This is a genomic window from Bradyrhizobium sp. LB13.1, assembly GCF_054056815.1.
Genome location: NZ_JBSRYQ010000001.1, coordinates 1 through 227,512 on the forward strand (window position 1 = coordinate 1; position 227,512 = coordinate 227,512).

Below are 227,512 nucleotides of genomic sequence, written 5' to 3' on the forward strand. Positions count from 1 at the left end.
CTTTCGGGTCGAGGCCGTGCCCGCGCGCGGCAGCAAGGCGAATGCCACCCATCTCGCGGAGATCTGCGGCGGCAACGCGCTCAATGCCGCAATCGCCATGGCGCGGCTTGGCGGCCGCGTCTCTTTCGCGGGCCCCATGGGCGATGCCCGGGAGATTTCGAGCGGCTTCATCCTCGAACGGATGGAAGCTGAAGGCATCGAGACCACACAAATCGTGCGCATGCCGGGGCTGATGACGCCTGTCTCGGCGATCATGATCGATCCGTCGGGCGAACGAACGCTCACCATCTATCGAGATCCGGCGCTGTCGACCGTGAAGCTGCCGGACGCCGACGCACTGCTCGCCGATTGCCGGGCGGTTCTCGTCGAAAGCCGCTGCGCCACGTTCGCGACCTCGCTCTGCGCGGAGGCACGCCGGCACGGCATTGCCGTCATCGTCGGCGTCGATCGGGCGATGTCGTTGCAGGACAGCCTGCTCACGGTCGCCTCGCACCTGCTGTTTGCCAGCGAACAGGTGCAGGAAACGGCCGGCATCGCCGATGACGGCGCGGCGTTGAAGCGCTTGGCCGCGCTCACGCCCGCCTTCCTCGCCGCCACCCGCGGCCCGCGCGGCACGATCTGGCTGAACGAGGCGGCGGAGCTGGAGGAGACGCCGGCGTTCGCGGTTCAGGCCGTCGACACGCTCGGCGCCGGCGACGTCTTCCATGGCGCCTTCACGCTACGTCTCGCCGAAGGCGGCGGCGTGCGGGAGGCGCTGCAATTCGCCGCGGCCGCCGCGGCGTTGAAATGCACCCGCCACGGCGGCGGCCTAGCGTCTCCGCAACGTATTGAAGTTGAAAAGCTTTTAAGCATGTCGCAGGCGACGGCGCTCGATCGAACGCCGAGATTATAGACTTGCTATAGAAAGATTTTCTCTATATCAGGGAAAACGCCCCTTGAAATGGAACAAAGTTCTTCAAATGACCGATCTCGCTGTTCAGATCCCCGAGACCAGCCGCCGCCTCGACGCCATCGACCGCAAGATTCTGATGGTGCTTCAGGACGATGCCTCCCTGTCCGTCGCCGAGATCGGCGACCGCGTCGGCCTGTCCTCGACCCCGTGCTGGAAGCGTATCCAGCGCCTGGAAGCCGACGGCGTGATCATCAAGCGGGTGGCCTTGGTCGACCAGAACAAGATCGGGCTCGGCATCTCCGTGTTCGTGTCGGTGGAGAGCGCCGACCATTCCGACGCCTGGCTGAAGAAGTTCGCCGAAGCCGTCAGCGCCATGCCCGAGGTGATGGAGTTCTATCGCATGGCCGGCGACGTCGACTACATGCTGCGCGTCGTGGTCGCGGACATGCAGGCCTATGACGTGTTCTACAAGAAGCTGATCAGCGCCGTGCCGCTGAAGAACGTCACCTCGCGCTTCGCGATGGAGAAGATCAAGTCGGTGACCACGCTGCCGATCCCGGCTGTGGTGACGGCGTAGGGTCTCACCACACAGACGCTGTCATCGCCCGGCGTGACCGGGCGAATCCGCCCAGTACTCCAGAGACGACGATGGGGTACGGATAAGCCGCGGCGTACTGGATGCCCCGGTCAAGCCGGGGCATGACAGCAAGTGACGCTAGCCTCGCGCCTCAGATCTTCTGATTGTACTCGCCGACTTCGGGATGCGTGCGCAGCACGCTGTTCACCATCTCGAACATGTCGTGCATGCGCTGCTCGGAGACCGGGCTCTCGACCACGACGACGAGCTCGGGCTTGTTGGAGGAGGCGCGCACCAGGCCCCAGCTTCCGTCCTCGACCGTGACGCGCACGCCGTTGACGGTGACGAGGTCGCGGATCGACTGGCCGCCGATCTTGGCACCCTTCGCCTGCAAGCCCTCGAAGTGCTTCACCACCTTGTCGATAACACCGTATTTGGTCTCGTCGGCGCAATGCGGCGACATGGTCGGCGACGACCAGGTTTTTGGCAGCGCGTCCTTCAGGTCGGCCATCGACTTGCCGGGCGCGCGGTCGAGCATGTCGCAGATCGCGAGCGCCGACACCAGGCCATCGTCATAGCCGCGGCCGTAAGGCTTGTTGAAGAAGAAATGGCCCGACTTCTCGAAGCCGGCGAGCGCGCCCATCTCGTGGGTGCGGCGCTTCATGTAGGAATGGCCGGTTTTCCAGTAGGCGACCTTCGCGCCCTGCTTCTGCAGCACCGGATCGGTCACGAACAGGCCGGTCGACTTCACGTCGACGACGAACTGCGCGTCCTTGTGGATCGCCGACATGTCGCGCGCCAGCATCACGCCGACCTTGTCGGCAAAGATCTCCTCGCCGGTGTTGTCGACGACGCCGCAGCGATCGCCGTCACCGTCGAAGCCGAGGCCGACATCGGCCTTGTGCTGCAGCACCGCGTCGCGGATGGCGTGCAGCATCTCCATGTCTTCAGGGTTTGGATTGTATTTCGGGAAAGTGTGGTCGAGCTCGGTGTCGAGCGGGATCACCTCGCAGCCGATCGCTTCAAGCACCTGCGGCGCAAACGCGCCGGCGGTGCCGTTGCCGCAGGCCGCGACGACCTTGAGCTTGCGCTTGAGCTTCGGACGGCTGGTAAGATCGGCGATGTAGCGCGCCGGATAATTCTCGTGAAACTGATAGGAGCCGCCGGCCTTGTTCTTGAACTCGGCGCCCAGCACGATCTCCTTCAGCCGCGTCATCTCGTCGGGACCGAAGGTCAGCGGGCGATTGGCGCCCATCTTCACGCCGGTCCAGCCATTGTCGTTGTGCGAGGCTGTGACCATGGCGCAGCAGGGCACGTCGAGATCGAACTGCGCAAAATAGGCCATCGGCGTCACCGCGAGCCCGATGTCGTGCACCTTGCAGCCTGCTGCCATCAGGCCGGAGATCAGCGCGTATTTGATCGAGGCCGAATAGCCGCGGAAATCATGACCGGTGACGATCTCTTGCTTGACCCCGAGCTCGGCGATCAGCGCACCCAGCCCCATGCCGAGTGCCTGGATTCCCATCAGGTTGATTTCCTTCTGGAACAACCAGCGCGCGTCGTATTCGCGAAAACCCGTGGCCTTCACCATCGGCTCGGATTCGAAGGCGTAAGTGTTGGGCAGCAAGACGGATTTCGGCTTGGGAAACATTGAGACGGTCTCGCGAAATGAGGCAGGATTTGGTGCAGCCTTAGCGAATGCCGGGCCGCAGCGGAAGGCGGGAATGAAGGCTTATGGCGGATAATTGCGGCGGTTTGGTAACGCGAAAATCTGACCTCGAGGGGGTCGGAATAGAGATTTTTTGAAATATGCGGTCGCCGGAGCCTGTGGGAGACCCTTACTGCTCCAGAACCATCTGGCCGTTGGCGTATTCGAAACGCTTGAGGCGGGAGAGGAAGGAGAGGCCGAGCAGGTTCTCGGACAGCGCCTCGTCGGGCAGCACCATGGCGTCGACGTCGCGCACGATTAGGCCGCCGACATCGAGCATGGCGATACGGGTGCGCGCGGCCTTGATGGTGCCGTTGGCGGTGGAGACGGTCGCATTGTAATCGCCGCGCGAGGGACGCAGGCCAAAGCGGGCGGCCGAGGTCTCGTTCAGCGCAACCACGGAGGCCCCGGTGTCGACCATGAAGCCGATGCGCTGGCCTTCAATCCGGCCGTCGGTCTGGAAATGACCCCGTCCGTCGCGGGGGATGCTGAGGCTGCGGCCGCCGGCCGGCGCGGTGGACGCGAGTGCCACCGTCGTGCGTGGCACCGACGTCGCCGAGGCGGAGCTCATCCTGTCCGCCATCTGCGCCATGAAGGTGCCGAGGCCGATCATGATCGCCGCCAAGATCATTATGTTACGCATTACACCACTTCCGAGCCGGAAAGCTCGATTTGACCACGCGGCAGGCCCGTCCGCGAGCGGCGCTGCGGCCAGAGCAGTGCTATTTTGACGAAAAGGATGAGTGGACGGTTAATGCGCCTTCGTAACTCTCAGGTGCCGCGCGGCTTGACTCGCCGGGTCGGCAGCGCATTCGCCGGATCTTCCGGCCAGGGATGGCGCGGATAGCGGCCGCGCAGGTCGGAGCGAACCGCGCTGTAACTGCCGCGCCAGAAACCGGGGAGATCGCGCGTCACCTGTACCGGGCGCTGCGCCGGCGACAGCAATTCCAGCACCAGCGGCACCTTGCCCGCGGCGACCGACGGATGGGTGTTGAGGCCGAACAATTCCTGGAGCCGCACCGCGATGGTCGGCCCCTGCTCGGCCTCGTAGTCGATCGCGAGCACGCTGCCGGTCGGCGCCTCGAAATGCGTCGGCGCCTCGCGGTCGAGCCGCGCGCGGATCTCCCACGGCAACAATGCCATCAACGCGTCGGAGAGATCGCCGGTGGAGATGTCCTTCAGCGCGATCTTGTCGTAGAGCGCCGGCACCAGCCAGTCGCCGCGCCGCGCGATCAAGCCTTCGTCCGACAGGTCGGGCCAGCTGCCGCCTTCGGCCTTACGCAAAAACATCACGCGGTCGCGCCATTGCTTTGCTGCCTTCGACCAGGGCAGCCGGTCGAGGCCGACGCCAACGAGCCCGTCGGCGAAGATGCGCGCGGTGTCTTCCGAGGGCGACACGGCAAGCGTCGCCTCGGAGAGAGTGATCGCGTGCAGCGCGCGCTTGCGCCGCGCCCGCAGCGCCATCGCACCGCGGTCGAACGAGATCTCGTCGACGGATTCGATATGCTCGGCGAAATGCTGCTCGATCTCGTCCTGCGTGATTTGCGCGGCGAGCAGAATGCGGCCGCTCGCCGCCGTCCCCGTCATCTCGCCGATCGCGATATAAGGTGCGCGGGCAAGTGACGATGTCTGATCGACGGCGGCACCACGACCGTTGGCAAGCACGAAACTGCCATTGCCGCGATTCCGCGCGACGCGATCCGGGAAGGCATAGGCGAGCATCAGGCCCGTCGAGAGGTCACCTTCTCCGGCCGCCGTCTTCTCTGACGCCGCCACCTGTGAAGCCCAGCGCCGGGCGAGGTCGCGCGCGCTCGTTGCGCGTGGCGAGCGCTCGCGGCGGAACTGGTCGCGACGGTGTTCGAGATCGACGCTGTCGCCGCCGAGCCCGCGCTCGGTGATGATGGCGGCGATCTCGGCGGCGGCTTCGCCCTCGCCGGCACGATGCGAATCCACGATCATGCGCGCCAGCCGCGGCGGCAGCGCCAGCGCACGCAGGCTCTTGCCTTCCGCGGTGATGCGGCCGTCGCCATCGAGCGCATTGAGCTCGGAGAGCAGGCTCTTGGCTTCCTTCCAGGCCGGCTGCGGCGGCGGATCGAGAAACGACAGCGCGGCAGCGTCAGCGACGCCCCATTGCGCGAGATCGAGCACCAGCGAGGACAGATCGGCGCTGAGGATTTCCGGTTGGGTATAGGGCGCGAGAGACGCCGTCTGCGGCTCGTCCCAGAGCCGGTAGCAGACACCGGGCTCGGTGCGGCCGGCGCGACCGCGGCGCTGGTCCGCCGCCGCGCGCGAGACGCGCACGGTCTCGAGCCGCGTCAGCCCGATGTCGGGTTCGTAACGCGGCACGCGGGCAAGACCGGAATCGACGACGATGCGCACGCCTTCGATGGTGAGCGAGGTTTCCGCGATCGAGGTCGCCAGCACCACCTTGCGCGTGCCCTTCGGCGCCGGCGAGATGGCACGGTCCTGCACCGCGGCATCGAGCGCGCCGAACAGCGGCACGATTTCGATACTGGCATCCTGCACGCGTTCGCTGAGGAAATTCTGGGTGCGGCGGATTTCGGCGGCACCCGGCAGGAACGCCAGCACCGAGCCGCTATCGGCGCGTAGCGCGGATGCGATCGCATCCGCCATCTGCCGCTCCACCGGCGCATCCGCCTTGCGACCGAGATAGCGTGTTTCGACGGGAAAGGCGCGGCCCTCGCTTTCGACGACGGGCGCTTGCCCAAGCAGCTTTGCCACGCGGGCGCCATCGAGCGTTGCCGACATCACGAGGATGCGCAAATCCTGGCGCAGGCCCTGTTGCGCGTCGCGCGCCAGCGCAAGGCCCATATCGGCATCGAGCGAGCGCTCGTGGAATTCGTCGAACAGGACGGCGGCGACGCCTGACAGCTCGGGATCGTCGAGTATCTGACGGCTGAAGATGCCTTCGGTCACCACCTCGATGCGGGTCGCACGCGAGATTTTTGAGCCGAAGCGAACGCGGTAGCCGACGGTCTCGCCGGCCCTCTCGCCAAGCGACTTGGCCATGCGGTCGGCGCTGGCGCGCGCAGCAATGCGCCGCGGCTCGAGCACGATGATCTTCTTGCCCTTGGCCCAGGGGGCATCGAGCAGCGCGAGCGGCACGCGCGTGGTCTTGCCGGCGCCCGGAGGGGCGACCAGCACGGCCGCATTGTGCGCCTCCAGCGTGCGCGAGAGGTGGTCGAGCACGGCATCGATCGGAAGGGGCGTGTCGAAAGTGCGGGGCAAGTATCTCCGTCCCGTCATCACCCGCGAAGGCGGGTGATCCAGTAAACTTAGATCCCCGTGATTAAGAAGATCAGGATTACTGGATACCCCGCCTTCGCGGGGTATGACAATCATATGTGGCGATCAGCCCTGCACCGGCGGGCGGCCGATGCTTTCGTAGGTGAAGCCGGCCGCAGCCATGTCCTCGGGGCGGTAGATGTTGCGGAGATCGACGACGACGGGCTGGGCCATGGTCGCCTTCAGCCGGACGAGATCGAGGCCGCGGAACTGCACCCATTCGGTGACGACAACCAGCGCATCGGCACCTTCGGCGCAGGAATAGGCGTCCTCGCAATAGGTGATGTTGGGCAGTTCGCCCTTGGCCTGCTCCATGCCGACGGGATCGAACGCCTTCACCTTCGCGCCCATGTCGATCAGGCCCGTGACCAGCGGGATCGACGGGGCATCGCGCATGTCGTCGGTGTCAGGCTTGAAGGTGAGGCCGAGCACGGCAATGGTCTTGCCGCGCAGTGAGCCGCCGAGCGCCTGGCTGACCTTGCGGGCCATCGCGCGCTTGCGGTTCTCATTGACGGCCAGCACGGATTCGACGATGCGCAAGGACACGTCGTAGTCTTGCGCGATCTTGATCAGCGCCTTGGTATCCTTCGGAAAGCACGAGCCGCCGAAGCCGGGACCGGCATGCAGGAATTTGGTGCCGATGCGGTTGTCCAGCCCGATGCCGCGCGCGACCTCCTGCACGTTGGCGCCGACCTTTTCGGAGAGGTCCGCGATCTCGTTGATGAAGGTGATCTTGGTCGCGAGGAAGGCGTTCGCGGCGTATTTGATCATCTCGGCGGTGCGGCGCTCCGTAAACATCAGCGGCGCCTGGTTCAGCGACAGCGGACGGTAGATGTCGCCCATCACCTTGCGACCGCGCTCGTCGGAGGTGCCGACGACGACGCGATCGGGAAACTTGAAGTCGCGGATCGCGGCGCCCTCGCGCAGGAATTCGGGGTTCGAGGCGACGACGACGTCGGCCTTGGGGTTGGTCTCGTGGATGATGCGCTCGACCTCGTCGCCGGTGCCGACCGGAACGGTCGACTTCGTCACCACGACGGTGAAACCGGACAGCGACTGCGCGATCTCTTTCGCAGCGGCGTAGACATAGGACAGATCGGCGTGGCCGTCACCGCGGCGCGACGGCGTGCCGACCGCGATGAACACGGCATCGGCATCCGCAACCGGTTTGGACAGGTCGGTGGTAAACTCCAGCCGCTTGGCCTTGACGTTGGTCGCAACGAGTTCGTCGAGCCCGGGTTCGTAAATCGGGATCTCGCCGCGATGAAGTGCAGCGATCTTCTTCTCGTCCTTGTCGACGCAGATGACGTCATGACCGAAATCTGCAAAGCAGGCCCCGGACACGAGTCCCACATAGCCCGTTCCGATCATCGCGATTCGCATGAAAAACCCTGTTTTGGCTTGGTTAATGAAATCCCAATTCGGGGAAGGTTTAGCATTTTCCCCATGGAAGGGAACCGTCAGCCCGCAAAAACCGGGCACTTGAATTGCAACGGTAAACAAATCGAAAGCCGCAAGGCGCCACACTGCTCCGCGTTCACACAGATCCGGGCGGAACACGCCTCGAAAAGGGACATCATGGCATCATCGGGCACAATCGCCACGAGCGGGGGGCTCAAGGCCCCCTCTGCTGCACGTGTCGATTGGGTCGATTACGCCAAGGGCATCTGCATCGTCATGGTCGTGATGATGCATTCGGTGCTGGGGGTCGAGCTCGCCGCCGGCCAGACCGGTTTCATGCATGTCGCCGTGGCCTTCGCAAAGCCGTTCCGGATGCCGGATTTCTTCCTGATTTCGGGCCTGTTTCTGCCACTGGTGATCGACCGGGACTGGCGAACCTATCTCGACCGCAAGGTGGTGCATTTCGCCTATTTCTATGTCGTGTGGGTGACAATCCAGTTCGGCTTCAAGGCCCCCGCATTCGCCGCCGAAACCAGTTGGCGCGACGCCGGCCTGCTGTATCTGGAATCCTTCGTCGAGCCGTTCGGCACGCTCTGGTTCATCTATCTGCTGCCGATCTTTTTCGTCGTCACAAAACTGACACGGCGAATCCCACCGCCCGCGATCTGGCTCATCGCGGCCGCGCTGGAGACGGCGCGTGTTGCAACCGGCTGGACCGCGATCGACGAGTTCTGCGCGCGCTTCGTCTATTTCTATTCGGGCTACCTGTTCGCGCCCTACGTGTTCGCGCTGGCGGATCGCGCACGCAATCATCCCGCATGGGCGCTGGCAGCGCTTGCAACGTGGGCGCTGGTCAATGCCGGCCTGGTTACGCTCGGCGCGAGTGAATGGAAGATCGTGTCGTTGGTGCTCGGCTTCGCCGGCGCCTGCGCCATCATCACCATGGGCACGCTGCTCGCACGCGCCCGCTGGCTGAATTTTTTCCGCTTCTGCGGCGAGCATTCGATCGTGATCTATCTCGCCTTCTTCCTGCCGATGGCGGCGACACGGACCCTGCTGCTACGCACGGGTGTCATTCCCGACATCGGCACAGTGTCGCTAATCGTCACCATCGTCGGCGTGATCGGAGCACTCGCGATCTGGCAGGCGGCGTTGCGGCTCAACGCCAATTTCCTGTTCGAACGGCCGGATGCATTCTGGATTGTACCGAAGAAGGCCGGGGCGCGGTTGCAGCCGGGCTCGCTGTCCTCGCCCGGCTCGGCCGGGCGACCCAGTATTCCAGAAACCGCAGTGATCGACCGATAAGCCGCGGCGTACTGGATGCCCCGCTTTCGCGAGGAACGACAGCGGGGGATAGCTGCGTCACTGCCCTAAAAATCCCACCCGCAAGGCTGTCAAAGCCCGCAAAAATTCATACATTGCGGCATGCCCAAAATCTCCCCGAAAGCTGCCGAACCCACGTCCGCCAAGCCCGTCGCCGCCAAACCCGTCGCCGCCAAGCCGGCCGGCAAGGGCGACCACGTCTTCCTGGTCGACGGTTCCGGCTACATCTTCCGCGCCTACCATGCGCTGCCGCCGCTGAACCGCAAGTCCGACGGCCTGCAGGTCAATGCCGTGCTCGGCTTCTGCAACATGCTGTGGAAGCTGTTGCGCGACATGCCCGAGGACAACCGGCCGACGCATCTGGCAATCATCTTCGACAAGTCGGAAATGACCTTTCGCAACAAGATCTATCCTGAGTACAAGGCGCACCGGCCGCCTGCGCCTGACGATCTGATCCCGCAATTTTCGCTGATCCGCGAAGCGGTGCGCGCGTTCGACCTGCCTTGCCTGGAACAGGTCGGCTTCGAGGCCGACGATCTGATTGCGACCTATGTGCGGCAAGCCTGCGAGCGCGGCGCCAGCGCGACCATCGTGTCCTCCGACAAGGACCTGATGCAACTCGTCACCGATTGCGTCACCATGTACGACACCATGAAGGACCGCCGCATCGGCATCCCCGAGGTGATCGAGAAGTTTGGCGTGCCGCCGGAGAAGGTGGTGGAAGTGCAGGCACTGGCCGGCGATTCCACCGACAACGTTCCTGGCGTGCCCGGCATCGGCATCAAGACCGCGGCGCAGCTGATCACCGAATATGGCGATCTCGATCAATTGCTGTTCCGCGCCACCGAGATCAAGCAGCCGAAGCGGCGCGAGGCGCTGATCGAGCATGCGGAAAAGGCGCGCATCTCGCGCCAGCTCGTGCTGCTCGACGACAAGGTCGCGCTGGAGGTGCCGCTGGACGATCTCGCCGTCCATGAGCCCGATGCGCGCAAGCTGGTCGCTTTCCTGAAGGCGATGGAGTTCACGACGCTGACGCGTCGCGTTGCCGACTATTCGCAGATTGATCCAGCCAACGTCGATGCCGATCCCGGCTATGCCAGCGGCGCCAGCGTCTTCTCGCCGCTGCCGCCTTCGGACGTCGTGCCGGCACCAGGAGCCGGCACGCCGGCGCAGGTTCAGGCGGGCCAGCGCAACGCATCGGCGAGCAAAGAGGACAAGGCCGCGAGCCCGAAGGGCGCGCCGATTTCTCTCGCAGCCGCGCGCGAAGATGCTTTGCGCAAGCTTCCGGTCGATCGCGGCAAGTACCAGGCCATCAAGACACTCGCGGAATTAAACGCGTTCGTCGCGCGCATCCATGATGCCGGCCATGTCTCGGTCGAGATCCGGGGAAACTCGATCGACCCGATGCAGGCCGATCTCTGCGGCATCGCGCTGGCGTTGGCGCCGAACGAGGCCTGCTACGTGCCGCTGGCGCACAAGCAGTCCGGCGGCGGCGCCGGCCTGTTCGACGCGGGCCTCGCGCTCGATCAAGTCAAGCACGACGATGCTATCGAAGCGCTGCGGCCGGTGTTGGAATCATCAGGCATTCTCAAGATCGGCTTCGACGTCAAATTCACCGCCGTGATGCTGGCGCAACACGGCATCACCTTGCGCAACGCCGACGACGCGCAGCTGATCTCCTATGTGCTGGACGCCGGCCGCGGCTCGCATGGACTGGAGTCGCTTTCCGAGCGTTGGTTTGGTCACGCCATGCTGAAGGAGAACGAGCTGCTCGGCAGCGGCAAGGGCAAGATCACGTTCGACCAGGTGCCGATCGACAAGGCCGCGCCGCTGTCGGCGGAAGGCGCCGACATCGCCTTGCGCGTCTGGCGCGTCCTGAAGCCGCGCCTTGTCGCCGAGCACATGACCACCGTCTACGAGACGCTGGAACGCCCGCTGGTCACAGTGCTCGCACGTATGGAGCGGCGCGGCATCTCGATCGACCGCCAGGTGCTGTCGCGTCTCTCCGGCGACTTCGCCCAGACCGCGGCCCGCGTCGAAGCCGATATCCAAGGGATCGCGGGCGAGCCCGTCAATGTCGGCAGCCCGAAGCAGATCGGCGATATCCTGTTCGGCAAGATGGGACTGTCCGGCGGCACCAAAACCAAGACCGGCGCGTGGTCCACCACCGCGCAGGTGCTCGACGAGCTGGCCGAGCAGGGCCACGACCTCCCGAAGAAGATTTTGGAGTGGCGCCAGGTCTCAAAGCTGAAATCGACCTACACCGACGCGCTGCCGACCTATGTCCATCCGCAGACCCACCGCGTGCACACGACCTACGCGCTGGCCGCGACCACGACGGGCCGGCTGTCGTCGAACGAGCCGAATTTGCAGAACATTCCGGTGCGCACCGAGGACGGACGCAAGATCCGGCGCGCCTTTATCGCAACATCGGGGCACAAGCTCGTCTCCGCCGACTATTCGCAGATCGAGCTACGGCTGCTCGCCGAGATCGCCGACATTCCCGTGCTGAAGCAGGCGTTTCGCGACGGTCTCGACATTCACGCCATGACGGCATCGGAGATGTTCGGCGTGCCGATCGAGGGCATGCCAAGCGAAATCCGCCGCCGTGCCAAGGCGATCAATTTCGGCATCATCTACGGCATTTCGGCGTTCGGCCTCGCCAACCAGCTCGGCATCGCGCGCGAGGAGGCCTCCGCCTACATCAAGAAATACTTCGAGCGCTTCCCCGGCATCCGCGCCTATATGGACGAGACGCGGGATTTCTGCCGCAGCCACGGCTACGTCACCACGCTGTTTGGCCGGAAGATGTACTATCCCGACATCAAGACTTCGAACGCCTCGGTGCGCGCCTTCAACGAGCGCGCGGCAATCAACGCGCGGCTCCAGGGCACCGCCGCCGACATCATCCGCCGCGCCATGACGCGGATGGAGGATGCGCTGGCCGAAAAGAAGCTGTCGGCGCAGATGCTGCTCCAGGTGCATGACGAATTGATCTTCGAAGTGCCCGACGCCGAGGTCGCAGCGACGCTGCCGGTCGTGCAGCACGTGATGCAGGACGCGCCGTTCCCGGCCGTGCTGCTCTCGGTGCCGCTGCATGTGGACGCGCGCGCGGCGAACAATTGGGACGAGGCGCACTGATTTTTCTTGCCTCGTCCCGCTTGCGGGGCGAGGCCGCGCAGCGCGCGCGGCCGCACCAGAATTGTCCTCCGTGCAATTGCGCGATGGCCTCGCGATCCCCCGCACATTAAAACCGTGCCGTCTCCCGCACCGGTTCAGCCATGCCCCACACGTCCGCCCTGCTCGGCTTCGCCCTGGTCTGCCTCGGCCTCGTGCTCACGCCCGGGCCGAACATGATCTACCTGATCTCGCGTTCGATAACGCAGGGACCGGCGGCGGGCATCGTCTCGCTCGGCGGCGTGGCGCTGGGCTTCGTGTTCTACATGCTGTGCGCGGCGTTCGGCATCACGGCGCTGCTGCTCGCCATTCCCTTTGCCTATGACGCGTTGCGCTTTGCCGGCGCCGGTTATCTGTTGTGGCTCGCCTGGCAGGCGGTGAAGCCCGGTGGGCGCTCGCCGTTCCAGGTGAAGCAGCTTTCGATCGACAGCCCGCGCAAATTGTTCGCAATGGGGTTCGTCACCAATCTGCTCAACCCGAAGATCGCGATGCTGTATCTCGCGCTGCTGCCGCAGTTCATCGACCCTACCGCCAGCAGCGTGCTGACGCAGTCGGTGGTGCTCGGTGCGATCCAGATCGCGATCAGTGTCAGCGTGAATGCGATGATCGCGCTCGCGGCAGGATCAATCGCGCTGTTTCTGACGAGTCGGCCGAGCTGGATGCTGGTGCAGCGCTGGTTGATGGGCACGGTGCTGGCCGGGCTCGCGGTGCGGATGGCGGTGGAAGCGAAGAAGGTGTGATTGCTTTCTTCCTTCTCCCCTTGCGGAGAACGTGGCGCGAAGCGCCGGATGATGGGTTCTCTCCTCGAGCACAGATGCAGGTGAGTTCGGCGAGACAGACCCCGCACCCGTCTCGCCGCTGCGCGGCGAGCCACCCTCCCCCGCAAGGGGCAAGCGGGGGAGGGAGAAGAAACCTCAATCCAGCTTCGCCTCCATGCCCCGCTTCACCGCCGGGCGGGCGATCAGGGCCTCGTACCAGCGCTTGACGTTGGGGAAATCGGCCAGCTCAACCTTGTGGCGAGGGTGGCGCCATGCCCAGCCCAGGATGGCAAAATCGGCAACCGAGATCTCGCCGGCGACGAAATCGCGGTCCGCTAGCCGGCGGTCGAGCACGCCGTAGAGTCGGCGCGTCTCGGCCATATAGCGCTTGAGGCCGTAGGCGCGGTCCTGCTCGTTCTCGAGCGCGATGAAATGGTGCACCTGGCCCGGCATCGGGCCGAAGCCGCCCATCTGCCACATCAGCCATTCATAGACCGGGATGCGGCCGGCCAGCGATTTCGGCAGGAATTTGCCGGTCTTTTCGCCGAGATAAAGCAGGATCGCGCCGGACTCGAAGAGGCTGACGGGCTTGCCGTCCGGCCCGTCGGGGTCGAGGATCGCCGGAATCTTGTTGTTGGGTGAGAGCTTCAGGAAATCCGGCGCCATCTGCTCGCCCTTGCTGATGTTCACCGGCACCACCTTGTAGGGCAGCCCCATTTCCTCCAGCGCGACCGAGATCTTGCGGCCGTTCGGCGTGTTCCAGGTGTGCAGCTCGATGGTCATTTTTCGCGTTTCCTTGCCCCGTTTCCTTGCGCAGTTTCATTGGCCAGTTTCGTGGCCCAGTTTCCTGCCCAAGAGATATCTGGCATCCACCTACTCCAGAAGGTTGCACCCCCACAACCGGCGGGCCGGGATGGCCGATCCCTGTTGACGGGGGAAGCCCCCTCTGGAATGTCGCGTCCGTCGCGGATAAATTCCGCCACTTCCAAAAACGCTCCCGAGGGCCCGCCGTGTCTAAATCCGCCTCCCGCGCCCGACTGTTCGAGATCATCCGCCGGCGCTCCTTCGGCCGCGGCGAGGTGACGCTCGCGTCGGGCCGCAAGAGCGATTTCTACTTCAACCTCAAGCCGACCATGCTCGATCCGGAGGGCGCCACTCTGCTTGCCGAACTGACCTATGAAGCGCTGAAGGACGACCAGCTCGATTTCATCGGCGGGCTCGAGATGGGCGCGGTGCCGCTGGCCGGCGCGCTGGCGCAGATCTCCTGGATCAAGGGCCATCCGATCGCGGCCTTCTTCGTGCGCAAGAAGCCGAAGGAGCATGGCGCGAAGCTCGTCATCGAGGGACTGCCCAGGGGCGAGACGCTCGAGGGCAAGCGCGTCGTCATCGTCGAGGATGTCACCACCACCGGCGGCTCGGCGCTGAAAGCGGTGGAATCCGTGCGCGAGGCGGGCGCCGAAGTGGTGCTGGTGCTGACCATGGTGGACCGCGAGGAAGGCGCCGACGACACATTTGGCGCGGCCGGCCTGCCGTTCCGCTCGCTGTACAAGGCCTCGGAGTTTTTGAAGGCTTAAGGGTGCCCCGTCCCGGGCGCAGCGCAGCATCCGGGGCACGAAGCCTCGCCCTCAACCGCTCATTTACCATCCCGCGTTATGGTGAATCTTGTGCTGAGACCTGATGGTCCCGGCCGGTCGCGTAGCGTGGGTGGAGTAAGCGTTTGCGTACAGTCATGTCCCATGCGCGCCGGCGGCGGCGCGTGATGCTTGTCGCCGCCACACTGGCAGCACCGCTGCTTGCGGCTCCGGCCCCGGTTTCGGCCGAAGGCCTGTTCGACTTCTTCTTCGGCGGAATGCAGCAGCAGCGGCCGCAGCGTGAGGTGCCGCAACAGGCGAGCTCCTACACCGACCCCTTCACCGGCCAGCAGAACGCCGCATCCCCGCAATACGTGCCGCCGACGCGATCGGCGGCGGCCGGCGGCTCGGGACCCGCATTCTGCGTGCGCAGCTGCGACGGCAAATATTTTCCGCTGATGCGCGGCCTCACCTCGCCCGCGCAGATGTGTCAGGCATTCTGTCCTGCCAGCACGACAAAAATCTATTTCGGCTCCTCGATCGAAGGCGCCGCGTCGCAGACCGGCGAGCGCTACGCCGACAGCGAGAATGCGTTCGCCTATCGCAAGGCGCTGCGCGCCGACTGCACCTGCAACGGCCGCGAGCCGGTCGGCCTCGCTCCGGTCGATCTGGCACTGGACTCGTCGCTGAAGCCCGGCGACGTGATCGCCACCACCGACGGCCTCGTCGCCTACACCGGCATCCGCGTCGGTAACGACCAGGCCGCCGACTTCACCCCGGTTGCCTCCTATCCCGGCCTCACGGCGCAGGTTCGCGCGCGCCTCGGCGAGATGAGGGTGGCGCCGGTGCGCGCAGAGACGGTCGCGGCGGATGCCCCCGCCGCGGAGATCGTGCGCGAGACGCTGCCCGACGTGACGGTGCCGAAGACGCAGAAGCCTGCGAAGCGTGCGGGGCTGGATTGAGATCCTCATGGTGAGGAGGCGCGTAGCGCCGTCTCGAACCACAGAGCCCCGACTCAGGCAGCTCGACCTTCATCCTTCGAGACGCGCGCAAGCGCGCTCCTCAGGATGAGGAGCGAGAGCACTATCTACCGATGATCACCCCGATCACGTTCGGCGCCGCCAGATATTTCTCCTCGATCGCCGCGCGCGCGGCGGCGCGGTTGTCCGCCGTGAGCAGGCCGCGCTTTTCGGCCAAGATCATCCAGCAAAACCCCCACCAGTCGGTGAGCATGCCCTGATCATCGACGAGGTCGTAGCCCTGCTCGGCCGCGAAGATGCGCGCATGCGCTTCGTCCAGCGTGTCGAGAAACAGATGGTCCTCGGCCGAGAACAAATCGTCGCTGACGTCGTCGATGGTGTAACGCCAGATCGACTGGCACACCGCATTGAACTCGCGGTCGAACTGGTCGTCATCGACGGCGTAACGCCGCGCCGCCTGATGCAGCCGCGACAGCGAGCGCGCGAAATCGGCGATCCTGGTGAGGGCAAATTGATCGAAGGCAATGGTGGACATGTAGTCCTCGCAGTGTCTGACGGACGCTAGATATTGTGTCGGCCGCGCGCCGAATCACAATGATATATCAAAGACTTGCTAAAGTGTTCTTAATTCGTTCTGATGCCAGGCGCCGTTGTTTGAGAAGCGTCGTCCTGGCGAAAGCCAGGACCCATTACCCCGGTGAGCGTTGCTTTTGCGAGGTTGGGCCATGAGCGCGAGCAGCTACTTCGTCTACATTCTCGCAAGCCGCCATCACGGCACGATCTATATCGGCGTCACCAACGACATCCGCGCGCGCGGCTTGAGTTACATCGTTCGGGTCGCGGCTCGAAGTTCGTGCAGAAGTACAAGATATTCCGCCTCGTTCACGTCGAAGCGTTCACGACACCGCAGGAGGCGATCGCGCGCGAGAAGCAACTGAAGTTCTGGAAGCGGGACTGGAAGATCAAGCTGATCGAGGAGGAAAATCCCGATTGGAATGATCGGTCGAGCCTTATCTAACAGGCGGGGCAATGGGTCCTGGCTTCCGCCAGGACGACGTGTGGTGGCAGCATTCCCCCAAGTATTGTCGCGCTTTTTAGCGAGCCACTTCCCCTCAATTCACCGCCGACATCAGCCTGTCCCCACACGCGCTCGCATAAAACTTGCCGCCGCATTGGCGCTTGATGGCGGCGCAGCGCGTGGCCGGGGATGCGTTTTGCGGGAGAGTGACGCCGCAATTCAGGCCGTCGGCGCTGCGGCCCATCTTGCCGGCGGCGAAGGCTGCGCCGGAGGCGGTGATGCAGACGACGAGGAAGGCGACCGCGGCGATTTCGATCAGCAGTCTCATCAGAGGCTTCATGGGACGTCTCCTCCACACTGAAGGCTGAATCTGTCGCCATTCTAGCACCAAATCCACGTTTCCCCGTAGGCGTCCGGGTTCCCAAATCGGCCCGTTCCTTGCATAATTTTACGCCAGCGCAGTGCACGGCCGCGCCAGCGATGGTTCCGGTACGGTGCCAAGATGCGTAGGGTGAGTAGTAGTCTTTCGACCAGGAAGTGACGGCTTTGCAAGATTCATCGTTCCAGCCCAATTTTCCCGCACCCGCACCCGGCCAGCCCATCGACGAACTCGCACTGGCTGAGATCAAGGGCGCGATCCTGGCGAAGCTGCGCCTCGCCGTCGGCAAGGACGCCGGCATGGCGACCAGGCACGACTGGTACCAGGCCGCGGCGCTGGCGCTGCGCGACCGTATCGTGCATCGCTGGCTCAGCGCGGAGAAACGCAGCTACGATGCCGGGCGCAAGCGCGTCTATTATCTCTCGCTCGAATTTTTGATCGGCCGTCTCTTCACCGACGCGCTCAACAACATGGGGCTTCTCAAGATCTTCGAGGTCGCGCTCGGCGATCTCGGCGTATCGCTGCCGGAACTGCGCAAATGCGAGCCGGACGCCGCGCTCGGCAATGGCGGCCTCGGCCGACTTGCCGCCTGCTTCATGGAAAGCATGGCGACGCTGTCGATCCCCGCGATCGGATACGGCATCCGTTATGATTACGGCCTGTTCCGCCAGATCATCAATCAGGGCTGGCAGCAGGAATATCCGGACGAATGGCTCGGCTTCGGCAACCCCTGGGAATTGCAGCGGCCGGAAGTGATCTATGACATCAATTTCGGCGGCGGCATCGAGCATGTCGACGACAAGGGCCGCGACCGCGCAATCTGGCATCCGTCCGAAACCGTGCAGGCGATCGCCTATGATACGCCGATCGTCGGCTGGCGCGGTCAGCACGTCAACGCGCTGCGACTGTGGTCGGCGCGCTCGCCCGATCCGTTGAAGCTCGACGCCTTCAACAAGGGCGACTATGTCAGCGCCACCGCCGAGCAATCGCGCGCGGAAGCGATCTGCAAATTCCTCTATCCGAACGACGAGAGTCCGGCGGGACGCGAGTTGCGGCTGCGCCAGGAATATTTCTTCGTCTCGGCTTCGCTGCAGGATCTGATCAAGCGGCATCTTGCGTCGGACGGCCAACTCCGCGGCCTGTCGAGCAAGGTCGCGGTGCAGCTCAACGACACCCATCCGAGCCTCGCCGTCACCGAGCTGATGCGCATCCTCGTCGACCTGCACAATTTCCGCTGGGACGAAGCCTGGAAGATCACGGTCGCTACGCTATCCTACACCAACCACACGCTGCTGCCCGAGGCGCTCGAGACCTGGCCGGTCGAGCTGTTCGAGCGGCTGCTGCCGCGGCATCTCGAGATCATCTACCGCATCAACGTGCAGCATCTCGCGCTCGCCGAAGCGCGCGCGCCGCGGCGACATCGACTTCCGTGCCTCGGTCTCGCTGATTGACGAGAGGAGCGGGCGGCGCGTGCGCATGGGCCAGCTCGCCTTCGTCGGCTCGCACCGCATCAACGGCGTCTCGGCGATGCATTCGGACCTGATGCGCGAGACCGTGTTCCACGACCTCAACCATCTTTATCCCGGCCGCATCACCAACAAGACCAACGGCATCACCTTCCGCCGCTGGCTGATGCTGGCGAACCCGAAGCTGACAGATTTGTTGCGCGAGACCTGCGGCGACGCCGTGCTCGACGATCCGACGCAGCTCAGCCTGATCGAAGCCCGCGCCAGCGACGTCGAATTCCAGCGCAAATTCCGCGCGGTCAAGCTTCACAACAAGACCGCGCTGGCGCGCCTGATCGGCGAGCGGCTCGGCATCAAGGTCGATCCGACCGCGCTGTTCGACGTGCAGATCAAGCGCATCCACGAATACAAGCGCCAGCTTCTCAACGTCATCGAGACAGTCGCGCTGTACCAGGCGATCAAGGACGATCCCAACGGCAATTGGGTGCCGCGGGTGAAGATCTTTGCGGGCAAGGCGGCCGCGAGCTACCGCTACGCCAAGCTGATCATCAAGCTGATCAACGACGTTGCGGAAGTCGTCAACAACGATCCCACGATCGACGGCAAGCTCAAGGTCGTCTTCCTGCCGGACTACAATGTCAGCCTCGCCGAGGTGATCATTCCGGCGGCCGACCTGTCCGAGCAGATCTCGACTGCCGGCATGGAAGCCTCCGGCACCGGCAACATGAAGCTGTCGCTGAACGGTGCTCTCACCATCGGCACGCTCGACGGCGCCAACATCGAGATCCGCGACCATGTCGGCGCGGAGAACATCGCGATCTTCGGCATGGAAGCCGGCGACGTGATGATGCGGCGCAAGCAGGGGCTGGACGCCTCCGACGTGATCCGCAATTCGCCAAAGCTCCAGCGCGCCATCAATGCGATCGGCGCCGGCGAGTTCTCGCCCGGCGATCCCGGCCGCTTCGAATCCATCGCGCACGCGCTACGCTACCTCGACCATTACATGGTCAGCGCCGATTTCGATTCTTATTACGAGGCGCAGCGCAGCGTCGATGCGCGCTGGCAAGTGGCGCCGGCCTGGACGCGCGCCTCCATCCTCAACGTCGCGCGCATGGCGTGGTTCTCCTCCGACCGTACCATCCGCGAATATGCCGAGGAAATCTGGAATGTACCGGTCAATCCGATCACGCCGCCATTCCAGGACGCGGAGGACCAGCGCGGCGCGGCCGGCTGATTTTCCGCAGCGTGAAATCGGCTACTCCAGAGGTAATTGCACAGGCCGACGACGGACGTGATATGACGTCCGTCATTGAACGCCGGACATGACAATGCACGCCAAGCTTCCGCACCCTTTCGACGACGCCACCCGCATCACCGCGGGCGATAGCAGCTGGCAGGGGCACACCAGTGACGATTACTGGGCCTTCGTCGGCCCGTTCGGCGGCGTCACCGCGGCGACCATTTTGCGCGCGCTGATCGACCATCCGGAACGCGCCGGTGATCCGCTGGCGCTTACCGTCAATTACTGCGCGCCGATCGCGAAGGGGCCGTTTGATCTCGACCTGCGGCTGGTGAAGGCCAACCGCTCCAGCCAGCACTGGAGCGTCGAACTGTCGCAAGGCGGCGGTGAGGTCGCAACGCTCGCCACCGCCGTGTTCGCCGAACGCCGGCCGTCCTGGGAGCACAGGGTGGCGCAATATCCTGACACTAAGCCGTTCGAAGAGACGCTGCCGTTCCCGAAGATCGCGGCGTCCTGGGCCAACCAGTATGAATTCCGGTTCGTCGAGGGCGAGATGAGGATCGGGCCGCCGCAGGCCGAGCTCGCCAGCACCTATTCAAAAATATGGATCGGCGACCGCACGCCACGCAAGCTCGACATGCCGTCGCTGATGTCGATGTCGGACGCCTTCTTCGGCCGCATCTTCCACGCGCGGCGCGAGCTGGTGCCGTTCGGCACGGTGTCGCTGACGACGTATTTCCACACGGACAGCGAAGAGCTCGCGGCCGAGGACATCACCCGCGTGCTCGCGACGGCCGATGCGAAGATCATGCACAAGAGCTACGCCGACCAGAACGCCGAGCTGTGGTCACCGAACGGGCGACTGCTCGCGACGACAACGCAGATTGCGTATTTCAAGGCGTAGGCGCTTCCGCGGATTCGTCATTGCGAGCACAGCGAAGCAATCCAGACTATTCCCGCTGAGGGATTCTGGATTGCTTCGCTGCGCTCGCAATGACAAGTGGAGAGATATCGCACAAACAAAAAGGGCGGCGTTGCGGCCGCCCTTTTGTATTCAAGCAGAAGCAATCTACTCCGCCGCGAGCTTCACGTCCGGCGCAGCGGCGCGGACCTCGGCGTCGACCTGCGCTTCGAACTTGGCAAAGTTCTTCTGGAACATGCCGACCAGCGCACGGGCGGTCTTGTCGAACTCATCCTTGTCCTTCCAGGTGTTGACCGGGTTGAGGATCTCGCTCGGCACACCCGGCAGCGCGGTCGGGACCGCGAAGCCGAAATATTTGTCGGTGCGGAATTCGACGTTGCGAAGCGAGCCGTCGAGCGCGGCGGTGAGCAGCGCGCGCGTCACCTTGATCGGCATGCGCGAGCCGGTGCCGTACTTGCCGCCGGTCCAGCCGGTGTTGACCAGCCAGCAGTCGACATTGTGCTGGGCGATCAGGTCGCGCAGCATGTTGCCGTAGACGGAGGGGTCGAGCGGCAGGAAGGGCGAACCGAAGCAGGTCGAGAATTCCGGCTGGGGCTCGTTGCCGAGACCGCGCTCGGTGCCGGCGACCTTGGCGGTGTAGCCCGACAGGAAGTGATACATCGCCTGCGCCGGCGACAGCTTGGCAATCGGCGGCAGCACGCCGAAGGCATCGGCGGCGAGCATCACCACGTTCTTCGGCTGCGGCGCGCGGCCGGTGCGCGAGGCGTTCGGGATGAATTCGAGCGGGATAGGCCGAACGCGTGTTCTCGGTCTTGGAGCCGTCGTCGAAATCGACCACGCGAGTGTCTTCGTCGAGCACGCAGTTCTCGAGCACCGCGCCGAAGCGCGTCGAGGCCGCGTAGATCTCGGGCTCGGCTTCCTGCGACAGCTTGATGCACTTGGCATAGCAGCCGCCTTCGAAATTGAAGACACCGTTCGGGCCCCAGCCGTGCTCGTCGTCGCCGATCAGCGTGCGGTTGGGATCGGCGGACAGCGTGGTCTTGCCGGTGCCGGACAAGCCGAAGAAGATCGCGGCATCGCCCTTGGCGCCGACATTGGCCGAGCAATGCATCGGCATCACGCCACGCTCGGGCAGATAGTAGTTCAGCGTGGTGAAGACCGACTTCTTCATCTCGCCGGCATAATAAGACCCGCCGATCAGCACGATCTTGCGGGCGAAATCAATCGCGACGACGTTTTCCGACTTGCAGCCATGGCGCTTCGGATCGGCGCGGAAGCTCGGCATGTCGATGATGGTGAGCTCCGGCGTGAAGCTCGACAACTCGACCGCCTCGGGGCGGATCAGCAGCGTGCGGATGAACAGCGAATGCCAGGCGAGCTCGGTGAAGACGCGAGTCTTGATGCGGTAGGCCGGATCGGCGCCGCCGTAGAGGTCCTGCGCGAACAGCGACTTGCCTTCGGCGTGCTTGAGGAAGTCCTGGTAGAGCGTCTCGAACTGCTCTGCGGTGATCGACTGGTTGCCGGCCCACCACATCTTCTTGTCGGTGGTGGCGTCACGCACCGTGAACTTGTCCTTGGGGCTGCGGCCGGTGAACTCGCCGGTGTCGGCGCAGAGCGCGCCATCGGCCGACAGCACCGCCTCGCCCGCGGAGAGCGAGTATTGATAGAGTTGCGGCGCACCGAGGTTCCAGTGAACCTGCTTGAGATTCTTTAAACCGAATTTGTCGGCACCGAAGGCACCGTTGCGCACGCCCGTCTCTTGCACGAAAAATCCTCCTAGAACCCCGCGACTCTCAGCGCGATCATGCTTTAGCGCCGTCGCGGTCACCGTGAATGATAGGCCATCCGGCCTCGGCTGCGCGACCTAATACTGATGAACGCTGGCGTTGCCAAGCTGATCCCGCAGGATTTGGTTTATTCAAGGACCGCACCAAACGCCGCGCATGTCAGCTCTGAGCAGGCGCATCAAAAAATCACGAATGATCGCGCAACCAAATGCACGTTTCGGCGTTTCCCAAGGTTATTGCGACGCACAAATGCCCAAGGACAGTTTCTCTGAGCAATTTCTAACGCCGTCCTATCGTGCGTCGCCTTCGCCGATGAGCGCGAACGGCCCCCACATCGCGGGATAGGCATTGCGCGGTGACGAGGTGTCATCAACATAGGTTAACATCGCGCGGCGCAAAGCTTCGGCACGACCGATTTTTGGATCGTTTTTGAGCAACTCGAAAGTCGTCGTGGTCAGGCGGGTGGCAGCTTCCGAATCCACCGCCCAATGCGAGACCCAGCAGAGCGCGGGCGCCAGCATAGAAGAACGAGCGTGCCAGTCCCGACAGCGCCTCGGCGCCGGGCTTGTCGCCTGCGATGGTGTTGCAGGCCGACAGCACAACCCAATCCGCATTGAGCTTGAGCTGGGCGACTTCACTCGCGGTGAGCAGACCGTCGTCGAGCTCAGTGGGCTGATCGGGAATGGAGAGCGCGAGCGAGGGCTCACCCAGGCCCTTGATATCACCGGCAACGAGGCCGTGGGTGGCAAAGTAGATGATGCCGTATTGAGCAAGCGCTGCACGCTTGAGCGTCGTCTCGCTGGCGTCGCGGCCGAGATGGATATCGGCCTCGGCAGCCCCGACATCCCTGGCCACCGCGTTCAACTCGTCGGCGGTATCCGGCAGTTGCGGCAACGCCTGCGCAAGCCGCGCGCGATCGACGCCGGCACCGCGCCAGAAGTCGGTATAGGCGATGGTCGCGATGCTGCGCGCGGCGACCTTGCCGTTCGCGGCGCGCCGCTCGGCGGGCGCTTCAAGCGCAGGATTGAACACGGGATCGCCAAAGCCGGTCATCGGCTTCACGCCATGATCCCTCCGCGCGAAGGCGCGCAGCGATTTCAGGCTGACCACCGACGGCAGCACCGAGACGGCCTGACGCCGCAGCAGCCAGGCGGCGCCGCGATAGCCTTCGAGCACACCTAGGTTGTTCAACGCGGCGGAGAGTTCGCGACCGGTGTCGCTCTTCTCCAGGCTCGCGACCATGCCTTGCGCCAAAGGCAGTGCTTCCGAAGATTTGCCGGCGCTCATGAGTGCGTTGATCCGCGCGCTCTCCGCGGCGAGACCTTATCTGGGCAAGGCCTTTCTGAGCAAAGCTTGGCGTGACAAGCGATGCGGTAATCGAGAGCGCCAAACCCGCAACCAGCGCCAGTCGATTATATCGTGCCATGAACAGCTCGCCGCCGCCTTCTGACCGGTTAGGGTACCGATTACGGACTTGGGTCGCGGCGATGGGCAGCAGCGTTCAAATTTTGGCGCTCTGGTCCGTCTTAGTGCGCGCTTCGCCAGCGAGGCGGACCAACATCTTGCGCAGCGCCGTGCCATCAGCCACCCGCTCCGGGAAGTCCAGCCGCAGCACGGTCTGACCGTCCTGCATATCGATGCCCTCAGGATCGCAACCGATGCAGCGCCAGTCGCCCTCGGCCGCGTCGAGCAGTTTTGTTGCATAGAGGCCCATGGCGTCGCGGTGGTCGGCATTCATGTGCGCGACCGCTCCCTCCTCCGCCGCCAGCAGATCCTCGGCCCCGGTGAGGTCCGTGAGGAATTGCCCGGGCTTGAGATCGACGATGCGGCCGAAGCCGGCAACCAGATGGGTTCCCGTGGGCCGGATCCGGTAGAAGGAGAAATCCTTGAAGGAAACAAACGCTTCCGCAGAGGGATGGGCAGCGAGATACCGCCGCCGGAGCAGATCCTTGTCGGCATCGGCCTGCTCGGCGTGACCGGACAGCATGATCCGGGCGCCCTCGAGGGGATCGCCCGCCGCCCGCTCGTCCAGCATCAGGGAGACCCGGCTATCGGCCAGGATGTTCCTGGTGTGCACGGCCAATCCCGAGATCAGCAGGATGGGCGAGCCGTCCGGATGGCTGGCCAGATTGACCAGGGAACAATAGGGATCGCCGCTGCCGGCCATCAACGTTGCCAGGGCCCCCTGCCGCGACCGCCGCAGCAGCGATTTGGCGAGCTTTCCGGGGTCGAAATCGGAGGTCGGTTGCATCGGCTTTCTCGGCTCAGGTGGTTGCATGGAGGGCCATTTTTCGGGTAAACCGGGGCCTGGTTATGGGTCGAGATACGGCGAACCTGCCGTGTTTCGTGGAACTTGGTCACACTTCAGCCTAGCTTGCATTGCTCGGTAACAAGGTTCGACTGCCAAATCGGCACCCATCTATGCGGCGCACCACTGGATTGCTCGCCGTTTTAAGCCACGATTCAAACGGAAAGCAGAAAGCAGAGGCTCATGCCCCACAATCGCTTTGGTCGACGACGACCGCAACATTCTCACATCCGTCTCGATCGCGTTGGAAGCCGAAGGCTACCGCATCATGACCTACACCGACGGCGCCTCCGCGCTTGACGGTTTCCGCACCACCCAACCCGATCTTGCCATCCTCGACATCAAGATGCCGCGCATGGACGGGATGGAGACGCTGCGCCGTCTCAGGCAGAAATCCGACCTGCCGGTGATCTTCCTGACTTCCAAGGACGAAGAGATCGACGAACTGTTCGGCCTCAAGATGGGCGCCGACGACTTCATCCGGAAGCCGTTCTCGCAGCGCCTGCTGGTCGAGCGCGTCAAGGCCGTGCTGCGCCGGTCGGCGCCGAAGGACCCGACCGTCACGCCGAAGGAGAACGACGCCAAGGCGCTCGACCGCGGCCTGCTGCGCATGGATCCGGAACGGCATACCTGCACCTGGAAGAACGAGCCGGTGACGCTGACCGTTACCGAATTTCTGATCCTGCAGGCGCTCGCGACCCGGCCCGGCGTGGTGAAGAGCCGCAACGCGCTGATGGACGCCGCCTATGACGATCAGGTCTATGTCGACGACCGCACCATCGACAGCCACATCAAGCGACTGCGCAAGAAGTTCAAGGTGGTCGACAACGAGTTCGAGATGATCGAGACGCTCTACGGCGTCGGCTACCGCTTCAAGGAAGCCTGAGGCGCACGCGCCTTCACCAAAGACTGAGAGCATCGCCGGTTCTGATTCCATCACGACCGGGATGGCTCTAGGATGCGAGGACCTTCGCACGAGTTGTCCTAACGCGGGCGTGAGCATTGCTTGACCGAACGCAGCCTGACGAGAACCAGAACGCCGAGGACGTCACCGCCCACGGCGATCCGGATCAATTGGCCGATGACAAGCCGGCCGTGCGCGGCTGGCGGCCGCTGAACTGGCTGACGCGCGCCGGGCAGTTCTTCTTCGCGCTGTCCTTCTCGAGCCTGACCCGCCGCATCGTCTCGCTCAACCTCGCCGGCCTCGTGGCGCTGGTGGCGAGCATCCTTTATCTGTCGCAGTTCCGCGCCGGCCTGATCGACGCGCGCGCGCAGAGCCTGCTGGTGCAGGCGGAGATCATCGCCGGCGCGATCGCGGCCTCCGCGACGGTGCAGACCAACGCCATCACCATCGATCCCGACCGGCTGCTCGACCTCAAGCCGGGCGAGACCTATGGCGGGTCGGACGAGTATTCGCCGCTGGATTTTCCGATCAATCCGGAGCGCGTGGCGCCGGTGCTGCGCACGCTGATCTCGCCGACCAAGACGCGCGCCCGCATCTACGACCCGAACGGCAGCCTGCTGGTCGACAGCCGCAGCCTCGAGACCGTGGTGCGCTTCCCCCTGCCGTCGGTCTCCGCCGAGAACCCGGGCATCGTCGAACGCGGCATGGTCGCGGTCCGCACCTGGCTGAACCGCGGCGACCTGCCGCTCTATCGCGAGCTCGGGCCCGAGAACGGCAACGGCTATGCGGAGGTGGGCGACGCGCTCCATGGCCAGAAGCGCTCGATGGTGCGGGTCAATTCGCGCGGCGAGGTGATCGTCTCGGTCGCGGTCCCCGTACTGCGCTCGCGCGCCATCCACGGCGCGCTGATGCTGTCGACGCAAGGCGACGACATCGACCAGATGGTCACCGCCGAGCGCCTGGCGATCCTGAAGGTCGGCGGCGTCGCGGCCGCGGTCATGATCATGCTGTCGCTGCTGCTTGCGAGCACGATCGCGGGGCCCGTGCGCCGGCTTGCCGACAGCGCCGAACGCATCCGCCGCCGCATCAATACCCGCGTCGAGATTCCCGACTTCACCCGCCGCCGCGACGAGATCGGCCATCTCTCCGGTGCGCTGCGCGACATGACCAGCGCGCTCTACAGCCGCATCGAGGCGATCGAGATGTTCGCTGCCGACGTCGCGCATGAATTGAAGAACCCGCTGACCTCTTTGCGCTCTGCGGTCGAGACGCTGCCGCTGGCGCGCAACGACAACAGCCGCGCACGCCTGCTCGAAGTGATCGAGCATGACGTCAAGCGGCTCGACCGGTTGATCTCGGACATCTCCGACGCCAGCCGCCTCGATGCCGAACTGCAGCGCCAGGATGCGATCCCGGTCGACCTGCGCCGCCTGTTGACGACGCTCGTCTCCGTCGCCAATGAAACCAAGCTCGGCCATGACGTCGCGGTCGAAACGCGCTTGGAAGGCCGCAGCCCGACCGACAGTTTCGCCGTGACCGGCCACGATTCGCGGCTCGGACAGGTGGTCTCCAACCTGCTCGCCAACGCACAATCCTTCTCCGAGCCCGGCAACAAGGTGCGCCTCACCTGCCGCCGCGTGCGCGGAGAGATCGAGATCGTGGTCGACGACGACGGTCCCGGCATTCGCGACGACGCGCTGCAACGCATCTTCGAGCGCTTCTACACCGACCGACCACATCAGGGCTTTGGCCAGAACTCCGGCCTCGGCCTGTCGATCTCCAAGCAAGATCATCGACGCCCATGGCGGACGCATCTGGGCGGAGAACCGCCCTGGCCCGGCGGACGAGGACGGAGCGCCTACCGCTGTCGGCGCGCGCTTCGTGGTGAGGCTGCCGGCACTATGAGCGAGAGCGGCCCCAGCATTCACGCCTCCGCCGTCAAGGTGGGAGATCTGGCGGTGCTGATCCGCGGGCCTTCCGGCTCCGGCAAGTCGCGCCTTGCCTTCGATTTGATCATGGCGGGACGCAGCGGCGTGGTCGAAAGGGCCGTTCTGGTCGGTGACGACCGTGTCCATCTGGCGACAGTCGGCCGCGAAATTGAGGTCCGCCCGAGCAGGACACTGGCCGGCCTGATCGAAATCCGGGGGCTGGGAATCCGCCGCTGCGACTTCGTGGAGCATGCGACCGTCGGCCTCGTGGTCGATCTCGACGCAGCGGACGCGGAGCGGCTGCCAGCGGCCGAATCCCTGAAAACAAGCATTCTAGGTGCCGAAATACCGCGAATCCCGGTTGGCCGCGACTATTCGCCACTTCCTTTGGTTGTCGCCGCCTTGACCACTACCAAGAGTTCATCTTCCGTTAACCCTTCAGGCGATTGTTTGAAGGGAAATGGTAACCATATGAACCCCACACTCGCGACCGAATAGACCGGCGCAGCTCCCCTCATCCATCCGTCTAGATTCAGGGAGATACGCAACATCCCCTCTTGCGCGGGGGCTCTGGATGGTCAAAGTGGCGCGTTCGTGCGGTGCACCAAAAGCGCCCGCGAGGAGTTTTCCGATGATTGGTCTAGTACTTGTGACCCACGGGCGCCTTGCCGACGAATTCAAGGCAGCGCTTGAACATGTCATGGGCCCACAAAAGCAAATCGAAGCGATCACGATCGGCGCCGAAGATGATTCCGATCTCTGTCGAAGCGACATCATAGAAGCGGTTAACCGCGTCGATTCCGGCGACGGCGTCGCGATCCTCACCGACATGTTTGGCGGCACGCCGTCGAACCTCGCAATATCCTGCATGAGCCGGCCGAAGGTCGAAGTGCTCGCGGGCATCAATCTTCCCATGCTGGTGAAGCTCGCCAAGGTACGCGAGGAGCGTCCGCTACCCGACGCTATCGCGATGGCGCAGGAAGCGGGCCGCAAATACGTCACCATCGCCAGCCGCGTGCTCGCCGGCAAATGAGCGACGAGGCGCCGCAAGCCGGGACGGGTGTGCCCGCGGGCGCGATCTCCAAAGACCTCCTGATCATCAACAAGCGCGGCCTGCACGCGCGGGCCTCCGCAAAATTCGTCCAGGCCGTCGAGCGCTTCAACGCGCAGGTCTGGGTGACGCGCGGCGGCGAGACCGTCGGCGGGACCTCGATCATGGGCCTGATGATGCTCGCCGCTGGTCCCGGCACGACCATTACTGTGGCGGCCGCCGGCGACGATGCCGAAGCCGCGCTCGCCGCAATCACCGAGCTCGTTGAAAGCAAATTCAACGAGGAAGGGATTTAGGCGGCTTCGCCTCGATCATTTCCCCGGCGGCGCGATGTAGATGTTCCAGCTCATCGACGGACCGGCCTTGCCGTGAGTGAAGCGGCGCGTCGTCATCACGATGCGCTCGGCGTTCGGCGCAACCTCGAACACCCATTTCTCGAACGCCGGCAAGCGACCGTCGGCCGGATCGAACACGCCGATGAAGCCGTATCTCTTGACGTCATCGGGCGAGATCAACCCGGACCCCCAGGCTTCGAGCGGCGTGAACGCGGCCGGATGATCGGGGCTGTAGAACACCATCGGCTGGATCGATTCCATGGTGCCGGCGACGACCGCCCAGCGCGAGGCGAAGCGCGCGTGCCAGGCCTGCGTCAGCTCACGCGCGAGATCCGAGCGCGCGCCATAGGTCGCCGTGTTGCCGGCATTGGCCGCCATCTCGCGCGCGGCGATCCAGGGCGAGGCAGCGAGCGTCGCGACGCTGAGCACGAGCCAGATCGCGACAATGTTGAACAGCGCAGCACTCTGCACCCGCAACGCCGGGATCGCGACCAGCGCGAGCGGCACCAGGAAGAACAGCGAGATGCCCCAGTCGGTCTTCATGTAGATGCTGAAGGCCAGCGCGCCGAGCGCGGGGCCGAATGCGACGATGATCTGGATGATCCAGACGTTGCGCGCCTGCGAAAGGTTCACACCGGGATTCGCGCCGCGCGCCCAGGCCCGCGTGACGATGCGCAAGGGCGCGCGCATGAGCAGCGAGACCCAATGCGGCACAAGGGCCATCGCCAGCGCGGCCAGCGCCACCGGCAATGCCAGCAACGCGAGATTATGCAGGGCATAGCCGGCCACGAGCTGATGCACCTGGCCGCTGTCCTCGAGGCTGTAGGTGTCGCCGGCATAGGTCAGCGGCACGAAATGCGCATCCGCCAGCCAGACGATGTGCGGGATCATCGCCACCACCATCGTCACGATCGCAACCCATGGCGCCGGCGACGACAGGAACCTCATCCGCTCTGGATGGATCAACGCGGCAAACCCGATGGCGCCGATCATGGTCAGCACCCAGTATTTGGTCATCAGCGCCAGCGCGCCGGCAAGTCCGAGCAAGACTCCGGATTGCCAGCTCCGCTTCTCGAACGCATTGAGATAGGCGAGCACGAGAAGCGGCAGAGTGACGAGCTGGAGCAGGTCGGGATTGTACTTGAAACCCTTGAAATTGAAGATCGGGTAGAGCGCGACCATCACCACGACCAGGAACGCGCGCCGCGCATCCACGACGCGCAAAGCGATGAGCCAGCAGATCACCATGCCGACGCTGACGGTCGCCATCGCCAGCGCATAGGTCGCCCAGTCCGTCGGCGGGAATGCCATGAACCAGACGCCGGCGACCCAGCCCGACAGCGGCGGGTGCTTGCCATAGCCCCACAGGAATTTCTGCCCCCAGCCCCAGGCTTCTGCGACGTCCATGTGAACGTCCTGCGCGGCCTTCAGGTTGATCAGGATGAAGGTCCAGAGCACCGCATGCAGGATGGCGAGCTGGATCACCAGCCAGAGGCGCGCCTCCGGCCGGATCGCGCTGGCAACCAGCCAGGCCCGAAAACGGGCATAGCTCACCCGGGACTTCGCGCGCGCTCGGGCAGACGGGATCGAGGTCGTGGACATGGGCCGTTGCGTAGCGCGTTTTGGCACCTAGTGGAATCAGCTTGGCGTGAACAAAGGCCCTGAAATTACAGCAATATGGTTGCCGCACGGGGATGTGAGTGGTATCCCGCGCCCATGACGACCGTCCCCATTTCCAACATTCGCAATTTCTCCATCGTCGCCCATATCGACCATGGCAAATCGACGCTGGCCGACCGTCTGATCCAGATCACCGGCGGCCTCACCGACCGCGAAATGGCCGGGAAGGAGCAGGTGCTCGATTCCATGGACATCGAGCGCGAGCGCGGCATCACTATCAAGGCGCAGACGGTTCGGCTGAAATACCACGCCAAGGACGGCAAGGATTACATCTTCAACCTGATGGACACGCCGGGCCATGTCGACTTCGCCTACGAAGTCTCGCGGTCGCTGGCGGCCTGCGAGGGTTCCCTGCTGGTGGTCGACGCCAGCCAGGGCGTGGAAGCGCAGACGCTTGCCAACGTCTACCACGCGCTCGACGCAGGTCATGAGATCGTGCCGGTCCTGAACAAGGTCGACCTTCCCGCCGCCGAACCCGAGAAGATCAGGCAGCAGATCGAAGACGTGATCGGCATCGACGCCTCGGACGCCGTGATGATCTCGGCCAAGACCGGCCTCGGCGTTCCCGACGTGCTCGAAGCGATCGTCACCCGCCTGCCACCGCCGAAGGGCGATCGCGACGCCACGCTGAAGGCGTTGCTGGTCGACAGCTGGTACGACGTCTATCTCGGCGTGGTCGTGCTGATCCGCGTCGTCGACGGCGTGATGAAGAAGGGCGGCCGCATCCGCATGATGGGCACGGGTGCTGCCTATGACGTCGAACGCGTCGGCTTCTTCACCCCGAAGATGACGCAGGTCGACGAGCTCGGCCCCGGGGAGATCGGCTTCATCACCGCGGCGATCAAGGAGGTTGCCGACACCCGCGTCGGCGACACCATCACCGACGACAGAAAGCCAATCACCGAAATGCTGCCCGGCTTCAAGCCTGCGATTCCGGTGGTGTTCTGCGGCCTGTTTCCAGTCGATGCCGACGACTTCGAAACGCTGCGCGCCGCGATGGGCAAGCTGCGGCTGAACGACGCCAGCTTCTCGTTCGAAATGGAAACCTCGGCCGCACTCGGCTTCGGCTTCCGCTGCGGCTTCCTCGGCCTGTTGCACCTCGAGATCATCCAGGAGCGGCTGTCGCGCGAATTCGATCTCAATCTGATCGCAACCGCGCCGAGCGTCATCTACAAGATGAAGCTCAACGACGGCACCGAGATCGAGATTCACAATCCCATCGACATGCCTGATGTGGTCAAGATCGCGGAGATCCAGGAGCCCTGGATCGAGGCCACGATCCTCACCCCCGACGAATATCTCGGCAGCGTGCTGAAGCTGTGCCAGGACCGCCGCGGCTCGCAGAAGGAGCTGACCTACGTCGGCTCTCGCGCCATGGTGAAATACGATCTGCCGCTCAACGAAGTCGTGTTCGACTTCTACGACCGCCTGAAATCGGTCTCCAAGGGCTACGCCTCGTTCGACTATCATCTCACCGACTACAAGCCGGCCGATCTCGTCAAGATGCAGATCCTGGTCAACAACGAGCCGGTCGACGCGCTCTCGATGCTGGTCCACCGCACCCGCGCGGAGGGGCGCGGCCGCGCCATGGTCGAGAAGATGAAGGAGCTGATCCCGCCGCACATGTTCCAGATTCCGATCCAGGCGGCGATCGGCGGCAAGGTGATCGCGCGCGAAACCGTTCGCGCCCTGCGCAAGGACGTCACAGCAAAGTGCTATGGCGGCGACATCACCCGTAAGCGAAAACTTCTGGAGAAGCAGAAGGAAGGCAAGAAGAAGATGCGGCAGTTCGGCAAGGTCGACATCCCGCAGGAAGCCTTCATTGCCGCGCTGAAGGTGGATAGCTGAGGCGGGGGGTCGGGCAGGTCCGGTCCGGAACGTTTGGGCTGGACAATTAAAAACGCGAAAACAACCCCATGCACAGTAGCCGACCCATTGTTGGCGTTGCGCTTTTCGATTTTTACGAAACCGGTTTGACTTGTCGGGCAAAACAGGGGCATGATGGCATCATGGTAGCGGGTGCAGTCGGCAGACGGTGATGTCCTATCAAACGACCCCCGTCACGTTTGTGCTCATAGCCCGGATACCTCCAGCGGGCGTCGAAGCGTTTCGAGCCTACGAGGATGCCGTCCTGCCGCTGTTGCCTGAGTTCAATGGATCTCTGGAGCGTCGTCTTCGCAATCCGGACGGCACCATCGAGATCCACATCGTCAGCTTCACGTCCGAAGCGGACTTTCAAAACTACCGGAATGATGCTCGGCGGGCAGCGCACGCCCGGCTGTTGGAAAAATCATCCGCGAAGCTGGAATTGCTCCCGATGGCGAACGTCTAGCGTCCGACAAGATCTGGCTTGCTGTTGCGTCGCGGCAATCGTACTGAGAGCGCTCGTCGGACCCGAGTTTATCGGGTGGCTCGGCCGGGCGCCCATCCCCCGGAAACCCTCAGCGTAGCGACATCGAAGCTTAACTTTAGGCCGACCGGGCGCCGCCCGTCGCCTCGCTGGTCTTATTGGTTTCAGCAAAATGACGTTCTACCAAACGTTCCGCCGCGAGTGGCTGACAAACGTTTCCACGGACCTGCTCTCCGGTGTTCTCGTCGCGTTGGCGCTCATTCCGGAGGCCATCGGTTTTTCGATTGTCGCGGGCGTCGACCCGAAGGTGGGCCTTTACGCCTCATTCTCGATCGCCTGCGTGACTGCCGTCGTCGGCGGCAGGCCGGCGATGATCTCCGCAGCGACGGCATCGACCGCGGTGCTGATGATCACCCTGGTCCGCGATCACGGCCTTCAGTACCTGTTCGCCGCGACGGTGCTGATGGGACTGATTCAGATCGCCGCAGGGGCCGCGCGGCTTGGTCTGCTCATGAAGTTCGTGTCCCGCTCGGTCATGACCGGATTTGTAAACGCCTTGGCCATTCTCATTTTCCTGGCTCAGTTGCCGCAATTGACGCACGTCGGCTGGGAAACCTACGCCATGGTCAGCGCGGGCTTGGCCATCATCTATCTGTTCCCTTACGTCACCAAACGAGTGCCGTCCGCCCTGGTCAGCATCATCGTACTGACCGCGTTTACGCTGTGGTCCGGGATCAAGCTGCGTACCGTCGGCGACATGGGCGAATTGCCGTCCAGCCTTCCGTTCTTCGCGATCCCCCAAGTCCCCTTCAATCTGGAGACCCTGAGGATCATCCTGCCGTACTCGCTGGCGATGGCTGCGGTCGGGCTGCTGGAATCGCTTCTGACGGCTTCGATCGTCGACGACATGACCGATACCGGCAGCAATAAGAACCGGGAATGCGTAGGCCAGGGCGTCGCCAACTTCGTCACCGGCTTCCTCGGTGCAATGGGCGGATGCGCCATGATCGGGCAATCGGTCATCAACGTCACCGCCGGCGCGCGCACCCGTCTATCAACGTTCTTCGCCGGCGCCTTCCTGCTGTTCCTGATCGTTGTCCTTGGCGAGTGGGTGAAGCAGATCCCGATGGCCGCGCTCGTGGCCGTGATGATCATGGTCTCGATCAGCACGTTCAACTGGTCGTCCCTCCTTAACCTGCGGTCCCATCCCCTAAGTTCGAGCGTTGTGATGTTGGCCACCGTCGTCGTGGTTGTGGCGACCGGCGATCTGTCGATGGGCGTGCTCACGGGCGTCGTACTCAGCGGCGTGTTCTTCGCCGGCAAGGTGGCACGCCTGCTCGGGATCGAAACGGAGCTATCCGAAGACGGACGCGAAATCACTTACTTCGTGACAGGGCAGGTGTTTTTCGCCTCCTCCAACAGTCTCGTCGATGCCTTCGACTATCTCGATGTACCGAGCCGGGTCCGAATCGACGTCAGCGACGCGCATTTCTGGGACATCACTGCCATCGGAGCACTGGATGACATCGTTCTCAAGCTTCGTCGCCACGGCGCCGAAGTCGAAATCATCGGGCTCAACCAGGCCAGCGCCACAATGGTCGAACGCTTCGGTACGCACCATAAGCCAGGTGCGCGGCCGAAAGCAGTCCATTGATGGAAGCATGATGTTGCTCGGCTGGGTCAAGTCGGACTCACCGCATCAAGCTCGCCGGATGGGTTGAGCCCTGGCAAAACCCGTTACCCTGATGCGGAGCAGTGATTCTTGTTAGCTCGATCCGATCGTAAGGCTGAAGCTTGATGGGCTTCGCGTTCGCTCTCCCCGTCCTACGCGCTACATCGGAGACGGCTTAAGTTGCCTGCTGGCCCCAGCTAAAGGCCGGGTAGGCCGGGGGGCGGCTTGTGCGTCCGTGACGCCTGCTCGAACGCGTAGGCCAGACGTAGCAGCTTGTGCTCGCTCCAGGCACGGCCGGCGAAGGTGACGCCGAGCGGATAGTCCGGCGTGTCCTTGTCGTCGGCCCCCGAGACGAAGCCTCCAGGCACCATGACGCTGGGATAACCTGCTTTGGCAGCGATCGGGGCGCCCATAGCGCCGGGGAATAGGACAGCATCAAGCTTGTGCTGGTTCATGTAGGCATCCATGCCGCGCGTCCTGGCGGTGAGCAGATCCATGGCGCGTGCGGATTTGTATTCGCGCTCGCTGAGATCGCCCCTGGTCGCGTTGGCGGCGAGCAACAGGTCCTGGCCGAAACGCAGCGCCTTTTCGGCGTTATCGTCGTTGAAGGCCACGATGTCGGCGATCGTCTTGATGTCGGTCTCGATCGCCCAATCCCTCAGATAGAGATTGACGTCATGCTTCAGCTCGTAGAGGAAGACGATCCGCTGCGCGACCGGATTGCCCTTGTTGGCGCTCAGCGGATTGCGATTGAGCACGGCCATGATCGTGCCTGGTCCGTTCATCCAGCCGGCGGTCGGCATGCTGGCGCGCACAATGACGGCGCCGAGATCCTCCAGCACCATGATCACGTCGGCCATCAGCCTGGTCCCGTCGGGTGGCAACTTGCCGTAGTAGCAATCGTTCAGCGGGTCGGCGGGGTCGCTCGGCACACCGATGCGCGCACCCTTTAACGCATCCCGCGCGAGATCGGCGGTGTAATCGGCCGGCCTGCGCTGCCGCTCCGTCACCGGATCGAGCGGGTCCTTTGCGGCCAGCACGTTCAGCAGCATCGCGGCGTCTCGCACGGTGCGCGTCATCGGCCCCGCTGTGTCCTGGCTGTGCGAGATCGGCACGATGCCGGCTCGGCTGATCAGTCCGACCGTCGGCTTCACGGTGACGAGGCCATTCCGGCTCGCCGGATGCAGCAGGGAGCCGGAGGTCTCGGTGCCAATAGAGGCTGCACACAGACCTGCCGCCACGGCGACCGCCGAACCCGAGCTCGATCCGCCCGGGTCCACGAGCGGGATACCGTGATCGTCGGCGAGCGCCGGTACGTAGGGATTCCTGACCTGACCGCCCAGCGACGAATAGCCCGAGGGCATGTCGATCGCGAGGATGTTGGCGAACTCCGTCAGGTTTGCCTTGCCCAGGATCACCGCGCCGGCGTCCCGCAGCAGCTTGACAATCGTGGCATCGTCCCTCGCGCGCGCCCCCTCCAGCGCCAGCGAGCCGGCTGTCGTCGGCTGCCTGTCGCCGGTCGCGATGTTGTCTTTCACTAGGATCGGTACGCCAGCCAGCGGCCGCTTGGCCGATGGCACGATGCCATCTAACTTGCGGGCGATCATGAGCGCGTCGGGATTGAGCTCGCGCACGGAGTTGAGCATGGGCCCACCACGGTCGTAGGCATCAATGCGCGCCAGATAGGTTTTGGCCAGCGCCGTAGCGGTGGCCCGTCCACTGGTCAAAGCATTGATGATATCGGTCATGGGTGCGTCATGGAGCTTTGGCTCGGCCTGCTCCTCGACGCTTGTGGAAGCTGCGGCAGGCCGAACACCGCGGCGGGTTGGCTCCTTCATGACGTGCCCCGTGGGCGGCCTCCCAAGATTGTGCTACAGACGGTAGCATCAACTCTGGTTGCGCGACAAGCTGATTGCCAATCTGGGACGCAGGCGTCAGTCATTCTCAAGGGCTTCAGCGGAGCGGTTCATGGAATGCAAAATCAGGCCTGCGCTTGACGATGACGCCGCTGCCATCAGCGCGGTCATCTTGCGGGCGCTGCGCGAAACCAATCCGAAAGACTATACCGACGAGATCATAGGGAGGGTCGAGCGCAGTTTCAGTCCAGGCGCCGTACGGAAGCTGATCGGGAAACGTACTGTCTTTGTCGCCATCATCGGCAGCCGCCTCGTCGGAACGGCAAGCCTTGACGGAAGCGTCGTCCGCACGGTCTTCGTCGCTCCCGACGTTCAGGCCCAAGGTGTCGGCAAGCTGCTGATGGCCCAGATCGAGCGTACGGCGCGCGAACGGAACATTCCCGCGTTGACCGTTCCTTCCTCGGTCACCGCCGAAACTTTCTACGCACGACTCGGGTTCAATGCCGTACGCGATAGCTACTATGGTGACGAACGCACGATCATCATGGAGCGAGTGCTCGATGACCCGTGCTAAGTCCGGTCCACGCCATCAAGATCGGGACGCAAGACACTTCGCGCGATCGCGCGCCCCGAAATGACAACCGCACCACCTTGATCCTCCCTGCCAAATAGACCACCATCGCGTCTTACCGCTCACGGCAGAATGGGCGAGGAAAACGCGCATGAACGCAACTCCCGGAGTTGGCCTCGTCGAACGTGCCCGCGCACTTGCGCCGCTCATTTCGGGCGAAGCTGACGCGATCGAGCGGACGCGGCGGCTGACCGCTCCCGTCGTCTCGGCACTGATCGAGAACGGGCTCTACCGCGCACTGCTGCCGCAAAGCCTCGGCGGCGCTGAAGCTGCACCGGAAGCCTTCATGCAGATGCTGGAGGAGATCGCGAAGGCGGATGCCTCCCTGGTGTCTCGGCCAGTGCACGGTCTGCGCCATGATCGCAGCTTCGCTCGATCACGATACCGCGCGGGAGATCTTCAACGCGGGCCCCGGCATCCTCGCCTGGGGCGCGATTGCACATGAGGCGCGGGCGGTCGAGGGCGGCTACCGCGTCACGGCGCGCTGGGACTTTGCCTCGGGCTCGCGGCAGGCGAGCTGGCTGGGGGCGCATGTCCGCATCGTCGGTGCTGACGGGACGCCGCGCAAGAATACCGATGGCTCGCCGGAGGTGCGGACTATTTTGTTTCCGGTGGCGAGCGCGACGCTTCATGACGTTTGGCAGGCGATCGGGCTCGCCGGGACCGGCACCGACTCGTACGAGGTGAGCGACCTCTTCATCCCCGAGCGCTTTACCGCGTTTCGCGACGTGCCATCGGCATTGCGCGAAAAGGGTCCGCTCTACAGGATCGGCACCGGCTCGACCTTCAGCCTCGGCTTTGCCGCGGTCTCGCTCGGCGTGGCGCGCGCGACGCTGGATGCGGCAATCGCGCTGGCACGTGGAAAGCATCAGTCGCTGGCCGCACACACCATGCGCGACAACCAGGCGGTCCAGGGCCTGATCGGCCGCACCGAGGGCGATTTGCGCGCCGCGCGCGCCTATCTCTATGCAACGGCAAATGCGATGTGGCGCGATCTCAGCGCGAGCGGCGAATTCAGCACGGCACATCGCAGCGCCGTCAGGCTGGCGGCGACCTGGACCATCCATCAATCGGCGCGCGTGGTCGACACCGCCTATCACATGGCGGGTGCGACCGCGGTATTCCGCAGCAATCCGTTCGAGCGGCGGTTTCGCGACATGCACGCCATCGCCCAGCAGATCCAGGCGCGCGACACGCATTACGAGGACGTCGGCAAGGCGATCCTTGCCGAAAACCGATAGTCTCAGGCGAATGAAGCTGCGGCGCTTTGTCTCGCGCTATGGACGAATGACCAATGCTCCATGCGCTCACTGCATTGAGTCATGCAAAAGGGTGGCAACGAATCCGTTGAAACACGGAGGACGTGCCGGCCTTGTTGTTAAGCAATTTCTGGGACCTTCCGCAAAAGCAAGATTTGGAAATGCCTGGGAATTTTCGATGTTCAAACTCAAGTCGATTGCCGCCCGCCTGATTCTCGCCATCGCGCTCACCGTTGCGGTGGCCTGCGCCATTCTCTCCGGCTTCTCGATCACCCAGCAGCGGGCGCTGACGCGGCTCGCGCTCGATCAGCAGCTCAAGCTGCAATATGAAAGCGTGATCGCCGCGATCGACTATGAAGGACGTGCCGCGCTGGCAGTCTCCACCGTGATCGCGGCCCTGCCGCCGGTCGGCGATGCCATCGCCAAGGGCGACCGCGACGGTCTCCTCACGCTGCTCGGCGACGCCAACAAGGCGCTGAAGGCGCAGGGCATCCCGCTGATCACCTTCCAGCTGCCGCCGGCGATTTCGTTCTTCCGTATCCACGCGCCCAAGACTTTCGGCGACGACGTTTCCGCCCGCCGCGCCACCGTGGTCGAGGCGCTCAAGACCGGCCGGCAGATCGTCGGCGTCGAGCCGGGCCGCGAGGCGCTCGGCATCTTCGGCATGACGCCGATCGTGCGCGACGGCAAGAACCTGGCCAATGTCGACGTCGGCGCCGCCTTCGGCAAGGAATTCGTCGACCGCGCCAAAAAACGTTTCGGCATCGACCTTGCCGTCTACTCCGTCGACGGCAAGAATTTGAACAAGCTGTCCTCCACCTTCGGCGAGAACGCGGTCGCCAAGCCCGACGAATTGAAAGCCGCGATCGACGGCGCGCCGCTGCTGCGCGAAGCCGAACTCGATGGTCATCCAGTCGCCGTCTACGCCGGGCCGATCAAGAACTACGCCGGCGCGCCGGTCGGCGTTCTTGAAATCATCAAGGACACGACGGAATACGAGGTCGCTTTCGCTGCCGCGGAACGCAATCTGATCCTCGGCACGGTCGCGATCCTCGCTGCCGCCATCGTGCTGGCGTTCCTGCTCGGCCGCGGCCTGTCGCGGCCGCTTGCCGCGATCACCGCGGTCATGAACCGGCTATCGAGCGGCGATACCAGCGTCACCATTCCCGGGAGCGAACGCCGGGACGAGCTTGGCACCATGGCCAAGGCGGTTGACGTGTTCCGCCGCAACATGCTTGAGGCAGAGGCAATGCGCGAGGCGCAGGAGGCCGACAAGGCCCGGGCAGAAATGGAGAAACAGGCGCTGCAGCGCCAGATGGCTGATCGTTTTGAGGCCGACGTCAAGGGCGTGGTGTCGGCCTTCGCAAAGGCGACCGAAGGCATGCAACACGTCGCCGGCGAGATCACCACGAGCGTCAACGGCACCTCGCAGCGTGCTTCCGCCGCGGCGACAGCCTCCGAGGAGGCCTCGACCAGCGTCAATGCGGTCGCTGCGGCGACCGAGGAGCTGGCCTCATCGGTGAACGAGATCGGTCGCCAGGTCACCCATTCCAGTCAGGTCGCGAGCGGCGCGGTGGTCAAGGCCACCGAAACGACGGCGATGGTCACGAGCCTCGCCGCCGCAGCCGAGCGCATCGGCGACGTGCTGCGGCTGATCAGCGAGATCGCAAGCCAGACCAATCTGCTGGCGCTCAACGCCACGATCGAGGCGGCGCGTGCGGGCGAAGCCGGCCGCGGCTTCGCGGTGGTCGCCGCCGAGGTAAAGGGGCTCGCCAGCCAGACCGCGAAGGCCACCGACGAGATCGCAAGCCAGGTGACCGCGATCCAGGCCGCGACCGGCAATTGCGTCACGGCGATTTCAGGGATCAGCGACACCATCCGCGAGATCAGCGGCATTACCACCACCATCGCCGCTGCAGTCGAAGAGCAGGGCTCGGCGACGCGGGAGATCGCCCGCAGCGTGCAGCAGGCGTCCGCCGGCACCACCGACGTCTCGGCGAATGTCGCCGGCGCAAGCCAGTCCGCCGACCAGTCGCGCGCACTGGCCAGCAATGTCATGGTTGCTTCGGGTGAACTCGGCCAGCACGCCTCCGCGCTCCGGCAGAGCGTCGACACCTTCCTCGCGGGCCTGCGCGGCGCCGCCTAGCTCACAAAGTGTCGTTCTGCACGTTGCTCGCCACCGTCAAGGCGCCGAACAGCAGGGCCATCGCCAGCATCCAGTCGAGCAGAATGGCTTTCAGCCGCCGCGAGAAGCGGGCGTAGCGCGGTCCGGGCGTCAGGGTTGAGGCGTCAGAGGCGATGGCAATGTCGCATCCGCTCGTCCGATCCAGCCATAAGACGCCGGCGGACGGCTCAAGGTTCGACCGTATCAGACTGCAGCATCACGCCACCAGCGCGGCGTCCTCGTCCAATCCGTCGATGCCGCGCTGCGCGGCCAGCAGGCTGACGATCTCGGCGTTCGGCCGGGCCTTGCTGAACAGAAAACCCTGACCCTCGTCGCAGCCTTCGGCCCGGAGGCAGCTCAGCTCGGCTTCGGTCTCGACACCCTCGGCGGTGATGATGACGCCGAGCCCCTTGCCGAGGCTGACGATGGAGCGGATGATCGCCTGGGCCTCGCGGTTGGCGCCGAGATCGCGCACGAAGGATTGGTCGATCTTGATCTTGTCGAAGGGGAAGCTGCGCAAATAGCTGAGGCTGGAATAGCCGGTGCCGAAATCGTCCATCGAGATGCGCACGCCGAGCGCGCGCAGCGCATGCAGCGTCGCCAGCACCTGGGCGCTCTTCTCCAAAAGCAGCGTCTCGGTGATCTCAAGCTCGAGCCGCCGCGGCGGCAGGCCGGAATGCTTCAGCGCGTCCGTCACCACCGAAAGCAGATTGCCGCTGCGGAACTGCAGCGGCGACAGATTGACGGCGACGCGGACGTCGTCCGGCCAAGTCGCGGCGTCCAGGCACGCCCGGCGCAGCATCAAGCCGCCGAGCGGGTTGATCAGCCCGGTTTCTTCCGCCACCGGAATGAACTCGGCCGGCGAGATCATGCCGCGCTCGGCATGCGGCCAGCGCACCAACGCTTCGAAACCGGTGATGCGGCCGCTCTGGAGGTCGATCAGCGGCTGGTAGTAGGGACGCAGCACGTCGCTCTGGATCGCGTCGCGCAGCTCGACCTCGATCTTGCGCCGGCCCTGCGCTTTGGCGTCGAGCGCGGCCTCGAAGAACGCAAACGTGCCGCGCGCATCCAGCTTGGCGCGGGACAGCGCCATGCCGGCGCTCTTGAGCAGCTTTTCGGAATCATCGCCGTCGCCCGGCGCCATCGCGATGCCGATGGAAGCGCCGATCACCACGGAATGGCCGTCGAGCAGATAGGGATCGGCGATGGCTTCAAGCAGGCGCTTCGCCAGCAACACCGCATCCTCGGGCCGCGTCAGGCCGCTCTGCACGATCGCGAACTCGTCCGAGTTCAGCCGGGCCAGCGCGTCTTCCTCGCGCAAGGTCGAGCGCAGCCGCTTGCCGACGCCGCGCAAGAGCTTGTCGCCGACCGCATGTCCCAGCGCGTCGTTGACCGCCTTGAAATTGTCGAGCCCCAGCATCAGCAGCGCGACCTTGTCGGTGCTGCGGCAGGTGTGCAGCAGTATCTCGTCGACCTGCTGGCGCAGCAAATTGCGGTTGGGCAGGCCGGTCAGGCCGTCATGCTGCGCCATGAAGGCGAGCCGCGCCTCGGCGCGTTTGCGCTCGGTGATGTCCATCAGCGCGAGCAGCACCGCGGGCCGCTCGGCATAACTCAGTTCGCGGGAATAGATCGCAAGATCGATCAGCGCGCCGTCGGCCTTGACGTGCTTCCAGGTGCGCCCAGCCTGCTCCTCGCCGGTCGGATCTGAGGTCCAGGGCGGCTCGCTCTCGAAAGCCTGCAGGGAGCGGATTGTCAGCCGCTCGAACTCGGCGCGGCTGTAGCCGTAATGGGCGACCGCCGCATCGTTGACGCTGAGGATACGCTCATCGTCCAGCGCGCAGACGATCATGGGGACGGGATTGCCGTCGAACAGCAGGCGGAACGAAGCCTCGCGCTGCTTCAACTCGGTGATATCGACGCGCAGGCCGACGACGCCGCCGTCGTCGGTCAGCCGCTCGTCGATCAGGATGACGCGACCGTCCGCCAGCTTCTGCTCGTGGCGCGCGCCGGGCTGATAGAGTTTTTGCAGCCGCTCGGCGATCCAGTCTTCCTCGTGGCCGGCAGCCTCGGGATAGTCGCCGCGGGCGACACCAATGCGCAGCGTGTCTTCGAGACGCGCGCCTTCTTCGAACAGATCGGCGGTCTTGCTGTAGATCTCGGCGTATTGCTTGTTCCAGAGGACGTAGCGGCCCTCGGCATCGAGAAATACGATGCCCTGCGGCAGGATCTCGATGGCTTGGCGCAGACGCTCATGGGATTTGCGCGCTTCCGCGATCGCGGCTTCCGCCTCGGCGCGGCTGCGCAGAACCTCGTCGCGTTCGGACGGAGGACGAGGCGCGCGCGCAAAACGCGGCTTGCGCGGGTGCAGGCCGAGCCTGCCAAGCACGCTCCCCTTCCGCTTTTTTGGTTTTCGAGACCCCGAACTCAACTTCACTCGTCCCAGTCGCACTCAGCGACCGCAAGGTGTGGAGCAAGTGTCTGAAAAAAAGGTAATCTTGGGTAGTTCGACGGTTGGACGCACGGACTGGCAGCCACAAGAAGTCAGCCGTTATTGCCCGTTTACAAGGCGCGGCAGCGCCGACGTGCGCGCCAAGCGCATCGCATCGTCGCCATTGGAGAACGAGATGGCGCAAAAATTACGCGCTGTCTTGAATTATTTCCGGGATCGCGCGCGATTGCATGCAGAGCGGAGTGAGTATGCGTCCTCCGCACGAATTTTGGCCAATGCATGAGAGGGTTATCGCGCCGTTAAAAACGACCGGCTCCGCGCGGGGAACTGCGACTTTCGGACGATATTTTGGCCGAAGGACTGTTTCTTAACCCCGACGCGGTGTTGGGCTATAAGGATGCCAGCATGAGTCCCCGCCGCCTCGCTCCTTTCCTGCTCGTCATGACGCTCCTGGCCGCCGGCGACGCGCTGGCCCAGGACAAAGGCAGCGTGACCCCGAAACCGCTGCCGCCGCTCACCAATCCCAACGATCCCAGTATCGGCGCCAGGGAGCTGTTCGCGCGAAAGCTGCTGCCGTCGAGGGGACCGGCCCATGTCATCGGCTCCTACGTCAAGGGCTGCATCGGCGGCGCCGAGCAGATGCCGCTCAACGGCGACAATTGGCAGGTGATGCGACTGTCGCGTAACCGCAGCTACGGTCACCCCGCGATGATCGCGCTGATCAAGCGCCTCGCGGCCAGGGTGCACAAGGACGCGGGATGGCCGGGCATTTTGGTCGGCGACATCGGCCAGCCGCGCGGCGGGCCGGCGCTGTCAGGCCATGCCAGTCACCAGATCGGCCTCGACGCCGATATCTGGCTGACGCCGATGCCGGACCGTCGTTTGTCGCGCGAGGAGCGTGAGGAGATGTCGGCGGTGATGATGGTGCGGCAGGACCGGCTCGACATCGATCCAAAAGTATTCACGCCAGGCCATGTGCTGGTGCTGCGAGACGCGGCGCGGGAGCCGGCGGTGCAGCGCATCTTCGTCAATGCCGCGATCAAGAAGGCGCTGTGCCGTGAGGCCAAGGGCGACCGTTCCTGGCTGTCGAAGATACGGCCGTGGTGGGGCCACGACTATCACTTCCATATCCGCATGCGCTGCCCGGCGGGCGCGGGCGAATGCGAAGGCCAGTCCTCGCAATCCGAGGACGAGGGCTGCAAGCCCTCCGATCTCGCTTACTGGTTCAGCGATGGCGTGCTGCACCCCAAGCCGCCGCCGGAGCCACCAAAGCCGAAACCGCCGATGACGCTGGCGCAGATGCCGGCGGCCTGCAAAGTGGTGCTGCATGCGAGGGACGCGAAGCCTTAGCCGGCTGTCCTCCTCGCCTTGCGGGATCGGAGCTGGATCGGACCAAACGTCGGCTTTGACCTGTTTCGCCAGCCTGTTATGGTCGCACCAGCGATCGCTTGCCGGACCGTAAGTCCGGCGGGCTTGCCGGAACAGCGCTTCCGCCGGTCGCAGCCTGACTCAACCAACGCCGTCTTGCGCGCGCCGCCTCGCGTGCCCTGAGCGTGCGCATGGAGCGCTTTCGATGTCCCGCCTTTCGGCGCTTTTTTCGGTTTTGCTCGTTCTGACCGCGTGCCTTTCGCCTGCCGCCGCCGAGCACAAGACCATCACCGTGTTCGCCGCCGCCTCGATGAAGAACGCGCTCGACGAGGTCGATGCCGCCTACACCGCAAAAACCGGCGTCAAGTTCAACGTCAGCTATGCCGCGAGCTCGGTGCTCGCCAAGCAGATCGAGCAGGGCGCGCCGGCCGATGTGTTCGTCTCCGCCGATACCGATTGGATGGACTACGCGACAAGCAAGAAGGCCATCAACGAGCCGACCCGGGTCAATCTGCTCGGCAACAGCATCGTGCTGATCGCGCCGAAGGATTCCAAGATCGACAACGTCACCATCGCGCAAGGCTTCGACCTCGCAAAACTCGCCGGCGACGGCAGGATCGCGACCGGCGACGTCAAGTCGGTGCCGGTTGGAAAGTATGCCAAGGCGGCACTGGAGAAGCTCGGGGCGTGGCAGGCCGCCGAGCCGAAATTCGCGATGGCCGAGAGCGTGCGCGCCGCGCTGACGCTGGTGGCCCGCGGCGAGGCTAATCTCGGCATCGTCTATTCCACCGATGCCAAGGTCGAGCCAGGCGTGAAGATCGTCGGCACCTTTCCGGCGGACTCGCACCCCGCGATCATCTATCCGGTTGCTGCGACCACGGTCGCGAAGGGCGAGACCAGTGACTACCTCGCCTTCCTGCGCTCGACCGCTGCCAAGACCATTTTGGAGAAATACGGCTTCAAGTACCTGGTCAGCCCCACGACTTAATATCTCCGACGTGATATCTGCGACTTGATGTCCGAGATTTCTTCCGCCGAATGGACGGCGATCCTGCTCTCGCTCAGGGTCGCGATCGTCGCAACGCTGGTCGCAACGCCGTTCGGCATTGCGCTGGCGTGGCTGCTCGCGCGGCGTGATTTCTGGGGCAAGTCGGTGCTCGATGCGCTGGTGCATCTGCCGCTGGTGCTGCCGCCAGTTGTCACCGGCTATCTGCTCTTGCTGACGTTTGGACGCCGCGGCCTCGTTGGCGGCTTCCTCGCCGATACGCTCGGCATCGTCTTCGCCTTTCGCTGGACCGGCGCTGCGCTCGCCTGCGGCCTGATGTCGTTCCCACTGCTGGTGCGCCCGATACGGCTGTCGATCGAGGCGATCGACAGCCGGCTCGAACAGGCCGCCGAAACGCTCGGCGCGGCACCGTGGAAAGTGTTCTTCACGGTGACGCTGCCGCTGGCGCTGCCCGGCGTCCTCGCCGGCATGGTGCTTGGCTTTGCCAAAGCGATCGGCGAGTTCGGGGCCACCATCACCTTCGTTTCCAACATTCCCGGCGAGACCCAGACGATTTCGTCCGCGATCTATTCGCTGATCCAGACGCCTGACGGCGACGCGGCCGCGGGGCGGCTGGTGATCGTCTCGATCGTGCTCGCGCTCGGCGCGTTGATCGCCGCCGAGTGGTTCGCCCGCCGCGCCACGCAGCGCCTGCACGGGAATTGACCATGCTGCGCGTCGACATCGAAAAGCAGCTCGGCGAGTTCTCGCTGTCCGCGTCCTTCACCAGCGAGGGCCGCGTCATCGGACTGTTCGGCGCCTCCGGCGCGGGCAAGAGCTCGCTGGTCAACATGATCGCAGGGCTGTTGCGTCCGGATCGCGGCACCATCGTGATCGACGGCGAGACCGTCGACGACACCGCGGCCGGCATTCATGTGCCGACCTATCGCCGCCGCATCGGCTATGTGTTCCAGGACGCGCGGCTGTTTCCGCATCTCAATGTGGCGCAAAACCTCGATTACGGCCGGCGCATGAACGGCCTTGCGTCCGACCCGGCCCAGCACACGCGCGTTATCGATCTGCTCGACATCGGTGCGCTGCTTGATCGCCGCCCCGGAAAACTCTCCGGCGGCGAACGCCAGCGCGTCGCGCTCGGCCGCGCGCTGCTCTCGAAGCCGCGCCTGCTGCTGCTCGACGAGCCGCTCGGCGCGCTCGACGAGGGTCGCAAGCTCGAGATCCTGCCCTATCTGGTGCGGCTGCGCGACGAGGCCAATGTCCCCATGGTCTATGTCAGCCACGACGTCGCCGAGCTGCGCCAGCTCGCCACGCAGATCGTGATGCTGAAGCAGGGGCGGGTGACGTCGTTTGGTGGGGTGAAGGTGCTGACGTAGCGACGAGGCGGATCGCGTTTCGACGAACCGCCTCGCTCTAACTTACAGCCCGCCACTACCAGCCGCGATCGACGTTGCGCACGTCGCCCGTTCGGGCGTCCACATCGACTTCCATCCAGCGGCCGACACTGTCACGGCCTTCGATCTGCCATTCGTCGCCGGCGAACTCGGTGTGCGAAATGGTCATGACACCAATATCGCTCGCGACGTCGAGCGCGGCCTGCATCGAGATCTGATCGCCGGTGTCATAGGCCCTCGCCGGGGCCGCCGATCCGAGACCGATCGCGACGACGGCCGGCAAGATGAGATTTCGCATAGGTTGCTCCTGTCAGATACGTTTACGCGGCTAAGAACGAGTGGCGTCGCGGAGCGTTCCGGACACAGGGATCACGAAGGCGCAAATCTTTGGCGGTTGCGGCGATTTGGTGGCGGCTCCTCATTTTCGTCACACCGGGTTCGCGCTGGCGCGCGCTCCGGAGTGACAACGAGATGACTAGACCCCCGCCACCGAGGTCCACAGCTCCGCTAGCTTGCGGCGCAGCGCTTGCCTGCGCGTCAGCGGCGCGGGCGCTTCCTCGTCTTCCGGCAGGCGCAGGCCAACGACGTTGACTCGGCCGCCGGAGATGGAGCGCGCGACGAGCACGATCGGATCCAGCGCAAGCTCGGCGCCCTCTTTCGGCGCGCGGTCGAGATGGACGTCGAAATAATCGGCCAAAGTCAGCTTGCTCTCGTCTTCGCCGGCCTTCACGCCGTAGATCTCCGCGAGCTCGGCGAGCGTGTGCTCGCCGGAGACCATGAAGTCGCCGAGCAGATGCGGGTCCGGCGCCGAGCTCGGCTGCATGTCGACGAAGAAGCGGTCGAGCGATTCGGCCTTTTCCGGCGGCGCCAGCAGATAGATGTAGTCGCCCGGCGCGATCGGCTCGGCTTCAACCGGCGTCAAAATGTTCTCGTTGCGGATCACCAGCGTCGGCTTGGACCAGGACGGGATCAGGCCGCGGCGGAAATACAGGCTCTTGGGCCGCACCGGATAGCCGACGAGTTGCTGCTCGAGCTGGCCGGGCAGATCGAGCTCGACGCGGCGCGGGCCGCGTTCGGCGCGCGGCAGCGCGACATGAAGCTTGCGCGCGGCCGGCGCCAGCGTCCAGCCTTGCAGCAGCAGCGAGATGATGACGACAACAAAGGCGACGTCGAAATAGAGATAGGCTTTCGTCAGCCCGACCAGCATCGGGATCGAGGCCAGGAAGATCGCGACCGCACCGCGCAGGCCGGTCCAGGCGATGAAGATCTTCTCGCGCCAGTTGAAGCGGAACGGCGCCAGGCACACGAACACCGCGATCGGCCGCGCCACCAGCATCAGCACGAAGGCGATCCCGACCGCCGGCAGCACGCTGGCGCCAAGCCGGCTCGGCGAGACCAGCAGGCCGAGCAGCACGAACATCACGATCTGCGCCAGCCAGGTCGCAGCATCCAGGAACGCCACCACCGAATTATGCGCACGGGTCGGCCGGTTGCCGATGATGATGCCGGCGAGATAGACCGCGAGAAAACCCGAGGCATGCATGATCTGCGAGCCACCGAAGATGACGAGCGCCGCAGTCGTGACAAACGGCGCATGCAGGCCCTGCGGCAGCGCCACCTGGTTGAGCGCGACGACGACCAGACGTCCGCCGAGGAAGCCGACGACGGCGCCCAGCACCGCCTCCAGCAAGAACTCCATCATCACATGCCCGGCCGTGCCCGTTCCGAGGGAGATGTATTCGACCAGCATCAAGGTGAGGAAGATCGCGAAGGGATCGTTGGTGCCGGATTCCACTTCCAGCGTCGCGCCGACACGCGGGCGCAGCCGCAGGCCCTGGGTATGCACCAGCAGGAACACAGCGGCGGCATCAGTCGAGGCCACCACGGCGCCGACCAGCAGCGACTCCGTCCAGTTGAGATCGAGTGCGTATTTGGCGAACGGCGCCGTGATCAGCGCAGTCAGAAGCACGCCGACGGTGGCGAGCACCACGGATGGCGCGAGCACGGTGCGGATGCTGGCAAAGCGCGTCTTCAGGCCGCCGTCGAACAGGATCAGGGCAAGCGCCACCGAGCCGACCAGATAGGTGGTGCGGACGTCGTCGAACTGAAGCTGGCCGGGGCCGGAATCGCCCGCGAGCATGCCGATGGCAAGAAAGACGAGCAGCAAGGGCGCGCCGAAGCGCAGTGCAAGCAGGCTCGACAGGATGCCGGCCAACACCAGGACGGCGCCGAGCAATATGGCGAGGCTGACAGAGTCGAGGGAGGCCATCCACCTTCCGGGTACGAATTCGCTGGAATGGCATCCTTATCGTCGGCGGACTCCCGCGCCAACCCATTTTCTCCCGCTCGCGGCAATCTGCCCGTATTTTGCGGCCTTAACGCACTTCACTTAGCGGTGTATCGGTGGCCCGGCCGCTCCCTTTGTGGGATTCTGCGGCGCCCTCGAATCAAATCCTCCCGCCCGCTTCCCGACGAGACCGATGGACATGGACCTCAAAGACTTCATGGAGTTCGTGCAGACCACCGCACGCAGCGTCGGGGCGGAGATCTCCTCACCCTGGTTCTACCTGCAATTCGGCCTGATCCTGGCTGCGGCCGGCATCGCCTATGCCGCGGAAGCCGGGGTTCGCCACCGCGTCGACATGACATCGCTGGCGATGCACTGGCCGCTGCCGCTCCGGCACTTCGCCCGCGTCATGGTGAGCAGCGCCTCGACGGCGGTGTTCACCCTGCTGGTGATCATCTCCCGCGTGGTGATGTATCACGCGACCTGGCCGAGCCGCAGCTATCTGCTGATGGTCGCCGCCAAGCTCGGGCTGGCCTGGCTCGCGATCCGGCTCTTGACCTCGATGCTGCGCAACGCCTTCATCGTCAAGCTGGTGTCGATCACGGCTTGGTTTGTCGCCGCGCTCTCCATCCTCGGCCAGCTCGATGCGACGGTGGATTTGCTGGATTCCTTCGCCATCGTGCTCGGCGGCCTGCGGCTGACGCCGCTGCTGGTGATCAAGGCCGGCGCGCTGCTGCTCATCGCGCTCTGGGCCACCAATATCGCCAGCAACTTCGCCGAGAGCCGGATCAATTCGACCACCGATTTGACCCCGTCGGTGCAGGTGCTGCTGATCAAGATCATCCGCATCGGACTTCTGGCCATCGCAATTGTCATTGCGCTCGGCGCGGTCGGCATCGACCTCTCCGCGCTCGCGGTGTTCTCCGGCGCGGTCGGCGTCGGCATCGGTATCGGCCTGCAGAAGATCGTCGCCAATTTCATCTCGGGCATCATCCTGCTCGCCGACAAATCGGTGAAGCCCGGCGACCTCGTCACCATCGGGGACAACACCGGGCGCATCAGCGCGATGAAGACGCGCTATATTTCCGTCGCCGCCGGCGACGGCCGCGAATTCCTGGTGCCGAACGAGGATCTGGTGACGCAGAAAGTGGTCAACTGGACCTATACCGACAAGAACACGCTGGTGAAGATCGCCTTCGGCACCAATTACGACGCCGATCCGCGGCTGGTCTGCAAGCTCGCCGCCGAGACCGCCGCCGCCCATCCCCGCGCGCAGAAGGGCAAGCCGCCGAACAGCATTTTGACCGAGTTCGCGGAAGCCGGAATGAAGTTCTCGCTGACCTTCTGGATCGCGGACCCCGACGGCATGGACGGCGTCAAGAGCGACGTGATGCTGGCGTTGTGGGAGGCCTTCAAGCGCGAGGGCATCCGGGTTCCCTACCCCGTCCGCGAAATCCGCATCCGCGGCGGCGCCCTGCCGGTGGAAACCACCGTAGAAGTCCCGAATTAGGCCCGCTTACGGGCACAAGACAGGCACGCCTGACTTGCATGAAGGCCCGCAATCATTAAATTGGAGCGTGAAATCAAGCCTTTCCGCCGATATCGAGCCCACCCCAGAAGATAGCGCCCGCATGAGTTACGTCGAAGCTTCCGATACCTCCCTGCGCAAGACCGGACAGATCAAGCTGCACGGACCGAGCGCCTTTGCCGGCATGCGCAAGGCGGGAGCGCTGGTGGCGAAGTGCCTCGACGAGCTCACCGACATCGTCGGGCCCGGCGTGCCGACCGAGCGCATCGACCAGTTCGTCCGCGACTTCGCCTTCAGCAACAATGCCTATCCGGCGACGCTGATGTATCGCGGCTACCGCTACTCGACCTGCACCTCGCTCAACCACGTGGTCTGCCACGGCATGCCCGGCGACCGTCCGTTGAAAGAGGGCGACATCGTCAACATCGACGTCACCTTCATCGTCGACGGCTGGTATGGCGATTCCAGCCGCATGTATGCGGTCGGCCCGATCGCGCGCAAGGCCGAACGGCTGATCGAAGTGACGTATGAGGCGATGATGCGGGGCATCGCCGCGGTGAAGCCTGGCGCCACCACCGGCGACATCGGCCACGCCATCCAGAGCTTCGTCGAGCCGCAGGCCATGAGCGTGGTGCGCGATTTCTGCGGTCATGGCCTCGGGCGCATGTTCCACGACGAGCCGAACATCATCCATATCGGCCGGCCGGGCGAAGGCGTGCAGCTCAAGCCGGGCATGTTCTTCACTATCGAGCCGATGATCAATCTCGGCAAGCCGCATGTGAAGATCCTGTCCGACGGCTGGACCGCCGTCACCCGCGACCGCTCGCTGTCGGCGCAGTTCGAGCATTCCGTCGGCGTCACCGCCACCGGCGTCGAGATCTTCACGCTATCGGAGCGGCACGGCGAGAAGCAGATCGGGTGATGGCGGCGCAAGCGCCGACGCGCGCCTATCGCGGCCGGCGGAACGACGACGGCCGCCGCTTGTAGGTCGCGGCAAAGGCATCGTTGAATCTGCGAACGCTGCCGAAACCTGCGGCGAAGGCGATCTCCGCCAATGTCATGCTGGTCTGGTCGATCAAGCGCTTGGCTTCCTGCACCCGCCGCGTCGCTGCGATCTCGCTCGGGCTCGCCCCGGCGTGGCGCATGAACAGGCGAAGCAGGTGGCGCGGCCCGACGCCAAGGGCTTCTGCGAGCTCCGTCATTGACGCCTCATCCAGAAAACCGTCATGGATCAGACGCATCCCGCGCGCCACGGTGCTCGCCGTTCCCATCCAGGCCGGCGACCCCGGCGCCGTTTCCGGCCGGCAGCGGAGGCACGGGCGAAAACCGGCCCGCTCGGCGGCGGCAGCTGTCGCATAGAAGGTGACGTTCTCGGAGCGAGCAGGACGAACCGGACAGACCGGCCGGCAATAGATGCGCGTCGAGCGGACACCGGAGAAGAACAGTCCGTCGAAAGCGCGCGCACGCGCCAGCCGAGCCCGATCGCAGGTTTCCCAGTCGAGATGCGGTGGCAGCGTTTGCCGATGCGCCGAGCCTGTCGCCATTGCGCGATAATAATGCCCGCGCTGCACGCCGAGTAGCTGAAATCGGACTCGATCGGGCGATGAGGTCCGAATTCAGCCAGCCTCTCCCGGCGCTCCGGATCATGGTGTCGATCGCTTCAGGAGCAAATTGCATGAGCACGCAGGGGCAACAAACGACGCCAAGGAAGACCACTCTCGCGCTCGAGATCGGGCTCCTGCTGCTGCTCTCGCTGATCTGGGGCAGTTCGTTCACGCTGATCAAGGTCGCGATCCCGACGATTCCGCCCTTCACGATGGTCGCCGCGCGGGCGACGATCGCGGCCATTATCCTGATCCTGATCGCTCTCGCGCAGGGACACGCCCTTCCCCACCGAGGATCGGTCTGGGCGGCCCTCTTCGTGCAAGGGCTGCTGCAGAGTGCGCTGCCCTTCACCCTGATCAGCTGGGGCGAGGCACATATCGCAAGCGGTCTCGCCGGCGTACTCAATGCAACCCCGCCGATGTTTGTGCTCGCGATCGCGATGATGACCGTGCGCGGGCGGCTGAGCATCAACGGCCAGAAGCTCATCGGCGTCGGTCTCGGTCTCGCGGGTGTCGCCGTGACCATAGGTGCCGATGCGTTTTCGGGGATCGGCACGGCCGCTCCGCTGGCCCAGGCAGCGGTACTATGCGCGAGCCTCTGCTATGCGCTCGCACCGATATGGGGGCAGCGCTTCTCGGGCCATCCCGCGATCGTCACGGCGGCCGGATCCATGAGTTGCGCCGCGCTTCTCATGCTCCCGATCGCCGCCGCTCTCGAACAGCCGTGGACACTGGCGCCGCCGCCGGCGCAGGCGATCGCGGCGGTGATCGCGCTCGCGGTGGTCTGCACGGCTTTCGCGATGGTGATCTATTTCCGGCTGATCCAAACGCTCGGTCCGCTCGGCACGACAAGCGGAAGCTATCTGCGCGCCGGTTTCGCGGTGGCGCTCGGCACCGCATGGCTCGGCGAGCAATTTACCTGGTCCAGTCTTGCCGGAATGCTGTTCATTCTCGCCGGTGTGGTGGCGGTCACGGTGCCCGCACCAGCGCACGGCGCCAGGAGACCGGCGGGCTGAGTCACCATCTTCAAAGCCAGATGCCAGGACCTGCGCGCCGTCCCGCAATTGACGGTTGCAAAAGCGCTGGTCCGCGGCAATGCTGGCGGCCGATGCCCGCCAAGTCAGACCACGACAAGAGCAAGCCGGAGGAAGCGCCGCACTATCTCGGCCATCGCGAGCGGCTGCGCGAGCGCTTCTACAGCGCCGGTGCGGATGCGCTCAGCGACTACGAGCTGCTCGAGATGGCGCTGTTTCCGGCGCTGCCGCGGCGCGACACCAAGCCGCTGGCGAAGACGCTCATCAAGACGTTCGGCTCGTTCGCCGAAGTCGTCCATGCCCCGGTGGCGCGCCTGCGCGAGGTTGACGGCGTCGGCGAGCCCGCGATCCACCAGCTCAAGCTGATTGCGGCGGCATCGCACCGCGTCGCCAAGGGCGAGGTCAACAGCCGCAACGCGCTGTCGTCCTGGAACGAGGTGATCGACTATTGCCGCACCAGCATGGCGTTTGCCGACAAGGAGCAATTCCGCCTGCTGTTCCTCGACAAGCGCAACCAGCTCATCGCCGACGAGGTGCAGCAGACCGGCACCGTCGACCACACCCCGGTCTATCCGCGCGAGGTGATCAAGCGCGCGCTGGAATTATCCGCGACCGCGCTGATCCTGGTCCACAACCACCCCTCAGGCGATCCCTCGCCCTCGCAGGCCGACATCCAGATGACGAAAGCGATCATCGACATCGCAAAGCCGCTCGGTATCTCCGTGCACGACCACATCATCGTCGGCCGAGGCGGCCATGCCAGCCTGCGTGGGCTGCGGTTGATCTAGGCTGTCGAATCACATGACAAGGACAGCATGAGCGACTGGCTGCACAATCTGCCACTGCCCTGGATGGCGCTGGTGGTCTTCGGTTTCACTTATCTGGTGGCGATGGCCATCTTCGCGGCCGTCGCGCTTGTCGCAACGGGGGAGCGCGCGAAATCGCTGAAGGCGATCTCACCGGGCATGCTGCCGGTGCTCGGCATCATCTTCGGCCTGTTCGTCGCCTTTACCGCGGCGCAGGTCTGGGGCGACAGCGACCGCGCCGGCGCCGCGGTGAGCCGTGAGGCCAGCGCGCTGCGAAGCGCTGTGCTGCTCGCCGCCGGCCTGCCGGCAGAGCAGGAGACAAGGCTGCGCGGCCTGGTGCGCGACTATGTCGAGCAGGCCGTCACGGTGGAATGGCCGATGATGGCGCATCAGGAGGCGTCGCTGAAGGTGACGCCGCCCGCGCTCGCCGAAGCCTTGCAGCTCGTCGTCGCGATGGCGCCGCAGGGCCGGAATCAGGAGACCGTGCAGCACGAGATCATCAGCGCGCTCCAGCAGGCGCTGGATGCGCGGCGGCAGCGGATCATCGTCAGCCTCGCCGCGGTGAATTCGGTCAAATGGTGGTGCCTGTATCTCCAGGCGGCCTGCGCGCTGCTGGTGATCGGCCTTGTCCATTGCGACAACCGGCTGGGATCGGCGATCGCGATGGGCCTGTTCGCGACCGGCGTCGCGACCTCGGTTCTCTTGATCGCCGCGCACGACCGGCCGTTCGCCGGCCAGGTCTCGATCCGGCCGGAGCCGCTGCTCCAGATCATGCCGGAGTCAGCGGCGAAAAGCTGAGGCGCGACAGCTCGTCTCGATCTCAGTAGCAGTATCGGGGATCGACCGGGACGTAGGAGCCGTCCCGGCGCTGCATGTAGCAACCGCGCTGATAGGCGTAGTAGCCGGAGCGGCGGCGTTCGCCCTCGGAGGCGATCGCAGCGCCCGTGCCGGCACCGACGACGGCGCCGATGGCGGCTCCACGGCCCCCGCCGAGCGCGCCACCCACGATCGCTCCACCGACGCCGCCGAGGATGGCACCGCCAATTGCGTCCTGCGCCGCCGCCTCGTGGACCGGCATCGCCATCGCGACCGTCAGACATGCCGCGATTGCGAAACTTCCAATACGAAGACCTCGAAGCATGCTCGCCCTCCCCTGTGGTCAGGCGAGTCATAGCGCCGGAAGCGGATTCGGGCCAGACAAATTGCCGACGCCGCGCCTCATCACGTCATGCGGTGGCGCCGGAGGCGTAGCGCGACGGCGGCTTTAATGATGCCGCCTGCGATGCACGGGCTTGCCGATTCATCTCAAGCATCGACCCAGCGCTGCACGGCCTCGGCGGTGTCGGCGGGCGTGGTGTTGAAACAGATCGCGGCGTCAGGCGGTGGACGAGGTTGAGCACCTTCTCGAACAGCAGCAGACGCTCCTTCGGCTCGCGCAGGCCCGCGCCGATCACGATGCAGTCGAAGCTCTCGTCGCGCAGCGCCGCCGTGACGCCGGCTTCCGCCGCGGCATCGAGATCGATCAGGCAGCTCGTGACCTCGTAACCGAGATCGCGCAGGCGCAGCAGCTGCGCATCGATGTAGTCGCGCACGAGTTCCGGCGTGAGCTGAGGGAATGCGCTGTAGTCCGCATTGCCGGGCTCGATGCCGATCGCGAGGACGCGCTTGGTCATGCAGAGATCCTTGCGGGACTGCCTCGCGTCGCTAACGGAGGAGGGTCCCTGCCGGTTCCCTCGGGGGCGACCGCCTCGATCCCGGTCCCGCCGCTCATTTTTCCAGCGAGGCTGTAACCCATTTCACACGCGCCGCGCCGGCGGCCTGCCAGATTTGGGAGATCACGCTGGCGTCACGCCTGATCACGGCACCTGGTTCACTTGGACTGACACGGAGTTGCGATAATTCATTCATTGCAGGAGCGGAAAATGGTCTCATTCGAGAGTTTGAAAAGCGAATACGAGCGGAATTGGGCCAATCTCGAGATCCGGCCTCCACGCCTCTCCGACGCGAACGGGGTCGCACGCAAGGCCATTAACGGCAAGGCGACCTATCAGCAGGTCGAGCGGCTGACCGGCGTCCCCTGGTATTTCGCTGCCCTCTGTCATTACCGCGAGTCCAATTTCGATTTCGACACCTATCTCGGCAACGGCGAAACGCTTCATCGCGCCACGACCGTCGTTCCGAAAGGGCGCGGTCCGTTTGCCACGTTCGTGGACGGCGCCGTGGATGCATTCAGAATCGAAAATTTCGTCGGCGCTCACGACTGGTGTATCGCGCGGATTCTGTTCCGGCTCGAGGCGTTCAACGGCTTCGGCTATCACGCCAAGGGCTGCAATTCGCCCTATCTTTATGGTGGTTCGACATTGTATGGCCCGCCCGAGGCAAGGGGCCGGCAAGTTCGTCCGCGACCATGTGTTCGATTCGAACCACGTCGATTCCCAGCTCGGCACCGCCGTGATCCTGCATGCGATGATGTCGCTCGATTCCTCGATCACGCTCGACGGCAACCCGCAATTCGCGAGCCGCGTGGAACCGGAGGACGACTCGGCATCGACGATCGTTCTCATGCAGCAGGCGCTCAACAAGCTCGGCGCCAATCCGCCGCTCGACGAGGACGGCATCAGTGGACCGAAGACGAAGACCGCGGTCTCGCAGTTTCAGCAGCGGAACGGCCTGAGGGATACCGGACTTCTCGACGGCGCCACGGTCGCCGCTCTCACGCGCACGGCGCAGTCGGGCCCCACCGGACCGACCGGCGATGTGTCCCAGATCATGAAGCGGCTTGAGGACCTCGCACAATTGCTGCGGCCACCGGCCGGCGGTGTGACGCCGGGAACGACGACATCGGGCAACACGCTGCCCGCCACCAACGATCCGATCAGCCTGTTCGAACGGCTCCTTTCCCTCGTCAACAAGACAGCTCCCATGCCAGGACCAGTCACCCCGACCAGCCCCGCCCCCGTCAATCAGTTGAAGCAGGTCGTCGACCTGCTCAGTACCTTGCTCAACAAGGACGGCAAGCCCGTCCTCGGCCAGGTCAACGGCGCGCTCGGCGACACCATCGGCAAGATGCTCGACGGCAAGAAGACTGCGCTCGGCATCGGCGGCTCGCTGATCACCGCGCTGCTCTCTTCGGTGACGGCGAGCCCCAACGCGGGCGGTATTGCCGGACTGCTCGGGACGATCGTGTCCGCCGTGCCTGGCCTCGGCCAGTTCGCGATGCCGATCTCCCTGGCACTCACGGCCTGGGGCGTGCTCGGCAAGCTGGAGAAGTGGGCCCAAGGCACCGCGCCGCCGCCGAAGGCGACGACGTAACCTGCGGTCATCCTTCGAGACGCCCGCCTATGGCGGGCCCTCAGGATGAGGTCGCATTTCGCGTTGCCTACTGACGCAGCATGATCAGGGGATCGGCGGTATCGGGAACGCGCCGCCATTGCGCGTTGTCGTCGGCCTCGAACTGCCAGGCGTCGCCGGCCTTCGACATCAAAATGATCTGACCGCGCTCGAGCCGCCATTGCGTCGGGTTGAACTGCGCGATGGCCGCGTCGCATTTCGGCTTGAGGAAGACCTGGAAATTGTCGGGCCCGGCTTCCGTGTTGGTCAGCGTCAGCGCGCAGACCGGCTGGCCGTTGCTCCGCACCATCGACCAGTCGCCGATCATCTGGTCCATCGACTTCGCCATCGAGCGGGCGGCGGCGAGGTCTTGCAGGATGTAGACGCCCTCGCCTTGCCGCAGGCCCTCGAAGATACCGGCCTCGACCTCGGTGAAGTCGATCACGGCTTCACCGCTCGCATCCTGCATACGGACGATGTCGAGGCCCCTGACGCTCCAGGCGACGATGCCCTTGGTGAAGGGCAGCGCGGCCTTGCAGGCCGGCTCCAGCTCGAGCTTGAAACCCTGCCCGGCTGCCTCGCCCTTCATCGTGACCACGCAGGTCTTGCTGCGCTCGGTGGTCGAGAGCTCCCACTGCCCGACCATTTCCTTCTTCAGGGTCGTCGTATCCTGCGCCTGCGCGAGCGTCGAGGCGGCGACAAGCGCCGCCACCACCCACGCAGCGAGGCGAAGCGCGTTCATCAGCGTCCCTTGAACGGCGTCTCCGCAACCGGCGTCAACGGCGCCTTGCCGGCGAACCAGGATTTGAGGTTGTCAACCACGAGCTGGTCCATCGCGTTGCGCGTCACCACAGAGGCCGAGCCGATATGCGGCAACAGCACGACGTTCTGCATGGTCTTGAGCTCGTCCGGCACGGTGGGTTCGGCCGCGAACACGTCGAGACCGGCCGCCAGAATGGTGCCGGACTTGAGCGCCTGGACCAGCGCCGGTTCGTCGATCACGGAGCCGCGCGCGACGTTGACCAGCACACCGCGCGGTCCGAGCGCCTTCAATACCTCGGCGTTGATCATCTTGTTGGTGCTGGCGCCGCCGGGGACGATCACCATCAGCGTGTCCACCGCCTTCGCCATCTCGATCAGGTCAGGGTAGTGTTTGTAGGAGACCTCCTTGGACGGATTGCGGGTGTGATAGACCACCGGCACCAGCGAGGCATCGAGCCGGCGCGCGATCGCCTGTCCGATCCGGCCCATGCCGACGATGCCGACCTTGCGGTCGCGCAGCGAGCCGACGCTGAGCGGATAGTTCTGGGTCTGCCAGAGGCCGGAGCGCACATAACGGTCGGCCTTGATGAACTCACGCACGGTGGAGATCAGAAGGCCCATGGCGACGTCGGCGACCTCCTCGGTCAGCACGTCGGGCGTGTTGGTGACAATGATGTTGTGCTCGGCGGCGTATTTGGAGTCGATGTGGTCGTAGCCGACGCCGAAGCTCGCCACCATCTCGATCTTGGGCAATTGCGACAGCGAATCCTTGTCGGCGCGCACGGTGTGATAGGTCACCGCCACGCCGCGGATCTTTTCGCGGATCGCCGGCGTCAGCCGCTCGAGATCGCCCCGCGTCTCCGCCTTGTGCACGACGAAATGATCGGAAAACCCGTTCTCGAGGATCGGCCGGACCGGCCCATAAATCAGAAGGTCGATCTTTTCGGACGAAATCGAACCGGTGGTCATCAGTTGTCCTTTCCAAGCGCGCTCTCATGCCAGCGCCGTAAAACGAGGTGCGAAACTAGCGCCAGCACCCCATAGATGACAATCCCGGCCAGCGACAGCAACAGCAGCGCTGCGAACATGCGGGGTATGTTCAACCGGTAGCCGGATTCGGCGATCCTGTAGGCGAGCCCGGAGCCGGCGCCGGCCGTTCCCGCCGCGATCTCGGCCACGACCGCGCCGATCAGCGACAGGCCGCCGGCAATGCGCAGGCCGCCGAGAATATAGGGCAGCGCCGCTGGCAGCTTGAGAAAGCGCAGGGTCTGCTGTGGCGAGGCGCCATAGAGCTGGAACAGGCCTGCGAGGTTGCGATCGACCGAATTGAGCCCGAGCGTGGTGTTCGACAGCACCGGGAAAAAGGCGACGATGAAGGCGCAGACCACGACCGCGGTCTGCTGCTCCAGATAGATCAACAGCAGTGGCGCAATCGCGATGACAGGTGTGACCTGAAGCACCACGGCATAGGGAAATAACGAGGCTTCCACCCATTTCGACTGGTTGAACAGCAGCGCCATCGCGATGCCGCCGATGCTGGCCGCCACAAAACCTTCAAGCGTGGTCAGCAACGTCGCGGCTAGCGATTGTGACAGCACCGCCCAGTCCTTGATCAGCGTCAAAAAAATGACCGAGGGCGCCGGCAGCACGTAAGGCGGGATGTCCTTGATGCGGACCACGAGTTCCCAGGCGAGGAGTCCCGCCGCGAATACGATGACGGGCAGCACGAAACGCAACGCGCGTTTTGCGCCGGACGGCTTTGCCGCGACGGTCGCTTGCGCATTCATAGCGTCGACTGCCCTGAATAGGATGGCGCCAGCGCGGCCGACACGGTCCGGCAATAATCGGAATAGGCAGCCGAGGTGCGAAACCCCTCGCCGCGCGGCTCGACCGTCTCGATGCGGATGTCGGCCTGGATGCGGCCCGGCCGCGCCGACATGACCACCACGCGCTGCGACAGATAGACGGATTCGAACACTGAATGGGTCACGAAGATGACGGTCTTGCCAAGCCTGCGCCACAGCGCAAGCAAATCGTTGTTGAGGCGGAAGCGCGTGATTTCGTCGAGCGCCGCGAACGGCTCATCCATCAGGAGGATATCAGGGTCGGTGACGAGCGCACGCGCCAGCGACACCCGCATCTTCATGCCGCCGGAGAGTTCGCGCGGAAAGGCTTCGGCGAAATCAACAAGCCCGACGCTCGCCAGCGCCTCGTCGGCGCGCGCGCGCGCGTCCGCCTTCGGCACGCCTGCGAGCCTCAGCGGCAGCCGCACGTTCTCGCGCACGCTGGTCCAGGGCATCAGGGTCGGCTCCTGAAACACGAAGCCGATGCCGTGACCTGGCTGAAAATGACCTGGCTGAACATGGCCCGGCTGCGCCTTGCCCTCCTGACGCGCCAACCGCACGACCCCGGACGACGGCGCGCTGAGCTCCGCGATCAGCCGCAGCGCGGTGGATTTGCCGCAACCGGACGGTCCCAGCAGCGAGATGAACTCGCCCTTGCGTACCGCAAGATCGAGCGGGCCGAGCGCCATCACGCCGTTGTCATAGGCCTTCGTCACGCCGCGCAGGCTGACGGCGAGGGCCGTCAGGCCGGTCTCGACCCCCGCCGTAGTTTTGACTGACGACATCGACCTTGCGCTACGGCTTGCTGGGGCGCAGCTCGACGCCGACGCCCTTGTTGACGAAGCGCAGCGTATAGGATTTGCGGAAGTCGAGGTCCGGCTTCACGACACCCGCCTTCACCATCTTGTTGAAGAAGGAGGTGTAGCGATCGTCGCTCATCGCGCCGATGCCGTTCTTCAGCGACTCGCCGGAATCGACGATGCCGTATTCCTTCATCTTGGCGACGGAATAGGCGAGCAGTTCGTCGGTCATCTCCGGATTGAGCTTCTTGATCATGGCGTTGCCCGCGGCATTGTCGCGGTAGATGTAATTGTACCAGCCGACCATGGAGGCGTCGACGAAGCGCTGCACCAGGTCGGGCTTCTTCTCGACCACGTCGCGGCGGGTCTCGATCAGGGTCGAATAGGTGTTGAAGCCGTAATCGGCGAGCAGCAGCACGTTGGGCTTGAAGCCGGCCGCCTTCTCGACCGCGAAGGGCTCGGAGGTGACGTAACCCTGCATCGCGCTCTTGGGATTGGCGATGAAGGGCTGCGGATTGAAATTATAGGGGCGAACGTTCTTCTCGCTGAAACCGTATTCGGACTTCAGCCACTGGAAATAGCTGGTCATGCCCTCCTTGGAGACGAACAGCGTCAGCGGCTTGAGGTCCTCGATCTTGGCGACCTTGGCGTCGGGCTGCGTCAGCATCACCTGCGGATCCTTCTGGAACACCGCGGCGATGGTGACGACCGGGACGTTGTTGGCGACCGCGTCGAACGACATCAGCGTGTTCGCGGCCATGAAGAAATCGATCTTGCCGGCGATCAGCAGCATCCGGTTGTTCTCGTTGGGCCCGCCGGGGACGATGGTGACGTCGAGGCCGTATTTCTCGTAGGTGCCGTCGGCGACGGCCTGGAAAAAGCCGCCATGCTCGGCCTCGGCAACCCAATTGGTGCCGAAGGTGACCTTGTCGAGCGTTTCGGCACGCACGGGCAGGGCCGCGAGAGATGCGGCCACCAAGGCCCCCGTTAACGCTCGCCAGAGATGGATGAGACGCATGATTGGACTCCGTCGATCGTTCCGGCCCATGATAACAAGGCAATCGGGGACGCAAGCCGGCCGAGTCCGCGTCCCCTCCATAACCCCAAACTACGTGACAAATTTGGGCAAAGAAACCTCCAAAGAAACCTTGATGACGCCCTCCCGCGACTGGACCGATATCCGCTGGTCCGAAGCTGGCCTCACGGACGTGTCGCGCTGGATCGCAGTGCTGCCGCTGGCGGCGACCGAGCAACACGGCCCGCACCTGCCGCTCACAACCGACGTGCTGATTGCGGACGCCTATCTCGCCCGCGTGCGCGAGCTGTTGCCCGCGAACGTTCCGGCGATTTTCCTGCCTGTTGAGCCGGTCGGGATTTCCACCGAGCATATCGACTATCCGGGCACGCAGACGCTGCCGACCGAAATCGCGCTGAAGAGATGGACAGGAATCGGCGAGGACGTCGCGCGGCGCGGATTGAAGAAGCTCGTCATCATCACCAGCCACGGCGGCAACAGCGCTGCAATGATGCTGATTGCTCAGGATCTTCGCGCGCATCACAAGCTGCTGGTGGTGACGACGTCGTGGTCGCGGCTGTCAGGCGCGGACAAGCTGTTCCCGGCCGACGAAGTGCGCCACGGCATTCATGGCGGCGCGGTGGAGACCTCGATCATGCTCGCGCGCTATCCCGATCAGGTGCGCGCCGATGCAATCGCGGATTTCCCCGCGAGCAGCATCGCGTTGGAGAATCAATATCGCTGGCTGTCGACGCAGCGGCCCGCGCCCTTCGCCTGGCAGGCGCAGGATCTCCACCCGAGCGGCGCCATCGGTAATGCAACGCTGGCCGTGGCCGCGAAGGGCGAGCAGCTGATCGACCAGGGTGCCCGCGCCTTTTGCGAACTGCTTGCCGAGGTCGATAACTTCGACGTGAACAGGCTCGCCAAAGGCCCCCTCGGCTAGTTCGTATCTCATTGTAATCATTTAGGAAAGAGTCGGACTGCGCGACTGGATTCGCGGCCTTCGAACCGGATTCGAGCAGCCTCCGTCCAACTGGGCACGCGGGCCACAACGGACCGCCTCAACCCGGATGGAGTTTCAAATGTCGATCAAGACCAAGATTTTCGCAGTTGCCCTCGCCGCGCTCACCCTGACCGGCAGCGTCGTGGCCACCACCTCGCAGGCGCAAGCCAAGCCGCTCGGCTGGGGCGTCGGTGTCGGCCTGGGCATCGCTACCGCCGCCGTCGTCGGCACCGCGATCGCCGCCAGCAACGATCCCTATTACTACGGCTATCACCGCTGCGGCTGGGTCGCCCAGTACAACGCCTTCGGCCAGTACATTGGCCGCGTTCGTAGCTGCTACTGATTTGAGTACCTGAGGCCGATCTCACGTGGATCCTGCGTCCGACACGGGCGCCTCATCCACCCCGTGTCGTGCCCCGACCCCGCCCGGATGTCCCCCCGGGCGGGGTCATCCGTTTTCAGGCCTCGGGAATTTGTTGCAGTCCCGTCACACCGAGGTGCGAACTATCCTCCGCGGCAATCCGCATCAGTTGCTATTGCGAATTAATTGCAATAAGGTTTGCAACGAGCTCAGGGGCTTGGGAAGAAACTGCGCCGGATCGAGATCATCTCGCCCGATCGCGGGAGCACCCAAGACCTGATGACAGGGTCGCCGCGAATCGGCAGGGATATCGCGGCGGGCGGGACACATTCGCGTTTGGGGGCGTGCGTTTTGACGTTGAGGGGTCACCGACAGCTGTACTTGCGGACGGCCGCGGCGATTGCCTCGGGCGTATTGGCTTTTCCCGCCACCGGCAACGCGGCCGACCTGCCGCTGAAGGCGCCGGCGCTGAAGGCGGTCTACGACTGGACGGGCCTGTATATCGGTGCACACGCCGGCTATAGCCTGGGCTCGTCGCGTTTTGCGCTGAACGACGGCACAGGGATCAACGACAGCGGCGTCTTCAGCGGCATGATCGGTGGCGTGCAGGCCGGCTACAATTACCGGCTCAACTCCGGCTGGCTGGTGGGCGCCGAAGGCGATTTTTCGTTTCCCAACTACATCACGTCCAACTCGATCGTCTCCTTCCTGGCGACACCCGCCAACACCGTCGCGCAGCAATGGGACTACACCGCGAGCCTGCGCGGCCGCCTCGGCTACACCAGTGGTCCGTGGCTGGTCTATGCCACCGGCGGCTTTGCATGGATGGGCGAGCGCTATTTCGACACGCCGGCCGCAGGTGACATCCCGAAAATCCTGAACACGCGGCCCGGCTGGATCGCCGGTGCCGGCATCGAATACGGCTTCGCGCCGCATTGGAGCGCGCGGGTCGAATATCTCTACAGCCGCTTCGACAGCGCCAATGTCGCCTTCTCCACGGGCGCCCAGTACACCTCCTCGTCGCTCGATTTCCAGTCGATCCGGCTCGGCCTCAATCGCAAGGTCGATTGGCCGGGCATGCCGAGCTACAACCCCAAGAGTTCGGCGATCAGTTCGCTGATCGACACTGAATCGGATCGCTGGGAGATTCACGGCCAGAGCACTTATTTGCCGCAAGGCTATCCGTCGTTCCCTGCTCTCTACACCGGGCCGAACTCGCTCTCGCCGTCGGCGCAGGCCAAGGCGACGTGGAGCAACAGCCTGTTCCTGAACGCGCGGCTGTGGGACGGTGGCGAGGTCTATTACAATCCCGAGCTGCTGCAGGGATTTGGACTGAACGACACCGTTGGCGCCGCGGGCTTCCCGAATGGCGAAGCGCAAAAGTCGAACTTTCCCTATCCGCATTACAACACCTCGCGCCTGTTCGTGCGCCAGACGTTTGGCTTTGGCGGCGAGCAGGAAGAGCTCGCGAGCGGCCAGCTGCAGCTTGGGCAGAAGGTCGACGTTTCCAGGCTCACGGTGCAGGCCGGCAAGTTCGCGGTGATCGACGTGTTCGACGGCAATGCCTACGCCAAGGACACCCGCAAGGACTTCATGAACTGGTCGCTGTGGGCGCCGGGCGCGTTCGACTATTCCGCCGACAAGGTCGGCCTCACCTACGGCGTCACCGCCGAGTTCAACCAGAAGCAATGGGCGCTGCGCGGCGGTTATTTCCTGATGGTGGCGGAGCCCAATTCAAATCATTTCGACACCAAGGCCGGGGAGCGCGGCCAGTACGTGGTCGAGATCGAGACGCGCTTCTCGCTGTTCGGCCAACCCGGCAAGCTCAGGACCATGGGCTGGCTCGACAGCGCCAATATGGGCAGCTTCCGCGAAACGCTGGACAATCCCGCGCTCAATCTCGACATCGCCCAGACCCGGCGCGGCCGCATCAAGGTCGGCTACGTTGTCAATCTCGAACAGGCGATCACGGACGATGTCGGGCTGTTCGGCCGCTGGAGCTGGAATGACGGCAAGAGCGAAACGCTGGCCTTCACCGATATCAACCGCAGCCTGTCCGGCGGTCTTTCGATCAAGGGCACGAAATGGGGCCGGCCCGATGACGTGATCGGCGTCGGCGGCGCCGTCAATGCCATCTCGCAGGATTATCGCGACTTCCTGGCCGCCGGCGGCCTCGGTGTTCTCATCGGCGACGGCGCGCTCAACTACCGCAAGGAACGAATCCTCGAAACCTACTACGCCTACGCGCTGAACAAGAATCTCACCTTCACCGCCGACTACCAGCTGATCGTCAATCCCGCCTACAACGCCGATCGCGGGCCGGTGTCGGTGTTCTCGGGCCGGCTGCACGGCGAGTTCTGAGCGCTGCCCGCGACGCGTTTCCTATGCAGCGCGGATGGCGTCGAGAAATTTTCCGACCTCGACCTTGAGGCGGCTGCTCTCGCCGGACAGCGACCTCGCTGACGCAAGCACGTTGGAGGAGGCCGATCCGGTCTGGCTCGCGCCGCGCTGCACGTCGACGATGCTGGCGGAGACCTGCTGGGTGCCGCGTGCCGCCTCGATGGTCGCGTTGAGTCCCAGTAGATTGGTCTGGCCCGCGATCTGGCTGATCAGCTCGACCACGTCGCCGATCCGGCCGGCAGCCTTGGCGAGCTCGCCGACATGGTCGTTGGTCGTAGTTGCGCGGGGTGCCGGCGTCGCTAGCGTTCAGTGACGCGAGAGGTTCCCTCGGCCCGGATGCGACAGAATCGTCGGCATTTCTTCCCCGAATACCTATATCAATGCTTGCGCCGCCGTCTGGCCACACTCCATTACCTCGGAACGTCAATGCTCTCCGTCGAACTCGCCATCGTCGTCGTCCTGATCGTCATCAACGGTTTGCTCTCCATGTCCGAGCTGGCGGTGGTCTCCTCGCGCCCGGCACGGCTGTCCATACTTGCCGCCAAGGGCGTACGCGGCGCCGAGCGGGCGCTGACGCTCGCGGCCGATCCCGGCAAATTCCTCTCGACGGTGCAGATCGGCATCACGCTGGTCGGCGTGCTCTCCGGCGCGTTCTCGGGCGCGACGCTCGGGCAGCGGCTGACGCAATGGCTGCTTGAACTCGGCTTGTCCGCGGGGATTGCCGACATCGTCGGCGTCGGCATCGTGGTCACGCTCATCACCTACGCCACCCTGATCGTCGGCGAGCTGGTGCCGAAGCAGGTGGCGCTGCGCGACCCCGAGAGCATCGCGGTCAAGGTCGCCCCCGCGATGCACGTTCTGGCGCGGGTCTCGCTGCCGCTGGTTTTCCTGCTCGATCTCTCCGGCAAGCTGATCCTCTCGCTACTCGGCCGCGGCGGCAAGGCCGAGGAGAAGGTCTCGGAGGACGAGATCCATCATCTGGTCAGCGAGGCCGAAAGCGCGGGCGTGCTGGAATCGGGCGAAAAGGAAATGATCGCAGGCGTGATGCGGCTTGGCGACCGGCCGGTCGGCGCAATCATGACGCCGCGCACGGAGGTCAACGAGATCGACCTGCGCGATGCACCGGAGAACATTCAAGCGACCATCGCGAAGAGTCCGCATTCGCGCTTCCCCGTGTCCGACGGTGACCGCGACAAGCCGATTGGCGTGCTCCAGGCCAAGGACCTGCTGGTCGCCTACATGAACGAGCGCACGCCGGACTTGCGCGCGCTGGTTCGCGAGGCGCCGGGCATTCCCGCGTCGGCGGATGCCCGCGACGTGCTGGCGATCCTGAAGGCTGCGCCGGTGCATGTTGGCCTCGTCTACGACGAATACGGCGCCTTCGAAGGCATCGTGACGACGGCTGACATTCTGGAATCGATCGTCGGCGCGTTCCATTCGGAGGAAGGCCCGCCGGAACCGGCCTACGTCAAGCGCGCGGACGATTCACTGCTGATCTCAGGCTGGATGCCGGTCGACGAGTTCGGCGAGCTGCTCGGCATCGAACTGCCGCCGCACCGCTACAACACGGTCGCCGGCTTCGTGCTGCAGCAGTTCAACCTGCTGCCTGATGTCGGCGACGCCTTCGACCTCGGCGGCTGGCACATCGAGGTGATCGATCTCGACGGGCGGAGGATCGACAAGATTCTGGCGAGCCGGATCGGCGAAGTCGAGACAGGATAAGATGCTGCCTGTCTCCGCGAAACTCGATTACAAGAGAAGCGCTCGCGGAGAGAACCCCTCACCCGAACCTCACGCCGATCCGCTTTTCCTTGCGCCAGACCACGGTGCAGGCGAGATGCGTGCCGTCAACCTGGACGAACAGGGTGAAATGGTCGGGGATGCCGACGGGGCTGGAGACGTCGAGCGCGGCGCCGGTACCGGACAGGTTGCGGACGGTGCAGTCGATCGCGCCGCCGCCGAACTCGATCGTCCCGGCCTTCAGCACGCGATGCCTTGCCTTGTCGCGTCGTTCGTCCATGGAGCCAGTTTACACCCGAAGCTGACACGGACGTTAAGCTGCAACCTCGCTCCCGGGAAATTTACGCGCGGTCAGACGTGGGGCGGTATCATGCGGTGGACCGGCGCCTACTGCGCCGGCTGGAACGTCTCCGTCCGCGCCATCTGCCAGGCGTCGCGGAAGCGCGGGTCTTCGGTGCCTTCGAGCAACTCACCCGGGCGCAGCGACGGGTAGAGCTGTGCGAAGGATTTCACCTGGGTCGTCGAGGTCCGCTGGCTGAAGTGGATCGGGCGCAATTGCTGCGGATGTTCAAGGCCGGCCGCGGCAATCAGCTCGCTCAGCGAGCGCAGCGTCGCATGGTGATAGTTGTGCACGCGGTCGATCTTGAGCGGCACGTAGAGCGCGCGGGCCCGCGTCGGATCCTGCGTTGCGACACCGGTCGGGCAGCGGTCGGTGTGGCAGCTCAGCGACTGGATGCAGCCGAGCGAGAACATGAAGCCGCGCGCCGAATTGCACCAGTCGGCGCCGATCGCCATGGCGCGCGCCATGTCGAACGCAGTGGCGATCTTGCCGGAGGCGCCGAGCTTGATGCGGTCGCGTGCATTGATGCCGATCAGCGCATTGTGGACGAAATTGATCCCTTCGCGCATCGGCATGCCCAGATGGTCCATGAACTCCAGCGGCGCCGCGCCGGTGCCGCCCTCGTTGCCGTCGACGACGATGAAATCAGGATAGATGCCGGTCTCGATCATGGCCTTGCAGATCGCCAGAAATTCCCAGGGATGGCCGATGCAGAGCTTGAATCCGGTCGGCTTACCGCCGGAGAGGCGGCGCATCTCGGCGATGAACTGCATCATGCCTATTGGCGTCGAGAAGGCGCGGTGCGAAGCCGGCGAGATGCAATCCTCGCCCATCGCGACGCCGCGGATCTTGGAAATCTCCTCCGAAACCTTCGCCGCCGGCAGCACGCCGCCATGGCCGGGCTTGGCGCCCTGGCTGATCTTGAGCTCGACCATCTTGATCTGGTCCTGGGTCGCGACGCGCGCGAACGCCTCGGGATCGAAGCTGCCGTCGAGATGGCGACAGCCGAAATAACCCGAGCCGATCTCCCAGATGATGTCGCCGCCCATCTCGCGATGATAGGGACTGACGCCGCCCTCGCCGGTGTCATGCGCGAAGGCGCCCTTCCTGGCGCCGGCATTCAGCGCGCGCACGGCGTTCGGGCTGAGCGCGCCAAAACTCATCGCCGAGATGTTGAACACCGAAGCGGAATAGGGCTTCGCGCAATCCGGCCCGCCGATGGTGACGCGGAATTTCTCATCGGCATGCGTCTTCGGCGAGACCGAGTGATGCATCCACTCGTAGCCCTCGCGGTAGACGTCCTCCTGGGTGCCGAATGGACGCTTGTCGAGCTGCATCTTGGCGCGCTGATAGACCACCGCACGGATGTCGCGCGAGAACGGCATGCCGTCCTTCTCGCTCTCGAAGAAATACTGCCGCATCTCCGGACGAATCTCTTCGAGCAGGAAGCGGATATGCGCCGAGATCGGGTAATTACGCAGAACCGCATGGCCCTTCTGCATCAGGTCGCGGACGCCAAGCGCCGTCAACGCGCCGAAGATCAGGATCGGGATCAGCAGGATGTCGAAGATCTTGCGGTCGGCGATGCCGATGCCGATCAGCAACGCGGTGACCACCGCGCAGATCGTCAGGATGATGAAGCGTGGGGAGAATGGCAGCAGCAGGGTTTCCATGATCCCCTCTTCCGCCAGCGGCAAACGTTTGGGCGATAAGTGCTTGGGCGATTCCTGCGTCTTGTTGTCGTCGGCCACGATTCCCATCCTCTCGCCAGCATGAGGCGATACGATACGCCCGCGCCGGTCATACGGATATGACGCGGCCCTTGTTTCAGGCTAGCGAATTCGGGGGAGACAAATCAATCAGCCCGATGGGCGAGCTTTTGCAGTGCAGCAGAAGTGCTGGGGAGGACGGACCATTAACCGGTCAAGGCGCTTTACCCATAGCCTTCGTCCTGACGAAAGCCAGGACGACACCGAAAGGGCCTACCGCTCGACGAACGCCTTTTCGATCACGAAATGGCCGGGCTTGTTGCCGGAGCCCTCGACGAAGTCGCGGCCCTCGAACATCACTTTCAGCTCTTCGAGCATCCCCGGGCTGCCGCACATCATGACGCGGTCGGTCGCGATGTCGAGCGGGCCCTGGCCGATGTCGTTGAAGATCTGCTCGGAGCTGATGAGATCGGTGATGCGGCCGCGGTTCTTGAAGGGCTCGCGGGTCACGGTCGGGTAGTAGATGAGCTTGTCCGCGAGCAACTCCCCGAACAGTTCGTCCTCGCGAAGGCTGGCGACGAGCTTCTCGCCATAGGCGAGCTCGGAGACCTGACGGCAGCCATGCACCAGCACGATGCTGTCGAACTGGTCGTAGACCTCGGGGTCCTTGATCAGGCTGGCGAAGGGCGCCAGGCCCGTGCCGGTCGAGAGCAGCATCAGCCGCTTGCCGGGGATGAGGTTGTCGGTGATCAGCGTGCCGGTCGCCTTGCGGCCGACCAGGATGGTGTCGCCTTCCCTGATCTTCTGGAGACGCGACGTCAGCGGGCCGTCCTGGACCTTGATCGAGAAGAACTCGAGCTCCTCCTCGTGATTGGCGCTCGCCATGCTGTAGGCGCGCAGCAGCGGGCGGCCCTCAATCTCGAGGCCGATCATCGCGAACTGGCCGTTCTGGAAGCGGAAGCCGGAATCGCGGGTGGCGCGAAAGCTGAACAGGGTGTCGGTCCAATGCTGGACGGAAAGAACTTTCTCTCGGTAAAACGCGCTCATGATTTTTCGATATTCCGAATAATTGCGGTTTCAGGGCAAAAGCATTGCCCGGCCCCTGAAAGCGGAGCGGACACCATTGCCATGGCGGAGGATTTGTCGTGTGTGATCTACGCCATTGAGACCAATAATCAACCTCGTTCCGGATGCAATTGATGCCGGTCAAACCGGCATTTGCAGCGGAAATGGTCGCATCATTAATGAATCTGCTGCCGGACACGCGCGAAGGGCAATTTCTTTTCCTTCCAAGGCCTGATTGCAGCACTTAATTTCCGTCGCGCTCGCGATAATTTCATTGAGAATAGCTCTGACTTTCACCCTGGTTTGGCGCCGTTTCCCGCATTTTGCGGCTTTTGGCGACAGGAACGACGGAAGTGGCGACCGACACATGGCGGCGAGCGGCGAGCGGATCTTCGTCCAGGCGATTAGGCGCTATTGCGCGAACCACGGCATCGCGCTCGATGTCCGCGCCGGCGGCTGGCTGCTGGCGATGCGCCGGGGCGCGCAGCACCACTTCGCCTTCGGCTACGACGTTGGCCTCAACAGCGCGATTGCGCATCGCATCGCCAACGACAAATCGGCGACCGCCGAGGCGCTGACGCTTGTGGGCGTGCCCTGCATTCCGCATCACCTCTTCCTCAATCCGAAGCTGGGCATGAATGTTGTTGGCGCCGGCTGGCAGGAGGCAATGCTTGGGCTGCTTCGCGACAATTCGCAGGGCATCGTAGTGAAGCCGAACGAGGGGACGTCGGGACGATCGGTCTTCAGGGTAGCGACGGAGGCGGAGCTCGACCACGCGGTTGCCGAGATTTTTTCGATGAGCGCCGGGCTCGTGATCTCACCCTATGTCGCGATCGAGGAGGAGGTCCGTGTGGTGCTGCTGGATGATGTGCCCCGTGTGATCTACAGCAAGCAGCGTGGCTCGGATTGGCGGCACAATCTCGATGCCGGCGCAAAGCCCGTGCTGGTGCGGGATGGCGAGGTCCGCGCGGCCTGCGGAAAACTTGCCATCGACGCAGCCAACGCGATCGGCATCCGCTTCGCGTCGATCGACGTGGTCCGTGTCGATGGCGCGTGGATCGTGCTCGAGATCAATTCCGGCGTGATGATGGAGGCGCTGGCGAAGCTGCATCCGGAGTTGGTGCAGGCGACGTATGATGCGGCGCTGGATCGGGTGTTTGGCGACGAACGCTGAGCCTCGCTACGCGAAGCCACCCCCTCCCACAGGGGGAGAGGGTGCAGCGGCGCTCGTCGCACATGCGCTAATTATTCGCGCTCGCGGAATCGTCCATCGCCTTGAAGGCTTCCTCCAGTTGCAGCGAGATCGGCACGTTCAGCCGTTCGCCTGTGGGCAGCCTGGCGGTGAACCATTTGTTGTAGAGCGGGACGAGGTCGTGGTTGGACCCCAGCTTGCGGAAGGTGCGATCGACCACGGCCGTCAGTTGCGGTTCGCCCTTGCGGAACATGATGCCGTAGGGGTCGTAGGACAAATAATCGCCGGTGACGCGGAACTTGTCCTGCGCCTTGTGGCGCACGATCAGGCCGGACAGCAGGATATCGTCGGTCGCGAAGGCATCGGCCTTGCCGTCGACGAGCATCTGGTACGACTGTTCGTGATCGGCACCGACAACGATGGTCAGTCCCAACGCGGATTTCTTGTCGGCCGCCTGGATCGCCTGCTCGTTGGTGGTGCCCTTCGTCACCACGATGGTCTTGCCCTTCAGATCGGTCAGGGACTGGACGCCTGATGCCTTCGGCACCATCAGCTTGGTACCGGCGACGAACATCAGCGGCGAGAAGGCGACGCGCTTGCCGCGCTCCGCATTGGCCGTGGTCGAGCCGCATTCCAGGTCGATCTTGTTCTGGAGCACGGCGTCGATGCGGTCGTCCGAGGTGACCTTGACGTAGCCGATCTTCAGATTGGGATCGTCGACCTCGACGCCGATCTCCTCGACGATAGCTTCGCAGAGTTCGAGGCTGTAGCCGATCGGCCGGTTGGCCTGGTCGAGGAAGGAGAATGGCGGCGAGCTCTCGCGATAACCGAGCCGCACGGTGTGACTGCTCTTGATGGCTGACAGCGTCGGGCTAAGCCCTTCGCTGCCGCCGGTCTGGGCGGAGGCAGGCGTTGCCAGCAGGCACGCTGCCAGCAATAGGCCGCCCGAAATCACCGTTGAAGGGCGCATGATGCACCTCCCGTCAATGGCCGGCCATAGCAGGCACTTCGCCGGGGATCATGTCCCCCGGCACGGCGTCGCCCGCTCCAAGCTCGTGCTCGGGGCCGAGCTCGCCTTCCCACTTCGCCACGACCGAGGTCGCCAGCGTGTTGCCGATCACGTTGGTGGCGCTGCGGCCCATGTCGAGGAAGGTGTCGATGCCCATGATCATCAGCAGACCCGCCTCGGGAATGCCGAACTGCGACAGTGTCGAGGCGATCACCACGAGAGAGGCGCGCGGCACACCGGCGACGCCCTTGGAGGTGATCATCAGCGTCGCCAGCATCGCAAGCTGCGTCGAGAGCGACATCTCGATATGATAGGTCTGCGCGATGAAGATACTGGCGAAGGTGCAGTACATCATCGTGCCGTCAAGATTGAAGGAATAGCCGAGCGGCAGCACGAAGCTCGATATTCGCGAGGAGGCGCCGAACTTGTTCAGCCCCTCCAGCGTCTTCGGGTACGCCGCTTCCGAGCTCGCGGTGGAGAACGCGATCATCAGCGGCTCGCGGATCAGCTTCAGCAGATGGCTGTAGCGCGGCCCGATCACGATGAAGCCGACCACCACGAGGATGCCCCACAGGATCATGAGCGAGAGATAGAAGCCGCCCATGAAGACGATGAGCTTCCAGAGCACCAGCAGGCCGTTCTTGGCCACGGTCGCGGTGATGGCGGCCCACACCGCGATCGGCGCGAACAGCATCACATAGCTCGTCACCTTGAGCATGATGTGGCCGATATCGTCGATCAGCGCCAGGATCGGCTTGGAGCGCTCGGGCATCGAGCCCATCGCCACCGAGAAGAACACGGCGAAGATCACGATCTGGAGAATCTCGTTCTGCGCCATCGCGTCCGCGATCGAGGTCGGGATCAGATGGGTCAGGAATTTCTCGATCGAGAACGCCGAGACCGGCAAGCCCGTAGACTGTCCCTTGTCCGGCAGCGTGCCGGGGAAATTGGCGCCGGGCTGAAGCAGATTGACCATCACGAGGCCGAGCATCAGCGAGACGAAGGACGCGCTGACGAACCAGCCCATCGTCTTGGCGAAGATGCGGCCGAGCTTGGAGCCGGAGCCCATATGGGCGATGCCGCCGACCAGGGTCGCGAACACCAGCGGCGCGATGATCATCTTGATCAGGCGCAGGAAGATCACTGCGATCAGATTGATGGAGGAGGCCCAGTCCCCGCGCGTATCCGGCATGAAATTGTAGATCGCCGAGCCCATGACGATGCCCAGAGCCATCGCCGCCAGAATGTATTGCGTGAACCTGTTCGACATTGGTTACCCCCACGACACCGGCCGCTTCATGATGTCGCAGATATGACAACGAAGCAACACGCTTTGCGTGTGCTCGCAATGACGAGATCTTCCCGTTGCGGAACTGGCGCCCGCGATCTAGCCTTCATGCAGCGCACAACGAATGCGGCCTGCACGTTTTCTTTGCGGCGGCTGCATCGATAATCGCCAAACAAACGAAGAGGAAACACCATGAGCGGCAGCGTCAATCGCCAGATTCTTCTGGTGGAAAAGCCCAGCGACAAGCTCGGTCCCGAACATTTCAAGATGGTCGAGGGTGCAATGCCGGAGCCGAAGGACGGCGAGGCTTTGCTGCGCGTGCGTTATATCTCGCTCGATGCCGCCAACCGCGCCTGGATGCACGGCGCGACCTATCGATCCGCCGTCGAGGCCAACAGCGTGATGGCCGGCGGCGGCATCGCCGAGGTCGTCAGCTCGAAGGCGCCCGGGCTCGTGCCGGGCGACATCGTGTTCGGCGACACCGGCTGGCAGGAGTTTGCCGCCGTGCCGGCGAAGCACCTCACCAAGATGCCGAAGCTCGAACCTATGACGCATCTGCTCAGCGTGTTCGGCATCGCCGGGCTCACCGCCTATTTCGGCCTGCTGGAGATCGGCAAGCCGAACCAAGGTGAGACGGTCGTCGTGTCCGCGGCGGCAGGCTCGGTGGGCTCGATCGTCGGGCAGATCGCGAAGATCAGGGGATGCCGCGTGGTCGGCATCGCCGGCGGCGCCGACAAGTGCAACTGGCTGACCTCCGAACTCGGCTTCGATGCCGCCGTGGACTACAAGGACGGCGCGGTGTTCAAGGCGTTGCGCGCGGCGGCGCCCAAGGGGATCGACGTCTATTTCGACAATGTCGGCGGCGACATTCTCGAAGCCTGCCTGCCGCAGATGAACAATTACGGCCGCATCGCCTGTTGCGGCGCGATCTCGCAATATGACGGCGCGCCCTCGGCACACGGCCCGCGCGGTGTGCCCGGCTTGATCGTGGTGAAGCGGCTCGTCATGCAGGGCTTCATCGTGATGGACTACATGAAGGAGAGCCAGCGTGCGCTCGCCGAACTCCAGGCCTGGGTCGCATCCGGCAAGTTAAAGGTGCAGGAAGATATCATCGACGGATTGGAGAACACGCCGAAGGCGCTGATCGGATTGCTTGCGGGCGAGAACCGCGGCAAGCGCATGGTCAAGCTCTGACGACGTATTGTTTGAGCATGATCTTTTCGGAAAACCGCTGCACACTTTTCCGGATCATGCTTTAGTTACGTCGCAATTGCGCAGGTAATATCTACTTGCGGTAGTGGCCAAAGCGGCCAAAGATACTGTCGCGAGGCATCACTCGCGGCGATTGCATTTGCATCACATTTTAAAACGTCAGCGTTACCGACAGGGCAGGAATTCACCCAAATGTTCAACATTTTGAAACATGTCTCAACGCGTAGCGCGATGTTGGCGGTAGCGCTCTTCGCAACTGCAACAGGCGCATTCGCGCAGGCGCCGACCGACGCCCAAAAGAGCGCCATCCGGTCCGCGTGCCGCTCGGACTTCATGGCGCACTGCGCGAGCGTCACGCCCGGCGGTGTGGAGGCGTATCAATGCCTCCAGAAGAACATGTCCGGCCTGTCATCGGGATGCCAGACTGCGGTGCGCGCGGTCGAGCCCGCTGCGGCGCCCAAGACCGAAGCTGCGCCCAAGGCGGAAACTGCGCCTGCCGCGCCGAAGGCTGAATCCGCCCCCGCTGAAAAGCCTGCCACCCTTCCGGCGCCGAAGGCTGCTGCGGCCAAGCAGCCGAACAGCGCTCAGGTTGCGGCGGTCAAGAGCGCATGCCGCGCCGATTACCCCAAGGTGTGCGCCAGCGTGCCGCCGGGCGGCGCGCCCGCGCTCGAATGCCTGGAGAAGAACAAGGCAAAGGTTTCGCCAGCCTGCGAGAAGGCCGTGACCGCTGCGGCCGGTGGCGGCGCAGCGGCAACGGCGGCGCCTGCCGTGATCGTGCTGCGCCCGCTGCGGCCGCGCGAAGAGCTGTTGATCGTTTCGCTCCGCCTGCGGCGCCGACATCCGCACGCTGTGCGCCGGCGTCGCGCCCGGCGGCGGTCGCATCGTACAGTGCATCGCCAGCAACGCCGCATCGCTGTCGCCCGGATGCAAGGATGTGCTGGCGCCGTTCGCTGCACGCTAGAAGCGTGCCATCAACATCTGACGGCGTGCACCGTTCTCGCACGCCTGCAACGACATTCGCGACCATTGCCGATATCCGATTTCAATGACGACAACACCGGGAGGAAGACATGCGTTCATTCCTACTCACCGCCTCGGCGCTCCTCGCCTTCGCTGCGACCATGACCTTTGAAGCCACCGATGCCAATGCAGTGGTGTGCGCTCGCGGCGTCTATCGCGCTGGCTGCGCCGGGCCGAATGCGGCCGTCGTGGTCCGCAAGCCGGTTCCGGTGGTCCGCTGCACCAGGGTGCTGGTCAACGGGGTCTACGTAAAGCGCTGCGTCTGACGGTGCGGATGGCCAAGCCGGCGCGGTTTGGCTATGCTTCGCAACGTACTGCTTCGGACGCGCGCCAAGCGCGTGTCCGGGCATAGGCTTCGCATTTTGCCGATAATTCCGCTGGCGCAGGACGTCGGAGGACATTAGTGTTCCCCTAGATAGTAAGCATACTGTCAATCAGGGAGGCAGACGTTGCGGATCGCCGTGATTGGCGGGGGGCCCGGTGGGCTCTACTTCGCCTATCTCTGGAAGAAGCGTCACCCCGAGGATCAGGTCGACCTGTTCGAACAGAACCCGGCCGACGCGACCTGGGGCTTTGGCGTCGTGTTCTCCGACCAGGCGCTGGAATTTTTGCGTGCCGACGACCCCGAGACGGTCGACGCGATCGCGCCGCACATGGAGAGCTGGGAGAACATCACGCTCAATCTGCATGGCGACAGCGTCGCCATTGACGGTGTCGGCTTCTCCTCGATCGGACGGCTCGAACTCCTGCAGTTCCTCCAGCAGCGCGCGATCGATGCCGGCGTCACGCCGCGCTTCGACACACCAATTCATGCGATCGACCAGCTCAACGGCCACGATCTGATCGTCGCCGCCGACGGGCTGAACTCGCTGGTTCGGCGTGCCTTCGAAGGCGATTTCGGCACCTCGCTGTCCTACTCCTCCAACAAGTTCGTCTGGTACGGCACCTCGAAGCGCTTCGACACGCTGTCGCAGACTTTCGTCAAGACCGACCGCGGCGCCTTCAACGCCCACCACTACCGCTACTCGCCGACCATGAGCACCTTCCTGGTCGAATGCGACCACGCGACCTGGCAGGCCTACGGCTTCGCCTACAGGGACGTCGAGCAGTCCAAGGGCGTCTGCGAGGAGGTGTTTGCAGACACGCTGGGCGGCCGCTCGCTGGTCTCCAACAAATCGGTCTGGCGCAATTTCCCCTGGGTCTGGAACGAGCACTGGTCGTTCAAGAACATGGTGCTGCTCGGCGACGCCCTGCACTCGGCGCATTTCTCGATCGGTTCGGGCACGCGGCTCGCGATAGAGGACGCCATTGCGCTGGTCAAGGCGCTGGAATCGGACGCCCATCTTTCAACCGCTTTGCATCGCTACCAGGCCGCGCGAAAGCCGGTGGTGCAGAAGCTCGTCAACGCCGCGCGGACGAGCTCGTTCTGGTATGAGCACTTTGCTCAGCACATGCAGCAGGGCCTGATGGACTTTGCCTACAGCTACATCACCCGTTCGGGCCGCATCGACGACTCCCGCCTGCGCGCGATGTCGCCGGGCTTCATGGCGCGCTACGAAGCCGCCAGGAACGGCGGGGATGAGGCATGAGTAATGAGATTCGCGACCAGGTGCCCGCGGACGGCGCGGGCGCCCGCGAGATCGGCTTCGCCATTCCGCAGGTCTACAATGCCAGCCGCGTGCTGTTCGACAATCTCGCGGGAGGATGCGGCGACAAGGTCGCACTCATCGGTCCCGCGGGTACGCGCACTTATACCGAACTCTGCACGGAGGCTTGCCGCTGGGGCAACGGCTTTGCCTCGCTGGGCCTCAAGCGCGGCGATCGCGTGCTGCTGTTCCTCGATGACACTCCGGCCTATCCCGCCGCGTTCTTCGGAGCAGTGCGCGCCGGCTTCGTTCCGCTGCTGATCAACACGCTGACGCCGCCGGATCTGCTGCAATTCTATCTCGCCGATTCCTGCGCGGCTGTCGGGGTGGCGGATGCCGAGTTCGGTGCACGTTTCAACGCCGAGGCCTGCAAGGACACGGCCCTGCACACCCTGGTCGTCGTCAATGGCGCGGTAGGCGATCACGCCGCGCCGAACGCCGTTTCTGCCGCCGGCTGGCTCGCGCAATTTCCGGCCGAACTCGCGGAAGCCGACACGCATCGCAACGAGATGGCGTTGTGGATGTACTCATCCGGATCCACCGGCCGGCCCAAGGGCATCGTGCATCTCCAGCACGACATGGCCTATAGCGAGGCCGCCTTTGCGCAGAACGTCTTGAAGCTGATGCCGGATGACATCTGCTTCTCGGTGCCCAAAGATCTTCTTCGCCTATGGCTTTGGCAATTCGATCACCTTCCCGTTCACGGCAGGCGCGACGACGCTGCTGCTACCGGGCCAGCCGAAGCCTGCGGCGATCTTTTCGGCGATCGAGCAGTACGGGCCGACGGTCTTCTTCGGCCTGCCGACGCTCTATACCTCACTGACCAAGGCCGACGGTGCCGACAAGACCGACTTCTCGTCGCTGCGCATGGCGCTCTCGGCCGCCGAGGTGCTCTCGGCCGAAGTCTTCAACGGCTGGAAGACGCTCACCGGTCTCGATATCCTCGAAGGCCTCGGCTCGACCGAGGTGCTGCACATCTATCTCTCCAACCGCCCCGAGCGGAAGAAGCTCGGCGCCGCCGGCCTGCGCGTGCCCGGCTACGAGGTCGCGCTGCGCGACAAGGACGGCCGCGATGTCGCCGACGACGAGGAAGGCATCTTGTGGGTGCGCGGCGATTCCAACACGCCGTTGTACTGGAACCGGCCGGACAAATCCGCCGAAACCATTCGCGAGGGCGGCTGGATCTACACCGGCGACCGCTTCGTCCGCGATGCCGACGGCTTTCACTTCTTCCGCGGGCGCGCCGACGATCTCATCAAGATCTCCGGCCAGTGGGTCTATCCGCTCGAGGTCGAGCTTTGCCTCGCCGATCACCCCGATGTCCGGGAGTGCGCTGTGTTCGCCGCCGAGCTGCCGGACCGGCGCATGACGCTGAAGGCGGTCGTGGTGATGAACAGCCGCGCCGCCGATCAGCGCGAGACGACACGGCGGCTCCAGGATTATGTGAAGAGTAAGCTGCTGCCTTACAAATATCCGCGCGAGGTGATTTTCATCGACGAGCTGCCAAAGACCGGGACGGGGAAGATCGACCGGCAGGCGTTGTTGCGGATGTGAGGGGACGGCGCAGCCACATACTCAGTGTCGTCCCCGCCGAGCCCCCCTTACCCCGTCTTCCCCAAATGCTCCCGCGCATCCTCCGCCCGTAGCGGCACCCGCGACGCGTCGTTGTTGAGCTCAACGAGCTGCACCAGGAGCCCCATCAGCGCCTTGCGGTCGGCCGGCTTGAGCGGCTCGAGCATGCGCGCCTGCGCACGCTCCACGGCGGGGAAGATCTCGCGCAGGATCGCCGCGCCTGATTTGGTCAAATAGAGCAGCTTGATCCGTTTGTCTTCCAGCGCCGGCCTGCGCTCGACAAAATCCTTGGCCTGAAGCCGCTCGATCACGCTGCCGAGCGTCGAGCGGTCGAAGGCGATCACCGCGGACAGCCGCGTCGCGTCGATGCCGGGATGGGTGTGGATCGCGATCAGCGCCGCATATTGCACCGGCGTGAGGTCGAACGCCTTGCACTCCTCCATGAAGATCGAGACCGCGATCTGCTGCATGCGCCGGAACAGATAGCCCGGCGCGGCATAGACCGCGTCTATCGTGATCGGAGGCGGCTTACTCGGCATCGGGCTGCTTCTCCGGCGCGGCGTTGACGAACGCCGGCAGCGCCTTGGCCGCAGCTTCCGCCTCGAGCAGACGCGGATAGGCGGAGACGTCGACGCCGAAGCGGCGGGCGTTGGCGAGCTGCGGCACGAGGCAGAGATCGGCGAGCGTCGGCACATCGCCGAAGCAGAACGGCCCCGGCTCGGCCCTGATCAGCGTTTCGCAGGCCGAAAGCCCCTCGCGGTTGACCCACGCCGCCCAGTCCTGAACCTTCTCCTCCGGCAGCCCAAGCTCGCGCAGCCGCGCCAGCACCTTCAAATTCTGCACCGGATGAGTGTCGCAGGCGATCGCCAGCGCGAATGCCCTCACCTTGGCGCGCTGCAAAATATCCTTCGGCAGCAGCGGCGGATGAGGATGGGTTTCGTCGAGCCATTCGATGATGGCGACCGATTGGGTCAGCACTGCACCCGCATCATTCTCCAAGGCGGGCACCAGGCCCTGCGGATTGATCGCGAGATAGGCCGGCGCACATTGCTCGCCTTTGCGAAGGTGATGCGGCAGGTGCTCGGCACCGAGGCCCTTGAGGTTCAGCGCGATCCGCACCCGATAGGCGGCGCTGGAGCGAAAATATCCGTGCAGCTTCATCGAGACCTCCCTCTCGTTCCTTTTCGTCAAGTTGACGCTACCTAGACCGTAAGTATACTGTCAATCAACAAAACGAACGGGAGCCGCACCATGGAAGCCGTGACCAAGACGCCGGAACGCGAGGCGTTCTACAAAAAGATCGACGGCGAGAATCTCACCGCGTTGTGGACCGTGATGAGCGATTTGATCACGCCGGAGCCGAAGAGCCCGTGCCGGCCGCATCTGTGGAAGTTCGACATCATCCGCGACTACATGACCGAAGCCGGCAAGCTGATCACCGCAAAAGAAGCCGAGCGGCGTGTGCTGGTGCTGGAGAACCCCGGCCTGCGCGGGCAATCGAAAATCACGACGTCGCTCTATGCCGGCGTGCAGATGGTGGTGCCCGGCGACGTCGCGCCCGCGCACCGGCACAGCCAGTCGGCGCTGCGCTTCGTGCTCGAAGGCAAGGGCGCCCACACTGCGGTCGACGGCGAGCGCACTGCGATGGAGCCCGGCGACTTCATCATCACGCCGTCGATGACCTGGCACGATCATTCCAACGAGACGGACGAGCCGATGTTCTGGCTCGACGGCCTCGATATTCCCCTGGTGCAGTTCTTCGATTGCTCTTTCGCGGAAGGCTCCAAGGAGGATCAGCAGAAGATCACGCGGCCCGCCGGCGACAGCTTTGCGCGCTACGGCCACAATCTGCTGCCGGTCGACGTGAAACGGAGCTCGAAGACCTCGCCGATCTTCAGCTACCCCTACGCCTACACGCGGGAGGCACTGGAAAAGGCTCGCACGAGCCAGGAGTGGGACGCATGTCACGGGCTGAAGCTGAAGTTCAGCAACCCCGAAACCGGCGATTTCGCGATGCCAACTATCGGCACGTTCATCCAGCTGCTGCCGAAGGGTTTCAATTCCGCGCGCTATCGCGCGACCGACGCAACGGTGTTCTGTCCGATCGAAGGCCATGGCCGCACGCGCATCGGCGATGCGACCTTCGAATGGGGCCCGCGCGATTTGTTCGTCGTGCCGAGCTGGCAGTGGGTCACGCACGAGGCTGACATGGATGCGGTGCTGTTCAGCTTCTCGGATCGACCCGTGCAGCAGAAGCTGGACTTGTTTCGCGAGGATCGCGGGAACGCATGAGGTCCTCGTGGGGCTGCGGCCATTGCAGCTACCGCCAGTGCAGCAGCCGCGTCTCCAGCCAGTTGATCACCCTGCCCACCATCAACCCAAACACCGACAGGATCACCACACCCGCCAAGAGCTGATCCGTCTGCATCAGGTTGCCGGCCTGAAGCACGAACGCGCCGATGCCGTATTGCGCGCCGATCATCTCGGCGCTGACGACGAGCAGCAGCGCCACCGACGACGTGATGCGGAAGCCGGCGAGGATTGCGGGCAGTGCGCCGGGCCACACCACCTTGCGCACGATGGTCGCGAACGGCACGTTGAAGCTCTGCGCCATGCGGATGAGATTGCGCGGCACCGCATCGACGCCGCTATAGACCGAGATTGCAGTCGAGAAGAACACGCCGAGCGCAATGGTCGCGATCTTCGGCTCTTCGCCGATGCCGAGCCAGAGAATCAACAGCGGCAACAGCGCGATCTTCGGGATCGGAAACAGCGCCGAGATGAAAGTAATGCCGACGCTGCGCGCCAGCCGCGACAGACCGATGGCAAAGCCGACGGCGACACCGGCCGCCGTGCCGAGCAGCCAGCCGACACCGATGCGCAGGAGCGAGGCGGACAGATGCTGCCACAGCGCGCCCGAGATCGCGAGCTGGTAGATCGCCCGCGCGATCGCGGACGGCGCCGGCAGGAACAGCGGATTGACGAGACCGGTGCTGCCGGCAGCCTGCCAGATCGCAATGACCAGCGCGAGCGCGATCCAGCCGCCGAAACGGCTGCTCGCCGGCACGAAGCCGGCGCCGCGAAAGCGGACGCGTCGGACCAGTTCATCCTTCGCAGATGTTCCCGCCGGAGCGCGATCAAGCATGCTGGACCTCGCGCTCGGCATCGATCGCCTCGTTGCGGATCAGCGACCAGATCTGGTTCTGAAGCGCGAGCAGCTTTTCACGGGCTGCAATTTCGCCGCGTTCGGCGCGCGTCATCGGCACGCTCACGACCTCGCGAATGCGGCCGGGACGCCGCGACAGCACCACGATGCGGTCGGCAAGCCGCGCCGCCTCTTCGAGATTATGGGTGACATAGACCGCGCCCATGCCGCCATCGGCGAGCAGCCGGACGAAATCCTCCATCAGCAGTTCGCGGGTCTGCGAATCCAGCGCCGACAACGGCTCGTCCATCAGGAGAATGGCAGGCCTGACCGCAAGCGCACGCGAGATGCCGACGCGCTGGCGCATGCCGCCTGAAAGCTGTTTTGGATAGGCCTTGCGAAAATCGGTCAGGCCGGTGCGGCGCAAGGCATCGTCGACCAGCGCGCGGCGCTGTGCGGCCGAGATCTCGGTGTGCAGCAGCGGAAATTCGACGTTCTCCTCCACATTGGCCCAGGGGAGCAGCGCGAAATCCTGGAATACGAAGGTGAGCGGATTGAGACTGTCGGCCGGCGGCGCGCCGCGCAGCTCGGGCGCGCCGGAGGTCGGCAGCAACAGCCCACCGAGGATCGACAGCAGCGTGCTCTTGCCGCAGCCCGAGGGCCCCACGATCGCCACCACCTCTCCGGCGCTGACGGTGAACGAGACGTCGTCGAGCACGGCGAGATCGGCGAAGCGATGGGTGATGTGGTTGGCGATCAGGTCCATGGGAAACTCCCCGTCCTCGTTCCTTCACCCTGAGGTGCCGGAGCGAAGCGTAGGCCTCGAAGGGCGACGGCCCGGCTGCATCCGGGCCGTGCATCCTTCGAGGCTCGCTTCGCGAGCACCTCAGGATGAGGGGTTTGGAACAGCGCGCGCATCAATCAATCCGCCTTCACGAAGTCCTTGGCGATGATCGAATTCGCATCAAAGCCCTTGTCGGCAAAGCCCTGCTCCTGGAGCCATTTGATCTGGTTGTCGACGTTCTTGACGTCGAGCTTGCCGTCGGGATCGATATAGGCGCAATTGCCGACCACCTGCTCGACCGGCAAATTGGTGTACTTTGCGATGATCTCCAGCAGCGGCTTTGTCTGCTCGTTGATGGGCGCGACGCCGTCCTTCATCGCGGCAAGGATGACGTCGTGATATTCGCGATCGGCCTTTGCCAAAGCGCCGAGCAGCTTCGTCACCAGCACCTTGTTGGTCAGCGTCTTCGGCGAAGCGAACACCGCGCCCAATTGCCAGGGTGTCTCGTCGCCGACCCAGCCGAGAAACTTCGCGCCGCCTTCGTCCATCAGCTTTCGCGCGGTGGAGATCGGCAGCAGTGCTGCATCCACAGTCTCGCCCTTCAGCGCGGCCGCCGCATTCGAGAGCGATTGCAGCGGCACGATCTTCACCTCGGCGAGCTTGAAACCATATTTGTCAGCGAGCAGGCCAAGCGAATAGTGAAAGCTCGAGCCGACCTGCGTCATCGCCACGCGCTTGCCCGCGAGATCCTTCGGCGTCTTCAGCCCGGCGGCATAGGCGTTGTTGCTGGCGAAATAGCCGATCAGGGGATAGCCGGCCTTCTCGCGGCTCATGCCGCCGATCACCTTCACCACGCCCTTGCCGGCGAGATTGTAGAGACCAGCCGTGAAGGCGGTGACGCCGAAATCGATGTCGCCGGAGGTGGTGGCCACCGCGATCGGCTGCGCCGCATCGAAGAATTTCAGCTCGACGTCGAGGCCGGCCTCGCGGAAATAGCCCTTGTCCTGCGCGATGAAGACGGGCGCGGAGGACGACAGGCGGAGCACGCCGATCCTGGCCTTAAGCGCGTCCTCGGCCCGGGCCGTGCCCATCGCTGTGATCGCCACCAGGCTAGCTAGCGCGAGCCGCACAATCCCGATCATCCCGTTTCCTCCAGTGGTTCTTTTGGTGGTTCTCTTGGTCGTTCTCTTGGTCGTTCTTGCAGCCCGTCAGAGCCCTTCGGGCACGGGCTGGTCCCGGCCGATGAAGGCGCCCTGTTGTTTCAACGTTTCCTGCAGCTTTTCAACCGGGATGTCACGCGGGATCCGGTTTCCGGACAGCGCCAGCGCGGCGGCGGAACCGGCCGCCTCCCCCATCACGAAACAGGCACCGGAGACCCGGGCCGCCGACTGGCCCTCATGGGTCATCGAGGCGCAGCGGCCGGCGACCAGCAGATTGTCGACACCTTCGGGCACCAGCATGCGGTAAGGCAACTCGTTATAGCCGCGCGATTCCGGGATTGGCGGGAAAGTAAAGACGACGTCGCCGGGAACATGGGCCTCGATCGGCCAGCCGTTGACGCCGATGGAATCCTCGAACGAGGCGCAGCCGAGCACGTCCTCGCCGCTGAGCTGGTAGCCGCCCGTGATGCGGCGGGTTTCACGGATGCCGAGCTGCGGCGGCAAATCGACGATATAGGATTTTTCAAAGCCTGGCACGGTGCGCAGGAATTCGAAGGCGGCGAGCGCCTGCTTGCGGCCTTCGATCTCGCCGCGGGTAAGGTCATCAGGCTCGATGCCGTTGATGGCGTGGCCGTCCTCCCGCGCCACTTGCGTAAAGTTCACCCGCCATTCGATGCCGGACTTCTGCGGGCGCACGATCGCGCTTTTGCGCGGGAATGTGTGCGTGCCGGCGGCGATGGCCTTCTCCATCAATTGCGGGATGGTCCGCCATGCCTCGCCCGCCTTCTCTGGATCGATGCCGTTGAGACGGAGCATCATCGAGGGGTACATCGGATGGCCGTGTTCGTCGCCGAATTCGAACGGCGCGCCGGCCCAGACCGCGAGATCGCCGTCCCCCGAGCAATCAATGAAAATCTCTGATCGCACCGCCTGCCGGCCCGCCTTGGTCTCGACCATCAGCACGTCGATGCGGCTGTTATCGCCCATCACCACGCCGGCACCGAGCGCGTGGAAGAGGATGTGCACCTTGTGGCTGGCGAGCAGTTGGTCGGCCGCGATCTTGTAGGCGGCGGTGTCATAGGCTTGGGCGAAGACCTTGCCGAGAATCAGATGCGGCGCGTTGAGGCCGTTCAAATGATCGATCCGCGCCAGCAGCTCGGACGCCATGCCCTGCACCAGCCTGTGGGCCTGGCCGTAGACATTGCCGTGCAAACCGCAAAAATTGGTGACGCCTGCGGCGGTGCCCATGCCGCCAAGGAAGCCGTAGCGCTCGATCAAGAGCGTCTTCCGCCCCGCGCGCGCCGCTGATGCCGCCGCCACGATGCCGGCCGGACCGCCGCCGAGCACGACGACTTCATATTCGCCGTAGAGCGGCACCTGGCGCGCCGGTTCTTCGATCGTCATGACCTGCATGGCGCGTCCTGCTCCCAAAATCTCTTGCTTGGGCCGGACTATGAATTAACGCGGGCCGGGCTACAATCTACCAAAATAAGCGATCACCGTTCTCGAATCGCGAAAGGCCGGAGATGGACATCCTGGTAAACCTTCAGGCGTTCCTCGCCACCGCGGACGCGGCCGGATTTTCCGCCGCGGCAAGAAAGCTCAATGTCGCGACTTCGGTGGTCGCGAAGCGGGTCACCCAATTGGAGACGCGGATCGGCACGCCGCTGTTTCATCGCTCGACGCGTCAATTGCGCCTGACCGCGGCTGGCCAAGAATATGTCCACCGGGCGCGCAGCGTGGTCGCCGATGTCGGCGATCTCCTGTCGCGCATGGGCGAGAAGGGCCATGATCTTATCGATCATTTGCGTATCAAGGCACCGACATCGCTGACCATCGCCCGGCTTGCCGATGTGTTCAGCGCGTTCCAGACCCAAAACCCGAAGCTGAAACTCGAAATCGTCCTGATCGACCGTCCCGTCGATCCGGTGACGGAAGGCTTCGACATCGCCATCGGCGCCTTCCCGCACTCCTTCGGCGGCGTAGTGGACGAGCCCTTGTGTGCACTGAAGCGGCTGCTCTGTGCTTCACCTGCCTATCTGAAGAAACACGGAACGCCAAAGCATCCGCGCGATCTCGTCGAGCATCGCTGCCTCAGCTTTCTGCCGACGGGGCCGGAGTGGATTTTTGACGGCCCGCGCGGCCGCATCAGCATCCAGGTCAGCCCGCTGCTCTCCTCCAACGAGGGCCATGTGCTGGCGCGCAGCGCGACCGCGGGCAACGGCATCGCGTTGATGTCGCATTATCTCGTCGCGGACGCGTTACGCGACGGCACGCTCAAACCGGTGCTGCGCGACTTTCCGATCCCGGAATTGTGGGTGAAGGCCGCTATCCCCGAGCGACGGCGCAATGCGGCCGCGGTGCAGGCGCTGCTCACGCTGCTAAAAACGTCCCTCGCGACGTCATTATGAGAAAGTTGCGCCAAGTGCGCGAGGGCCGTAGCGCGTATGAGCGATATGCGGGTCCCTTTTGGCATTGCCGGATGTCGCTTCGCTCATCAGGGCTACATCCCACATCCACAGCATCTGCCGTGGCTGCTGAGCTCACGTCGTTCCGCCGCCCCAATTCCCCGCCCGCTTCTCCGCGAACGACGCCAGCCCCTCCGCGGCTTCTGCACTCCGTCGCTTCAGCGAATGCAGATGCACGAGCCGCGTGTAGGCCGCGTCGTCCACCGCCATGCCGCCAAACGAGCTCTCCAGCGCCAGCCGCTTGGTCTCGGCCATCGCTTCAGGTCCATTGGCAAGCAACTGCTCGACCACCCTTGCGCCGGCGGCGTCGAGATCGGCGAGCGGCACCACCTCGTGGACGAGGCCGATGCGGCGGGCGTCCTCGGCGCCGAAGCGTTCGCCTGTCAGTGCGTAGCGGCGGACTTGCCGTACACCAATGGCATCGCAGAGCTGCGGGATGATGATGGCCGCGGTCAGGCCCCAGCGCACCTCGGTGATCGAGAACAAGGCGTTGTCCGCCGCGATCACGACGTCGCAGGCTGCGATCACGCCGGTGCCGCCGCCAAAGCAGCCGCCCTGCACCAGCGCGACTGTCGGGATCGGCAGTGTGTTGAGCCGCTGCACGGCCTCGAAGGTCGCACGCGACGCCGCCTCGTTCGCATCAGTCGATTGCGGCCGCACGCCGTTGATCCATTTGAGATCGGCGCCGGCCTGGAAATGCTTGCCATTGCCCCGGAGCACCACGACGCGAAGGTTGGGCTTGCTGCCGAGATCGTCCATGGCCGCAAGCACGCCTGCGATCAATGCGCCGTCATAGGCATTGTTCACCTCGGGCCGGTTCAACGTGACGGTCGCAACCCCACGCGTATCCAGGGTCCACAGGACGGGGCTGTCAGTCATTGGCGATCCCTCCGGTCGTTTGTTTGCCCTGCACTATGACCGAGGCCGCTCGTTCCGATCCATATCTTTCCGGCGTAGGGCAGCCGCGTCCATCGCATGGCGGCTTGTGTCATGCTGCCGCCGGGCGGCATTCAAGGGACCAGGGACGGGACATCACACCATGCGCATCTGCATTTTCGGCGCGGGCGCCGTCGGCAGCCATATCGCGGTCAGGCTGGCCCGCGCCGGCCACGAGGTCTCGTGCGTGATGCGCGGCGCCCATCTGGAGGCGGTCCGCGCCAATGGCCTCAAGCTGCGCGTCGGCGATTCCGAGGTCTCCGCCAAGGTGAACGCCTCCGGCGATCCGGCCCAGCTCGGCCCCCAGGACGTCGTGATCTCGACGCTCAAGGCAACCGCGCTCCAGGGGCTGGTCGCCAGCATCAAGCCGCTGCTCCAGGACGACACCGCGATCGTTTTTGCGCAGAACGGCATTCCCTGGTGGTACGGGATCGGCCTGCCGCCGCGGCATCCGACACCGCCCGACATTTCCTTCCTCGACCCCGGCGGGCGCTTGCGCGCATGCATTCCCAAAGAGCGGATCGTCGGCGGCGTCGTCTTCTCCTCCAACGAGGTGACCGCGCCCGGCGTGGTGCACAACCTCACCCCGGACCGCAACCGCCTGCTGATCGGCGAATGCGACGACCGCAATTGCGAGCGCATCACGACGCTCCGCGGCGTCTTCAGCGACGCACGGCTGGAATCGCCGGCGGTCGCCGATATTCGCGAAGCGATCTGGTCAAAGCTGCTGACCAATATGTCGCTGTCGGTACTGTGCCTGCTCACAGGTCAGACCGCGCGCGGCGTGCGCGACGATCCTGCGTTCGCCGACGTCATTCCGCGGATGCTGAACGAGGCCAACGATATCGCGCAACACTTCATTCCCGAGGTCAAGCGCGTGAGCCGCAGCGGCCCCGCACCCAATCACAAGCCGTCGCTGCTGCAGGATTACGAGCTCGGCCGCGCCATGGAGATCGACGTCCTGGTGAAAGCGCCCGCCGCTTTCGCACGCACCGCCGGCCTGTCGACGCCGACGCTTGACCTGATCGCTGCGCTCGCGATCCAGAAGGCGCGCGACAAGGGGCTTTATTCGGCGTGAGCTTCAGGCGAGCTCGTCGATCCAGCCCGCGAGCGTAGCAAGCACCTCTGTCAGTGCCTCATCGTTGCTGCGGCCGGACTTTTTCAACACCGCGAAGGAGTGATCGCCGCCTTCGACCTCATGCAGCGTCGCCTTTGGGCTGAGCGCCTTGATGACGGGCTTGAGATGGCCGGGATCGGCAAGCTTGTCGCGCGTGCCTTGCAGGAACAGCATGGGAATTGCGATGCCGGCGAGGTGCTCGGCCCGCTCGGTCGATGGTTTGCCGTCGGGGTGCAGGGGGAAGCCGAGGAAGGCGAGCCCTTTGACATCAGGCAATGGAGCCTTCGATTGCGCCTGCGACGTCATGCGCCCGCCGAACGATTTTCCACCCGCGACGAGCGTCACGCCGGGGCACAGCCGCGCCGCCTGCTCGACCGCCGCGCGGACGGTGGCGTGCGCGACCGCCGGCTGGTCGGGACGCCCCTGTTTCTTCTCCATGTAAGGAAAATTGAAGCGGAACGTCGCGATGCCGCGGTCGGCAAGGCCGGCGGCGACTTTCTCCATGAAGGAATGCCGCATATCCGCGCCCGCACCATGGGCCAGCACGTAACAGGCGCGCGCATTGTCCGGCTGCGTCAGGATCGCCGAGACCGTGCCGATGCGCTCGATGTCGAGCTTGAGCTCTTGAGTTTTGACAGCCACAATCAGACATCCCGACAGACGCTAATCCGGCCGCCTTGGTAGCGTCACCGGCGCAGCCTGAAAACACAATAATTGCCACGGCCGCCCGGCCTACCAAGCCGGAACGCCGCATTGACCGAGGTGACCATGTCCTACCGCTCCTCCTGGATGACCGAAGAGCTCGAAATCTTCCGCGACCAGTTCCGGAAATATTTTGCCAAGGACCTGGCCCCGCATGCCGAAAAATGGCGCGAGCAGAAGATGGTCGACCGCTTTGCCTGGCGCGGGCTCGGCGAGATGGGCGCGCTGCTGGCAAGCGTGCCGGAAGAATATGGCGGCCTTGGTGCCACCTTCGCCTATGATGCCGCCGTGCTCGACGACCTCGAAAGCACGGTGCCGGAGCTGACGACCGGCGTCTCCGTGCATAGCGCCATCGTCGCGCACTACATCCTCAATTACGGATCCGAGGAGCAGAAGAAGCGCTGGCTGCCGAAGATGGCTTCCGGCGAGATGATCGGCGCCATCGCCATGACCGAGCCCGGCACCGGCTCGGATCTCCAGGCCGTGAAGACCACGGCCAGGAAGCAGGGCAATTCCTACGTCATCAACGGCCAGAAGACTTTTATTACCAACGGCCAGGCCGCCGATCTCGTCGTCGTGGTCGCGCGCACCGGCGATGTCGGCGCCAAGGGCATCTCGCTGATCGTGGTCGAGACCGCGGGCGCGGATGGTTACAAGCGCGGGCGCAACCTCGACAAGATCGGCCTGCATGCCTCCGACACGTCCGAGCTGTTCTTCGACAACGTCATCGTGCCGCCGGAAAACCTGCTCGGCGGCGAGGAAGGCCAGGGCTTTGTCCAGTTGATGCAGCAATTGCCGCAGGAACGCCTCGCACTCGCGGTCGGCGCAGTCGCCGCGATGGAGCGTGCGATAAAACTCACCGTCGATTACACCAAGGAGCGGAAAGCGTTCGGCAAGCCGCTGATGGAGTTCCAGAACACCGCCTTCACGCTCGCCGAGCGCAAGACCGAAGCAATGATCGCGCGCGTCTTCGTCGACTGGTGCATCGAGCGCCTGGTCGCAAAGGATCTCGACACCGTCACGGCGTCGATGGCGAAATACTGGTGCTCGGACAAGCAGGTCCAGACCGCCGACGAATGCCTGCAGCTGTTCGGCGGCTACGGCTACATGCAGGAATACCCGATCTCGCGAATCTTCATCGATTCCCGCATCCAGAAGATCTATGGCGGCACCAACGAGATCATGAAGCTGTTGATCGCCAGGTCGCTGTAATCAGGTCGCTGTGAGCGGCTACTTGATCCACTCGTCGGCCACGACAGCTTGCCCTCGAAGATGACCTGCCCGGACATGACGTATCCTGCTCGATCGCAACGAGTTCAAATTTACGAGACAACCCATCATTGCAAGATGCGGCACCAGACCATACGCTGCGTGCGACGGGGCAACCACCATCTGGTTTCGTTTGCGTCACGTCAGGAGACAAGCGAATGGTTCACCTCTCGCGCCGGAAACTCCTCCAGCTTGCTGCTGTTTCGCCGTCTGCCCTTTCCGCCGCCTGGACGGCACCGGCGTCAGCCGCTGCCGGCCCCAAGACCCTCATTGCCGTGATGCAATCGGACCTTCGCGTCACCGACCCCGGATTTACGACAGCCATCATCACCCGCGACCATGGCTATATGGTCTACGACACCCTGCTCGGCATCGATGCCACCTTCAAGGTGCGGCCGCAGATGGCCGACTGGACGGTGTCCGCGGACAAGCTGACCTACACCTTTACCTTGCGCGAGGGCCTGAAATGGCATGACGGAGCGCCGGTGACGGCGGAGGATTGCGTCGCCTCGCTGAAGCGCTGGGGCACGAGCGTCGACGGCATGGCGCGCAAGCTGATGGACTTCACGGCAGGCATCGAAGCCGCAGACGCCAAAACGATCGTCTTCAAGCTGAAGGAGCCCTATGGCCTCGTGCTCGAGACGATCGCCAAGCCATCGGCGATCTGCGCCTTCATGATGCCCAAGCGGCTTGCCGAAACCCCGATCAGCAAGCAGATTCCGGAGCAGATCGGCTCCGGTCCGTTCAGGTTCGTGGCTGCCGAATTCCAGCCCGGCGTGAAAGCTGTTTACGAGAAGAACACCGACTATGTGCCGCGCAAGGAGCCCGCCGAATGGACATCGGGCGGCAAGGTGGTCAAGGTCGACCGTGTCGAGTGGCTGACGACACCGGACTCGCAGACCGCGCTCAACGCGCTGCAATCCGGTGATGTCGATTTCCTTGAAACGCCGCCGTTCGACATGCTGCCCGCGCTGGAGTCGAATCCGGACATCAACGTGGCAATCCTGAACAAGTTCGGCTTCCAATCGTTCGGCCGGATGAACTTCCTGCATCCGCCGTTCAATAATGTGAAGATCCGCCGCGCCGCGATGCTCGCGATCAACCAGAAGGACGTGCTCGACGCACAGATCGGCAATCCCAAATACTACAAGCTCTGCGGCGCATTCTTTATCTGCGATACGCCGCTGGGCAGCGACGAAGGCGGCGAGACCCTGGTCAAGGGCAACGGCATGGCGGATGCCAGGAAGGCCTTGGCCGAATCCGGTTATGACGGCACACCTGTGGTGATCCTGGCCCCAACCGACCAGATCCTGCTGAAAGCGCAGCCGGTCATGGTCGCACAGCTCCTGCGCGAGGCGGGCTTCAAGGTCGACGTTCAGGCGATGGACTGGCAGACCGTGGTCACCCGCCGCGCCAACCAGAAATCCCCGAAGGAAGGCGGCTGGAACATGTTCTTCACCTACCAAGGCGCCGCCGACTCGATGAACCCGCTCGTCAACATCGCGATCGTCGGCAAGGGCACGGAGGGCGGCTGGTTCGGCTGGTCCGAGGACCCCAAGCTCGAGCAGCTGCGCGACGCTTTTGCCCGCGCCACCTCACCGGAAGAGCAGAAGAAGATCGCCCTCGACGTGCAGAAGGAAGCTTACGATCAGGTGATCTACGTCCCGCTCGGCCAGTTCCAGGCGCCGAGCGCATGGCGCAAATCACTGACCGGCGTGATCGACGGCCCGGCAACGCCGATGTTCTGGAATGTCGACAAGAACGAGTAGGCTGACGGCCTCACGAAGCTCTAGTTCGGATGCCACCAGCGGCCGCCGATGACAACGCCTTCGGAACACGATCTTGCGATCGCCGATCAGGTGCTCGCCGACGACGTCCTCATAGTCGAACTGGCCTTCTTTGACCGAGATCAGCGTGGCGTCGCCGACGCTGCCCGGCTTGAGGCTGCCGAGCTCGGGGCGCCGCAGCGCCATCGCAGCGTTGACCGTGGAGGTTGCGATGACGTCGGACAGTGGCATGCCCATGCACAAAAATTTCGACAGGGTCGTCACCTGGTCGAAGGCCGGCCCGTCGATGCAGAGCTGATGGATGTCGGAGGAGATGGTGTCCGGATAGAAGCCGTTGGCGAGCATGGCGCGCGCGGTCTTGAACGCGAACGAACCCTTGCCGTGGCCGATGTCGAACAGCACGCCGCGCTCGCGGGCGTCGAGCACCGCCCGCTTCACTGTGCCCTGCGCGGTCGCGGGCGTGTTGGGGAAGGGCCGGAACGCATGGGTGAGCACGTCGCCGGGGCGCAGGCGCGCCAGTACCTCCTCGTAGCTCGGCGGCGGATGGTCGATATGCGCCATCAGGGGCATGCCGACCTCGTTCGCGACCTCGAGCGCGATATCGAGCGGCACGACACCCGACGTGCCCGAGGAGTGCAAGCCCACGCGCACCTTGATGCCGACGATGAGATCGCGGTTGGCATCGGCCACCCTGGCCGCCTCGATCGGATTCATCAGCCGCAGTTCTTCGCTCTCGCCGACCATGATCCGGTGCGAGAAGCCGAAGATGCCGGCGTGCGAGACGTGCAGATAAGCGAGAATGCGAACCTGGCTCGGCTCGATCACGTGCTTGCGGAAGCCGGCGAAATTGCCGGGCCCCGCGCTGCCGGTATCGACCGCGGTGGTGACGCCGGAGAGGCGGCAGAATTCCTCGGCGTCGATGCCAAGCGAAGTACCGCCCCAATAGACGTGGGTGTGGAGATCGATCAAACCGGGGGTGACGATGTAGCGAGAGACGTCGCGCACATCCGTGCCCGGATCCGCCTTGAGGGCACTGCCGACCGCGGCCACCTTGCCGCCCGCAAAGGCGATATCGGTCACGGCATCGAGCTTCTGGGACGGGTCGACCACACGGCCGCCGCGCAGGATCAAGTCGAAAGGCATTGTCGTCTCCGGATAGGGCAGTGAGGTGTGGCGGGCACGTCAGCCGGGCCAGCAAGGAAGGAAGCCGTTCGCTTCTAGCAATTTTTACGCCGACGAGCGTGGCAAACAGCGGGGACGGCCCTTGAAAAATGGCGATCCGTTCGAGTACGAGGGGTTAGCCAGTGCGGGAGCTACGCCGGGGATCTTGCAACCGCAGCAAAACGCGGCAGCAAGGGCCGCCCAGGCGCCGCTTGGCCGTGCACTGGTTTCAGAATAGGTTACAAGAGCGCAGTGCACTGTTTTGCCGACCAATGGGCATTGACGCTCTTCGCGAAGCGATCGATGACCACGGAAAAATTTGTCACGAAACGTGAATTGAAGTCGGTTTACGGCATTCCGTATTGCTTCACGCACCTTGAACGACGCGAGGCGCGGGGTTGTTTCCTTTGCGGATTCGGCTCTTTGCGAACCGAGGGCATGGTACGCGAATTGGAGGCATGGATCGCTTCGCATCCGCGCGTCTGATCTCGCGACAGGCGCTCTTCGGAGCGCAGAGAGCTGCGGGTCCAACTGCAACTCTCTTTAGTTTGGAGAAAGAAGTGGCCGAAGAAATCAAGGGCTTTTGCCCGACCTGCCTGAGGGAGCAAAATGCGACCATTCTCGCACGACATCGGAACCGGGAGTTCTCACCGGACGACGACAGCATTTTCGTGCAGAATGACCATTACATTTTGAAATGCGGTGGGTGCGATACGATTTTCCACCGACATGACTCTGCGTTTTCAGAGGATACCGACGATCATGGTATCCCGAAGGCTGATGTGCAGTATTGGCCGTCGGAATCGAAGCGCGAGCGCCCAGACTGGCTCGGCGTCGATTTTATTGCCGCGGACCACATTCTCTACAAGCTGACTATCGGTATTTACACTGCGCTGGACCACGATCTTACCGTGCTTGCCGCGATCGGCATGCGCACTGCTTTTGACCGCGCCTCTGAACTTTTAGGAATTGATCCAGGAAAACCATTCACCAAAAAGCTCGATGAGATGGTCGCGATCGGCAAAATCGGAGCATCCGAACGAGGAAAATCTTGCCGTTCTGGTTGATGCGGGAAGCGCGGCGGCCCACCGAGCGTGGGAGCCGGGAAAACAAGAGCTCGATACCATGATGACGATCTTGGAGCACTTCCTCTACAGAGCGTTCATCCTCGATGCCGAGGCGCAGAAGCTCAAAGTGCCGGGCCGGCTGGCGACGAAGAAGACGCCGTGATGACGAACCGGGGCCCGAAAATCCTTTGTATATGGTTTCGCTATTAGTTTCGCTGGTGCTGCGCCGGTAACGCGGCTCAAATTTTGGATTCCGCCACACACCCCTATGCCTAACGGCACGAGAAAACGCTGAATCTGCCTTGAAAGGGAGCGGCTGAGGAAATGGCAAAGACGCCCGGCATTCGCGCCGGGCGTTCGCTTAGTTCATCATCTGCGGTAGCAACACCAGCGCAAGCGCTAGCCGTCCTACGTCGATAGTGAGGACAATGTTCATGGATTTCATCCAAAGATTGCCCCCGCGCCGGGTCGCTAAACCCAACAGTATGTGCTGCGATGATTTTTTGTCTCCGAAGGATATTGAGCCGCGTCCCAGAGCTGAGTACCTTGGCTGGGACGAGTGATCATCCCGATCCTCGTACCGCGCGGTCAGATCATCCCGATCTGTTCAGGTATCACTACCCTACCAGATCCTTGCATTCAGTCAAAACATGCCATCTTCCACGCGCTTTCCGCCGAGCTTTAGGCGTTCAGTATCGTAACCACCCCCGCGACTGGCCGCTCTCACGCGACAGGTCTTTTCGTTTTGCGATGATCCCGTTACAGTCAAGTTTGCACGCGTGCAGGTAGATCTTGTATCATCACCCTTCGATATGCTCGTTGAGCTCGATCCCGTACGTCACTTTCACGATCAATCATGCCAGCCGTTTCTTCCGATCGAGCAGCTTCAACTTCGAGACCGGCGGACGGCGACAAGGTCCATGACAAACTGGCGATCCCGGGAAGACTCGAACTTCCGACCTACGGTTTAGGAAACCGTCGCTCTATCCGGCTGAGCTACGGGACCGCGGAACCCGCGGGACGGGTTCGGCCCCCTCATAGCAGAGCAGGATGCGGTTCGCCAGCCGCAAGGCGGGCCAGATCAGCGTCAACCTGAACGGGACGGCTGTACAATCGCCTCCAGATCCCACTCGGCGGAGTAGCCCACATGATCGAAAGCATCAGCGCCATCACGCTCGGCACGCATGACATGGGGCGCGCCGTGCAGTTCTATCGTTCGCTGGGGTTCGAACTGCTATATGGCGGCGAGGTCGCTGCATTCACAAGCTTTCGCGCCGGCACCGGCTATCTCAACTTGACTGCGCAGCCGGAAGACAAGCACTGGTCCTGGTGGGGCCGCGTCATCTTCTACGCCGCCGATGTCGACGGGGCCTACGCGCGCGCACGCGCCGCCGGGTGGCAGCCGTCGACCGCACCGCGCGATGCAGAATGGGGTGAGCGCTACTTCCATCTCACCGACCCCGACGGCCATGAGCTCAGTTTCGCGCGACCGTTGTCCGGACCGCATAAGTCACATCCGCTGACGTCCCCAACTCGCGAGTAGCGCCGTCTCAGCCGCCGTGGCAAACTCGGCGCAGTTTCCTCAAGCGAGAATTGTATCTGGGTTCTAACCAGGGAGGACGACCATGGTAACCTATGTCGTGCTGGGGAACTTTACTGATCAGGGAGTCCGCAACGTCAAGGACTCGCCGAAGAGGGTCGACGCTTTCAAGGGAATGGCCAAAACGTTCGGCGTGACCGTGAAAGAGATCGTCTGGACGCAGGGACGATATGACGTTGTGACCGTTCTCGAGGCTCCAGATGAGGCTGCCGCAATGTCGCTCAGCCTTAGTCTCAGCGCGCTTGGCAATGTCCGCACCGAAACGCTGCGCGCGTTTTCGGCAGCAGATATGACAAAGATCGTTGGCAAGATGCTCTGACGCTCAAGCCCGCGCCAGCGCACCGGACCTGGGATGGCAATCCCGGGAAGGAGCCTCTCACGCCCGGATATTATTGTCCTTCACCACCTTGCCCCAGGTGGCGACCTGCTTGTCGAAGAAGGTCTTGAAGGCGGGGCCGTCCTCGAGCAGCAGCGTCATCTGCTGGGTCTCCTTGAGCTGCGCCGCGGTCGCGGGCTCGCTCAGGATCTCCTTGGACGCGGTCGCGAGGCCTGCGACGATGTCAGGCGGCGTACCCGTGGGCGCGAAGATGCCCCACCATGCCAGCGTCTCGAAATCCGGAAAGCCCGCCTCGATCGCGGTCGGCGTATCCGGCAGGCCCGGCAGCCGCTCGCGGCCGAGTTGCAGGATCGGACGCAGCATGTTGGTGCCGAGCTGGGCTGCCACCAGCGCCGCCGATCCCGCGATCAGATCGACATGGCCGCCGAGCACGTCGTTCATCGCGGGACCGCCGCCGCGATAGGGCACGTGCATGATCTCGACGCCGGCCTTGTTGCCGAGCACGGTCATGGCGAGATGGCCGAGCGTGCCGATGCCGACGGAGCGCATATTTCACTGCGCCGGGCGTCGCCTTGCAGGCAGCCACCACGTCGGCAAAGCTCTTGTAGGGACGGCCCGCACCGGCCGCGATCACATAGGGCGCGGTGCCGACCAGCAACACCGGCATCAGCTCGCGCTCGACATCAACGGGCGGCTTGTCGAGAATGGACGGGATCACCGCGTGAGAATCGAAGGTGACCAGGAACGTGGAGCCGTCAGGCGGGCTCTTGGCGACCTGCGCCGCGCCGAGCGCGCCGGCGGCGCCCGACTTGTTCTCGACAATGACGATGCGGTTGAGCTTGGTTTGCAGATGGCTCTGGAGCAGCCGCGCCATCGCATCGGTCGATCCGCCCGGCGGAAACGGCACCACCAGCGTGATTTTTGAGGCCTGTGCGCTTGCCGGTGCCATCGCGAGGATGGCGGGCGCGGCCAGCAGCGCCCGTCGTGTGATCGTCATATTGTCCTCCCTGTTTTGCCTTCGCTCTTTGCTTTTTTGCTTGTGAGCGCTTTAAGTCGTCCCGAAACCGGACCCCGCTTTTCTGTATTCCGGTCGCGGTGGACTAAAGATGTCCAGCACGCGGGCGCCGTCGGGGCCGGCGCGCATGGTATGCGGCACATTACCGGGCGTGCGCCAGAAATCGCTCTTCTTCACGGGAATCTCTTCGTCGCCCTGGACGCGGGTCGCGGAGCCGTCGAGCAGCACGCCCCATTGCTCCTCGGGATGATGGTGCAGCGTGCCCTGCGCATGCGGCGCCAGCGTCACCACCGACAGCATCGCCTGCTCGCCGGAGAAGATGCGCGTGGTCACCCCCGCCGCGAGCTCGCGAAACAGCCCGTCGCCGGTATCGTCGAGATTGTGGAATTCCTCTTTCTGGCTCACGCCATCCTCCCCTTCTTTTTTCTGATCAGGATTTTCCATACGAGCCCTGATAGCGGCCTTCGCGGATCGCCTTCAGCGTCTCCTCCTCGCGCGCGACCTGGGCCCGCACCGCTTCCAGCAGCGCCGCGGCACCGGCGGCGGGAAACGACACCACGCCGTCCTCGTCGCCGACCACGATGTCGCCGGGCGAGATCACGCTGCCGCCGATCGAAACAGGCAAATTGATCTCGCCGGGGCCGTTCTTGTAGGGGCCGCGGTGGATCACCGCGCGGGCGTAGCAGGGAAAGTCGTCGGCCGCGAACGCCGCAACGTCGCGGATCGCGCCGTCGATCACATAACCTTCGGCTTTGCGCCACTGCGCGATATTCTTCATGATCTCACCGACCAGCGCTCGCGTCTCGTCGCCGCCGCCATCGACCACGATGACGTCGCCCGGGCCGACCAGTTCGAGCGCGCGGTGGATGGCGAGATTGTCGCCGGGACGGGTACGGACCGTGAAGGCCGTGCCCACCAGCTTGCCGCCGCGATGATAGGGCTTTAGCCCGACGGCACCCGGCAGCCGGGCGAGATTGTCCGAAATGACCGAGGTCGGCGCACCGCGAAAACCCTCGATGATCTCGGCCGGCGGCGGCTTCGGCACAGAGTTCGCAGCGATGGTGATGGTCATGCTCGTCAGTCCTTCCCGTGAATTGTCTTACTCGGCGCGCGCCCGCGCCTTCGCCGGCAGGATCCGGAAGGCGCGCCCCTCCTTCATCCACGCCGCGCGCTCATCGCGCAACAGCGTGCGGCGAACTTTACCGGAATCATCGCGCGGCGGGGCGCTAACGATCTCAAAGCTCTCCGGATGCTTGTAGCGGCTGAGTCTGTCCTTCAGGAAATCCGCCATGCCGTCGGCGATGGCCTGGCCGTCCGCGTCGCCCTCCGGCTCGATGATGGCGTGTACGCGCTGGCCCAGTTCGGGATCGGGCAATCCCACCACCACGCAGGAGCGCACGCCGGGGCACTCAGAGACCGCGGCCTCGATCTCGGCCGGATAGATGTTGGCACCGCCGCGCAACACCATGTCGGCAAGGCGGTCACCGAGATAGAGGTAGCCTTCCGCGTCCAGCCGGCCGATATCGCCGAGCGATTCCCAGCCTTCCGCGCGGCGCTTCGGCTCGGCGCCGAGATAGTGATAGGTGGCGTCCTTGCCGTCATTGTTGAGGAAATAAATCTCGCCGCTCTCGCCGGGCGCGACGTCGTTGCCGTCCTCGCCGACGATGCGTAGGCGCGCCATCTCACCGATCTTGCCGACCGAGCCCTTATGCGTCAGCCATTCCGTGCCGGAGATGATGCATGAGCCTTGCCGCTCGGTGCCGCCATAGAGCTCCCAGATCCGCTCAGGCCCGAGCCAGGCGATCCAGTTTTCCTTCAGCCAGGGCGGCATCGGAGCGGCCATGTGGAAGACGGTCTGCAGGCTCGACACATCGTAGGCGTTGCGCACGTGCTCCGGCAGCGCCCAGATCCGGTGCATCATGGTCGGCACGAAATTGACCCATTGCACGCGCTCGCGCGCGATCTGTCGCAGCGCCTCCTCGGCGTCGAACTTGACGAGGCCGGTGAGCTGGCCGCCGGTAAACAGCGCGTAGTGCGACACGATGAACGGCGCATTGTGGTAGAGCGGGCCGGGATTGAGCAGCGAAACCCCGAAGGGGATATTGAGCGGCGGCGCGGCGACCGTGTCGGTCACCGCCGGCTGGTGATCGAGGATCACCTTCGGCCGGCCGGTCGAGCCACCGCTGGTCATGGCTTTCCAATAGCGCGCCACCGGTGCGGTGAGCGGCTCGTCGGAAAACCCTTCCGGTACGAAATCCGCAGGCAGACGGTTCGGCGCATTCCAGTCGGCCTCGCCGCCGACCAGCAGCGCCGGCTTCAGGATGTCGAGCACCGCTGCGGCTTCGCCGCGCGGCAGGCGCCATGACAGCGAGGTCGGCGTCGCGCCGCATTTCCACACTGCAAAAGAAGTCTCGAAGAATGCATTGCCGTTGGGCAATCCGATCGCGACGAAATCACCGGGCTTGACGCCCTTGGCCGCAAACGCCCGTGCGCGCCGGTTGGCGCCGCGCTCGAGCGCGTCCCATGTCAGCGTGTCCTGCCCGTGACGGACGGCGATCGTGCCTTGCGGTTTGCGCTCGGCGTACCAGCGCGGCACATCGGACAGGGGCAGCAGCATCAGGCGTTTCCACTTCGTCTTCTTGGCGTCGCCGAAGAGGCGACCGCAGGATGAAGTGACGCTGTGACTCCTGCGCCACGTCAAGCAAAAAATGTCAGCATCGCAGCCATGAATTTCCCGGGTTCCATGGGTGACAAGCCGGCCATAAAGGGGCAAAAATCCGACCCGACTCAGTTCGGGTTGAGTTTTGCAAGGAATGCTCTCGTAGAATGTCGGACGTAGTTGCATCGCGTCGTGCGGCGCTTGTCTTGGCGGCAGCTGGATTTTTCCTGCTGGCGCCGTCGCATGCCCAGGCACAATGGTGGAAACGCGCGCCTGTTGACTTCGAGGCATGCGCCGACGCCGCCGAGAAAGCCGCGACCAAGACCGAGAAAACCTCCGCGCTCGCCGACTGCAACGCGAAATTCGCCGGCCGGCGCAAGGCCGGCGGCGGCTACTCCTATTACGACTTCCTCCAGGACCGCAGCTTTGACATCGCCGGCCCCAATCCGACGCCGGAGGAGCAGAAGAAGATCGACGAATCCTACACCGCCTATCTCGCCACTCAGCGCCGCAGCAATGAAGCCGCCCAGGCCGTCGCGCGCCAGCAGCGCGAGCAGCAGGAACAACAGGCGCAACAGCTCCAACGGGTCGCGCTGCGAACCGAGGTCGAGCGTGTGCCTGTGCCGGTCGAGCGGCCGAAAGTGCAGCAGGCCGCCATCGGCGACGCACGGCCGCGGCCGAAGGGCGCGCCCTGCACCAAGGGCTCGTTCTCCTGCGAATGGCCGCGGCTGTCGGATGGATTGAATGATCTGAAGAAGCTGTTCAGCCCGACGCCGAGCAAGCCCGCGAAGAAGGGCTGAGCTAGCCACAGCCGTCATTGGATGGAGATCCGTCTCCCAGCCTCAGTTCGTCCGCTTCGTCTTGCCGCGCTTCGGCTTGACCACCGGTGCGGTTGCTGCGGGTGAACTACCCAACTGTGAACGGCTCTCCTTCAGGCGCGCGTCATAGCCGGGCGAATTCGTGACGGTCGGTGGCCTTGCCTGGGCAAACGTGGAAGCTGCGCAGAGGGCGGCCAGTGCGACCCCGATCGTCAAATAGCGTTTCATCGCAATTCTCCCGTCGGCCGGCGTGAGCTCATGCAACGCCGTGGATCTGCTGCGGCGTCAAGCGCGGCGGGCCCTTGCCCGCGGCCTCAGCCTCGTTGATCAGCGCAACAATGCGGCGCGACAGCGGCACGTCGATGCTGTTCTGTTCGGCGAGCGCGATGATCGCGCCCTGGAGATAGTCGATCTCGGTCTTGCGGCCCTGCTTCAGATCCTGCCACATCGAGGAACGCGCCTCGGGATCGATCTTCATCGTCCTTCCCAGGATCAGGTTGAAGATCGGATCAGGCAGTCTCAGCAAGGTCGGCATCCAGGACGACGGGATCGGCGTCGCCGAGACCGGTGTGATGCCGGCGGCTTTCATCGCGGTCAGCCCCTCCGCCATCTGATCGGCGAACAGCCTTCGCCAGTCGCGGTTCGCCAGTTGCGCCGCGAGCGGCATATCGGACAAGGCGCTGAGCGCATTGTTCAAATTGATGATCAGCTTGCCCCATTGCACGCCTGTGATGTCGCGGCTCGTGCGCATGGCGAGCCCCGGCGCCGACAGCGCTGCGGCTGTGTTCGCCTCGTCTTCGCCAACATGAATGTCGCCGGAGGTCGAGCGGTGGAAGCGGCCCTCGCCCATGCCGATCACGTTGAAAGGCACCATGCCGGCGATCACGCGGCGGCCGCCGAGGCGCTCGCGCAGCACCGCGACATTGCCGACGCCGTTTTGCAGCGATACGATGACGGCATCCTGCGGCGCATGCTGCGCGATCTGCTCCGCGACACCGGCCGTGTCGGCGCTCTTCACCGTGACCAGCACGATACCGGCGCTGTGGAAGATCGCGGAATCTTCCGACAGCGCGAGTTGGCCCGGGTCGAGCTTCTTCGTGGACCCGTCAAAATCGGTCAGAAGCAGGCCGAACCGTTCGATCTCGGCCTTCACCCGCGGCCGCACCAGCAGCGCGACGCGGCGGCCGCCAGCCGTCAGCATGCCGCCGACGAAACATCCGATGGCGCCCGCGCCGGCCACCACGATCGGTCGATCCGTCATCACCTCGCCTTGCTCCCCGAATGTCCGGCCTTCGATAGCAGAGGCGAGGCCGGCTGCCCATCGCGCCGCATCCGCCTTGTAACCGTCATGAGAGCCTCATATGTTTTTGCCCGGGGGCCTATCAGCGGCGAGAGCTCGCCGACGAGAACGCCAAAGGAGAGCATCATGGGTCTACTCGACGTCCTCAACGGCATGCAGAACGGCCCGCGCGGCCCCAGCACGCCAAGCTCTGAGAAGTCCTCGGGCGGCATGTCGCCGATGACCATGGCGCTCCTTGGCCTGCTCGCCTGGAAGGCGTTCAAGCACGTGACCGCGGGCCAGCCCGGCGCGGCACCGCAGCAGTCCCCGACGCCGACGCACCTGCCCCCGCCGGTGAATGCGGGTGCTGGCGGCGGTCTCGGAGGCGTGCCTGGCGGAGGCGGCGGCCTCGGTGACCTGCTCAAGGGCGGCCTTGGCGGCCTGCTCGCGGGTGGCGCGGCCGGCAGCGTGCTCAGCGGCGGTCTCGGCGATCTCCTCAACCAGCTTCAGCAGGGCGGCCACGGCGAGGCCGCCAATACCTGGGTCGGCAAGGGCGAGAACAAGGCGATCGCGCCTGGCGATCTCGCCAACGCGCTCGGCGCCGACCAGATCGAGAGCCTGTCCGCCCAGAGCGGCCTGTCGCGCGACGAGCTGCTCTCCGGCCTCAGCCAGTATCTGCCGAAGGTGATCGACCATCTGACGCCGGACGGACGGCTGCCGACCGAGAACGAGATCTCGGGCAGAATCTGATTTGAGTCAAAACGAGGGGAGCACGGACATGAGCATGGGTGGCTTGTTGTGGATCATCGTCGTCGGCTTCATCGCCGGCCTCATCGCGCGCTGGCTGGCGCCGGGACCGAACAACCCGAGCGGCTTCATCCTCACCACCATCCTCGGCATCGTCGGCGCATTTCTCGCGACCTTCGTCGGCCAGGCGATCGGACACTACAGTCCCGACCAGGGCGCCGGATTCATCATGGCCACCATCGGCGCGGTGGTGGTGCTGTTCATCTGGCACCGACTGGTCGCGAGTGGCGTGATCAAGGGATGACGCACTAAGCCGTCATCCACACCAGCTCCCCATCGTCATGCCCGGGCTTGTCCCGGGCATCCAGTTTCTCCTATCCGCGGAGCAACGCGTGGATGGCCGGGTCAAGCCCGGCCATGACGTGGAGAGAGAGTGTGTCGGGCAATATCACGTAATCAAATGCATCCCCGCATCCATGCGCACGACCTCGCCGGTCATGTTGCTGGAGGCAGGCATCGCCAGGAAGCAGACGAGCTGGGCGATGTCTTCCGCTGATGACGCGACCTTCAGCGGCACCTTCGCCACGACGCTGTCGCGCACCTGCTTGGCACCCGCCTCGCCGCGGCCCTTGGTGAACCAGGGCGTGTCGATATAACCGGGACACACCGTGTTGACGCGGATCAGCGGCGCCAGCGCGCGTGACAGCGACAGCGTCATGGTGTTGAGCGCGCCCTTGCTCGCGGCATAGGCGATCGACGAGCCGACGCCGCTGATGCCGGCGACCGAGGACACGTTGACCACGGCGGCCGGCCGCTCCGAGGCTTTCGCGCCGGCCTCGAGCAGGCTGCGTGCCGCACGTACCATCTGGAACGGGCCGATGGTGTTGACGCCGTAGAGGCGCTGGAAATCTTCCGCCGACAATCCATCGAGATCGGCATGGGCGACATGCTTGGTGGTGCCGGCGTTGTTGACGAGCACGTCGAGCCGGCCCCAGCCGCTGGCTGCCGCGACGATCTTGCGGCAATCGTCATCTTTCGAAACGTCGCCCTGCGCAACCAGAACTTCCGGCGAGCCCGCCTTGCGGCAAAGCTCCGCGGTCCCCTCCGCTTCCTTCTGGCTCGACGAATAGTTGATGACGAGCCGCGCCCCGCTCCGTGCGAGAATTTCCGCGGTCGCAGCGCCCAGGCCGGAGGCGGACCCCGTCACGATTGCGCACAAACTGTCCTTTGCCATCCTGATTTCCTTCCAATGTCTTTGATGCAAGCCTGAGGTAGCTGGTCTTGTTTAGCGAGTTTGCCGCGCCCTGCAAATCAGCAAACTCCGCTAAGCGGAATTAGCTTATCGCCCATGCCCGCGCCGCAGGTTGGCCTGCGATCAGCGCTTGTCAGGGCCATGGCTTTTTCCGATCATCCGGCGCAAGAAGAACCTGCGCGCCCTGCCCTCCGGGCCGGATGCGCCAATGGCAAAACACGGGGAACGCTGTGGCGGAGAGTGACAATATCGTCGTCGAGACCGCGGAGAAGATCTTCGCCGATCTCGCCGATCCGCAGACCGTCAACAACGACAAGAAGGATTCGTGGCAGGCGCCGCTGTGGCACGCGCTGAGCGAGGCCGGCCTGCCGCTGTCCTGGGTGCCCGACGATCTCGGCGGCTCCGGCGCGAGCCTTGCCGACGGCTTTGCGCTGCTGAACGCCGCCGGCCGTTTCGCAGTCGCGGTTCCCCTGGCCGAGACCATGCTGGCCGGCTGGCTGCTGGCGCAGGCGAAGATCGCTTCCCCAGAGGGAGAGATGACGCTGCTGCCGGCCTCGCCGAAGGACCGGATCACACGCGATGCCGACGGCGCGCTCTCCGGCCGCGCCCGCGGCGTTCCCTTTGCGAAAGCGGCAAAGCACTTCGCAGTGCTGGCACACGGCAAGGACGGCGCTGCGATCGCGCTGGTCGACGCCAGCAAGGGGCGGATCGAGACCGGGCTCAATGTCGGCTATGACCACAGCGACACCGTCACGCTCGACAAGGTGCAGCCCGTCACCATCAAGCCCGCCCCGAAGGGCTTTGACCAGACCACCCTGATGCTGATGGGCGGCGTCGCGCGCAGCCTTCAGATTGCGGGCGCGCTGGAAGCGATGCTCGACATCTCCGTGCGCTATTCCAACGAGCGCGTCGCCTTCGAGAAGAAGATCTCCAAATTCCAGGCGGTGCAGCACAACCTCGCCCGCCTCGCCGGCGAGTCGGCTGCTGCGCTTGCGGCTGCGACCTCCGCGGCCGATGCCATCGCCAACGCAAAGTCGTTCGACGACGCGGTCTACCTCGAAGCCGCCTCGGCAAAGATCCGCTGCGCGGAAGCTGCGGAAAAGGGCGGCGCCATCGCGCATCAGGTGCATGGCGCGATCGGCTTCACCCTGGAGCACATCCTGCATCGCTATTCGCTGCGGGCGCTGGCCTGGCGCGACGATTTCGGTTCGGAGAGCCATTGGGCCGTCGAGCTCGGCAAGCTTGTCGCAAACCGCGGTGCCGATGAATTGTGGCCGCTCGTGGCTTCGCGCTGATCAGGGACGAGACAACAATGACCGCTGCCCTCCGTTTCGATCCGATCCGCCTGCCTGAAAAATGCGAGCAATTGCGCAAGGAAGTGCGCGCCTTCCTCGCGGAGGAAATCGCCGCCGGCACCTTCGATCCGCACAAGCCGAACCGCGAAGACACCGACGCGCCGGAATTTTCCCGCCGGGTCGGCGCCAAGGGTTGGCTGGGCATGACATGGCCGAAGAAATATGGCGGCCAGGAGCGCTCGTTCCTCGAACGTTACGTGGTGACCGAGGAAATGCGCGTGGCCAATGCGCCGACACGGCGCTTCTTCGTCGCCGATCGCCAGAGCGGGCCGGTGCTGCTGAAATACGCCCCGGAAAATATCAAGATGGACATCCTGCCGCGCATTTGCCGCGGCGAGATCTGCTTTGCGATCGGCATGAGCGAGCCGAACTCCGGCTCGGACCTGTTCGCCGCGAAGACGCGCGCGACCAAGACCGACGGCGGCTATCTCATCAACGGCACCAAGATCTGGACCTCGTCGGCGCACATCGCCGACTACATGATCGCGATCTTCCGGACGTCGCAACCGACCAAGGAAAACCGCCGTCACGGCCTGACGCAGTTTTTGGTCAAGATGAAGCAGCCGGGCATCCAGGTGAACCCGATCGGCCAGATCACCGGGCAGTACGAGTTCAACGAGGTCGTCTTCACCGATTTCTTCGTGCCTGAGGATCATGTGCTCGGCGAAGTCGACGGCGCCTGGAAGCAGGCGACGAGCGAGCTCGCTTATGAGCGTTCGGGCCCCGAGCGTTTTCTGGAGACCTATTACGTGCTGACCGAGCTGGTTCGCGCGGTCGGCCCCAATCCGGACACGCGCAGTGCCGAAGGCATCGGCCGGCTGGTGGCACAGCTCCACACCATGCGGCGGATGTCGGTCTCCGTCGCGGGCATGTTGCAGGCCGGCAAGGAGCCGGTGGTGGAAGCGTCCATCGTCAAGGACATCGGCACGGTATGGGAGCAGCAGCTGCCGCACCGCGTGCGCGATCTCGCCGCCTTCGTCGAGGAGACCGCGACCAACCGCGAGACGCTGGAGCGGCAGCTCGACTTCGCCATCAAGACCGCACCGAAACTCACCATCCAGGGCGGCACCACCGAGGTGCTGCGCGGCATCATCGCCCGCGGACTTGGTTTGCGCTAACTCTTCGAGGACATCATGAGCACCTATAAAGATATCGGCGTCGAGAAGGTCGGGCATGTCGGCACCATCGAGATTCGCCGCCCGCCGCTTAATTTCTTCGACATCTCGTTGATCAACCAGATCGCGGATGCGCTCGACGAATTCGATCGCGACATCGAGATCCGCAGCTCGGTGCTGTCCGCGCAAGGCAAGGCGTTCTGCGCCGGCGCCAATTTCAAGGACCCGGCGCGACAGGCGCAGGAGGCGCGCGAAGCCGAGAAAACCGCCAAGGGCGATCCGGCCGACAGCCTCGGCGCGATCAACCATCTCTACATCCAGGCGGTGCGCATCTTCCGCGCCAAGAAACCGATCGTCGCAGCCGTGCAGGGCGCCGCCATCGGCGGCGGGCTCGGGCTCGCGGTGTCCGCGGACTTCCGCGTCACCTGCCCCGAAGCACGCTTCTCCGCGAACTTTACAAAACTCGGCTTCCATCCCGGCTTCGGCCTGACCGTGACGCTGCCCGAGCTGATCGGCAAGAACAACGCCGAGCTGATGTTCTACACCAGCCGCCGCGTCACCGGCGAGGAAGCCGTCAAATGGGGCCTCGCCAACGAGCTGGTGCCGCAGGACCAGGTCAAGGCAGCCGCACTGAAGCTCGCCGGCGAAATCGCCGAATGCTCCCCGCTCGGTCTCGTCTCCACCCGCGCGACGATGCGCGCCGACCTGGCCGACCGCGTCATGGCCGCGACCAATCACGAGCTCGAGGAGCAGACCAGGCTGCGCGCGACGGAGGATTTCAAGGAAGGCGTGAAGGCCACGGAAGAACGGCGTGTGGCGAATTTCAAGGGGCGGTGATTGCGTTCTTCCTTCTCCCCTTGTGGGAGAAGGGATTAACCCCGGCCCACCACCAGCGCATCGACGATCGTGACGCCCTGCCCCTCCGGGTGCACGTGCACCGGGTTGAGCTCGATCTCCGCGATTTCCTCTGCATGCCGTGACGCAAGCACGGAGATGTCGGCAATCAGTTGCGACGCCGCCGCAACATCCGCCTTCGCCGCTCCGCGAAAACCATTCAACAACGGCGCGGCCTTCAAGCTCGCCAGCATCGCGCCGGCTTCTTCCGCGCTCACGGGCGCCGGGCGGTAGACGACGTCGCGGAACAGCTCCGTGGTGATACCGCCGAGGCCCACCATCATCATCGGCCCGAAGGTCTTGTCCGTCATCGTGCCGATGATGATCTCGACGCCTTTCTTCGCCATCGGCGCGACCAGCACGCCTTGAATTACGGCATCCGGCCGGTGCTTGCGCGCATTGTTGAGCAGCGCTTCGAACCCAAGAAACACCTCGCCCTTGGTGGTGATGTTGACGCGCACGCCGCCGACCTCGCTCTTGTGCGCAATGTCCGGCGACTGGATTTTCATCACCAGCGGGAAACCGACGCCCGCGATGGCCGCGTCCAACTCGCCCTTCTCTTTCACCAGCACTTCGGCCGGCAGCACAACGCCGGCGGCGCGAAGCAATTCCTTGCTGTCGGCCTCGGACAGAACCGGTGAAGTCAGATGCGCCGAGAGATCGCGCGCGGGCAGCTCCGCCCCATCCGCCGGCTTCTGCAGTTTGAAGTTGGCGTAGTCGACCAGCTGCCGCATCGCCACACCGACATGAGTCAGACCGGACAGCACAACGACGCCGGATTTGGCAAGCTCGTGCCGCGCGAAGTCCGACGGCACCGTATAGGAGTAAAACACCACGGGCTTGTGCTGCGCGGCCAGTACCGGCTTCAGCTCCGCTTCCTTGAAGGGCTTGCGCACCTCGCTCGACAGCGACAGCAAGACCAGAATTGCATCGACCTCGTCGGAAGCAGTCAGCAGATCAACGCTCTTTTGCAAGCCGCCCGATGTCACGCCTTGCGCTGTGACGTCGATCGGATTGCGCGCGGTGCCGTAGGACGGCATCAGCGTCTTGATCTCCGCCTGGATTTTTTCGGAGAGCTCCGGCACTTGCAAGCCTTGCCGCGCCACGGCATCGGCGCCCCAGATGCCGGCACCGCCGGAGACGGTGACCACGGCGACGCGATCGCCTTTTGGCAACCGATTGCTCGCAAGCACTGCTGCGATCGTCAGCGCCTCGTCGAGATCGTTGGAGACGATGAAGCCATATTTGGCAAACACGGCGTCGTAGGCCGCCGACCACCCGGCCATGCTCGCGGTGTGCGAGGCGGCCGCGCGCATCCCGGCGCCAGAGCGGCCGACTTTTGTCACGATGACAGGCTTCTTCAGCTCGGCTGCCCGGCGCGCTGCCGCGAGAAACTTGTCGACGTCGCGAATGCCTTCGATGAACAGCAGGATCACGTCGGTCGCGGCGTCCTGCACCATGTAATCCAAAAATTCACCGGCCCCCAGATCGGATTCGTTGCCCGCACTGACGACATAGCTCACGGCAATGCCGATCGCCTTGGCGCGGTGATAATAGGCAAAGCCGATGCCGCCGCTCTGCGCGACAATGCCGATCCGTTTCGTCGTCGCGACCAGCGGCGCCACACCCGGCTTGACGTCCACGGCGGGACTGAACGTTGCCGCCACACGCTGCATCTGGCTGAAAAATCCCTCGGCGTTCGGACCGGAAATCCGCATGCCGGTGCGCCCGGCCAGCGCCGCGATCGCGTCCTGCATCGCCGCACTGTCACCACCTTCCTCGGCAAATCCGGAGGAGATGATCACGGCGTTCCTGACGCCGGCGGTGGCACATTGTTCGAGCGCGGCAAGCACGGCGCGTGCGGGAATGATGATGACGGCGAGATCGATCGGCGCGCCGATCTCCGTGATCGATTTGTAGCAAATGAGCCCGTCGATCTCGGCGTAGTTCGGGTTCACCGGGTAGATTTTTCCGGGATACTCGTTCTTGCGCAACATCGACAACAGCCGGCCCGGAATCTTCTCGTGATCGCGCGAGGCGCCGATCAACGCGATGCTTGCCGGTGCGAAGAAGCTGTCGAGCGGATGCGGCATGTGACGTTCCTTACTCGCCGGTAGCCGTCGCCCTTCGAGGCTCGCCGAAGCGGCGAGCACCTCGGGGTGACGGATAACGATCGGAGGATCAACTGACGCGGAACGTCACCCCGCCGAGCAAAAACTCATCGCCTGCAACCGCAAGCCCCTTTGCCTTGGCCGCATGCAGCACTTGTGCTTTGTCCGCAACCCGAAACTCCAGCGCGCTCATGATCTCGCTGGCGCCTTTGACGAAGCGGAAGGTCGCATTGGGCAGCTTCAATTCGGTATCGCCACTCGGCGCAACGCCGATGATCTTGCCCCAATGCTCGGCCAGCCCTGTTGGATCCGGGCTCTGCATCTCCACGCTCGTCAACGCCTGCGTCACGTCCTTGCGGATGGATTTTTGCCAGTCCGGCCCCGCCGGCGGATACGGCCCCAGAATGTCGTCGCTGCCTTCGGTGTGGTTGAACTCGATGAAGGCGGCGCGGCAGTCGCGGGGATGGAGCTGCACGCCGTGATAGGGCGCGTGGTCGATGACGTTGGCGGTGCGCACGCCAAGCGCGTTGGCGTTACGGCCGCGCTCGTCGGGATCGTTGCAGCAGAAGATCGCCATGTAGCCGCCGCGCCCGCCGCTCTTTTCGATGAAGCGACCGGCGGTGGTGCCATCCTTGAACGGTGCGACGACCTCCAGCAGAATCGTGTCGACCGGAAGCAGCGCGTTCTCCAGGCCGTATTTTGCGACATTGCCGTCGCGATAGCAGACGGCGAGGCCCATGATTTCCGCGATGTCGGAGATGACAGGCGCGAGCTGCGGCGCGACCAGGCAAATCTGCCGCAGCCGCATATAGGGCGCCATCGTCATGCGCCCTTGAAGGTCGGCTTGCGCTTCTCGACGAACGCCTTTGCAGCCTCCTTGTGGTCCTCGGTGTCGCTGCAGCGGGTGTGATGGATCGCCTCGCCGTCGAAGCAATCTTCCAGCGCGAGATGCTCGGCATTGTTGATGTTGCGCTTGATGAAGCCCAGCGCAATGGATGGGCCCTGCGCCAGCGACAGCGCCAGCTCGTGCGCGGCCGTGTCGAGCTCGGCGTCGGGGACGACCTTCGTCACCATGCCGATCGCATGAGCCTCCTTCGCGGTCAGGACCGGCGACAGCAAATAGAGCTCGCGCGCCCGCGCACTGCCGAGCAGCTGGGTGAGGAAATAGGTACCGCCGTAATCGCCGGAGAAGCCGACTTTGGCAAAGGCGGTGGTGATCTTGCAGGATTCGGAGGCGATGCGGAGGTCACACGACAGCGCCATCGACAGACCCGCGCCGGCCGCAGCGCCATCGAGCTGCGCCACCACGGGTTTCGGCATCTGGTGCAGGATGCGCGACACCTCCATGCCGCGGCGCAGGTTCGCCATCTTCACTTCGAACGGCAGCGGCGCGCGTCCCTCCGCCATCGACTTGACGTCGCCGCCGACGCAGAAGCTGCCGCCCGCGCCTTTGAACAGCACCGCACGCACCTCCGGATCGTCCGCCGCGCGCCGCGCCGCCACGACCAGCCCGGCGACCATGTCCGGGTTGAGCGCGTTCTTCCGCTCGGGCCGGTTCATGGTGATGGTGAGCAGCCCGCCTTCGAGCTTCTGCAGGACCATGTCGTTGCTCATGGGACGTCTCCCTTGTTGTTGTTTGATAGAGCTTTGGCCACACCCGTCATTGCGAGGAGCGAAGCGACGAAGCAATCCAGACCGTCTCTGCGGAAACATCTCTGGATTGCTTCGCTCGCAATGACGGTGTTTATTTCTTCACCAGCGGGCAGCGCGACTGCTCCAGCGACTGGAACGCCTCGCTGCCGGGCACGGTGGCGAGCAGCTTGTAGTCGTCCCAGCGGCCCTTGGACTCCGACGGCTTCTTGACCTCGAACAGGTACATGTCGTGGATCATGCGGCCGTCCTCGCGGATCTTGCCATTTTTGGCGAAGAAGTCGTTGATCGGTGTCTCCTTCATCACCTTGATCACCGTCGCAGCGTCGGTCGTGCCGGCCGCCTTCACCGCTTTCAGATAGTGCGTCACGGAAGAGTAGACGCCGGCTTGCGCCGAGGTCGGCGGCCGCTTCATGCGCTCCTGGAAGCGCTTCGAAAACGCACGGGTGTCGTCGTTGAGATCCCAGTAGAAGGCTTCCGCAAGCAACAGGCCCTGCGCGGTCTCGAGCCCGATCGAGTCGATGTCGGTCACGAAGGCGAGCAGCGGCGAGACTTTCTGACCGCCCTTGGTGATGCCGAACTCGGCCGCCTGCTTGATGGCGTTGACGGTGTCGCCGCCCGCGTTGGCAAGGCCAATCACCTTGGCCTTTGAGGCCTGGGCCTGAAGCAGGAACGACGAAAAATCCGACGTGTTGAGCGGATGGCGCACGCTGCCAAGCACCCTGCCGCCGGTCTTGATCACGACGGCGCTGGTGTCCTTCTCCAGATCCTGGCCGAAGGCGTAGTCGGCGGTGAGGAAGAACCAGCTGTCGAGGCCGGACTTCACGGCCGCGAGGCCGGTCACATTGGCCTGGCCGTAGGTGTCGAACACGTAGTGGATGGTATAGGGACCGCAGGCCTCGTTGGTGAGACGGATCGAGCCCGGACCATTGAAGATGATGATCTTGTTGCGCGCTTTCGCGATCTCACCGGCGGCAAGCGCGGTCGCGGAGGCCGCGACGTCGTAGATCATCTCGACGCCCTGATTGTCGAGCATATCGCGGGCGATGTTGGCGGAGAGATCGGCCTTGTTCTGATGGTCGGCCGCCAGCACCTGGATCTTGCGTCCGAGCACCTCACCGCCAAAATCCTCCACGGCCATCTTGGCGGCGGTCTCGCTGCCGGGGCCGGTGATGTCGGCATACAGGCTCGACATGTCGAGGATGCCGCCGATCTTCAGCGGCGGCTTGTCCTGCGCCTGCACGGCGCTCGCACTCAGCGCCAACGCGGCGGCAAAAATGCCCGACAAAACATGCTTCATCGAAAAAGACCTCCCTTATTGCGCCGTACTCTGATGGCGGCTTGGTTATTGCTCTTGGTTATTGCTCTTGGCTAAAGCCGTTGCCGCAATCATGCCGCATGCACGAGAGCGCAGCAAGCGAAGGTGCGCTACGGGGACACGATTGGCGCGTACGTTTTCCGCAAAACGGAATGGCCGTGTGCGGCAAGATGCTTCCACGCCGTCCTTGTTTCGCTGCGCCCGCAATGACGGAGTGTAACGAAGCCTCTTCGCGACACGCCGCGCTTGAGTTAAGACTAGCGCGCAACGCAACCTCTCCGGGTCACGTGACGCAACGGCTTCACCCCATCGTCGCAATCCTTCTCGTCGCGGGTCACAGCGCATTCGCGAGCCCGTGCCGGTTCGAGTCCCAAGGCGAAGGTCGCGTCGCGGCGATCGTCGACGCCCGCGGCGTGCGCCTCGACGACGGCCGCGACATCCGCCTGAACGGCATTGAGCCGACCGCGACCACGAGGCAGGCGCTGACCGCGCTGCTCGTCGGCCGCGACGTGATTCTGCGCAGCGCTGACGACACGCCCGACCGCTATGGCCGGCAAGGCGCACTGGTCTTTGTCGGCGAGAGCGACATCTCCGTGCAGGCGGTGCTGCTCGCCCAGGGCGACGCCATCGTCTCCGCCGAGATCACCGACAAGGATTGCGCGACCGCCCTGATGGAATCGGAGGCCGAAGCGCGGCGCCAAAAAAAGGGCAACTGGGCTGACCCGTCGGCCATAAAAAACGCGGAAAGTCCGGACGATATTTTGGCGGGGATCGGGCGTTTTGTGGTGGTCGAGGGCAAAGTCCTGTCGGTCCGGCAAGCTGGGGCAATGACTTACCTCAACTTCGGACGGAACTGGACACGCGGCTTTGCCGTGACTATTTCAAAGCGGACAGTACCGGCATTCGAAAGCGCCGGGATCGCTCTTAAGTCTCTGGAGAATAGACGTATTCGCGTCCGGGGCTGGGTCGAGGGGAATACGGGGCCGCGTATCGATGTACGCCTCGCGGGGCAGGTCGAATTGCTGGGCGCAAACGAGCCGACAGGGGTAAGGCCCTAAAAGGGCCAGGCACGGGTTAAGCAACGTGAATGGGGTGCTAGAACGGCACGGACGAGGCGAACGCCGCCGCATGCGGGCAGCGCTGGCCGTGCTATGCCTTGTTCTGGGTTCAGCCCTTGCCGGCTGCGGTGACATGAACCGGTTCCAGACCGCGGCGGCACCGCCGATCGTGGCGATGCCCAAGCCGAAGCCGGCCGTCGCGCAGACCCCCGCCACCGAGAAGGAGCACGAGCGCATCCTGGCGAGCTATGGCGGCACTTACGACGATCCCAGGCTCGAATCGCTCGTGACCAAAACGGTCGACCGGCTGGTCGCGGCGTCCGACCGCCCCGACCAGGGCTATCGGGTCACGATCCTCAATTCCGGTGCGGTGAACGCTTTCGCGCTGCCGAACGGCCAGCTCTATGTCACCCGCGGCCTGCTTGCGCTCGCCAGCGACACCTCGGAATTGTCCTCCGTGCTCAGCCATGAGATGGCGCATGTGCTGTCCAAGCACGCCGCGATGCGCGAGGACCAGGCGCGCCAGGCCGCGATCGTCACCCGCGTCGTCACCGACATGAGCAACGATCCCGATCTCACCGCGCTCGCGCTCGCCAAGACCAAGCTGACCATGGCGAGCTTTTCGCGTAATCAGGAGTTCGAGGCCGACGGCATCGGCGTCGGCATCTCCGCCAAGGCCCATTTCGACCCTTATGGTGCCGCACGCTTTCTCTCGGCGATGGAGCGCAATGCGGAGTTGAAAGTCGGCAAGACTTCGCTCGATCCGCGCGCGCAGGATTTCACCTCGTCGCATCCGGCAACGCCGGAGCGCGTGCAGAACGCGCAGACCATCGCGCGGCAGTACTCAGCGCCAGAAGGCGCCGAGCGCGACCGCGAAACCTATCTCGCCGCGATCGACAACCTCGTCTACGGCGAAGACCCCAGCGAAGGTTTTGTCCGCGGCCGGCGCTTCCTGCATCCCAAGCTCGGCTTCACCTTCCAGGCGCCGGACAATTTTACGCTCGACAACACCGCGCAGGCCGTGATCGGCGTGCGCGACGGCGGCTCGCAGGCGATGCGTTTCGACGTCGTGCGGGTGCCGGCAGAACAGTCGCTCGGCGATTACCTGAATTCCGGCTGGATGGAGGGCGTCGAGAAGGCGTCCACGGAGGACATCACCATCAACGGTTTCCCGGCTGCGTCCGCCACCGCCAAGGGCGACCAGTGGCAGTTCAAGGTCTATGCGCTGCGCTTCGGCAGCGACGTCTACCGCTTCATCTTTGCGGCACGGCAGAAGTCGACCGAGAGCGAGCGCAATGCGCGCGAGACCGTCAGTTCATTCCGCCGCCTGACGCTCGACGAGATCCAGGCCGCGCGCCCCCTGCGCATCAAGGTCATCACCGTGCAGCCCGGCGACACCGTGGAATCGCTCTCCCACCGCATGGCCGGCGTCGATCACCCGGCCGAACGTTTCCGCGTGCTCAACGGCCTCGATCGCAACGCGCAGGTGAAGGTGCGGGATCGCGTGAAGGTCGTGGCGGATTGAGGCTGCAGTAGGATGGGCAAAGCGAAGCGTGCCCACCATTCTCGACGCGATGTTTGCGGATGGTGGACACGGCGCTACGCGCCTTTGGCTGCCCTACAAGCCGCTTCAGCCCTAGCCGCCCGCGTCCATGTCTCCGGCCTCGCGCTGGCCGCTGAGCCAGAGCGCGAGCAGGGTCCAGAACGCGCCTGACAGCAGATACGCTCCCGAGGCGATGACGCCGAGATTGGTCGCAAGCAACAGAGCGACCAGCGGCGCGAAACCGGCGCCGAACAGCCAGGCCATGTCCGAGGTCAGCGCCGAGGCCGTGTAGCGGTACGCCTGCTTGAAGTTCGAGGCGATCGCGCCCGACGACTGGCCGAATGACAGGCCGAGCAGGATGAAGCCGATCACCATGTAGATGGTCTCGCCGAACGCGCCGGCATCGAGCAGCTGCGGAGCAAAGCCGCTGTAGATCGCGATCGCGATCGCCGACCCCATCAGCAGCGACTTGCGGCCGACGCGGTCGGCGATGACGCCGGAGAGCACGATCGCGCCGACGCCGAACACGGCGGCGACGATCTCGATGATCAGGAAGCGCACCGGGCTTTCGCGGGTGAACAGGAACACCCAGGACAGCGGAAACACCGTAACCATGTGGAACAGCGCAAAGCTCGCCAGCGGCGCGAATGCGCCGAGCATGATGTTCTGGCCTTCGCGCGCCACAGTCTCGGAGATGCGCGAGGGCTGCAATTCGCGGGTCTCGAACAGCGAGGCATATTCTTCCGTCGTCACCATGCGCAGGCGCGCGAACAGCGCCACGACGTTGATGGCGAAGGCGACGAAGAACGGGTAGCGCCAGCCCCAATCGAAGAAATCGTCGGCCGAGAGATTCCCCGCGAAATAGGCGAACAGCGCGCTCGCCACGATCAGCCCGAGCGGCGCGCCAAGCTGCGGCACCATCGCGTACCAGCCGCGCTTTGACGGCGGCGCATTCAGCGCAAGCAGCGAGGCCATCCCGTCCCAGGCGCCGCCCCAGGCCAGACCCTGCGCGATGCGCGCCAGCGCCAGCAGCCAGATCGCCGCAACGCCGATCTCGTGATAGCCGGGCAGGAACGCGATCGCGACGGTGGCGGTGCCGAGCAGGAACAGCGCCGAGATCAGCTTGGCCGTCTTGCCGTATTCGCGGTCGACCGTCATGAAAATGACGGTGCCGATCGGCCGGGCCACGAAGGCCAGCGCAAAGATCATGAAGGAATAGAGGGTGCCGGTCAGTTCGCTCGTGAACGGGAACACCAGGCGCGGAAAGACGATCACCGAGGCGATCGCGAAGACGAAGAAGTCGAAGAATTCCGAGGTGCGGCCGATGATGACGCCGATGGCAATCTCGCCGGGACGGGCTTGGTCGTGGCCGTGCTCGCCCGAGTGGAGGTCTGCCATTGCGGGGGTCTGTGCCGTCGCCATTGGTGCGCCCTTAACGTCCTGAAAATCAAAGCCGACCGCCCGGCGGGGCGCCAGGCGATCCGGTTCTGTTTGGCGCAACATTTCGCACTGCAACATTGGACAAATTGTCCAATGTCCGGATTGCTGCGTCGCAGCTACCCCTTGGTCTCACGAAAGAACTCATTCTCATAAGGTCGGCCCGTGTCCCGTCTCAAGATCCTGGCGCTGCTACCCCTGGCGGTCGCGCTCAGCGGCTGCAACTACGTCGTGCTGGCACCAGCCGGTGATATCGCAGCGCAACAGCGCGACCTCGTCATCATGTCCACCGTCCTGATGCTCCTGATCGTCGTTCCCGTGATGGCGCTGACGGTGCTGTTCGCCTGGCGCTACCGCCAGTCCAACACCGACGCCCGCTACGAGCCCGAATGGGACCACTCGACCAGCCTTGAGCTGGTGATCTGGTCGGCGCCGCTTTTGATCATCGTTTGCCTGGGCGCGCTGACCTGGATGGGCACGCATCTGCTCGACCCCTATCGCAACATCGGCCGCATCTCCGCGGAGCGCTCCGTGGACCAAAGCAAGGTCCCTCTCGTGGTCGACGTCGTCGCGCTCGACTGGAAGTGGCTCTTCATCTATCCGGACTACGGCATCGCCACCGTCAATGAGCTCGCGGCGCCGGTCGATCGTCCGATCAATTTCCATATCACCGCGTCTTCGGTGATGAACTCTTTCTACATCCCCGCGCTCGCCGGACAGATCTATGCGATGCCGGGCATGGAGACGTCGCTCCACGCCGTGATCAACCACGCCGGTACGTATAAGGGGTTCTCAGCGAACTATAGCGGCGCCGGTTTCTCCGGCATGCACTTCAACTTCCACGGGCTCGACGACAAGGGCTTCGACGCCTGGATCGCCAGCGCCAAATCCGGCGGCGGCTCGCTCGGCCGCGCCGAATATCTCCAGCTCGAGAAGCCCAGCCAGAACGAGCCGGTGCGGCGCTACGGCACCGTCGATTCCGATCTCTACCGCCTGATCCTCAACATGTGCGTCGAGACCGGTAAGATGTGCCAGAGCGAGATGATGGCGATCGACGCCAAGGGCGGCCTCGGCCATGAGGGTCTGAACAACACGCTGCCGCTGGCCTACGACAAATACGCGCGCCGCGGCACGGCGCTTGGGCCGGAGCCCAGCTTCGTCGCCGGCACCTGCACGCCCGATGCGCCGCAGGGCAAGACCACCGCCTCGATCACGGCACCTCTCGACACCGCGCCGCTGCTCGGCGCCGGCCTGAAGCGGCCGACTTTCACGCCGCTGAGGTCCTCGTCCTTCTTCCTCGGACAACGTCCGAAGTCAGATTCGTAAAGAGATCCCGCATGTCTCCTGATCTTCTCAAGCTCATCTTTGGCCGGCTCACCTTTGAATCTCTGCCGCTGCACGAGCCGATCGTCGTCGGCACCTTTGCTGTGGTGGCGACCGGCGGCCTCATCATGTTCGCCGGTCTGAGCTATTTCCGCCTCTGGGGCTATCTCTGGAGCGAGTGGTTCACCAGCGTCGACCACAAGCGCATCGGCATCATGTACATGATCCTCGGCATCGTGATGCTGCTGCGCGGCTTCGCCGATGCGCTGATGATGCGGTTGCAGCAGGCGCTCGCCTTTGGCGGCTCGGAGGGCTATCTCAACTCCCATCACTACGACCAGGTCTTCACCGCCCACGGCGTGATCATGATCTTCTTCGTGGCGATGCCGCTGGTCACCGGCCTGATGAACTTCGTCGTGCCGCTCCAGATCGGCGCGCGCGACGTGTCGTTTCCGTTCCTGAACAATTTCAGCTTCTGGATGACGGTCGGCGGCGCGGTGCTGGTGATGGCCTCGCTGTTCATCGGCGAATTCGCCCGCACCGGCTGGCTCGCTTATCCGCCGCTGTCGAACATCGGGTACAGCCCGGACGTCGGCGTCGACTATTACATATGGGGATTGCAGGTCGCAGGCGTCGGAACGACGCTGTCCGGCATCAACCTGATCTGTACCATCGTCAAGCTGCGGTGCCCCGGCATGACCATGATGCGGATGCCGGTGTTCACCTGGACCGCGCTCTGCACCAACGTCCTGATCGTCGCTTCCTTCCCGGTTCTGACCGTCGTGCTCGCGCTGCTTTCGCTCGACCGCTACGTCGGCACCAACTTCTTCACGAACGATTTCGGCGGCAGCCCGATGATGTACGTGAACCTGATCTGGATATGGGGTCATCCCGAGGTCTACATCCTGGTTCTCCCCGCCTTCGGCATCTTCTCCGAGGTGACCTCGACCTTCTCCGGCAAGCGGCTGTTCGGCTACACCTCAATGGTCTACGCCACTGTCGTCATCACCATCCTGTCGTACCTGGTCTGGCTGCACCACTTCTTCACGATGGGGTCGGGAGCGAGCGTCAACTCATTCTTCGGCATCACCACGATGATCATCTCGATCCCGACGGGCGCGAAGATGTTCAACTGGCTGTTCACGATGTATCGCGGCCGCATCCGGTTCGAGCTGCCGATGATGTGGACGATCGCGTTCATGCTGACCTTCGTGCTCGGCGGCATGACCGGCGTGCTGCTGGCGGTGCCGCCGGCCGACTTCGTCCTGCACAACAGCCTGTTCCTGATCGCGCATTTCCACAACGTGATCATCGGCGGCGTCGTGTTCGGCGCGTTCGCCGGCATCGGCTACTGGTTCCCGAAGGCGTTCGGCTTCAAGCTGGATCCGTTCTGGGGCAAGCTGTCGTTCTGGTTCTGGGTCACCGGCTTCTATCTCGCCTTCATGCCGCTCTATGTGCTCGGCCTGATGGGGGCGTGACCCGGCGCTTGCGCGTGTTCGACGATCCCAGCTTGCAGATCTGGTTCATCATCGCCGGCATTGGCGCCTTTCTAGTCTTCCTCGGCATCCTCTCGATGCTGATGCAGTTCGCCGTCAGCTTCCTCAGGCGCGAGCAGCTCAAGGACGTCACCGGCGATCCCTGGGATGCGCGCACGCTGGAATGGGCGACCTCGTCGCCGCCGCCGGCCTATAACTTCGCCTTCACCCCCGTCGTCCACGACAATGACGCGTGGTGGGATATGAAGCGCCGCGGCTACCAGCGTCCGCTCACCGGGTTCAAGCCGATCCACATGCCCAGCAGCACCGGCACCGGCATCATCCTCGCCGGTCTTGCCACCGCGATGGGTTTCGGCCTGATCTGGTACATCTGGTGGCTTGCCGCCGCGAGCTTCGCTGCGATGCTCGTCGTCGGGATCGGCCACACCTTCAACTATCACCGCGACTTCGACATTCCGGCTGACGATGTCATCCGGGCCGAGGACGCGCGCACCAAACTGCTCGCCGGAGCCAAGTAATGACTGTCATTGTCAATCCCGCGCAAACCGGCGAACCGGTCTTCTACCTCGCCGACGAACACCCGCATCCAGAAGGCTACAGCACCTCGCTGGGCTTCTGGATCTATCTGATGAGCGACTGCCTCATCTTCGCGATCCTGTTCGCCACATTCGGCGTGCTCGGCGGCAATTACGCCGCCGGTCCCGCGCCGAAGGACCTGTTCGAGCTGCCTTTGGTCGCGGTCAACACCTCGATGCTGCTGCTGTCGTCGATCACGTATGGCTTTGCCATGCTGACCATGCAGCAGAACAAGATCGGCCAGACCCAGATGTGGCTGGCGATCACCGGCCTGTTCGGCGCCGCCTTCATCGGCATCGAGCTCTCCGAGTTCGCCCACATGATCCATGAAGGCGCGACGCCGCAGCGCAGCGCCTTCCTGTCCGCCTTCTTCACCCTGGTCGGTACCCACGGCCTGCACGTCACCTGCGGCCTGATCTGGCTGGTGACCCTGATGGTGCAGGTCTCGAAGTTCGGCCTGATCGAGGCCAACCGCCGCCGCCTGATGTGCCTGTCGATGTTCTGGCACTTCCTCGACGTGGTCTGGATCGGCGTCTTCACCTTCGTCTATCTCCTGGGAGTTCTGCGATGAACACCGATACTCACGCTGCCCACGCGGACGATCATCACCAGGGCGACAGCCACGCCCACGGCTCGTTCTCGACTTACATGCTCGGCTTCGTGCTCTCGGTCGTGCTCACCGCGATCCCGTTCTGGCTGGTGATGAGCGGCGCGCTTCCGAGCAAGCAGATCACCGCGCTGGTGATCATGGCCTTCGCGGTCGTGCAGATCGTCGTGCACATGATCTACTTCCTGCACATGAGCCCCAAGTCGGAGAATGGCTGGAGCATGATGGCGCTGATCTTCACCATCGTCATGGTGGCGATCGCGCTGTCGGGTTCGCTGTGGGTGATGAACCACCTCAACAGCAACATGATGCCGATCCACCAGATGACTGGAATGAAATGAACGAGACTGGGACTGTGATAAGCAAAGCAGACGGGGCTCGCGGAAAAGCTGCGCGTCCGTCCTTGTGGCTCACGGTCCTCTCGCTCACGGCCTTTGCACTTCTGATCGCGCTCGGCGTCTGGCAGATCGAGCGCCGCGCCTGGAAGCTGGCGCTGATCGATCGCGTCGAGCAGCGCGTTCATGCCCCGGCCCAGCCGATCCTCTCGATCGCGTCATGGCCCGCGGTGTCCACCGCAAATGACGAATACAGGCATGTTAGCGTCACCGGCCGCTTCCTGCATGACCGCGAGACGCTGGTTCAGGCCGTCACCGAAGAAGGCCCGGGCTATTGGGTGCTGACGCCGCTTCAGCGCAGCGACGGCACGATGGTCCTGGTCAACCGCGGCTTCGTGCGGTCCGAGCGGCGCGACGCGTCGATGCGCCGGGACGGCAATCCGGACGGCCAAGTCGAAATCACCGGCTTGTTGCGCATCACGGAGCCGAAGGGCGGATTCCTCAGGAACAACGTGCCCCAACACAATCGCTGGTATTCACGGGATGTCGCCGCGATTGCGGCGGCACGCGGGCTCGGCGAGGTCGCGCCGTTCTTCGTCGATGCCGACGCCGGATCACAATCCAGCAGCGGTCCGATCGGCGGATTGACCGTGGTCCGCTTTCCCAATAACCACCTGATCTATGCGCTGACGTGGTTTGCCCTGGCTTTCATGCTGGCCGGAAGACTTTTTGTCACATTCGGCGGCGGGCTGTTCCGCCGCAAGAAGCCCTGGAGCGGCTTCGTCCACGAAGCGGCCGGCGGCTCCGATGCCGTCGCCCGCAGAACGGGATCAGATGCTGGAACGATCGTCGAGCCAACCTGACGACGGAAGAACGCATGGCGCCGTCACGCTGCAATCGCAGGCGGACGCGCGCAGCGAGCTGATCGGGGCTGCGCCGACCGACGACGAGACCAACCGCAAGAACATGGCGCTGCTGATCCAGCTGCGCTGGACTGCGGTGGTCGGCCAGATCGTGACCATCGGCGGCGTGCATGTCTGGCTCGGCATTCCCCTGCCCCTCACCCGCATGGGCGCGGTGATCGGCGCGCTGGTGTTTCTCAACGTCTCCAGCCTCGTCTGGGTGCGCCATCGCGCCGCGATCACCAACAACGAGCTGCTGGTCGCCTTGATGCTGGACGTCGCCGCGCTGACCGCGCAGCTTTATCTCAGCGGCGGCGCCACCAATCCCTTCACCTCGCTGTTCCTGCTCCAGGTGACGCTGGGCGCGGTGCTGCTCGATGGCCGCTCGACATGGTCGCTGGTCGCGTTGACCTGCGCGAGCTTCGTCTGGCTGACGGTCGCGTACCGGCCGCTCGACTTGCCGCCGAACCCGCTGAGCGAGACCTACACGCTCACCGTCGCCGGCATGCTGCTGGGCTTCGTGCTCAACGCCGTGCTGCTCGTGGTGTTCGTCACCCGCATCAACAGGAATTTGCGCCAGCGCGACGCACATCTGGCGGCGCTGCGCCAGCATGCCGCCGAGCAGGATCACATCGTGCGCATGGGCCTGCTCGCCTCCGGCGCGGCGCACGAGCTCGGCACGCCGCTCGCCTCGCTCTCGGTCATCCTCAGCGACTGGCGGCGCATGCCCGACCTCGCCGCCGATCAGGAGCTGGCCGAAGATCTCGCGGAGATGGAGACTTCGCTGCAACGTTGCAAGACCATCGTGACCGGCATCCTGGTGTCGGCCGGCGAGGCCCGCGGCGAAGGCTCGTCTCCGACGACGGTGACGGCCTTCGTCACGGCGCTGGTGGAAGAGTGGCGCGACGCGCGCTCGGCGCACACGCTGTATTTCGTCAACACCTTCGGCGAGGACGTCGCGATCGTGTCCGACATCGCGCTGAAGCAAGTCATCTTCAATGTGCTCGACAACGCCTATGAGGTCTCGCGCGACTGGGTCGAGCTCGTGGCCGAGCGCGAGGGCGACAATCTCGTGCTGTCTATCAGCGACCGCGGCGCGGGCTTTGCGCCGGAGATGCTGGCACAGCTCGGAAAACCCTATCAGTCGAGCAAGGGCCGCGCCGGCGGCGGGCTCGGCCTGTTCCTGGTAGTGAACGTCGTGCGCAAGCTCGGCGGCAGCGTGACCGCTGAGAACCACAGGAAGCGCGGCGCCACCGTCCGCCTCACGCTGCCGCTCGCAACGCTCGCGATCGGAGGCAGCTTTGACGCCTGACCGCTCGCTCATCGTCGTCGAGGACGATGCCGGGTTCGCGCGCACGCTGAAGCGTTCGTTTGAGCGCCGCAGCTACGAGGTCGTGCTCGCCGCCTCGATCGAGGACGTGCGGAAAGCTCTGGAGCAACGATCGTTCGGCTATGCCGTCGTCGACCTCAAGCTCGGCGGTGCCTCGGGCCTCGCCTGCGTCGAGCTTTTGCATACGCACGACCCGGAGATGCTGATCGTGGTGCTGACAGGCTTTGCCAGCATCTCCACCGCCGTCGAGGCCATCAAGCTCGGCGCATGCCACTATCTGGCAAAGCCGTCGAACACCGACGACATCGAAGCCGCCTTCAACAAGGCCGAAGGCAATGCCGAGGTCGCACTCGACGCCCGGCCGACATCGATCAAGACGCTCGAATGGGAGCGCATCCACCAGACCCTGATCGAGACCGACTTTAATATTTCGGAAGCGGCGAGAAGGCTGGGGATGCACCGGCGCACGCTGGCACGGAAGCTAGAGAAGCGGCCGGTGAAGTGAGCCAGCGCCCCGACAAGTGCGAATCTAGGGTGGGTTAGTTAGCGTCGCGTAACCCACCTCTTTGTTTTTCGCGCGGAAAGAGAAGCGGTCGGTTACGCCTAGCGGACTGCGCAACGCGCCGCCGCGAGGATAACCCACCCTACGAAACCACGAACTCCGAACAAAAAGCCCGGCCAAACGGCCGGGCTTTGAACTGTTGCGATGAACGCGAGACGCTTACGCCGCCTCGTCGGCGACCGTGGTGCCGCCGCCGCCCTCGGTCTCGTCGCTTTCGCCCTCGGCGTCCGTCTCGGCCTCGCCTTCGGCGGCTTCCGACTTGGCGCCGGTGCGGCGCGGGCTCTTGGCGAGCTGGGCCTCGATCTCCTTGACCGCTTCGGTCTCGGTCGAGTGCTGCACCACCGCGATCTCGCGGGACAGACGGTCGAGCGCTGCTTCGTAGAGCTGGCGTTCGCTGTAGGACTGCTCGGGCTGCGACTCGGAACGGTAGAGGTCGCGCACGACTTCTGCGATCGCGACGATGTCGCCCGAATTGATCTTGGCTTCGTATTCCTGGGCGCGGCGCGACCACATGGTGCGCTTGACGCGGGCACGGCCCTTGAGTGTCTCGAGCGCACGCTTCACCAGCGCAGGATCGGACAGCTTGCGCATGCCGACATTGGCGACCTTGGCGGTCGGCACGCGCAGCGTCATCTTGTCCTTGATGAAGTTGATGACGAACAGCTCGAGCTTCGCGCCGGCGATCTCCTGCTCCTCGATGGCCAGGATCTGGCCGACGCCGTGAGCGGGATAGACGACGAATTCGTTGGCCTTGAAACCCTGACGCTGGGTCACGACCTTCTTTTCCTCGACCTTCGGCGCAACAGCCGCGGGCTTCACGACCGGCTTGGCGGCAGCGACAGGGGCGGCCTTGGCAGGAGCAGCAGCAACCTTCGCCGCGGCCGGCTTGGCAGCGGGAGCCTTGGCAACAGCAGGTTTGGTAGCAGGCTTGGCAACAGGGGGCTTGGCAGCAACAGGCTTGGCCACGGTCGCTTTCGCGGCCGGCTTGGCAGTCTTGTTAGGCATTGCGCTTCTTTTGTTCTTCGAGGACTTTGCAGCCGGCGCCTTCGTCGCGGTCCGACCCTTGGATGCGCTACGGCTGGCCGCGGCGACTTTCTTGGCCACCTTGTGGGAAGCCTTCGCAGAAGTACTCTTTTTACGCGTTTTCTGTGACACAGCCTGTGCGCGGAAACTGCCACGCCCCTGTTCGACATCTGGTTTCACGGGAACCCAATGGGCCGACGGGGCTGACGAAGGGTTCGGTTTAATGTGCCCAATATAGCACATTTCCCGCAAAAATCAATGATTTAGGGGTCTTGAGGGCTGGTTTTCGGCGGTAGCGCCGCTATTAGGGTTAAGTTTGGGCCCGAATTAGTCGCCGGAGCCTGGGTTCGGAGAAAAATACTTGTCGAACTTGCCCTCTACGCCGTCGAATTCCTTGGCGTCGGCAGGTGATTCTTTCTTCTGGGTGATGTTCGGCCAGCTCTTGGCGTAGTCGGCGTTGACCGTGAGCCACTTTTCCAGGCCCGGTTCCGTGTCCGGCTTGATGGCGTCGGCGGGGCATTCCGGCTCGCACACGCCGCAGTCGATGCACTCGTCAGGATGGATGACGAGCATGTTCTCGCCCTCGTAGAAACAGTCGACCGGGCAGACCTCGACGCAGTCGGTGTACTTGCACTTGATGCAGTCTTCAGTGACGACGTAAGTCATCCAACGCTCCGAAAAGCTCTTTTAAAACTCGCGGCTTGCGTAGCGCGGATGGCCCGGCGCTGCAAGGTCGGCAACGGCCGATCATGACGGCTTTATGTGTCCGATCGACCAAGAAATGAATTCAAAGCGCAATTAATTGCGCTGAGAATTTGGAGGGCCTTCACTGACCTCTTCGTAGAGCACACGGGCCGAGGCGGCATCGCCGCGGCGCTCGTTGAAGGCTGCGACCTTCAAGACGCGCACGGTGCGATCGAGCGCGACGGTGAGCACGTCGCCGATCTTGACCGCATGCCCCGGCGATTTTTCGCGCACGCCGTTGACGCGGACATGGCCGGACTCGACGAGTTCAGCAGCCGAGGTCCGCGCCTTCACCACCCGCGCATGCCACAGCCATTTGTCGATGCGCTGCCGCTCGGTCGTGACTCTATTCCTTCTGACGCGTTTTCTTCACGCGAACCGCTCCGCACTTCGCTTGAAAACGCAGTGCTACTCCTTACGCCCGGACAGCTGCTCTTTCAGCGCGGCGAGCTTTGCGAACGGCGAGTTCGGATCGGCAGGACGATCGCGCTCGCGCGGGGTGGCGCTCGAGGCGTAGGGACGCAGCGACGGGCCGCCCTGGCGGTCGCGGCCCTTGTCGCGGTCGCGGCCGCGGTTGTCACGGCCCTTGTCGCGATCGCCGCCGAACTTGCCCTTGTTGCGATCGCGATCCTTGTTGTCGCGGTCCTTGCCTTGATCTCGACCTTGGAAGCTGCGGTTCTTGTCGCCGCGCCCCTGTCCCTCCGGACGCGGCGCAGCTTCGCCACCGCCTTCGCGCGGCTTGCGGAAGTCTCTGCCGCCATCGCGACCAGAATCTCGGCGATGACCGCCGCCATGGCGATGACGTTCGCCGCGCTTCTCGCCGTCGGCGGCCTGCGCTGCTTCGCCTTCGGCAGGCGCGGCACCTGCTTCAGCACCGGCCTGCGGCCGCGGCTGATTGTGGTGGCGCTGGTTACGATGGCGCTCGTGGCGCGGCTTGCGATCGTCGTGACGGCCGCCGGGACGCCAGACCTCGATGAGCTCGGGCTCGCTGGGCGTGGCTGCGGCCTCCACAGGCGCAGCGGCATCGGCCGACGCAGCGGCTTCGGCTGCAGCGGTCTCTGCGGGAGCGGTTTCGGCGGGAGCAGCTTCAGCAGCCTCGATGGGTGCAGCAACCTCTTCCACAGGCGGCGCGATGCCGGGAGCGTCTTCCGGCGTGACGGGGGCTTCAGGGGACGCTTCGAGAGCCGGTTCTTCGTGCACGGGCTCGTCGTGCTGCTCCATGCCGGGCGCGTCTTCGACGGTCACAGGCTCGGCGGCGGCTTCGATTGCGGCATCCGCAGACACGGCAGCGTCTTCGACCGGCGTTTCCGTCTCGGGCGTCTCGGCCGGAGCTTCGGTGCTTGCTTCAGCAGCCGGAGTCTCCACGACAACCGGCTTTGCCGGCAGCGGCGGGCGCTTATCCATGCGGTAGCCGAGCGCGCGCAGTACGGACGCAAAGTCCTCGCCGGCCGAGCCGGTGAGCGAGGTCATCGCCTGCGTCACGACAAAACTGCGGCCGTCGAACGCGCCGGCGGGCTTCTCGCCCGACGCGTTCTCGCGCCAGGCCAGCGCCGGGCGGATCAGATCGGCAAGGCGCTCCAGAATATCGACGCGCACGGCACGCTCGCCGGCCTGCTTGTAGCCGAGCACGCGATAGGCATCGCGCGGCAGCTGCTTGTCGACCGGGAACGAGGTGCGGCCCGAGCTCGCCAGATGCTGCGCGCCCGACAGCGCGGAGGGATCGACGTTGTCCTGCTTCAGCGCCCAGAGCAGCGCGGCCAGCGCGCGCCCGGCCGGCTTCAGCAGGCCGGGGAAATAGATGTGATAGGCGCCGAAGCGGACGCCATATTTGCGCAGGACGGCGCGCGAGGGCTGGTCGAGGTCCTTCAGCTCGTTGGCGATCTTCTGGCGCTCCAGCACGCCGAGCGCCTCGACGAGCTGGTAGGCGATGCCGCGGGCGATGCCGGTGACGTCCTCGGCCTTCGACAGCTCGAACATCGGCCCGAGCAGCTTTTCGATGTGCGTCTTGAGCCAGAGGTCGAGCCTGGCCTGCACCTTGTCGCGGGGGCCGCCGGTCAGGCGTTCGTCGGAGATGATGCGGATGCGCGGATGCAGCGCGTCCTCTGCGGCAGACAGCCGCGCCACGGCGTCGCCGGTCCAGCGGATCATGCCTTCCGAGGTCAGCACGAACTGCTCGTCCGGCGCGTTGCCCAGCTTTTCGGCGCGCGCGTTGATCTCGCCGGCGAGCACGGCCTGCGCTGCCGCCTGCAACGCTTTCGCATCGGAGCCGGCTTCCGCCGCATCCGGTGCAAAGGTGAAGCCATCGAGGCGGCCGATGACATGGCCTTCGACGATGACTTCGCCGGTCTTGCCGATTTCAGTATTCAAGCTCGTGTTCTCCCGCAGGCGGCGCATCAATACACTGGTCCGGCGATCAACGAAACGCTCAGTCAAGCGTTCATGGAGCGCATCCGATAATTTATTTTCGACCTCGCGGGCGATTCCCTGCCAGCGTTCGGGGTCTTTCAGCCAGTCCGGGCGGTTGGCGACGAAGGTCCAGGTGCGAATCTGTGCGATCCGGGCCGAGAGGGTGTCGATATCACCGTCGACGCGGTCGGCCTGGTCGATCTGGGTCCTGAACCAGGAATCGGGGATGCATCCCTTCTGCATCAGGAAGCCGTACAGCGTGGTGACCAGCTCGGCATGGGCGGCCGGCGACAATTTTCGGTAGTCCGGGATCTGGCAGGCGTCCCACAGCCGCTCCACGGCGTCCTTGCCATGCGCGACATCGCGCACCTCGGCGTCGCGGGCGGCATGGTCGAGCACGCGCATGTCCTCGGCGATCGGCGCGCGCGTCAGCGCCTCATGGCCGGGGCCCAGGTTCAGGGACACCTGGAGCGCGCCGAGCGAGGCAAAATCCAGCTTCGAATTGCGCCATTGCAAAACCTTGACGGGGTCGAAGGTGTGGTTCTGTAGCGCATTGACGAGTTCGGGCTCGAACGGCCCGCAGCGGCCGGTGGTGCCGAAGGTGCCGTTGCGGGTGGCGCGGCCGGCACGGCCGGCGATCTGGGCGAATTCGGACGGCGTCAGGCGGCGGAACTGGTAGCCGTCGAACTTGCGGTCGGAGGCAAAGGCGACGTGGTCGACGTCGAGATTGAGGCCCATGCCGACGGCGTCGGTGGCGACGAGATAATCGACCTCGCCGTTCTGGAACATCGCCACCTGCGCGTTGCGGGTGCGCGGCGACAGCGATCCCAGCACCACGGCGGCGCCGCCATGCTGACGGCGGATCAGCTCGGCGATGGCGTAGACCTCGTCGGCCGAGAAGGCGACGATCGCGGTGCGGCGCGGCTGGCGCGTGATCTTGCGGTCGCCGGCGAATTCCAGCTGCGACAGGCGCGGCCGCGTGATCATGGAGACGCCCGGCAGCAGCCGCTCGATGATCGGGCGCATCGTCGCTGCGCCCAGCAGCAGCGTCTCGTCGCGGCCGCGGCGGTTGAGGATGCGGTCGGTGAAGACGTGACCGCGCTCGAGATCAGAGGCGATCTGCACCTCGTCGACGGCGAGGAACGAGACGTCGAGATCCCGCGGCATCGCCTCAACGGTGGAGACCCAGTAGCGCGGCGATTTCGGCTTGATCTTCTCCTCGCCGGTCACAAGCGCGACGGCATCGGGGCCGACCCGCGCGGCGATCTTGTTATAGACCTCGCGTGCGAGCAGGCGCAGCGGCAGCCCGATCATGCCCGAGGGATGCGCGAGCATCCGCTCGATGGCGAGATGGGTCTTGCCGGTGTTGGTCGGCCCGAGCACCGCAGTGACGCCGGCGCCGGGGAGCCGCTCGGAAGCGAAGGGGGAGGAGGAAAAGGGCATCTCAGAGATTAGGTAATGGCGATTGGGGCGAATGTCAGTGCTGTTTTGGGGCGGGCCGGAGGCTGGGCCTTGCTCCTCATCCTGAGGAGCGCGTCAGCGCGTCTCGAAGGATGAAGGCCCCGGATGGTGCCGGGTCCCTCGCCCTTCGAGACGGCCGCTTACGCGGCCTCCTCAGGGTGAGGAGATCAAGCAGCGGAGAATATGGTGACGCTCCCCAAACCCCGCGCAACTGTCTCACTTTGCGACGCTTTTCCCTTTGTCTTTAAGCTTCGGAACGAGTTGAGAACGAATCGCGGCCGAATCGCAGACTCCCCATCAGTCCTGTTCCGTTCACGCAACATGTCGCGGGAGACTTATTGACTGCGCACTAGATGGAGTTTCGGGCTGCCGCACAAGCAACGTTTCGGTGGCACGTTCCTTAAAATTGGGGATGGCGCGGAGTCGAATCAGAATCGGCGAGGAGTCAAATGGATTCCCTGCTCAAGGCCCCCCTCCAATGCAAAACCGCGAAAACAACCCCATGCACAGTAGGTAAGTCACTGAAATCACTTAACTTTGTTTTCGACAAAACGGGCGGGCGCCAGACCTATTGCGTCTTCGCGACCCGCGGCGGCTGGGCTGACGTGATGAAGCTGGTGGCTTCCAGCATCGCGGGCCCGAGCGGCGTCGGCACTTTCAGCCAGAACGGGACCAGGACGCGCGTGCCCGCCACCGGCGCGAAGGCGATCTCGATGTTGCGCTGGGCGGCGAGGTATTTGATCACGGGGCGGTCGGGGATGTAGCCCGCCACAGGCACGAAGAACAGCGAGCAGACCACGACCGGGCCGTGATAGCCTTTCTCCGCCTTCACGGTCTCCATGCGCTTGAAATCGAGCTTGAGCTCGTAGCGCATGCGGCCGTCGAACACGGCGGCGCTGCCGTGGCAGGCGTCCGGCGACAGCACGTCGCCGGTGCCGGGCACGCGCACCAGCGAGGCCGTCATCGGATCCCAGACGCCACGGCGATGCGCATCGGTGACGACGATGCGGTCTGCATCGACCGGGGGCTCCGGTACGATGGCAAAATCCTTCACGTTGCCCTTGTCGAGCGTGATGCGGATTTCCTCGGTCTTTTTCGAGGTGGTGGTGGAGGCCTGGTAGCCGGTCGCGACCAGCGCGCCGTTGACCACCCGCCCCTGGCTGGCGCCGGTGCCGGACCCGCCCGCGAACGACTTCAGCAGCCCCGTGGTGCCGCCCGAGGCGGCTGCGGCGAACACGTCGTCTCCGATATCGATGTTCCAAGCGCCTCGCCCGACGGGAATGCCGGCCAGTGAGGCCTCATATTGCGCCTCGAGCTTGCCTTGCGCCGCCGCGGGCTCCGCCGCCCACGCCAGAACCAGCCCGCACAGGGCCGCCATGGCCAGCCGGCCGGCAGAGCGCGGATCGCTTGCGCGCCGCTCCGTTGAGCGCAGGCCGGGCGCATGATGAGGCGTTGTGAGCACGAAACAATCCAATCGGAGCGCGAACGGTTGTTACTTAAGCCAAATACCACGGCAAGCAATGTGTCCGGGCATGTCCGCTTCCGAACTCCACTGAACTCTTCGGGTGCGAATACGCCCTTTATGTGATGGTAAAGCGCTTGAAACACTGCCGTTTTGGTGATCGGGGGATTGCTCCGGGCTCCAGTACCTCTCCCGCTTGCGGGAGAGGTCGCGCGAAGCGCGGGTGAGGGTTTTCTCCTCTCGGAGACACTGCCTGTGATAACGAGTGCCCCTCCGCGGAGGCACCCCCACCCCGGCCGTCCCCCGCAAGCGGGAGAGGGGGTGGACCGCCGCCGGCGTGGAGCACGAAACCCGCCCCAAAACCTTGACGGCTCGCCGCTTCCCCCCTATACGTCCGCCCGCTCCCTGCAAGGACAGAGAATTTGCCCGTGGCGCCCCGAATGGCGGCCGCACATCGTTGGGAAAGATTGAGGATTTTGCCATGTCTCGCCGCTGCGAATTGACGGCCAAGGGCCCCCAGGTCGGCCACACGGTCAGCCACTCCAACATCAAGACCAAGCGCCGCTTCCTGCCGAACCTGGTCAACGTGACCTTCATCAGCGAAGCGCTGGGCCGCAACGTGCGCCTGCGCGTCTCCACCAGCGCGATCAAGAGCGTCGACCACAATGGCGGCCTCGACCCCTTCCTGATCAAGGCCAAGGCCGCCGTGCTGTCGCCCCGCGCCCTCGAGCTGAAGCGCGCCATCCAGAAGAAGGTCGGCCCGACGCCCGCGCCGGCGAAGAAGGCGAGCTAAGAATTTTCGAATCGAGCGGGGGCTTGCGTCGCGGGGCGTAGGCTTAGCCGGATCAAGTTTTGCGTGACGGCTGGATCGAAAGATCCGGCCGTTTTTGTTTTTGGGCTATTCAGCCAGATCTCACCCGGCGAGTGGCTTTGAAATCTTGCCAGCCTTTCGCCCTCAATTTGCAAGCAGCGCACTCGCCGCAGCCGTAGCCCCACTCGTGTCGCGCGTCGCGATCACCCAAATAACAAGTGTGACTAAGCTCTTGAATCAGCGCAACCAGTTCCTCGCCCCCGAGTTCTTCTGCAAGCTGCCAGACGCCCTTCTTATCCAGACTCATCAACGGGCACTGCACGCGAAACTGCTTCCCGCTCGACAAATTGATAGCAGCTTCAACTGCGTTTAAGGAGCTCTCGCGGCAGTCAGGGTAACCCGAGTATTCAGTTTCGCTAGCCCCACAAATTAGCGTGCCAATGTTCCTGCGAAATCCAATGCTAGCTCCCAAGGAAAGCATAATCAGATTGCGGCCGGGAATGTACCGACTACCAGCTTCAAAGCCCTCGCCGGCGATCGGCGCGTATCCCGCAGGGCAAGCTATATTGCCAGCAATCTGACCAATCAGATCGAGACGGACCACATGATCTGGTCCAAGTCGGCACGACCACTCCTGGTTTAACCCAGCAACGGCTTCCCTGATTGCTGGTCTACAGTGCATTTCAATGACGTGCTTTTGGCCGTATTCGTAGCCAACAGTCTCCACCCTTGAGTAATTGGCAAGTGCCCAAGCCCAAACACGTCGACGAATCTTGTCCGCCTGAAAATGATACTAGCGCCGCATTTTGATCTAATGCTTCTGCCAACGCCCGCCTCGTATCCACTCAACCACCTGAGTAATATCACTGAACGTGCGAATCAACGAGCACTCTACCATAGGATTATCACCTATGGGTAGAAGTGACCGCACATCTGTCTTCATACCGATACAGACTTTACCTTGCGCGTATGCATATTCAGATCTGCCGACGACGAAAGGCAGTGGACCGTGCGTACCAACTATTCGAACAGCTAGCCGACCGGTTAGGTTTTTATAGGTTGCGGGACCTGCTTGACGAGCAGCTTCCTACGCAAGGGGTTTACTTCTTCTTTGATGATCTTGAGAAAACGAGATTTTCGAGCAAGATTCCTCGTTTGGTCAGGATCGGCACTCACGGAGTCTCTCTTGGTTCAACGGCAACCTTGCGGAATCGCTTAAGGACGCATCTTGGAACGAAAGCAGGGAGGGGGAATCATCGATCCTCGGTGTTTAGGCTGCATGTCGGTCGAGCTCTGATTGCGAGAGATGGTCTCGATGCAGAATTCCCGCATTGGGCGAAGGGACAGGCGGCCCCAAAGTCTATAACCGACGGCGAGTCCGCGCTCGAAGCAAAGGTCTCCGAATACATAGGGCAACTTCGCGTTCTCTTCGTTCCCGTGATCGATGCCTCGGGGACGAGCAGTATGAGGGCGACAATAGAGCGCCAGTTCATAGCACTGTTCACCGAGAATTTTTGCACAGTTGACCAGAGCTCCTCAAATTGGCTGGGACAGTATTCGGACAAGCCGAGCATTAGACGTTCGGGCTTATGGAACGTTCGCGATGTAGGTATCCGGTACGATCTTAAGTTCATGCCGCTGTTTGAAAGCGTGTTGGAAAAATTATTTCGGAACTTGGGCCACGTGAAATGACGACCGCTTCTCCGGGGGAAGTACTTAAGACTGCTACGGCAGAACAGCCCCAGCTGCCGGTGTGGGATTACGCACATGTGGCAGCGGCGAATCGAGCATTCGCGGCTCGGTTTGGTGCTTGGGGCAGGTGTTTCGACCGATGCAAGAATCCCTATGTGGGGTGAGTTGGTCGAACGTTTAATGTCACTCGCGAATTTTCCGTCCGATCGAATGAGTGCGCACAGCAAGGGAGGACTGACGCCAACACTCTTAGATTCGTTGAGAAACGCGAGTCTGTTTCCTAGTGAAAGACCGCGCATCGGAGCAAGGTAACGGAGTTGGCTCTCTTCGCCGGCGTTAAGCAGCGGCACGTAGTAATCGTCGCCCGCAAACACAACAAACTGCTGGCTCGCACCGAGGCGACTCCTGATCTGCGCGTCAACGCGCTGTCCCCACTCGGCCTTGAACTCTTTGGATGAGCCCTTCAGTGTAAGATCATATGGATCGATAACCGCGTCCGGACTGAGTAAACCGTATTTGGCCGACAAAATACTAAAAGAAAAACCCCAAGCCTCGGTGAGCAAAACCGACTTTCGATACAAGGGAGAAACATACATGTTCCTCGCGACATCCGAATGGGTGCCCTTACTTTTGCTGCAAGAGATTAGGACGTGACAATCATTCCGGCTGATATCTTGAAAAGATGCCGCAGCTCGCGCCGCGAGCAGCACAGGATCGCGCTCTTCGTTTGCAGGCTTCTCCATCCCCTAAAACCAAAGCCTCAAATCAATTAGCAACTCTAGAACACTTCTGGACAAACTACACGACGGCAAGTTGTGGTACAGCTAATTTTTGAGTACAGTACTAGCTCGCCCACTAAACAATCCATTATCCGTTGGGTTATGGTCCGTTCGCTTCTGGGCTAGCCCCTCAGACCGTCCCAGGCATCCGCACAAGGAAATCGAGGCCGTTGTCGCGCAGGCCGAATCGATAGGCTGGCGGTGGCGCAAGATGGGACATTGGGGGCGGCTGTTCTGTCCGCATGCCGGTCGTGATGGGTGCCAGGTCGGCGTGAACGGCACACCGAAGAATCCGGAAGACCACGCCCGGCAGGTGATGCGGGCGATCGCGCGCTGCCCGCACGGTGGAGAGGACAAGTGAAGAAATTCGAATTCAGCATCATTGCATCCGGCCTCGATCCTGCGGCGGAGGATTTCGAGCAGCGCTTCTATGATGCGGGCTGCGATGACGCGGCGATCGCCTTCCAGAAGGGCCACATCATCGTCGACTTCACTCGTGAGGCGAAATCAGTCAGCGAGGCCATCGTCACAGCGGTGCAGAACGTGCAGGCCGCCGGCGCTCACGTCGATCGGGTCGAGCCCGACCCGCTCGTCAGCCTCTCCGATATCGCCGCTCGAACCGGCATGACGCGCGCGGCGATGACGCAATATTCCAAGGGACAGCGCGCCAAGGATTTTCCTGCGCCGGTCGCCCGCGTGACGTCCGACAGCCCGCTGTGGGATTGGGCGACGGTCGCAAAATGGCTATTTCAACACGACAAGCTTAGCCGCGACGAGGCGATCCAGGCGGCTGCCGTGCGAGCGGCCAATGCGGCGATCGGATCGCGCACGGCTAAGCTCGAAGAGACCTTGAAGGGAAGCCTGAAAGCCTACGAGAAAGAACTCGACCGGGCCGCGTGAGGCGGGGGATTGCGCCCTCGGCTGGATGGCTGGAGGCGAATTGCTGCGCGGGCTCGCCCGCTCCCTTCCCTACCCGCGAAGATCAATACTCCTCAGCACGGTCCCCCGGTGGCGTGCCCTTGAACTCCGTCGCCTGATACTTCCGCCCCGCGCAGGCTTCGATGCACTCGCGCAGGCGCACGAACTGAGCTTCGCGCTCGGCGGGTCTGGCGCGCACGCCCGGCGCTAGCGCCCCGCGCGCGTTAACCGTCCATTAACCAACGCACCCTAGCCTCGACTCATCGTCCAGCCATCATTAGCCCGAAATGCCTTCCCGGCTCGCTCCAGGAGAAGCGCCGATGTGCGTTGCGTTGTTGACGTATGCCGATCTCAGTGCCCGCCTCAATATCTCGCGCGAGGCCGCTCGTTCGCTTGCCAGGCGACGCGGTTTGCCACGCTCGCGTTCGGATGATGGGAAAGCCCTGGTGAGCGTTGATTTCTCCGAACTCCGGTACACGCCTCGCCCACGACTTGGCCGCCCGGCAGACCGCATCGATGTCTCCATGGCAAAGATCGAGGCCTTCAAGATCGAGGCATTCAAGGCGGAGGTCGCGCGGCTCGAAGCAGTCGCAGCCGGCTACCGGTCAGATCTCGAGCGCGAGCGCGAGTGCGCCGATCGCCTCGCCGTCGAGCTGACGCAGGCGGCTGCCGAGACGATGGCCGCCAATGCGTGGGCGGCACGACTGGAAGACGAAGTGGCGGCTCTGCGGACCGGTCGCCGGGCTGGCGGCGCGACCGCGGGACCAGCCGCGCTTCGATTGGGACATCTGGCCGCGGCCATCGTGGACGCAGACCGCGCGGCTTGCAGGTAGCACTCGATACTCATCCCATCCCGGCCTGCCGGAGCAACCGCGAGGACAGAATGACTGGCACAACAGATATTCGCGAGATGAAGGCGCGCATTGTCGTATTCGGGGTTGGCGGCGCTGGCGGCAATGCCGTCAACAACATGATCACGGCCGGGCTGCAGGGGGTCGACTTCGTCGTCGCCAATACCGACGCGCAGGCGCTTGCCATGTCGAAGGCGACGCGCCTCATCCAGCTGGGCACACAGGTGACTGCGGGCCTTGGCGCCGGCTCGCAACCCGAATTGGGACGCGCCGCAGCCGAGGAGGCAATCGATACGATCCGCGAACATCTGACCAGCGCGCACATGGTGTTCGTGACTGCCGGCATGGGCGGCGGTACCGGCACCGGGGCTGCACCCATCATCGCGAGGACCGCGCGCGAGCTCGGCATCCTCACGATCGGCGTGGTCACCAAGCCATTCTACTTCGAGGGCCAGCGCCGCATGCGCTTTGCCGAAGCCGGCATCGAGGAATTGCTGAAGACAGTCGACACCCTGCTGATCATCCCGAACCAGAACCTGTTCCGGGTGGCCAGCGCGAAGACCACATTCGCCGATGCCTTTGCCCTTGCCGATCAGGTGCTTTATTCGGGCGTGGCCTGCATCAGCGACCTCATCGTCAAGGAAGGCCTGATCAATCTCGATTTTGCCGACGTTCTCTCCGTGATGCGAGAGAAGGGCAAGGCGATGATGGGACGGGGCGAAGCTTCCGGCGAGAAACGCGTGCTCGCCGCCGCCGTGGCCGCAATTTCCAATCCGTTGATCGAGAACCCCTCGATCAAGCGCGCCAGTGGCCTCATCATCTCCATCACCGGCGGCAGGGATCTCATGCTGTTCGAAGTCGACGAAGCTGCCACCCGCATTCGCGACGAGGCCGACCCGGACGCCAACATCATCGTCGGCGCGTCGTTTGACGAAAGCCTCGAGGGCATCGTCCGCGTCTCGGTGGTGGCGACCGGAATCGACAATCTCGATCCGGCGCTGCAGACGCCGCCGGCGGGAAACCTCACTCACGCAGCTCGCCGGCAAGCTGCGCAACGACAGCCGCCGCATCGCCGATCGCATCGAGCGCAGCGCACCGCTTCCGCAGGTGGAAAGCCCGCCGCTCCACCCCGCGGCCGGCCGACCCACGGGGCAACCGGCAAGGCCGGATCTGGAATATGCGCGCCAGGCAGCTCCTCAGCCGCTCGATCCCTACGGCCGCTCATCTCCACGCAACGCGACCGACGAAAGCATTCTCGATATCCCGGCCTTCCTGCGCCGCGCCGCCAACTGAGCTGGCCGCAAGAGCCGGAGTTACTTGCCTGGCGGACCAGCGAGCCTGACAACGGGTCGTCATCCCGGGGCCCAACCAACGGGTCCGCGCGAAGCGCGGCCCGGTGACAGACTCCGTCGCGAGCTACGATGCCGGGAATGGGCCGCTGCTAGGCGTCCAGGGCGCGATGAGATTGGGACGAATCGTCATCGCGCAATTTCATCGGCGAATTCCGAACGTCATGCATTCGAGCTTCTTGAGGTGCGCGGCGCGCCGATGATTCACGCTGCCGTGCTGCGCGGGCTCTCCGCTGTTTCCTTTTCCGGCTCCTTGTCGCGAGACAGCCATGCCGGGAAGCGAAGCAGGCGATCGTTGTTGTCTTTTGGCGGTTCCACGGGCGGTACGATGGCCCCCTCATTGGCCGAACTCGGGATGTCCGGTGCAGCGTGGCCTATTCGCACCGCATCCGCGCGCTGATCCAGTTCGCGCACCAAGGGATCGATGACGTTGTCGATCTCGGCCGCCACCGATACCAGGAAGCTATTGAGCTCGCGGGCCTCGGGCACAACTGCCGCAGCCTGCTCGATCGCCTTGCAGAGACCATCGACAACAGGTGCAAACGCGCTCCCTGCCTGTTTGATTCGGGTTTTGATCGCTTCGATTTCGCCCAGGACGCGATCACGCTCCCGCCTGTTCTTCTCCTCCGAAAGGCGGGTTTCGATTTCGGCGATCTGAGCCGTCAGGGTCGCAGCCTCGGATGCAAGAGCATCGCGTCGTCCGCGCGCGCGATCGAGATCGCGACCGAGATTGTCCACTAAGTCGTCCTTTCCGAACATGGCATTGCTCCGTAGGACAGCCGTTTTGGTCTGTATGAAGGCCTTGGCACGAACCGCGAGCCCGCCAAGCAGATGAAAGGCAGGATCGGCTGGCATCAACTTCGGTCGCGTCACATGGGCCGACATGGTGATCCCCCAATCCTCCACATTAGGCGACCGCATGGTTAACAGATGGTTAATATCAACAGCTGAGGCGGTAAAGGGGCCTGCGGATGCGATCGAAAATGCGCGAAGCCTGCACGCTCGCGGTGCGAACCGTCGCCCCCCTACCCCCGAAAATCAATGCTCCGCAGCACGATCCCCGGCGGGGTGCCCTCGAACTCCGTCGCCTGATACTTCCGTTCCACGCAGGCTTCGATGCGCTCGCGCAGGCGGGTGAACTGCTCTTCGCGCTCAGAGGGCCGGGCGCGCGGGCCGCGCTCGAGGTCGTCCATGGCGGAGGTTGAGATCGCGCAGGCGATCTGCTTCGCGCCGTCCTGCATCGAGAACTGGACGATGCCCCGGTCCTGTTCGTGGCCGATGAAGCGGCTGCTGGTGAGCGTCATGGGGTACTCCTTGTGCCGATTGGTTCTGGTGCGCTCCCTCTCCCGCTTGCGGGGGAGGGTTGGGGTGGGGGTGTCTCCACAATCGAGAACCCCGATGAGGAGAGAGCCCTCACCCGCCGCGCGCGGGACGATGCTTCGCATCGCCCGGGGCGCGTCGACCTCTCCCGCAAGCGGGAGAGGTGCAGCGAGCCCGGGGCTTGCGGCTCGGCTCAACTATCGCCGTTCAGTCTTGCGAAATCGTCGAACAGCGCGGCCACCAGCGCGCGGTGGCGGGTGTCCTCAGAGGGCAGGCCCGCGGCATAGAGGTTGAGCAGATGGCGCGCCTTCACGGCGGCCTCCGGCCAGGACGCGGCGGGCACCGACATCATGCGGTTTTCGAGATCGGCCTCGCGCTCGCGCAGCTCCCTGACCTGGGCCTCGACGTCGGCCAGCGCGCGGCGCAGATCGGTCGCCTTCTGGGCGGCCATGCCGCGGTGGCTGTCGAGATCGACCGGGATGTCAGTCATTGGCGGCACTCGCGTCGATACGTTGGGCATCCGCCAGGTCGACCGAGCCGATCGACAGCATCTCCGTCGCACCGCGCACGCTTTCGGCGGGCACCGTGATCATGGTGGCGACGCGGCGATAGGACGCGAACGACAGGCCCTCGATCATCTCCTCGTCGGTGACGACCTCATAGGCGCCGGCCGGCAACTCGCGCTCGACGCCGCGGATGTGGAATGGATATTTGAAGGTGACGGTTTCTCGCCGCGAGCGGATGGTCATGCACACCTGCCTTTCACAAAGAAGGGGCCTCAACCGACGCCAGCTACCGCAAACATGCGCTCCTAGCGCGGCAATAGCCAGCATTATGTCAGCGCGGGCGGGCACTTAAGGCCGCATCGCGGCGCTCGCGCGCGGCGTTTTAGCTCTCGCCATCGGCATGGCGCAGGCGTACGCTCGATCGCGTCAGCGCAACTCACGCAATTGCCGTGAGGTCGAGATTGCGCTGCATGTTCCGCGTTTCGTGTGCGCGGCACCGCGTGTCTTTTCTCGTCGCCGCGTGCCTAGCGCATACGGCAGCGCCAATCTCGCAGTCGAACGAACCCAGCGAATTCGAGCCCCCACAGGAGACGGACGTCATGGCCAAGGGACAGCAACGCAGCAATCGCGAGACCAAGAAGCCGAAGAAGGACAAAGTCAAAGCAACCGCCGCGGCACCGAGCCGCAAGGACGCCGCCTGGCAGCCGGAGATCGGTCAGGGGAAGAAGAAGTAGGGGCGATCGAGGCCGGGCGCCTCGTCCTTCGAGACGACCGCTACGCGGTCTCCTCAGGATGAGGCTTGGCTGCATCCGTCTGCGTTGAAATGCTGCCGCACACTCATCCCTCATCCTGAGGCCCCGCCGTAGGCGGGCGTCTCGAAGGATGGCTGCAGTCGAGCTTCCAGCCATATGTTTCTTCATATGCGATAGCCCTGCCCACAATGGGAGAGGGAGAAGCGACCGCTATCATCTCTTCTCCCCTACCCTTTTCCGCTATACTCGCCCGGGTAGCATTACCGGGAGGGCGTACCGTGGAGCACGACCGCACGACCGACCATCAATCCGAGCCGAAAAACCTCGTCATCTGCTGTGACGGCACCGGCAACGAGATCTCGGAGAACATCTCCAACGTCCTGAAGCTCTATCGCTGCCTGCGCAAGACCGACAAGACGTCGCCGCGGCAGATGGTGTTCTACGATCCAGGCGTCGGCACCGTGACGGAGCCGTCGACGTGGCACCGCTGGAAAGCCAACGTCAATCTGGTGCTGGGGCTCGCCACCGGCTACGGGCTCGATGACAATGTGCTGTCGGCCTATCGCTTCCTGGTCGAGCACTACGCGCCGGGCGACAAGATCTATCTGTTCGGCTTCTCGCGCGGCGCCTATACCGTGCGGGTGCTGGCGGGGCTGATCCACAAGATCGGCCTGATCTCGCCGGAGCAGGCGAACCTCGCAGGCTCCGGCCTCGTCGCCTACAAGCAATATTCCGGCACCGGGCGCGGCAACGACATCGAGGACCTCAAGGGTATCGATGTCGATGATCAGGGGCCGTTGCCGAAAGACGAATTCGACCTCGCCGCGCAATTCGCGCGCATCACCTCCACGCGCTGGCCGACCATCCATTTCATCGGCGTCTGGGACACGGTGGCGAGCGTGATCGTGCCGCGGCGCGACGTCTTCTTCCTCGTGTTCAGCCTGGAGGAGCTCGCCTTCACACTGCGCAATCCGAGCGTCAACATCTTCCGGCAGGCGATCGCGATCGACGAGCGGCGCTGCATGTTCCGCCTCAAGAAGCATGACGAGCCGCAGGAGTACTGGAGCCACCGCTACGTGCCCGACGAGAAGAAGGAGCCACAGGACATTTTGCAGGTGTGGTTCGCCGGCGTGCACTGCGATGTCGGCGGCGGTTATCCGGAGGCAGAGAGCGGCGAGTCCAAATATCCGCTGATCTGGATGATCGAAGAGGCGGCGAAGGCCGGACTGAACTTCAATCCGCGCACCGTGAACCAGCTTGCCTGGGGCATCCAGCGCAAGAACTCACCGTTCCAGTATGTCGAGCCCGCCTACACCGGCAAGATCGGCGAGCTGCACAATTCGATGACGGCGCTCTGGCGCGTGCTGGAGTATCTGCCGAAGAGCGCGACATACAAGGAATGGCCGGAGCGAAAAGTCTTTCTCGGCTTCTACATCCCCGATTGCGAACCGCGCCCCATCCCCGACGGCGCGCATGTGCATGAGAGCGTGCTGAAGCGGATGGCGGTGGAGCCGGGATATCGGCCGGTGAATTTGCCGAAGGATTATGTGACCGTGCCGATGCCGGTGCCGCCGGGTGTGGGGGTGGCGGCGGGGTGAGGTGGGGCTTCGTCATACCCCACTACCGCCGCTTTCTCCATTCGCCGACACTTTTCATTAAAATTCTCGCCCCCGCCTTAGCTGGATCGCATCAACTCCTCTGCATCATCTCCCAGACCACCCGCGCTATTCGCGGAAATTGGAGGAGAGTGCCAATGCATCCGCGCCGACATGCCCGCGTCAAACCCGCCGGCCTGGTGTCCCGCCAGGCCAAGATCATCACCGACCCGCGCGCGCCGGTCATCGTCTGCACGCTGATCGACTATTCGCCCGGCGGCGCCTGCGTCGATCTCGGCGGGCAGGTGAAGATTCCCGACAGGTTCGAGCTGCTGCACGTGAACACCAAGAAGCGCTGCCGCGTGGCGTGGAAGCGCGGGACGAAGGTGGGCGTGGTGTTCTGAGGCGAGTCGTCGCCCCACCTACTTCCGCATCCGCGCCTTCGCCCCCGCGACGATCTGCATCGCGACGCCTGCGATCCAGCCCAACAGGGCGAACCAGCTCCACGCGATGTGCGGATCGAGGCGGAGCACGATGATGGCGACCGAGGCGAATGCGGTCAGCGTGGCGCAGAGCGTGCCGGCGGAGCTCAACAGCTCCGCGGCGTCGATGTCGCCGTGGGCCTCGTCGAAGGGCAGCTGCGGCGTGTCGATGCCGAGATAGAAGCCGACGAAGCCCAGCACCATCATCAGCAGCAGGAACCCCTCCGTGGTGAGCGCGGGTATCACAGATCCCACATAGGCGCCGACGAACAGCCCGCACGCCGCGCCTGCCATCGCAAGACCCACGCGCTCGATAACGTGGGCAGCTTTCCGGACACGAAACCGCATGGCGGGCCTCCGTGACGAATTGGAGTGCGCGCGAGGTTAGGCCAGTTTTGCCTGACGTGGAAGGTGAGAGGGGTTACGGATGCGTGAGGTTAACTCCCTCTCCCGCAAGCGGCAGGGCTATCGCATATCACGTCCTGGCGGAGGCTGAGCGAGCGCCTCGTCCTTCGAGACAACCGCTTTGCGGTCTCCTCAGGATGAGGCTGAGCGGCATCCTTGCCTGCCGAAAGTGCTACCGCGCACTCCGTCCTCATCCTGAGGGCCCGCCAAAGGCGGGCGTCTCGAAGGATGGGCGGCAGAAAGATGGGCGGCAGAAAGATGGGCGGCAGGTGAAGACCTCACCTCGCCCCGAACGTGGTCTTGCCGAACAGCGCCTTCTGTGTCGACGGCTGCGAGCGCCAGTATTGCGGCGGCGCCTCGACTTCGCCGCCGACGTCCGCTGCGGCGTGCCAGGCCCAGCGGGGATCGTAGAGCATGCCGCGGGCGAGCGCGACCATGTCGGCCTTGCCGGATGCGACGATCTCTTCGGCCTGCTTTCCATCGGTGATCAGGCCGACGGCGATGGTGGGCAATCCGGTCTCGCGCTTGATGGCCTCTGCGAACTGCACCTGGTAGCCGGGGCCGAGCGGGATCTTCTGCAGCGGCGAGACGCCGCCGGAGGAGGCATCGATCCAGTCGACGCCGCGCGCCTTCAGCGCGTTGGCGAATGCGATGGTCTGCGCCAGATCCCAGCCGCCCTCGACCCAATCGGTCGAGGACACCCGCATGCCGACCGGCTTGTCGTGCGGAAACACCGCGCGCACCGCATCGTAAACCTCCAGCGGGAAGCGCATGCGGTTTTGCAAGCTACCGCCGTATTCGTCGGTGCGCTTGTTCGAGATCGGCGACAGAAACTGATGCAGGAGATAGCCGTGCGCGCCGTGCAGCTCGATCGCGTCGATGCCGATGCGATCCGCGCGTTTCGCGGACTCGACGAAAGCGTCGCGGATGCGCTTGAGGCCTGCGGTGTCGAGCGCGAGCGGCGCGGCCTCGCCTTCCTTGTGCGGCAGCGCGGACGGCGCCACGGCCTGCCAGCCGCCTTCGCTCAGCGGAATCAGCTGGCCGCCGTCCCAGGGCCGCGCGCTCGAGGCTTTCCGGCCCGCATGCGCGAGCTGCATCGCGACCGCCGTGGAGGAATGTTTGCGCACCGAGCTGAGGACCTGTTTCAGCGCGGCCTCGGCTGCGTCGCTGTAGAGCCCGAGGCAGCCCGGCGTGATGCGGCCGATCGCCTCGACATGGGTCGCCTCGATGCAGAACATCGCCGCGCCCGACAGGCTGAGATTGTTGATGTGGGTGAAGTGCCAGTCATTGGCGACGCCGTCGTCGGCCGAATACTGGCACATCGGCGACACCACGATGCGGTTCTTCAGTGTCAGGCCGCGCAGCTTGATCGGGGAAAACAGGGCGCTCATGCGGGGGGAGTTCCGGAGGATGGAGGGGCGACAGAGGGAGTGTAGTGATGGAAACGCGGATTGCCAGCCGCGCGGAGGGAATGGCGGCCCGTAACGTCATGCATTGCGGGAGCGCGCCGGGCCGCCCTACTCCACCAGCGCGAACTGCAACAGCAGCGTCCGCTGGAGCAGCGAGAAATTGTCGTCCGACACCAACGTCAGCACGGTCTCGCCGTCGGCGGTGACGTGGGCGTCGATGCCTTCCATGTTGTCGATCTCGTGGCCGAGATCGGCCTTGAACAGCACGGGGCCGTCGACCACGGCGCCCGGCGCGATCGACTTCAGGGGGATCGCGCGGATACGGATATCGATGCCGGTGAACCAGGAGAATTTGCGCTCGAGGATCAGGAGATCGCCCGAGGGCAGCAGCACGGCGTCGCTGATGAACTGCTGGTCGGTGCGGCGAATGCTGAACTGGCCCGGCGTGGGGCCGCCGATCAAAAATCCGATCAGATTGCCGTCGGCATCGAAGCCGCCCTCCGACAGCGCGATCAAGCTGCCCGCAAGCGGCTGGCCTGTGGGGACAAACACCAGCGCCTCGAGCCCCTTGTTGTAGGGCAGCTTGCGCACCGCCGGCGGCGTCTGCAGCACCTCGCCGCGGGCGCGGATGCCGCCCTTCGAAAAATCGAAACGCATGATCTGGTTGACGCGCTCGAGCCCGACATAGACCAACGAGCCGTCACGCGCGAGCGACTCGGTATCGTACCACAGGCGCTTATCGGTGATCGGCCGTCCCTCCGCATTGAGCACCGGCGCGGCCTCGACGTCGTCGAGACCCGTCATGCTCCGTCCGGAATAGCGGATCGCGCCGGTGAACCAGGTGCCCTGGTCGGAGATCGCGAGAAAGCGCTCACCCTTGGTATCGAGGAAGCGAAAGCCGGACAGGCCGCCGAAGCCGCGATGCGGCGAGGTCAGCACAAGGCCGCTGCGATACTCCAGCGAACCGAAGCGCGTGCGTGAACCGTCGCGCGGTGCGAAATTCGGAATCGGCCGCGCGTTCACCTCGATGCGGACGGGCGCGGCGACGACGTGCTCGATCAGCGAGGTGCGCGGCGGCGGCTCGGTCGCAGGCTGCGCCTGCGCCAGGCGAGAAAGTGCGAGAATGGAAAATCCCGCCGCCGCTTGGCCGATAAAGCTGCGGCGGGATCGATGGTTGCTCACGAATGCAATTTGCGTCGCGGGCGGTTGACCGGTTGCGTGGGTGCGGTGTTGGTCTCGCTGAAGAGTTCGGCGAGTTTTTCCGTGATGGCACCGCCGAGCTCTTCGGCATCCACGATTGTCACCGCGCGGCGATAATAGCGCGTGACGTCATGGCCGATGCCGATCGCGATCAGCTCGACCGGCGAGCGGGTCTCGATCTCCTCGATGATGTGGCGCAGATGCCGCTCGAGGTAGTTGCCGGGATTGACCGACAGCGTGGAATCGTCGACCGGCGCGCCGTCGGAGATCATCATCAGGATCTTGCGCTGCTCGGGCCGGCCGAGCAGGCGCTTGTGCGCCCAGTCCAGCGCCTCGCCGTCGATGTTCTCCTTCAACAGCCCCTCGCGCATCATCAGGCCAAGGTTTTTTCGCGCACGACGCCACGGGGCATCTGCCGATTTGTAGATGATGTGCCTGAGATCGTTGAGACGGCCGGGATTGGCCGGCTTGCCGGCGGCAAGCCACGCCTCGCGCGATTGCCCGCCCTTCCAGGCGCGCGTGGTGAAGCCCAGAATCTCGACCTTGACGCCGCAACGCTCCAGCGTGCGGGCGAGGATGTCGGCGCAGGTCGCCGCGACCGTGATCGGGCGTCCGCGCATCGAGCCGGAATTGTCGAGCAGCAGCGTCACCACGGTGTCGCGGAAGGTCGCCTCCTTCTCATGCATGAAGGACAGCGGGTGATAGGGATCGGTCACCACCCGCGACAGGCGCGCGGGATCCAGAATGCCCTCTTCGAGATCGAACTCCCAGGCGCGGTTCTGCTGCGCCATCAGCCGGCGCTGCAGGCGGTTGGCGAGACGGGCGACGATGCCCTGCAGATGCGCGAGCTGCTTGTCGAGATAGGCGCGCAGGCGCTCCAGCTCGTCATGGTCGCAGAGGTCTTCAGCGGCGATGATCTCGTCGAATTTCGGCGCGAAGGCGTGATATTCCGGCCCGCGCGGCTCGTTCTTGCCGTGCGAGTTCGGACGCGTCGCCTCGCCCGGCGTCTCGTCGTCGCCGAGCTCAGCGTCGTCGAAGGTATCGGAGGTCGAGGCCTGCGCGCTTTCCATCGCGCTCTCGCTCATATCTTCCGAGCTGGCCTGCGCCTGGTCGGCGCTCATCTCCTGCGCGGCGTCGGAATCGGGCGAGCCCTCGGCGCCGGACTGGTCGTTGTCGCCGTCCTGATTGTCCTCGTTGTCGTCGTTGTCTTCACTGTCGGCATTGCGCTCGTCGCCGATCTCGAGCGCGGTCAACAGATCATGCACGGCATCGCCGAACCTGGTCTGGTCCTCGACCAGGATATCGAGCCGGTCGAGCCGCTTGCCGATCTTGTCTTCGAGAATGGGACGCCAGAGGTCGACGACCTTCTTGGCAGCCGTCGGCGGCGCCATGCCGGTCAGGCGCTCGCGCACCAGCATCGCCAGCGCGTCCGCAAGCGGTGCGTCGGCGCGGTCGGTGATCTCGTCGAACTTGCCGCGATGGAAATGGTCGTCGAGCATCGCGGTGAGGTTTTTGGCAACGCCCGCCATGCGACGCGCGCCGATCGCCTCGACGCGGGCCTGCTCAACCGCCTCGAACACGCCGCGCGCCTGCGGATTGCCGGGCATCAGCTTGCGATGCAGTTTTGGATCGTGACAGGCGAGCTTGAGCGCGATGGAATCGGCGTGGCCGCGCACGATCGCAGCATCCCGCTTGGTCATTTTTCGCGCAGGCTCAGGCAGCCGCGCCTTGCCCGGCGCGAGCCCGGGACGCTCCGCGGCGAAGCTGACATCGAGCTCGGGCGATTTGGCGATCGCCTTCAGGCAGGCCGCGACCGAGCGCTTGAACGGCTCGGTCGGAGCTTCCTTGGTGTTACGAAATTTGGAATTGGATGACGTGCTCATCTCGCCTTTACCCGTCGTCCCGGCGAAGGCCGGGATCCATAACCACCGGCGATCATTGCGTCAGGAAAAACTACCCGTGTCGATCTAATCGAGAGACCTCGCGGTATGGGTCTCGGCCTTCGCCGGGACGACATACCGAGAGAAATCAGCTGAGGGCCACGTTGACCGAGGATTCCGGCAGCTCCGCGTTGAAGCAGCGCTGGTAGAACTCGGCGACCAGCGGACGCTCGAGTTCGTCGCATTTGTTGAGGAAGGTGACCCGGAACGCAAAGCCGATATCGCTGAAAATGTCGGCGTTCTCCGCCCAGGTGATCACCGTGCGCGGGCTCATCACCGTCGACAGATCGCCATTGGCGAAGGCGTTACGGGAGAGATCGGCAAGGCGCACCATCTTGTTGACGATGTCGCGGCCCTCCGGGGTGCGATAATGCTTGGCCTTCGCCAGCACGATCTCCACTTCCTCGTCATGGCTGAGATAGTTCAGCGTGGTGACGATCGACCAGCGGTCCATCTGGCCCTGGTTGATCTGCTGGGTGCCGTGATAGAGGCCCGAGGTATCGCCGAGACCGACGGTGTTCGCGGTCGAGAACATGCGGAACGCCGGATGCGGCTTGATCACCTTGTTCTGGTCGAGCAGCGTCAGGCGGCCGGAGACTTCCAGCACGCGCTGGATCACGAACATCACGTCCGGGCGTCCGGCGTCATATTCGTCGAACACCAGCGCGATGTTGTGCTGGAGCGCCCAGGGCAGGATGCCGTCGCGGAATTCGGTGACCTGCTTGCCGTCGCGGACCACGATCGAGTCCTTGCCGACGAGATCGATACGGCTGATATGGCTGTCGAGGTTGACGCGCACGCAGGGCCAGTTCAGCCGCGCAGCGACCTGCTCGATATGGGTGGATTTGCCGGTGCCGTGATAGCCGGTGACCATGACGCGGCGGTTCCGGGAAAAGCCGGCGAGAATGGCGAGCGTGGTGGCGCGGTCGAAACGGTAGTCGGAATCAACTTCGGGTACATGAGGATCGACTTCGGAATAGGCCGGCACTTCGAGATCGGTGTCGATCCCAAAGACCTGGCGCACCGACACCTTCATGTCGGGCAGACCGGAAACTTCCTCAACTTTGGACAGGGCGGCGGTCGTCATCAATCCTCCGAGGCCCCGGGCGGTCCCGAGACCAGTTATTTGCACGTTGGCTGCGGCTGGGTGCGGTGGCGAACTTATCAGAGACAACGTGCGGGCAGAAGCCCGCCCCCCAATCAAAGTTCCGTTGTCTTTTCATTTAGATAGGCAAGGAACGCAGATTTTGGAGGGCTGCCTTGCGAATCACGCTTGAACTTCGTGCCGGATGCGCGGCCCTGCGCACGTGGGTGGCACTTTTACCGCCGCTTGTTACTTATGTAGGGTCTGAACCCCACAGCTCAATCCCACCACAGAGACGATGTGACGTCCTTCCTCGATCCCTTCATTTCATTCGTCTCGGCCCATGCGTGGCTGGCCTATCTGACCCTGTTCCTGGCGGCCCTGCTGGAGGCGGTTCCGGTGGTCGGCTCGGTGATTCCCGGCTCGACCATCATCCTGGCGCTGAGTGCGCTGGTTCCGGGCGGCGAGCTGAAGCTGCAATGGGTCCTGCTGGCGGCGGCAATTGGCGCTGTGCTCGGCGACGGGTCGGCCTACTGGATCGGGCACCGGCAGCAGCGCGAGATTCTCAACACCTGGCCGCTGACCAACTATCCCCGCGTGATCGAGCAGAGCGAAAACTTCTTCCGCCGCTTCGGCGCCTGGGCCGTGTTCTTGGCCCGCTTCGTGCCGCCGATCCGGGCCTTTGTGCCGGTCACCGCCGGCGCGCTGGGCATGCCCCCGGCCCGCTTCTACGCCATCAACGTCCCCGCGATTTTGGTCTGGGCGCCCGCGCATGTGCTGCCGGGTGTTTTGGCGGTGTCGGTGCTGCATGAATATGCCGGGCTGCCGCATCATGATCATCTCGGCAAACACATCTGGATTCTCAGTGTGGTGGGCGGAGCGATCATTCTGGGACTGACGATCTGGTTTTACCGTCGCCGCCACGGAGCCGTCGTCGCGGAAGCAAAGCCGCGGGCTTAGACCTCAGCGTACCAGTTGGGGAAACTCCTACAACGGCGACCATCGTCGCTGTTTGCCGAACATCACTCGACCCGTTATGTCAGCGTCATCGCCCGGCCTCGAGCGGAGATCGAACGAACATCACCGTTGGATAGAGCCCGAAAATCAATCTCATAAGCACCCCGCGACGGGTCGCGTTGCCGCAAATGCTGACCTGACCCTTTCGAGATCGGCGCTAGCGTAAGAGGATTGCTTCGGGCGGCACCGCGACCGAGCCAAGCGGCACATCCAATGAATAGATGAACCCACCGGGTTCGTAGGCAAGTTGCACCCGACCGGTCAGCTGTTGGCCGAGAGACTCCATCATTCGGGTGCCGAAGCTTCGCCGGGTTGCAGGCTCCACGGCCGGACCGCCTCTTTCCATCCAGACCAGGCGGAGTCTCTGCTTCAGCTCGTCTATCGTCCACGTAATTTCGACGCGGCCCGCAGGAACCGACAACGCCCCGAACTTGGTGGTGTTGGTGCACAGCTCGTTGACGGTCATCGCGAGCGCGATGACCGCTGCGGATGTAATCCTGATGTCCGGTCCGTTGAAATGAAAGCGTCGATCGCCCTGGCCGTCATAGGGCTCCGTCGCGCTGCTCAGCGTGTGAGTAAGGCTGGCATCCGCCCAACTGACCTGCATCAGCAGATCGTGCGCTCGTCCCAATGCCGTCAGCCTTCCCTCCATTGCCTTCTGTCCGTGCTCTATGCTGGGGGCTGCGCGGAAGCTCTGGGACGCGATAGCGCTGACCATCGCCAGCGTATTCTTGACGCGATGATGAAGCTCCCCGAGGATCAACTTCTGCAATTTGTCAGCGGCTTGTCGCTGCTCGGCGTCGATCCCGGCCTGGATAAGGAGGGCCTGCGCGTCAATCCCGGCCTGTTCAAGCAGCAGGCGAAGGCTGTCGTTCTCCGCGGAAAGGACGGCATCCTGCGCGTGGTGGGACTCGGAATCAGCTGCCACCGGGGCGCGAAGCGTCTGATCCGCCGGCCATTCGGTTGGTCCCGGAACAATCCTGAGCGCCCCCGCACCCACCATTTTCTGCAACTCGGCAATCATCTGCTCGACGCCGAGCGGTTTGCCGAAGAAGCGGCTATTCTCCGGCCTTTCCGCGTCAGATGGCTTCACTTGACCCGAAACCAGTATGATCTTGATCGAGGGCCAGCGCTCGTGCACCGCATGCGCGAGTTTCAAACCATCGATGCTTCCGGGCATCTGGATGTCCGTAAATAGCAGCGAGATGTCCGAGCGGGACTCGAGAATCGATATCGCCTCGTCGGCGTTGACGGCCTCGACAGGATGAAAGCCGGCATCCACCACGATGTCGACTGCGCGCATGCGCAGGACCATTTCGTCCTCGACGACAAGCACATTCGGTACCGAAACTGGATCTGCTGACATGGATGGCCTCACACTTTCGACGGAGCGGATGGATCGGTCCGGAGAATTGTTCGCGAATGGCGAAAAGGACTTGCCCGGCCAATCGGCGGCTCGGCGTGATTCGTGATGACTGGGTCTTTCGCACGAGACGACAAGCATTCGCGGCTTCCGTCAGCGCGTCATCTTCGATGAACGGATGAACGGAATCCAGCCTATCGGCGGGCGGTCACAAGACGAGCTTCCACGATTTTTCCGCCCTCGCCCCTGTCTTGCAAACAAGAGGCGGAGAAATCGGGCCAGATCTGTGTGGAGCAATTCGAAACTGCGGCCCGGACTTCAAGCCGGTCACCCTTGGCCATCGCGACGACCTCACTCGATTGCACCTCGGGGGCGAAACCCGGTAGGGCAATAACCAAAGCTCCGAGGAGCGAGACCATCGCCGTCGCCGAGAGTAATCTAAACATTTTGGGCTGCTGACTTTTTGGATCTTCGGTCCCGCCACTTCCGGGGACCACATTGGCAACAACCATAACGGAAGATGGTTCCACGAGAACAACTTGTATTTGTTCCGGCTCTCGGCCGCTTGTGTTGGCAACTCCCGACGCGAGTAAGTCTTCAGGCTATGACCGCGCCTAACGCGTCCGGTTGTTGGCAGAAAAGAGAGATCCCGAGCGCCCCAAGTGCTGGCGTGTCTCCGAGTGGCGCGAACCACGCTGAAAGAGGCGGTGGCCTATCCAGTTCGCACCGCGAAACGAATTAGATGGACTTCAGAACTCAACAGGCGCCTAGTTCCGCCATCGCCGCGTTGCCTTATGGCTCATATCGGCGACTGAGAGTCCGGTAATGCTCCCGCCCAACGCTTAAAGGAGCGGCTATGACCTGGCTTGTCAACAAATCGCCAACACTGCGTGAACGTCTTGCTGATGAACACAAGCGCATCGAAGCGGCGATGTCTCTTCTCGCACCCGGATTGAAACGCAACAAGCTTTTGGAGAAGCTTCGTCAGCTTGATGTCGCCGCGCAAACCAACGAATGGCTTTCATCTCCCGACCTGCGCGCACCACTCTAAACATGAACAAGGCCGTTGCAGTTGGCAGCCGGTTTTAGGGCCCTCACCTGAGCCCTCGTCATCCTCATCCGCGTCGTCGATAGGACATCCCAGGTTGCGCAGGCGTCTTGGCGCTGACTTGAGAAGTTGAGCCGGGCTCTTCACGATTTTATCCACAAGCGGCAACCCGCCTGATTTGTTTCAGCGAGTGAACCTTCACACCGCTCGTCCCGACCTATTTACATCCGGGATTTTGTTAGTTCCTTCCGGGGAAGAGATTCAGCGCCGCCGGCGATCGTTTCAACGCCCGGCGGCACTGCATTTACCAGCACCTCCAGCTTGATCTTCAAGGCCTCTTTGCCCTCCATGCGCGGCGTTCGTCATCTTTCATGGCGTTCCTCGCATCGCTTATGACTGGCGCGGCACTCCTTAGCTCTTGAACGCGGTAGCCGTCCCTCTCCGACCCGGCGCCGGGCCCACATAGCGGGCCCGCGGGCGGATCAGCTTGCCGTGCTGCAATTGCTCGCTCGCATGCGCGATCCATCCGACGCTGCGGGCCATTGCGAACAGCGCGAGCTCGCTGCCTACAGGCAGGCGCAGTGCGTGCACGAGCACCGCGAGCGCGTAGTCGATATTGACGAGCTCGCCGGTCGCCTCCGCGATGCGCTCCGGCACCTCCTTGGTGAATTTGCGCGGTGCGCCGGCGCGGGCCAGGGCATTCAGGAGCGACTGCGCGCGCCGATCGCCCCGCTTGTAGACGCCGTGACCGAAGCCGGCAAAGCGTTCGCCGAGCGCGACGCGTTCGCGGACCATTGGCTCGACGTCACGATCCACCAGCGCCTTGACGAGCTGCGAGGCGAGCACGCCGGCGCCGCCGTGCTTCGGCCCCTTCAGCGCGGCGAGGCCGGCGATGACGGAGTCATAAAGATTGAGGCCGGTCGAGGCCGCGCAGCGCGCGGTGAAGGTGGACGCGTTCAATTCATGCTCGGCGAGCAGAACCAGCGCGCGGCGGATGAGATCGGCCGCGTGCTTGTTGTCGGGCGCCCAGGCCCTGGCGATCTGCTGGTGCAACGGCTCGGCCGACGGCTCCGTGTTGAGCATGGTCGCGACCAGGAGCCGGACAATGCGCGCACCGACCATCGCACGTCCGTCATGTGCACGGGTGAAGGCGCGGGGATCGGCGCTCGATGCGAGCGCCAGCACCGCGATGGCGCGATCAATCGGCGCGGCGCGGCGCGCGGCCTGCGCGATCAGGCGCATCTCATCGGATATTGCTGGAAAGTTGTCAGGTGCAAAGGGATCGACGCCGGAGACGTCCCACAGAAGCGTCGCGGTGTGCTCCAGCGTGTCGTTCTCGGCGAGATCGACGCAATTGACGCCGCGATAGATCGCGCCGTCCTCGGTGATGGTGGATATCTCCGTATCCATGACCGGCAAATCGGCGTCGAAGCTGCGCAGGCCGCGCGGCTCCGGCGACGGCACCCGGCGCTCCTTGAGGGCGCGGACGTCCTCGGCGCGATAGCGGTTCTTGCGCGAGTCCGGCGTCGGCTCGGAGCGGACCAGGCCGCGGCTGACATAGGCGTAGAGCGTGGCCGGCGAGATCGCGAGTTCGGCGGCGGCCTCCCGGGCCGAGAGATAGAGCTCCTCAGAATTTTTCATATTGATTTATGTAATCAAGATTGATCAATCTGTCGAGAGGCCCGACCTTTCGCTGCATAGCAAAACGGAGATTGGGCCATGAACATCCACCTCACCAAGAGTCAGATCGGGCTGGACGGCGTTCCCGCGGCTGAGACCGTGCTGAGCCATGTCGACGGCGAGCGCGGCAAGCTGATCATCGTCGGCGAGCATGTCGGCCGACTGGCGAGCCAGTCGAGCTTTGAGGGCGTTACCGCCCGGCTCTGGAACGGCGCCAGCAAGACCACGCTGAGCGAAGCCAATGTGCGGGCGAACCTTGGCGCCGCACGCGAACGCGCTTTCGCGCGTTTGGCCGACCTGCTGCCGGCGACAAGCGGCATGGGCATCGTCGACGGGTTTCGCGCGGCGGTCGCGGGACTTCGCGCGGAGCACGGGCTGGAGCACGAGGCGACCATCGTCGGCGCATTTCCGGTGATCGCAGGTGCGCTGGTCCGGCGCGCCAAAGGTCTCGATCCGGTGGCGCCCGATCCGAGCGTGAGCCACGCCGCCGATACGCTCCGCATGCTGCACGGGAGCGCACCGGCGACGCGCGAGGTCACGGCGTTAGACGCCTATCTCGTCACGGTCTGCGATCACGGCATGAACGCCTCGACCTTCACCGCGCGCGTGGTGGCCTCGACGCAAGCCGATCTGTTCGCCGCCGTCACCGCCGGCTATTGCGCGCTCACCGGCCCGCTGCATGGCGGCGCGCCGGAGCCGGTGCTGGAAATGCTCGACGCGATCGGTTCGCGCGAGCGCATCCAGACCTGGGTCGATGCGGCGCTGGCACGCGGCGAGCGGATGATGGGTTTTGGTCACCGCGTCTATCGCGTGCGCGATCCCCGCGCCGACGTGCTCAAGACCGCGATCGAGGCGCTCGCCTCGGACGGCGCCGGCCTGCCGTTTGCCGGCGAGGTCGAGGCCTATATCCGCAGCGCGCTGCGCAAGAAGAATCCGGACCGGCCGCTGGAAACCAATGTCGAGTTCTTCACCGCGATCCTGCTCGATGCGCTGGCGGTTCCAAGACAGGCTTTTACGCCGATCTTCGCGGTGGCCCGCGCAGCCGGCTGGACCGCCCATGCGCGTGAGCAGCAGCGGACGGGGCGGTTGATCCGGCCGAGTTCGTCGTATGTGGGGACGATGCCGAACGAGTAGGGAATGCGTGGCCCGGAGCGGCGAGACGGGTGAGGGGTTGTCTCGACACCCTCATCTCTTGCAGTTGAATTCGCCGGGAGAAACCCCTCATCGGGCGCTTCGCGCCACCTTCTCCCGCAAGGGGAGAAGGGAAGAAAGCGAGTGCGGGACCTACGCCTCGCGCACCACGGTCTTCAGATAATTATACGCCTTGATGATCTCGATCAGGCGATCCTCCGTGGAGCGGTCGCCGCCGTTGGCATCGGGGTGGTGCTGCTTCACCAGCGCCTTGTACTTGGACTTGACGTCGGCGAGCGAAGAGTCGAGGCCGAGGCCCATCACCTGGAGCGCCTTGCGCTCGGCGTTCATGATCTTGCGCGTCTCGGCCTTGGGCGCGGCCTGCGGGCCGGCGCGCCAGCCGGAGCGGCCGTTGAGCTCCTGGAACATGCTGAACGGATCGAAGGCGCCGTCGATCTCGGCCTCCGCGCCTTTCTTGACGCCGCCATTGGCGCCCATCTTCCAGGTCGGACGGTGGCCGGTCAGCGCATCTTTCTGATAACGCGCGACCGCGTCGGCATTCATGCCGGAGAAGAAATTGTAGTTCTGGTTGTACTCGCGCACGTGGTTCAGGCAGAAGTGCCAGTATTCACGCTGGTTGTCGCGACCCTTGGGCGCACGATGGGCGCCCTTGTTCTGACACCCGGTCCATTCGCAGTTGACCACGGCGTCGCGCGGCTTCACTTCCGGCTGCTTGCCTTTCGGCTTGACCCGGATGGAGTCGAAGAACTTTGATGAATCGATCGGCATGACTGACTTTGACTACGCAATGCAAAAACCTTCAAGTCTTGACATTGCAATTAGCTGAAAACACATAGCCGAAGCTCCGCTTCGGCGTTCTCAAGAACGGCCGCCAGAGGCGGCCTGCGCAAACAACGGACAGCGACCTCGCACCTTAATGGCACATCCATGGCTATGAGAGATACTATCAGCAACAAGTTGCAGGAAGCCTTCACGCCGGAAAGCCTGCAGGTCGTCGACGAGTCACATTTGCATGAGGGCCACGCCGGCCATCGGCCGAGCGGCGAGACGCACTTCCGCGTATATATCGTGTCTCAGACCTTCAAAGGGAAGAGCCGCGTCGATCGCCACCGCATGATAAATGCGGCGCTGGCCGCGGAACTCTCCGGCAGTGTGCACGCGCTGGCCATCCACGCGCAGGCGCCGGGGGAAGGCTGAGGCTCATCACCCTCGGCTGGAGCCTCGTGCATCATCGAAAATGGTCGTCATGCCTGGGCTTGTCCCGGGCATCCACGTTCTTGGTGCGGCCAGTGAGACGTGGATGGCCGGGTCAAGCCCGGCCATGACGATGTGGAAGCTTCAGAGCCCCAAGCTACGGCGTCAAAACGAGGTCCCGGCCCTTCTCGGCTTCGCCTCGTCCACCTCCGACTCGCGCGGCACCGGTGAAATACGGAGCGCGGTGATGCGGTTGCGTTCGCGGCGGAGGACGCGGAAGCGGAAGCCGTGAAAGGTGAAACTCTGGCCGCGGTCGGGAATCGAGCGCGCCTCGTGAATGACGAGGCCGGCAACCGTGGTTGCCTCTTCGTCGGGCAGATGCCAGTCCAGGGCGCGGTTGAGGTCGCGGATCGGCACCGAGCCGTCGACGACGACCGAGCCGTCCGGCTGGGCGCGTACGCCCGCGACCACGACGTCATGCTCGTCGGAGATGTCGCCGACGATCTCTTCCAGAATGTCTTCCAGCGTCACAAGACCTTCAACTTCGCCGTACTCGTCGACGACCAGCGCGAAATGGGTCTTGCGGCGGCGGAACGCCTTGAGCTGCTCGGACACCGGCCGCATCTCCGGCACGAACCAGGGCGGCAGCGCGATGGTGGAGACGTCGATGCGCGAGGTGTCGCCGTCCGAGGCGCGGATCGCGCGCAACAGATCCTTGGCGTGGAGCACGCCGATGATGTTTTCCGGCTTCTCGCGCCACAGCGGGATGCGGGTGTATTCGGTCGCCAGCACCTCGCGCACCAGCTCTTCCGGCGGCAGGTCGGCGTTGATCATCGTCATCTCGGTACGATGGATCATGACGTCGGAAACCTGAAGCTCCCGCAGATCGAGCAGGCCGCCGAGCATGTCGCGATCCTGCTTCTCGAACTTGCCCTCGTGATGCAACAGGTCGACCGCGCCGCGCAGGCGTTCGGTCGGCGACAGGATCGCCTGGTGCTCGCCGGCGAGGCCAAACATACGCATCAACAGACGCACGATGACTTCCACGATTCTGAGCAGCGGCCCCAGCACGTACATCGTCATCCGCATCGGGCGCGCCACCGCAAGCGCCATGCGGTCGGGCGCGTTGATGGCGATGGTCTTCGGCAGCACCTCGGCGAAGATCACCACCAGCACGGTCATCACGCCGGTCGCATAGAGCACGCCGACATCGCCGAACCAGGACGTGAAGATGCTGGTGGCAAGGGCGGACGCACTGATATTGGCGATGTTGTTGCCGAGCAGCAGCGCGCCGATCAGGCGCTCGCGCATGGCGAGCAGTCGCGAGACCACGTCGGCGTCGCGGTTGCCCTGCTTGGAAAGCCGCAACATGCTGGCACGCGAGGCGCCGATCAGCGCGGTCTCGCTCGCGGCAAAGAAGCCCGAGACGAGCAGGCAGAGGACGACGATGGTGAATCCGAGCCAGTCCATGAACCACTCTGGTTTCTTGTTTTGACGCGTTTTCCTGACGCGAACCGGTACCCACTTCGCTCGAAAACGCTCTCACGCCGTTCAGCCGCGTATCACGCCTTGAGGGCGAGCTTGTCCTTGAGGAAATCGCGCACCGGAGCCGGCTCGACGTCCTTCGCGATGACGGCGCGCCCCACGGCCTCCAGCAGGATGAAAGTGAGCTTGCCGCGCTCGACCTTCTTGTCCTGTGACATCAGCGCCATCAGCGCATCGGCATCGGCAAGCCCTTCCTGCGCGAAGCCCGCGATGTCCTGCAAACGCGTCGGCAGGCCGGCCTCAATCAGATGCCGCTCGACGCGCGCGGCATCGGCTTCGCCGATCATGCCGAGCCTGGCCGAGAGCTGCGCCGCCAGCGTCATGCCGATCGCAACGCCCTCGCCGTGGAACAGACGATCGGAGAACCCAGTCGCCGCTTCCAGCGCGTGACCAAACGTGTGGCCGAGATTGAGCAGCGCGCGCTCGCCGGTCTCGCGTTCGTCGCGCGAGACGACGCCGGCCTTGGCGCGGCAGGAGGTCGCGATCGCATGCTCGCGCGCCGCGCCGCCCCTGGAGATGTCGGAATGGTTGTTCTCAAGCCAGGTGAAGAAGGCCTCATCGCCGAGCACGCCGTATTTGGCGACCTCGGCATAGCCGGCGCGGAATTGCCGCGGCGACAGCGTGTCGAGCACGGCGGTGTCGGCGACGACAAGCACCGGCTGGTGAAAGGCGCCGAGCAGATTCTTGCCCTGCGGCGAGTTGATGCCGGTCTTGCCGCCGACGGAGGAATCGACCTGTGCCAAAAGCGAGGTCGGGACCTGCACGAAATCGACGCCGCGGCGCAGGATCGCTGCCGCAAAGCCGGCGAGATCGCCGACAACGCCACCGCCAAGCGCGACGACGAGATCGTTGCGCTCGATCTTTGCGGCGATCAGGGCCTCGCTGACCTTTTCGAGCCCGGCATAGGTTTTCGAGATCTCGCCTTCCTCGACGACGATGCGCGATGTCGGGATGCCGGCGGCTGCGAGCGAGGCCTCGGCGGGTTCGAGCCAGTATTTTGCGACGGTGCGATCCGTCACGATCGCGGTGCGCACGCCGGGACGTAAACGCGCGACCCGTTCGCCCAGCGAGGCCAGCACGCCGCGGCCAATGACGATGTCATAGGCGCGATCGCCGAGCGCGACCTCGACGTTGACGGGATCGGAATGTTTCAAAGGCGCGGTCATCGTGCGGCACTCGCGACGTCGGCTGGTGGCGGGGACGCCTGTTCGCCGCAGAGATGGGCGCGCAGCGTCTCGATGGTCTCCTCGACGATCTTGTCGTGCGGCACGTCGCGCGAGGCGATGGTGAGGTCGGCATGGCCGTAGACCGGCTCGCGTTCAATGAGCAGGCGCGTCACGGTTCCTTCGGGGTCGGCGGTCTGGAGCAGCGGACGGTCGGCGCGCCGGCGCACGCGGCGCATGATGACGTCGGCATCGGCCTTGAGCCAGATCGAGATCGCCTTCGCCGCGATGCGGCCCCGCGTCTCCTCGCGCATGAAGGCGCCGCCGCCGGTCGCCAGCACGATGGGGCCGCCGTCGAGCAGACGCGCGATCACGCGGGCCTCGCCATCGCGGAAATGCGGCTCGCCGTGGCGCTCGAAGATTTCCGGTATGGTCATGCCGGCCGCCGCCTCGATCTCGGTGTCGGCATCGACGAAGGGCAGCTTGAGCCGGATCGCCATGCGGCGGCCGATGGTGGATTTGCCTACCCCCATCATGCCGACGAGCACGATCGAGCGCGCGCCCAGCGCCGACAGGATGTCGGCCTCGGGCGAAGCTTGGATCGGCAACGCGGCGTCGGACATTTGTCTCGCTCGAATAGGTCTCGCTCGAACTGCCGCCAAAGGCGGCATGCTTTGGCCACCTATACGACCCCAAAGGGGGCCTCGCCAGAGGACTCTTGCCACGAAACGGCGAACATGTTGGATGATTTCATTGGTTAATTCGGCCGCCCGAGACCCTCTCCGAGACCTTGCCCGATGCCCAGCCTGTTCCGCTTCCTGACGGTCGTCGCCGTAATCGCCGGCATTGTCTATGGCGTGGTCTTCGCGCTGGCGAACTTCGTCAACCCCAAGCCGCGGGAAATGACGGTGACGATCCCGGCGGACAAATTTCTCAAGAAATAGGAGCTAGGCTACCGGGCATGCGTGCCAGATCTTCCGCTAACAAGCCCTCAGATGCCAAGCTCACCGGCCTGTTCCTCGACATGCTCGCCGCGGAACAGGGCGCCGGCCCCAATACGCTCGATGCCTACCGCCGCGACCTCACCGATTTCTCGGAATTTCTCGGCCGCGTCGGCCATACATTTGCGGACGCCGAGACGCAGACGCTGCGCGACTATCTCGCCGACCTCGACACGCGCGGCTTCAAGTCCACCAGCGTCGCGCGGCGGCTGTCGGCGATGCGGCATCTCTACCGTTTTCTCCTCAACGAGCGCATCCGCGCTGAAGATCCCGCGGCGATCCTGTCCGGCCCCAAGCGCGGCCGCGGGCTGCCAAAGGTGCTGTCGATCGCGGATGTCGACCGCATGCTCCGCCGCGCCATGGAATTGAGTACGGCGGAAGATGCCTCGCCCTCGAAACGGCTGCGCGCTTTGCGGCTCTATTGCCTGCTCGAGGTGCTCTACGCCACCGGCCTGCGCGTCTCCGAGCTGGTGGCGCTGCCGCGCACCGCCGCAAAGCGCGACGCCCGCATGATCGTGGTACGCGGCAAGGGCAACAAGGAACGGCTGGTGCCGCTCAACGAGGCCTCGCGGCAGGCGATGGCGGATTATCTCGCGGCGACGGAAGCCGCCAAGGAAAACAACAAGACGGACAAGAAGAACAGCGTGGCGGCCTCGAAATGGTTGTTCCCCTCGTTCGGCGAGAGCGGGCATCTGACGCGGCAGCATTTTGCCCGCGACCTGAAGGAGCTCGCGGTCGCTTCCGGCCTGCAGGCCCGGCTGGTCTCCCCACACGTGATGCGCCATGCGTTCGCCAGCCACTTGACTTCACAACGGTGCCGATTTGCGGATCGTGCAGACGCTGCTCGGCCACACCGACATTTCGACGACCCAGATCTACACCCACGTGGTCGAGGAGCGGCTGAAGAGCCTCGTTCGCGACCTGCATCCGCTGGCGGAGAAGTAAGGTCTCGGGAGGCGCGCTCCCTCTCCCGCTCGCGGGAGAGGGTTGGGGAGAGGGTTTCTCCGCAACGGGACACTCCCCAAGAGGAGAAAGCCCTCACCCGGCGCTTCGCGCCGACCTCTCCCGCAAGCGGGAGAGGTGAACTAAACCGCCTTGACTTCGGCCACATCTCCGCAGAAAGAGCCGGGGCCTCACGATTGATTTGGCGGGCGACCTAAGAGTGCACAAGCCAACTCATTGAAGAAGCTACACTTCTTTCCGAAGGCTTGAATCTGCTTCGCCGCCTCGCCCCGCCCTCCCTATATTGAGTTGATGCCAGACCAGATGCGCAGCTATCTCGATTTCGAAAAGCCCGTCGCCGAGCTCGATTCCAAGCTCGACGAATTGCGGACGCTTGCGGCCTCCGGCAGCGACATCACTGATGAGATCGGGCGAATCGAGGACAAGGCAGCGCAGGCGCTGGCCGATCTCTATCTGAACCTGACGCCGTGGCAAAAGACGCTGGTCGCGCGGCATCCGCAGCGGCCGCATTTCAACGACTTCATCAAGGGCCTGATCACCGAGTTCACTCCGCTCGCCGGCGACCGCAAGTTCGGCGAGGACGAGGCGCTGGTCGCCGGCTTCGGCCGCTTCCGCGGCGAGGCCATCTGCGTGATGGGCCAGGAAAAGGGCGATTCCACCGAGAGCCGCATCAAGCATAATTTCGGCATGGCGCGGCCCGAGGGCTATCGCAAATGCGTGCGGCTGATGGAGATGGCCGAGCGCTTCGGCCTGCCGGTGCTGTCGCTCGCCGATTCCGCCGGTGCCTATCCCGGCATCGGCGCGGAAGAGCGCGGCCAGGCCGAGGCGATCGCGCGCTCGACCGATGCCTGTCTGGCGCTGACCGTGCCGAACGTCGCCATCATCACCGGCGAGGGCATGTCGGGCGGCGCCATTGCCATTACCACCGCCAACAAGGTCCTGATGCTGGAGCACGCGATCTACAGCGTGATCTCGCCCGAGGCAGCCTCCTCGATCCTGTGGCGCGACGGCTCCAAGGCGCAGGAAGCCGCCAACAACATGAAGATCACCGCCCAGGACATGCTCCGGTTCGGCGTAATCGACAGCATTCTGAAGGAGCCGGTCGGCGGCGCCCATCGCGACCCCGCCGCCATGATCGCCACCACGGGCGACGCCATCGCCAAGGCTTTTGACGAGCTCCGCGGCCTCGACGGCGACGCCGTCCGCAAGCACCGACGGCAGAAATTTCTCGATATCGGCCGGAAACTGGGCTGATTCGGGCCGCAACGGTGGTGTGCTCCCTCCCCCGCTCGCGGGGGAGGGTCGGGGAGAGGGTATCTCCCCACGCGACACTCCCGATGCCGGCCGAGCCCTCTCCCGGCCTCCCCCGCAAGCGGGGGAGGTGAAGAGCTACGCAGTAACTCCGCGTTAACCCTTTTTTTGCCCAAATCAGCGACCTGAGTACCGGTTTGGCCGCAAGGCCCAAGTTACGGCCCAGTTTAAGTCTTCGTTGACCACACCTTTGGGCCAACGGGCTCGTGATCCCCGCTCGGGTTGCGACCACATGCCCCAGAGGTTAGAATTTTAATCAATGGCTTCAGGGCATAAGCGCTGGAGTGTGATTGCGAAAAAGCCCGTCGCGACGGGCCCGGATGGCCGGTCGGATCATGCTTCAAGATTGGGGTTTGCGCGATGCCCGGCACGGTGTGGGGTCCGTCTTGATTTCTCGTTCGCTTGCTCGCGCGGTTTTGGCTTCGGTTGCGCTTGCCGCCAGCATTGTGCTGGCCGGCTGCGATACCGATCAGGTCTCGCTCGCGACCAACGCCAAGGCCAACCAGCCGGTCCCGCCAAAACTTCTCGCCGCGATGGTCGAAAAGGACATGGACCTGCAATCGCCGATCCTGGTGCGCCTGTTCAAGCAGGAGGCCGAGCTCGAGATCTGGAAGCAGGCCCGCAACGGCCAGTTCGCCCTGCTCAAGACCTATCCGATCTGCCGCTGGTCGGGCGATTTGGGGCCGAAGGTCCGTGAAGGCGACCGCCAGGCGCCAGAGGGATTCTATTCGATCAATCCGGGCCAGATGAATCCGCAATCGGCCTATTACCTCTCGTTCAACACCGGCTTTCCCAACGCATTTGATCGCGCGCTCGGCCGTACCGGCTCGCAGCTGATGGTGCATGGCGACTGTTCTTCGCGCGGTTGCTACGCGATGACCGACGAGCAGATCGCCGAGATCTATTCGCTCGGGCGCGAGTCCTTCTTCGGCGGCCAGAAAGCGTTCCAGTTCCAGGCCTATCCGTTCAAGATGACGCCGGTGAACATGGCCAAGCACCGGAACAATCCGAACATGCCGTTCTGGAAGATGATCAAGGAAGGCTATGATCATTTCGAAGTGACGCGGCAGGAGCCGAAGGTCGATTTCTGCGAGAAGAAATACGTCTTCGACGCAACCAAGGCGCCCGACGCCAAGCGTGATCCCGTGTTCGACGCCTCGGCAAAATGTCCGGCCTATGTGATCCCCGAGGACATCGCCCGCGCCGTGCGCGAGAAGGATGCGCGCGACCAGGCCGAGTACAACAAGCTGGTTTCGCGCGGCACACCGGTGGCGCGCATGAACACCGGCATCGACGGCGGCATGAACAAGATCTTTGCCGCGAAGATTCCGGAAGGCTCGACCGGTCTGTCCGAGGGCGCCGAAGGCACGACCTTGCAGATGCTGGCGATGGCGAAGGCGCCGGGCACGATCCCCGGCCACGTCAATCCGCCGAAGCCGAATCTCGACGCAGCCGCACCCTCGCCGCAGGCAGAGCCGGTCGTCGCCGTCAGCGCGCCCGCCAACGCCCGTGTCGCCAACGCCGCGCCGGCTGAGAAAGCCGGCTTCTTCTCCAACCTCGGCCGCAAGATGGGCATGGGCACCGCCGATACCACGGCGACCACGCCTCCACCGCAGGCCACCGCGTCCGTCGCCCCGGCCGCGCCGTCGACAACGCCGCCCACCGCAGCGTCGAGATTGAAAGCCGCAGTGACCCGGTTCGTGCCGGGACACGACAAATCCAAAGATACGGCCAAGGAGGCGCCGAAGCCGATCGTGGCCGCCAAACCCGCCGAGCCGGCGAAGCCCGACACCCGCCTCGCCGCGACGCGCCCAGCGCTGAAGCCGTCGGTGTCGGATGGTGCCGGTGAAGCGACGCAGATCATGGGAGCTGCGCCGGTGGTGTCATCGAACTCGTTCGACAGCCGCTTTGGGGCGGTGAAGTAAGACGAATCTAATCGCTTACAACGAAGCGGTTTCCTGCATTTTAGGTGCCGCCGTTGCGCCAGCAGCGTGCCTGATACTATTCAAGTCCAAGAAGCTGAGACTTGGACCGGGAGCAAACCGAGGAGATCGCTGGCACACTTTGGACGGAGAGCGAGATCTCCGCAGTGGTCGATAGCTATTTTCAGATGTTGATCTCCGAGAGGGCGGGCCTTGCCTACAGCAAGGCGCAGAATCGGCGCCAGCTCATGACGACCGTGCATCGGTCTGAAGGCTTGATCGAACGCAAGCTTCAAAACATCTCCGCCGTTCTCGATATGCTCGGAACGCAGTGGATCAACGGCTACAAGCCGTTAACGCACGATCAGGATGCTTTGGTGGCTGCCGTCGAGCGTAACGTCGGACGAGCGCCGGATTTTCTTTGCCCTGCGAGCATCGACATTCAACCGCTGACGCTCAACGATGATGCCGTCTTCGTTGCTCCGCCATCTGTTGCAGACTTCGAGAAGACAATGACACCCGCCGGCTGGTCGGAAAGTCGGTCCCAGCCGAGCGCGATGCCAGGAATCGTCAATTGGGGAAAGCCGCCTGGCGGATGACGTTCGCTGGGTTTCCGACCAGCGTTTTGGCTCATGTCTGGGCTACTTGCACTTGATGATATCCTGCTTAAGATATACAAATATATTGTATATCGTGGAGCAAGCAATGTTGGTTTCCAAATGGGGCAACAGCCTTGCGGTTCGCTTGCCCAAGAGACTCGTTGAAGCCTTGAACCTCGCCCCCGGCGACGAACTCGACGTCGTGAAGGCCTCGAAAGGCCAGATCGCGGTGGAGAAGATCGACAAGCGGGCAGAATTTCTCAAGCAGGCGGAACAGTTCCAATTTCCCCTGCCCGAAGGCTACGAATTCGACCGCGACGAGGCGAACGAGCGGTGAGCGCTTTCTTCGACAGCAACGTCCTGATCTATGCCTTTTCGACCGACGTCCGGCGGCAGCGCGCATTGACCACGATTGCCGGCGGCGGTGTCATCAGCACACAGGTGCTGAACGAGTTCACCAACGTGTTGCGCAAGAAGCAGAAACAGGATTGGCCTGTGATCGAAGCTGCGGTGCAATCGATCCGGTTTCGCTTTCCGGATACGGCACCGCTCACCGCCGACACGCACGCCGCGGCGCTTGCGCTTGCCCGCGACCACACGCTTGCTTTTTACGACGCGCTGATCATTGCCGCTGCGATCGAAGCCGGATGCGACACGCTCTACAGCGAGGACATGCAGCACGGCCGCAGCATCGGCGGACTCACCATTCTCAATCCGTTTCTCGGAAGCACGCCGTGAACGCCCCACACCAAGCGATCTGACAGTCCGCAAGTTATCTACGGCGCCAGATACCGCAGCAGCTCCGGATTACCCCTCACCTCGCCTGCCTCGCCTTGCAGCGCGACGCGGCCGCGGTCGAGCACGTAGGCGTAATCGGCGACGCGCAGCGCGAGATCGAGGTGCTGCTCGACGATGATGACGGCGATGTTTTTCGCGAGCTCGATCAGGCGTTCGGTGATCTCCTCGATCACGCCGATCCAGACGCCTTCGGTCGGCTCGTCCAGCAGCAGCAGTTTTGGATCGCCCAGCATGGCGCGGCCGATCGCGAGCATCTTGCGCTCGCCGCCGGAGAGGGTGCCGGCGGGCTGGTCGAGGCGCTGGCCGAGCTTCGGGAAGATGGTCAGCACGTGGTCGACCGCGTCGGCCTTCCTGCTCGCAAGCGAGCCGACCGCGAGATTGTCGCGCACCGACAGGCGCGCGAACACCGAGTGCTCCTGCGGCACGTAGCCGATGCCGGCGCGCACGCGCTCCTGGGTGGCGCGGCGGCTGATGTCGCGGCCGTCGAAGGCGAGTTCGCCCTTCCACGCCGGCAGCTCGCCGACGATGGTCTTCATCAACGTGGTCTTGCCGGCACCGTTGCGGCCGAGCACGGCGACGCCGCCGCGCCAGGGAATGCCCAGGTTGACGTCGAACAGGACCTGGCTGCGGCCATAGCCGGCATCGAGATGCTTGATGTCCAAAAATTCAGGCACGGCGCAGATAGATCTCCTGGACGGATTTGTTGGCCTGGATCTCCGACACCGTGCCTGACGCCAGCACCTTGCCCTGGTCGAGCACGGTGAGACGGTCGCAGATATCGCGGATGAAATCGAGGTCGTGCTCGACGATGACGAGCGAGCAATGCTTTTTGATCGGCTGCAACAATTCGCCGGTGACGCGGCGCTCCTCCAGGCTCATGCCGCCGGTCGGCTCGTCGAGCAGCAGGAGTTTCGGCTTGCCGGCAAGCGCCATCGCGATCTCCAACCATTGCTGCTGGCCGTGCGACAGCGCCGCCGCTGAATCGAAAGCGCGGTCGGCAAGGCGAAATTGCGTCAGCATGGTCATGACCTGGTCGTGCAACGCGACCCGGGTGCGCGAGAAAACGAGGTCGAACAGCGAGGACTGCGCCTGGAGCGCGAGCAAGATGTTGTCGTAGAGCGTCAACGACGGCAGCACGCTGGTGATCTGGAATTTCAGGCTCATGCCGGCGCGGGCACGCTCGGTCGGCGTGAACGCAGTGATGTCGGTGTTTTGACGAAGGAGACCTTGCCCTGCGTCGGTACCTCGGCCCCTGCAATGCATTTCATCAGCGTGCTCTTGCCGGAGCCGTTCGGACCGATCAGGCCGTGAAACTCGTTCTCGCCGACGGTGAGCGCGGCGCCATCGAGCGCAGTGAGCTTGCCAAAGATTTTTTTGACGCCGGCGGCTTCAAGGAGCGGCATTGCGCTTCTCCTTTTCGGTCTCCTTGGGCCTGGCGCCAAAACTGCCGACCCGCTCGCGCTCACCGAGCACAAAGCTGATCAGGCCGAGCGGCCGGAACAGAATCACGAGCAACAGCAGCACGCCAAGGATGATCGGCCAGACCTCGCGGTAATTGTCCGACAGCCAGAAACTGACGCCCTCGACGATGACGGCGCCGATGACGGCCCCAATCAGCGTGCCGGAGCCGCCGAACAGCACGTAGAGCACGACTTGCGTCGAGACCACGACGCCGACCATGTTGGGCCAGACAAACCCTTCGTGGAAGGCATAGAGGCTGCCGGCGAGGCCCGCGACGGCGCCGCCGATCGCGAAGATGATCGCCTTCAGATGCTGCGCCTTGTAGCCGAAGAAGGCGATCCGCTGCTCGTTTTCGCGCAGGCCCGCCAGCGCAAGGCCAAACTGCGAGCGCACCAGGAAGCGGCAGAGGAGATAGACCACAATGAGGATGCCGAGCACGAGATAATAGAAGGACGGCCCTTCCGAGAATTCGTAACTGCCGAGCGTCATCGACGAAATCGAGGGGATGCCGTTCTGCCCGCCGAGATAGTACCAGCCGCGCGCGAGCCGATCGGCGGCGTAGGAGCCGGTGAGTGTGCCCAGCGAGACGAAGATCACGCTGGAGGGATGCCGTCCCAGCAGCAGGAAGCCCCCGAGCAGCAGCGCGAAGGTCAGGCCGATCAGCGTTCCCGCGGGCAGCACCAGGAAGATGTTGGTGATATCGAGGTCGCGCGCGAGCAGCGCCACACCGTACCCGGCTGAGCCGAAGAACAGGGCTTGGCCGAAACTCATGATGCCGGCATAGCCCCACACCAGATCGAACGACAGCGCGAACAGCGCGAGGATAATCACGCGCGTAGCGAACACCGTGAGGTAGTCCTGCAGCACCAGCGGTGCGAGCAGCGCCGCGACGAGCACGACGCCCTCCACGATCGGCAGGACCTTTCGTCCCGAAGCGGCCTGCCCTGCCGTCCCGCTGCTACCCATTGCGACGCCCGCCTCCCCGCCGATCTCGGCGGGGATCGCCTGTTTTACTGCGCCCATCGATTTCGGCATTCGACCTTAGCATTCCTTGGGATCGACGAGCCCGTCGCTGCGTCCGACGATCTCGTAGTTTCCAGCCTTGGCGACCGCGGTGTACATCTTCATCTTGCAGTGCCGCTTGCCCGGCACCATCTCGGCCGGTCCGCCCGGCCCTTCAGCGATCTTGGCGTGGTCGAGGGCTGCGGCCACCGAGTCGCGATCGACCTTGCCGGCCTCCTTGACGGCCGCTTTCCCACAGCTTGAGGCCGCGATAGGTGCCGGTCGCGGCACTGCCGGCCGCGAACAGGAAGTTACCCGGAAAATCCTTCTCATAGGCCGCCTGGATCTTTGCGTCGAACGGGTTATCCTTGGTCAGCACCTTGAAATAATCGAGACAGCTTGCGAGCCCCTCGATCTCGGCGGCCTGGTTGATGTTGAGCGTGTTCTCGTCATAGTAGACGCAGGCGAGACGCCCACCGTTCTTGAGGAAGCCCGCTTCATAGAGCTGCTTGAAGAACGGGCCGACACCAGGCGGAATGACGGTGTTGAAGACGACGTCGACCTTGTTGGAGATGATGCGGTTGACGGTCGAGGAGAAATCGACCTGGTCAAGCGGGTAGTATTCCTCGAACACGACCTCGCCGCCGTTGGCCTCGATCACCTTGCGGGCGTAGACGTTGAGCGTGTGCGGCCAGACATAGTTGGCGCTCGGCAGCGCGAATTTCTTGCCGCCGTTCTTGATCAGCCAGGGAATGAATTCGTCGCACTGCTGCGCGGGCGTCGGCCCGGTGCAGAACAGATAGGGCGTGCACTCCTTGCCTTCATAGAGCTGCGGATAGATGTAGAGCGTCTTGCCGCGCGCGACGATCGGGTCCTTGATCGCGTTGCGCATCGACGAGGTGATGCCGCCGAGCACCATGTCGACCTTGTCGCGCTGGATCAGCTTTCGGACGTTGCCCACCGCGACCGATTCGTTCGACGCGGTGTCCTCGATGTAGAGCTCGAGCGGACGGCCGAGCAGGCCGCCGGCATCGTTCATCTGCTTGACCAGCATCTTGGCGACGTTGGCGTCCGCCGTGCCGGCGTACGCAATCGGGCCGGTGAGGTCCGTCGCGATGCCGACCTTGATCGGACCTCCCGCTGCATTGGCCCAGGGCGCCGGAATCACCCAGCTGCCGACACCGGTCGCGACTGCGCCGGTTGCGAAGGCGAAATTGGAGAGGAAACGACGTCGGGTGAGATTGGTGCGTTCTGCAAACATATTTAAACCCCTCTTCCAGCGATGAGGCCCTGTGGCCGGAATTTGATGAAAACAATGGCGAGCACGAAGACGAGGACGTCGGCGACGACGGGCGCCATCACCCAGGGCAACGCGGCGCTGAGCGTACCGATGACGCCGGCGCCCGCGACCGGCCCGATGAAGGAGCCGACGCCGCCGACCATGACGGCGACAAATCCCTGGATCAGGAAGCGCAGGCCGAGATCGGCGTAGAGACTGAACACGGGGACGATCAGTGCACCGGCAAGGCCGGCAAGCGCGGAGCCGAACGCGAAGGTGGCGCCATACATCAGCGGCGTTGAAATGCCTGAGGCGCGCGCCAGCGACGGGTTTTCCAGCGTGGCGCGCATGCGCAAGCCGAAGTTCGTGCGCGACAGCAGGAGATAGCAGCCCGCCATCACCAGCAGGGTGATGACGATGATGGTGAAACGCCAGGCCGAGATGTGCATGGCGCCGATGTCGATCGAGCCGCCGATCGGCTCCGGCACGGTGAGATAGAAGCCGCCGATCAGTCCGCGCACGGTCTCACGGATGATCAGGCCGAGCGCATAGGTGCCGAGCATGGCCACGATCGGCGCGGCGTAGAACCGGCGAATGATCAGCGCCTCCAGCACGAAGCCGAGCGCGCCGACCACGAAGGGCGCCGCGACCATGCCGGCCCAGATCGGCAGGCCCTTGGCGTAGGCGAGATAGGTGATGTAGGCCCCGAGCAGGACGAACTCGCCCTGCGCGAAGTTGAAGATGCCCATCATGCTGGCGATGATCCCGAGCCCCAGCACGATCAGGACGATGATCGCACCAAAGCTCAGGATCTCGAACCCCGCGACGAACGCGTTAGCCATGCGCCGGAGCCTCTCCCGTTCCGATGGAATCGGAACGGGGCTCTGGATTGTTGTTTTGACGCGTTTTCCTGACGCGAACCGACATCCACTTCGCTCGAAAACGCTCTGCTGTTCCGTCCGCCTGCATCAACTGTCTCGCTCACATCTTCTTCCAGTCGCCGATTTGCTCGAAGGCGTGGGCGGCGCGGTAGATGGTGGTTTCCTCGAACATGCGGCCGACCAGCATCAGGCCGACGGGCAGGCCGTCGACCATGCCGCAGGGCAGCGACATCGCGGGATGGTGGGTGATGTCGAACGGCGCGGTATTGGAGATCATCTCCAGCGCGCGCGCGACGTAGTCTTCGCGGCTGGCCGTGGGCTCCGGCAGCTTGGTCGCCTTCATCGGTGTGGTCGGCAGCAGCAGCAAATCGTAGTCCTTGAAGGCCTTGTCGTAGGCCGCGGTCAGGCGTCGGGAGATGTTGAGCGCCTTGCCGTAATAGCGGGGACCAAAAGTGTTGTTGATGTGGGTGCCGAGCAGCAGGAACAGTTTTGTGGTCTCGGACAGTGAATCCGCCTGCCGCCGCCAGCCACGATGGAAATCCATCAGCGTAGTCGAATAGAGGTCGGACCGGCTCAGGCCGTAGCCGTCGCCATACATCATGGTCTGGGTCATGCCCTCGGTCCCGATCGGCGTCCAGATCGCGGGGCCGACGAGATGCATCGGGATCGAGACGGTCTCGACCGTAGCGCCGAGGTCCCTAAAGCGTTTTGCGGCTTCGCGAACGCTTTCGTTGACGGCGGCTTCCGCGGTCGCCTGCTCAAAGCCTTCCTTGAGGATGCCGATCTTCATGCCTTTCACGCCCTGGCCGAGCGCCTTGGTGTAGTCCTCGACCTTGGGCGCCTTGATGCGCGGATCGTAGCCGTCGTCGCCGGCGAGCACTTCGAGCAGCAGCGCATTGTCGGCGACGGTTGCGGTCATCGGGCCGGTGTGATCGACGAAAACCTCGATCGGCATGATGCCGGTGTAGGGCACGAGGCCCCAGGTCGGCTTCATGCCGTAGGTGCCGCAGAACGAGGACGGCATGCGGATCGAGCCGCCCTGGTCGCCACCGATCGCCATGTCGACCTCGCCGAGCGCGACGACGACGCCTGAGCCCGAGGACGAGCCGCCGGCCGAATAGCCCATCTTGTGCGGATTGTGCACCGCGCCGACCGCGTTGGTGTGGCTGCCGCCGGACATGCAGAAGGATTCGCAATGCACTTTTCCGGCGATCTCGGCGCCGGCATCGAGCATACGGGTGACGATGGTGGCGTCGAAATCGGGAACGTAGCCTTCGAGTGTCGCCGAGCCGTTCATCATGGGAACGCCGGCGAGCATGATGTTGTCCTTCAACGCGACGGTCTTGCCCTTGAGCTTGCCGCTGGCAGCGCCCTTCACGGTCGACTTGCGATACCAGGCGTTGCGCGGGTTCTCTTCCGGTGAGGGCCGATAGCCCGGCGTGCGCGGATATTTGACCTCCGGCACCTCGTCCGGCATGGCGCCGACGAGATTGTAGGCTTCGATCGAGCCCTGCATCAGGCCGCGGAACGAGGCGACATCGTCGTCGGTCAGCGAAAGGCCGCACTGGTCGGCGACACTGCGAAGTTGGGCTGGCGTGGGAAGGACAACTGTCACGGCGCTCTCCTCAAAGGCTTCTTGATCCCTGGCGTTGGATCCTCATGGGCGCGCGTGCACGGCGCGGGCCAGTCGGCACCACTTCGATATTACAGACGGAAATATTTTCCTTTTCAAGTATTATTTCGCGAATGTGCCGGACCGGAGGGAAGACGTGAGGTCAGAGCGTCTTGATGAGCTTGAAGTCGAGGCCGTCCGCTTCGGCAAGGTACATCGGCATCTCGGCGCGGCCATCGCGGATCGTGACGGGACCGCGGCCTGCCGAATAGATCGTGTTGCGTGCCGCCTTCAACAGCGGACGCAAGGCCAATGAGCCGGCACGGTTGGCGACGGACTCCAGGAACCGCAGCCCCTCATAGTTCGACTGGCCGACCGAGCCGACCGGCGGCGCGTGCGGGCCGAACATGGCCTGATAAGCGCAAAGGAATTCGTCATTGGCGCGCGAGGCCATGCAGTTGAAATAGCCGGAGGCGCAGAACAAGTTCTCGGTGTTGTCGGCGCCGATGCCGAGCAGCACGGTCTCGTCCATCGCGCCCGCGAGCCGCAGCGTCGAGGTCGCGAGGCCCGCTTCCGCGAAGGCGCGGTTGAAGGTGATGCTGTCGGTGCCGATCAGCGAGATCAGCACCACGTCCGGCTTGGCAGCGCGGATGCGCGCCAGATGCGCCTCGTGATGGTCTTCGCCGACGGGGACGAACTCCTCGCCAACGACCTGGCCGCCAGCTTCCTTGATGTAGCGCTTCACCGCGCGATGCGACAGCCAGGGCCAGACATAGTCGCTGCCGATCAGATACCAGCGCGCCGCCTTCTTGACGTCCGCGAGCCAGTGGATCGACGGCCGGCTCTGCCAGCGGGGCGTCTCGCCGATCGCCATCACGCCCGGCGTACGCTCGCCGCCCTCATAGACCGGCGTGTAGATATAGGGGATCCGATTGCCGGTGACCTTGCGCAAGGCAACGCGCACGGCGCTGATATGCGAGCCCATGATGAGGTCGACCTCGTCGAAGGCGATCGCCTGCTCGGCGCGCCGCACCACCTCGTCAATCGGGCCGCCGGAATCGTAGATCGACAGCTCGAGCTCGCGACCCAGAATGCCGCCGCGCCTGTTGATCTCGGCAACCGCCAGCATTGCGCTGTTGGTCGAGGTCGGGCCCCAGATTCCGGGCGAGCCGGTGAAGGTGAGAAAATTGCCGATGCGGAGCTTGTTGCGCGCGCCGCGGCGCTTCATGAAATGCGCGTCGATCGGAGACAGGTCGAAGTCGGTCGCGACGGGCGACAGATTCCGCAACAGCATGGACGGCGGCAACGCCGGACCGCCGTGAGCCGGGAAGTTTACCGTCGTGTGCACGCCAACTCCTGTCTGGCACCAGACCTGAAAGCACATTGCGCAGGCGGCCGCGGCATCCGCCCTTTTGTTGGGCAATATCCTATTTTGAAAATATTGAATATTCAAGAATTGAAGTGCATATAGATGCAGCATCGATTGCAAGACATTCACTCATTTGGGTCAAGACAAAGTCTTAGCCGTGGCAAAACCAAACTCCCCGATCACCGAACACCTCGCCTACCTGCTCGCGCAAGCTAACCGGGAGATCAACCGGCAGCTCGAACTGCGGTTGAGCAAGGAAGGCGTGCCCGTCGAGCAATGGCGCATCCTGAAAGTGCTGTCGGATGGCAACGGCCATTCGATGGGCGAGCTTGCGGATGCCGTGCTGCTCAACCATCCGACGCTGACCAAGATGATCGACCGCATGGTCTCGGACACGCTGGTCTACCGCGTGCAGGACCCGAACGATCGCCGCAAGGTTCTGATGTTCATCTCCGATCGCGGCAAGGTGCTGAGCAGGAAGCTCAACTCGCTCGCGGTCGACCAGGAGGAGCACATCCTGGAGAGCTACGGCGACAAATCGACCAGCGAGTTGAAGCGGCTGCTGGAGAGCTTGATCGACAGCTCGAATTAGAGCGGTGGCGTAGCACACGCTCGGCACGTCCTCCCGGACAAGCGACGCGCACAGCGGGCACCACATACTCGCTGTCACCGCCCGCCTTGTGCGCAATTGCGCACTGGGGCGGGCGATCCAGTATTTCAGAGATAGTAATTTCTGAACCGAGAAGCTGCGGCGTACTGGACGCCCGGTCAAGCCGGGCGACGACAGCGGAATTTAACGGCTAAGCGTACCGCCCATGGCAGTGCTTGTACTTCTTGCCGGAGCCGCACGGGCAATCCTCGTTGCGGCCGATCTTGCCCCAGCTTGCCGGGTTTTTGGGATCACGCAGCGCCGCATCGGTGGCCTGCGCTCCGAGCGAGACGTGGGCGAGCGCCATTTCGTCCTCGCCGGTGTTCGGATCGAACTTGTGCGCTTCCATCTGCGGCAGCACCGGGGCTTCCTGTTCCGGCGGCACGATCTCGACCCGCATCAGCTGCGCGGTGACGGCCTCGCGCAGATGCGCGCTCATCTCCTGGAAGAGATTGAAGGCCTCGGTCTTGTACTCCTGCAACGGATCGCGCTGGCCGTAGCCGCGCAGGCCGATGACCTGGCGCAGATGGTCGAGCATGATCAAATGCTCGCGCCAGAGATGGTCGAGCGTCTGGAGCAAAATGGTCTTCTCGACGTAACGCATCACGTCGGGGCCCCATTGCCCGACCTTGGCGGCCATGTGCTCGTCGGCGCGGGTCTCGATGCGCGTGAGCAGCTCCTCGTCGGCGATGCCCTCTTCCTTGGCCCAGTCTTCGACCGGCAGGTCGAGATCGAGCACGCGCTTGAGCTCTTCCTTCAAGCCCGCGACGTTCCACTGCTCGGCATAGGCATGCTCGGGCACATGCTTGGCAACGAGGTCGTCGATGAAGGCGTGACGCATGTCAGTGACAGTCTCGGCGACGCTGTCGTCCTTCATCAGGTCGACGCGCTGGTCGAAGATCACCTTGCGCTGGTCGTTCTGGACGTTGTCGAACTTGAGCAAATTCTTGCGGATGTCGAAGTTGCGGGCTTCGACCTTCTGCTGCGCCTTCTCCAGCGCCTTGTTGATCCAGGGATGGATGATGGCCTCGCCCTCTTGCAGGCCGAGACGCTGCAGCATGCTGTCGAGGCGATCCGAGCCGAAAATGCGCATCAGATCGTCTTCCAGCGACAGGAAGAACTTCGAGCGGCCGGGGTCGCCCTGACGGCCGGAACGGCCGCGGAGCTGGTTGTCGATGCGGCGGGATTCGTGGCGCTCGGAGCCCATGATGTAGAGGCCGCCGGGCTTCTTCACGGTCTTGGCGGGCTTCGAACCCTTCGCCGGCTCGATCTCGACCTCTTCCTCGGCCTTCAGCACGATGTCGCGGAAGTGCTCGATATCGGCCTTGATCTGTTCGATCTTCTTGGCCTTCTCGGCCTCGTCCTCGATGCCCCCGGTCTCCTGAAGGATCCGCATATCGAGCGAGCCGCCGAGCTTGATGTCGGTGCCGCGGCCGGCCATGTTGGTCGCGATCGTGATCGCGCCGGGCACGCCGGCTTCCGCGACGATATAGGCTTCCTGCTCGTGGAAGCGCGCGTTCAGCACCGCGAACAGCTTGGCCGGCTTGCCGGCGCGGGCGGCGGCGTACAGCTTCTGCATCGAATTTTCGTTGCCGAAATCGATCTGCCGGTAGCCGTGCTTCTTCAGATATTCGGCGATCACTTCCGATTTTTCGATCGAGGCGGTGCCGACCAGCACCGGCTGCAATCGCGCATTGGCGCGCTCGATCTCGGCCAGGATCGCGGCGTATTTCTCGTTCTGGGTGCGATAGACCTCGTCGTCCTCGTCCAGACGAGCGACCGACAGATTGGTTGGGATTTCCACGACCTCGAGCTTGTAGATGTCGAACAATTCGTCGGCTTCGGTCAGCGCCGTACCGGTCATGCCGGCGAGCTTTTCGTACATCCGGAAATAGTTCTGGAAGGTGATCGAGGCCAGCGTCTGGTTCTCCGGCTGGACCTGGACGTGCTCCTTGGCTTCCAGCGCCTGGTGCAGGCCTTCGGAATAGCGCCGGCCCTGCATCATGCGGCCGGTGAACTCGTCGATGATCACGACCTCGTCGTCGCGGACGATGTAGTCCTTGTCGCGGGTGAACAGCGTGTGGGCGCGCAGCGCCTGGTTGATGTGGTGCACGACGGAGACGTTCTCGACGTCGTAGAGCGACTCGCCCTTGAGCTGGCCGGCATCGCGCAGCAGCGTCTCGATCTTCTCCATGCCGCCTTCGGTGAGCGTCACGGTGCGCTGCTTCTCGTCGACCTCGTAGTCGGTCTTGTCGAGCTTGGGCAGGAAGCCGTCGATGGTGTTGTAGAAGTCGGAGCGGTCGTCGAGCGGGCCGGAGATGATCAGCGGCGTGCGCGCTTCGTCGATCAGGATGGAGTCGACTTCGTCGACGATCGCATAGAAGTGCGGCCGCTGGACCATGTCCTCGAGCCGGTACTTCATGTTGTCGCGCAGATAGTCGAAGCCGTATTCGTTGTTGGTGGGGCCGTAGGTGATGTCGCAGGCATAAGCCGTCTTGCGCTCGGAATCGTCCAGGCCGTGGACGATCACGCCGGTGGTCATGCCGAGGAAGCCGTAGATCTGGCCCATCCAGGCGGAGTCACGGCTGGCGAGGTAGTCGTTGACGGTGACGACGTGGACGCCCTTGCCGGCGAGCGCGTTGAGATAGACCGCGAGCGTCGCAACCAGCGTCTTGCCTTCGCCGGTCTTCATCTCGGCGATGTCGCCCTCGTGCAGCACCATGCCGCCGATCAGCTGGACGTCGAAATGGCGCTGGCCGAGCGTGCGCTTGGCGGCTTCACGGACCGTGGCGAAAGCGGGGACCAGGAGGTCGTCCAGCGTTTTGCCGTCAGCGATCTCTTTCCTGAAGTCGGCGGTGCGGGCCTTGAGTGCCTCGTCGGAGAGTTTCGAGACCTCGGGCTCCAGCGCGTTGATCGCGCTGACGCGGGACTGATATCCCTTTACCCGCCGGTCGTTGGCGGAGCCGAAAAATTTGCGGGCGAGCGCGCCGATCATACCTGGTTCCTGTGTTCGCGATTCAACCGCGTTGCAGCCGAGAGGTTGTCACCCGCCTGCCCATCAACTCACCGTGACGCCTGGTGGCGCCGGAGCCCGGACTGCGGGGTCCATCCGCCATATGGGTGGGAGTTGGGCAAGTCTGGGTTCAACGGCCAAAAACGCAGCAAAATAAACGCCATCGCCATGGACGCGACCGCGCAGAGATATGGCCCGGTCAGGGCCTTGTCAACGGCGGGCGCATTGCGGCTAATTCATCATTTTGACAGACTTTTCGCGTTGCCAAGGCCCCCTGAATTGGGCGAGTGTCCGCCCCGCTCGAGCAGCCTCCTGCTTCAACAAAAGGATTTTCCATGACCACCTCGTTCCCGGTAACAACCGGCCAGCGTTTCCGCCACGCGTCCGCCCTGGCTGGCTGCCTCGCTTTGGCGCTGTCCCTGGCGTTTGCGGGCCCGCTCCGGGCCGCCGACGATCCGGTACTGGCGAAGGTCAATGGCGCGGAAATCAAGAAGAGCGACGTCGCCATGGCCGAGGAGGAACTCGGGCCGAGCCTCGCCCAGATGGACCCGGCGACCAAGGACGAGAACGTCCTGTCCTTCCTGATCGACATGAAGATCGTCGGCAAGGCCGCCGAGGACAAGAAGGTCGCCGACGGCGAGGAGTTCAAGAAGCGCCTCGCATTCGCCCGCAACCGCCTGCTGATGGACAGCCTGCTCGCCGGCGAGGGCAAGGCCGCCATCACCCCGGACGCAATGAAGAAGGTCTATGACGAGGCCTCCAAGCAGATCACCGGCGAGCAGGAAGTTCGCGCGCGCCACATCCTGGTCGAGACCGAGGACGAGGCCAAGGCGGTGAAGGCCGAGCTCGACAAGGGTGCCGATTTCGCCGAGCTCGCCAAGAAGAAATCCAAGGATCCGGGCTCGGCCGACGGCGGCGACCTGGGCTTCTTCACCAAGGAGCAGATGGTGCCCGGAATTCTCGGCGGTCGCCTTCGCGCTCGAGCCGGGCAAGATCTCCGATCCCGTGAAGTCGCAGTTCGGCTGGCACGTCATCAAGGTCGAGGAAAAGCGCAGCCGCAAGGCGCCGGACTTCGAGCAGGTCAAGGCCCAGATCGAGCAGTATGTCACCCGCAAGGCCCAGGCCGACTACGTCGCCAAGCTGCGCGCGGAAGCCAAGGTCGAGCGGCTGGACCAGCCGGCCGATGCGGCAAAGGACGCCAAGCCGGCTGATGCGGCCAAACCTTCCGATGCCAAGCCCTCCGATGCGAAGCCGGCCGACAGCAAGATGGCGCCCCCGGCGAAGAAGTAAGAATTCGCTGTCACTTCACGGACGCCAATAGTATCTAACGTCGCAATGGCCGGGCCAAAAGTGCGAAGCACGTCTTCGCACTGGATGTCCCGGCCATCTGCATGTCCAGACCTCACCAAGGCGCCCCGATGTCCTCCTCCGTTTCTCCCCTCGCCCCGAAAAACGTTCCCGACATGCCCGTGATCGCGGGCGTCCGCCTTGCGACGGCCGAGGCCGGCATCCGCTACAAGAACCGCACCGACGTTCTGCTCGCGGTGATGGACAAGGGTACCGCGGTCGCAGGTGTCTTCACCAAATCGAAATGCCCGTCCGCGCCGGTGGAATGGTGCCGCGCCAAGCTGAAGGGCGGCAAGGCGCGGGCGCTGGTGGTCAATTCCGGCAATGCCAATGCCTTTACCGGCAAGACCGGCCGCAGCTCCACCGCGCTGACCGCGAAGATCGCGGCCAAGGCCGTCGGATGCCCCGAGGGCGAAATCTTCCTGGCCTCGACCGGCGTGATCGGCGAGCCGCTGGATGCGACCAAGTTCGACGGCGTGCTCGGGCGTCTCGCGGAAACCACCGAGGCCGGCGATTATCTGGCGGCCGCCAAGGCGATCATGACCACCGACACCTTCCCGAAGGTCGCGACCGCGACCGTGAAGCTCGGCAAGGCCAAGGTCACGATCAACGGCATGGCGAAGGGCGCCGGCATGATCGCGCCCGACATGGCGACGATGCTGTCGTTCGTCTTCACCGACGCACCGATCGCGCCCGCGGCGCTGCAGGCGCTGCTCAAGAGCGGCGTCGAGGACACCTTCAACGCAGTGACGATCGACGGCGACACCTCGACCTCGGATACGCTGCTTGCCTTTGCCACCGGTGCTGCCGCCGAACACGGCGCGCCAAGGATCAGCCGCGCCGGCGACCCGCGCCTGAAGGCCTTCGTCAAGGCGTTCAACCAGGTGCTCGCCAATCTTTCCGAGCAGGTGGCCCGCGACGGCGAAGGCGCCCGCAAGCTGGTCGAGATCACCGTCGAGGGTGCCAAGACCAAGGCGTCGGCGCGCAAGATCGCGATGTCGATCGCCAACTCGCCGCTGGTGAAGACCGCGATCGCCGGCGAAGACGCCAATTGGGGCCGCGTGGTGATGGCGGTCGGCAAGGCCGGCGAGCCGGCCGACCGCGACAAGCTCTCGATCTCCTTCAACGGCATCCGCGTCGCCAAGAGCGGCGCGCGCGATCCGTCCTATGACGAGGCGCAGGTGTCGGAGGCGATGAAGGCGCCGGAGATCTCGATCAAGGTCTCGCTCGGCCTCGGCAAGGGCCGCGATCGCGTGCTGACCTGCGACCTCACCAAGGAGTATGTCGCGATCAACGGGGATTACAGGTCGTAGCCCATCTCCTCGCCCCGTTTTTGCGGGGTGAGGGACCGCTGCCGCATCGACGCTGACAACCGGCCTCGCGGAGAGTCCCTCTCATCCCGATCAAATCACCCCGAGATCCGTGCGTCCGCGAGCGCCTTCTGGAACAGAGCGTTCATCGCGTCCGAAATGCCCTGGGTGGGGCTAACCTCGAAATAGAATCCTGGCGAAGCGCAGCTCTCCATGTTCTGCGCGATCTCGCTGTTCGGGGACGGCCCCCATGTCCCGGCGTTGAAGGGCGCGATCCAGTCCTTGTACCAGCTGTCAGTAGGGGGCTGATACGTTGTGTACAGCACCGCGACCTTGATACCGCGGTTCTTCAACGTCGTGCACAGCGCGGGATTGATAGGTGACTGACAGCGCGGCGCTATGTTTCCCCAATTCTTATTGTACATCGTCTTCAGGCAAGAGGCATTGCTTTCATCGGCGACGCCGTCCGATACAAAAAACAAATACTTCAGGGGGGCGGAAGATGTGCCGGCTCCCGGCGAGGCGATTGCGCTATTGATTGCGGGAAAGATGGTGGTGAAGGGAGTATCCTTATCGGCAGTAAAAGCGTCATTCTGACCGGCGACCGACATCAGGTCGATGTTTCCCGCCGCAGTCTTGGCGGACGTCAGGCTCGACGAGAGCGAGAACAGATTTCTCAATCCGATCGTTGCTGACGCAGCGCCGAAATCGTAGATCGCCATCCTGAACTGGTTCGTGTAGGTCTGCGTGTTCCGGGCTGTGTCCATCAAGTTCGCGCTCGCCTGGCGCACCACGTCGATTCGGGTAGTGATGCCATTTGCTTTGGCAATGTCGTAGTTGCTTGTGCCGGCCTTCTTGGAGGTGTCGTGACACGCGAATGCGCATCCACCGGTCTTTGCCTGCAAATTCGTTATGTCGGTCGGTGTCGCTGCGACACCCATCGACGGAGAATTGTCCAACAGGAGATAGAAGTCGATATAGAGCGGCATGTTGGCTGTGGCCGTGGAAGTGCCCGACATCGCCACCGTGCTCTTGCCGATCACGCCGAGAAACATCGTGTTGATGGTCGCGGAAAAATTGACCGTCGAGGTTACCGTGGAGCCAGTCTTTGAGACGACCGGCGTCACGCTGGTGAGCGTGTATCCGTTCTGATTTGCCCGGTTGGCGTCGAAGATGTTCTTGGCGTCGGTGACTCCGGCCGCAATGGATCCGTCCGCCATCATGGTGCCAGCCGCGAGGTACGCCGGCGAATTCTTGGCAATCGAACCGACGCTGGCGGCGTCCGCCGCAGCCTGCAGCTTGGATCTGATCTGCGTCGCCCGCGAATAATCGATCCCGCAGCCGACCGCGGTGATCAGCGGGACGCAGGTCAGCGCGAAGATCACTGCGATATTGCCGCGTTGATCGAGACCGAACCGTTGGAGAATTGTGCGAAGCGCGGCACGCATAGGTGGGGATCCCGGAGTCTGAGCTTTTCCACTCTAGGAACCGTCGATTAAATATGACTTATGGAGAGCTCGGAAACCGGGCCGTAACGGGTTAACGAACCGTTACGGATGATCTTCAGCGAGCGACATTCCAGGCATGGCCGATCTCAAACTGACACTGGTGGTGGCCTGCGCGCTTGTCGATGCCGACAAGCGCGTCCTGATCGCGCAGCGCCCCGAGGGCAAGACGCTGGCCGGCCTCTGGGAATTTCCCGGCGGCAAATGTGAACCCGGCGAGCGGCCGGAGCAGAGCCTGATCCGCGAGCTCCACGAGGAGCTCGGCATCACGGTCGCCGAACCCTGCCTGGCTCCGCTGACCTTTGCGAGCCACGGCTACGAGACCTTTCATCTGTTGATGCCGCTCTACATCTGCCGGCGCTGGGAAGGCATTGTGACGGCGCGCGAGGGCCAGAATCTCGCCTGGGTTCGCGCCAACAAGTTGCGCGACTATCCCATGCCGCCAGCGGATATTCCGCTGATCCCGCATTTGATCGATTTGCTGATGTGAGACGTGCGGTGCCCCGGACGCAGCGCAGCGCTTCTTCAGCGATGCGCTGCAGAGCCGGGGCCCATGCTTGCCGCAGGGCTGGGTCCCGGCTCTGCGCAGCAGCGTAAGAACGCTGCAGCGCGTCCGGGACACACGTCACTCCTTCCCCGCCTTCTTCACCGCCTCCGCCAGGCTCGCCTTCGCCGACCCCGGCTTCAGCGGCTGCTGCTGGCTCGCATGCGGGGCCCAGCCCGAGAGCCAGATGATGTCGAATGTCGCACGAATGCGGCCGTCGGCATCGGCAAAGCGTTCGGCATAAATTCTCGGCCATCCGCAGCAGCGTCGCGCGCCGCGACAACGTGCGGCGCCGCTCGATCAGCACATTGGCCGCGCCCATGCGGCGGAGATCCTGCATCAGCGCAAATGCATTGGCGTAACGCACCACGATGCGGTCGACATCGGTGACCGGCAGCGCAAAGCCTGCCCGCTGCAACAGCGCGCCGATATCACGCAAATCCGCGAACGGCGCGACGCGCGGCGACACGCCGCCTTCGCATTCAGCTTCCGCCGCGGCGAACGCCTGCCGCAGCTCGGTCAGGCTGTCGCCACCGATCATCGCGGCGAGCAGCAAACCATCCGGCTTGAGCGCACGACGGATTTGCGCGAGCACGCCTGGCAGGTCGTTGACGAATTGCAGCGCCAGTGCCGACACGACGAGGTCGAGGCTCTCCGGTGCAAAGGGAAGTGTCTCCATACCCGCTGCGTCGAGCGCGATCCGCTCGACGCAAGGCAGTCGCGTGCGCAACGCCGCAAGTCCCTCGCCGGGCGTCCAGAGATCGGCTCCCGCGTGAAACTCGCGCATCACAGCAGCCAGCCGGTCCGACATGTCCTCGGCGACCCGATCGAGCAGGAAGGTGACCTCGCCCTGCGCCTGCGCGCGCCGCTGCCGCGCATGCAGCAAGGCGCGATCGAACAGAGCGGGCGGGGTCTGGGAGGGCTGAGCCATGCCGCTGGTTACGCCGATCCAAGTCGTTCTGGCAATCGCCTCTGTTCTGTCCCGGACGCGGTGCGGCACGCAGTGACGCTCCGCAGAGCCGAGGCACGAGAGTGCTGCTTGAGCCGACAAGCGCGGAACGCTAGCTTCTCCCCATGGACGCCTCCGCCCCTTCCCGCTCGCTCTCCGGACCCTTGCGGGCCGCATGGACGGCCGGCCGCCATGCCCTGTCGCGTGCGGCGCGGCTCGCGCTCGACATCGCGCTGCCGACCTTGTGTGTGTCCTGCCGCGAGCCAGTCGATGGCGAGGGCGTGTGCGCGGCCTGCTGGGCGCGGCTGTCGTTCATCGAACGGCCCTACTGCCCGCGGCTCGGCATTCCCTTTGTGTATGACCCCGGCCCCGACATGCTGTCGATGGAGGCGATCGCGAGCCCACCGGCCTACCAGCGGGCGCGCGCCGCGGTACGTTACGACGACGTCGCGCGCACCCTGGTGCATGCGCTGAAATACCAGGACCGCACGGATTTGGCGCCCGCCATGGGCCGCTGGATGGCGCGTGCGGGTGGCGAGCTGCTCAGCGAGGCCGATATGCTGGTGCCTGTTCCCCTGCATTGGCGAAGGGCCTGGCGCCGCCGCTACAACCAGTCCGGGGCGCTGGCGCGGATCATCGAGAGGCAGAGCGGAGTGAAAGTGAAGGCCGAGGTGCTGCGCCGGGTACGCGCCACCGAGCAACAGATCGGCCTGTCGCGGGCCCAGCGCGCCACCAATGTGCAGGGCGCATTCCAGGTATCGCCCGACCGTCAGGCGGAGGTCCAGGGTCGGCGCATTGTCCTCATCGACGACGTCCTGACCTCGGGTGCGACGCTGGATGCCTGCGCGCGGGCCCTGCTCCGCGCCAAGGCGGCCCAAGTGGACGTGCTGGTCTTTGCCCGGGTTGTCGAGAGCCGGTGAAGTCCCATATAATTCAATGAATTCATGACATGAGAGCGCCAGACAACATGACCGCTGCTGTCGAGATCTACACAAGGCCGGGCTGCGGCTATTGTTCCGCCGCCAGGTCGCTGCTGACCCGCAAGAAGGCAACCTTCACGGAGTTCGATATCGCCAGGAACCCGTCCTGGCGCCAGGAGATGTACGATCGCGCCGGCGAAGGCACGACCTTTCCGCAGATCTGGATCGGCGGAACCCATGTTGGCGGCTGCGACGAACTCTATGCGCTCGACCGCGGCGGCAAGCTCGACGGCATGCTTGAACATGTGAAGGCGGAGTCATGAGCGAGATCGGGACCTTCACCGCGGCCATGGTGCAGATGCGCACCGGCCTGATGCCCGAGCCGAGCCTCGCGCAGGCCACCAAACTGATCCGGCAGGCTGCGGCCAATGGCGCCGACTACGTGCAGACGCCCGAAGTCAGCAACATGATGCAGGTCAACCGCAAGGCGCTGTTCGAGCACCTCCAGAGCGAAAACGACGACAACTCGCTGAGGGCCTACCGGGCGCTCGCGGCGGAGCTGAAAATCCACATCCATGTCGGCTCGCTGGCGCTGCGCTTCTCAGAGGAGAAAGCGGTCAACCGCTCCTTCCTGATCGGGCCCGAGGGCAATGTGCTCGCGAGCTACGACAAGATCCACATGTTCGACATCGAGCTGCCGGACGGCGAGAGTTATCGCGAATCCGCCAATTACCAGCCGGGCGAGACCGCCGTGATCTCCGACCTGCCCTGGGGCCGCGTCGGGCTGACGATCTGCTACGACGTGCGCTTCCCCGCGCTCTACCGCGCGCTGGCCGAGAGCGGCGCATACTTCATCACGGTGCCCTCGGCCTTCACCCGCAAGACCGGTGAAGCGCATTGGCACGTGCTGCTGCGTGCACGCGCGATCGAGACCGGCTGTTTCATCTTCGCCGCCGCGCAGGCCGGCCTACATGAGAACAAGCGCGAGACCTATGGCCATTCGCTGATCATCGATCCCTGGGGCGAGATCCTCGCCGAGGGCGATGTCGAGCCGGGCATCATCATGGCCAGGATCGATCCGGCCAAGGTCGAGACCGCGCGCCGCGCAATCCCCTCGCTCCAGCACGGCCGCCGCTTCGGCGTCGCCGACCCCAAGGCCGGGCCGGACCATCTGCACCTCGTGCGGGGATCGGCATGATCCGCTACGCGCTCCACTGCGACCGGAACCACGACTTCGAAAGTTGGTTCCAGAGCTCGTCGGCATACGATTCGCAGGTGAAGCGCAAGCTCGTGACCTGTCCGATCTGCGGCTCGGCCAGGATCAACAAGGCGATCATGGCGCCTCGCATCGTCGGCAAGAAAGGCCGCGGACCCGCGGCGCCGCCGCCGGAGCCCGTGGCTGCGACCACGCCCGAGGCTACACTGTCCGGACCGACCTCGCTGATGATGGCGCAGGAGAAGGAGCTTCGCACCAAGCTCAAAGAGCTGCGCGATCACATCGTGAAAAACGCCGACAATGTCGGCGAGCGTTTTGCGAACGAGGCCCGCGCGATGCATTACGGCGACAAGGAGCACCGTCCGATCTACGGCGAGGCTTCGCCCGACGAAGCCAAGTCGCTGATCGACGAAGGCATCGAGGTGTCGCCGCTGCCGACGCTGCCGGAAGACCGGAACTAAACTGCCACCAGCACCGCCACACCGACCACGATCAGCGCGATGCCAAGAATCTCGCGTGCCGCGATTGGCTGCTTGAACGAGTAATACGCCACGGCCTGCGCGAACAACACCTCGATCAGAGCGAGCGTGCGGACGTTGGCGGCGGCCGTCAGCGCGAAGGCGAGGAACCAGAACTGCGAGGCGAACGCGCCCATGAAGCCCGCGAGCAGCGATGGCTTCCACAGCCCCAAAATCGCCTGAAGCACCTTCGGCGCGCGCCAAAGCAGATAGATCGTCAGGATCAGCGTCTGCACGAACAGGCCGAGCACCAGCGTGAACGATGCTGCCGTCACAAAGGACACGCTGGGCACGTTGATGATAGCGCCCCGGAAACCGACCGCTGACAACGCGAACGCCGCCGCGGCGACCAGACCGGTGATGGTCGGCTTGAGTTCGGCAAAACTCTTCTCACCGCCGGGCCGCAGCGCGGTGACGACGACGCCGATGGTCGCGATCACGATCGCCAGCACCTTGAGCCAAGTCAGGTGATCGCCGAGGAAGACGAAGCCGAAGATCGCCGTCTGGATCGCCTCGGTCTTCAGGTAGGCCGTCGTCACCACGAAGGACCGGTCGTTCATCGCCAGCAGCATCAGGCCGGTCGCCACGATCTGGCTGAGCGCGCCGAGCAGCAGCCACGGCCAGAACACGGTCGGCGGCATGCCGAGATGATCGCCGGTCGCGACCAGCACCATGGCGAGAAACAGCAGCGAGAACGGGAAGCCGAACAGGAAGCGGATATTGGTCGCGCCCCAGGTCCCCAGCGGCTTCGTCAGCGACCGCTGCATCGCATTGCGCGCGACCTGGCCGAGCGCGGCAATGACGGTGAAGAGAATCCAGAGGCTGGCGATGGTGAACATGGGGGATGGCGAGTGGGTGAGAGAGGAAGTTGAGGCAACGTGCCGCTAGCGCTCAAGCAGGTCAATCACGCGGATGTCATGGGTGCGATGCTTGCGCGGCAAATTCAGTGTCGTCCTGGACAAGCGAAGCGCTGATCCAGGACGACGCCGAATGCTTGGAAGCGGCGTGGCCTCACACTATGCCTTCCGCCACGACCATGTAATTCACGTCGATGTCGGACGAGAGCGTCCATTTGTCGGCGAAGGGGCTGTAGACGACGCCGGTCTGTTCGGTGATGACGAGACGATTGTCGAGCAGGTATTTTCGTCAGCTCGTCGGGGGTGACGAACTTGTTCCATTCGTGGGTGCCGCGCGGCAGCCAACGCAGGACGTATTCGGCGCCGACGATGGCAAGCGCAAAGCTCTTCCAGTTCCTGTTCAGCGTCGAGACCACCATCAACCCGTTCGGCTTCAGCATCGCGGCGCAGCGCTTCAGGAAAACGCCGACATCGACGACGTGCTCGACCACCTCCATCGCCAGCACGATGTCGAATCGCTCGCGCGGGTCGATCTCTTCCACCGTGGTGCAGCGATAGTCGATCGACAGATGCGCCTTGTCGGCGTGCAGCTTCGCGGCGGCGATGTTGCTGACCGACGGATCGACGCCGATGACCTGCGCACCCAGGCGCGACAGCGGCTCGCACAACAGGCCGGCGCCGCAGCCGATGTCGAGCACGCGCAGACCGCCGAGGCAGTTCAGGCTGCGCAAGTTGCGTTCGAACTTGCGGCAGGCCGCATCGCGGATGTAGCCGAGCCGCAGCGGGTTGATCCGGTGCAGCGGGGCCATCTTGCCGTTTGGGTCCCACCACTCGGCCGAGAGTTTTGAAAATTTCGCGATCTCGGCGGCGTCGACGGTCGAGCCCGACGGCGGGCTTGCGGTAGCGGAAGTATCTTGCTGCATGCTCATCAGTAAGCGCGGTCCTACCGCGTGGTGATCGAACTACGGAAGGCGAGCGGTGAGGCGATGGTCCGGATGGTTTCGCGACCTTCCCCCACGCCATTGATGGTCACGTCGCCATAGTTGAGAATGCGTCCAAGAATGGTCTGATTCACATCGACGCTCTCGACCTTGTCCAGCGCCATCTCGAAGGTGCGGCGCTTGATGAACCCGGTCTTGTGCACAACTCGCAAGTTGGTGACGTCGGTCTCGGTGGTGAAGCGGTGGAACCAGCCCTTCAAGGTCCAGAACAGCGCCGCCAAGGCGACCACCCCCGAGGCGATGAGACACAGAATCACAAGCCCGTCGACCGCGGTTTGCCTTGACAGCACGAACAGGCCCAAGGCTGCGATCCATGCGAGGATGGCCGGAAAATAGAAGATCCAGTGCGCATTGGTCGAATACAGCACCCGCTCGCCCGGTTGCAGGATCTCGTCGATATAGCGCGCCATAACCTCGATTAACCCATTGCCCGGATTGGCCCGCGCAGGAACCCGCTTGCCCCCGGCCCCGCCCCTCTGTATACGCGCGGTCGGTATCGCAGGCACCCGTCCAGCGCGGGTCACCATACTTATCCTTATGAGGGAATGCACGCGTCGTCATGAGCCGCCTCGTGATGAAATTCGGCGGCACATCCGTCGCCAACATCGAACGTATCCGCAACGTCGCACGCCATGTGAAGCGTGAGGTCGACGCCGGCCATGAAGTGGCAGTGGTCGTCTCGGCGATGTCCGGTAAAACCAACGAGTTGGTGGCCTGGTGCACCGAGGCCTCGCCGATGCACGACGCGCGCGAATACGACGCCGTGGTCGCCTCGGGCGAACAGGTGACGTCCGGCCTGCTTGCCATCGCGCTTCAGGGTATGGGTATCCAGGCCCGCTCCTGGCAGGGCTGGCAGATCCCGATCAAGACCAGCGACGCCCATGCCTCGGCCCGGATCGAGGACATCGACGGCGGCGAGATCATCAAGCGCTTCAGGGAGCGCAAGGAGGTCGCCGTTATCGCCGGCTTCCAGGGCATCAACCCCGAGACCAATCGCATCACCACGCTCGGCCGCGGCGGCTCCGACACCTCGGCCGTGGCGATCGCCGCCGCCATCAAGGCGGACCGCTGCGACATCTATACGGACGTCGATGGTGTCTACACCACCGATCCGCGAATCGTGCCGAAGGCGCGCCGGCTCGACAAGATCGCGTTCGAAGACATGCTGGAACTGGCCTCCCAAGGCGCAAAAGTGCTCCAGGTCCGCTCGGTGGAACTCGGCATGGTCCACAACATGCCGATTTTCGTCCGATCGAGCTTCGACAAGCCCGAGGATATCGACCCGCATGCCAACCAGCCGCCCGGCACGCTGATCTGCAGCGAGGAGGAGATCATGGAAAGCCACGTCGTCACCGGCATCGCCTTTTCGAAGGACGAGGCCCAGATCTCGGTACGCCAGATCGAGGACAAGCCCGGCGTTGCGGCGTCGATCTTCGGCCCGCTCGCGGATGCCAATATCAACGTCGACATGATCGTGCAGAACGTCTCCGAGGACGGCAAGACCACCGACCTCACCTTCACGGTTCCGGCTGCCGACTACACAAGGGCCAAGGAGACGATCACCGCGGCCAAGAGCCAGATCAATTATGCCCGGCTCGACACCGCCACCGACGTCGCCAAGATCTCGGTGATCGGCAGCGGCATGCGCAGCCATGCCGGCGTCGCCGCCCAGGCATTTTCGGCCCTCGCCGGACGGAATATCAACATCCGAGCCATTACAACCTCCGAGATTAAATTCTCCGTCCTGATCGATACCGCCTACACCGAGCTTGCGGTGCGGACCCTGCACACGCTCTACGGTCTCGATCAGGCATAGGCTAATTTTCTCTTAGCGGTCGCAGCAAACGCGAAGGTGTACACAGCTTCGCGTTTGGCAGGCGTTTTGCTTGGCAAAACAAGCCCTAATTCGCTATACGGCGAACAGGGTGGGCTGCCGCAAACTGTGCCCCAGTTGAGGCGGTGCTGATTCGGCTCAGGTGACGGCTCCAGCGGATCGGCTGGGCCGGCGCCGGACGAGCAAATTCGTTGTTTTTCTGGATTTCTGGGCGAGCCGCCGCGGGCCCCTTCGGCCCCGGCAGACGGTGGAGGGTTGACGGCACATGCGGAGCGCGTCGGGAGGTCCCCGCGTCTTGTTGAGACGGCTCCGCGAAACCATGGCGGAGCAGGTCTCGGCCCAGGAGCGGCTGGACAAGATCGTGGTGCTGATCGCCGCCAATATGGTGGCCGAGGTGTGCTCGGTCTATGTGCTGCGCGTCGACAACACGCTCGAGCTCTATGCCACCGAGAAGGCCTCAACCGCGAGGCGGTGCACCACACCGTGCTGACGGCCCATGAGGGCCTGGTCGGCCTCGTCGCCAGCGAGGCGACCCCACTCAATCTGAACGACGCACAGAGCCACCCGGCGTTCTCGTTCCGCCCCGAGACCGGCGAAGAAATCTATCACTCCTTCCTCGGCGTGCCGGTCCTGCGCGCCGGCAACACGCTCGGCGTGCTGGTGGTGCAGAACCGCGCCAAGCGCAACTATGTCGAGGAGGAGCTCGAGGCGCTCCAGACCACCGCGATGGTGCTGGCGGAGCTGATCGCCTCCGGCGAGCTGTCCGCGCTGGCCCAGCCCGGCCAGGAGCCCGCCGCGCGCCATTCGGCGCAGAAGGTCGGCGCCATCCTGTCGGAAGGCATCGCGCTCGGCCACGTCGTGCTGCACGAGCCGCGCGTCGTCATCAAGGACTACATCGCCGAGGACCTGCCCAAGGAGATCAAACGGCTCGACACCGCGCTCGCTAAGCTGCGCGCCGACCTCGATCGCATGCTGGAGCGCGGCGACGTCGCCGAGGGCGGCGAGCATCGCGAGGTGCTGGAAGCTTACCGCATGTTCGCCAACGACCAGGGCTGGTCGCACAAGCTGCACGAGGCGGTCGCCACCGGCCTCACGGCGGAAGCCGCCGTCGAGCGCGTGCAGTCCGACACCCGCGCGCGCATGCTGCGCTCGACCGATCCCTATTTGCGCGACCGGCTGCATGATCTCGAGGATCTCGGCTATCGCCTGATGCGGCAGCTGGTCGGCCAGGATCACGCGCCTTCACGTGAACAATTGCCCGACAACGCCATCGTCATCGCGCGCGCGATGGGCCCGGCGGCGCTGCTCGACTACGACCGCAAGCGCCTGCGCGGCATCGTGCTGGAGGAAGGCACCGCCAATTCCCACGTCTCGATCGTGGCGCGTGCGCTCGGCATTCCCGCGGTCGGCGAAGTGCCGAACGCACCTGGTATCGCCGATCCCGGCGACGCCATCATCGTCGACGGCACTTCCGGCTCGATCTATGTCCGTCCGTCGCAGGAGGTCGAGGCCGCCTTCGCCGAGCGCGTGCGCTTCCGCGCCCGCCGCCAGGCGCAATATCTGGCGCTGCGCGACCTGCCCTGCGTCACCAAAGACGGCCAGAAGGTCGAGCTGATGATCAATGCGGGTCTCGCCATCGACCTGCCGCATATCGAGGACACCGGCAGCGCCGGCATCGGCCTGTTCCGCACCGAGCTGCAATTCATGGTCGGCCAGAGCCTGCCGCGCACCAGCGACCAACTCGCGCTCTATCGTACCGTGCTGGATGCCGCCGGCACCAAACCCGTCACGTTCCGCACCCTCGACATCGGCGGCGACAAGGCGCTGCCTTATATGGAAGCGGTGATCGAGGAGAATCCCGCGCTCGGGTGGCGCGCGATCCGGCTCGGGCTCGACCGTCCCGGCCTGTTGCGCGGCCAGATCCGCGCGCTGCTGCGCGCTGGCGGCGGCCCGTGCGCTGCGCATCATGTTCCCGATGATCTCGGAGGTCGGCGAATTCGATTCGGCGAAGGCGCTGGTCGAACGCGAGCTGACCTATCTGCGCCAGCACGGCCACACCCTGCCGGAGCGGATCGACATCGGCACCATGGTCGAGGTGCCGGCGCTGCTCTATCAGCTCGACGAGCTTCTGAAGAAGGTCGACTTCATTTCGGTCGGCTCCAACGATCTGTTCCAGTTCCTGTTCGCGGTCGACCGCGGCAACGCAAAGGTCGCCGGGCGCTTCGACACCATGTCGGCGCCGATCCTGCGTGCGCTGCGCGACATCGCGCGCAAGTCGCAAGCGGCAAAGAAATCGCTGTCGCTCTGCGGCGAGATGGCGTCGAAGCCGATCGGCGCGCTGGCGCTGATCGCGATGGGCTACCGCTCGCTGTCGCTTTCGGCGACCGCGCTTGGCCCGGTCAAGGCGATGGTGATCGATCTCGACGCCAAGAAGGCCGAAGAGATGCTCGGCCCCTTGCTGGACGCCCCCGCCGGGAGCGTCTCGATCCGGCAGAAGCTGACGGAGTTTGCCGAGGCCGAAGGCCTGGCGTTGTAGCGGGCCTGTCGCCCCTTCCTGCCGCCTCGCCCTTTTCCGCATCTTGAGACTGAACCGATGTCGTCACTGCCCGAAGCCAAACTGGACGTCCTGCTCGCGCATCACGCCTCGCTCGAGGCCGAATCGCTCGGTCAGCTCGCCTCCGAACGCTATGTGCAGATCACGCGTGAACTCGCCGAGCTCACGCCACTGATCGAAGCGGTCAAGGCCTATCGTTCGGCCGTCAAGGAGCTCGCCGACACCGAGGCACTGATCGCCGATCCCGCGACCGATCCCGAGATGCGCGGCATGGCGGAAGCCGAGCGCGGTGAGTTGACGCCAAAGATCGAGGACCTGGTCCAGAATATCCGCCTCGCTCTGCTGCCCAAGGACGCCATGGACGACCGCAACGTGGTGCTGGAAATCCGCGCCGGCACCCGGCGGCGACGAGGCCTCGCTGTTCGCCGGCGATTTGTTCCGGATGTACGAGCGGTTCGCGAGCCTTCAGGGCTGGAAGGTCGAGGTGATCTCGGCGAGCGAAGGCAGCGTCGGCGGCTACAAGGAAGTCATCGCGGAGGTGCAGGGCCGCGGCGCGTTCTCGAAGCTGAAATTCGAATCCGGCGTGCATCGCGTGCAGCGCGTGCCCGACACCGAGACGCAGGGGCGCATTCACACATCCGCCGCGACCGTCGCCGTGATGCCGGAGGTCGAGGAGGTCGACATCGACATCAAGAACGACGATTTGCGCATCGAGACCATGCGCGCGGGAGGCGCCGGCGGCCAGCACGTCAACAAGACGGAATCGGCGATCCGCATCACACATATCCCGACCGGCATCGTGGTGATGATGCAGGACAGCCGCTCGCAGCACAAGAACCGTGCCTCCGCCATGAACATCCTGCGCTCGCGCATCTACGATGCCGAGCAGCAGCGCGTCGATGCCGCCCGCTCGGCCGAGCGCAAGGAGAAGGTCGGGTCCGGAGATCGCAGCGAGCGCATTCGCACCTACAATTTTCCGCAAGGACGCGTCACCGATCACCGCATCAATTTGACGCTGTACAAGCTGCCGCAGGTGATTGCCGGAGAAGCGATCGGGGAACTGATCGACGCACTGACCACCGAGCACCAGGCCGCGCAGCTCGCCGCCCAAGGCGCGGCGGCGTGACCGGCGCCGCGGCCTGATTGGCCGAAATCCCCCCGCTCAGGACTGGCTCGATTGCCGGAATGACTTCAACAAGCGGCTCAACGCCGGGCTCGCAGCGCGACGGAGCTCCTCGAGATTTTTCCTTGAGAGTGCCTGGAGCTTCTGCTCGCCTTTCCTCGTCAGCCTGAGATGAACACGCCTGGCGTCCTCGGGGTCAGTGACTCGGCCGACCAGTCCCAGCTTCGCCATGCGGTTGATCAGCTCGCCGGCCGAGTGGTGTCGTATCAGCAGAAATCGCGCGACGTCACCGACGGTCGCGGGACCCGGACGGACAAAGCCCTTGATACCAAGCAGCGCCTGATGCTGCTGCGGCGTCAATCCCTGCAGGTGTGCGGCCGCCTCACTGAACGTCAGGAAACTCCGGATTTGATAGCGGAACTGCGCAAGCGCCGCGTAGTCGGCCTCGCGCATCGCGCCGCCCTTTGTGGGCACAGCACGCGCCGAGCGTGTCGTCTGCCGCTTCGATGGAGCCATATCCTGCCTGCGACGTCGAACCGGCCGATGGAACGGGCGGCATCACCGAGACTAGCAAGGAAGGCCAGGCGGAACCAACCGACCGGCGCCGCGAATACACAAATATCGCCGCCCTATTCGAAGTTGGACAGCAGGATCCTCACCAGGATGACCTGAAACGCAATCGGGATGCGGACGCTCTTTCGCCGGATCGAGCGCTGGAGCGCGCTGGCAATCTCGGCGCTGGTCAAGGCACCGGCGGATGCGTTGGTAATCAACTCCGCCCACATCTGCGACAACGAGCCGCCGTGCGGGATCACCGGCTTGATGGTCACGCCACAGCCCTGCGCCCAGTCGACGATCTCCCGCATCGTGTGAGGACCGCAATTGCGCGCGGTCGCGAGACGTTCAGCCGTCAGCGCGCGCAGCAATTCGCGCGAGGGCGACCAATTCCCCTTCGGCGGCTGCTCGGCAGTGAGCTCGACCGCGAGCTCCTTGAGGACGTTCTGGGCACGCACGCTCAGCTTCTTCATCGGGCCAGGTACGCGCTTCGCCTGAACGGGGCCGACGATAGGCCCGCGCCGGCGCGGATCGGGCAGGCGCGAGGCATCGCCGGACTGCGGTGTCGCCCGCTGGCCGTTGACCTCTTCCGCCGGCCACGCCGCCTCCGGCCGCTCCGCTCCCTGCGGCCAGGACTGTCGCTTCCGGGCACCTGTCACTGTCGTCTGCCGCGCCATTTCTCTCGCCGAACCCGCCAGTCTCGTACTCACAAAGACTAATATATATCGTGATCCGATATGTTTTCACGAGATAATTTTCGTTATTCGACCAAAGGCGAAATTGACAGAAGGCGTTCACAAGCAATGTCTACGTCCAAGAGCTACACGCGGACGTGACGTGCCCGGCGCAGCAGGCCAGCGAGGTCGGCGGCGCCGGACAGGTCGTGCTCGCGCCTGCAAACAAGAACAAATGTTCGGAGGAAACGATCATGACTGACAATCTCATCCGCCGCGGCCTCTCGCGCCGTGGCCTGCTTCAGACCACCGCGGGTCTCATCGGCGGCGCGGTTCTGCCCGGGATGCCGGCGTTTGCCGAGGACAAGCCGGCGATCGGTTCCTACCCCGCGGGGGTCTCGGGTTCCACCGCTTTCATCGGCATCTCGGTGCCGCGCACCGGCACCTACGCCGTGCAGGGCGAGGACGAGCTCAAGGGCTACCAGCTCGCGATCGAGCACATCAACAGCGGCCATGATCTGATCAAGAAGATATCGCCCAAGACCAACAAGGGCGTGCTCGGCAAAGAGCTGAAGTTCGGCGTCGCCGATTCCGCGGCCAAGCCGAACGAGGCGGTGCAGGCGCAGCAGCGCTTCATCAGCGAGAACAAGGCGATCATGATCACAGGCGGCACGTCCAGCGCCGTCGCGGTCGCGCTCAACAAGCTCGCCCAGCGTGAGCACGTGCTGTTCGTGTGCGGCATTTCCGGCTCGAACGACACCACCGGCAAGGACTGCGTTCGCTACGGCTTCCGCCAGAACTTCTTCGGCCAGACCGCGGCTGCGGCGATCGGCCCGGTGATGGTGAGGGAATTCGGCAAGGGCAAGAAGGCGGCGTATCTGACGCCTGACTACACCTACGGCCACACCGTCACCAAATCCATGCAGGACTTCCTCGCGACCGCGGGCTGGACCACCGTGACCAACCAGGTCGCACCGCTCGGCGCGCCTGATTATTCCTCCTATCTGCTCAACGTCGCGAACTCCGGCGCCGACGTCCTGATCAACGTCAATTGGGGCCACGACGCCGTGCTGTCGACCCAGCAGGCCAAGCAGTTCGGCGTGCTCGACAAGATGAAGCTGGTCGTTCCCTACCAGGTGCCGTTCATCGCGCGCGAAACCGGTGGCCTGATGCAGGGCGTCTACGCCGCCACCGACTATTGGTGGACGATCGAGGACAAGTTCCCGCTGGCCAAGATGTTCAACGAAGCCTTCGAGAAGAAGTACGGCTACAAGCCGGAATGGGGCGCGGAGAACGCCTATGTCAGCTTCGCGCATTGGGCCCACATGTGCGAGCAGGCCGGCAGCTTCAGCCCGCCCGACGTGATCAAGGCCTACGAGAAGGGCGAAACCATCCCCTCGCTGGTCGGCGACGTGCATTACCGCCCTGAAGATCACCAATGTGTCCGCCCCGTGATCATCGTCAAGGGCAAGCAGCAGAAGGACATGAAGAACAAGGAAGACTGGTACGACGTCGTCGAAATCGTCCCGGGCGAAGGCCTGATGCAGAAGCCGGACGCGTTCGGGTGCCATCTCGGCGACTACACCTAAGCCCGCACTAACCCCTGTGACGCCGCGGGCTGCACTCTGGACCTGCGGCGTCACCTTTTTTGATGCGCCCCGTCGCGCGTTACAACAGCGATCGTTGCATGATTAGTTGGCCCAATCTCGTTTCGCAGCTTTTCAACGGGCTCGCGCTCGGCGCCCTGCTCGCGCTGATCAGCTCCGGCCTGACCATCATTTACGGCACGCTCGGCGTGCTCAACCTCGCGCATGGCGCGATGTTCATGATCGGCGGCTATGCCGGCTTCGTCGCCTACCAGTACACGGAGTCGTTCATTCTCGCCGTCATCGCGGGCTCGCTGTTCGTGATGCTGCTCGGCGTCGTCATGGAACGCGTCATCATCCGCCATTTCTATCACCGCCCCCACGAGGATCAGCTGCTCGTGACCTTCGGGCTCGGCATCTGCTTCGTCGAGCTGGTGCGCCTGATCTTCTCGAGCCAGTCGCAGCTGGTGCCGCCGCCGGCGCTGTTCCAGGGCATCACCAATCTCGGCTTCATGTTCTATCCGACCTACCGCCTCGCCGTGGTCGGCATCGTCGCGATCGCGCTCGGCGCACTGTTCATCATCCTCTACCGGACCCGGCTCGGCATGATCGTGCGCGCCGGCATCGAGGATTCGGTGATGGTCGATTCGCTCGGCATCAACGTTTACCGTGTCTTCATGGTCGTGTTCGGCATTGGCGCAATGGCCGCCGGCTTTGCCGGCATCGTCAACGCGCCGGTGGCGTCGCTGACACCGGGCATCGGTGACGACATCCTGGTCCAGACCTTCGTGGTGGTGGTGATCGGCGGCGTTGGCTCTTTCCCGGGCGCGATCCTCGGCGGCCTGATCGCCGGCGAGATCATCAGCGTCACCTCCATGTTCAACCCCGGCTATGCCTATGTGATGCTGTTTGCAGCGATGGCGCTCGTACTCGTGGTGCGACCGCATGGCCTGCTCGGCGTCCAGGGCCGCGAGTAAGCGATTTCCTGATGCTCAAGCAACGCCCGTTCCTGATCGAAGCCCTGACTGCGATCGGCTTGATCGCAGCCCCCTTCGTGCTGCCCCATCTCGGCTTCGCGCCGAACACCGTGAACCGGATCCTGGTCTGGGGCCTGTTCGGGCTCGGCTTCGACATCCTGTTCGGGTTCACCGGCTTGCTGTCGTTCGGTCAGTCCGCCTTCTACGGCACCGGCGGCTTCGTCGCCGCCTACCTCCTGACCCGCGCCGGGTTCAGCAACGTGCTGGGCGCGCTAATCATCGGCATGATCGCAGCCGCCGCGACCGGCTATCTCATCGGCCTCATCGCGCTGCGCCGCACAGGCATCTATTTCGCCATGATCACCGTGGCGATCGCGGAAGTGTTCTTCTTCGTCGAGTTCAATCCGCTCTCCGATTTCACCGGCGGCGAGAACGGCCTGCCCGGCGTGCCGACGCCGAGCTTCAATCTCGGCTTCACCACCATCCACTTCACCAATGGCTGGTCGCTCTATCAGTTCATCGCGCTGTGCTATTTCATCGGCGTCGTCATTGCGCTCAGGATCGTACGCTCGCCGGTCGGCGCCATCTTCAGCGCGATCCGCGACAATCCGCTGCGCGCCACCGCCGTCGGCCACAACATCCACGGCTACAAGCTGACCGCCTTCGTGATCGCAGCCGCTTATGCGGGCTTCGCCGGCGGCCTGCTCGGCGTGCTCCAGGCCTTCATGCCGCCCGACGCCTTCACCTTCGATACCTCCGGCCAGCTCGTGATGCAGACGGCCATCGGCGGCCGGGGCACGCTGTTCGGACCGCTGGTCGGCGCAACTGTTTGGCTCTTCCTTCAGGATTTCCTCCAATCCGCGCTGGGTCTCGGCGCAGCCTGGAAGCTGGTGCTGGGTGTCGTGTTCGTGCTGCTGGTCTGCTTCCTGCGCGGCGGCATCATCGGCGGTATTGCTGATCTCTACCGCCTTACCTCGGGCAAGCAAAAGCGGACGGACGCGGAGATAGAGCAAGAGGCCGCTGACGCTGAGGCCGCGCAGCAACCCGCACCGACGCCGATGCAGGCCAAGGAGGCCAAGCAACCCGCTTATTCCGGACCGATCCTGAAAGCCACCGGCCTGACCAAGCGCTATGGCGGCCTCGTCGCAAATAGCGACATCAATTTCAGCGTCAATCAGGGCGAGCTGCGCGGGATCATCGGTCCCAACGGCGCCGGCAAATCGACCTTCTTCAAGATGCTGACCTGCGAGATCGCGCCGACCTCCGGCCAGATCGTGTTCGAGGGGCGCGACATCACGGGATTGAGGGTCACCGAGGTTTGCCAGCTCGGACTGACCAAAAGCTACCAGGTCAACCAGCTCTTCACCGGATTGACGGTACGGCAGAACCTGACGATCGCCGCGCTCGCCGAGCTGCGCGGAAAATTCCGGCTCGACCTGTTCCGCAAGCTCTCCGGCGTCAAGGGCCTGACGGAACAGGTGGAGCACACGCTTGCCCTCGTCAACCTGACCCGCCGTGCCGATACGCCCGTATCGGAGCTCGCCTATGGCGAGAAGCGCAGGCTGGAGATCGGGCTCGCGCTCGCGACGTCGCCGCGCCTGCTGCTGCTCGACGAGCCGCTTGCCGGCATGAGCCCGCGCGAGCGGGTCGAGACCGTCAAGCTGCTCAAATCGATCGCGCGCGGGCGCACCATGATCATCATCGACCACGACATGGATTCGCTGTTCGAACTGGTCGAGCGCGTGACAGTGCTCCAGGAAGGCAAAGTGCTGCTCGACGGCACGCCCGAGGAAATCAAGTCCAACGCCGCCGTGCAGGAAGCCTATCTCGGCGGTGTTCACGGAGAGATCGCCGCATGAGCCTGATCGAGGTCAACGGCCTGAACAGCTATTACGGGGACTCCCACATCCTGTTCGACGTCGCCATGCGTGTGGAGCGTCATGAGGTGGTGGCGTTGCTCGGCCGCAACGGCGCCGGCAAGAGCACCACGCTGAAGAGCCTGATGGGCGTCGTGACGCCCCGCAGCGGCAGCGTGAAGTTCGACGGCATCGACATCGCCGGGCGCAAGAGCCACAGAATCGCGCAGGCCGGCATGCAGCTCGTGCACGAGGAACGCCGCATCTTCGGCGGCCTGTCGGTGGAGGAGAACATCATCCTCGCCGGGATCACTGCGCCGAAACGCTGGCCGCTCCAGCGCATCTACGAAATGTTTCCGCGGCTGAAGGAGCGTCGCAACAACCGCGGCACCGAGCTCTCCGGCGGCGAGCAGCAGATGCTCGCGATCGCACGGGCGCTGGTGCGCGATCCCAAGATCGTGCTGCTGGACGAGCCGTTCGAGGGGCTTGCGCCCGTCATCGTCCACGATCTCGTCAAGGCCTGCCGCGAGCTCGCGGCCGCCGGCCAAACCATCGTGCTGGTCGAGCAGAACCTGGCGGCCACGCTGGCGCTGGCGACGCGAATCTACATCATCAACAACGGCCACATCGTGCACGAGGGGCCGGCGCAGGAGCTCAAGGCCCAGCCGGAGCTGCTCCAGCGCTATCTCGGCGTCTAGATCGCGGCGATCATTCGCCTGACGTGATCGGCGAGCACGGCCATGTCTTCCTTGCGCGTCTGCGCCGGCAGCAGCTCGATTCCGGCCCTGACCGGCATGACGTGCATGTGCAGGTGAAAGACCACCTGACCGCTGGCTGGCTCGCTGAACTGCTGAAGGATGATGCCTTCGGCGCCGAAGGCCTTCATCGCGGCAATCGCGATCCGCTTGGCGGTTCGGGCGACCGCGGCGAGGTCGTCATCCGCGATATCGAGAATGCCGCGCGCCCGCGCCCGGGGAATGACAAGCGTGTGTCCGGGCGAGCGCGGCATGATGTCGAGGAAGGCGAGGCTGCGCTCGTCCCTGAAAACCTCGAAGCAGGGGATCTCGCCGCGCAGGATCTTTGCGAAAACGTTCTGATCGTCATAGGGCGCCATGGATCCCTCCTTCGCTGCGAGGCGCGATCTGACGCGCTCGTTTCCGTTGACGCAAGCAAGCCCGCCGATCTATCCACGGTACCAGGCAGGATGGTTCCATTGGCGGCCGATTTCGAACCCGGACACAGCATCGAGAGTGCGCGGCGCGCGCTTGCGGCACGGCTGCAATCGGCCGGCATCGAGCAGCCCGCCCTTGATGCGCGCCTGCTCGTCGGAGCTGCGCTGAGGCTTGATCTGACCGGCTTGGTCACGCAGGCGGCCCGGCAACTCACAGCTGAAGAGGCCGCGCGGCTCGAAGCATCCGCGAAGCGCCGGCTCGCCCATGAGCCGGTCGCCCGCATTCTCGGCGCTCGGGAATTCTGGGGCCTGCCGTTCCAGCTATCCGAGGCGACGCTGGTGCCGCGGCCGGACACCGAGACCGTGGTCGAACTGGCGCTCGATATCTTTCGCGGCCTCACGATATCGGGGCAGCGGCCGCGCATCGCGGATATCGGCACCGGATCGGGCGCTATCCTGCTCGCGCTGCTGCACGAAATTCCCGGCGCCTTCGGTGTCGGCACCGATCTCAGCTTGACCGCGCTCAAGACCGCCAGAGACAACGCCGCAGCTCTGGGCCTCGCCGACCGCGCCAGCTTCGTCGCCTGCTCCTACGCTGCGGCGCTTCGCGGCCCGTTCGACCTCATCGTCTCGAACCCGCCCTACATCCCGTCGGCCGAAATTCCGAAACTGAGCATCGAGGTGCGCGAGCACGATCCGCATCTGGCGCTCGATGGCGGCAATGACGGTTACGACGCCTATCGCGCCCTGACCCCGCAGGCCGCGGAACGTCTCGCCCCCGGCGGAGCACTGATCGTCGAGGCCGGACAGGGCCAGGCCCGAAATATTGAAACCTTGATGACGGCCGCTGCGTTGGTGGTGGACAGTTCGCCCAAAGTCGATCTGGCGGGCATACCGCGGGCGGTTTCGGCCCGAAAAATGCCCCCATAAAAGCCGGATTGGACTGCAAAAAACCTCTTGGAATATCCCTTGGGAACGACTACCTTCCGATCAACAGATCGGTGCCGGCCCCGTAGACCTACGGGCGAAAGCCGGGCTCTCTCGAGCGAGAGCCTACCGATAAAGGTTCCAAACCGCAGGTCCTGTTGAGCGCGATGGCCATTGAGCTGCGCTGCTTACCGACCGCAACGTGAACGAAAGCCTGATATTGAGCTTTAAGACTTACGCAACAAAGCTAGGCTTGTTTCGGCAGGCGATATGAATGGGTTCGCTGGCGATAGATGCTGGCGGTGGGGAACGCGTCTTTGTTGAACGCGACGGTCGACGAACATCGGCAGGGATCAATCTGTTTGCGTGCGGTGCGCGCGAGCGATGTGAACCGCTGTCATCAGGTCACTCTCAGCAATCAGTGATGCGTGCAACCTTTAGGGCTGGAATTAAAGGCAGGACATGAGAAACGGTCAGAACAAGCAGCGGATGCGCAACCGCAACAACAATAGTAGCAACAATAACAACAACAATAACCGGCGCGGCCAGAACCCGATGACCCGGGTCTACGAGTCCAACGGACCCGACATCAAGATCCGCGGCACGGCTTCGCATGTCGCTGAAAAGTATCTTCAGCTCGCGCGTGACGCGCGCTCCTCCGGAGACCCCGTTGCGGCCGAGAACTACTACCAGCACGCCGAGCATTATTTTCGCCTGATCGCGACGGCTCAGGAGCAGTTCCGCCAGAACCAGCAGCCGCGCGGCGACGAGCCCATCAGCAACAGCAGCGGCGACGACAGCGAAGACGACGGCGAGAATTTCTCGAATTTTGGCCAGGAGCCGGGTTTCGTCCCGCAGCCGCCGCAGCCGACTTTCGTGCGCGACCGCGATGGCCAGCGAGATCATCAGCAGCGAGATCATCAGCCGCGCGACAACCAGCCTTATCAGCGCGACAACCAGCAGCCGCGCGAACATCGCGAGCGCGACCATCGTCCGCAGCCGCAATATCAGCCGCAACCGCAGAACCAGCCGCAGCCCGTCGTCGTCGCCGAGGCTGGCAACGTCGATCGTCTGCCCTCCTTCATCACCGGCCCGCAGCCGCAGTTGACCGGCGCCCCGGGCGCCGGCCTTGAAGGCGCTGCTGGCGGCGAACGCTTTCCGCGGCGGCGCCGCCGGCCGAATGGCCCGCGCCCCGAGCGCGAAGCCGCTCCGGCGGCCTCGAGCGACGAAGTGGCCCCCGGCGAGTAAGCCGCAACCGTTTCGCCAGATATTCTGACCTGAATCGTCCCGGTCTTGCCGGGACGATTTTTTTAGAGCGTTTTCGAGCGAAGTGGATACCGGTTCGCGTCAAGAAAACGCGTCGAAACAAGAAACTAGAGCTCCGTTCCGATGCAACCGGAACGGAGCTCTAGCTGCGCGTCACGCTTGTCGAGGACGGCACCAGCACCGGCTTCGCCAGCGAGGGAATCAGCCGCGCCCGCTCGCGCTTGGCGGGGATCGCGCGGTAGACCTGCTTGGTCGCCTCGACGATGTGCACGCCCGCGAAGGGCAGCGACAGCGCCGCGCCAGCGCGCTCCCACATCTGTGCGGATTTCAGTACCCAGCCGCCGGCATAGGGCGGCATGAACAGCGCCTCGCCCCATGCGGTCGGGGTAAACCAGGTCTGGCGCAACAGGTCGGTGATCTGCGAGCGCGAATAGGGCCGGCCGTGACCGAACGGCGTGCTGTCGGTGCGGGTCCACACCCCGCGCCGGTTCGGGATGACCGCGATCATCCGGCCGGACGGCGACAGCACGCGCCAAGCCTCGCGCAGCAGCGCGGCCGGATCGTCCGACATTTCCAGCGCGTGGACCAGCAGGATGCGATCGACCGCGGCGTCGGGAAGCGGCAACGAGAATTCATCCACCAGCGAGGCGAGCGCCGGCCGTCCGGTCGGCCATTTCAAGACGCCCTGCGCCGACGGCATGAAGGCGATGCAGCGCTCCGCATCCTCGCGGAACAACCCGAGATAGGGCGTGGGATAGCCAAAGCCGAGCACGCGCTGGCCCTCGATACGCGGCCACCGCTCCCTGATGCCGCGATTGATCATATGCCGCGCCACAATCCCGAGGCGGCGGGAGTAGAACTCGCGGAGGTCGACGACATCAATGGTCATGACGGCAATGTAACATGCACGAGGTGGACCCTGCGCGCGGAATATTGCATTGCCTGCGCAACGTTAACGCCATATTTGTCTGGCGGGGCTGAGCGCGATGGAGATGACATGGCTGCCGAAATTCGTACTTTCACCTGTTTAAACGACAATTTCGGTTATCTGATCCACGATGTGGAAACCAAGGCGACGGCGTCGATCGACGCGCCGGAGGCCGGTCCCATCCTGAAGGCGCTGGAGCGCGAGGGCTGGCAGCTCACCGACATCCTGATCACCCATCATCATGGCGATCATGTCGGCGGGGTGGCCGAGCTCAAGCAGAAATACAATTGCCGCGTCGTCGCGCCGCATGACAAGACGACTAAGATCGCAAACGTCGACTTGCGCGTCGCCAATGCCGAAATCGTCAAGGTCGGCAGCTTGCTGGGGCGCGTGCTGGAGACGCCCGGCCACACGCTCGACCACATCTCCTACGTGTTCGACACCGAGAAGGCGCTGTTCGCCGCCGACACGCTGTTCTCGATCGGCTGCGGCCGCGTGTTCGAGGGAACCTATCCGATGATGTGGGATTCGCTTTTGAAGCTGCGTGCCCTGCCCGACGACTTCAATCTCTATTGCGGCCATGAATACACGGCATCCAACGTCAAGTTCGCGCTGGCCGTCGACCCCGACAATGCGGCGCTGCAGGCGCGCGCGGCGGAGGTGGCGAAGCTGCGGGCCGAGAACAAGCCGACCGTTCCCTCACTGCTTGGTGACGAGAAGCGAGCAAACGTGTTCCTGCGCGCCGACGAACCGTCGGTCGCAGCGAGGCTGCACATGAAAGGCGCGGATGCCGCCGCGGTGTTCGGCGAGCTGCGCGAGCGCAAGAACAAGTCTTGAAGATCAAATCCTGACGGGAATCGATGTCGACCGCAGCCGAGATCATCGCGCACCTCGAACTCCGCCCGCATCCCGAGGGCGGGCATTACCGCGAGACGTTTCGCGACCAGACCACGGACGCCAGCGGCCGGTCGCGTTCGACCCTGATCTACTTCCTGCTCACGCGCGGCGAGCGCTCGCACTGGCATCGCATCGATGCAGTCGAGGTCTGGCACTATTACGCCGGCGGCGCGCTGACGCTGCGGATCGCCCATGACGGCTGCTCCCAGCATGAAGTGCGCCTCGGCACGGACCTTGTGAGCGGTGAGCGGCCGCAGGCGATCGTGCCGGCGAATGCCTGGCAGACGGCCGAGACCACCGGCGAGTGGACGCTGCTCGGCTGCACCGTGGCGCCCGCCTTCGAGTTCGCAAAGTTCGAGCTCGCGCCGAAGGGCTGGGAGCCTTAAGGCACCACCGTTCCGGCTTGCCCCGGCATGACGCTACCGCTTCCGCAGCACCATGTCCTTTGCCGCGATCAGGCCGCCGCTGGCGATCAGGATCGCGGCGACGGCGATATTGGCGCTGGCTTTTGCAAAACCGGCGGCGATGAGGAAGCCGGTCGAGAGCAGCGGCGTCGCGTAGGACGCGGCGCCGAGCACGCGGATGTCGCCGCGCTTCATGCCGATGTCCCAGGCGTAGAAGGCGGCACCGACGGGGCCGATGCCGAGCGCGATCACCGAGAGCCATTGCAGCGTGGTGTCCGGCCATACCGTGGTTTCAAGCAGGCCATGCATCAGCGCGGCAAGCACCGCGGTGGCGAGGCAGAATCCCGCGACCGCATCGGTCGGCACCGCCTTCAATCGGCGCGACAGCACCGAATAGGTCGCCCACACGAAGGCTGCGATGAAGGCCGCAGCCAATCCCGGCAATTGCCCCTGCGCGAAGCCGGAGGTGCTTCCGGCGAACAGCAGCACGGTGCCGGCGAGGCCGAGCACGGCGCCGACGATGTGATGCACGGCAAGCCGCTCGCCCGGCAGCAACGACGAGAACAGCACGATCAGGAGCGGCCACAGATAATTCAGCAGGCCGGCTTCAGCCGGCGGCGCGAAGCGCAGTGCGAGGAAATACAGCGCGTGATAGCCGAACAATCCGCCGACGCCGACGGTCCACACGACCAGTGGCTGACGCAGGCTTTTGGCCGCCTCGCCGCGACCGATCCAGGTGAGCAGACCGACCAGACCGCCGATCGCGAACGTCATCGCGGCCAGCTGGAACGCCGGGATCGTTCCGGTCGCCACCGTCATCACTGACAGCAGCGACCACATCAGGATCGCGGTCAATCCGATCAGCGTCGCAGTGCGGGCGGTCATCAATCGAGGGCTCTGAGGACGCGGATGCCCGGCACGAGGCCGGGCATGGCGTCTTCATTATAGTCTTGTTGCGCCAAACGCCATATCAGGCGTGGTACTGGCCGCCGTTGATGGTCAGCGTCGAGCCGGTGATGAAGCCGGCCTCGTCAGCTGCGAGGAACACCACGGCGCGCGCGATTTCCTCGGGTTCGCCAAGACGATTCACCGGGATCTGCGGGATCACGTTCTTTTCCAGCACGTCCTTGGGCACGGCCTGCACCATTTCGGTGTTGATGTAGCCCGGCGCGATCGCATTGACGGTGATGCCGCCCTTGGCGTTCTCGATCGCAAGCGCCTTGGTGAAGCCGATGTCGCCGGCCTTTGCGGCGGAATAGTTAACCTGGCCGAACTGGCCCTTCTGGCCGTTGATCGACGAGATCGAGATGACGCGGCCGAACTTGCGGGCACGCATGCCTTCGATCACCTGGCGCGTCATGTTGAACAGCGAGCCGAGATTGGTGTTGATCACGGCGTTCCACTGGTCGAGCGTCATCTTGTGGAAGGCGGTGTCACGGGTGATGCCGGCATTGTTGACGAGCACGTCGACGGGACCGAGATCTGCCTCGACCTTCTTCACGCCTTCGGCGCAGGCGTCGAAATTGCTGACATCCCATTTGTAGACGGCGATGCCGGTCTCGGCGTTGAACTTCTCCGCCGCGGCGTCGTTGCCGGCATAGCTCGCCGCAACCTTGTACCCCGCCGCCTTCAACGCCTTGCTGATCGCCGCTCCGATGCCCCGCGTACCACCCGTCACCAATGCAACTCGTGCCATATCGTATTCCTTCCCTTGGACTCTTCCGACGTTTCTGAGTGATCGTTTTTAGTGATGGATTATGCGGCTGGTTGGACGGACATCAAGAACAAAACGCCCGGCGTTGAGCCGGGCGTTTGTATTTAGTCGAGGCTTGCGCGGTTGCGAAGAATATTTGATTTGCAACCGCTGCCTTTTTAATCGCGTGCAATGCACTCAGTCACGTGTGCAGCGCACGCGCAAATTACGCGTCAGTTACGCGTAAGCTATCTTCAGTCGCGCGCCAGACACATCGCGATACCCATGCCGCCGCCGATGCACAGCGTGGCGAGGCCCTTCTTCGAGTCGCGCTTCTGCATTTCGTGCAGCAGCGTCACCAGCACGCGCGCGCCGGAGGCACCGACCGGATGGCCGATCGCGATCGCGCCGCCATTGACGTTGACCTTGGAGGTATCCCAGCCGAGGTCCTTGTTGACGGCACAGGCCTGCGCCGCGAAGGCTTCGTTGGCCTCGATCAGGTCGAGATCTCCGACGTTCCAGCCAGCCTTCTTCAACGCGGCGCGCGAGGCCGGGATCGGGCCAGAGCCCATGATCTTCGGATCGACGCCCGCCTGCGCCCAGGACACGATGCGCGCGAGCGGCGTCTTGCCTTCCTTGGCGGCCTGCTTGGAAGTCATCAGCACCACGACAGCAGCGCCGTCATTGATGCCGGACGCCGAACCCGCGGTAACCGTGCCGTCCTTCTCGAAGGCGGGACGGAGCTTCGCCATCGCATCGACCGTTGCGCCATGGCGCGGATATTCGTCGGCGCTGACGACGACATCGCCCTTGCGTCCCTTGATGGTGACGGGAACGATCTCGTCGTTGAATTTACCGGCCTTCTGCGCGGCTTCGGCCTTCTGCTGCGAGGCGACCGCGAACTCGTCCTGCTGGGCGCGGGTGATCTGCCACTGCCGCGCAACGTTCTCGGCGGTGTTGCCCATGTGATAGCCGTTGAAGGCGTCCCACAGGCCGTCCTTGATCATGGTGTCGATGAACTCGACCGCGCCCATCTTGACGCCGCCGCGCAGGTACTGGGCGTGCGGAGCCATGCTCATGGATTCCTGGCCGCCGGCGACCACGATCTCGGAATCGCCGTTGAGCAGCGCCTGGTAGCCGAGCGCGACCGTGCGCAGGCCCGACCCGCAGAGCTGGTTGACGCCCCAGGCCGGGCTCTCCACGGGAATGCCGGCCATGATCGAAGCCTGGCGGGCCGGGTTCTGGCCCTGAGCAGCGGTCAGGATCTGGCCCATGATGACTTCCGACACCCGACCGGGCTCGATGCCACCGCGCTCAAGCGCGGCCTTGATGGCGATCGCGCCGAGATCATGGGCGGGAAGGGTCGCGAACGCTCCGTTGAAGCTTCCGACCGGGGTGCGGGCGGCGCTGACGATAACGACATCGTCTGACATGGGCATCTCCTGGGGGTTGAATGGGGGCAGACGGGGCTGGGGAAACGGCTCGCCAGTCTCGAACGGCATCCTGTTAACGTCGTTGAGGCAAGTCAATCGGCCGGTGACCGAATTCATGCCGCAGCGCATTCAAAATAGCGTTCTTGGTGCTTTCGCAAGCACGTTTTGGCTGCCCGATTAACCGTGCCGCACAAAACGGTAGCGTGACCCCTTTGAAAATGCTTATTTTGTTGCGTTGCGTACTCTTCCCGCCCTGCGGCATTGCCCGACAGGTTCCCGTTCTCCGCGCTTGCAAGTGAGAGCCCATGGCGAAATCAGACCAACCCACCACCATCAAGAAATACGCGAACCGCCGGCTCTATAATACCGGGACGAGCACTTATGTGACGCTGGAAGACCTCGCCTCCATGGTCAAGGACGGGGAAGATTTCCTGGTCTACGACGCCAAGACCGGCGACGATATCACCCGCTCCGTGCTTGCCCAGATCATCTTCGAGCAGGAGAACAAGGCCGGCCAGAACCTGCTCCCGACCACCTTCCTGCGCCAGCTGATCCGCTTCTACGGCGACAGCATGCAGATGGTGGTGCCGAAATATCTGGAGCAGGCCATCGCTTCGCTGACCCAGGAGCAGGAAAAGTTCCGCAAGCAGATCGCCACGTCGCTCTCCGGAACCCCGTTTGCCCCGCTGGAAGAACAAGTCCGCCGCAACATGGAGTTGTTCCAGCAGACCTTCTCGATGTTCAAGCCTTTCGCGCCCACTCCGGGCCGCCCCGCGGGTTCCGCGGAGCCGGGCCCCGATGCGACCCCCGAGGTGCCAAAGGACAGCAATATCGACGATCTGCGCCAGCAGATGAAGGACATGCAGGAACGCCTCGAGCGGATGTCGAAGAAGGACGAGTAGATCGTTCTTATGCGCCGGCTCCCCGGCAAGCCGGAGGACGCACGATGTCCGACCGAAGCACGCATTGGGACAATGTCTACGCCACCAAGGGCGAAGCCGAGGTCAGCTGGTTTCAGAACACGCCGGCGACTTCGCTTGCGATGATCAGAGCGGCCAATCCGGAGCGCGAGGCCGCCATCCTCGACATTGGGGGCGGCGCATCGCGGCTGGTCGATGCTCTCCTGCGGGACGGATATCGCGACGTCGCCGTGCTGGATATCTCCGCCAATGCGCTTGACGCGGCCAGGAAGCGAATCGGCGCAGCCGCTTCAATGGTCGACTGGATCGTTGCCGACGCCACGACATGGCGCCCGGCGAAGACATACGATCTATGGCACGATCGGGCGGCGTTTCACTTCCTGACCGAGTCCCGCGACAGGACCGCTTACATCGAGCGCCTGCGGTCGGCGGTTGCGCCCGGCGGCCACGTCATCATTGCGACGTTTGCGCTCGGCGGCCCTGAGAAGTGCAGCGGCCTGCCGGTGCAGCGTCATGACAGCGCGAGCCTTGCGGCGGAGCTCGGGCCGGCGTTCGAACTGGTCGAAACGCGCAACGAAGCGCATCAGACGCCATGGAATTCGACGCAGGCGTTTCAGTTCAGCCGGTTTAAGCGACGCAGCCAGCTCCCGCCATTGCCAAGCCTGCCCCGGGCATGACGACGGAAAGTGCGGATCAAGCCGCCAGCTTCACCGCATGGGCAAAGTCCCAATAGAGCTTGCGCGCGCGAGTGTAGAGCGGGCCCGGCTTCAGCTCGCGATCGTCGATGCGGATCACTGGCGCGACTTTCGCGAAATTCCCCGTAGAAAAGATCTCGTCCGCGGCGAGGAAGTCGGCATAGCGCAGCGTCTTCTCGACCACGGTGACGCCGTCGGCACGAAGCAGGCTGATGACGCGCTGGCGCGTGATGCCGTTGAGGAAGGTGCCGTTCGGCACCGGCGTGCAGACCACGCCGTCCCTGGCCATGAACACGTTGGAATTGCCGAACTCCGCGACGTTGCCGAGCATGTCGAGCATCAGCGCGTTCTGGAAGCCGCGCGAGGCGGCTTCGGCCAGCGCGCGCGAATTGTTCGGATAGAGGCAGGCGGCCTTGGCTTCGACCGGGGCGCATTCGGCGGTGGGCCTGCGGAACGGCGACAGCGTGATGGCGTTGCCGACCGGTTTTGGCATCGGCGCCTCGTAGATGCACAGGCACCAATCGGTGGTCTCGGGGTCGAACAGCACGCCGCCGCCCGAGCCGTTCCGCGCCCAGTACATCGGACGGACATAGAGCTCGGCATTCGCCGCGAAGCGCGCGATGCCCTCATTTGCGAGTGTCATCCAGGTGCCGGTATCGACCACCGGCTTCAGGCCGAAATTGATCGCGGATTGATTGGCGCGGGCGACGTGACGGTCGAGATCGGGCGCGACGCCTTCGAACGCACGCGCGCCGTCAAACACGACCGAGCCGAGCCAGGCCGCATGCGTGCGCGGGCCCATGATCGGCACATTGCCGTCATGCCATTTGCCCTCGAAGAAGGTCCAGCTCGGCGAATATTCGATGGGCTTTTTGATCTCGGCCATGACTGACCTCCCCTTGGCGTGGTGCCGTATTATAGCGCCACTATTGGGCGCAATTTCTAAATGATTCCCTGCGCGAAAATGATGAGTTATCCTCTCCCGCAAGGGAAACGGAAGCACCATGCCGCTCGATCCGCTCGCAAAGCGTTTGTTGACCATGATGGCTGCGGCTGCGCCGCAGGCGCGGAGCCGGCCGAGCGTGGAGGCACGGCGCCAGTCATTGGCAAAGCTGATGCAGTTCGCGCGCACTGATGCGCCTGACGTGACGACGTCCGACGGCGTGCTGCCCGGTCCCGGCGGCGCGCTGCCCTACCGCCTCTATTCACCCGCGAGCGCCGGTGATCACGCGCCCGGCTTCGTGTTCTTTCACGGCGGCGGGCTCGTTGCCGGCAGCATTGCCACGCATGACCGCATCGCGGCGGCGCTGGCGCATGCGACAGACTGCCGTCTCGTCTCGGTCGATTACCGGCTGGCGCCCGAGCACAAATTTCCTGCCGCCGTGGACGACGCGATCGCCGCGACCGAATGGGTGGCGCGCGAGGCCTCATCGCTCGGCATCGACGCCGAGCGGCTGGTGCTCGGCGGCGATTCCGCCGGTGCAACGCTCGCTGCGATCGTATGCCAGGAGGCGGCGCAGACCGCAGGCCTCAGCATCGTCGCGCAGTGCCTGATCTGTCCGGTGCTGGATTTCGAAGAGGCCTCACCTTCTCGCGAGGAATTCGCCGAAGGTCATTTGATCGATCGCGCCACCATCGAAGCCGACCTCGCCGACTATCTGCCCGAGGGCTTGGATGCCGCCGATCCCCGCATCTCGCCCCTGCGCATGACACGGCTCGCGGGTCTGCCGACCGCGATCATCCACACCGCCGAGTTCGACCCGATGCGCGACGAGGGCAATGCCTATGCGCGCAAGCTGCTCGCCGCGGGCGTCGCCGTCGAGCACGTCTGCCACGACGGCATGGTTCACAATTTCCACGCCATGGGCGCAATTTTGCCGCAGGCACAGCTCGTGCTGTCGCAGATCGGCGAGCAGGTCAGGCGGGCGGTAGGGAAGTGAGAGCGTGAATCAGGCGCGTGCGTCGAGCACCGCCCTGGCTGCCACGACATATTCGGGCCAACGCGCGTCCGCATAAATTTCGGCCTGCCGTGCGCAGGTGAGGTCGGGTGCATGTGCGGCTGCGATCGTACGCGCGAAGCGCTCTTCGGCGACCGTCACGTCACCAGGTTCGGCCGACGGTACGGTGGCGGCCACGGCATTCGGAGCGACGGCGAGGCCAGCCAGACCAGTGAGCAGGATGCGGCGTGACGTGTTCATGGCTGTCGTCCTTCATTGTCCGGGCTGCACTCTGGCGGGTGAGTGTGTCAGTGCGATCACGACAGCGTAACCGCACACATCCGTACAGTCCATCGCTTGCGGATAGCACTTGACCGCATGAACGATCACGTTCCATCTAGTGAACAGTTCCGCCATCACGGCAGACGCGTCGGATTGTCACGTGTCGCATCGCAGCCAATCGTCTCGCTCGGCGTTGCGCGCTTTCGCAATGGCACTGCTCTGCTTGATGATGCCAGCCCGCGCCTTCGCCGCCGATAGTGACGACGACGCTGTCGCGAAGCCGGCGGTTCCGAACATCTATCTCGATTTGCGCACGACCTACGCGACGATCCCCGCGGGCACGCTCGGGCTCGGCTTCGGCAACACATCATTGTCGGCGGCATTCGAAGCGCTGGCGGCGCGCAGAGGCGATGCGCTGCCGAACGGATTGCCGGCCGCGAAGTCGATCGCCGTCGATTTCCCGATGACCGTCGACGTCAACGATCGCGTGTCGCTCTATGGCGGGGTGTCCGGCTCCGCGACGAATTTCGGCGATGGCTGGTCGTCGTTCGACATCACGAGCTGGAACATCGGCCTGCAAGCCGATCTCTACCAGCAGAACGGCGGAAAGATCCCGACGATCACGCTGCAATCCACCCTGACGCAGTCGGTGCCGAACGACCCCGGCATGACAACGTCATTCAACAACATCCTGGAGTTCGACTACGCGCTGGACGAGGACGAGACACGCGGATGGCTTGCCGGGGTGCAATACACCTACACCGACATTGCCAGTCCGGTCGTCCGCATCCGGCCGAACACGATCCTCTATGCCGGCGGCTACTACCAATGGCCGAGCAATTGGAAATTCACGGGACGCCTGGGCGTGCAGTCGTTCGGCGGGGCGCAGGTCGCGGGCCGGACGCTGGCGGAGCCCTTCACTCAGCCTATTCTGCGCCTCGATCTCGACCGCATGGACGACAACGACAACCGCCTGTTTGGCATCACCGCGCAGATCGCCTGGCTGCCGAAGCCGTCCTACCAGGTGACGTTGCGCACACCGCTCTACGCGGTGCGCAACTAGCCGCCTCGGTGGCGCGTCGTCTACTCCGGCACCGGCACGTCGAAGGTGTTGAGCGTGACCGAGACCATGCAATAGACGCCGACGAGATAGGACAGCTCGGCCGCGCCGTGCTCGCCGAACTCCTTCACCGCAGCCCGCCAGGTCAGTTCCGGCAGCACGCCGCCGCTGACCAAGGCGGACGCCACGTCGTAGGCGACGGCCTCCTGCTTGCTGAGATCGACCGGCCGCTGTCCGGCGACGATGGTCGCGAGCTTCTCGTCGGAAAGGCCGCGCTGCTCGGCGACCAGGACATGCGCATAGAGCTCGTAGCCGGAGCGGAAATGCGATCCGGTGACGAGGATCGCGACCTCGCGCACCGGCGCCGGCAGCAGCGGATTCGCCGCGATCGCCTTGACCAGGTCCCACACCGGCTTGCCGAAGCGCGGCTCGCGGATCCAGGGATTCCACGGCCCGAGCAGCGCGCCGTCGTCGCGCATGTTCACAAAGCCCTTGAAGTGGTCCTTGATGCCCGCTCGCATGTCGTCATAGAGCGGCTTCTGTTCGGCACTCAGGTCTTTCGGATCGAGAATGGGAAGGCGCACGGCGGGATCTCCTCGTTGAGAAGTGCTGACACTCACCTACGTTGTTGCGGGGCGCAAGTGAAGTTGCCGTGACGGCCGTGCGATTTTGCAAGTGGTGTAGAGACACCAGCACAACCATGCTATGTCCCGCTACCTCTCATTGGCGAGGCATAGGATCTCGAGAAACGAGGATGGAAAGAGATCGCAAAAACCGATGCATGGCACGAAGGCGGGAGCTATCTGCTCCACTGTACACGTCTAGCTGGGCCGCGCGCGGCCCACAGCAGGCGTTGCCCGTAATTGATGGCTCAAAATTCCAGCGGCGCGTTGTCGACGACTTCCTTCATCACGAAGAAAGTGCGGGTCTGGCGCACGCCGGGCAGCGCGATGAGTTGCTCGCCATGGATGCGGTTGAAGTCCTCCATGTCGCCGACGCGAATCTTGAGGAAATAGTCGAAGTCGCCGGCGACGAGGTGGCAGTCGAGCACGAATTTCAGCCTGGTGATCGCCTGCTCGAAGATCGCAAAGCTCTCCGGCGTCGAACGGTCGAGCACGACGCCGACCATCACCAGCGTGCCCTTCGCCACCTTCTTCGGCGCGACCATGGCGCGGACGGCGGCGATGAAGCCGTGCTCGAACAGGCGCTGGGTGCGGCGATGGCAGGTGGCGGGGCTGATGGCGACGGTTTCCGCCAGCTCGGCGTTGCTGAGCCGGCCGTTATTTTGCAGCAATCGCAACATCTTAAGGTCGATGCGATCGAGGCGAGTGGACATGAAAGAAACTTCCGCCGGTAACGCCAATCTCGAAAGGAATAGTACCCTTTGACGCCGGTTGTGCAAGATAGCGTACGGTACAGGCGCAATATTTGAAAGCACCTTTTCGCAGTGCGATGGTAGCCGATTTCCAGACACCAACGCCAATCGGGATGACCTGACGATGCTCGAAAAATTCGCGCGCTATCCGCTGACCTTCGGTCCGACCCCCATCGAGAAGCTGGAGCGGCTGTCAAAGCATCTCGGCGGCAATGTCGAGGTCTATGCCAAGCGCGAGGACTGCAATTCCGGCCTCGCCTATGGCGGCAACAAGCTGCGCAAGCTCGAATACATCATCCCCGACGCGATCGCCTCCAACGCCGACACGCTGGTGTCGATCGGCGGCGTGCAGTCCAACCACACCCGCATGGTCGCGGCGGTCGCCGCCAAGATCGGCATGAAGTGCCGCCTGGTGCAGGAAGCCTGGGTGCCGCATGAGGACGCCGTCTATGACCGCGTCGGCAACATCATGCTCTCGCGCATCATGGGCGCCGACGTGCGCCTGGTCGACGACGGCTTCGACATCGGCATCCGCAAGAGCTGGGAAGAGGCGATCGACGAGGTGAAGGCGGCGGGCGGCAAGCCCTACGCGATTCCCGCCGGCGCCTCCGTGCACAAGTTTGGCGGCCTCGGCTATGTCGGCTTCGCCGAAGAAGTGCGCAAGCAGGAAGCCGAGCTCGGCTTCAAGTTCGACTACATCGTGGTCTGCACCGTCACTGGCTCGACCCATGCCGGCATGCTGGTCGGCTTCGCCGCCGATGGCCGCGCGCGAAAAGTGATCGGCATCGACGCCTCCTTCACCCCGGCGCAGACCAAGGCGCAGGTGCTCTCGATCGCGCAGAACACGGCCAGGCTCGTCGAGCTCGGCAAGGATCTCGTCGCAGACGACGTCGTGCTGATCGAGGATTACGCTTATCCCGCCTATGGCGTGCCGTCGGAAGAGACCAAGGAGGCGATCCGTCTCAGCGCGCGTCTCGAAGCCATGATCACCGACCCCGTCTACGAGGGAAAGTCGATGCAGGGCCTGATCGACCTTACGCAGAAGGGCTATTTCGAGAAGGGCGCGAAGATCCTCTACGCCCATCTCGGCGGCGCGCCGGCGCTGAACGGCTATGGGTATGCGTTCCGGAACGGCTAAGGTAGGCCGCACCAGATGAGATGAGTTCGTAGCCTGGATGGGGCGAAGCGCATCCGGGTCAACACGGCTACCGCGTCCTGACAATCTGCAGCAGCTCGTCGCCGTAATGCTCGAGCTTCTTGTCGCCGATGCCGGGCACATTGCGCAACTCGTCCAGCGTGGTCGGCCATGCGCGGACGATGCCGTCGATGGTGGCGTCGTGCAGCACGACATAGGCCGGCACGCCGCGCTCGCGGGCAATGTCCGAGCGCCACGCGCGCAACCGCGCGCGCAATTCAGGATCTACATCGCCCTGCGACGCGTCGGCCGCCGGCGCCAGATCACCGCGGCGGGATTTCGTGCGGCTGCCACGGCTGCGGGTGGCGGGCGCCTCCTCGCGCAGCCACACCTCGGTCTCGCCGCGCAACACGCCGCGTGACTGTTCAGTCAGCTTGAGCGCCCCAAAAGCCTCGCTGTCGCTCTGCAAGTGCCCCATCGCCACGAGCTGCCGTAGCACCGTGCGCCACTGCTTCTCGTTGAGCTCGCGTCCGATGCCGAACACCGTAAGCTTGTCGTGGCCGAACTGCGTCACCTTCTCGGTGAGGCGTCCGATCAGCACGTCGATCAGGTGCATCGCGCCGAAACGCTGGCCAGTGCGATAGGCGCAGGACAGGAGCTTTTGCGCCAGCACCTTGCCGTCGCGCATTTTCGGCGGCGTCAGGCAATTGTCGCAATTGCCGCAGCTATCGCCCATCACGATCTCGCCGAAATAGGCGAGCAGCCGCCGGCGCCGGCAGTGCGCTGTTTCGGCGAGGCCGACCAGCGCATCAAGCTTGCCGATCGAGACCCGCTTGAAGTCGTCGGAACCGCTCGACTCGTCGATCATGCGGCGCTGCTGCACGATGTCGGAGAGGCCATAAGCCATCCAGGCGGCCGACGGCTTGCCGTCGCGGCCGGCGCGGCCTGTCTCCTGGTAATAGGATTCGATGCTCTTGGGCAGGTCGAGATGGGCGACGAAGCGCACGTCGGGCTTGTCGATGCCCATGCCGAAGGCGACGGTCGCGACGATGACGATGCCGTCCTCGTTGAGAAAGCGATCCTGGTTGCGCGAGCGCACGCTGCTGTCGAGACCGGCGTGATAGGGCAGCGCCGCAATGCCGGCGTCCGCGAGCGCAGCCGCGACCTCCTCGACCCGTTTGCGGGACAGGCAATAGACGACGCCCGCGTCGCCCGCATGACGCTCCCGGATGAATTCCTTGAGCTGCGACACCGCGTTGCGCTTGTCGACGATCTCGTAGCGGATGTTGGGACGATCGAAGCTGGAGACGAATTGCGGACTGTCCGCAAGCTTGAGCCGCTCGACGATCTCCCTGCGCGTCAACTCGTCGGCAGTCGCGGTCAGCGCGATGCGCGGCACGTCGGGAAAGCGCTCGGCGATGATCGAGAGGCCGACATATTCGGGGCGGAAGTCGTGACCCCATTGCGAGACGCAATGCGCCTCGTCGATCGCGAACAGCGCCACCTTCGCCCGCGCCAGCAGCGACAGGCAGCGCGGCGTCACCAGCCGTTCCGGCGCGACATAGAGCAGGTCGAGATCGCCCGCGATCAGGCGCCGCTCGATGTCGGAGGCTTCCTGCGGGGTCAGCGACGAGTTCAGCGCGGCTGCGTTGACGCCGGCTTCGAGCATGGCGGCGACCTGGTCGCGCATCAGCGCGATCAAGGGCGACACCACGATACCGCAGCCTTCACGCAGCAGCGCCGGCAATTGATAGCACAGCGACTTGCCGCCGCCGGTCGGCATCAGCACCAGGCAATTTCCGCCGTCAGTGACGTGCCGAATGATCTCGCCCTGCGCGCCACGGAACCCGGGCAGGCCGAACACCGAATGCAGCACCGACAGCGCATCGCGGCCCTGGGCCGGCGCAGGCAGCTGAGCGGTGGAAGGAGAGGACATGGGCGTGTTGAGACGTTGAGATTTCGGTCAACGCCAGTCGCATGCCGCCGGGGTCATGACAAGACTATTTCGCGCGGCATCGCAACTTCGTCCCCTCTCCAAAGGGGAGAGAAGGAAGAAGAAGCTACGCCCCGATCCTTCGCAGCGCTTCCGCGACCGTCACGATCGGCATGTCGCGCTTCCCGGCCGCCTGCAACGCATGGCGCATCAGGTGCGGCGTGCAGCCATACGGGCTCGGCGCGTTGGCGACGTCATGACCGTAGAAGATCAGCCATCCGCCGCTCTCGACCGCCTCGTCGAAATAGCGATCGACACCCGCAATATCGATCTCGCAATCGACCAGGGGCGAGGCGCGCAGGAACTGGAGATCGATGACGTCGCGATTGACGCCGGGAAGGATGCCGCGCGCCGAGCGGAAGGTTTTGGCGAGCTGCGGTTTGCGCCAGACCGAGGCAATACCATAGGGGTAAGCGAAATTTTCCAGCGTGATCGAGGAATCGATATCGCGAAAATGGCCGCGGTTCCGGTCGATCTCGCGGGCCATGGCCGCCTCGTCGAGATTGACCGCACTCTGGTGCGAGAAGGTGTGGCAGGCGATCTCGTGCCCGGCCCGGTGAAGCCGCACCACGGCGTCGTTTGACAGGCCGTGCCAATGGTCCGAGGGACGATCGACCAGGCTGCCGGCGAGATAGAACGTGCCGCGGCCGCCATGCTGTTCCAGAAGCTCGGCGCCCTCGCCTGCGGCGCTATCGGGGGCATCGTCGAAGGTGAAGCTCACCATGGGCGCATGCGCGGGCAGGCGGTGCGGCGCGGCACGGAAATGCCGGGCCAGCCGATTGCTCACGCGTCCCTGGAGTGCCGACCACACGAATCGCTTTCCCTGTTTGTGCCGCCCCGTCACTGAAGCATTCGTTCGCTGCTTGAGGCAAGCTTCACACTTGGTTAGTCCTAACGTCGAACCCGTTGTCCAGACCTAACCCACGAGCACCGACGCGTCGGCCTCCGCGCCGAGATATTGCAGCCAGTTCCGAAACAATGCCGCCGCGGCGCTACCGGCGTCGATATCGGCACGCAAATTCAGCGCAGGCAGGTCGTTGCCGAGCGCGGGGTGGCGCTGGTGTCTTGCCCGCTTCTCGAAGCGGCCAAGCTTCTCCTCGGTCGCAGCGTCAAAATAGCTCGCGGGCAGATCCGGATAATTGTCGCGCTCGCGCGCGAGATAACGGCCGATGTCGCGCAGATATTCGCGCTGAAGCGACAGCGCGTCATATTCAGGGTGGCCCTGGAAGAACACGAAGCGGCTGGCATATTGCCGGACGAAGACATCGACGCCGGCCTTTGCCGAACGGGTCAGCACCTGGTAGCCGGCCTGCGCGAGGTCGCCCTCGAGGATCTCGTTGACACGCGAATGCGAAACCTTGAGCGGCGCAGGCGCGGCGCGCGTCAGCGGATCGCTGGTCACGGCTTTGCAGTCGAAAATGCCGTGACATTTGGCCGGAAGCCGCCGCCGTTCGATACGATCGAGATGCAGCACCGCCGCATGCGCGGCGAGGCACGACCAGATCGTCGAGCGCGTGTTGACCTTGGCCCAGTCGATCAGCTCGGTGAGATCGCGCCAGTACGGCTCCTGGTCGAGCTCGGGCGCAACCGGCTCGGCCCCGGTCACGATCAACCCGTCGAACTTGTGGCGCCTCAGCTCGGTGAGTTCCGAATATTCGCTCTCGACGTGCCACTTCGCTTCCGGCGAGCGCTTCACCGAGGGCAGCGAGAAGCAATGGAAGCGGATGCGGCGCGGGCCCGCGGCGGCCTGCAGCAGCTTCATGAACTGCCGCTCGGTCGCCTTCAGCGCCGGATCCGGCATGTTATTGATCAGGCCGATGGTGAGCTCGGCGCCGTGGCGCTCGCGCGCAAGATCGCCCTCTCCCGGCACCAGCGCCGGGCTCGATATGCCTTGACCCCTGTCGATCAAGATCGTCATCGGTGCCGCCGCCTACTCCGCGGCCTGGAGGCGCGCGGACGGGCAGGCCTTTTCCAGCGCCTGGTCGATGTCCTCGATGATATCGGCGGAATGCTCGATACCGATCGAGAGACGAATCGTTTCCGGCAAAACGCCGGCGACCCGCTGCTGCTCCGCCGACATCTGCCGGTGCGTGGTCGATGCCGGATGGCAGGCCAGCGACTTGGCATCGCCGATATTGACCAGGCGCGTGATCAGCTTCAGCGCATCGTAGAAGGACTTTCCTGCTTCCATGCCGCCCTTGATGCCAAAGGTGAACAGCGAGGACGCGTTGCCGTCGAGATATTTCTGCACCAGCGGATAATAGGGACTGTCCGGGAAACCAGTGTAGTTGACCCAGGCGACGCGCGGGTCCTTACGCAGGAATTCGGCGACCTTGCGGGCATTCTCGCAGTGGCGCTCCATGCGCAGCGCCACGGTCTCGATGCCCTGGATCAGCAGGAAGGCGTTGAACGGCGACAGCACCGAACCCATGGTGCGTTGATAGATGCTCCGCGCGCGCTCGATATAGGCAGTGCGGCCGAAGCGCTCGGCATAGACGAGGCCGTGGTACGAGGCGTCCGGCTTGTTGTAACCGGGGAAGCGGTCCGCGTACCTGGCCCAGGGGAAGTTGCCGGAATCGACGATGGCGCCGCCGAGCGTGGTGCCGTGGCCGCCCAGGAATTTGGTCAGCGAATGCACGGCGATGTCGGCGCCGTAATCGAACGGCTTGAGCAGGATTGGGGTTGCAACCGTATTGTCGACGATCAGCGGCACACCGTGCGCGTGAGCGATCTTTGCCAGCGCCTCGATATCGCAGACATTGCCGGCGGGATTGCCGATGGTTTCGGCGAACACGGCGCGGGTGTTCTCGTCGATCAGCTTTTCGACCGCCTCAGGCTTGTCGCTCTCGGCAAAGCGGCCGGTGATGCCCTGCCGCGGCAGGATGTGCGAGAGCAGCGTATGCGTGGTGCCGTAGAGCTGCGGCATGGAAACGATGTTGCCGCCGTGATCGGCGACGTTGACGAAGGCGAAATGCAGCGCCGCCTGCCCGGTCGCGACCGCAAGCGCGCCGACGCCGCCCTCGAGCTCGGCGATACGCTTTTCCAGCACCGCGCTGGTCGGATTGGCGATGCGGCTGTAGCGATAGCCTTCGGCCTCGAGATTGAAGAGCGCCGCGCCGTGATCGGCGCTGTCGAAGGCGTAAGCCGCGGTCTGGTAGATCGGCACGGCAACCGCGTGCGTGGTGGCTTCGGGCTCGTAGCCGGCGTGAATAGCGATCGTCTCGTTGCGCATCGTGCCACCTCCGCGTGGAGCGGGCCGCACTTATTGGCCTGTATTGAGGCATGTGCGTTGTCCGCCGTCCCTCTGTTAGAGGCGGGTGGTAAAGCGGACAATAATTCGTCTAGAGATCGAGGAAGTAACCCTAACGATTGTTGGGGAATTGGCTAAAATTCGAGTCAAATTGGATTAATGAGTTTTTGCGCTGCTGGCTGAGCGGTTTCCTTCTCCCCTTTTGCAAGGGGAGAAGGTGAGGCCTTCGCTGTCTATCAATCCATCTGTTCCCACAGCCGATGGGCGAGCACGCCGGCCCGCTTCTCGATCGCGGCCGCCGCATCGAGCGCGAGGTCCTCGCGATAGCGCCCGGCGATGAGCTGCACGCCGATCGGCTTGCCATCGTGCAGCGTCACCGGCACCACGGCGCCCGGCAAACCCAGCACGTTGATCGCGGAGATGAAGCGGATCTCGCCCCAGAAGATCTCGCGCACGCGTTCGGCACTGACGGTGTCTTCACGCGGGCCCGGCGTCGGCTTCACCGTGGTCGGCGCCAGCACGACCGGATATTCCTCGAAGAACAGCTGCCAGGCGCGGATGTGGCCGTTGCGCGCGGCAGTCGCCTGCATCCAGGCCTTGAGGTCGAGCACATTGGCCTTGGCCTTCATGCCGCCCCACGCCTTGTGGAAGTCTTCAGACGTCACCTTCAGCATGCCGGCCTCCTGCAACACCATCGTCTCATTGGTGATGATGTCGCACCAGGTCTGCCAGACGCCGTCGATGTCGGGCACATCGACCTCGCTGACCCGATAGCCGGAACGCTCCAGATGATCGGCGGCCTGACGCAACGCCGTGCGCACGGACGGATCGACGTCCATGTCTTCAGGAATCTTGGCGAGCGCGACCTTGATCGGCCCCTTCGGCTTCGGTCCCACCAGCGGCGCCGGCACCCACCAGGGATCGCGCGGATCGCGCTGGCTCATCACTTCCAGCGCGAGCCTGATGTCGGCGACGTGGCGGGCGAGCGGCCCCTGCGCCGACATCAGATGCGCCAGCATCGGCCGCTCGGCGGTTGCGCTTGCGTTGAACGCCGGAATACGCCCCTGCGTCGGCTTGATGGTCGCAACGCCGTTGCAATGCGCCGGCCAGCGCAGCGAGCCGCCGATGTCGTTGCCGTGCGCGATAGTGCCGATGCCGGCGGCGACCGCCGAACCCGCGCCGCCCGAGGAGCCACCGCAGGTGATATCAGGATCCCAGGGATTGAGCGTCAGCCCGTGCAAGGGATTGTCGGTGAAGCCGCGGAAAGAGAATTCCGGGGTGTTGGTGAGGCCGATAACGACCGCGCCGGCCTTCTTCAGGTTGCACACCACGGGCGAATCCGACGGCGCAACGAGATCCTTGTTCGTCGGCACGCCGTTGAAGTTCGGACGGCCTTCGTAATCGACATTCTCTTTGATCGTGATCGGTACGCCGTGCAGGAGGCCGAGTTCGCCGCCCTTCGCGCGCTGCTTGTCGGCCGCATGCGCCGCAGCCAGCGCCTCCTCCGAGAGATCGACGACGACGGCGTTCAGCCTCGGATTGACGGCACGCATCCGCTCGAGATGCGCCTCGACGGTCTCGACCGCGGAGATGGCGCCGGAGCGGATTGCGGCTGCGGTCTCGACCGCCGACCATTGCCAGGCCGGGCCCCTGGGACGGCGCGGTGCGGACGATTTGCGCGGAGTGGCCTTCTTGACCGGCTTCGTTGCAGCCTTCGCAAACACGCTTTTGCGAACGGTGCTCGTCTTGCCGGAGGTCTTTGCTGCTTTCTTCGCAGCACTTTTCTTCCTGGTCGCCGTTTTCTTCGCCACGTCGCATCTCCTCAAATTGAGCCGCGGAAGTTATGGAGGTCACGCGCCCGTGTACAGGCGCGTTTCTGCATGGGCGCCGTCGCGGCCGAAGGCGCGCGAGATACGCTCATGAACCTTTAGGTGTTTTCCCATGACCCATGTATTGGTTGAACAACGGAACGCACTACCGCCAAGATTGCCGCGTCGCGACCGGGTTTTTGACGACCCTATTTGGACAGCGACCAATGGGAGCATTTGCCTGCAGCCGCATACCATCGCCATGTCGGCAACGATCGCCGATGGAAGGGTGTCGCGGACCGGATGGCGCCTCGCGCTCGACGAACGGGGCATGCGACGTCTTGCCGTCCGAGAATTCCTCTAGCGTCAAGACGAAATCGAAATGGGAACGCCACGGAGTGAATTCGCGGTCGAACCTCTCATAGGACGCAACGAGCGATCTCTTGACGCCGAACACAGAGTCGGAATTGAGGTACTGGGCATGGAGGACACCAAGCGCAGCGGCACAGCTTGCGCTCCTTGTCGCAGAACTTTTCGAAGGTGCTGGAGCGATGGTAAGGATCGGATACGCCGCAAAGGTTCATCACTTCTCGCCAGCCTACAGATCAAGAACCAGGCGATCGCCTTTGCAGCCGCCACAGCATACCATCATCGATTTATTCGCGGCCTTTTCTTCGGCGCTCAACACAGAATCCCGGTGGTCCGGCTCGCCGGCGAGGACCTGCGTTTCGCATGAACCGCAAACGCCCTGCTCGCACGACACCGGCACCTCGACACCGACCCGGCGGAGCGCATCGACGATGCGCTCGCCCGGCTCGACCCTGACGATGCGGCCGCTGCCGGCGAGTTCGACGTCAAAGCCACCGCTCCGCGCCGCTTCGTGCCTGGCCGAGAAATATTCGAGATGCACGCATTCCTTCGGTCGAACAGCGAAAATCCGTTCGAATGCTTGCATCATCGGCTTCGGCCCGCAGCAATAGAAATGCGTGTCCACCGGCGCACTGGTCTCGATGCTTGCGAGATCGAGTACCGAGCCGGCCTCTTCGTCGATGTGGAGATGAACATTCGGATCACCCGACAATTCATCGAGAAACGCAACTTCGGATTCGGCGCGAGCCGCGAAGTAGAGTCGATGCGTCAAGCCGAGCTGCGCGGCGCGGCGCTTCATGCTGATGATGGGCGTGACGCCGATCCCGCCTGCGATGAACACGCTGTTCCGCGCGATTTCGACCAGCGGAAAGTTGTTGCGCGGTCCTGATATCCGGATGTCGTCGCCGACTCGCAGCTTCTCGAAAATGAAGGCTGAGCCGCCCAGGCCCGCGTGCTCGCGTTTTACGCCGATCTGAATTCTGCCCGCACCGCCCTTGCCGAGTACAACCGAATATTGCCGAGTCAAGCCGTTGGGCAGGTGCACGTCGATGTGCGCGCCCGGCGACGCCTCGGGCAGGGGCGAGCCATTGGCCGATCGCAATGTGACCAGCCATATGTCCTTCGCGACTTCGACGATTCCGGCGACGGTAACCGCGAGATGGTTGAGCGGCTCGGCCAGTGAAATCGGCTGATCGCGCTTGGCTTCCCGGTCCTCGCCTGTCATGACCTCGACATGCATGGTCTTGAGACCGCGCAGCGCGTTGTTGATGCCCCATTGCTCGTCACGGATGACGAAACGGGTGACGCGCTTCGCCAGCGCCTGCAACAGGCATGTGATTTCGAGACGAGCAAGATGCATCCCGACGCAGATATGCGGGCCGAACCCGAAGCCGATATGGTCCCGTGTGTCGCGACGCACATCGAATATCTCGGGGCTTTTCCAGGCACGTTCATCCCGGTTCGCAGAGGCATAAAGCAGCAACATCCGCGTGCCCGCTGGCAACTCGACACCGTCGAACTCTGCATCCCGCGTGAGCACGCGGGTGAAGCCGCGCACGGGCGACTCCCATCGAATGCCTTCATTGATCGCGCCCGATATGAGGCTCCAGTCGCGTCGCACCAAGTCCCATTGATCCGGAAATCTTGCGAACGCGCGCACGATGTTCCCCGTGGCAAAGATGGTGGTGTCGAGGCTCGGGCTAATATAATCACGCATCATGGCCGGACATTTGTCGCGCGGAATATCACCACGTTCCGCCGCCCTCCAGATCGCGGCGGCCCAGCCATCGGGGCGCAGCGATCCGATCGTCGCCGGGTTCCTGCAATAGGCGTGCAGCTCTTCGATCTTCGGCATGGCCGCCTGCGCACGTCCATTCATGGGTCCGAGCGCATCGAAGGTCGCGCCCGCCCATTTCAGCATGTTGCCGCGGCCTTCCTCAGGCAGACCGACAAGGCGCGAGACGATCGTGACCGGTAGATATTGCGCCAGTTCGCTCATGACCTCGAATTCGCCCAGCCGGACGAGACGCTCGACAACGGCCTCAGCCTCGTCCTTCACCGATGGTGATATTTTGCGCAGCGCGGGAACTGTGAGCGGCTCGCGGATAATCGAGCGCATGCGCGTGTGATCAGGAGGATCGCTTGTGATGGTGTTACCGAGGCCGGCGGTATTAAGTACATCGTTGGCAGCGACGCCCTTGGCGCTCGAAAACAGTTCGTGATTCAGCAGTGCAGCCTTCACATCGGCATGGCGACTCATGGCCCACAGATTGTGCTTAGGCAGATACACGACCGAACCGAGTTCGCGGATGGCTCGATAGTGATCGTGAGGATCGAGGATCACCTCGTCGGAGTAGAGGTCAACATCGTAAGATGACGAGTGGAGCGCACCGGGCGCATTCATATCGCGCTCTCCGTCCACGGATCGACTGCGAAGTTCTCCAGATTGGCGCTAAGAGCGCATTCGAGCTCTGCAAACGACACGTCCCGGACGGATCCGGCGCCAGCGAGTTTTAGCGCATGTGCAGCCGCCTGCCCCATCGCGAAGCATGGACCCATCACGCGCACCGAGGCAAGGGCTGCCGTGTCTCCATCGATGCAGCGCCCGGCTGCGACGAGATTGTCGGCGTCGCGATGGATCATGCTGGAAAGCGGCACATAGTGCATGTGGTCTGGATCTTCAAACTCTTCCCAATAGACGCGCTCGGCGGAGTTGTGGGCCTCGACGGGCCAGGTGCAGCGAGCCACCGCGTCCTTCGGTCGCCGGCCGCCGCGCACTTCATCAAGGGTGAGATGATGATCGGCCACGTACCAGCGTGTCTGACGAATGCCTGGCTGCCCGTAGGATCGGATGCGGGCGTTGGCCATAACTTCAGGGTACTCCGATTTGAAGAATTCCATCAGCACATCGGCTTGGTCCTTGCCCGCCAAAGCCGCATCGGCGGCGGCGATCGGTTCTGTGGGATTGGGGATGTGCGTCATGTTGACGGTTGCGATATCACGGCCGGGGTATTTGAAAATGAACCCGTCCCTGCGGGGCAAACCGAATTCGCTACCGCGGCGCTGCAAGGCTTCCTCGACCTTGAACCCGTCGATCAGGTCGGCTTTGTCAACGTCGAAGCCTTCTATGATGAACATCTGAGTTCCCCATTGTGCTTCGTCGGGTTCGCGCACCGGAAGTCCCGCGTGCCATGCGACGGTGGAATCTCCGGAAGCATCGATGAATCCGTGAGCGGAGATTTTGAGGTCGCCCCAGCGGGTCGCCACATCAAGCGTCGTGACCCGACGGTCCACCATAGAGGCGTTGCGGACCACGCCTCCGAGAACGAGTTCCACCCCGGCGTCGCGAAGCGCACGTTCGGTCCAGCGCCCCGTCAACGCTTCATCATATTGCAGCACCAGCGTATTCAGAGCGCGACGCGCATGAATAGCATTGCGCTGCCAAAGGTCCTTCAGCAGGTCGTCGACAGGACCGAATGTGAGCCGGCGTGGCCGCGGTCCATTGTCGTAGAGCCCGCAGATCGTTCCAAGCAATGTCCCGACCAACTGCCCGCCGACATTTGGCATCGCTTCAACAAGGACGGTCTTGAGACCGAGTCTTGCGGCTGTCAGTGCCGCCATCGAACCTGCAGCACCGCTGCCGACGACGCAAATGTCTGCTTGCAGTCTTGTGGCTCCAGACGCCTTGGAAACGATATGAGTTGCAGAGTTCATCGCCATTTCAGCAGCGCCTTTTCGAGCCGGCCGAGCAGCCAGGAAATCACCAGCCCTGTCGCCGAGAGCAGGAGAACGCCCGCCACGAGCCGATCCGTCTGCATGAGATTTCCGGCGAGCAGGATCAGCGCGCCGATGCCATATTCGGCGCCGATCATTTCGGCAGACACCAGGAGGATCAGCGCGATCGCCGCAGTGATCCGAAACCCGGCAAGGACGCCGGGAAGCGAGCCAGGCAGGATGATCTTGAACACTGTGGAGCGCCAGGAAAGTCCGAAGCTTTGTCCCATGCGGATCAGGCCGCGCGGAACATTGTCCACCGCGCTGAATGTGCTGATCACGGTCGGCGAGAAGACGCCGAGGACGATAACGGCGGTCTTGGAACTCTCTCCGATGCCGAGCCATACGATCAGCAACGGCAGGATGGCGATCATTGGAATGGGATAAAGCCCGGAGACGATGGGCAGCGCGCCGGCCCGGGCGATCGAGAAAACACCCATAGCGCAGCCGACGATCAGTCCCATGATCGTGCCGATGAGCCATCCGCTCGCCACGCGCGAGAGCGAAGCGGACACCTGGCTCGTGAAATCGTCGGCGGCCGCCATCTTGAGGAGTGCGCTTCCGACCTGAACCGGGCTGGGGAGGACCAACGGTGAAAGATATCCGGACGCTGCCGCCAGCTGCCAGATCGCCATAAGGCCGATGATCGCCGCCCAGCCGATCCAGGCATTCGGCCGAGGGTCGAATCCGCCACCACGGAATCTGACGACCGCTTCCGGGCCTTCATCCTTAGAACCCGTGGAGTTGCGCTGGGACGCGTCCTGCACCAGTTTGAGTGCGCTAGACATCGGCAACCTCGCGATCCGCCATCACGGCTTCTGCCTTGATCAGCGACCAGAGTTCATTGTGCAGTCTCGCCATTTCGGCCGCGGATTCCGGAAGCACACGCTGGTCGCGCGGGATGCCGACTGGGACGATCTTCTTGAGCCGGCCGGGCCTCCGCGAAAGCACGACGACCTTGTCTCCGACCCTCAGCGCCTCATCGAGGTTGTGTGTCACCCAGATGCCGGTGGCGGATTCGCGCCGGAAAATCTCGAGCAAGTCCTCGATCAGAAGGTCACGTGTCTGGGCGTCTAGCGCGGACAGGGGTTCGTCCAACAGCAACACCGCCGGGGTGACGGCAATCGCGCGCGCAATGCCGACACGTTGCTTCATGCCGCCCGATAGTTGCCTGGGCAAGGCCTCCGCGAAGTCCGAAAGCCCGCACATCGCTAGCGCGCGGCCGACGCGCGAGGCGAGTTCGCCTGCCGGAAGCTTGTGCTCTTCGAGCGCAAGGGCCACGTTTCCCCTGACCGTGCGCCAGGGCAACAAAGCGAAATCCTGGAACACGTAGGTCAGCGGATTGAGCGAACCCGCGGGAGGCGCCCCGCGCAGCCTGACTTCGCCGGATGAAGGCGCGATCAGCCCTCCGATGATGCCTAAAAGGGTCGATTTCCCGCAGCCCGAGGGACCAATCAGGCAGACCACCTCCCCGCTTTTGACATCAAAGCTGACGTTCTGAAGGGCATTGGTGCCGCCATACCAATGCGAGATCGCAGCAACCGACAGATCCATGGCTCGCTTCCTCTCTCGACTTCCTCAGGGAGGATCGACGGCTATTTAAAATTTTCCTTCACGACCTCTACGAAGGACGCATCGGCAACTTTGTCGACGGTGACGCCGGCATCGACAAAACCGCGGGCCTTGTACCAGTCGAGCTGCGCGGCGACGTTGGCGATATTGTAGCTGGCCTGCTTGTTGACATAGGGCAGGCCATCCATCACCACGGCCCGCGAGGTGTTGGTGTACTTTTCAATGATTGGGAAAAGCGCTTCAGCATCCTTGCCGAAGACATGCTTGCCACCGGCGTCGAGATGATTGAATGCCGCGTCGTATTCGGCCGTTGCGCGCTTATAGGCCTTGATGAAATGCTCTACCACGCTGCGGCGCTTGTCGATCATGTCCTTGGATGCGATGACGCCGGACACCTGCCACGGTGTTTCCGCCGCAACCCAACCAAGTAGTTTAACCGCGCCTCCCGCGCTCAGCGGATTGGCAACGAAGGATGGCAGCGCCGCAGCATCGACCGCGCCAGACTTGACTGCGCCAACCATGTTGGCGACCGACTGCAGTGGAACGACCGAAACGGCCTTGTTGTCCCAGCCATATTTGTCGGTGAGCATTCCAACATTGTAGTGGAACGTCGAACCGAGCTGCGTTACCCCGAAACGCTTGCCCGGCAAGTCCCTGATGCTCCTGAGGCCTTTGTCGTAGGCCTCGTTGGAAGCAACGACACCGATGAACTGATAGCCACGCTCCTCCCAGGCTTCCCCTGCGATGATG

191 protein-coding genes, 1 tRNA gene, 26 pseudogenes and 1 other annotated feature (1 of these 219 cut by a window edge) are annotated in these 227,512 nt (G+C 64.0%); of the genes and pseudogenes, 108 read left to right on the forward strand and 110 right to left on the reverse strand.

The genetic code is table 11. The features are described 5' to 3' along the window. Both ACVWYI_RS00005 and ACVWYI_RS00010 read left to right on the forward strand, forming a co-directional pair. A partial coding sequence (locus ACVWYI_RS00005; protein ID WP_456660870.1) for a sugar kinase occupies nt 1–892 on the forward strand: 892 nt, incomplete at its 5' end. A gap of 67 nt (nt 893–959) precedes the next feature. After that, on the forward strand, nt 960–1,469 hold the full coding sequence (locus tag ACVWYI_RS00010) for an Lrp/AsnC family transcriptional regulator (protein ID WP_247351467.1): 510 nt from the start codon (nt 960–962) through the stop codon (nt 1,467–1,469). 151 nt (nt 1,470–1,620) lie between these two features. Here the strand turns inward: ACVWYI_RS00010 and ACVWYI_RS00015 are convergent, their stop codons facing one another. The 4 genes from ACVWYI_RS00015 to ACVWYI_RS00030 form a co-directional block, all read right to left on the reverse strand. Continuing rightward, complete coding sequence (locus ACVWYI_RS00015; protein WP_456660871.1) at nt 1,621–3,120, reverse strand: phosphomannomutase/phosphoglucomutase; 1,500 nt, start codon at nt 3,118–3,120, stop codon at nt 1,621–1,623. A 187-nt stretch (nt 3,121–3,307) separates the two neighbouring features. Continuing rightward, on the reverse strand, nt 3,308–3,820 hold the full coding sequence (locus ACVWYI_RS00020) for a TIGR02281 family clan AA aspartic protease (RefSeq protein WP_354051138.1): 513 nt from the start codon (nt 3,818–3,820) through the stop codon (nt 3,308–3,310). Nucleotides 3,821–3,948: 128 nt separating this feature from the next. Continuing rightward, on the reverse strand, nt 3,949–6,426 hold the full coding sequence (gene hrpB, locus ACVWYI_RS00025; protein ID WP_456660872.1) for an ATP-dependent helicase HrpB: 2,478 nt from the start codon (nt 6,424–6,426) through the stop codon (nt 3,949–3,951). Between the two features lie 123 nt (nt 6,427–6,549). After that, nucleotides 6,550–7,866 (reverse strand): UDP-glucose dehydrogenase family protein, encoded by a 1,317-nt coding sequence (locus ACVWYI_RS00030; RefSeq protein ID WP_456660873.1) that lies wholly within the window; start codon nt 7,864–7,866, stop codon nt 6,550–6,552. Between the two features lie 195 nt (nt 7,867–8,061). Here ACVWYI_RS00030 and ACVWYI_RS00035 point away from each other — a divergent pair. The 3 genes and pseudogenes from ACVWYI_RS00035 to ACVWYI_RS00045 form a co-directional block, all read left to right on the forward strand. Next, nucleotides 8,062–9,117 (forward strand): annotated as a pseudogene (locus ACVWYI_RS00035) (acyltransferase family protein); the annotation flags it as partial. A 192-nt stretch (nt 9,118–9,309) separates the two neighbouring features. Continuing rightward, nucleotides 9,310–12,348, forward strand: a complete 3,039-nt coding sequence (polA, locus tag ACVWYI_RS00040) for a DNA polymerase I (RefSeq protein WP_456660874.1) — start codon at nt 9,310–9,312, stop codon at nt 12,346–12,348. Between the two features lie 140 nt (nt 12,349–12,488). After that, nucleotides 12,489–13,124 (forward strand): LysE family translocator, encoded by a 636-nt coding sequence (locus ACVWYI_RS00045; RefSeq protein ID WP_354051129.1) that lies wholly within the window; start codon nt 12,489–12,491, stop codon nt 13,122–13,124. Nucleotides 13,125–13,298: 174 nt separating this feature from the next. Here ACVWYI_RS00045 and ACVWYI_RS00050 read toward each other — a convergent pair whose 3' ends face one another. Further along, entirely contained in the window at nt 13,299–13,925 is a 627-nt protein-coding gene (locus ACVWYI_RS00050; protein WP_456660875.1) for a glutathione S-transferase family protein, read from the reverse strand. 227 nt (nt 13,926–14,152) lie between these two features. Between ACVWYI_RS00050 and pyrE the strand changes: the two genes are divergently transcribed. Beyond that, nucleotides 14,153–14,716 (forward strand): orotate phosphoribosyltransferase, encoded by a 564-nt coding sequence (gene pyrE / locus ACVWYI_RS00055; RefSeq protein ID WP_247348712.1) that lies wholly within the window; start codon nt 14,153–14,155, stop codon nt 14,714–14,716. Between the two features lie 185 nt (nt 14,717–14,901). Next, nucleotides 14,902–15,675, forward strand: coding sequence for a DUF2865 domain-containing protein (locus tag ACVWYI_RS00060; RefSeq protein WP_354104541.1), 774 nt, complete (start codon nt 14,902–14,904; stop codon nt 15,673–15,675). A gap of 121 nt (nt 15,676–15,796) precedes the next feature. Here ACVWYI_RS00060 and ACVWYI_RS00065 read toward each other — a convergent pair whose 3' ends face one another. Further along, on the reverse strand, nt 15,797–16,228 hold the full coding sequence (locus tag ACVWYI_RS00065) for a hypothetical protein (RefSeq protein ID WP_247445369.1): 432 nt from the start codon (nt 16,226–16,228) through the stop codon (nt 15,797–15,799). Nucleotides 16,229–16,418: 190 nt separating this feature from the next. Here ACVWYI_RS00065 and ACVWYI_RS00070 point away from each other — a divergent pair. Next, nucleotides 16,419–16,711: pseudogene (locus tag ACVWYI_RS00070) on the forward strand (GIY-YIG nuclease family protein). Nucleotides 16,712–16,805: 94 nt separating this feature from the next. On the opposite strand, the gene ACVWYI_RS00075 reads toward ACVWYI_RS00070, so the two are convergent. After that, nucleotides 16,806–17,051: a hypothetical protein gene (locus ACVWYI_RS00075; RefSeq protein ID WP_247348708.1), complete on the reverse strand. Its 246-nt coding sequence runs from the start codon at nt 17,049–17,051 to the stop codon at nt 16,806–16,808. 206 nt (nt 17,052–17,257) lie between these two features. Between ACVWYI_RS00075 and ACVWYI_RS00080 the strand changes: the two are divergent. Next, nucleotides 17,258–19,790, forward strand: a pseudogene (locus ACVWYI_RS00080) (glycogen/starch/alpha-glucan phosphorylase). Between the two features lie 94 nt (nt 19,791–19,884). After that, nucleotides 19,885–20,700, forward strand: a complete 816-nt coding sequence (locus ACVWYI_RS00085; protein ID WP_354050285.1) for an acyl-CoA thioesterase — start codon at nt 19,885–19,887, stop codon at nt 20,698–20,700. 165 nt (nt 20,701–20,865) lie between these two features. Here ACVWYI_RS00085 and ACVWYI_RS00090 read toward each other — a convergent pair. The 3 genes and pseudogenes from ACVWYI_RS00090 to ACVWYI_RS00100 all read right to left on the reverse strand — a co-directional run bounded on the left by ACVWYI_RS00090 (nt 20,866) and on the right by ACVWYI_RS00100 (nt 24,756). Next, nucleotides 20,866–22,483: pseudogene (locus ACVWYI_RS00090) on the reverse strand (phosphoenolpyruvate carboxykinase). A gap of 312 nt (nt 22,484–22,795) precedes the next feature. Continuing rightward, a pseudogene (locus ACVWYI_RS00095) lies at nt 22,796–23,678 on the reverse strand (CHAT domain-containing protein); the annotation flags it as partial. Between the two features lie 328 nt (nt 23,679–24,006). After that, the gene (locus tag ACVWYI_RS00100) at nt 24,007–24,756 is read right to left on the reverse strand and encodes a HugZ family pyridoxamine 5'-phosphate oxidase (RefSeq protein ID WP_247445375.1); all 750 of its coding nucleotides are present in this window, start codon (nt 24,754–24,756) and stop codon (nt 24,007–24,009) included. 187 nt (nt 24,757–24,943) lie between these two features. Here ACVWYI_RS00100 and ACVWYI_RS00105 point away from each other — a divergent pair, with 187 nt between their 5' ends. The 5 genes and pseudogenes from ACVWYI_RS00105 (at nt 24,944) to ACVWYI_RS00125 (ending at nt 28,992) form a co-directional block, all read left to right on the forward strand. After that, nucleotides 24,944–25,699: a response regulator transcription factor gene (locus ACVWYI_RS00105; RefSeq protein ID WP_456664466.1), complete on the forward strand. Its 756-nt coding sequence runs from the start codon at nt 24,944–24,946 to the stop codon at nt 25,697–25,699. A gap of 116 nt (nt 25,700–25,815) precedes the next feature. Continuing rightward, nucleotides 25,816–27,622, forward strand: a pseudogene (locus ACVWYI_RS00110) (stimulus-sensing domain-containing protein). Between the two features lie 26 nt (nt 27,623–27,648). Then, nucleotides 27,649–28,143 (forward strand): annotated as a pseudogene (locus tag ACVWYI_RS00115) (HPr kinase/phosphorylase); the annotation flags it as partial. Nucleotides 28,144–28,276: 133 nt separating this feature from the next. After that, on the forward strand, nt 28,277–28,678 hold the full coding sequence (locus ACVWYI_RS00120; RefSeq protein WP_007597752.1) for a PTS sugar transporter subunit IIA: 402 nt from the start codon (nt 28,277–28,279) through the stop codon (nt 28,676–28,678). Further along, nucleotides 28,675–28,992 carry an HPr family phosphocarrier protein gene (locus ACVWYI_RS00125; RefSeq protein WP_247445378.1) on the forward strand — a complete coding sequence of 106 codons (318 nt, stop codon included), beginning with the start codon at nt 28,675–28,677 and terminating at the stop codon, nt 28,990–28,992. Before ACVWYI_RS00120 ends, ACVWYI_RS00125 begins: the two co-directional genes overlap by 4 nt. Before the next feature lie 15 nt (nt 28,993–29,007). Here ACVWYI_RS00125 and ACVWYI_RS00130 read toward each other — a convergent pair whose 3' ends face one another. Beyond that, nucleotides 29,008–30,633, reverse strand: coding sequence for a glycosyltransferase family 39 protein (locus ACVWYI_RS00130; protein WP_456660876.1), 1,626 nt, complete (start codon nt 30,631–30,633; stop codon nt 29,008–29,010). A 114-nt stretch (nt 30,634–30,747) separates the two neighbouring features. On the opposite strand from ACVWYI_RS00130, the gene lepA reads away from it, so the two are divergent. From lepA to ACVWYI_RS00145, 3 genes are all read left to right on the forward strand, one after another. Beyond that, nucleotides 30,748–32,559 carry a translation elongation factor 4 gene (gene lepA / locus ACVWYI_RS00135; protein WP_247348692.1) on the forward strand — a complete coding sequence of 604 codons (1,812 nt, stop codon included), beginning with the start codon at nt 30,748–30,750 and terminating at the stop codon, nt 32,557–32,559. Nucleotides 32,560–32,749: 190 nt separating this feature from the next. Next, on the forward strand, nt 32,750–33,043 hold the full coding sequence (locus tag ACVWYI_RS00140; RefSeq protein ID WP_247348690.1) for a hypothetical protein: 294 nt from the start codon (nt 32,750–32,752) through the stop codon (nt 33,041–33,043). 55 nt (nt 33,044–33,098) lie between these two features. Then, nucleotides 33,099–33,152, forward strand: a sequence feature (sul1 is cis-regulatory element that is thought to sense ions involved in sulfur or methionine metabolism; They are found in Alphaproteobacteria). 81 nt (nt 33,153–33,233) lie between these two features. Further along, nucleotides 33,234–34,715 (forward strand): SulP family inorganic anion transporter, encoded by a 1,482-nt coding sequence (locus tag ACVWYI_RS00145; RefSeq protein WP_247348688.1) that lies wholly within the window; start codon nt 33,234–33,236, stop codon nt 34,713–34,715. A 215-nt stretch (nt 34,716–34,930) separates the two neighbouring features. On the opposite strand, the gene ACVWYI_RS00150 is transcribed toward ACVWYI_RS00145, so the two are convergent. Next, nucleotides 34,931–36,571, reverse strand: coding sequence for an amidase family protein (locus ACVWYI_RS00150; protein ID WP_456660877.1), 1,641 nt, complete (start codon nt 36,569–36,571; stop codon nt 34,931–34,933). A 130-nt stretch (nt 36,572–36,701) separates the two neighbouring features. Here ACVWYI_RS00150 and ACVWYI_RS00155 point away from each other — a divergent pair, with 130 nt between their 5' ends. The 3 genes and pseudogenes from ACVWYI_RS00155 (at nt 36,702) to ACVWYI_RS00165 (ending at nt 40,625) form a co-directional block, all read left to right on the forward strand. Then, nucleotides 36,702–37,163 (forward strand): GNAT family N-acetyltransferase, encoded by a 462-nt coding sequence (locus tag ACVWYI_RS00155; RefSeq protein ID WP_247348685.1) that lies wholly within the window; start codon nt 36,702–36,704, stop codon nt 37,161–37,163. Between the two features lie 148 nt (nt 37,164–37,311). Beyond that, nucleotides 37,312–38,461: pseudogene (locus tag ACVWYI_RS00160) on the forward strand (acyl-CoA dehydrogenase family protein). Nucleotides 38,462–38,657: 196 nt separating this feature from the next. Beyond that, a complete protein-coding gene (locus ACVWYI_RS00165) occupies nt 38,658–40,625 on the forward strand; it encodes a methyl-accepting chemotaxis protein (protein ID WP_456660878.1) in 1,968 nt (655 codons plus the stop codon). Nucleotides 40,626–40,860: 235 nt separating this feature from the next. Here ACVWYI_RS00165 and ACVWYI_RS00170 read toward each other — a convergent pair whose 3' ends face one another. After that, a complete protein-coding gene (locus ACVWYI_RS00170; protein WP_456660879.1) occupies nt 40,861–43,029 on the reverse strand; it encodes a putative bifunctional diguanylate cyclase/phosphodiesterase in 2,169 nt (722 codons plus the stop codon). Between the two features lie 88 nt (nt 43,030–43,117). On the opposite strand from ACVWYI_RS00170, the gene ACVWYI_RS00175 reads away from it, so the two are divergent. The 5 genes from ACVWYI_RS00175 to modC all read left to right on the forward strand — a co-directional run bounded on the left by ACVWYI_RS00175 (nt 43,118) and on the right by modC (nt 46,836). Beyond that, a complete protein-coding gene (locus tag ACVWYI_RS00175) occupies nt 43,118–43,375 on the forward strand; it encodes a hypothetical protein (RefSeq protein WP_456660880.1) in 258 nt (85 codons plus the stop codon). 122 nt (nt 43,376–43,497) lie between these two features. Further along, nucleotides 43,498–44,442, forward strand: a complete 945-nt coding sequence (mepA, locus tag ACVWYI_RS00180) for a penicillin-insensitive murein endopeptidase (protein WP_456660881.1) — start codon at nt 43,498–43,500, stop codon at nt 44,440–44,442. A gap of 223 nt (nt 44,443–44,665) precedes the next feature. Beyond that, nucleotides 44,666–45,448, forward strand: a complete 783-nt coding sequence (gene modA, locus ACVWYI_RS00185; protein WP_456660882.1) for a molybdate ABC transporter substrate-binding protein — start codon at nt 44,666–44,668, stop codon at nt 45,446–45,448. A gap of 27 nt (nt 45,449–45,475) precedes the next feature. After that, the gene (gene modB, locus ACVWYI_RS00190; RefSeq protein WP_456660883.1) at nt 45,476–46,171 is read left to right on the forward strand and encodes a molybdate ABC transporter permease subunit; all 696 of its coding nucleotides are present in this window, start codon (nt 45,476–45,478) and stop codon (nt 46,169–46,171) included. Nucleotides 46,172–46,173: 2 nt separating this feature from the next. After that, a complete protein-coding gene (gene modC, locus ACVWYI_RS00195) occupies nt 46,174–46,836 on the forward strand; it encodes a molybdenum ABC transporter ATP-binding protein (RefSeq protein ID WP_247445389.1) in 663 nt (220 codons plus the stop codon). Nucleotides 46,837–46,891: 55 nt separating this feature from the next. Here the strand turns inward: modC and ACVWYI_RS00200 are convergent, their stop codons facing one another. After that, complete coding sequence (locus ACVWYI_RS00200) at nt 46,892–47,152, reverse strand: PepSY domain-containing protein (RefSeq protein ID WP_247445390.1); 261 nt, start codon at nt 47,150–47,152, stop codon at nt 46,892–46,894. A 177-nt stretch (nt 47,153–47,329) separates the two neighbouring features. Next, nucleotides 47,330–49,123, reverse strand: coding sequence for a potassium/proton antiporter (locus ACVWYI_RS00205; RefSeq protein ID WP_247348664.1), 1,794 nt, complete (start codon nt 49,121–49,123; stop codon nt 47,330–47,332). A gap of 211 nt (nt 49,124–49,334) precedes the next feature. On the opposite strand from ACVWYI_RS00205, the gene ACVWYI_RS00210 reads away from it, so the two are divergent. After that, the gene (locus ACVWYI_RS00210) at nt 49,335–50,651 is read left to right on the forward strand and encodes a mechanosensitive ion channel family protein (RefSeq protein WP_456647836.1); all 1,317 of its coding nucleotides are present in this window, start codon (nt 49,335–49,337) and stop codon (nt 50,649–50,651) included. A 121-nt stretch (nt 50,652–50,772) separates the two neighbouring features. After that, nucleotides 50,773–51,591, forward strand: coding sequence for a type I methionyl aminopeptidase (gene map / locus ACVWYI_RS00215; protein WP_007597786.1), 819 nt, complete (start codon nt 50,773–50,775; stop codon nt 51,589–51,591). 25 nt (nt 51,592–51,616) lie between these two features. On the opposite strand, the gene ACVWYI_RS00220 is transcribed toward map, so the two are convergent. Further along, nucleotides 51,617–52,213 (reverse strand): bifunctional transcriptional activator/DNA repair enzyme AdaA, encoded by a 597-nt coding sequence (locus tag ACVWYI_RS00220; protein WP_247445392.1) that lies wholly within the window; start codon nt 52,211–52,213, stop codon nt 51,617–51,619. Nucleotides 52,214–52,344: 131 nt separating this feature from the next. Here ACVWYI_RS00220 and ACVWYI_RS00225 point away from each other — a divergent pair, with 131 nt between their 5' ends. The 3 genes from ACVWYI_RS00225 (at nt 52,345) to ACVWYI_RS00235 (ending at nt 54,911) form a co-directional block, all read left to right on the forward strand. Beyond that, a complete protein-coding gene (locus tag ACVWYI_RS00225; RefSeq protein WP_456660884.1) occupies nt 52,345–53,289 on the forward strand; it encodes a DMT family transporter in 945 nt (314 codons plus the stop codon). Nucleotides 53,290–53,381: 92 nt separating this feature from the next. Beyond that, nucleotides 53,382–54,095, forward strand: coding sequence for a RadC family protein (gene radC / locus ACVWYI_RS00230; RefSeq protein ID WP_247445394.1), 714 nt, complete (start codon nt 53,382–53,384; stop codon nt 54,093–54,095). A 27-nt stretch (nt 54,096–54,122) separates the two neighbouring features. Next, nucleotides 54,123–54,911, forward strand: a complete 789-nt coding sequence (locus tag ACVWYI_RS00235; protein ID WP_247348657.1) for a bestrophin-like domain — start codon at nt 54,123–54,125, stop codon at nt 54,909–54,911. 22 nt (nt 54,912–54,933) lie between these two features. Here the strand turns inward: ACVWYI_RS00235 and ACVWYI_RS00240 are convergent, their stop codons facing one another. Beyond that, nucleotides 54,934–55,254 (reverse strand): hypothetical protein, encoded by a 321-nt coding sequence (locus ACVWYI_RS00240; RefSeq protein ID WP_247348654.1) that lies wholly within the window; start codon nt 55,252–55,254, stop codon nt 54,934–54,936. A gap of 164 nt (nt 55,255–55,418) precedes the next feature. Beyond that, nucleotides 55,419–55,786, reverse strand: a pseudogene (locus tag ACVWYI_RS00245) (hypothetical protein). 249 nt (nt 55,787–56,035) lie between these two features. On the opposite strand from ACVWYI_RS00245, the pseudogene ACVWYI_RS00250 reads away from it, so the two are divergent. Continuing rightward, nucleotides 56,036–57,425, forward strand: a pseudogene (locus ACVWYI_RS00250) (peptidoglycan-binding protein). Between the two features lie 67 nt (nt 57,426–57,492). On the opposite strand, the gene ACVWYI_RS00255 reads toward ACVWYI_RS00250, so the two are convergent. Genes ACVWYI_RS00255 through ACVWYI_RS00275 form a run of 5 tightly spaced genes read right to left on the reverse strand, consistent with a single transcriptional unit; the run spans nt 57,493 to nt 61,867 of the window. Continuing rightward, nucleotides 57,493–58,185 (reverse strand): AprI/Inh family metalloprotease inhibitor, encoded by a 693-nt coding sequence (locus ACVWYI_RS00255; RefSeq protein ID WP_456647830.1) that lies wholly within the window; start codon nt 58,183–58,185, stop codon nt 57,493–57,495. Then, on the reverse strand, nt 58,185–59,174 hold the full coding sequence (locus ACVWYI_RS00260; RefSeq protein ID WP_247445400.1) for a 2-hydroxyacid dehydrogenase: 990 nt from the start codon (nt 59,172–59,174) through the stop codon (nt 58,185–58,187). Before ACVWYI_RS00260 ends, ACVWYI_RS00255 begins: the two co-directional genes overlap by 1 nt. After that, complete coding sequence (locus tag ACVWYI_RS00265) at nt 59,174–59,992, reverse strand: ABC transporter permease (protein ID WP_247348645.1); 819 nt, start codon at nt 59,990–59,992, stop codon at nt 59,174–59,176. The genes ACVWYI_RS00260 and ACVWYI_RS00265 overlap by 1 nt, the downstream gene beginning before the upstream one ends. Further along, a complete protein-coding gene (locus ACVWYI_RS00270; RefSeq protein ID WP_247445402.1) occupies nt 59,989–60,834 on the reverse strand; it encodes an ABC transporter ATP-binding protein in 846 nt (281 codons plus the stop codon). The genes ACVWYI_RS00265 and ACVWYI_RS00270 overlap by 4 nt, the downstream gene beginning before the upstream one ends. 10 nt (nt 60,835–60,844) lie before the next feature. Then, entirely contained in the window at nt 60,845–61,867 is a 1,023-nt protein-coding gene (locus tag ACVWYI_RS00275) for an ABC transporter substrate-binding protein (protein ID WP_456660885.1), read from the reverse strand. Nucleotides 61,868–62,000: 133 nt separating this feature from the next. Here ACVWYI_RS00275 and ACVWYI_RS00280 point away from each other — a divergent pair, with 133 nt between their 5' ends. From ACVWYI_RS00280 to ACVWYI_RS00290, 3 genes are all read left to right on the forward strand, one after another. Further along, nucleotides 62,001–62,807, forward strand: coding sequence for a creatininase family protein (locus ACVWYI_RS00280; protein WP_456660886.1), 807 nt, complete (start codon nt 62,001–62,003; stop codon nt 62,805–62,807). 139 nt (nt 62,808–62,946) lie between these two features. After that, nucleotides 62,947–63,210, forward strand: a complete 264-nt coding sequence (locus ACVWYI_RS00285) for a hypothetical protein (protein ID WP_247445404.1) — start codon at nt 62,947–62,949, stop codon at nt 63,208–63,210. A gap of 399 nt (nt 63,211–63,609) precedes the next feature. Further along, the gene (locus tag ACVWYI_RS00290) at nt 63,610–65,589 is read left to right on the forward strand and encodes a carbohydrate porin (RefSeq protein WP_456660887.1); all 1,980 of its coding nucleotides are present in this window, start codon (nt 63,610–63,612) and stop codon (nt 65,587–65,589) included. Between the two features lie 21 nt (nt 65,590–65,610). On the opposite strand, the pseudogene ACVWYI_RS00295 reads toward ACVWYI_RS00290, so the two are convergent. Further along, a pseudogene (locus ACVWYI_RS00295) lies at nt 65,611–65,913 on the reverse strand (methyl-accepting chemotaxis protein); the annotation flags it as partial. A 141-nt stretch (nt 65,914–66,054) separates the two neighbouring features. Between ACVWYI_RS00295 and ACVWYI_RS00300 the strand changes: the two are divergent. Further along, nucleotides 66,055–67,350, forward strand: a complete 1,296-nt coding sequence (locus tag ACVWYI_RS00300; RefSeq protein ID WP_247348633.1) for a hemolysin family protein — start codon at nt 66,055–66,057, stop codon at nt 67,348–67,350. Nucleotides 67,351–67,408: 58 nt separating this feature from the next. On the opposite strand, the gene ACVWYI_RS00305 is transcribed toward ACVWYI_RS00300, so the two are convergent. From ACVWYI_RS00305 to ACVWYI_RS00315, 3 genes are all read right to left on the reverse strand, one after another. Continuing rightward, nucleotides 67,409–67,648 (reverse strand): PilZ domain-containing protein, encoded by a 240-nt coding sequence (locus tag ACVWYI_RS00305; RefSeq protein WP_247348631.1) that lies wholly within the window; start codon nt 67,646–67,648, stop codon nt 67,409–67,411. Between the two features lie 107 nt (nt 67,649–67,755). Then, entirely contained in the window at nt 67,756–69,468 is a 1,713-nt protein-coding gene (locus tag ACVWYI_RS00310) for an FMN-binding glutamate synthase family protein (protein ID WP_456647825.1), read from the reverse strand. A gap of 222 nt (nt 69,469–69,690) precedes the next feature. After that, entirely contained in the window at nt 69,691–70,464 is a 774-nt protein-coding gene (locus ACVWYI_RS00315) for a ferredoxin--NADP reductase (RefSeq protein WP_247445408.1), read from the reverse strand. Nucleotides 70,465–70,849: 385 nt separating this feature from the next. Between ACVWYI_RS00315 and ACVWYI_RS00320 the strand changes: the two genes are divergently transcribed. Next, nucleotides 70,850–71,656 (forward strand): ATP-grasp domain-containing protein, encoded by an 807-nt coding sequence (locus ACVWYI_RS00320; RefSeq protein ID WP_456660888.1) that lies wholly within the window; start codon nt 70,850–70,852, stop codon nt 71,654–71,656. Nucleotides 71,657–71,723: 67 nt separating this feature from the next. On the opposite strand, the gene ACVWYI_RS00325 is transcribed toward ACVWYI_RS00320, so the two are convergent. Together ACVWYI_RS00325 and ACVWYI_RS00330 are read right to left on the reverse strand one after the other, a co-directional pair. Further along, nucleotides 71,724–72,644, reverse strand: coding sequence for an amino acid ABC transporter substrate-binding protein (locus ACVWYI_RS00325; protein WP_456660889.1), 921 nt, complete (start codon nt 72,642–72,644; stop codon nt 71,724–71,726). Between the two features lie 13 nt (nt 72,645–72,657). Continuing rightward, on the reverse strand, nt 72,658–73,953 hold the full coding sequence (locus tag ACVWYI_RS00330; protein WP_247348621.1) for a dicarboxylate/amino acid:cation symporter: 1,296 nt from the start codon (nt 73,951–73,953) through the stop codon (nt 72,658–72,660). 210 nt (nt 73,954–74,163) lie between these two features. Here ACVWYI_RS00330 and ACVWYI_RS00335 point away from each other — a divergent pair, with 210 nt between their 5' ends. The 5 genes and pseudogenes from ACVWYI_RS00335 (at nt 74,164) to ACVWYI_RS00355 (ending at nt 79,403) form a co-directional block, all read left to right on the forward strand. Next, entirely contained in the window at nt 74,164–75,165 is a 1,002-nt protein-coding gene (locus ACVWYI_RS00335) for an NADP-dependent oxidoreductase (RefSeq protein WP_456660890.1), read from the forward strand. 210 nt (nt 75,166–75,375) lie between these two features. Continuing rightward, nucleotides 75,376–76,144 (forward strand): annotated as a pseudogene (locus ACVWYI_RS00340) (cysteine rich repeat-containing protein). 109 nt (nt 76,145–76,253) lie between these two features. Beyond that, nucleotides 76,254–76,469: a hypothetical protein gene (locus tag ACVWYI_RS00345; RefSeq protein WP_247348611.1), complete on the forward strand. Its 216-nt coding sequence runs from the start codon at nt 76,254–76,256 to the stop codon at nt 76,467–76,469. Nucleotides 76,470–76,652: 183 nt separating this feature from the next. Next, nucleotides 76,653–77,792 carry an FAD-dependent monooxygenase gene (locus ACVWYI_RS00350; RefSeq protein ID WP_247348608.1) on the forward strand — a complete coding sequence of 380 codons (1,140 nt, stop codon included), beginning with the start codon at nt 76,653–76,655 and terminating at the stop codon, nt 77,790–77,792. Then, a pseudogene (locus tag ACVWYI_RS00355) lies at nt 77,789–79,403 on the forward strand (benzoate-CoA ligase family protein). The gene ACVWYI_RS00350 and the pseudogene ACVWYI_RS00355 overlap by 4 nt, the downstream one beginning before the upstream one ends. A gap of 47 nt (nt 79,404–79,450) precedes the next feature. Here the strand turns inward: ACVWYI_RS00355 and ACVWYI_RS00360 are convergent. Beyond that, the gene (locus ACVWYI_RS00360; RefSeq protein ID WP_247445415.1) at nt 79,451–79,960 is read right to left on the reverse strand and encodes a MarR family winged helix-turn-helix transcriptional regulator; all 510 of its coding nucleotides are present in this window, start codon (nt 79,958–79,960) and stop codon (nt 79,451–79,453) included. Further along, nucleotides 79,950–80,582: a maleylacetoacetate isomerase gene (maiA, locus tag ACVWYI_RS00365; protein ID WP_456660891.1), complete on the reverse strand. Its 633-nt coding sequence runs from the start codon at nt 80,580–80,582 to the stop codon at nt 79,950–79,952. The genes ACVWYI_RS00360 and maiA overlap by 11 nt, the downstream gene beginning before the upstream one ends. 90 nt (nt 80,583–80,672) lie before the next feature. On the opposite strand from maiA, the gene gtdA reads away from it, so the two are divergent. Continuing rightward, nucleotides 80,673–81,713, forward strand: coding sequence for a gentisate 1,2-dioxygenase (gtdA, locus tag ACVWYI_RS00370; protein WP_456660892.1), 1,041 nt, complete (start codon nt 80,673–80,675; stop codon nt 81,711–81,713). Between the two features lie 28 nt (nt 81,714–81,741). Here gtdA and ACVWYI_RS00375 read toward each other — a convergent pair whose 3' ends face one another. From ACVWYI_RS00375 to ACVWYI_RS00390, 4 genes are all read right to left on the reverse strand, one after another. Then, on the reverse strand, nt 81,742–82,566 hold the full coding sequence (locus tag ACVWYI_RS00375; protein ID WP_247348599.1) for an ABC transporter permease: 825 nt from the start codon (nt 82,564–82,566) through the stop codon (nt 81,742–81,744). After that, complete coding sequence (locus ACVWYI_RS00380; RefSeq protein WP_456660893.1) at nt 82,559–83,332, reverse strand: ABC transporter ATP-binding protein; 774 nt, start codon at nt 83,330–83,332, stop codon at nt 82,559–82,561. Before ACVWYI_RS00380 ends, ACVWYI_RS00375 begins: the two co-directional genes overlap by 8 nt. A gap of 155 nt (nt 83,333–83,487) precedes the next feature. After that, a complete protein-coding gene (locus tag ACVWYI_RS00385; RefSeq protein WP_456660894.1) occupies nt 83,488–84,492 on the reverse strand; it encodes an ABC transporter substrate-binding protein in 1,005 nt (334 codons plus the stop codon). A gap of 66 nt (nt 84,493–84,558) precedes the next feature. Beyond that, complete coding sequence (locus ACVWYI_RS00390; protein ID WP_456660895.1) at nt 84,559–85,923, reverse strand: FAD-dependent oxidoreductase; 1,365 nt, start codon at nt 85,921–85,923, stop codon at nt 84,559–84,561. 113 nt (nt 85,924–86,036) lie between these two features. Here ACVWYI_RS00390 and ACVWYI_RS00395 point away from each other — a divergent pair, with 113 nt between their 5' ends. Continuing rightward, nucleotides 86,037–86,921, forward strand: coding sequence for a LysR family transcriptional regulator (locus ACVWYI_RS00395; RefSeq protein ID WP_456647814.1), 885 nt, complete (start codon nt 86,037–86,039; stop codon nt 86,919–86,921). A 132-nt stretch (nt 86,922–87,053) separates the two neighbouring features. Here the strand turns inward: ACVWYI_RS00395 and ACVWYI_RS00400 are convergent, their stop codons facing one another. After that, nucleotides 87,054–87,857 carry an enoyl-CoA hydratase-related protein gene (locus tag ACVWYI_RS00400; RefSeq protein ID WP_456660896.1) on the reverse strand — a complete coding sequence of 268 codons (804 nt, stop codon included), beginning with the start codon at nt 87,855–87,857 and terminating at the stop codon, nt 87,054–87,056. Nucleotides 87,858–88,017: 160 nt separating this feature from the next. On the opposite strand from ACVWYI_RS00400, the gene ACVWYI_RS00405 reads away from it, so the two are divergent. Further along, the gene (locus ACVWYI_RS00405; protein WP_247445424.1) at nt 88,018–88,992 is read left to right on the forward strand and encodes a ketopantoate reductase family protein; all 975 of its coding nucleotides are present in this window, start codon (nt 88,018–88,020) and stop codon (nt 88,990–88,992) included. 3 nt (nt 88,993–88,995) lie between these two features. Here the strand turns inward: ACVWYI_RS00405 and ACVWYI_RS00410 are convergent, their stop codons facing one another. Next, nucleotides 88,996–89,673 carry an alpha/beta hydrolase family protein gene (locus ACVWYI_RS00410; RefSeq protein ID WP_456660897.1) on the reverse strand — a complete coding sequence of 226 codons (678 nt, stop codon included), beginning with the start codon at nt 89,671–89,673 and terminating at the stop codon, nt 88,996–88,998. Nucleotides 89,674–89,799: 126 nt separating this feature from the next. Here ACVWYI_RS00410 and ACVWYI_RS00415 point away from each other — a divergent pair, with 126 nt between their 5' ends. Next, the gene (locus ACVWYI_RS00415; protein WP_456660898.1) at nt 89,800–90,945 is read left to right on the forward strand and encodes an acyl-CoA dehydrogenase family protein; all 1,146 of its coding nucleotides are present in this window, start codon (nt 89,800–89,802) and stop codon (nt 90,943–90,945) included. A 215-nt stretch (nt 90,946–91,160) separates the two neighbouring features. Next, entirely contained in the window at nt 91,161–92,771 is a 1,611-nt protein-coding gene (locus tag ACVWYI_RS00420) for an ABC transporter substrate-binding protein (RefSeq protein WP_456660899.1), read from the forward strand. A gap of 20 nt (nt 92,772–92,791) precedes the next feature. Here ACVWYI_RS00420 and ACVWYI_RS00425 read toward each other — a convergent pair. Next, a pseudogene (locus ACVWYI_RS00425) lies at nt 92,792–93,932 on the reverse strand (amidohydrolase/deacetylase family metallohydrolase). 321 nt (nt 93,933–94,253) lie between these two features. Between ACVWYI_RS00425 and ACVWYI_RS00430 the strand changes: the two are divergent. Beyond that, the gene (locus ACVWYI_RS00430; RefSeq protein WP_456660900.1) at nt 94,254–94,436 is read left to right on the forward strand and encodes a hypothetical protein; all 183 of its coding nucleotides are present in this window, start codon (nt 94,254–94,256) and stop codon (nt 94,434–94,436) included. A 74-nt stretch (nt 94,437–94,510) separates the two neighbouring features. Continuing rightward, a complete protein-coding gene (locus ACVWYI_RS00435) occupies nt 94,511–95,017 on the forward strand; it encodes a hypothetical protein (RefSeq protein ID WP_456660901.1) in 507 nt (168 codons plus the stop codon). A gap of 929 nt (nt 95,018–95,946) precedes the next feature. On the opposite strand, the gene ACVWYI_RS00440 is transcribed toward ACVWYI_RS00435, so the two are convergent. Continuing rightward, nucleotides 95,947–96,023, reverse strand: a tRNA-Arg gene (locus ACVWYI_RS00440). A 141-nt stretch (nt 96,024–96,164) separates the two neighbouring features. Here ACVWYI_RS00440 and ACVWYI_RS00445 point away from each other — a divergent pair. Both ACVWYI_RS00445 and ACVWYI_RS00450 read left to right on the forward strand, forming a co-directional pair. Further along, entirely contained in the window at nt 96,165–96,560 is a 396-nt protein-coding gene (locus ACVWYI_RS00445; protein ID WP_456660902.1) for a VOC family protein, read from the forward strand. Nucleotides 96,561–96,642: 82 nt separating this feature from the next. Then, on the forward strand, nt 96,643–96,936 hold the full coding sequence (locus tag ACVWYI_RS00450) for a GYD domain-containing protein (RefSeq protein WP_456660903.1): 294 nt from the start codon (nt 96,643–96,645) through the stop codon (nt 96,934–96,936). Between the two features lie 57 nt (nt 96,937–96,993). On the opposite strand, the gene ACVWYI_RS00455 is transcribed toward ACVWYI_RS00450, so the two are convergent. The 5 genes and pseudogenes from ACVWYI_RS00455 to ACVWYI_RS00475 all read right to left on the reverse strand — a co-directional run bounded on the left by ACVWYI_RS00455 (nt 96,994) and on the right by ACVWYI_RS00475 (nt 100,586). Beyond that, entirely contained in the window at nt 96,994–97,503 is a 510-nt protein-coding gene (locus ACVWYI_RS00455) for a tripartite tricarboxylate transporter substrate-binding protein (protein WP_456660904.1), read from the reverse strand. A gap of 55 nt (nt 97,504–97,558) precedes the next feature. After that, nucleotides 97,559–97,951 (reverse strand): annotated as a pseudogene (locus ACVWYI_RS00460) (tripartite tricarboxylate transporter substrate-binding protein); the annotation flags it as partial. 51 nt (nt 97,952–98,002) lie between these two features. Beyond that, the gene (locus ACVWYI_RS00465; RefSeq protein ID WP_456660905.1) at nt 98,003–98,374 is read right to left on the reverse strand and encodes a cupin domain-containing protein; all 372 of its coding nucleotides are present in this window, start codon (nt 98,372–98,374) and stop codon (nt 98,003–98,005) included. Between the two features lie 25 nt (nt 98,375–98,399). Further along, nucleotides 98,400–99,041, reverse strand: coding sequence for an RraA family protein (locus ACVWYI_RS00470; protein WP_456660906.1), 642 nt, complete (start codon nt 99,039–99,041; stop codon nt 98,400–98,402). Between the two features lie 27 nt (nt 99,042–99,068). Then, on the reverse strand, nt 99,069–100,586 hold the full coding sequence (locus ACVWYI_RS00475) for an AMP-binding protein (RefSeq protein ID WP_456660907.1): 1,518 nt from the start codon (nt 100,584–100,586) through the stop codon (nt 99,069–99,071). Between the two features lie 209 nt (nt 100,587–100,795). Here ACVWYI_RS00475 and ACVWYI_RS00480 point away from each other — a divergent pair, with 209 nt between their 5' ends. Then, entirely contained in the window at nt 100,796–101,428 is a 633-nt protein-coding gene (locus tag ACVWYI_RS00480) for a hypothetical protein (protein WP_456660908.1), read from the forward strand. A gap of 42 nt (nt 101,429–101,470) precedes the next feature. Here the strand turns inward: ACVWYI_RS00480 and ACVWYI_RS00485 are convergent, their stop codons facing one another. Together ACVWYI_RS00485 and ACVWYI_RS00490 are read right to left on the reverse strand one after the other, a co-directional pair. Continuing rightward, nucleotides 101,471–101,674 carry a hypothetical protein gene (locus ACVWYI_RS00485; RefSeq protein ID WP_247445437.1) on the reverse strand — a complete coding sequence of 68 codons (204 nt, stop codon included), beginning with the start codon at nt 101,672–101,674 and terminating at the stop codon, nt 101,471–101,473. A gap of 28 nt (nt 101,675–101,702) precedes the next feature. Continuing rightward, nucleotides 101,703–102,710: a 2-dehydropantoate 2-reductase gene (locus ACVWYI_RS00490; RefSeq protein ID WP_456660909.1), complete on the reverse strand. Its 1,008-nt coding sequence runs from the start codon at nt 102,708–102,710 to the stop codon at nt 101,703–101,705. Nucleotides 102,711–102,872: 162 nt separating this feature from the next. Here ACVWYI_RS00490 and ACVWYI_RS00495 point away from each other — a divergent pair, with 162 nt between their 5' ends. Next, on the forward strand, nt 102,873–103,475 hold the full coding sequence (locus ACVWYI_RS00495; RefSeq protein WP_456660910.1) for a YidB family protein: 603 nt from the start codon (nt 102,873–102,875) through the stop codon (nt 103,473–103,475). A gap of 28 nt (nt 103,476–103,503) precedes the next feature. Continuing rightward, entirely contained in the window at nt 103,504–103,776 is a 273-nt protein-coding gene (locus ACVWYI_RS00500) for a GlsB/YeaQ/YmgE family stress response membrane protein (protein WP_247348566.1), read from the forward strand. 144 nt (nt 103,777–103,920) lie between these two features. On the opposite strand, the gene ACVWYI_RS00505 is transcribed toward ACVWYI_RS00500, so the two are convergent. Next, complete coding sequence (locus ACVWYI_RS00505) at nt 103,921–104,706, reverse strand: SDR family NAD(P)-dependent oxidoreductase (RefSeq protein WP_456660911.1); 786 nt, start codon at nt 104,704–104,706, stop codon at nt 103,921–103,923. Nucleotides 104,707–104,954: 248 nt separating this feature from the next. Between ACVWYI_RS00505 and ACVWYI_RS00510 the strand changes: the two genes are divergently transcribed. The 3 genes from ACVWYI_RS00510 to ACVWYI_RS00520 are packed head-to-tail and all read left to right on the forward strand — an operon-like array spanning nt 104,955 to nt 108,031. Beyond that, entirely contained in the window at nt 104,955–106,019 is a 1,065-nt protein-coding gene (locus tag ACVWYI_RS00510; RefSeq protein WP_354107717.1) for an acyl-CoA dehydrogenase family protein, read from the forward strand. A gap of 17 nt (nt 106,020–106,036) precedes the next feature. Further along, entirely contained in the window at nt 106,037–107,197 is a 1,161-nt protein-coding gene (locus ACVWYI_RS00515; RefSeq protein ID WP_247445443.1) for an acyl-CoA dehydrogenase family protein, read from the forward strand. Nucleotides 107,198–107,212: 15 nt separating this feature from the next. Next, entirely contained in the window at nt 107,213–108,031 is an 819-nt protein-coding gene (locus tag ACVWYI_RS00520; protein ID WP_456647800.1) for an enoyl-CoA hydratase/isomerase family protein, read from the forward strand. A gap of 35 nt (nt 108,032–108,066) precedes the next feature. Here ACVWYI_RS00520 and ACVWYI_RS00525 read toward each other — a convergent pair whose 3' ends face one another. From ACVWYI_RS00525 to ACVWYI_RS00540, 4 genes are all read right to left on the reverse strand, one after another. Continuing rightward, nucleotides 108,067–110,181: an acetate--CoA ligase family protein gene (locus ACVWYI_RS00525; protein ID WP_456660912.1), complete on the reverse strand. Its 2,115-nt coding sequence runs from the start codon at nt 110,179–110,181 to the stop codon at nt 108,067–108,069. Between the two features lie 88 nt (nt 110,182–110,269). After that, the gene (locus ACVWYI_RS00530) at nt 110,270–111,019 is read right to left on the reverse strand and encodes a hypothetical protein (RefSeq protein WP_456660913.1); all 750 of its coding nucleotides are present in this window, start codon (nt 111,017–111,019) and stop codon (nt 110,270–110,272) included. A 2-nt stretch (nt 111,020–111,021) separates the two neighbouring features. Continuing rightward, nucleotides 111,022–111,813 (reverse strand): enoyl-CoA hydratase, encoded by a 792-nt coding sequence (locus ACVWYI_RS00535; protein WP_456660914.1) that lies wholly within the window; start codon nt 111,811–111,813, stop codon nt 111,022–111,024. Between the two features lie 130 nt (nt 111,814–111,943). Further along, entirely contained in the window at nt 111,944–113,149 is a 1,206-nt protein-coding gene (locus ACVWYI_RS00540; protein WP_456660915.1) for an ABC transporter substrate-binding protein, read from the reverse strand. A gap of 224 nt (nt 113,150–113,373) precedes the next feature. Here ACVWYI_RS00540 and ACVWYI_RS00545 point away from each other — a divergent pair, with 224 nt between their 5' ends. Continuing rightward, on the forward strand, nt 113,374–114,225 hold the full coding sequence (locus ACVWYI_RS00545; protein ID WP_456660916.1) for a thermonuclease family protein: 852 nt from the start codon (nt 113,374–113,376) through the stop codon (nt 114,223–114,225). 70 nt (nt 114,226–114,295) lie between these two features. Beyond that, the gene (locus ACVWYI_RS00550; RefSeq protein ID WP_456660917.1) at nt 114,296–115,750 is read left to right on the forward strand and encodes a M48 family metalloprotease; all 1,455 of its coding nucleotides are present in this window, start codon (nt 114,296–114,298) and stop codon (nt 115,748–115,750) included. Between the two features lie 111 nt (nt 115,751–115,861). Here ACVWYI_RS00550 and ACVWYI_RS00555 read toward each other — a convergent pair whose 3' ends face one another. After that, nucleotides 115,862–117,190 carry an MFS transporter gene (locus ACVWYI_RS00555; protein WP_247348539.1) on the reverse strand — a complete coding sequence of 443 codons (1,329 nt, stop codon included), beginning with the start codon at nt 117,188–117,190 and terminating at the stop codon, nt 115,862–115,864. Nucleotides 117,191–117,370: 180 nt separating this feature from the next. Here ACVWYI_RS00555 and cyoA point away from each other — a divergent pair, with 180 nt between their 5' ends. From cyoA to ACVWYI_RS00590, 7 genes and pseudogenes are all read left to right on the forward strand, one after another. Continuing rightward, entirely contained in the window at nt 117,371–118,531 is a 1,161-nt protein-coding gene (cyoA, locus tag ACVWYI_RS00560) for a ubiquinol oxidase subunit II (RefSeq protein WP_456660918.1), read from the forward strand. 11 nt (nt 118,532–118,542) lie between these two features. Next, nucleotides 118,543–120,542 (forward strand): annotated as a pseudogene (cyoB, locus tag ACVWYI_RS00565) (cytochrome o ubiquinol oxidase subunit I). After that, on the forward strand, nt 120,542–121,171 hold the full coding sequence (gene cyoC, locus ACVWYI_RS00570) for a cytochrome o ubiquinol oxidase subunit III (RefSeq protein WP_456660919.1): 630 nt from the start codon (nt 120,542–120,544) through the stop codon (nt 121,169–121,171). Before cyoB ends, cyoC begins: the two are co-directional and overlap by 1 nt. Continuing rightward, complete coding sequence (gene cyoD, locus ACVWYI_RS00575) at nt 121,168–121,548, forward strand: cytochrome o ubiquinol oxidase subunit IV (protein ID WP_247445450.1); 381 nt, start codon at nt 121,168–121,170, stop codon at nt 121,546–121,548. Before cyoC ends, cyoD begins: the two co-directional genes overlap by 4 nt. Then, complete coding sequence (locus ACVWYI_RS00580; RefSeq protein ID WP_456660920.1) at nt 121,545–122,405, forward strand: SURF1 family protein; 861 nt, start codon at nt 121,545–121,547, stop codon at nt 122,403–122,405. The genes cyoD and ACVWYI_RS00580 overlap by 4 nt, the downstream gene beginning before the upstream one ends. Next, the gene (locus ACVWYI_RS00585) at nt 122,377–123,756 is read left to right on the forward strand and encodes an ATP-binding protein (protein ID WP_247348521.1); all 1,380 of its coding nucleotides are present in this window, start codon (nt 122,377–122,379) and stop codon (nt 123,754–123,756) included. The genes ACVWYI_RS00580 and ACVWYI_RS00585 overlap by 29 nt, the downstream gene beginning before the upstream one ends. Further along, complete coding sequence (locus tag ACVWYI_RS00590; protein WP_456647793.1) at nt 123,746–124,279, forward strand: response regulator transcription factor; 534 nt, start codon at nt 123,746–123,748, stop codon at nt 124,277–124,279. Before ACVWYI_RS00585 ends, ACVWYI_RS00590 begins: the two co-directional genes overlap by 11 nt. Nucleotides 124,280–124,495: 216 nt before the next feature. On the opposite strand, the gene ACVWYI_RS00595 is transcribed toward ACVWYI_RS00590, so the two are convergent. From ACVWYI_RS00595 to ACVWYI_RS00615, 5 genes are all read right to left on the reverse strand, one after another. After that, entirely contained in the window at nt 124,496–125,341 is an 846-nt protein-coding gene (locus tag ACVWYI_RS00595; protein ID WP_456660921.1) for a CarD family transcriptional regulator, read from the reverse strand. 345 nt (nt 125,342–125,686) lie between these two features. Further along, nucleotides 125,687–126,025, reverse strand: a complete 339-nt coding sequence (fdxA, locus tag ACVWYI_RS00600; RefSeq protein ID WP_247348513.1) for a ferredoxin FdxA — start codon at nt 126,023–126,025, stop codon at nt 125,687–125,689. Between the two features lie 132 nt (nt 126,026–126,157). After that, nucleotides 126,158–126,427 carry an RNA-binding S4 domain-containing protein gene (locus tag ACVWYI_RS00605; RefSeq protein ID WP_346730975.1) on the reverse strand — a complete coding sequence of 90 codons (270 nt, stop codon included), beginning with the start codon at nt 126,425–126,427 and terminating at the stop codon, nt 126,158–126,160. 84 nt (nt 126,428–126,511) lie between these two features. Continuing rightward, nucleotides 126,512–129,952 (reverse strand): helicase-related protein, encoded by a 3,441-nt coding sequence (locus ACVWYI_RS00610; protein WP_456660922.1) that lies wholly within the window; start codon nt 129,950–129,952, stop codon nt 126,512–126,514. Nucleotides 129,953–130,538: 586 nt separating this feature from the next. Beyond that, nucleotides 130,539–131,348, reverse strand: a complete 810-nt coding sequence (locus ACVWYI_RS00615; protein ID WP_354050289.1) for a DUF3108 domain-containing protein — start codon at nt 131,346–131,348, stop codon at nt 130,539–130,541. Nucleotides 131,349–131,913: 565 nt separating this feature from the next. Here ACVWYI_RS00615 and rpmB point away from each other — a divergent pair. Next, nucleotides 131,914–132,225, forward strand: coding sequence for a 50S ribosomal protein L28 (rpmB, locus tag ACVWYI_RS00620; RefSeq protein WP_247441676.1), 312 nt, complete (start codon nt 131,914–131,916; stop codon nt 132,223–132,225). A 109-nt stretch (nt 132,226–132,334) separates the two neighbouring features. Here the strand turns inward: rpmB and ACVWYI_RS00625 are convergent, their stop codons facing one another. Further along, nucleotides 132,335–132,970 carry a 7-cyano-7-deazaguanine synthase gene (locus tag ACVWYI_RS00625; RefSeq protein WP_456660923.1) on the reverse strand — a complete coding sequence of 212 codons (636 nt, stop codon included), beginning with the start codon at nt 132,968–132,970 and terminating at the stop codon, nt 132,335–132,337. A gap of 526 nt (nt 132,971–133,496) precedes the next feature. Then, nucleotides 133,497–134,678 (reverse strand): DUF6884 domain-containing protein, encoded by a 1,182-nt coding sequence (locus ACVWYI_RS00630; RefSeq protein WP_456660924.1) that lies wholly within the window; start codon nt 134,676–134,678, stop codon nt 133,497–133,499. A gap of 393 nt (nt 134,679–135,071) precedes the next feature. Between ACVWYI_RS00630 and ACVWYI_RS00635 the strand changes: the two genes are divergently transcribed. The 3 genes and pseudogenes from ACVWYI_RS00635 to ftsZ form a co-directional block, all read left to right on the forward strand. Continuing rightward, nucleotides 135,072–135,614 (forward strand): hypothetical protein, encoded by a 543-nt coding sequence (locus ACVWYI_RS00635; protein WP_456660925.1) that lies wholly within the window; start codon nt 135,072–135,074, stop codon nt 135,612–135,614. Between the two features lie 542 nt (nt 135,615–136,156). Beyond that, nucleotides 136,157–136,465 carry a hypothetical protein gene (locus ACVWYI_RS00640; RefSeq protein ID WP_456660926.1) on the forward strand — a complete coding sequence of 103 codons (309 nt, stop codon included), beginning with the start codon at nt 136,157–136,159 and terminating at the stop codon, nt 136,463–136,465. Nucleotides 136,466–136,515: 50 nt separating this feature from the next. Beyond that, nucleotides 136,516–137,466 (forward strand): annotated as a pseudogene (gene ftsZ / locus ACVWYI_RS00645) (cell division protein FtsZ); the annotation flags it as partial. 570 nt (nt 137,467–138,036) lie between these two features. Here the strand turns inward: ftsZ and ACVWYI_RS00650 are convergent. From ACVWYI_RS00650 to ACVWYI_RS00665, 4 genes are all read right to left on the reverse strand, one after another. Continuing rightward, nucleotides 138,037–138,717, reverse strand: a complete 681-nt coding sequence (locus tag ACVWYI_RS00650) for a hypothetical protein (RefSeq protein ID WP_247340067.1) — start codon at nt 138,715–138,717, stop codon at nt 138,037–138,039. Between the two features lie 140 nt (nt 138,718–138,857). Then, nucleotides 138,858–139,136 (reverse strand): DUF1488 family protein, encoded by a 279-nt coding sequence (locus ACVWYI_RS00655; protein WP_247448225.1) that lies wholly within the window; start codon nt 139,134–139,136, stop codon nt 138,858–138,860. A gap of 209 nt (nt 139,137–139,345) precedes the next feature. Further along, entirely contained in the window at nt 139,346–139,642 is a 297-nt protein-coding gene (locus ACVWYI_RS00660; protein ID WP_456660927.1) for a hypothetical protein, read from the reverse strand. Then, nucleotides 139,635–139,901: a hypothetical protein gene (locus ACVWYI_RS00665; RefSeq protein ID WP_456660928.1), complete on the reverse strand. Its 267-nt coding sequence runs from the start codon at nt 139,899–139,901 to the stop codon at nt 139,635–139,637. The genes ACVWYI_RS00660 and ACVWYI_RS00665 overlap by 8 nt, the downstream gene beginning before the upstream one ends. A 356-nt stretch (nt 139,902–140,257) precedes the next feature. Here ACVWYI_RS00665 and ACVWYI_RS00670 point away from each other — a divergent pair, with 356 nt between their 5' ends. From ACVWYI_RS00670 to ACVWYI_RS00680, 3 genes are all read left to right on the forward strand, one after another. Continuing rightward, nucleotides 140,258–140,392: a hypothetical protein gene (locus tag ACVWYI_RS00670; protein ID WP_256467629.1), complete on the forward strand. Its 135-nt coding sequence runs from the start codon at nt 140,258–140,260 to the stop codon at nt 140,390–140,392. 296 nt (nt 140,393–140,688) lie between these two features. Beyond that, nucleotides 140,689–142,008 (forward strand): DUF2235 domain-containing protein, encoded by a 1,320-nt coding sequence (locus tag ACVWYI_RS00675; protein WP_456660929.1) that lies wholly within the window; start codon nt 140,689–140,691, stop codon nt 142,006–142,008. Between the two features lie 155 nt (nt 142,009–142,163). After that, nucleotides 142,164–142,409 (forward strand): PilZ domain-containing protein, encoded by a 246-nt coding sequence (locus ACVWYI_RS00680; RefSeq protein WP_027535908.1) that lies wholly within the window; start codon nt 142,164–142,166, stop codon nt 142,407–142,409. A gap of 18 nt (nt 142,410–142,427) precedes the next feature. Here the strand turns inward: ACVWYI_RS00680 and ACVWYI_RS00685 are convergent, their stop codons facing one another. From ACVWYI_RS00685 to cobS, 5 genes are all read right to left on the reverse strand, one after another. After that, complete coding sequence (locus tag ACVWYI_RS00685) at nt 142,428–142,835, reverse strand: hypothetical protein (RefSeq protein ID WP_247448221.1); 408 nt, start codon at nt 142,833–142,835, stop codon at nt 142,428–142,430. Between the two features lie 335 nt (nt 142,836–143,170). Further along, a complete protein-coding gene (locus ACVWYI_RS00690; RefSeq protein ID WP_456660930.1) occupies nt 143,171–144,283 on the reverse strand; it encodes an NADH:flavin oxidoreductase/NADH oxidase in 1,113 nt (370 codons plus the stop codon). 126 nt (nt 144,284–144,409) lie between these two features. Further along, nucleotides 144,410–145,483: an esterase-like activity of phytase family protein gene (locus ACVWYI_RS00695; RefSeq protein ID WP_456660931.1), complete on the reverse strand. Its 1,074-nt coding sequence runs from the start codon at nt 145,481–145,483 to the stop codon at nt 144,410–144,412. Continuing rightward, nucleotides 145,480–147,384 (reverse strand): cobaltochelatase subunit CobT, encoded by a 1,905-nt coding sequence (gene cobT / locus ACVWYI_RS00700; RefSeq protein ID WP_456660932.1) that lies wholly within the window; start codon nt 147,382–147,384, stop codon nt 145,480–145,482. The genes ACVWYI_RS00695 and cobT overlap by 4 nt, the downstream gene beginning before the upstream one ends. 145 nt (nt 147,385–147,529) lie before the next feature. After that, nucleotides 147,530–148,528 carry a cobaltochelatase subunit CobS gene (gene cobS / locus ACVWYI_RS00705; protein WP_456660933.1) on the reverse strand — a complete coding sequence of 333 codons (999 nt, stop codon included), beginning with the start codon at nt 148,526–148,528 and terminating at the stop codon, nt 147,530–147,532. A 297-nt stretch (nt 148,529–148,825) separates the two neighbouring features. Between cobS and ACVWYI_RS00710 the strand changes: the two genes are divergently transcribed. Further along, entirely contained in the window at nt 148,826–149,485 is a 660-nt protein-coding gene (locus ACVWYI_RS00710; protein ID WP_456660934.1) for a DedA family protein, read from the forward strand. A gap of 214 nt (nt 149,486–149,699) precedes the next feature. Here ACVWYI_RS00710 and ACVWYI_RS00715 read toward each other — a convergent pair whose 3' ends face one another. Further along, the gene (locus tag ACVWYI_RS00715) at nt 149,700–150,908 is read right to left on the reverse strand and encodes a sensor histidine kinase (RefSeq protein WP_456660935.1); all 1,209 of its coding nucleotides are present in this window, start codon (nt 150,906–150,908) and stop codon (nt 149,700–149,702) included. Between the two features lie 853 nt (nt 150,909–151,761). Between ACVWYI_RS00715 and ACVWYI_RS00720 the strand changes: the two genes are divergently transcribed. Continuing rightward, nucleotides 151,762–151,956: a hypothetical protein gene (locus ACVWYI_RS00720; protein ID WP_456660936.1), complete on the forward strand. Its 195-nt coding sequence runs from the start codon at nt 151,762–151,764 to the stop codon at nt 151,954–151,956. 218 nt (nt 151,957–152,174) lie between these two features. Here the strand turns inward: ACVWYI_RS00720 and ACVWYI_RS00725 are convergent, their stop codons facing one another. Beyond that, nucleotides 152,175–152,303, reverse strand: coding sequence for a hypothetical protein (locus ACVWYI_RS00725; protein WP_456660937.1), 129 nt, complete (start codon nt 152,301–152,303; stop codon nt 152,175–152,177). 61 nt (nt 152,304–152,364) lie between these two features. Then, nucleotides 152,365–153,594, reverse strand: coding sequence for a citrate/2-methylcitrate synthase (locus tag ACVWYI_RS00730; RefSeq protein ID WP_456660938.1), 1,230 nt, complete (start codon nt 153,592–153,594; stop codon nt 152,365–152,367). Between the two features lie 78 nt (nt 153,595–153,672). Between ACVWYI_RS00730 and ACVWYI_RS00735 the strand changes: the two genes are divergently transcribed. Then, entirely contained in the window at nt 153,673–154,767 is a 1,095-nt protein-coding gene (locus ACVWYI_RS00735) for a citrate synthase/methylcitrate synthase (RefSeq protein WP_456660939.1), read from the forward strand. Between the two features lie 150 nt (nt 154,768–154,917). Here ACVWYI_RS00735 and ACVWYI_RS00740 read toward each other — a convergent pair whose 3' ends face one another. Beyond that, nucleotides 154,918–155,553, reverse strand: a complete 636-nt coding sequence (locus ACVWYI_RS00740; RefSeq protein WP_456660940.1) for a J domain-containing protein — start codon at nt 155,551–155,553, stop codon at nt 154,918–154,920. Between the two features lie 159 nt (nt 155,554–155,712). Between ACVWYI_RS00740 and ACVWYI_RS00745 the strand changes: the two genes are divergently transcribed. Beyond that, complete coding sequence (locus ACVWYI_RS00745) at nt 155,713–155,982, forward strand: BolA family protein (RefSeq protein ID WP_456660941.1); 270 nt, start codon at nt 155,713–155,715, stop codon at nt 155,980–155,982. Between the two features lie 162 nt (nt 155,983–156,144). Here ACVWYI_RS00745 and ACVWYI_RS00750 read toward each other — a convergent pair whose 3' ends face one another. The 3 genes from ACVWYI_RS00750 to ACVWYI_RS00760 form a co-directional block, all read right to left on the reverse strand. Further along, nucleotides 156,145–157,449, reverse strand: a complete 1,305-nt coding sequence (locus tag ACVWYI_RS00750; protein ID WP_456660942.1) for an HlyC/CorC family transporter — start codon at nt 157,447–157,449, stop codon at nt 156,145–156,147. A 92-nt stretch (nt 157,450–157,541) separates the two neighbouring features. Then, a complete protein-coding gene (aroB, locus tag ACVWYI_RS00755) occupies nt 157,542–158,690 on the reverse strand; it encodes a 3-dehydroquinate synthase (protein ID WP_247340103.1) in 1,149 nt (382 codons plus the stop codon). Next, nucleotides 158,687–159,310 (reverse strand): shikimate kinase, encoded by a 624-nt coding sequence (locus ACVWYI_RS00760; RefSeq protein WP_247340104.1) that lies wholly within the window; start codon nt 159,308–159,310, stop codon nt 158,687–158,689. Before ACVWYI_RS00760 ends, aroB begins: the two co-directional genes overlap by 4 nt. Nucleotides 159,311–159,484: 174 nt before the next feature. On the opposite strand from ACVWYI_RS00760, the gene ACVWYI_RS00765 reads away from it, so the two are divergent. From ACVWYI_RS00765 to ACVWYI_RS00795, 7 genes and pseudogenes are all read left to right on the forward strand, one after another. Continuing rightward, nucleotides 159,485–159,631 carry a histidine kinase gene (locus tag ACVWYI_RS00765; RefSeq protein ID WP_247340106.1) on the forward strand — a complete coding sequence of 49 codons (147 nt, stop codon included), beginning with the start codon at nt 159,485–159,487 and terminating at the stop codon, nt 159,629–159,631. A 17-nt stretch (nt 159,632–159,648) separates the two neighbouring features. Further along, nucleotides 159,649–160,633: pseudogene (gene xerD, locus ACVWYI_RS00770) on the forward strand (site-specific tyrosine recombinase XerD). A gap of 309 nt (nt 160,634–160,942) precedes the next feature. After that, nucleotides 160,943–161,905: an acetyl-CoA carboxylase carboxyltransferase subunit alpha gene (locus tag ACVWYI_RS00775; protein WP_247340112.1), complete on the forward strand. Its 963-nt coding sequence runs from the start codon at nt 160,943–160,945 to the stop codon at nt 161,903–161,905. A 443-nt stretch (nt 161,906–162,348) separates the two neighbouring features. Beyond that, entirely contained in the window at nt 162,349–163,887 is a 1,539-nt protein-coding gene (locus ACVWYI_RS00780) for a L,D-transpeptidase family protein (protein WP_354050193.1), read from the forward strand. Nucleotides 163,888–163,988: 101 nt separating this feature from the next. Then, nucleotides 163,989–164,483: a hypothetical protein gene (locus ACVWYI_RS00785; RefSeq protein ID WP_456660943.1), complete on the forward strand. Its 495-nt coding sequence runs from the start codon at nt 163,989–163,991 to the stop codon at nt 164,481–164,483. A gap of 106 nt (nt 164,484–164,589) precedes the next feature. Then, nucleotides 164,590–164,820 (forward strand): AbrB/MazE/SpoVT family DNA-binding domain-containing protein, encoded by a 231-nt coding sequence (locus ACVWYI_RS00790; protein WP_247340121.1) that lies wholly within the window; start codon nt 164,590–164,592, stop codon nt 164,818–164,820. Further along, nucleotides 164,817–165,221 carry a PIN domain-containing protein gene (locus ACVWYI_RS00795; protein ID WP_247340122.1) on the forward strand — a complete coding sequence of 135 codons (405 nt, stop codon included), beginning with the start codon at nt 164,817–164,819 and terminating at the stop codon, nt 165,219–165,221. Before ACVWYI_RS00790 ends, ACVWYI_RS00795 begins: the two co-directional genes overlap by 4 nt. A 38-nt stretch (nt 165,222–165,259) precedes the next feature. Here ACVWYI_RS00795 and ACVWYI_RS00800 read toward each other — a convergent pair whose 3' ends face one another. The 7 genes and pseudogenes from ACVWYI_RS00800 to ACVWYI_RS00830 all read right to left on the reverse strand — a co-directional run bounded on the left by ACVWYI_RS00800 (nt 165,260) and on the right by ACVWYI_RS00830 (nt 172,864). Further along, nucleotides 165,260–165,955, reverse strand: coding sequence for a branched-chain amino acid ABC transporter ATP-binding protein (locus tag ACVWYI_RS00800; protein WP_456660944.1), 696 nt, complete (start codon nt 165,953–165,955; stop codon nt 165,260–165,262). Next, a pseudogene (locus ACVWYI_RS00805) lies at nt 165,948–166,684 on the reverse strand (ABC transporter ATP-binding protein). Before ACVWYI_RS00805 ends, ACVWYI_RS00800 begins: the two are co-directional and overlap by 8 nt. After that, nucleotides 166,671–167,777: a branched-chain amino acid ABC transporter permease gene (locus ACVWYI_RS00810; protein ID WP_456660945.1), complete on the reverse strand. Its 1,107-nt coding sequence runs from the start codon at nt 167,775–167,777 to the stop codon at nt 166,671–166,673. The pseudogene ACVWYI_RS00805 and the gene ACVWYI_RS00810 overlap by 14 nt, the downstream one beginning before the upstream one ends. 6 nt (nt 167,778–167,783) lie before the next feature. Beyond that, nucleotides 167,784–169,005: pseudogene (locus ACVWYI_RS00815) on the reverse strand (substrate-binding protein). A 2-nt stretch (nt 169,006–169,007) separates the two neighbouring features. Further along, nucleotides 169,008–169,865: a branched-chain amino acid ABC transporter permease gene (locus ACVWYI_RS00820; protein ID WP_456660946.1), complete on the reverse strand. Its 858-nt coding sequence runs from the start codon at nt 169,863–169,865 to the stop codon at nt 169,008–169,010. A 139-nt stretch (nt 169,866–170,004) separates the two neighbouring features. Then, a complete protein-coding gene (locus ACVWYI_RS00825) occupies nt 170,005–171,519 on the reverse strand; it encodes an amidase (protein ID WP_456660947.1) in 1,515 nt (504 codons plus the stop codon). Between the two features lie 160 nt (nt 171,520–171,679). Next, nucleotides 171,680–172,864 carry a substrate-binding domain-containing protein gene (locus tag ACVWYI_RS00830; RefSeq protein WP_456660948.1) on the reverse strand — a complete coding sequence of 395 codons (1,185 nt, stop codon included), beginning with the start codon at nt 172,862–172,864 and terminating at the stop codon, nt 171,680–171,682. A gap of 178 nt (nt 172,865–173,042) precedes the next feature. On the opposite strand from ACVWYI_RS00830, the gene ACVWYI_RS00835 reads away from it, so the two are divergent. Continuing rightward, nucleotides 173,043–173,477: a MarR family winged helix-turn-helix transcriptional regulator gene (locus ACVWYI_RS00835; RefSeq protein WP_247340138.1), complete on the forward strand. Its 435-nt coding sequence runs from the start codon at nt 173,043–173,045 to the stop codon at nt 173,475–173,477. A gap of 208 nt (nt 173,478–173,685) precedes the next feature. Here ACVWYI_RS00835 and secA read toward each other — a convergent pair whose 3' ends face one another. Next, nucleotides 173,686–176,529 (reverse strand): preprotein translocase subunit SecA, encoded by a 2,844-nt coding sequence (gene secA, locus ACVWYI_RS00840; RefSeq protein ID WP_456660949.1) that lies wholly within the window; start codon nt 176,527–176,529, stop codon nt 173,686–173,688. A gap of 353 nt (nt 176,530–176,882) precedes the next feature. On the opposite strand from secA, the pseudogene ACVWYI_RS00845 reads away from it, so the two are divergent. Both ACVWYI_RS00845 and argJ read left to right on the forward strand, forming a co-directional pair. After that, a pseudogene (locus ACVWYI_RS00845) lies at nt 176,883–177,837 on the forward strand (peptidylprolyl isomerase). A gap of 128 nt (nt 177,838–177,965) precedes the next feature. After that, nucleotides 177,966–179,207: a bifunctional glutamate N-acetyltransferase/amino-acid acetyltransferase ArgJ gene (argJ, locus tag ACVWYI_RS00850; RefSeq protein ID WP_456660950.1), complete on the forward strand. Its 1,242-nt coding sequence runs from the start codon at nt 177,966–177,968 to the stop codon at nt 179,205–179,207. Nucleotides 179,208–179,302: 95 nt separating this feature from the next. Here argJ and ACVWYI_RS00855 read toward each other — a convergent pair whose 3' ends face one another. Then, entirely contained in the window at nt 179,303–180,652 is a 1,350-nt protein-coding gene (locus tag ACVWYI_RS00855) for a TadE/TadG family type IV pilus assembly protein (RefSeq protein ID WP_456660951.1), read from the reverse strand. Between the two features lie 136 nt (nt 180,653–180,788). Between ACVWYI_RS00855 and ACVWYI_RS00860 the strand changes: the two genes are divergently transcribed. Continuing rightward, on the forward strand, nt 180,789–181,199 hold the full coding sequence (locus tag ACVWYI_RS00860; protein ID WP_456660952.1) for a (deoxy)nucleoside triphosphate pyrophosphohydrolase: 411 nt from the start codon (nt 180,789–180,791) through the stop codon (nt 181,197–181,199). A gap of 135 nt (nt 181,200–181,334) precedes the next feature. Here the strand turns inward: ACVWYI_RS00860 and ACVWYI_RS00865 are convergent. Then, nucleotides 181,335–182,184 (reverse strand): annotated as a pseudogene (locus ACVWYI_RS00865) (methyltransferase domain-containing protein). Between the two features lie 143 nt (nt 182,185–182,327). Between ACVWYI_RS00865 and ACVWYI_RS00870 the strand changes: the two are divergent. The 4 genes from ACVWYI_RS00870 to ACVWYI_RS00885 are packed head-to-tail and all read left to right on the forward strand — an operon-like array spanning nt 182,328 to nt 184,799. Then, complete coding sequence (locus tag ACVWYI_RS00870; RefSeq protein ID WP_354106875.1) at nt 182,328–183,122, forward strand: ComF family protein; 795 nt, start codon at nt 182,328–182,330, stop codon at nt 183,120–183,122. 47 nt (nt 183,123–183,169) lie between these two features. Then, complete coding sequence (grxC, locus tag ACVWYI_RS00875; RefSeq protein ID WP_354106874.1) at nt 183,170–183,445, forward strand: glutaredoxin 3; 276 nt, start codon at nt 183,170–183,172, stop codon at nt 183,443–183,445. Further along, on the forward strand, nt 183,442–184,320 hold the full coding sequence (locus ACVWYI_RS00880; RefSeq protein WP_456660953.1) for a carbon-nitrogen hydrolase family protein: 879 nt from the start codon (nt 183,442–183,444) through the stop codon (nt 184,318–184,320). Before grxC ends, ACVWYI_RS00880 begins: the two co-directional genes overlap by 4 nt. After that, the gene (locus tag ACVWYI_RS00885; RefSeq protein ID WP_456660954.1) at nt 184,317–184,799 is read left to right on the forward strand and encodes a DUF1178 family protein; all 483 of its coding nucleotides are present in this window, start codon (nt 184,317–184,319) and stop codon (nt 184,797–184,799) included. Before ACVWYI_RS00880 ends, ACVWYI_RS00885 begins: the two co-directional genes overlap by 4 nt. Here the strand turns inward: ACVWYI_RS00885 and ACVWYI_RS00890 are convergent. The 3 genes and pseudogenes from ACVWYI_RS00890 to ACVWYI_RS00900 all read right to left on the reverse strand — a co-directional run bounded on the left by ACVWYI_RS00890 (nt 184,796) and on the right by ACVWYI_RS00900 (nt 187,124). Next, nucleotides 184,796–185,695 carry an EamA family transporter gene (locus tag ACVWYI_RS00890; RefSeq protein WP_456660955.1) on the reverse strand — a complete coding sequence of 300 codons (900 nt, stop codon included), beginning with the start codon at nt 185,693–185,695 and terminating at the stop codon, nt 184,796–184,798. The two genes, ACVWYI_RS00885 and ACVWYI_RS00890, sit on opposite strands and share 4 nt — an antisense overlap. A gap of 172 nt (nt 185,696–185,867) precedes the next feature. Continuing rightward, nucleotides 185,868–186,642, reverse strand: a pseudogene (gene ubiG, locus ACVWYI_RS00895) (bifunctional 2-polyprenyl-6-hydroxyphenol methylase/3-demethylubiquinol 3-O-methyltransferase UbiG). Between the two features lie 14 nt (nt 186,643–186,656). Further along, complete coding sequence (locus ACVWYI_RS00900; protein WP_247353127.1) at nt 186,657–187,124, reverse strand: PH domain-containing protein; 468 nt, start codon at nt 187,122–187,124, stop codon at nt 186,657–186,659. A gap of 149 nt (nt 187,125–187,273) precedes the next feature. On the opposite strand from ACVWYI_RS00900, the gene ACVWYI_RS00905 reads away from it, so the two are divergent. From ACVWYI_RS00905 to prfA, 3 genes and pseudogenes are all read left to right on the forward strand, one after another. Further along, on the forward strand, nt 187,274–188,530 hold the full coding sequence (locus tag ACVWYI_RS00905) for an aspartate kinase (RefSeq protein WP_456660956.1): 1,257 nt from the start codon (nt 187,274–187,276) through the stop codon (nt 188,528–188,530). Nucleotides 188,531–188,813: 283 nt separating this feature from the next. Then, a pseudogene (ptsP, locus tag ACVWYI_RS00910) lies at nt 188,814–191,084 on the forward strand (phosphoenolpyruvate--protein phosphotransferase). 57 nt (nt 191,085–191,141) lie between these two features. Further along, nucleotides 191,142–192,228 (forward strand): annotated as a pseudogene (prfA, locus tag ACVWYI_RS00915) (peptide chain release factor 1). Between the two features lie 36 nt (nt 192,229–192,264). Here the strand turns inward: prfA and ACVWYI_RS00920 are convergent. Beyond that, a complete protein-coding gene (locus ACVWYI_RS00920; RefSeq protein ID WP_247444649.1) occupies nt 192,265–192,741 on the reverse strand; it encodes a MarR family winged helix-turn-helix transcriptional regulator in 477 nt (158 codons plus the stop codon). A gap of 113 nt (nt 192,742–192,854) precedes the next feature. Further along, on the reverse strand, nt 192,855–193,439 hold the full coding sequence (locus ACVWYI_RS00925; protein WP_456660957.1) for a hypothetical protein: 585 nt from the start codon (nt 193,437–193,439) through the stop codon (nt 192,855–192,857). A 269-nt stretch (nt 193,440–193,708) separates the two neighbouring features. Here ACVWYI_RS00925 and ACVWYI_RS00930 point away from each other — a divergent pair, with 269 nt between their 5' ends. The 4 genes from ACVWYI_RS00930 to ACVWYI_RS00945 all read left to right on the forward strand — a co-directional run bounded on the left by ACVWYI_RS00930 (nt 193,709) and on the right by ACVWYI_RS00945 (nt 198,571). Then, nucleotides 193,709–195,043 (forward strand): substrate-binding protein, encoded by a 1,335-nt coding sequence (locus tag ACVWYI_RS00930; RefSeq protein WP_456660958.1) that lies wholly within the window; start codon nt 193,709–193,711, stop codon nt 195,041–195,043. 98 nt (nt 195,044–195,141) lie between these two features. Beyond that, nucleotides 195,142–196,017 (forward strand): branched-chain amino acid ABC transporter permease, encoded by an 876-nt coding sequence (locus tag ACVWYI_RS00935; RefSeq protein WP_456660959.1) that lies wholly within the window; start codon nt 195,142–195,144, stop codon nt 196,015–196,017. Between the two features lie 11 nt (nt 196,018–196,028). Then, entirely contained in the window at nt 196,029–197,876 is a 1,848-nt protein-coding gene (locus ACVWYI_RS00940; RefSeq protein ID WP_456660960.1) for a branched-chain amino acid ABC transporter ATP-binding protein/permease, read from the forward strand. Then, nucleotides 197,873–198,571: an ABC transporter ATP-binding protein gene (locus tag ACVWYI_RS00945; RefSeq protein WP_247444644.1), complete on the forward strand. Its 699-nt coding sequence runs from the start codon at nt 197,873–197,875 to the stop codon at nt 198,569–198,571. The genes ACVWYI_RS00940 and ACVWYI_RS00945 overlap by 4 nt, the downstream gene beginning before the upstream one ends. On the opposite strand, the gene ACVWYI_RS00950 is transcribed toward ACVWYI_RS00945, so the two are convergent. Further along, a complete protein-coding gene (locus ACVWYI_RS00950) occupies nt 198,568–198,987 on the reverse strand; it encodes an HIT family protein (RefSeq protein ID WP_456660961.1) in 420 nt (139 codons plus the stop codon). The two genes, ACVWYI_RS00945 and ACVWYI_RS00950, sit on opposite strands and share 4 nt — an antisense overlap. Before the next feature lie 90 nt (nt 198,988–199,077). On the opposite strand from ACVWYI_RS00950, the gene prmC reads away from it, so the two are divergent. Together prmC and ACVWYI_RS00960 are read left to right on the forward strand one after the other, a co-directional pair. Continuing rightward, nucleotides 199,078–199,974 carry a peptide chain release factor N(5)-glutamine methyltransferase gene (gene prmC, locus ACVWYI_RS00955; RefSeq protein ID WP_456660962.1) on the forward strand — a complete coding sequence of 299 codons (897 nt, stop codon included), beginning with the start codon at nt 199,078–199,080 and terminating at the stop codon, nt 199,972–199,974. Between the two features lie 459 nt (nt 199,975–200,433). Further along, a complete protein-coding gene (locus ACVWYI_RS00960; protein ID WP_354049674.1) occupies nt 200,434–201,219 on the forward strand; it encodes a DUF4167 domain-containing protein in 786 nt (261 codons plus the stop codon). Between the two features lie 160 nt (nt 201,220–201,379). On the opposite strand, the gene ACVWYI_RS00965 is transcribed toward ACVWYI_RS00960, so the two are convergent. Continuing rightward, on the reverse strand, nt 201,380–202,126 hold the full coding sequence (locus ACVWYI_RS00965) for a class I SAM-dependent methyltransferase (protein ID WP_456660963.1): 747 nt from the start codon (nt 202,124–202,126) through the stop codon (nt 201,380–201,382). A gap of 108 nt (nt 202,127–202,234) precedes the next feature. On the opposite strand from ACVWYI_RS00965, the gene gloB reads away from it, so the two are divergent. Together gloB and ACVWYI_RS00975 are read left to right on the forward strand one after the other, a co-directional pair. Beyond that, complete coding sequence (gene gloB, locus ACVWYI_RS00970; protein WP_247344954.1) at nt 202,235–203,002, forward strand: hydroxyacylglutathione hydrolase; 768 nt, start codon at nt 202,235–202,237, stop codon at nt 203,000–203,002. A 23-nt stretch (nt 203,003–203,025) separates the two neighbouring features. Continuing rightward, nucleotides 203,026–203,448 carry a cupin domain-containing protein gene (locus ACVWYI_RS00975; protein ID WP_456660964.1) on the forward strand — a complete coding sequence of 141 codons (423 nt, stop codon included), beginning with the start codon at nt 203,026–203,028 and terminating at the stop codon, nt 203,446–203,448. A gap of 33 nt (nt 203,449–203,481) precedes the next feature. Here ACVWYI_RS00975 and yddG read toward each other — a convergent pair whose 3' ends face one another. The 3 genes from yddG to ACVWYI_RS00990 form a co-directional block, all read right to left on the reverse strand. Then, nucleotides 203,482–204,351 (reverse strand): aromatic amino acid exporter YddG, encoded by an 870-nt coding sequence (gene yddG, locus ACVWYI_RS00980; RefSeq protein WP_456660965.1) that lies wholly within the window; start codon nt 204,349–204,351, stop codon nt 203,482–203,484. 85 nt (nt 204,352–204,436) lie between these two features. Further along, nucleotides 204,437–205,162, reverse strand: coding sequence for an acetoacetyl-CoA reductase (gene phbB, locus ACVWYI_RS00985; protein WP_456660966.1), 726 nt, complete (start codon nt 205,160–205,162; stop codon nt 204,437–204,439). A 251-nt stretch (nt 205,163–205,413) separates the two neighbouring features. Continuing rightward, a complete protein-coding gene (locus ACVWYI_RS00990) occupies nt 205,414–206,592 on the reverse strand; it encodes an acetyl-CoA C-acetyltransferase (protein WP_247444636.1) in 1,179 nt (392 codons plus the stop codon). A gap of 305 nt (nt 206,593–206,897) precedes the next feature. Between ACVWYI_RS00990 and phaR the strand changes: the two genes are divergently transcribed. Next, on the forward strand, nt 206,898–207,494 hold the full coding sequence (gene phaR, locus ACVWYI_RS00995; RefSeq protein ID WP_247344971.1) for a polyhydroxyalkanoate synthesis repressor PhaR: 597 nt from the start codon (nt 206,898–206,900) through the stop codon (nt 207,492–207,494). Nucleotides 207,495–207,538: 44 nt separating this feature from the next. After that, nucleotides 207,539–208,189: a class I SAM-dependent methyltransferase gene (locus ACVWYI_RS01000; RefSeq protein WP_456660967.1), complete on the forward strand. Its 651-nt coding sequence runs from the start codon at nt 207,539–207,541 to the stop codon at nt 208,187–208,189. A gap of 16 nt (nt 208,190–208,205) precedes the next feature. On the opposite strand, the gene ACVWYI_RS01005 is transcribed toward ACVWYI_RS01000, so the two are convergent. Next, entirely contained in the window at nt 208,206–209,093 is an 888-nt protein-coding gene (locus ACVWYI_RS01005) for a branched-chain amino acid aminotransferase (protein WP_456660968.1), read from the reverse strand. 118 nt (nt 209,094–209,211) lie between these two features. Between ACVWYI_RS01005 and ACVWYI_RS01010 the strand changes: the two genes are divergently transcribed. Then, nucleotides 209,212–210,147, forward strand: a complete 936-nt coding sequence (locus ACVWYI_RS01010) for an alpha/beta hydrolase (protein ID WP_456660969.1) — start codon at nt 209,212–209,214, stop codon at nt 210,145–210,147. A 9-nt stretch (nt 210,148–210,156) separates the two neighbouring features. Here the strand turns inward: ACVWYI_RS01010 and ACVWYI_RS01015 are convergent, their stop codons facing one another. Further along, complete coding sequence (locus ACVWYI_RS01015; protein WP_247444631.1) at nt 210,157–210,405, reverse strand: hypothetical protein; 249 nt, start codon at nt 210,403–210,405, stop codon at nt 210,157–210,159. Between the two features lie 214 nt (nt 210,406–210,619). On the opposite strand from ACVWYI_RS01015, the gene ACVWYI_RS01020 reads away from it, so the two are divergent. Next, a complete protein-coding gene (locus ACVWYI_RS01020; RefSeq protein ID WP_456649720.1) occupies nt 210,620–211,489 on the forward strand; it encodes a hypothetical protein in 870 nt (289 codons plus the stop codon). Between the two features lie 20 nt (nt 211,490–211,509). On the opposite strand, the gene ACVWYI_RS01025 is transcribed toward ACVWYI_RS01020, so the two are convergent. Both ACVWYI_RS01025 and ACVWYI_RS01030 read right to left on the reverse strand, forming a co-directional pair. After that, nucleotides 211,510–212,070: a carboxymuconolactone decarboxylase family protein gene (locus ACVWYI_RS01025; RefSeq protein ID WP_456660970.1), complete on the reverse strand. Its 561-nt coding sequence runs from the start codon at nt 212,068–212,070 to the stop codon at nt 211,510–211,512. Nucleotides 212,071–212,357: 287 nt separating this feature from the next. Next, nucleotides 212,358–212,822, reverse strand: a complete 465-nt coding sequence (locus tag ACVWYI_RS01030) for an Lrp/AsnC family transcriptional regulator (protein ID WP_211399875.1) — start codon at nt 212,820–212,822, stop codon at nt 212,358–212,360. Nucleotides 212,823–212,985: 163 nt separating this feature from the next. Between ACVWYI_RS01030 and ACVWYI_RS01035 the strand changes: the two genes are divergently transcribed. After that, on the forward strand, nt 212,986–213,999 hold the full coding sequence (locus ACVWYI_RS01035) for a 1-aminocyclopropane-1-carboxylate deaminase (protein ID WP_456660971.1): 1,014 nt from the start codon (nt 212,986–212,988) through the stop codon (nt 213,997–213,999). A 67-nt stretch (nt 214,000–214,066) separates the two neighbouring features. Here ACVWYI_RS01035 and recQ read toward each other — a convergent pair whose 3' ends face one another. The 11 genes and pseudogenes from recQ to ACVWYI_RS01090 form a co-directional block, all read right to left on the reverse strand. Further along, complete coding sequence (gene recQ / locus ACVWYI_RS01040) at nt 214,067–215,932, reverse strand: DNA helicase RecQ (protein WP_456660972.1); 1,866 nt, start codon at nt 215,930–215,932, stop codon at nt 214,067–214,069. 124 nt (nt 215,933–216,056) lie between these two features. Then, complete coding sequence (locus tag ACVWYI_RS01045) at nt 216,057–216,800, reverse strand: polysaccharide deacetylase family protein (protein WP_456660973.1); 744 nt, start codon at nt 216,798–216,800, stop codon at nt 216,057–216,059. A gap of 105 nt (nt 216,801–216,905) precedes the next feature. Beyond that, the gene (gene metA, locus ACVWYI_RS01050) at nt 216,906–217,907 is read right to left on the reverse strand and encodes a homoserine O-succinyltransferase MetA (protein ID WP_456660974.1); all 1,002 of its coding nucleotides are present in this window, start codon (nt 217,905–217,907) and stop codon (nt 216,906–216,908) included. A gap of 12 nt (nt 217,908–217,919) precedes the next feature. Further along, a complete protein-coding gene (locus tag ACVWYI_RS01055; RefSeq protein WP_456647751.1) occupies nt 217,920–219,221 on the reverse strand; it encodes an O-acetylhomoserine aminocarboxypropyltransferase/cysteine synthase family protein in 1,302 nt (433 codons plus the stop codon). Nucleotides 219,222–219,475: 254 nt separating this feature from the next. Then, on the reverse strand, nt 219,476–221,050 hold the full coding sequence (locus tag ACVWYI_RS01060; RefSeq protein WP_456660975.1) for an amidase family protein: 1,575 nt from the start codon (nt 221,048–221,050) through the stop codon (nt 219,476–219,478). A 361-nt stretch (nt 221,051–221,411) separates the two neighbouring features. After that, nucleotides 221,412–221,522: pseudogene (locus ACVWYI_RS01065) on the reverse strand (6-chlorohydroxyquinol-1,2-dioxygenase); the annotation flags it as partial. 123 nt (nt 221,523–221,645) lie between these two features. Beyond that, on the reverse strand, nt 221,646–223,820 hold the full coding sequence (locus ACVWYI_RS01070) for a cytochrome P450 (protein WP_456660976.1): 2,175 nt from the start codon (nt 223,818–223,820) through the stop codon (nt 221,646–221,648). Next, nucleotides 223,817–225,136, reverse strand: a complete 1,320-nt coding sequence (locus ACVWYI_RS01075) for an FAD-dependent oxidoreductase (protein WP_456660977.1) — start codon at nt 225,134–225,136, stop codon at nt 223,817–223,819. Before ACVWYI_RS01075 ends, ACVWYI_RS01070 begins: the two co-directional genes overlap by 4 nt. After that, nucleotides 225,127–225,978, reverse strand: coding sequence for an ABC transporter permease (locus ACVWYI_RS01080; protein ID WP_456660978.1), 852 nt, complete (start codon nt 225,976–225,978; stop codon nt 225,127–225,129). The genes ACVWYI_RS01075 and ACVWYI_RS01080 overlap by 10 nt, the downstream gene beginning before the upstream one ends. Then, entirely contained in the window at nt 225,971–226,744 is a 774-nt protein-coding gene (locus ACVWYI_RS01085) for an ABC transporter ATP-binding protein (protein WP_456660979.1), read from the reverse strand. The genes ACVWYI_RS01080 and ACVWYI_RS01085 overlap by 8 nt, the downstream gene beginning before the upstream one ends. Nucleotides 226,745–226,785: 41 nt before the next feature. Further along, nucleotides 226,786–227,512, reverse strand: partial view of an ABC transporter substrate-binding protein gene (locus ACVWYI_RS01090; RefSeq protein WP_354106847.1) — the 3' portion only. It continues 263 nt past the right edge of the window; only the last 727 of its 990 coding nucleotides appear in the window; its start codon lies beyond the right edge, outside the window — the gene reads right to left on this strand; it ends in the stop codon at nt 226,786–226,788.

Excerpts from the sequence above, each read along its gene's own strand:
- ACVWYI_RS00275 (WP_456660885.1), bottom strand. The coding sequence starts at position 61,867 with ATGCGTCTCATCCATCTCTGGCGAGCGTTAACGGGGGCCTTGGTGGCC.
- ACVWYI_RS00150 (WP_456660877.1), bottom strand. The coding sequence starts at position 36,571 with ATGAAGGAGCCAACCCGCCGCGGTGTTCGGCCTGCCGCAGCTTCCACA.
- ACVWYI_RS00010 (WP_247351467.1), top strand. The coding sequence starts at position 960 with ATGACCGATCTCGCTGTTCAGATCCCCGAGACCAGCCGCCGCCTCGAC.
- ACVWYI_RS00300 (WP_247348633.1), top strand. The coding sequence starts at position 66,055 with ATGCTCTCCGTCGAACTCGCCATCGTCGTCGTCCTGATCGTCATCAAC.
- ACVWYI_RS00060 (WP_354104541.1), top strand. The coding sequence starts at position 14,902 with ATGCTTGTCGCCGCCACACTGGCAGCACCGCTGCTTGCGGCTCCGGCC.
- ACVWYI_RS00330 (WP_247348621.1), bottom strand. The coding sequence starts at position 73,953 with ATGTCGAACAGGTTCACGCAATACATTCTGGCGGCGATGGCTCTGGGC.
- ACVWYI_RS00240 (WP_247348654.1), bottom strand. The coding sequence starts at position 55,254 with ATGCTTCGAGGTCTTCGTATTGGAAGTTTCGCAATCGCGGCATGTCTG.
- ACVWYI_RS01030 (WP_211399875.1), bottom strand. The coding sequence starts at position 212,822 with ATGTCCACTCGCCTCGATCGCATCGACCTTAAGATGTTGCGATTGCTG.
- ACVWYI_RS00725 (WP_456660937.1), bottom strand. The coding sequence starts at position 152,303 with ATGGAGGGCAAAGAGGCCTTGAAGATCAAGCTGGAGGTGCTGGTAAAT.
- ACVWYI_RS00905 (WP_456660956.1), top strand. The coding sequence starts at position 187,274 with ATGAGCCGCCTCGTGATGAAATTCGGCGGCACATCCGTCGCCAACATC.
- yddG (WP_456660965.1), bottom strand. The coding sequence starts at position 204,351 with ATGACCGCCCGCACTGCGACGCTGATCGGATTGACCGCGATCCTGATG.
- ACVWYI_RS00555 (WP_247348539.1), bottom strand. The coding sequence starts at position 117,190 with ATGGCGACGGCACAGACCCCCGCAATGGCAGACCTCCACTCGGGCGAG.
- grxC (WP_354106874.1), top strand. The coding sequence starts at position 183,170 with ATGACCGCTGCTGTCGAGATCTACACAAGGCCGGGCTGCGGCTATTGT.
- ACVWYI_RS00965 (WP_456660963.1), bottom strand. The coding sequence starts at position 202,126 with ATGACCATTGATGTCGTCGACCTCCGCGAGTTCTACTCCCGCCGCCTC.
- ACVWYI_RS00385 (WP_456660894.1), bottom strand. The coding sequence starts at position 84,492 with ATGATCGGGATTGTGCGGCTCGCGCTAGCTAGCCTGGTGGCGATCACA.
- ACVWYI_RS00395 (WP_456647814.1), top strand. The coding sequence starts at position 86,037 with ATGGACATCCTGGTAAACCTTCAGGCGTTCCTCGCCACCGCGGACGCG.
- ACVWYI_RS00495 (WP_456660910.1), top strand. The coding sequence starts at position 102,873 with ATGGGTCTACTCGACGTCCTCAACGGCATGCAGAACGGCCCGCGCGGC.
- ACVWYI_RS00640 (WP_456660926.1), top strand. The coding sequence starts at position 136,157 with ATGGCAAAGATCGAGGCCTTCAAGATCGAGGCATTCAAGGCGGAGGTC.
- ACVWYI_RS00030 (WP_456660873.1), bottom strand. The coding sequence starts at position 7,866 with ATGCGAATCGCGATGATCGGAACGGGCTATGTGGGACTCGTGTCCGGG.
- ACVWYI_RS00745 (WP_456660941.1), top strand. The coding sequence starts at position 155,713 with ATGGCTATGAGAGATACTATCAGCAACAAGTTGCAGGAAGCCTTCACG.
- ACVWYI_RS00405 (WP_247445424.1), top strand. The coding sequence starts at position 88,018 with ATGCGCATCTGCATTTTCGGCGCGGGCGCCGTCGGCAGCCATATCGCG.
- ACVWYI_RS00855 (WP_456660951.1), bottom strand. The coding sequence starts at position 180,652 with ATGCGTGCCGCGCTTCGCACAATTCTCCAACGGTTCGGTCTCGATCAA.
- ACVWYI_RS00380 (WP_456660893.1), bottom strand. The coding sequence starts at position 83,332 with ATGGACCTGATCGCCAACCACATCACCCATCGCTTCGCCGATCTCGCC.
- ACVWYI_RS00790 (WP_247340121.1), top strand. The coding sequence starts at position 164,590 with ATGTTGGTTTCCAAATGGGGCAACAGCCTTGCGGTTCGCTTGCCCAAG.
- recQ (WP_456660972.1), bottom strand. The coding sequence starts at position 215,932 with ATGTCCTCTCCTTCCACCGCTCAGCTGCCTGCGCCGGCCCAGGGCCGC.
- ACVWYI_RS00255 (WP_456647830.1), bottom strand. The coding sequence starts at position 58,185 with ATGAACGCGCTTCGCCTCGCTGCGTGGGTGGTGGCGGCGCTTGTCGCC.
- ACVWYI_RS00260 (WP_247445400.1), bottom strand. The coding sequence starts at position 59,174 with ATGACCACCGGTTCGATTTCGTCCGAAAAGATCGACCTTCTGATTTAT.
- ACVWYI_RS00445 (WP_456660902.1), top strand. The coding sequence starts at position 96,165 with ATGATCGAAAGCATCAGCGCCATCACGCTCGGCACGCATGACATGGGG.
- gtdA (WP_456660892.1), top strand. The coding sequence starts at position 80,673 with ATGGAAGCCGTGACCAAGACGCCGGAACGCGAGGCGTTCTACAAAAAG.
- ACVWYI_RS00270 (WP_247445402.1), bottom strand. The coding sequence starts at position 60,834 with ATGTCGTCAGTCAAAACTACGGCGGGGGTCGAGACCGGCCTGACGGCC.
- ACVWYI_RS00990 (WP_247444636.1), bottom strand. The coding sequence starts at position 206,592 with ATGTCAGACGATGTCGTTATCGTCAGCGCCGCCCGCACCCCGGTCGGA.
- aroB (WP_247340103.1), bottom strand. The coding sequence starts at position 158,690 with ATGACCGCGCCTTTGAAACATTCCGATCCCGTCAACGTCGAGGTCGCG.
- argJ (WP_456660950.1), top strand. The coding sequence starts at position 177,966 with ATGTCCTCCTCCGTTTCTCCCCTCGCCCCGAAAAACGTTCCCGACATG.
- prmC (WP_456660962.1), top strand. The coding sequence starts at position 199,078 with ATGGTTCCATTGGCGGCCGATTTCGAACCCGGACACAGCATCGAGAGT.
- ACVWYI_RS00885 (WP_456660954.1), top strand. The coding sequence starts at position 184,317 with ATGATCCGCTACGCGCTCCACTGCGACCGGAACCACGACTTCGAAAGT.
- ACVWYI_RS00500 (WP_247348566.1), top strand. The coding sequence starts at position 103,504 with ATGAGCATGGGTGGCTTGTTGTGGATCATCGTCGTCGGCTTCATCGCC.
- ACVWYI_RS00165 (WP_456660878.1), top strand. The coding sequence starts at position 38,658 with ATGTTCAAACTCAAGTCGATTGCCGCCCGCCTGATTCTCGCCATCGCG.
- ACVWYI_RS00740 (WP_456660940.1), bottom strand. The coding sequence starts at position 155,553 with ATGCCGATCGATTCATCAAAGTTCTTCGACTCCATCCGGGTCAAGCCG.
- ACVWYI_RS00525 (WP_456660912.1), bottom strand. The coding sequence starts at position 110,181 with ATGCCGCATCCGCTCGACAGCTTCTTCGCACCGGCAAGCATCGCGTTG.
- cobS (WP_456660933.1), bottom strand. The coding sequence starts at position 148,528 with ATGACGACCGCCGCCCTGTCCAAAGTTGAGGAAGTTTCCGGTCTGCCC.
- metA (WP_456660974.1), bottom strand. The coding sequence starts at position 217,907 with ATGACGATCTTGATCGACAGGGGTCAAGGCATATCGAGCCCGGCGCTG.
- ACVWYI_RS01075 (WP_456660977.1), bottom strand. The coding sequence starts at position 225,136 with ATGGCGATGAACTCTGCAACTCATATCGTTTCCAAGGCGTCTGGAGCC.
- secA (WP_456660949.1), bottom strand. The coding sequence starts at position 176,529 with ATGATCGGCGCGCTCGCCCGCAAATTTTTCGGCTCCGCCAACGACCGG.
- ACVWYI_RS00505 (WP_456660911.1), bottom strand. The coding sequence starts at position 104,706 with ATGGCAAAGGACAGTTTGTGCGCAATCGTGACGGGGTCCGCCTCCGGC.
- ACVWYI_RS00665 (WP_456660928.1), bottom strand. The coding sequence starts at position 139,901 with ATGACCATCCGCTCGCGGCGAGAAACCGTCACCTTCAAATATCCATTC.
- ACVWYI_RS00655 (WP_247448225.1), bottom strand. The coding sequence starts at position 139,136 with ATGACGCTCACCAGCAGCCGCTTCATCGGCCACGAACAGGACCGGGGC.
- phbB (WP_456660966.1), bottom strand. The coding sequence starts at position 205,162 with ATGGCACGAGTTGCATTGGTGACGGGTGGTACGCGGGGCATCGGAGCG.
- ACVWYI_RS00820 (WP_456660946.1), bottom strand. The coding sequence starts at position 169,865 with ATGGCTAACGCGTTCGTCGCGGGGTTCGAGATCCTGAGCTTTGGTGCG.
- ACVWYI_RS00120 (WP_007597752.1), top strand. The coding sequence starts at position 28,277 with ATGATTGGTCTAGTACTTGTGACCCACGGGCGCCTTGCCGACGAATTC.
- ACVWYI_RS00085 (WP_354050285.1), top strand. The coding sequence starts at position 19,885 with ATGCACGCCAAGCTTCCGCACCCTTTCGACGACGCCACCCGCATCACC.
- ACVWYI_RS00485 (WP_247445437.1), bottom strand. The coding sequence starts at position 101,674 with ATGAAACGCTATTTGACGATCGGGGTCGCACTGGCCGCCCTCTGCGCA.
- ACVWYI_RS00975 (WP_456660964.1), top strand. The coding sequence starts at position 203,026 with ATGTCGACCGCAGCCGAGATCATCGCGCACCTCGAACTCCGCCCGCAT.
- ACVWYI_RS01070 (WP_456660976.1), bottom strand. The coding sequence starts at position 223,820 with ATGAATGCGCCCGGTGCGCTCCACTCGTCATCTTACGATGTTGACCTC.
- ACVWYI_RS00870 (WP_354106875.1), top strand. The coding sequence starts at position 182,328 with ATGGACGCCTCCGCCCCTTCCCGCTCGCTCTCCGGACCCTTGCGGGCC.
- ACVWYI_RS00880 (WP_456660953.1), top strand. The coding sequence starts at position 183,442 with ATGAGCGAGATCGGGACCTTCACCGCGGCCATGGTGCAGATGCGCACC.
- ACVWYI_RS00585 (WP_247348521.1), top strand. The coding sequence starts at position 122,377 with ATGCTGGAACGATCGTCGAGCCAACCTGACGACGGAAGAACGCATGGC.
- ACVWYI_RS00680 (WP_027535908.1), top strand. The coding sequence starts at position 142,164 with ATGCATCCGCGCCGACATGCCCGCGTCAAACCCGCCGGCCTGGTGTCC.
- ACVWYI_RS00205 (WP_247348664.1), bottom strand. The coding sequence starts at position 49,123 with ATGGCCTCCCTCGACTCTGTCAGCCTCGCCATATTGCTCGGCGCCGTC.
- ACVWYI_RS01000 (WP_456660967.1), top strand. The coding sequence starts at position 207,539 with ATGTCCGACCGAAGCACGCATTGGGACAATGTCTACGCCACCAAGGGC.
- ACVWYI_RS00685 (WP_247448221.1), bottom strand. The coding sequence starts at position 142,835 with ATGCGGTTTCGTGTCCGGAAAGCTGCCCACGTTATCGAGCGCGTGGGT.
- ACVWYI_RS00450 (WP_456660903.1), top strand. The coding sequence starts at position 96,643 with ATGGTAACCTATGTCGTGCTGGGGAACTTTACTGATCAGGGAGTCCGC.
- ACVWYI_RS00535 (WP_456660914.1), bottom strand. The coding sequence starts at position 111,813 with ATGAGCAACGACATGGTCCTGCAGAAGCTCGAAGGCGGGCTGCTCACC.
- ACVWYI_RS01015 (WP_247444631.1), bottom strand. The coding sequence starts at position 210,405 with ATGAACACGTCACGCCGCATCCTGCTCACTGGTCTGGCTGGCCTCGCC.
- ACVWYI_RS00420 (WP_456660899.1), top strand. The coding sequence starts at position 91,161 with ATGGTTCACCTCTCGCGCCGGAAACTCCTCCAGCTTGCTGCTGTTTCG.
- ACVWYI_RS00315 (WP_247445408.1), bottom strand. The coding sequence starts at position 70,464 with ATGAGCGCGTTTTACCGAGAGAAAGTTCTTTCCGTCCAGCATTGGACC.
- ACVWYI_RS00775 (WP_247340112.1), top strand. The coding sequence starts at position 160,943 with ATGCCAGACCAGATGCGCAGCTATCTCGATTTCGAAAAGCCCGTCGCC.
- ACVWYI_RS00545 (WP_456660916.1), top strand. The coding sequence starts at position 113,374 with ATGACGGAGTGTAACGAAGCCTCTTCGCGACACGCCGCGCTTGAGTTA.
- ACVWYI_RS00210 (WP_456647836.1), top strand. The coding sequence starts at position 49,335 with ATGGACATGGACCTCAAAGACTTCATGGAGTTCGTGCAGACCACCGCA.
- ACVWYI_RS00045 (WP_354051129.1), top strand. The coding sequence starts at position 12,489 with ATGCCCCACACGTCCGCCCTGCTCGGCTTCGCCCTGGTCTGCCTCGGC.
- ACVWYI_RS00900 (WP_247353127.1), bottom strand. The coding sequence starts at position 187,124 with ATGGCGCGCTATATCGACGAGATCCTGCAACCGGGCGAGCGGGTGCTG.
- ACVWYI_RS00325 (WP_456660889.1), bottom strand. The coding sequence starts at position 72,644 with ATGCGCCCTTCAACGGTGATTTCGGGCGGCCTATTGCTGGCAGCGTGC.
- ACVWYI_RS00345 (WP_247348611.1), top strand. The coding sequence starts at position 76,254 with ATGCGTTCATTCCTACTCACCGCCTCGGCGCTCCTCGCCTTCGCTGCG.
- ACVWYI_RS00130 (WP_456660876.1), bottom strand. The coding sequence starts at position 30,633 with ATGTCCACGACCTCGATCCCGTCTGCCCGAGCGCGCGCGAAGTCCCGG.
- ACVWYI_RS00065 (WP_247445369.1), bottom strand. The coding sequence starts at position 16,228 with ATGTCCACCATTGCCTTCGATCAATTTGCCCTCACCAGGATCGCCGAT.
- ACVWYI_RS00430 (WP_456660900.1), top strand. The coding sequence starts at position 94,254 with ATGACCACGGAAAAATTTGTCACGAAACGTGAATTGAAGTCGGTTTAC.
- phaR (WP_247344971.1), top strand. The coding sequence starts at position 206,898 with ATGGCGAAATCAGACCAACCCACCACCATCAAGAAATACGCGAACCGC.
- ACVWYI_RS00960 (WP_354049674.1), top strand. The coding sequence starts at position 200,434 with ATGAGAAACGGTCAGAACAAGCAGCGGATGCGCAACCGCAACAACAAT.
- ACVWYI_RS00810 (WP_456660945.1), bottom strand. The coding sequence starts at position 167,777 with ATGCCGAAATCGATGGGCGCAGTAAAACAGGCGATCCCCGCCGAGATC.
- ACVWYI_RS00580 (WP_456660920.1), top strand. The coding sequence starts at position 121,545 with ATGAACGAGACTGGGACTGTGATAAGCAAAGCAGACGGGGCTCGCGGA.
- ACVWYI_RS00100 (WP_247445375.1), bottom strand. The coding sequence starts at position 24,756 with ATGCAACCGACCTCCGATTTCGACCCCGGAAAGCTCGCCAAATCGCTG.
- ACVWYI_RS00735 (WP_456660939.1), top strand. The coding sequence starts at position 153,673 with ATGAACATCCACCTCACCAAGAGTCAGATCGGGCTGGACGGCGTTCCC.
- ACVWYI_RS01055 (WP_456647751.1), bottom strand. The coding sequence starts at position 219,221 with ATGCGCAACGAGACGATCGCTATTCACGCCGGCTACGAGCCCGAAGCC.
- ACVWYI_RS00285 (WP_247445404.1), top strand. The coding sequence starts at position 62,947 with ATGTCGATCAAGACCAAGATTTTCGCAGTTGCCCTCGCCGCGCTCACC.
- rpmB (WP_247441676.1), top strand. The coding sequence starts at position 131,914 with ATGTCTCGCCGCTGCGAATTGACGGCCAAGGGCCCCCAGGTCGGCCAC.
- ACVWYI_RS00015 (WP_456660871.1), bottom strand. The coding sequence starts at position 3,120 with ATGTTTCCCAAGCCGAAATCCGTCTTGCTGCCCAACACTTACGCCTTC.
- polA (WP_456660874.1), top strand. The coding sequence starts at position 9,310 with ATGCCCAAAATCTCCCCGAAAGCTGCCGAACCCACGTCCGCCAAGCCC.
- ACVWYI_RS00940 (WP_456660960.1), top strand. The coding sequence starts at position 196,029 with ATGCTCAAGCAACGCCCGTTCCTGATCGAAGCCCTGACTGCGATCGGC.
- ACVWYI_RS00360 (WP_247445415.1), bottom strand. The coding sequence starts at position 79,960 with ATGCCGAGTAAGCCGCCTCCGATCACGATAGACGCGGTCTATGCCGCG.
- ACVWYI_RS00200 (WP_247445390.1), bottom strand. The coding sequence starts at position 47,152 with ATGCGAAATCTCATCTTGCCGGCCGTCGTCGCGATCGGTCTCGGATCG.
- ACVWYI_RS00530 (WP_456660913.1), bottom strand. The coding sequence starts at position 111,019 with ATGGCGCCCTATATGCGGCTGCGGCAGATTTGCCTGGTCGCGCCGCAG.
- ACVWYI_RS00650 (WP_247340067.1), bottom strand. The coding sequence starts at position 138,717 with ATGTCGGCCCATGTGACGCGACCGAAGTTGATGCCAGCCGATCCTGCC.
- ACVWYI_RS00415 (WP_456660898.1), top strand. The coding sequence starts at position 89,800 with ATGTCCTACCGCTCCTCCTGGATGACCGAAGAGCTCGAAATCTTCCGC.
- ACVWYI_RS00050 (WP_456660875.1), bottom strand. The coding sequence starts at position 13,925 with ATGACCATCGAGCTGCACACCTGGAACACGCCGAACGGCCGCAAGATC.
- ACVWYI_RS00610 (WP_456660922.1), bottom strand. The coding sequence starts at position 129,952 with ATGCCCTTTTCCTCCTCCCCCTTCGCTTCCGAGCGGCTCCCCGGCGCC.
- ACVWYI_RS01035 (WP_456660971.1), top strand. The coding sequence starts at position 212,986 with ATGCTCGAAAAATTCGCGCGCTATCCGCTGACCTTCGGTCCGACCCCC.
- ACVWYI_RS00265 (WP_247348645.1), bottom strand. The coding sequence starts at position 59,992 with ATGAATGCGCAAGCGACCGTCGCGGCAAAGCCGTCCGGCGCAAAACGC.
- ACVWYI_RS00515 (WP_247445443.1), top strand. The coding sequence starts at position 106,037 with ATGACCGCTGCCCTCCGTTTCGATCCGATCCGCCTGCCTGAAAAATGC.
- ACVWYI_RS00595 (WP_456660921.1), bottom strand. The coding sequence starts at position 125,341 with ATGCCTAACAAGACTGCCAAGCCGGCCGCGAAAGCGACCGTGGCCAAG.
- ACVWYI_RS00750 (WP_456660942.1), bottom strand. The coding sequence starts at position 157,449 with ATGGACTGGCTCGGATTCACCATCGTCGTCCTCTGCCTGCTCGTCTCG.
- cobT (WP_456660932.1), bottom strand. The coding sequence starts at position 147,384 with ATGAGCACGTCATCCAATTCCAAATTTCGTAACACCAAGGAAGCTCCG.
- ACVWYI_RS01005 (WP_456660968.1), bottom strand. The coding sequence starts at position 209,093 with ATGGCCGAGATCAAAAAGCCCATCGAATATTCGCCGAGCTGGACCTTC.
- ACVWYI_RS00235 (WP_247348657.1), top strand. The coding sequence starts at position 54,123 with ATGAGCGACTGGCTGCACAATCTGCCACTGCCCTGGATGGCGCTGGTG.
- ACVWYI_RS00220 (WP_247445392.1), bottom strand. The coding sequence starts at position 52,213 with ATGGCGACAGGCTCGGCGCATCGGCAAACGCTGCCACCGCATCTCGAC.
- cyoC (WP_456660919.1), top strand. The coding sequence starts at position 120,542 with ATGACTGTCATTGTCAATCCCGCGCAAACCGGCGAACCGGTCTTCTAC.
- ACVWYI_RS00720 (WP_456660936.1), top strand. The coding sequence starts at position 151,762 with ATGACCTGGCTTGTCAACAAATCGCCAACACTGCGTGAACGTCTTGCT.
- ACVWYI_RS00715 (WP_456660935.1), bottom strand. The coding sequence starts at position 150,908 with ATGTCAGCAGATCCAGTTTCGGTACCGAATGTGCTTGTCGTCGAGGAC.
- ACVWYI_RS00225 (WP_456660884.1), top strand. The coding sequence starts at position 52,345 with ATGAGCACGCAGGGGCAACAAACGACGCCAAGGAAGACCACTCTCGCG.
- ACVWYI_RS00075 (WP_247348708.1), bottom strand. The coding sequence starts at position 17,051 with ATGAAGCCTCTGATGAGACTGCTGATCGAAATCGCCGCGGTCGCCTTC.
- ACVWYI_RS00475 (WP_456660907.1), bottom strand. The coding sequence starts at position 100,586 with ATGCTGCTGCCCCTGTCCGATGTGCCGCGCTGGTACGCCGAGCGCAAA.
- ACVWYI_RS00660 (WP_456660927.1), bottom strand. The coding sequence starts at position 139,642 with ATGACTGACATCCCGGTCGATCTCGACAGCCACCGCGGCATGGCCGCC.
- map (WP_007597786.1), top strand. The coding sequence starts at position 50,773 with ATGAGTTACGTCGAAGCTTCCGATACCTCCCTGCGCAAGACCGGACAG.
- ACVWYI_RS01010 (WP_456660969.1), top strand. The coding sequence starts at position 209,212 with ATGCCGCTCGATCCGCTCGCAAAGCGTTTGTTGACCATGATGGCTGCG.
- ACVWYI_RS00125 (WP_247445378.1), top strand. The coding sequence starts at position 28,675 with ATGAGCGACGAGGCGCCGCAAGCCGGGACGGGTGTGCCCGCGGGCGCG.
- ACVWYI_RS00630 (WP_456660924.1), bottom strand. The coding sequence starts at position 134,678 with ATGGAGAAGCCTGCAAACGAAGAGCGCGATCCTGTGCTGCTCGCGGCG.
- cyoD (WP_247445450.1), top strand. The coding sequence starts at position 121,168 with ATGAACACCGATACTCACGCTGCCCACGCGGACGATCATCACCAGGGC.
- ACVWYI_RS00950 (WP_456660961.1), bottom strand. The coding sequence starts at position 198,987 with ATGGCGCCCTATGACGATCAGAACGTTTTCGCAAAGATCCTGCGCGGC.
- lepA (WP_247348692.1), top strand. The coding sequence starts at position 30,748 with ATGACGACCGTCCCCATTTCCAACATTCGCAATTTCTCCATCGTCGCC.
- ACVWYI_RS00520 (WP_456647800.1), top strand. The coding sequence starts at position 107,213 with ATGAGCACCTATAAAGATATCGGCGTCGAGAAGGTCGGGCATGTCGGC.
- ACVWYI_RS00765 (WP_247340106.1), top strand. The coding sequence starts at position 159,485 with ATGCCCAGCCTGTTCCGCTTCCTGACGGTCGTCGCCGTAATCGCCGGC.
- ACVWYI_RS00020 (WP_354051138.1), bottom strand. The coding sequence starts at position 3,820 with ATGCGTAACATAATGATCTTGGCGGCGATCATGATCGGCCTCGGCACC.
- ACVWYI_RS00280 (WP_456660886.1), top strand. The coding sequence starts at position 62,001 with ATGACGCCCTCCCGCGACTGGACCGATATCCGCTGGTCCGAAGCTGGC.
- gloB (WP_247344954.1), top strand. The coding sequence starts at position 202,235 with ATGGCTGCCGAAATTCGTACTTTCACCTGTTTAAACGACAATTTCGGT.
- modB (WP_456660883.1), top strand. The coding sequence starts at position 45,476 with ATGTCCGAGATTTCTTCCGCCGAATGGACGGCGATCCTGCTCTCGCTC.
- modC (WP_247445389.1), top strand. The coding sequence starts at position 46,174 with ATGCTGCGCGTCGACATCGAAAAGCAGCTCGGCGAGTTCTCGCTGTCC.
- ACVWYI_RS01085 (WP_456660979.1), bottom strand. The coding sequence starts at position 226,744 with ATGGATCTGTCGGTTGCTGCGATCTCGCATTGGTATGGCGGCACCAAT.
- ACVWYI_RS00310 (WP_456647825.1), bottom strand. The coding sequence starts at position 69,468 with ATGGGAATCGTGGCCGACGACAACAAGACGCAGGAATCGCCCAAGCAC.
- ACVWYI_RS00890 (WP_456660955.1), bottom strand. The coding sequence starts at position 185,695 with ATGTTCACCATCGCCAGCCTCTGGATTCTCTTCACCGTCATTGCCGCG.
- ACVWYI_RS00155 (WP_247348685.1), top strand. The coding sequence starts at position 36,702 with ATGGAATGCAAAATCAGGCCTGCGCTTGACGATGACGCCGCTGCCATC.
- ACVWYI_RS00550 (WP_456660917.1), top strand. The coding sequence starts at position 114,296 with ATGCGGGCAGCGCTGGCCGTGCTATGCCTTGTTCTGGGTTCAGCCCTT.
- ACVWYI_RS00375 (WP_247348599.1), bottom strand. The coding sequence starts at position 82,566 with ATGCTTGATCGCGCTCCGGCGGGAACATCTGCGAAGGATGAACTGGTC.
- ACVWYI_RS00480 (WP_456660908.1), top strand. The coding sequence starts at position 100,796 with ATGTCGGACGTAGTTGCATCGCGTCGTGCGGCGCTTGTCTTGGCGGCA.
- modA (WP_456660882.1), top strand. The coding sequence starts at position 44,666 with ATGTCCCGCCTTTCGGCGCTTTTTTCGGTTTTGCTCGTTCTGACCGCG.
- ACVWYI_RS00920 (WP_247444649.1), bottom strand. The coding sequence starts at position 192,741 with ATGGCTCCATCGAAGCGGCAGACGACACGCTCGGCGCGTGCTGTGCCC.
- ACVWYI_RS00930 (WP_456660958.1), top strand. The coding sequence starts at position 193,709 with ATGACTGACAATCTCATCCGCCGCGGCCTCTCGCGCCGTGGCCTGCTT.
- ACVWYI_RS00470 (WP_456660906.1), bottom strand. The coding sequence starts at position 99,041 with ATGACCATCACCATCGCTGCGAACTCTGTGCCGAAGCCGCCGCCGGCC.
- ACVWYI_RS00935 (WP_456660959.1), top strand. The coding sequence starts at position 195,142 with ATGATTAGTTGGCCCAATCTCGTTTCGCAGCTTTTCAACGGGCTCGCG.
- ACVWYI_RS00400 (WP_456660896.1), bottom strand. The coding sequence starts at position 87,857 with ATGACTGACAGCCCCGTCCTGTGGACCCTGGATACGCGTGGGGTTGCG.
- maiA (WP_456660891.1), bottom strand. The coding sequence starts at position 80,582 with ATGAAGCTGCACGGATATTTTCGCTCCAGCGCCGCCTATCGGGTGCGG.
- ACVWYI_RS00305 (WP_247348631.1), bottom strand. The coding sequence starts at position 67,648 with ATGGACGAACGACGCGACAAGGCAAGGCATCGCGTGCTGAAGGCCGGG.
- radC (WP_247445394.1), top strand. The coding sequence starts at position 53,382 with ATGCCCGCCAAGTCAGACCACGACAAGAGCAAGCCGGAGGAAGCGCCG.
- ACVWYI_RS00945 (WP_247444644.1), top strand. The coding sequence starts at position 197,873 with ATGAGCCTGATCGAGGTCAACGGCCTGAACAGCTATTACGGGGACTCC.
- ACVWYI_RS00860 (WP_456660952.1), top strand. The coding sequence starts at position 180,789 with ATGGCCGATCTCAAACTGACACTGGTGGTGGCCTGCGCGCTTGTCGAT.
- ACVWYI_RS00140 (WP_247348690.1), top strand. The coding sequence starts at position 32,750 with ATGTCCTATCAAACGACCCCCGTCACGTTTGTGCTCATAGCCCGGATA.
- ACVWYI_RS01080 (WP_456660978.1), bottom strand. The coding sequence starts at position 225,978 with ATGTCTAGCGCACTCAAACTGGTGCAGGACGCGTCCCAGCGCAACTCC.
- ACVWYI_RS00760 (WP_247340104.1), bottom strand. The coding sequence starts at position 159,310 with ATGTCCGACGCCGCGTTGCCGATCCAAGCTTCGCCCGAGGCCGACATC.
- fdxA (WP_247348513.1), bottom strand. The coding sequence starts at position 126,025 with ATGACTTACGTCGTCACTGAAGACTGCATCAAGTGCAAGTACACCGAC.
- ACVWYI_RS00335 (WP_456660890.1), top strand. The coding sequence starts at position 74,164 with ATGAGCGGCAGCGTCAATCGCCAGATTCTTCTGGTGGAAAAGCCCAGC.
- ACVWYI_RS00730 (WP_456660938.1), bottom strand. The coding sequence starts at position 153,594 with ATGAAAAATTCTGAGGAGCTCTATCTCTCGGCCCGGGAGGCCGCCGCC.
- mepA (WP_456660881.1), top strand. The coding sequence starts at position 43,498 with ATGAGTCCCCGCCGCCTCGCTCCTTTCCTGCTCGTCATGACGCTCCTG.
- ACVWYI_RS00690 (WP_456660930.1), bottom strand. The coding sequence starts at position 144,283 with ATGAGCGCCCTGTTTTCCCCGATCAAGCTGCGCGGCCTGACACTGAAG.
- ACVWYI_RS00390 (WP_456660895.1), bottom strand. The coding sequence starts at position 85,923 with ATGCAGGTCATGACGATCGAAGAACCGGCGCGCCAGGTGCCGCTCTAC.
- ACVWYI_RS00320 (WP_456660888.1), top strand. The coding sequence starts at position 70,850 with ATGGCGGCGAGCGGCGAGCGGATCTTCGTCCAGGCGATTAGGCGCTAT.
- ACVWYI_RS00615 (WP_354050289.1), bottom strand. The coding sequence starts at position 131,348 with ATGGCGGCCCTGTGCGGGCTGGTTCTGGCGTGGGCGGCGGAGCCCGCG.
- ACVWYI_RS00455 (WP_456660904.1), bottom strand. The coding sequence starts at position 97,503 with ATGCGCTCCGTCGGCATCGGCACGCTCGGCCATCTCGCCATGACCGTG.
- ACVWYI_RS00540 (WP_456660915.1), bottom strand. The coding sequence starts at position 113,149 with ATGAAGCATGTTTTGTCGGGCATTTTTGCCGCCGCGTTGGCGCTGAGT.
- ACVWYI_RS00145 (WP_247348688.1), top strand. The coding sequence starts at position 33,234 with ATGACGTTCTACCAAACGTTCCGCCGCGAGTGGCTGACAAACGTTTCC.
- ACVWYI_RS00670 (WP_256467629.1), top strand. The coding sequence starts at position 140,258 with ATGGCCAAGGGACAGCAACGCAGCAATCGCGAGACCAAGAAGCCGAAG.